Below are 225651 nucleotides of genomic sequence, written 5' to 3'. Positions count from 1 at the left end.
GTCACCGTCGTCACCTCCATCAGCGGCGGCGCGCCGGTCGGCCTGACCTGCCAGTCGTTCTCCTCGGTCTCGCTCAACCCGCCGCTGGTGCTGTTCATCCCGGCCAAGACCTCGCGCGCCTGGCCGGCGATCCAGCGGTCGGGCAAGTTCTGCGTCAATTTCCTCGCCGCCGACCAGGCCGAGCTCTCCAACCAGATGGCCAGCCGCGGTCACGACAAGTTCTCCGGCGTCAACTGGCAGCCCGCGCCGGCCACCGGCGCGCCCCTGATCGACGGCACCCTCGGCTACGTCGACTGCCAGATCCACCACGTCCACGAGGCCGGCGACCACTACATCGTGGTGGGGCGGGTGCTCGACCTCGGCGTCCACGACACCGACGAGCCGCTCCTGTTCTTCCGCGGGAAGTACACCTCGACCGAGGGCTGACCGCCCGGTCCTACAGTGGGCCGGGTGCCCGTCCACCCGCTCTGGCGACCCTACGAGCTCGCCGACCTCGACGAGGTGGCGAAGGTGCGAGTGGGGGCGCCGCCGCCTCGGACGATCGAGGTGGTGCCGTACGACGAGGGCTGGCCGGCGATGTTCGAGGCGATCGCCGGGCGGGTCCGCGAGGCACTGGGAGACGCAGTGCTGTCGCTGGAGCACGTGGGCTCGACCTCGGTGCCGGGCATGGCGGCCAAACCGGTGATCGACATCGACCTGATCGTCGCCGACAGCGCTGACGAGGCGGCGTACGTGCCGAAGCTCGAGGCGGCGGGCTTCACCCTGCGGATCCGCGAGCCCGACTGGGAGGAGCACCGGCTCCTGACCGTGCTCCCGCACACCAACCTGCACGTCTTCCCACCCGGGACGCCCGAGCCGCAGCGGCACGTCATGTTCCGCGACTGGCTGCGCACCCACCCCGACGACCACGCGGCCTACGCGGCGCTGAAGAGGGAGCTGGGAGCGCGCGGCTTCACCGACGGAATGGACTACAACAACCACAAGGCCGCGCTGGTCTACGACCTCTACGAGCGGATCTTCGCCGCCGACCCCGCACACGAACACGACCCGCAGCCGCGGCCGGGCTCCGATCCCTAGGGCTCGAGGCAGAGCGGGATCGAGTCGGAGGGGCCGGTCGGGTCCTCGGTGCGGCCGCCCGGACCGTAGATCTTGACCCAGTCGACGGTCGGGAACTGCCGCAGCGTCGGCATGATCTCGCTGGCGATCGTGGTCGTCGAGCCGCCGCTCCGGCAGCCGCGGGTCAGCCGGAGCCGGGCGACGCCGTCGACCACGCTGAGCCGGTCGAAGCCCCAGGCTCCGGACCTCACGAGCCGCAGCCCGTCCGCGCGCTCCGACCGCAGCGGACCGGCGAAGAGCGACCGCAGGGCGCCTGCCGCGGGCGCGGCGGCGGGCACCGGCCGGTTCACCGCCACGACGTCCGCGTTGCGGTCGCCGAACCACACCTTCCGTGTGGTCGTGCGGAACCCCGCCGCGACGTCGACGACCACCCGGTCGGGGCCGTGCAGCGTGGTGACGGTGTACGACGTGCGCTTCTGCACCCCGAGCCCGAAGGAGACCGACCCCTCGAAGTCGCCCGCGCCGACCGCCGTGATCACGTTGGGCAGCGCGAACGCCGTGCGGTTGCGCACCGTGGCGCCGCCCGAGTCGTGAGCAAGCGCGTTGTTGAACACCACCATCAGCACCTTCGCCCCGGCGACGCGCACCGGCAGCCCGGAGCCGTCGTGGCGCAGGGTGTCGACCCACTCGAGGTGGATGTTGGTGGGCGCGCCGTTGACGAACCCGAAGGTCACCCGGTCGACCTTGCCCACGTGCTGGGCCTGGACCGAGGTGAGCGTGGGGAGCGCGGCCCGGGGCCGGGACGGGTCGGACGGGGCGGCCGTCGCGACGGGGGTGGACAGCAGCGCGACACCGAGCGCGACGAGCGCCGTGGCGGGGCGCAACGACCTGACGTTCATGGGGACCTCCTGTGGTCTGTGGCTAGGTCATGGCCTAGATGACGCGCGAGGGCGGGTCGACGTTGACCGTCGGGATGCCCCCGCCGGCGCGGGCGATGACAGCGACGCTCGGCTCGTCGGTCGGGTTGGACTCGCGGTGCACGGTGAACGCCGGCACGTGCACGAAGTCGCCGGCGTGCGCGTCGAGGTGGCCGTCGAAGCCCTCGAACTCCAGCCGGAGCACCCCGCGGACGACGTAGAGGCTCGACTCGTTGAGGTCGTGGTGGTGCCAGCCGCTGACGGCACCGGGCGCGGTCGTCACGCGGCCGGACCAGAGGCGGGGCAGCTCGAAGGCGCGCTCGCGGAACATGCCGGGGGTGGGGTCCGCGGCCTCGAGCTCGTCGAACCGGAACACGCGGACGGGCACGGCTTCACTCACCCGGTCAGCGTGCGTCACCCGCCGAGCGGCGTCCAGTCCCTGCCGAACCAGCGGGCGACGCGGTCCGCCCCGAAGGCGGACTTGTCGGCCGCCAGCTCGAGGCTCGGCCCCTCCAGCGCGCCCCGGGGCATCTCGCCGCTGAGGAACGTGACCTCGACCTTGCCGACCCGGCCCCCGCCGAGCTCGAGGTAGCACGTGCCGCGGCCGTCGTACGTCGCGGGCTCGCTCTCGCCTCGCGCCCGGGCGACGAGCTGCGCGGCCACGACGGCGGCCTGGCCCTCGGCGAAGACGCCGGCCTTGGGGGTCCCGACGCTGGTGACGTCTCCGACGGCGTACACGTCGTCGTACCTGGTGCGCAGCGTCAGCGGGTCGACCGGGATCCAGCCGTCCTCGGCCAGACCGGACTCGAGCACGACGCGCGGCGCGCGGTGCACCGGCACGCCGAGGAAGACGTCGTAGGGCAGCTCGGTCCCGTCGGACAGCGCGCAGGTGCGGGCGGCCGGGTCGAGACTGAGCACCAGGACGCCCGGATGCCACCCGATCCCGCGCTCGGCGAACTCGGCGAGCAGGGTCTCGGACGCTGCCGGCGACGGCGGGATCGGCGCTCCCAACGGCATCACGAGCGAGACGGTCGACCGGTCGAGCAGGCCGCGTGCGCCGAGCAGGTCGTGGGTCAGCAGCGCGGTCTCGCTCGGGGCGGGCGGGCACTTGAACGGCGTGGAGGTGACCCCCACGACGACGTGGCCGCCGTCGAAGGCCTCCAGCACCTCGCGCGCGGCGAAGGCGCCCCCGACCGTGTAGAACTCGTGACCGCCCTCGACCAGGCCGGGCGTGTCCTCGGGATGCAGGTCGGCGCCGAGGGCCACGACGAGCACGTCCGCCTCGAGCGGCCCGGCGTCGGTCTCGACCCGGCGGGTGGCGGGGTCGATGGCTCGCACGGTCGTGTGCACGAACCGCACCCCGGCCGGTGCGAGCTCGGCGTAGTGGTGCAGGACGTGCTCGGCACCCACCCGGCCGAACATCACGTCCAGCTTGGAGAAGCCGAAGACGAACCCCTCGGCCCGGTCCACCAGCGTCACCTCGACGTCGGTCCCGAGGCTCGTGCCGAGCGAGCTGGCGAGCTCGAGGCCACCGAAGCCGGCGCCCAGGATCAGCACGCGCACGTGCCGAACCTAGCCGGTCTCAGCCCGACGTGCGCCGAGGCCACCAGAAGGCGTCGCCCAGGCGGAGCGCCAGCGCGGGCACCAGGACCGTGCGCACCACGAGGGTGTCGAGCAGCACCCCGATGCAGATGATGGTGCCGAGCTGGGCCAGCACCACCAGGGGGAGGACGCCGAGGACCGCGAACACCGCCGCGAGGAGGATGCCGGCGCTGGTGATGACGCCGCCCGTCGCGGTCAGGGCGCGCAGCATGCCCTCCCGGCTGCCGTGCTTGAGCGACTCCTCCCGGGCGCGGGTGACCAGGAAGATGTTGTAGTCGACCCCGAGCGCGACGAGGAACAGGAACGCCAGCAGCGGGACCCCGACGTCGAGCGCGTCGAACCCGAGCAGGCCGGTGAACAGCCACCACGAGACACCGAGGCTGGCGGCGAAGGTCCCCACCACCGTGGCGACGAGCAGCAGCGGAGCCACGACCGACCGGAGGAGGAGCACCAGCGCGACCAGCACCAGGCCGAGGATCAGCGGCAGGATCACGAGCCGGTCGCGCTCGGCGCCCTTGCGCTCGTCGATCGTCGTCGCCTCGGTGCCGCCCACGTGCGTGTCGTCGTACGACGACAGCTCGTCGCGCAGCGCCTGCACGGCGTCGCGAGCATCCTGCGAGCCGGGGTCGGCGTCGAGCACCACGTCGACCTGGGTGACGCCGTCGGCCTGGCCGCTGACCTGGGCGCTCGCCACGCCCTTGGTGCCCTGCACCGCGGCGAGCACCGCGTCGGCGTCGTCGCGGGTGAGCACCTGGGTGGGGTCGGCGGTGCCGGACGGGAAGGACTCGGCCAGCCGCTCGGAGGCCGAGATCGCCTCCGGGGTGTCGAGGAACTGGTCGGCCTGGTCGAGCCCGGTCCGGATCCCGAAGAGGCCCGAGGAGAGCGCGAGGACGAGCAGGAGGGTCCCGGCGATGAAGGCCGACGGCCGGGCCGCCACCCGGTCGCCCACCCGTCGCCACAGCGAGTGCGTCTCGACGATCGGCTGCTCGGACTCGCGGGGGACCCGCGGCCAGAAGATCCACCGCCCGAAGACCACCAGGGCGGCCGGCAGCACCACCAGCACGAAGCCCGCCGCGATCACGACGCCCACCGCGCAGGCCAGCCCGAGCCCGCGGGTCGTGGGCACCAGCGAGAGCAGCAGCGTCAGCAGGCCGAGCACGACCGTGGTGGCGCTCGACAGCACTGCCTCGGCGGTGCGCCGCACGGCGAGCGCCATCGCCTCGTGGCGCGAGGCGTGGCCGCGCAGCTCGTCGCGGTAGCGCGAGATCAGCAGCAGCGCGTAGTCGGTGCCCGCGCCGAAGACCAGCACCGAGAGGATGCCGACGGTCGACTCGTCCCAGGCGACGCCGGACAGGGCCATCACGTGGGTCGCGACCACGGCGGAGAGCCGGTCGGCCACGCCGACGACGGTCAGCGGCACCAGCCACAGCAGTGGGCTGCGGTAGGTCAGCACCAGCAGCAGCGCCACCACCGACGCAGTGACGAGCAGCAGCCGCGTGTTCGCCCCGTCGAAGACCGCTGCGAGGTCGGCCTGGACCGCGGCAGGCCCGGTGACCCGGGCGGTGACGCCGTCGGGGCGGTCGGCGTCGAGCTGCGCGCGGAGCTCGGTGACCTTGTCGGCGTTCTCCGTGGCGCTCGTCGACTCGACGGGCACGATCGCGAGCGCGGCGGTCCCGTCCTCGGCCGGCACCAGCGGCGCCTCGGTGCCGAGGGTCGTGGCCTGCTGCGTCAGCACGCCGAGCTGCTCGGGGGTGAGCTTCCTCTCGTCGGCCGTCCAGAGGACGATCGCGACGGCGGAGTCCTCGTCGCCCAGCCGGTCGCGCAGCTCCGCCGCCTGGGTGCTGTCCGCGCCCCGCGGGAGGTCGTCGGTCGGGCCGGCGTCGTGGTCGGCCTCGCCGAGGAGCCCCATCAGCGCACCCGCGAAGAGGAGGGGCACCAGCGCGACGAGCCAGGCGGTGCGTCGGCCGAGCAGGGCTGAGGTCATGCCTGCCATTACCCCCACGGGCGGCAGACGGTCGGCTCCGCGGGCGGCGTGGCTGGACGCCGTCGGCCCGCGAGTCGCGCTAAGGGCGGGCCCGGGAGGACACACGGGACACGACTCTGACTCCAGCGTGACCGGCTCACATCCCAGCGCCGGCTCTTCGGACAAGTCACTTCCCGGACCCGCCACGAACAACCTTAGACCCCCACTCCCGACTGCGTGTTGAACAGAGGGAGCCGAGGTCGGGCTCCGCCCCGACAGCGGCATGGTCGGGCTCCGCCCGCACAGCGGCATGAGCGGACGGCCGCGCAGCGGGATGGTCGGGCACTTCAGTCCGGCGGGTTGAAGGTGACTTCGCTGCTGCGGAAGGCCTCGCTCCCCTCGCTCGGCGCAATCCCTATCAGGAAGTCGGCCAGTGCGTTCGGACCTCGCGCTCGGTCGCACCGTCGGGCGCTACGGCGACGCGTACACCGAAGGCACCGTCGACCTGGATGCCGATCGGGACCAACTCGCCCGACCGGATCGCGTCAGCGAGCCGCTCGTTGACACGCTCCTCCCACGCGTCGTGCCCATCGATGTCAGCGAAAGCACTTCCTCGCCACAGCGCCAGCGTTCCAGCGTCGGTGGCGACGGTTACAACGTCAGCGTTCGGCACGGAAGGAACGTACTTCCTCCTGGATGGGGTCGCCCGACCATCAGGCATGATCGGGCGCATCGACAGTCGGCGACGCCTGGTGCGGGCGGTTCCGCCGGGGCAGCGCGACGGGTCAGCCGTGGTGCGGTGTGCACAGGGCGCTCGCCGGCCGGAGCCGGGATGTCGGTGGTCGCGTCTAGCGTGATCTTCATGTCCGGTGACCTGTCTGATCTCGACGCAGCTGGCCTGGTGGCTGCTGCGTCGGGTGCGGTGCGGGCTCGTCGTCTGGCGGAGGTGCAGGACCTGGAGGTGGTGGCCCAATGGGCCGCGCTCCACTCCGGAGATCCCACCATCGAGCGGGACGAGCTGATCCAGCTGGGCGGTGACGGCACGCCGCGGGTGCAGAGCTTCTGCCTCGGCGAGATCGCGCTGGCCCGCGGCACCGGAGTCACCGCCACCAGCAACGCGATGGCTGACGTGCTGGACCTGGTCCACCGGCTCCCTCGGCTGTGGGGCGCCTGCCTCGCGGGCACGGCGGAGATCGGGGTGGCGCGTCGGGTGGCGAAGCTGTCGCGGCACCTGCCGGCCGACAAGGTCGGGCTCGTGGACCGCGCGGTCGCCAGGGTCATCGGCCGGGAGTCCGGGGGCCGGGTGTTGGCGGTCGCAGAGGCCAAGATCATCGAGGCCGACCCCGCCCTGCACGACGAGCGGGTGGCGGCCGAGCGTCGCCGCCGTTACGTCTCCTCGGGCCGCACCGACGAGTTCGGGCTGCGGACCGTGATCGCTCGCTGCGAGGCCGGCGACGCGGTCTGGGTCGAGGCGACCGTGGCCCGGGTCGCGGAGATCATCGCGCCGCGGTATCCCGACGCGTCGGCGGACGAGGTCAGGTCGATCGCGTTCGGCTGGCTCGCGAGGCCCGCCGAGCTCCTCGAGCTGCTGCTCGAGAATCGCGACCCCCAAGACACCCTGGTGCCTGACGAGTCCCGGGCGACCGCGTTCCCCGCCGACCTGCTGGACGCACTGCGCGAGGTCGACCTGACCCCGTTAGCGCCCAAGGCGGTCCTCTACGTCCACGTCCACGAAGCCGCGGTCAACGGCGCAGCCGGGGTCGCCCGCGTGGAGGGGCTGGGCCCGATCACGCTGACGGCGGTACAAGAGCTGCTCGGCCGCACCGACCTAACCGTGCGGCCGGTGCTGGACCTGTCCGACCGGGTCCGCACCACCGCCTATGAGCACCCCGAGTCCGTCAAGGAGCGGGTGCACCTGGTCACCGACGGGGACTACTGGCCCTATGCCACTTCCACGGCCCGGAGCGTCGACTACGACCACCCGACCCCGTACGACGAGAACGGGCCACCCGGGCAGACCGGCACCCACAACTCCGGGCCACTGGGCCGGCGACATCACAACTACAAGACCCACGGCGGCTACCGCTCCCGACAGTGCGGCGCCGGGCGATACGTCTGGCTGACCCCGCACGGGCTCGGCTTCCTCGTCGACCACCGCGGCACCCGGCGCGTCAGCAGCACGCACGCCCGGATGATCCTCGACGCCCCACCCGGCGTCGACATCTACCCGGTCTGACGTCAGAGCTCGATCAGGGTGCGGTGGGCGCGCGCGGTGCCGAACAGCTGCCCCAGCGCGTGCGCGCGCTTGAAGACCAGCTGGGCGTCGTGCTCCCACGTGATCGCGATGCCGCCGTGCAGCTGCACGGTCTCCGCGGCGATGGTGGTCAAGGCGTCGGAGCAGTAGGACTTCGCGACGTGGGCGAGCTGCTCGGCGTTCGAGGCACCGGTCGAGAGGGCGTACGCCGCGGCCAAGGACGCCGAGCGCGACATCTCGACCAGCACCAGCAGGTCGGCCATCCGGTGCTTGAGCGCCTGGAACGAGCCGATGGGCCGCCCGAACTGCACCCGCTCCTTCGCGTAGGCGACGGTCATCTCCAGCGCCCGGGCTGCCAGCCCGGCCGACAGCGCCGCCACCCCCACCGCGCCGACGAGCTCGGCGCGCGCCGCGGCGGCGGTCGCGTCGCCGATCGGCTCACCGGCCGCGTAGGAGACCGACCCCAACCGGATCGTCTGGTCCATCGACGGCACCCACTCGCCGGCCGCGCTGGCGAGGACCAGCCCGTCGCCCGCGACCACGAGCACCGGCGCCTGGTCGGCGAAGAGTGCGGGCTCACCGGGGACGGCGAACGCCGCCACCTCGCCCGCGGCGATCCTGGGCAGCACCCGGCGCTTCGCCTCGTCGGTGCCGCCGGCGAGCACCGCCTCGGCAGTCACGACCGACGCCAGCAGGGGAGAGGGGGCCAGCGAGCGGCCGACCTCTTCCAGCACGACCATCGACTCCAGCAGCGAGAACCCCGCGCCGCCGTAGGCCTCGGGGACGGCCAGCGCGGCCGCGCCGATCTGCTCGCAGAGCAGCTGCCAGAGCTCCTCGTCGTAGCCCGTCTCCGAGGCCATCGCGGCCCGGACCGCGGCCGGGTCGGCGCGCTTGGCCAGCAGCGAGCGCACGGTGCCGGCCAGCTCCTGCTGCTCCTCGGAGAGCGCGAACTCCATCAGCCCAGCTCCCGCAGCAGCCGCTCGCGATGCACGGCCGGCGTGCCCCACGCGGACACCAGGGCGCGGATCTTGGTGATCCAGATGCTGAGGTCGAGCTCGGCGGTGTAGCCGATCGCGCCGTGCACCTGGAGCCCGGTCCGGGAGGAGAGGTACGCCGCGTCGCCCGCCGCGACCTTGGCCGCGCTCGGGGAGATCGCGCCGAGGGCGGCGCCGTAGACCAGCGGCCGGGCGAAGTCGAGCGCGATCCGCACGTCGGCGAGCGCGTGCTTGATCGCCTGGTAGCTCCCGATCTCGCGCCCGAACTGCCGGCGCTGCTTCACGTAGGCGACGCTGTCGGCCAGCACTCGCTCGCCCAGCCCGAGCAGCTGCGCGGAGACGGCGAGCACGGCCCGGTCGAAGGCGGTGTCCCAGGCGACCTCGGGCGCCCCCACGTCGAAGAGCCGACGGGCCCGGTCGACGGAGCTGTACAGCTCGCCGATCTCGGACACCCGGCGCTCCCCGGCGTACACCTGGTCCGCGATGTCGGCATCCAGGGCGTACGGGACGTGGGGGAGGGCAGCGACGGTCCAGATGCCCCCGGCGTTGCCGAGGTAGGCGACCGACTCCACCCAGGGGCCGGGCACCGCGTGGTGGCCGAGCCGCTCGAAGGCGATGGTCATGAACACGGGGTCGGCGCCGTCGTCCTCGGCGGCCAGCGAGGTGACGCCCATGTCGAACAGCCGGCCCCAGAGCTTCAGCCCGGGCTCGTGGTCGCCGGCGGCCCAGGCGCGCGCCACCGTCGCGGTGTCGGCGCCGGCCAGCAGCCGGTCGAGAGCGTCCGCGAAGTCCTTCTGGTCGCTGTCGAGCTCGAACCTCATCCGCGCACCTCCCGCGGCAGCCCGAGGATGCGCTCGGCGACAATGTTGCGCTGCACCTCGTTGGTGCCGGCGTAGATCGGGCCCGAGAGCGCGAACGTGTAGCCGTCGAGCCAGCGCGACTCCAGCTCGGCCTCCGGGCCGCGCAGGTCGAGGGCGGTCTCGTGCAGGGCGATGTCGAGCTCGGACCAGAAGACCTTGTTGACCGACCCGGCCGCGCCCAGGTCGCCACCGGCCGCGAGCCGGGTGACGGTCCCCCACGTGTAGAGCCGGTAGGCCTGCGCCTTGATCCAGGCGTCGACGACGTCGCCGGCGTACGCCGGGTCGGGTGCCGACCGGTAGAGCTCGACGAGCCGGTCGGCCGCCGCGCAGAAGCGCCCGGGGGAGCGCAGCGAGAGCCCGCGCTCGTTGCCGGCCGTCGACATCGCCACCCGCCAGCCGTCGCCCGGGTCGCCCAGGACGTCGGAGTCGGGCACGAAGACGTCCTCGAAGAAGATCTCCGCGAAGCCGACCTCGCCGTCGAGCTGCGCGATCGGGCGCACCGTCACGCCGTCGGCGTCGAGGGGGAACAGGAAGTAGGTCAGCCCGCGGTGCCGCTCGGCCTCCGGGTCGGAGCGGAACAGCCCGAACCCCCAGTGCGCGAAGCTCGCCCGCGACGACCAGGTCTTCTGCCCGTTGAGGACCCAGCCGCCGCGCTCGTCGTCGCGCCGCGCGGTCGACGTGAGCGAGGCCAGGTCGGACCCCGCCTCGGGCTCGGACCAGCACTGCGCCCAGATCTGCTCCCCGGTCGCCATCGACGGCAGGAACCGGTCCTGCTGCTCCTGCGTGCCGTGGTCGAAGAGGATCGGGGCCAGCAGGAAGATGCCGTTCTGCGAGACCCGGCCCGGCGCGCCGGCGCGGTAGTACTCCTCCTCGAAGACCACCCACTCGACCAGCGAGGCCTCCCGGCCGTGGTAGTCCCGCGGCCACGAGACGACCGACCACCGCGCCTCCGCGAGCCGCGCCTCCCACTCCTGGTGCAGCCGCCACCCCTCGGCGGTGTCCATCGACGGCAGCGGCTCGGCCGGCACGTTCGCCGCCAGCCACTCGCGCGCCTCGGCCTGGAAGGCCAGCTCGGACTCGGACAGGGTCAGGTCCATCAGCTGCCCCTCAGCTCGGTCTTCAGCACCTTGCCGCCCAGGTTGCGCGGCAGGCTGTCCCTCAGCTCGACCTGGCGCGGCACCTTGAAGTTGGCGAGCCTCTCCCTGGCGTAGGCGACGACGTCGTCCGGCGTGACGGACCCGACGACGTACGCCTTGCCGACCTCGCCCATCCGCTCGTCCGGTACGCCGACGACCGCGACGTCGGCGACGCCGTCCATCCGCATCAGCACCTGCTCGACCTCGGCGGGGTAGACGTTGAAGCCGCCGGAGATGTACATGTCCTTGAGCCGGTCGGTGATCCGCAGGTTGCCGTGCTCGTCGAGCGAGCCGACGTCGCCGGTGTGCAGCCAGCCGTCCTCGTCGACCGCCGCGCGGGTCGCCTCCGGGTCGTCGAGGTAGCCGAGCATCACGTAGTCGCCGCGGACCAGGAGCTCGCCGTTCTCGGCAATGGAAGTCTCCATGCCGGGGACGGCACGCCCGTTGGTGGTCGCGACGGTCTCCGCCGAGTCGCCCTCCCGGCACATCGTGACCACGACGGCCTCGGTCATCCCGAACGCCGTGACCACCTGGTCTATCTGCAGCTCCTCGCGCATCCGCTCGATGAGGACGACGGGCACCACGGCCGCGCCGGTCACGGCGAGCCGCAGCGAGGACAGGTCGTGCTCGGACCTGGTTGGCGCGGCGAGGATCGACTGGTAGAGCGTCGGTGCGCCCGGGAAGACCGTGATCCGCTCCGACTCGATGATCCGCATCGTCTCGTCGACGTCGAAGGTCGCGACCGGGTAGAGGGTGCAGCCGGTCAGCAGGCCGACGACGATGCCGATCTTGTAGCCGAAGGAGTGGAAGAACGGGTTGACCACCAGGTAGCGGTCGTCCTGCCGGACGCCGCCCAGCTCGGCCCAGGCGCGGGCCACGCCGATGGTCTGCCGGTGCGCCGACATCGCGCCCTTCGACCGGCCCGTCGTGCCCGAGGTGAAGAGGATGTCGGCGACGTCGTCGGGCGAGACCTCGGAAATTGCTCGACTGTCGGGGGACGTCCGACCCGCGGTGACCTCGGCGAGCGTCACCACGCGGTCCGACACCCCCGCATCGGCGAGCTCCCGGACCTGGTCGCGGGCCAGGAACCCGTCGTGCACGACCACGAGGGCGGCATGCGTCCGACCGACGATGTCGGCGACCTCGGCGCCGACGTAGCGGGAGTTCACCGGGACCAGCACGGCGCCGCAGTAGGAGACAGCGAGAGCGGCGACCGCCCAGTCGACGCTGTTGGGGCCCCAGACCACGATCCGGTCCCCGCGGCACACTCCCTGGTCCGCGTAGCGGGCGCTGGTGGTCTCGACGAGCCGCTGCAGCTCGGCGTACGACACCGCCCGGTCGCCCTCGACATAGGCCGGGTGGTCGCCGAACCGCTCCGCGGCCTCGCGGAGCAGGGCGGGGATGGTCTGCGACAAACCAAGCATTTGCTTGGTAGCATAGCGCACGTGGACCTCTCCGAGTCGGCGGACGACGAGGCCTTCCGGGCCGAGATCCGCGGCTGGCTCGAGGAGCACCTCACCGGGGAGTGGGCCGCGCTCAGGGGCCTCGGCGGGCCCGGCAAGGACCACGAGGCGATCGAGGAGCGGCTGGCCTGGAACCGGCACCTCGCCGCGCACGGCTGGACCGGCATCGGGTGGCCGGAGGAGCACGGCGGCCGCGGCCTGTCGCTGTGGCAGCAGGTGATCTTCCACGAGGAGTACGCCCGGGCCGACGCCCCGGCGCGGGTCAACCACCTCGGCGAGGAGCTGCTGGGGCCGACCCTGATGGCCTTCGGCACCCCCGAGCAGCAGCAGCGATTCCTGCCGCGGATCCTGGCCGTCGAGGAGCTCTGGGCCCAGGGCTACTCCGAGCCCGGCGCCGGCTCCGACCTCGCCAACGTGCAGACCAAGGCGCGTCTGGACGGTGACCAGTGGGTGCTGGACGGCCAGAAGGTGTGGACGTCCAACGCGCACTTCAGCCAGTGGCTCTTCGTCCTCGCACGGTCGGAGCCCGGGTCGGAGCGGCACCACGGACTGTCCTTCCTCCTGGTCCCGATCGACCAGGAGGGCGTCGAGGTCCGGCCGATCGAGCAGCTGACCGGCGGGTCGGAGTTCAACGAGGTCTTCCTCACCGGCGCGCGCACGCCGGCCGACCACGTGGTGGGGGAGCCGGGCGACGGCTGGCGGGTGGCGATGGCGCTGCTCGGCTTCGAGCGAGGGGTGTCGGTGCTGGGCCAGGTCGTCGGCTTCGCGCGCGAGCTGCGCACGGTCGTCGACCTCGCGACGTCGAACGGCGCGATCCAGGACGCCGTCCTGCGCGACCGCCTGGCCGGGCTGCGCGCCGAGCTGGAGGTGATGCGGTGGCAGGCGCTGCGCGGGCTCTCCGGCGATGGAGCCGATGGCGCCGCCGGTCCCTCGGTCTTCAAGCTCGTCTGGGCGAGCTGGCACCAGCGGCTCGGGGAGGTCGCGATGGACGTGCGCGGGCTCGACGGGCTGGTCGCCGCCGGGGCGCCGTACGTGCTCGACGACCTGCAGCGGCTCTTCCTGTTCTCCCGCGCCGACACCATCTACGGCGGCAGCGACGAGGTGCAGCGCACCATCCTTGCCGAGCGGGTGCTCGGCCTGCCCAGAGAACCCAAGGGGACCGCCCAGCGATGACCACCCACCGCCCGGAGCCGCCGGCGCCCGACTACGTGCCCGGCCACGACCTGCTGGCCGGCAAGGTCGTGGTCGTCACGGCCGCCGCCGGCGCCGGCATCGGTGCCGCCGTCGTGCGCCGCGCGCTCGAGGAGGGCGCCGGCGCGGTCGTCTTCAGCGACACCCACGAGCGCCGGCTCGCCGAGGCGGAGGAGGCGCTGGCCGCTGAGTTCGGCGCCGAGCGGGTGCGCCAGCTGGTGTGCGACGTGACCGACGAGGCCCAGGTGCAGGCGCTGCTGGACGCCGCCGACGAGCTCGGCGGGGTCGACGTCATGGTCAACAACGCCGGGCTCGGCGGCACCGCGTCGGTGCTGGAGATGGACGACGAGCAGTGGTCGCGGGTCCTCGACATCACGCTCACCGGGACCTTCCGCTGCGTGCGGGCGGCCGGGCAGCGCTTCGTGGCCGCCGGCAAGAAGGGCGTGATCGTCAACAACGCCTCCGTGGTCGGCTGGCGCGCCCAGGAGGGGCAGGCCCACTACGCCGCCGCCAAGGCCGGGGTGATGGCCCTGACCCGCTGCGCGGCCATGGACCTCGCCCCCCACGGCATCCGCGTCAACGCGGTCAGCCCGAGCCTTGCGATGCACCCGTTCCTGGCCAAGGTCACCTCCGAGGAGCTGCTGGCGGAGCTGAAGCAGCGAGAGGCGTTCGGCCGGGCCGCGGAGCCCTGGGAGGTGGCGAACGTGATGGTCTTCCTCGCCAGCGACTACGCGTCGTACCTCACCGGTGAGGTGGTTGCCGTGAGCAGCCAGCACGCATGAGCACCGAGCCCGCGGCGACCCGGCGCGAGCAGCTGCTCGGCATCGCGGCCGAGCTCTTCGCCAGCAAGGGCTTCCGCAACACCACGGTCCGCGACATCGCCGACGCCGCCGGCATCCTCTCCGGCAGCCTCTACCACCACTTCGACTCCAAGGAGTCGATGGTCGACGAGATCCTGAGGACGTTCCAGGACGAGCTTTTCGGCCGCTACGACGAGATCCTCGCGAGCGACGCGGACCCGCGCACCAAGCTGGAGCAGGCCGTGCGGGTCTCCTTCGACGCCATCGACCAGCACCACAGCGAGGTTGCGATCTTCCAGAACGACGCCGCGTACCTGAGCACGCTCGAGGGGTTCGGCTACCTCGACGAGCGGCACGCCCAGTCGCGCGAGGTCTGGATGCGCCTGCTCCGCGAAGGTGAGGCCGCCGGCGTCCTGCGCGAGGAGCTCGACCTCGACCTCGTCTACCGGTTCATCCGCGACACCGTCTGGGTCGCGGTCAACTGGTACCGCCCCGGGGGCTCCCTGTCGGCCGCCACGGTGGCGGACCAGTACGTCACGATCGTCCTGGAGGGGATCGCACATGGCTGACCGGGTCAACGAGGCCTACATCGTCGACGCCGTCCGCACGCCCGTGGGCAAGCGCGGCGGCGCGCTGGCCGGCGTGCACTCCGCCGACCTGGCCGCGCACTCGATCTCCGCGCTGATGTCACGGACCGGCGTCGACCCGGGCGCCGTCGACGACGTCATCCTCGGCTGCTGCGACACGATCGGCTCCCAGGCCGGCGACGTGGCCCGCACCGCCTGGCTGGTGGCCGGGCTTCCCGACCACGTGCCCGGGGTGACGATCGACCGGCAGTGCGGCTCCTCCCAGCAGGCCGTGCACTTCGCCGCCCAGGGGGTCATGTCCGGCACCCAGGACCTCGTCGTCGCCGGCGGTGTGCAGAACATGAGCGCGATCCCGATCTCGGCCGCAATGCTGGTCGGTCAGCAGTACGGCTTCTCCACCCCGTTCGCCGAGTCGCCCGGCTGGCAGGCGCGGTACGGCGACCAGGAGGTCAGCCAGTTCCGCTCGGCGGAGATGATCGCCGAGAAGTGGGACATCTCCCGCGAGGACATGGAGGCGTTCGCGCTCGCCTCCCACGAGCGGGCGCGGACCGCGATCGCCGAGGGCCGCTTCGACCGCGAGGTCGTGCCGCTCGGCGACGTCACGACCGACCAGTGCCCCCGCGAGACCTCGCTGGAGAAGATGGCCGGCCTCGAGCCGCTGGCCCCCGGCGGCCGGATCACCGCAGCGGTCGCCTCGCAGATCTGCGACGCCTCCTCCGCGCTGCTCATCGCCTCCGAGCAGGCCCTCTCCGACCACGGACTCACGCCGCGCGCCAGGATCCACCACCTGTCGGTCACGGGCGACGACCCGGTGTGGATGCTCACCGGCCCCATCCGTGCGACCGAGCGGGCGCTCGCGAGGAGCGGCCTCGCCATCGACGACATCGACCTGTTCGAGTGCAACGAGGCGTTCGCCTCCGTGGTGCTCGCGTGGATGAAGGAGACCGGCGTCCCGCACGACAGGGTCAACGTCAACGGCGGCGGCATCGCCCTCGGCCACCCGATCGGCGCGACCGGCACCCGCATCATGGCCACCCTGCTCAACGAGCTCGAGCGCACGGGCGGCCGCTACGGCCTCCAGACGATGTGCGAGGGTGGCGGCCAGGCCAACGTGACGATCGTCGAGCGGCTCTAGCCAGGGAAGGTGTTGCGCCCTGGTGTGACGTAGGGCGTGGCCGGGTTGAGGGGGACCACCTCGTCGCACCGGCCGGCGGACAGGGTGCACACCAGGAGGTCGACGTACGACGCCGTGTAGGAGTCGCCCTGCCCGATGCCCGACGGACCGCCCTCGTCCTCCTCGTGCCCGGCCAGCACCACGCGGTCGTCGTCCAGCCACTGGACGGCCCAGAAGCCGACGATGTCGGCGCGCGGCGAGGTAAGCCGCAGCGCCACCGGGTCGCCGCTGGTCAGGGTGAGACGGTGCTCGCCGGAGACCACGAGCCGGTCGCCGTGCCGGTGGAGTCGCGCCCCGAGGGGGAACACCGGGATGCGGGTCGCCTCGTTGACCTCGGCGCGGATGACGAAGCTGCGGGGGTTGTCCAGGAGCTCGGCCTCGTAGGCATCCCGGGTGATCTCCTCCATCACGCCCGAAGCGACGTCGTGCCGGAACAGGTGTGGGTCGGGGCACGGCCGCTCGTCGACGACCCAGCAACCGGGCGTCGCCGACCAGTCGGGGTTCGTGTAGACGAACCTGTCATCGAGATGGAGGACGAAGTAGTCGGGGTCGCGGACCTGCGCGACCACCCGGTGCAGTGAGGTGTCGTACACGTCGAGCTCGGCCCGGGGCCAGTCGGGGTTGCGGGCGAACCAGGCCACGAGAGATCCCGGGTTGCTGGTCCACACGTCGTAGGACCCGACGTGTGGTGTGTGCACCGTGCCGATCACCTCGCTCACGGAGCCGTCATCGAACCACAACCGGTCGTCGCGGTCGGTCATGAACACCACGCCGTCGTCCGTGGCGTCGACGAACATCACCCGGTCGTTGGCGGGGATCGTCCGGTCGCCGGCGTGGATCGTCGACCCCTCGGCGTACACCAGCGGCCGGGTGCTGGAGGAGACCGGCCCCCGACCGTTCGGGTCCACGGCAGTCGGCGACGGGGCCAGCGGCGGGGTCGGACGCGGGTCGGCGCCCGGGTCGGCCCGGAGGGCCGCCGCGCCGGTGACGACCGCACCGACGAGGAGGGCTGAGGTCGCCGCGGCGACGATCCGGCGCCGACGCTGCTGCCGGCCCGCCCGGTGGACCAGCGCGTCGACGTCGACCTGGGGGCTCTCGACCGCGTCGGCGGTGTGCCGCAGGAGGTCGCTCAGGGTCTGGCTCACTGGGTCGCCTCCTCGAAGCTGTGCCCGAGCAGCCCACGCAGCCTGGTGAGGCCCGCGAACACCTGGCTCTTCACCGTGCCGACCGAGCACCCCATGACCTCGGCGGTCTGCGCCTCGGTGAGGTCCTCGTAGTACCGCAGGACGATGGCGGCGCGCTGCCGTGGCGGCACCGTGAGCAGGGCCGCGACCACGGCGTCGTGGGTGACCGTCGCCTCGGTCGGGTCGGGGGTGGCCCGCTCGGGGAGCGCCTCGCTCGGCCGCTCGTGGAAGGACCGGCGCCGCCGCCACGAGATCGACGTCGTGACGATGATCCGGCGGGTGTAGGCCTCCACGTTGTCCCGGTCGCGCAGCCGCGGCCACGCGATCAGCGTCTTGACCAGCGCCTCCTGCAGCAGATCCTGGGCGAGCTGGTGCTCACCGACCATGAGGTACGCCGTGCGGAACAGCGAGCCCGAGCGCGCCTCGACGAAGTCGCTGAAGGCGGTGACATCGCTCGCGTGCCGCATGTCGCCTCCCTCGGGACCGGGACCGCCCACCCAGGATGGTCCTCCAACCCTCACCACGCATCGAGTGGGCGAGAAGGTTCGGAGGCCGCTGCCTGCACGCCACCTGTCAGGTGAACTTTTGCAGAACCTTGCAGTGCACCTTTTCGCAGAACAGGCCCATTGACCGGCGCCGTCGCAGGGGTGGAGATTCCGTCCCGGATCTACTCGGGTGGTACGTCACCCGAGCAGCGCCTGCCCACACACGGGCAGCATCCACTCACCGTGGCTCGATCGAGCCCGTCAGAAGGAGATCTCGGGTGAGAAGGTTCCTCATCGGGAGCGCATCAATTGCTCTCGCAGCGGCGATGGCCGCCCTGACACCAGTCGGTGCCAGCGCCGCGCCCCTGCACGACTCCAGCCGCCAGGCGCAGCCGGCGCAGTCAACCCCCAGCGGACGCGCGGCGGCAGCCGGCTCGGCCGCGAAGCTGATCGCGAGCAAGCCGGCGGTGCTCAAGGCCAGCAAGCACGACGCGTTCAAGGCCGGCCGCGTCCTGAGCTCGATGGGGCTCAACTACGTGCCCTACGAGCGCACCTACCGCGGCATCCCCGTCGTCGGCGGTGACTTCGTGGTGGCGACCGACGACACGGGCAAGATCCTGGCGACCAGCGTGGCCCAGACCCGGCAGGTCCGGCTCGCGTCGATGCGTGCCACGGTGTCCCGGACCGCGGCTCGGGCCACCAGCGGCCGCGTGCTGCGCGGGTCGACCGTCGGCAAGACCCGCCTCGTGGTCCTGCAGACCAAGCAGTCCCGGCTGGCCTGGGAGACGTGGGTGACCGGTCGCAAGCACGGCGAGGCGTCCCGCCTGACGGTCTACGTCGACGCCCGCTCGGGCCGCGTGCTGACCACCAAGGAGCACGTGCTCGAGGGCACCGGCAACGGCAACTGGGAGGGCACCGTCTCGATCCCGACCAGCGGCTCGGGCTCGTCGTACTCCATGACCAACAGCAACGCTTCCACCCTGAAGTGCCAGAACGCCTCCGGCAACACGACGTTCACCGGCACCGACGACGTGTGGGGCAACGGCAGCGCGACGGACCGCGAGACCGGCTGTGTCGATGCCTTCTACTCCGCCGAGAAGATGCGGCAGATGATGTCGTCGTGGCTCGGCCGCAACGGCATGAACGGCTCGGGCGGCTGGGTGCCGATCCGCGTCGGGCTCAACGACGTCAACGCCTACTACGACGGCACGCAGGTGCAGATCGGCCACACCCAGAGCGGTGGCAAGTGGATCGGCTCGATCGACGTCGTGGCGCACGAGTTCGGCCACGGGGTCGACGACCGCACGCCCGGCGGCATCTCCGGCGGCGGGACCCAGGAGTTCGTGGGCGACACGTTCGGCGCGGCGACGGAGTACTTCGCCAACAACCCGGCCGACGTCCCCGACTTCACCGTCGGCGAGGAGATCAACCTCGTGGGCCAGGGCCCGATCCGGGTGATGTACAACCCGTCGGCCGTCGGCGACTCCAACTGTTACTCGTCGTCGATCCCCAACCAGGAGGTGCACGCGGCGGCCGGCCCCGGAAACCACTGGTTCTACCTCATGGCGATGGGCTCCAACCCCGGTGGCGGCAACCCGACCAGCCCGACCTGCAACGGCTCGACGGTGACCGGCATCGGCATCCAGAAGGCGCAGCAGGTCATGTACAACGCGATGCTGCTCAAGACGTCGTCGTCGTCCTACCTCAAGTACCGCACCTGGACGCTGACCGCGGCCAAGAACCTGTTCCCGGGCAGCTGCACCGAGTTCAACACCGTCAAGGCGGCGTGGGACGCGGTCTCGGTCCCGGCGCAGTCGGCCGACCCGACCTGCTCGTCGTCCGGTGGCGTGACCGTCACCAACCCGGGCAGCAAGACCGGCACGGTCGGCACGGCGATCTCGTCGTTCACGCTGTCGGCCTCGCCGTCGGCGTCGTACACGTGGTCGGCGACCGGCCTCCCGCCGGGCGTCGGCATCTCCTCGGGCGGCACCGTCTCGGGCACGCCGACCACGGCCGGCACCTACACCGTGACCGCGACCGCGACGTCGACCAGCGGGTCCGGCTCGGCGACCTTCACCTTCACGGTCTCCGGAGGCGGTGGGGGCGGCTGCTCCGGCCAGAAGCTCGGCAACCCCGGCTTCGAGTCCGGTACGTCGCCGTGGACCGGCTCGACCGGCTCCATCGGTGACTGGTCCTCCTACGGGGAGCCGGCCCACGCCGGCACCCGCGCGGCCTACCTCGACGGGTACGGCAGCACGCACACCGAGGCGATCAGCCAGTCGGTCACCATCCCGGCCGGCTGCTCGGCCACGCTCACCTTCTGGCTGCACGTCGACTCCGCCGAGACCACGTCCTCGACGCAGTACGACAAGCTGACCGTGAAGGCGGGCTCGACCACGCTGGGGACCTTCTCCAACCTCAACAAGGGCAGCGGCTACAGCCAGAAGTCGTTCAACGTCTCGTCCTTCGCGGGGCAGACGGTGACGATCAGCTTCACCGGCACCGAGGACAGCTCGCTGCAGACGTCGTTCCTCATCGACGACACGGCCCTCACGCTCGGCTGAGCCGAGACCGATCGAGCGGGGGCCGCCACCACCAGGTGGCGGCCCCCGTTAATCGGTGGCACCGGCCCGCAGCGACGCCGACAGTGGACCCGTGGAGATCCTTCGGTTCGGACCGGACGACAGCGACCGGCTGGCCCAGCACCTCGAGATCGTGAACGCCGCCCGCGCGGTCGACGCGCCCTGGGAGCACCCGGCGACCCTGCGCGGCCAGGAGGGCAGGTTCCGGCACGGCTGGGACGGCGAGGTCGAGACGCCGTACGTCGGGCTCGACGAGGGCACGCCCGTCGCCGCCGGCCAGATCGCCACCACGGACTACGACAACCTCCACCTCGCCTGGGTCGGCGTCCAGGTGCACCCCGACCACCGGCGCCGCGGCCTCGGCACCGCGATGCTGGAGGAGCTCCTCACCGAGGCCCGCGCCCGCGGCCGCACCTCGGTCGGCATCGACGGCTGGGACGACGAGGCGCCGCGCGGCTTCGCGACCCGGCACGGCTTCGAGCAGAAGAGCTCGGCCATCGAGCGCCGGCAGCGGCTCGACGAGGTCGACTGGGCGACGATCGAGCGTCTGCGCGCCGAGGCGTCCGGCGTCGCGAAGGACTACGAGATCCTCCGCCGCGAGGGGCGCACCCCGGACCACGAGCTCGAGGAGCTCGCGCTGCTGGCGAGCGCGATCAACGACGCCCCCACCGACGACCTCGACATCGAGGACGAGGTCTTCTCCGCCGAGCGGATGCGCGGCTACGAGACCGCCCAGCTCGCGCGCGGCCACCGGATGTTCCGCGTCTGGGCCCGTCACCGCGAGACCGGCGAGCAGGCCGGCCACACAGTCGTCCTGGTCGAGGAGGAGCGCCCGCACCTGGCGCACCAGCACGACACCGCCGTCGTGCGTGCCCACCGCGGCCACCGGCTCGGCCTGCTGCTCAAGACCGAGATGAACCTCTGGCTGCGCGAGGTGCAGCCCCAGCTCGCGGAGATCTCGACCTGGAACGCCGAGTCCAACGACCACATGATCGGCGTCAACGACGCGATCGGCTACCGGGTCGTGGGCCGGGAGCTGGAGTTCCAGAAGTCGCTCTGACGGCCCGCCGGTAGCGGTCGCCGACGATCGCGACCTGCTCGACCAGCTCCGGCGGCTCGGTGACGTGGAAGTCGAGCCCGAGCATGCCGATGTAGACGGCGATGATCTCGACGCTGTCACCGCCGGTCACCAGCACGCAGTGGTCGGCGTCGACGCTCTCGACCACCCCGACCGTCGGGTTGATCCGGGCGAGCACGTCCTCGGCCGGCGCGTCCACGGCGATCCGCGCGTGCACGGCCCACCCCGAGAACGCGACCTCCCGCAGCACGAACGACGTGTAGTCCTCACCGGGCAGCGGCCGCGGGCTGAACCTCCGACCACCGGGGGTGCGCAGCTCCATCCAGTCCAGCCGGTAGGGCGCCCAGGTCCCGGTCCGGGCGTCACGGGCGACGACGAACCAGCGGCGCTGCCAGCTCACCAGGCGGTAGGGCTCGAGCTGGAGCCTGTCGCCGCGGTAGTCGAAGCGCAGCTCGACGTGGTCGCGGATGGCGGCAGCCACCTCGGTCAGCTGCGCCGCATCGACGAGCGGGTCCTCGACGTTGGAGCCGGTGTTCTCGGGCCCCGCGCTCACCGCGTCGCGCAGCGCGTTGACGCGGCGCTGGAGCCGGTGGGGGAGGACGTGCTCGAGCTTGGCGAGCGCCCGGGCGCTCGTCTCCTCGATGCCCTGGACCGCCGTGCCGGCGCTCAGGCCGACCGCGACCGCGACCGCCTCGTCCTCCTCGAGCAGCAGCGGCGGCAGCTTGGTGCCGATGGCGAGCCGGTAGCGCCCGCCCGGTCCGCGCACCGCGTCGACCGGGTAGCCGAGCCCCCGGAGCCGGTCGACGTCGTTGCGGACCGTGCGGTCGGTGACGCCCAGCCGCTGCGCCAGCTCGGCACCCGACCAGTCCGAGCGGGCCTGGAGAAGGCCCAGCAGGGCCAGCATGCGCGCCGCGGTGTCCGCCATCGAGAGCTCCTCGCACGTCCCTGAGATCGACCGGAAGTGTAGGAAGGAAACGTTCCTGAATGCTCCGTAGCGTACGCGCCATGGACACCAACGACACCCAGATCCGGCCCTTCACCATCACGATCCCCGAGGAGGCCCTTGAGGACCTGCGCACCCGCCTGGCGAGCACCCGCTACGCCGCGGCGGCCCCCGGCGACGGCTGGGAGTACGGCACCCCGGTCTCCTACCTCCAGGACATGGTCGCCCGCTGGCAGGCCTTCGACTGGCAGGCCCAGGAGGCGCGGATGAACGCCGTGCCGAACTTCCTGACCGGGATCGACGGGCAGACGATCCACTTCGTCCACATCCGCTCGGCCAACAGAGACGCCACGCCGCTGCTGCTCCTGCACACCTACCCGGGCTCGTTCGCCGAGTTCCTCGACCTGGTCCCGCTGCTGACCGACGACTTCCACCTCGTGATCCCCTCGATGCCCGGGTTCGGCTTCAGCACCCCGGTGGTCGACGGCGGCTGGACGATGGACCGCGTCGCCCGGACCTACGACACCCTCATGCGCCGGCTCGGCTACTCGTCGTACGGCGCCCACGGGAGCGACGGCGGCGCGATGGTGGGCCGTGAGCTGGCGGTGCTCGACCCCGAGGGCTTCCTCGGCGCGCACGTGCTGCAGCTGTTCTCCTTCCCCTCGGGCGACCCGGCCGAGTTCGAGGCCTTCGGCCCGAAGGAGTACGCCGCGCTGGAGTTCATGGGCTGGTTCCAGTCCGTCGGCGGCTACAACTCGATGAACGGCACCCGCCCGCAGACGATCGCCGCCGCGCTCTCGGACTCGCCGGTGGGCCAGCTCGCCTACAACGAGCTGTTCGAGAGCTTCGGCAACGGCACCAGCCTGGTCTCGCCCGAGCAGGTCCTGACCCAGGTCTCGCTCTACTGGCTGACCAACACCTCGGCGGGCGCGGTCCGCTACCACTACAGCGAGCAGCACCCGGCCCGCGAGACCGTGATCAGCACGGGCCGGATCGGCGTCGCCGTCTTCAAGGACGACTTCCAGACGATCCGGCCGCTGGCCGAGCGCGACAACCACAACATCGCGCACTGGTCGGAGTTCGACCGCGGCGGCCACTTCGCGGCGCTCGAGGCGCCCGAGCTGGTGGCCGAGGACCTGCGGGCGTTCTTCGCGTCCTAGACCACGTACGCGGACGCGCGCCGGAGCTCGTCGACCGCACCGAGCACGATGCGGTCGACGAGCTCTTCGCACGTCGGGAGGTCGTCGATCAGCCCGACGACCTGTCCGGAGGCCAGGATCCCGGCGCGGGTGTCGCCCTCGACGAGCCCGGCCTTGAGCAGGGTCGGCGTGTTGGCGGCGAGCGTCATCTGGGCCAGCGACCGGCCCTGGGCCTTGCGCATCGCCCGGCCGTCGCGAGCGAGCCGGAGCCAGCCCGTCCCGCTGTCGCGCTTGAACTGCCGGGTCCGGCGCAGGGTCGGGCCGAGCCGGCGCAGCGCGCTCGTCTCCTCGACCTCCTCGACGAACGGCGTGCGCAGCATCCGGTGGGGCATGCCATCGACCTTCGCGGTCACCACCGTCCCTGTCAGGTCGGTGCCCAGGTAGAGCCGCTTGACCGAGTCAGGCACCGCGGAGTCCTGGGTGAGCAGGAAGCGGGTGCCCATGCCGACCGCGGCTGCGCCGTACGACAGCGCGGCGGCGAGCCCGCGACCGTCGAAGAAGCCGCCCGCGGCCACGACCGGGATGTCGGAGCCCGCGTCGCGCAGCGCGTCGAGGACGGTAGGCAGCAGCAGCGTGGTCGGCACGGGGCCGGTGTGGCCGCCGCCCTCGCCGCCCTGGATCATCACGGCGTCGGCGCCCCAGCCGGCCACCTTCACCGCGTGCTTGGCGGCGCCGATGGAGGGCATCACGACCAGGCCGTGGTCCTTCAGCTTCCGGACCAGCTCCGCCTTGGGTGCGAGCGCGAACGACGCCACCTTCACCCCGTGCTTGATCAGCAGGTCGCACCGCTCGCCCGCGTCGCCGGCGTCGGCTCGCAGGTTGACGCCGAACGGCTGGTCGGTGCGGCTCTGGACGTCGAGGATCGCCCTCTCGAGCTCCTCGTAGGTCATCGTCGCGCTCGCCAGGATGCCCAGCCCGCCGGCGTTCGCCGTACCGCTCACCAGCCGCGGGCCGGACACCCAGCCCATCCCGGTCTGCACCACCGGGTGGGGGACGCCGACGAGGTCGGTGAACGGCGTGCGCAGGACCTGGTCAAGCATCCCGGGGCACCTCCTTGAACCGCAGCCCCTTCGGGTCGAGCACCTCGTTGACCAGCACCAGCTCCTCGGGCGTGGGGAGGCGGCTCTCGGGGACGGCGCCGTCGCCGTCCACGTGCACGTCGCAGCCGGATGCCTCGCGCACCTCGTCGAGGGTGACGCCGGGGTGGACGCTCAGCAGCCGCAGCGTGTCGCCCGGCCCGTGCAGGTCGAAGACCGCGAGGTTGGACACGATCCGGTGGATGTCGTGGTAGCGCGACGCGCCGGTGCCCGCGGCCTTCGCCCGGGTGGGCCCGACGCCAGAGACGACGTCGACCTGCTCGACGAAGACGCGCGGGGAGTGCTTCGGGACCCAGTAGGACGTCCGGTTGTTGACGGTGTTGCCGGGCGCGCCGCGGGAGCCGAGGAGCTGGCGGGTGGGGCGCGCGAAGTCGCCGATCGCGGAGATGTTCTGGTTGCCGTGCCGGTCGACCTGGGTGGCGCCCATCATCACGTGGCGCTTGCCGTACGCCACGACGTCGAAGACCCGCCGGAACGGGATCCAGCCCTCCACGACGTCTCCCTTGGCAAAGAGGGGAGGTGGACTCGCGAGGAACAGCGACTCACCGTCGGAGATCACGAGGTCGGGGTTCTGGGTCAGCCGGCACAGCCGCACGCCGAGCATCGGGAGCAGCCCCATCGGGCTGGCGAAGATCTCGCCGTCGTCGGCGAACGCATCGGCGATGGCGGCGGCGCAGACGTCGGCGCGGGTGGGAGTCACTGCTGCTCCTCGGCGAAAGTCCGGACAGCGGCTTGGTACGCCGCCTCGTCGCCTCGCAGGAACCGCTCCTCGAACGCCGCCCACTCCTCGTCGGTCCCGCCCGCCGCCGCGGCGTAGGCACGCTGGAACCGCTCGTCGCGCTCGTAGTCGGGCGTGCACGTGGTGAAGTGCGCGCCGTTCGGCGTCTCCACCACGCCGTCGACCATCATCCGGCTGACCAGGAGTCGCTGCACCGGGGTGTCGACGGTGAGCCCGGCGGTGTCGATGATCTGCTCGCACGAGACGTAGGCGCGCTCGGCGGCCATGCAGAAGAGGTCGTCGAAGTAGGGGTCCGGGCCGAGGTAGGTCGCGTTGCCGTGCCGGTCGGCTCGGTTGAGGTGCACCAGCGCGACGTCGAGCTCGAGGGCCGGGACGGCGACGAGCTCCTGGCCGTCGGCGTACGGGCTGGTGACGGTCTTGATCCACGGGTTGTGGACCAGCACGTCGGAGCCGAGGCCGGCCCGCATCGGGAGGAATGGCAGGCGCTGGGCCGCCGCCCGCAGCCCGGTCTGGAACATCCCCTCGTCGAGCTCGACGACCTCGGGGATGGTGCCCTCCTGGCGGGCCTTCTGGAAGTTCGGCTCGAGAGGGACGGAGTCGAGGGAGACGAACGCGTAGACGAGCTTCCGGACCTTGCCGGCGCGGACGAGCAGCCCGACGTCGGCGCCGCCCCAGCTGACCAGCGTGAGGTCCTTCAGGTCCGAGCGCAGGATCGCCCGGACCAGGGCCATCGGCTTGCGGCGCGGCCCCCACCCCCCGATGCCGAGGGTGATGCCGTCCTCCAGCGAGGCGACGACCTCGTCGATCGTCATCGTCTTGTCGCGCGGTCCCTTGGTCACTGCTCCTCCCTCGCCGAGCGCGCCTTGTCCGTGCCCGCGAAGTCGTCGCGCAGCTCGTCGCTCACCCCGGAGAGGTTGAGCTCGAAGGTGAACCCCTGCTCGAAGCGGTAGCTCCTGTTGACGTCGACGGGGTCGATCCCGTTGAGCGCCTCCTTGGCGGCGCGGATCACCCGGCCGTCCTTCGCGGCGATCTCGCCGGCCACCCCGAGCGCGGTCTCGTCGAGCCGGTCGCGGGGGACCACCTCGAGCACGCTCCCGTGGGGGAGCAGGTCGTGGGCGCTGATCGTGCGGCCGGTGAAGTAGAGCGTGCGCATCAGGTGCGGGGGCACCAGCCGGGCCAGGTGCGTGGCCGCCCCGAGCGCGCCACGGTCGACCTCCGGCACGCCGAAGTAGGCGTCGTCGCTGGCGACGACGCAGTCGGCGTTGCCGACCAGGCCGACCCCGCCGCCGAGGCAGAAGCCCTGGACAGCGGCGACCACGGGCACCGCGCACTCGTAGACCGCCTTGAACGCCGCGTAGCAGCCGCGGTTGGCGCCGATCAGGGCGTCGAACCCCGTGGTGTGCTGCATCTCCTTGATGTCCACGCCGGCGTTGAACCCGCGACCCTCGGCCCGGAGCACCACCACCTTGGTGGCGGCGTCGGACGACGCCTCGTCGAGAGCGCCCGCCACGTCGAACCAGCCCTGCACGGTCAACGCGTTGACCGGGGGAGCGTCCATCGTGACGACGCGGATGCCGTCGGCGCGCAGCTCGCTGGTGACGCTCACGCAGGCTCCTCCTCCACACAACCAAGCATTTGCTTGGTAGAGTAGCAGCATGGCGCTGACCGTGGACCTGACCGAGCGGGTCGCGCTCGTCACCGGCGGCACCCGCGGCATCGGGCTCGGCGTCGCGCAGGTCCTGCGGGAGGCCGGCGCCCTCGTGGTCACCTGCTCCCGCACCGAGGTGACCGGTGCGCCGGACCACCGGGTCTGCGACGTCCGCGACCCCGAGGCGGTCGCCGCCCTGGTCGAGGGCCTCGTCAGCGACCACGGCCGGCTCGACCTGCTGGTCAACAACGCCGGAGGAGCGCCGAGCGCCGACGCGGCGACGGCGTCGCCGCGGTTCCACGACAAGGTCGTCGGCCTCAACCTGCTCAGCCCGCTGCTGGTCGCGCAGGCCGCCAACGCGGTGATGCAGCGGCAGGAGGGGGGCGGCTCGATCGTCAACATCTCCTCCATCTCCGCGCACCGCCCGGCGCCCACGATCGCGGCCTACGCCGCGGCGAAGGCCGGGCTGGACTCCCTCACCCGGTCGCTGGCCGTGGAGTGGGGACCGAGGGTGCGCGTCAACGCCGTCGACGTCGGCCTGTGCCGCACCGAGCAGACCGACGACCACTACGGCGACGACGCCCGCGTCGCGGCGATCGAGCGCACGATCCCGCTGGGCCGGATGGCCCGCCCCGACGAGGTGGGCCACGTGGTGGCGTTCCTGGCCAGCGACCTCGCGTCGTACGTCTCGGGGGCGCGCGTCGCCTGCGACGGCGGCGGCGAGCCACCCGTCTTCCTGCACGTCGACTGACCACCTACGAGGAGCAGCATGTCCGGACTGTTGGAGGGTCGCGTCGCGATCGTCACCGGCGCGGGCCGCGGCATCGGCCGTGCGCACGCGCTCGAGCTCGCCGCGCACGGTGCGGCCGTGGTCGTCAACGACTTCGGGGTGTCTCTCGCGGGCGAGGGCACCGGCGAGTCGCCGGCCGACGAGGTCGTGGGCGAGATCGAGGCCGCGGGCGGCCGGGCGGTCGCGAACGGCGCGGACGTGGCCGACTTCGAGCAGGCCGCCGCGATGGTGCGGCAGGCGATCGACACCTTCGGCGGCCTCGACGTCCTGGTCAACAACGCCGGCTTCGTGCGCGACCGGATGCTCGTCAACACCTCCGAGGAGGAGTGGGACGCGGTGATCCGCGTGCACCTCAAGGGGCACTTCGCGCCGCTGCGGCACGCCGGCGCCTACTGGCGGGCCGAGGCCAAGGAGGGCCGGCAGCGCGCGGCGCGGGTGATCAACACCAGCTCGGGCGCCGGGCTGCAGGGCTCGGTGGGCCAGGCGACGTACTCCGCCGCCAAGGCCGGCATCGCCGGGCTCACCCTGGTCGCGGCGCAGGAGCTGGGGCGCTACGGCGTCACGGTCAACGCCATCGCGCCGGTGGCGCGGACCCGGATGACCGAGGGCGCCTTCGACACCTCGCAGATGGCCCTGCCCGAGGACAACTCACCCGTCGTCGCGTGGCTCGCGTCGGAGGAGGCCGGCGACGTGACGGGCCGGGTGATCGAGGTCGACGGGAGCCGGATCACGGTCGAGACCGGCTGGGTGCACGGCCCGGCTCGCGACGCCGGCCGGCGCTGGGTGGCCGCCGACGTAGGTCCGGCCCTGCGTGAGCTGCTGGCCGAGGCTCCCGCTCCCGAGCCGGTCTACGGCGCCTGACGAGTCGGCGGTCAGATGCGCTCGAGGACGGTGCCGGTGGCCATCGCGCCGCCGGCGCACATGGAGATCAGGGCGGTCGACCGGTCGCGACGCTCGAGCTCGTGCAGGGCGGTCGTGATGAGCCGGGTGCCGGTCGAGCCGACCGGGTGGCCGAGCGCGATGGCGCCGCCGTTGACGTTGACCTTGTCGAGGTCGACGCGGTGCTCACCGGCCCACGACAGCACCACGGACGCGAAGGCTTCGTTGACCTCGAACAGGTCGAAGTCGGAGATCGTCCGGCCGGTGCGCTCCAGCAGCCGCTGGGTCGCGTCGACCGGCCCGTCGAGGTGGTAGTAGGGGTCGGAGCCGACCAGGCAGTGGCTGGTGATCCGCGCCCGCGGGGTGAGCCCCAGCGCCCGCGCCTTGTCCTCGTCCATGATCAGCACCGCGGAGGCGCCGTCGGAGATCTGCGACGACGTACCGGCGGTGTGCAGCCCGTCCGGCAGCACGGGCTTGAGCCCCTCGAGGCCCTCGAGGGTGGTGTCGCGCAGCCCCTGGTCGGCGTCGACGACCCGGGTCTGGCCGGTCGGGGTGCCGTCCTCGTCGAGGACGGGCGCGGTGTAGGCCGCGATCTCGCGCTTGAAGCGGCCCTCGTCGACGGCCACCCTCGCCTTCTGCTGCGAGGCCAGGCCGAAGGCGTCGAGGTCGGCGCGGGTCAGGCCGCGGCGCTTCGCGATCCGGTCGGCGGCCTCGAACTGGTTGGGCATGTCGATCGCCCAGTCGTCGGGACGGGGGTCGCCCGTGCCGGCGGGCACGTTGGCGCCGAGCGGGATGCGCGACATCGACTCGACGCCGCAGGCGATGCCGACGTCGATGGTGCCAGCGGCGACCATGTCGTGCACCAGGTGGGCCGACTGTTGGCCCGACCCGCACTGGGCGTCGACCGCGGTGGCGCCGGTGCGCTGGGGGAGCCCGGCGTACAGCCAGGCCCGGCGGACCATGTCGTTCGACTGCTCTCCCGCCTGCGTGACGCAGCCTCCGACCACCTGGTCGACGAGCTCGGGGTCGACCCCTGCGCGGCGCAGCACCTCCGTCTGGGCGAAGCCCAGCAGCGCGGCCGGGTGCACCCCCGCGAGCCAGCCCTTGCGCTTGCCGAGCGGCGTGCGCACGGCATCGATGATCACGGGGTTGCCCATGACCAAGAAAGTAGAACACGTTCTCGTTTTGGGCAAGGAAGACCTTCCTTTACCTACCGCGAGTATGTACCGTGACGGGCACTAGAACGTGTTCCAGTCAGTGAGGGGCAGCACCTGTGACATCGGCACCAGACGTCTCGCTGGACTTCGATCCGACCGACCCCGACGTCATGCAGGCCGCGGTGCCCCACGACGAGCTGCTGAGGCTGCGCCGCACGGCCCCGGTCTCGTTCATCCGGCAGGCCGAGCACGCGCGGGCGGGGTTCCCCGAGCACACGGGCTACTGGGCGCTGAGCAAGCACGCCGACGTCGCGGCCGTGTCAAAGGACTCGACGAACTTCTCGGCGTACCAGGACGGCGTGATCATCCGGTTCGGCCCGGACATGGACCGCGAAGGCGTCGAGCAGACGCGGTTCCTCCTCATCAACCACGACGCGCCCGACCACACCAAGCTGCGGCAGATCGTCTCCCGCGCCTTCACGCCGCGCGCCATCGCACAGCTGCACGACGACCTCGAGCGGCGCGCCCACGACATCGTGGCGGCGGCGGTCGCGCGCGGGCAGGGCAACTTCGTCGAGGACGTCGCCGCGGAGCTGCCACTCCAGGCGATCGCCAACCTGCTCGGCGTGCCGCAGGAGGACCGCGGCAAGCTCTTCGAGTGGTCCAACCAGATGATGAGCTACGACGACCCCGAGGTCGAGGGTGACCAGGCGGTCGCCTTCATGGAGATCCTCGCCTACTCGATGCAGCTGGCCGAGGAACGCCGCCGCAACCCGCAGGACGACATCGTCACCAAGCTCGTCTCTGCGGAGGTGGGCCTCGGGGGCGAGGACGGGGAGCGCGGCCTGACCGACGACGAGTTCGGGTTCTTCATGGTGCTGCTGGCCGTGGCCGGCAACGAGACGACGCGCAACGCGATCTCGCACGGCATGCACGCGTTCTTCCAGAACCCCGACCAGTGGGAGCTCTACAAGGCGACGCGGCCGGCGACCGCCGCCGACGAGGTCATCCGCTGGGCCACGCCCGTGACGGTCTTCCAGCGCACCGCGCTCAACGACATCGAGATCGGCGGCGTGCCGATCCCGGCCGGCGAGCGGGTCGGCCTCTACTACGCGAGCGCGAACTTCGACGAGGACGTGTTCACCGACCCGTTCCGCTTCGACATCACGCGTGACCCCAACCCGCACCAGGCCTTCGGCGGTCACGGTGCGCACTACTGCATCGGCGCCAACCTCGCCCGGCTCGAGGTCAACCTGATCTTCCAGGCCCTCGCCGACCACGCGCCGGACATCCGCCAGCTCGGGGAGCCGCGGCGGCTGCGCCATGGCTGGATCAACGGCGTCAAGGACCTCCAGGTCGCCTACCGCTAAGGAGCACGCGTGACCACCGACATCCTTCCCGAGGGCTTCGACTTCACCGACCCCGACCTCAACTGGAAGGCCATCCCGCACGACGAGTACGCCGCGCTCCGCAGGACCGCCCCCGTCTACTGGGTCGAGCAGCCGCCGGAGTCGCGGTCGGGCATCGCCCCCGAGGCCGGCACCGGCTACTGGGCCGTGACCCGGCACGCGGACGTGTCCGCCGTCTCCAAGGACAGCAAGAACTGGTCGTCGGCGGAGAACGGCGCCATCATCCGGCCCAACCCCGGCGCCGCGCGTGAGGACATCGAGCTCCAGCGCGTGATCCTGCTCAACCAGGACCCGCCCGAGCACACGGCGACCCGCCACATCATCTCGCGCGGGTTCACGCCGCGGGCGATCGGCGCCCTCGAGGACGTGATGACCGAGCGGGCCAACCGCATCGTCAAGGAGGCGGCGGCCAAGGGCGAGGGGGAGTTCGTCGAGGAGCTGGCGTCGGAGCTCCCGCTCCAGGCCATCGCCGACCTGATCGGCGTACCGCAGGAGGACCGCAAGAAGCTGTTCCAGTGGTCCAACTCGATGCTCGCGAGCGAGGACCCCGACTTCCAGGGCAACCCGCAGGAGGCGGCCACCGAGCTGCTCGTCTACGCGATGGGGATGGCCGACGAACGGCGCCGCAACCCGCAGGACGACATCATCACCAAGCTCATCAACGCCGACAAGGACGGCCGCGGCCTCAACGACGACGAGTTCGGCTACTTCGTGATGATGCTGGCCGTCGCGGGCAACGAGACCACCCGCAACGCGATCACCCATGGCATGCACGCGTTCCTCACCCACCCCGACCAGTGGCGCCTGTGGGTCGAGGAGCGGCCCGCCACCATGGTCGACGAGGTGATCCGCTGGGCGAGCCCGATCATCGTGTTCCAGCGCACCGCCATCAACGACACCACGGTGGGCGACGTCCTGGTCAAGGCCGGCCAGCGGGTCGGGCTGTTCTACAGCAGCGCCAACTACGACGAGGACGTCTTCGAGGACCCCTACACGTTCAACATCCTGCGCGACCCCAACCCGCACCTGGCCTTCGGCGGCCACGGCGCGCACTACTGCATCGGCGCCAACCTGGCCCGCCAGGAGATCCGCCTGATCTTCAACGCCCTCGCCGACCACGTGCCGGGCATCCACCTCACCGCCGAGCCGCGCCGGCTGCGCCACGGCTGGGTGAACGGCATCAAGGAGATGCGGGTGCAGTACTAGATACCCCCGCGAGCTTCGACCCCCACGCGCTTCGCGCGGAAAGACCGGGTCGCTTCGCTCCCACGCTCCAATCGCGGGGGCGCGGATCAGCCTTCTAGTGGAGTCCTGTCTGTGAGGACGAGAGGTCCCTCCGCCGTGATGGCGACGGTGTGCTCCATGTGGGCGCCGCGGGAGCCGTCGGCGCTGCGGAGGGTCCAGCCGTCGGCGTCGGTGAAGATCCGGTCGGTGGTCTGGAGGAACCACGGCTCGATGGCGATCACCAGGCCCGGCTTGAGCTTGAGGCCGCGGCCGGGGCGGCCGTCGTTGGGCACGTGCGGGTCGCCGTGCATCGTGCGGCCGACGCCGTGGCCGCCGAACTGGAGGTTGACGCCGAGGCCGGCCGCGCGGGCGACGTCGCCGATGGCCGCGGAGATGTCGAAGAGCCGGTTGCCGGGGCGCGCCTGCGCGATGCCGGCCTCGAGGGCACGCGTGGCGACGTCAATGAGCGCGAGGTCCTCCTCGCGGGGCGTGCCGACCACCACGCTGAGCGCGGAGTCGGACACCCAGCCGTCGACGCTGCACGCGAAGTCGAGGGAGAGCAGGTCGCCGTCCTGCAGGTCGTAGTCGTGCGGGAGCCCGTGCAGCACGGCGTCGTTGACGCTGGTGCAGAGCACCTTGCCGAACGGTGAGGCGCCGAACGACGGGTGGTAGTCGATGTAGCAGGACTCCGCGCCGCGCTCCTTGATCATCTCGTGGGCGAGGCGGTCGAGGTCGAGCAGGTTGACGCCCACGTCGGCGGCGTCGCGCAGCGCGACGAGCACCTCGGCGACGAACCGGCCGGCCGGCTTCATCGCCTCGATCTGCGCGGGCGTGCGGAGCTCGATCATGCCGACGACCCTATCCGCCGACAGCAGAGCCGCTGAGAGCGGATTCGCTGGATCGGCGTACGTCGGCGGCGCAGGCTCGAGGCATGACCCAAGCACCCACCATGTCGACGCCGGGGGCCGGCCTGTCCGCGGCCGACCGGCTCCTGCACCAGCGGATCATCGTCCTCGGCCAGGAGGTCGACGACGCGATCGCCAACAAGCTCTGCGCGGAGCTGCTCCTGCTCTCCGCGGAGGACCCCCGGCGCGACATCGCGCTCTACATCAACTCACCCGGCGGCTCGGTCTCGGCCGGCCTCGCCATCTACGACACCATGCGGCTGATCCCGAACGACGTGGCGACCCTCGCGATGGGGCTCGCAGCGAGCATGGGCCAGTTCCTGCTGTCTGCCGGCACGCCGGGCAAGCGCTACGCCCTCCCGCACAGCCGGATCCTCATGCACCAGGGGTCGGCCGGCATCGGCGGCACCGCGATCGACATCGAGATCCAGGCCGAGAACCTCGAGCACACCAAGGGCGTGATGCTCGGCCTGATCGCCGAGCACACCGGCCAGACGGTCGAGCGCATCGAGCAGGACTCCCGGCGCGACCGGTGGTTCACCGCGGAGGAGGCGCGCGACTACGGGTTCGTCGACCAGGTGCTGACCGACGTGTCGTCCGTGACGCCCTACCGCGCGCCGAGCGCGTCGTTCGGCCCCGTCGGCGAGCGGAGCGCGTGATGTCGACCTACACGATCCCGAGCGTCATCGAGAAGACCGTCCGCGGCGAGCGTGCCGTCGACATCTACAGCAGGCTGCTCACCGACCGGATCATCTACATCGGCACCGAGATCGACGACGGCGTGGCGAACGTCGTCATCGCCCAGCTGCTGCACCTCGAGTCCGACCGGCCCGAGTCGCCCATCGAGCTCTACCTCAACTCGCCCGGTGGCTCGGTCACGGCGATGCTCGCGGTCTACGACACCATGCAGTTCATCAGCTCGCCGGTGGGGACGACCGCCATCGGGCAGGCCGGCTCGTCGGCCGCGGTGCTGCTGGCGGCGGGGGAGCCGGGTCGTCGCCTGGTGCTGCCGCACTCGCGCGTCGTGCTCCACCAGCCCTCCGGCGGCGGGCAGGGCACGCTGCCCGACCTGGAGCTGCACGCCAAGGAGATCGTCAGGCTGCGCGGCCAGATGGAGGAGATCCTGGCCCGCCACACGGGCCGCTCGGCCGAGCAGCTGCGCGAGGACACCGACCGCGACCTGGTGCTGTCCGCCCAGGAGACCGTCGACTACGGGCTCGCCGACGCGATCCTCGACAGCCGCAAGCTGATGGCGAGTCGCCCTTGAACTCAACCTAACTTGAAGTTTCAGGATGGGTGCATGACATCTCCCGTTGCCGTCATCACCGGTGCCTCCCAGGGGCTCGGCCGCGCGCTCGCCCACGAGCTGGCGGGCCGCGGCTGGTCCCTGGTCCTGGACGCGCGTCGCGAGTCCGCGCTGACCTCCGCGGTCCGTTCGCTGCCCGGCGGCCCCCACCCGGCGATCGCCGGCGACGTCGCCGACCCCGCGCACCGCCGCGACCTCGTCGACGTCGCGGCGGAGCTCGGGGGCGCGACTGCCCTCGTCAACAACGCGAGCACCCTGGGCGCGAGCCCGCTCCCGCGCCTGGCCGACCTCGACACCACGACCTACCTCCGCATCCTGCAGGTCAACCTCGTCGCGCCGGTGGCGCTGACCGCCGCGCTCCTCCCGCAGCTCCGCACCAGCCGGGGCGTGGTCGTGAACGTCTCGTCGGACGCGTCAGTGGAGCCCTACGAGACCTGGGGCGGCTACGGCTCGTCGAAGGCCGGCCTCGACCACGCGACGCGGGTGCTCGCGGCCGAGGAGCCCGCGCTGCGCGTCTACGCCGTCGACCCGGGCGACATGCGGACCGCCATGCACCAGGACGCGTTCCCCGGCGAGGACATCTCCGACCGGCCGGACCCGGCGGTCGTCGTACCGGCACTCGTGCGGCTGCTGGAGGGGTCGCTGCCGAGCGGCCGCTACCGCGCCTCGGAGCTCGCGCCCGTGGCGGTGTCGGCATGAGCCAGGCGGCGACCGAGGCACGGTTCGTGCTGCCACCCGGCAGCGAGGCGGCCTCGCCGCCCGAGGCACGTGGGCTGGCCCGCGACGGCGTCCGGATGGCGGTCGTCGCGCCGGACCGGACCCACCACCGGCGCGCGCGGGAGCTCCCGCTCTGGCTGGCGCCCGGCGACGTGCTGGTCGTGAACACCAGCGCCACGCTCCCGTCCGCGCTGGAGGTGCGCCGGCACGGCTGCACCTGGGGGCTGCACGTGTCCACCGAGCTCGACGACGGAGCCTGGGTGGTCGAGCTGCGCCTTCCCGGCGGCACGGGTCCGGGCGTGCCCGACCCCGGGGAGGTGCTGCGGCTGCCCGGCGGCGTCCGCCTGCGGATCGCGGAGCCGCACCCGGCCGGGCAGACCCGGCTGTGGCGGGCGACGCCGCTGCCGGCCGTGGACCGGGTCGCCTACCTCCCCCGGCACGGCACCCCGATCCGCTACCCCTACCTCGACCGCGCCTGGCCGATCGACGACCTGCAGAACGTCTACGCCGCCGTCCCCGGCAGTGCGGAGATGGCGAGCGCCGGGCGGCCCCTGTCGCGCGAGGTGCTCGTCGACCTCATGTCCGCGGGGGTCGTCGTCGCGCCCCTGGTGCTGCACACCGGCGTGTCGAGCCAGGAGTCGCACGAGCCGCCGCAGCCCGAGCGGGTCTCCGTGCCGGAGTCGACGGCGCGGCTGGTCAACCTGACCCGCGCGGCCGGTGGCCGGGTCGTCGCGGTCGGCACCACCGTCGCGCGTGCCCTGGAGTCAGCGGCGTCCGCCGACGGCCACGTCGCGGCGTACGACGGCTGGACGTCGCTCGTGCTCTCCTCCGCCCGTCCGGCGCGGGTGGTCGGGGGTCTCCTCACCGGCCTGCACGAGCCACAGGCCAGCCACCTCGACCTCCTCGAGTCGGTGGCCGGGAGGACCTTGGTCGACCGGGCGTACGCCGACGTCACCGCCGCTGCTGCCCCGCACTACCTGTGGCACGAGTTCGGCGACTCGATGCTCCTGCTGCCCTGAGCGGTCCTTGGGAAGCGGGCCGCGGTCCGGTTTGATGGACCGGTGACCGCAACCCCCTCGTCCCTGGCCGACGCGTCCATCGCGGAGCTCCGCGCCATCCACGACCGGCTCGCCGACGAGGTGGCCGCCCTCGACCCCGAGAGCCTGACCGCGCAGAGCGGCGCCGACGACTGGACGGTCGCCGACGTCCTCTCGCACCTGGGGAGTGGCGCCGAGATCGGTCGCTACCCGCTGGTCGCCGGGGCCGGCGCGCCGGAGGAGGCGCCCGACAACCAGCAGGTCTGGGACCGGTGGAACGCGCTCCCGCCCCCCGAGCAGGCGGCCGCCTTCGTCGAGAGCGACGAGCGGCTGGTCGCGACGTACGAGGGGCTGAGCCCCGAGCAGCGCCGCTCGATCGAGGTGGACCTCGGCTTCATGCCGCAGCCCCTGCCGCTCGTCACGACGCTGGGCATGCGGCTCAACGAGGCTGTGCTGCACGGCTGGGACGTCGAGGTCGGGCTCGACCCGGCGGCGACGCTGAGCGAGACGTCGGCCGCGCTGCTGGCCGAGCACCTCAGCTCCACGATGACGTTCTTCCTCGGCTTCGCCGGCAAGCCCGAGGGCGTCGGTCCGGCCAGGGTCGGGGTCGGCGGCTACACGATCGTGATCGACGAGGCCGTCCGCCTCGAGGCCGGCGACGAGGACACGACGGCGACCTTCCACGGCCCGCTCGAGGCCGCGGTGCGGCTGCTGGCGGGACGACTGAAGCCGGCGTACACCCCCGAGGGCGTCGCCGTGACCGGAGACGTGTCGCTCGACGACCTCCGGAAGGTGTTCGCGGGCTACTAGACCTAGGCCGCGAGGCAGACCGGCCCGCGGACCTCGGTCAGCCGGCGAGCCACGCGGGTCGTCAGGTCGACGAGTCGCAGCCCGAGGGCGCCGGAGACCGCCTGCAGCACCTCCGAGCTCGGCTCCTTGCGACCCCGCTCGATCTCGGAGAGGTACTGCGTGGAGACGCCGGCGTCCTTCGCGACGTCGGCGAGCGTGCGTCCGGCGTCCTGGCGCTCGTCCCGGAGCTCCTGACCGACCGCCTCGCGCCACAGCGGCTCGGGTTCGGTCGTCTCCGGCTCGAGATCCGGTGTCGGGAACGCGATCAGCTCACCCATGCTCGGAGGCTACGCCCGCCGGCCGCCCGACGCGCCGGGCGTTTCCCGTCGTTCGCGCAGGGCGAACGCGTCACTTCTTCGCCTTGAGCCAGTGCCCGAGCTCGGCCTCGGCGAGGAGCTCCCGCGCCTCGGCCTCGCGGTCCTCAGGCACCATCACCCGCATCTGCAGCCAGTTCAGCGAGCCGTCGATGACGCTGGTGTGCCGGTCGGCGACGAACGTCGGGATGTCCTCCTGCTGGAGCAGCCCCTCGACGACCGAGATCAGGGCGACGTCGTTGGTCCGGATGAGCTCGATCATGACCCTCCCAACGGCCCGTCGACGCCTAAGGTGCCCATTGTGCGCGGACGGCGACGAGGAAGGCCTGACCAGGACCGCTGGGATCGCTCGGACTGGTGGGGCGTCGTCGTGGACAGCCCGGACCCGAAGGCGCTGGCGCGGTTCTACTCCGAGCTGCTCGGCTGGCCGCTGTGGAAGCCCGACGAGATGGACCCCGGCGAGGCGGCGATCGACACCGGTGAGGGCGTCGCCGGCATCACGTTCCACCTCAAGGACGACTACGTCCGGCCGGTCTGGCCGAACACGCCGGGGGAGCAGCAGATGATGATGCACCTCGACTTCGAGGTCTCCGACCTGGCCGAGGCGACGGCGTACGCCCTGGAGCACGGTGCGGTGCTGGCCGACGTCCAGCCGCAGGACGACGTGCGGGTCTTCTACGACCCGGACGGCCACCCGTTCTGCCTCTACGCGCACGGGACCTGACGGACGGTCGCCGCGCCTGGGCTGGGCAGGGAATTTCCTCCACTGTCGAGCAATTTCCGGACCTGCTCGCACACGGAGGGGCGCGACCGGGGTTCGCCGAGGATCCTCGGCACCTGGTGCCGAACTTCCTCGGCAGATCCGCTGCCTCGGAAAATGGTCGACTGTCCAGGAAAGTTCGGAGCCGTCACCGGCGCGCCCGAGCGATCTGCACCGGATCCGCGCCCAGCTAGCTGCTCGGCTTCTCCGAGCCGACGACCCACATCGCGAAGAACTGCGAGCCGCCGCCGTAGGCGTGGCCGAGCGCCTTGCGGGCGCCGTCGACCTGGTGCTCACCGGCGGCGCCGCGGACCTGGAGGGCGGCCTCGCCGAAGCGGAGCATGCCGGAGGCGCCGATCGGGTTGGAGGACAGCACGCCGCCCGAGCAGTTGACCGGCAGCCGGCCGCCCATCGCGGTGGCGCCCGACTCCGTGAGCCGCCACCCACCGCCGTTCGCGTCGGCGAAGCCGAGCGACTCCAGCCACATCGGCTCGAACCACGAGAACGGCACGTAGATCTCCGCCATGTCGATCTCGTCGATCGGGCTGGTGATGCCGGCCTGCTTCCACAGCGCGGCCGCGGCGTCCCGGGAGGCCTGCGGGTTGACCTGGTCGCGCTCGGCGGCCGAGGTGGCCTCCGAGCGCATCACCGTCCCGTGGATCCAGGCGGGGTTGGCCGAGCGGGCGGCCTCGTCCTCCGACACGATGACCAGCGCGCAGGCGCCGTCGGACGACGGGCAGGTCTCGTCGTAGCGGATGGGGTCCCACAGCATCTGCGAGGCGAGCACCGACTCGACCGTGGTGTCCGGGTTCTTCAGGTGGGCGTAGGGGTTCTTGAGCGCGTTCTGCCGGTCCTTGGCGGCCACGATCGCGCCGACGTGCGTGGGCGCCTCCGAACGACGGATGTAGGAGCGCACGTGCGGCGCGAAGTAACCGCCCGCGCCCGCGTGCACCGGCATGTTGAACGGGATGGGCACCGACAGCGCCCACATCGCGTTGGACTCCGACTGCTTCTCGTAGGCGACCGTGAGCACCTTCTTGTGCACGCCCGCCTGGACGAGCGAGGCGGCGACGATCGCGGTCGACCCGCCCACCGACCCGGCCGTGTGCACCCGCAGCAGCGGCTTGCCCGCGGCGCCGATCGAGTCGGCGAGGAACAGCTCGGGCATCATCACGCCCTCGAACAGGTCAGGCGCCTTGCCGACCACGATCGCGTCGATCTCCTCCAGCGTCAGCTGGGCGTCCTCCAGCGCGCGGTCGATCGCCTCGCGCAGCAGGCCCGGCATCGAGACGTCCTCGCGCTTGGCCCGGTGGTGGGTCTGGCCCACGCCGATCACGGCGGCCGGCTGCTTGGCCATCAGTCGTCGGTCCCTTCGCTGGCGAGCACGCACACGAGGTTCTGCTGGAGGGCCGGCCCGGAGGTCGCGTGGCCGAGCGCCTTCGACGCCTCACCCGACCAGATCCGCTTCGCGGCCTCGCCGACCCGGATCCCACCGGCGGAGAACATCGGGTTGCTCGCCAGCGCGCCGCCCGACGGGTTGATCCGTACGTCGTCGCCGAGGCCGAGCTCGGTGCGGAGGATCAGCTCCTGGTGGCTGAACGGCGCGTGCAGCTCGGCCACCTCGACGCCGTCGAGGTCGGCGCCGGCACCGGCCCGCTGGGCCGAGGGGGCGCGGGTCAGGTCGCGGGTGCCCATGCTCATCGGGTCCACGAAGTGGGTCAGCGACCGGATCCACGCCGGCCGCTCGCACACCTCGCGGGCCTTGTCGCCCGCGGCCAGCACCAGCGCGGCGGCGCCGTCGGTCACGGGAGCGCAGTCGTGCTTGCGCAGCGGGTCGGCGTACACCGGCCGGGCGAGCAGCTCCTCGACCGACGAGCCGCCCTTGCGGATCGCGTACTCGTTCTTCTCCGCGTCGGTCAGCGACCGGTTGGCGACCTCGGCCATCGCCCGCTCGTCCCACAGCCCGGCGTCGATGCCCGCCCGGGCCTGCAGCCCGGCCAGCGACACGGTGTCAGGCCACAGCGGCGTCATCGTGTAGGGGTCGAGCTGGAGCGACAGCGTCCGCCGGAGCACCCCGGCCGAGCTCTTGCCGAACGCGTAGACCAGCGCGGTGTCCACCTCCCCGGTCTGGATCTTGAGCCAGGCCTCGTACATCGCCCACGCGAGGTCCATCTCGACGTGCGACTCGTTGACCGGCGGGATCACGCCGATCGCGTCGACGGCCGAGACGAACGAGAACGACCGCCCCGCCAGGTAGTCCGACGACCCGGAGCACCAGAAGCCCACGTCGCGCCGGGTCCAGCCGGTCTGCTCGTAGCACTCGGCGAACAGCGGCACGAGCAGCTCGACACAGGTCGGCGACCCGTCGAACTCGGCCATCTGCCGCTGGGCGAAGCCGACAACTGCCACGTCCCTCATCGCAGGCCCCTCACAGGTGCACCCGGTAGCTCTCGTAGTCCGCGTCCGGCTCCCCGGTCGGCGCGAAGTGGCTGATGTTCTCGATCGTGGTGCCCCACTCCTCGCGGGGCTTCCAGACGGCCTTGACCCGCATGCCCATCCGGACCTCCTCGGCCGGGATGTCGAGGATGAGGTGCAGGAACGCGATGTCCGCGCCGTCGAGCAGGATGTACGCCGACACGTACGGCGGGGTGATGCGCTGGCCGAGGAACGGCACGTTCACGACGCAGAACGTCGTCACCGTGCCGGTGTCCGGCAGCTCGACCTCCTCGGCGGTCGGCGTGCCGTCGGCCGGGCACGCGCTCCGGGGCGGGATGTAGACCTTGCCGCACGACGGGCAGCGCTGGCCGACCAGCTTGCCCTCGGAGAGCGAGGTGTAGAACAACGACTCCTCCGGCGAGGCGGCGTAGAGGTAGTCGAGCTCGATCGGCACCACGATGCCGGTGACCGGGTCGACCGTCTCCCTCGCCTGCACGGTCGAACCGGACTCACCCTCCGGCAGTGGCTCGAAGCACTCGATGTCGGTGATGTCGCCGGTGCGTTCGGCGCGCCAGCGGACCCGCACCCGCAGGCCCGTCTCGACGTCGGCGGGGGAGTCGACGTCGAGCGCGTGCAGCAGGGGAGCGTCTGCACCGTCGAGTGTCACCAGCGCGAACGCGAACGGACGGTCGAGCGGCTGGCCATTGACGGGCTCCGGCACCCACGTCCACGACGTCACCGTGCCGGTGTCGGCGACCTCCACGAAGTCCTCCAGGGCGGCGTGGGTGACCGGGTCGAACTCGGGTGGCGGCACGACGACCTTGCCCTCCGACGTGCGGCCGCCCATCACGACGCCGTCCCTCAGCCCGGCGAGGAAGCGGCCGAGCACGGGGCCGGTCGAGCGGGTGTAGTCGAACGCTACGGTGACGGGCGCCGAGAGGGTTCGAGGCATGGCGCAAAAGTAGAACACGTTCTAATCTGAGGCAAGGGCGCGACCGTCGTGTCCGCGAGAGGTGGCGGCATGAAGCTGGGGTTGCAGCTCGGCTACTGGGGCGCGCAGCCGCCGGCCAACCACGCCGAGCTCGTGCAGGCGGCGGAGGAGTCGGGCTTCGACGCGATCTTCACCGCCGAGGCGTGGGGGTCCGACGCGTTCACCCCGCTGGCCTGGTGGGGCCGGGAGACCGAGCGGGTCCGCCTCGGCACCTCGATCGTGCAGATGTCCGGCCGCTCCCCGACGTCGATCGCGATGCACGCCCTCACCCTCGATCACCTCTCCCACGGACGCGTCGTGCTCGGCATGGGCGTGAGCGGGCCGCAGGTCGTCGAGGGGTGGTACGGCCAGCCGTTCGGCAAGCCGCTCGCCCGCACCCGTGAGGTCGTCGACATCATCCGGAAGGTGCTGCGGCGCGAGGGCCCGGTCACCAACGACGGCACGCACTACCCGCTGCCGTTCACCGGTGAGGGCTCGGTCGGGCTCGGCAAGCCGCTGAAGCCGATCACCCACCCGCTGCGTGCCGACATCCCGATCTGGCTCGGGGCCGAGGGGCCGAAGAACGTCGCCCAGACCGCCGAGATCGCCGACGGCTGGATCCCGATCTTCTACACGCCGAAGTCGGCGGGCATGTACGCCCCGTGGCTCGACGAGGGGTTCGCCCGGCCCAGCGCCCGGCGTACCCGTGCGGACTTCGAGATCGCGGCGACCTGCCACGTGCAGATCGTCGCCGACGCCGACGAGAAGCAGGCCGTGATCGACGGCATGAAGCCCGTCGTCGCCCTCTACATGGGCGGCATGGGCGCCAAGGACCAGAACTTCCACAAGCAGGTCTTCGACCGGATGGGCTACGAGGCGATCACGGGCCGGGTGCAGGAGCTGTTCCTGGCCGGTGACCGCGACGCCGCCACGGCGCTGATCCCCGACGAGCTCGTCGACGACATGCACATCATCGGCACGGCCGCCGAGGTCAAGGACACCGTCCAGGCGTGGGAGGGCACCGGTGTCACCACGCTGATGCTCAGCTGCGGCTCGGGCGACGAGGTGCGCCGCCTCGCGGAGCTGCTCGCGTAAGTACCTTTCCTCCACCTGGCATCCACAGCCAGGCGAGTCCACAAGACGAACGGTCAGGCGTCGCCCTGGGCGTCGATCGCGTCGAGGTCGCGCACGGCGTAGCGCAGGTGCTCCCACTCCTCCTCCAGGATCACGTGCAGGCACGAGAGCGTCGTCTCCGGCTCCTGGGGCGCGTGCGGGTTGCGGCGCGGCGTCGCCAGCTCCTCGGGCGTGACGTCGGCCAGGAAGTCGCGCACCATCGCTACCCGGCTCGCCCGGGCCTCGAGCACGTCGGCGTACGCCGGGGTGCCGGTCGCGAAGACCGAGACCTCGATCCGGCCGTCGCCCGCCGTGCCGTCGTCGAGCAGCCCGAGCGGGTGGAACGGCTGCTCGAGCCCGAGGACCGCCTGGCCGAACCACAGGTCCGTCGCCAGCACGAGGTGCCGGAGCGTCTGCGCGAACGACCACTCCCCGCCGGCGCTCACGTCGACCGTCCCGTCCGGCATCGTCGCGACGCGGCCGACCGCGGCCTCCCAGGCGCGCTGGAGGTCGTCCCAGGCCGCCCGCAGGGCCTCGGGCTCGGCGGCGCGGCGGCCGGCCCGCCCGGGGAACCTCCGGTCGAGCTCGGCCTCGACGAGCGGGATCACGTCGACGCCGTTGACGCGCAGGAAGGGCGCGTCGGACAGCCACGGTGCGTCGATCTCGGTGCCCCGCACCTCGACGCCGCGCAGCACGGCGCCGGACAGGTCGGCACCGACGAACCGGGCGCCGCGCAGGTTCGTCTCGACGAACTCGGCTCCCTGCAGGTCGTCCGCGCGCGTGAACCTCACCATGTCAGCGCCTCCGCGACCAGGTCGATCGACTCTGCGGTGATCGGGTCCAGCACCAGCTGCAGGTGGGTCGCCCCGGCATCGGCCAGGCCGCGCACGTGGTCGGCCAGGTCGTCGGGCCTGACCGTGGTGACCTTCGCGTCGTAGTCCTCGCCCATCACCCGGCCGCGCCCACCCGGCACCGTGACGAGCACCGCAGCGGTCGCCTCGACCGACCGCCCCGCGGGCATGACCGCGTCGACCTCGGCCTTCGCCCCGGCGAACCCCTCGACCGAGTTGCCGTAGATGCTCCACCAGACGTTCCACGAGTCGACGACGGGCAGCCCGATGCCGAGCATCCTCGGGCTGTTCGAGCCGAGCATGATCGGCGGCCCGCCCTCGCGTACCGGCCGCGGGTCGAGCACGCAGTCGTCGACGTCGTAGAACGCGCCGTGGTACGTCGACCGCCCCTCCCGCAGGAGCGGCGCGATGATCGCCAGTGCCTCCTCGAAGCGCGAGACCCGGCGGTCGTAGGGGAACCCGAACGCGTCGAACTCGCGGCGGTTCCAGCCGGCCCCGAGCGCGACGATGAGCCGGCCCTGCGAGATCGCGTCGACCGTCGCGGCCTGCTTCGCGAGCATCGCGGGCGCGTGGAAGGCCGTCGACGCGACCAGCGGCCCGATCTCGACGCGCTGGGTGACCGCGGCGATCGCGGCGAGCGTCGTCCACGCCTCGTAGGGCCCGCGCGTGACCCCGCCGGGCAGGTCGTACACCAGGTGGTCGCCCACCCAGACCGAGTCGTAGCCCGCCGCCTCGGCCCGGCGGGCGAGGTCGAGGTACTCCGGCCACGGCACGAACCGCTCCACCTCGGGCAGCTGGACGCCGATCTTGCAGGGCCTCGTCATGGCCCGACCCTAGGGCAGCGCGGGCCTAGGGCGGCGGGCCGTACAGGCCGCCCGGGTCGGTGGCGCCGGAGCCGTCGCGCGTCATCGACCCGACGGTGAGCCCGTGCTGCGCGACCAGGTCGCGCACCTCCAGCTCGACGAGCTCCAGCAGCTCCGCGTCGGAGACGAGATCGGTGTTCGTGATCACGACGTCGACCGAGGTGGCGCCTTGGGCCGCGAGGGCCTTCAGCTGGTCGACGGTCTGCGGGAGCGGCCCGTCGGCAGCGCTGACGAGGACGGGATCGGACGACATGCCTGACCGTATCGCCGGTGGCGGCTCTGCGACACGATTGCCCGAAACTGGAACACGTTCTAGTCTCGGCGCATGAGCGCCGACGCCTCGACCAGCGGTCCCGCCGACCTCAGCGACCCGATGCGGGTCGGCACCCACAACGGGCACCTGATGGTCGCCGCGCTCAAGCGGCACCGCGACAAGCCGGTGATCCACCTCGGCGAGACCACGCTCACCGGGGGAGAGGTCTCGCAGCGGATCAGCCAGTACGTCCAGGCCTTCGAGGCGCTCGACGCGGGCCGGGGCACGGCCGGGGCGCTGCTGGCGCTCAACCGGCCCGAGGTGCTGTTCATCCTCGGCGCCAGCCAGACCCAGGGCTACCGGCGTACGTCGCTGCACCCGCTGGGCAGCCTCGACGACCACGCCTACGTCATCAACGACGCCGAGATCACCACGCTCGTCGTCGACCCGGTCTTCGTCGAGCGGGCGGTCGGCCTGCTCGACAAGTGCCCGGGCCTCAAGCAGGTGCTCACCATCGGCCCGGTGCCCGAGCAGCTGGCGCACGTCGGCAAGGACCTCGTGGCGGAGGCAGCGAAGTACGACCCGCAGCCGCTCGAGGCCGTGGTCCTGGCGCCGGACCACATGACCTCGATCACCTACACCGGCGGGACGACGGGCAGCCCCAAGGGCGTCATCGGCCTGACCCAGTCGTTCAGCACGATGACCCAGATCCAGCTCGCCGAGTGGGAGTGGCCGGAGAGCCCGCGGTTCCTCATGTGCACGCCGCTCTCGCACGCCGGCGCGGCGTTCTTCGCACCGACGGTCATCAAGGGCGGCTCGCTCTACGTCCTCTCGAGGTTCGACCCCGCCGAGGTGCTCGAGGTCATCGAGCGGGAGAAGATCACCGCCACGATGCTCGTGCCGAGCATGCTCTACGCGCTCATGGACCACCCCGACTCGCACACCCGCGACCTGAGCAGCCTCGAGACCGTCTACTACGGCGCCAGCGCGATCAACCCGGTCCGGCTCAAGGAGGCGATCGACCGGTTCGGGCCGATCTTCGCGCAGTACTACGGCCAGTCCGAGGCGCCGATGGTGATCACCTACTTCGCCAGGGCCGACCACGTCGGCGGCGGCGACGAGCGGCTCTCCAGCTGCGGCAAGCCGTCGGCGTTCCTGCGCACCGCGCTGCTCGGCGAGGACGGCAACCCGGTCCAGCCGGGCGAGCCGGGGGAGATCTGCGTCGCCGGCCCGCTGCTCTGCGGCGGCTACTGGAAGCTGCCCGAGGCGACCGCCGAGACGTTCCGCGACGGCTGGATGCACACCGGCGACGTGGCCCGCGAGGACGAGGACGGGTTCTGGTACATCGTCGACCGCACCAAGGACATGATCGTCACCGGCGGCTTCAACGTCTTCCCGCGCGAGGTCGAGGACGTCGTGGCCCAGCACCCGGCGATCGCCCAGGTCGGCGTCATCGGCACCCCCGACGAGAAGTGGGGCGAGGCCGTCACCGCGATCGTCGTGCTCCGCCAGGGCCACGAGCTCACCGACGAGGTCGTCCACGAGATCCAGGACATGGTCAAGGAGCGCAAGGGCTCGGTGCAGGCGCCCAAGCAGGTGATCGCCACCGACGCGCTGCCGCTGACCGGGCTCGGCAAGCCCGACAAGAAGGCGCTGCGCGCGCAGTACTGGACGGGCGAGCGGAGCGTTGGCTAACAGGTACGCCGACCTCACCCGGGACCAGCTCGCGACCCTGGTCCCCGAGCTGCTGCTCATCGGGCAGCTCATCGACCGCTCGGGCATGGCGTGGTGCATCTCGGCGTTCGGGCGCGAGGAGATGGCGCGGATCGCCGTCGAGGAGTGGGCGTCGTCGTCGCCGGTCTACACCCGGCGGATGCAGCGCGCGCTCGGCTACGCGCCGGCCGGGGAGGGCACCGGCGACGTCGTCACGATCTTCAAGGGGCTGCAGCTCGACATCGGCGCGCCGCCGCAGTTCATGGACTTCCGCTACACCGTGCACGACCCGTGGCACGGCGAGTTCCACCTCGATCACTGCGGCGCGCTGATGGACGTCGAGCCGATGGGGCCCGACTACGTGCGGTCGATGTGCCACGACATCGAGGACCCGACGTTCGACGCCACCGCCGTCGCGTCCAACCCGCGAGCCCAGGTCCGGCCGGTCCACCGGCCCCCGCGCAGCTCGCCCGACCAGCACCCCCACTGCGCGTGGACGGTCACGATCGACGAGTCGAACCCCGTGGTCGAGCCGATCGACGCGCTGGCCACGATCGCCGCCTCGCGGGCCGCCACCCTGCCGCTCGACCCGATCGACCCGGCCGACGAGGGGCTCGCCGACTACGCCGGCCCGCTCGTCTCCGACCTGGACTTCTCCGCCTTCTCGCACTCGGCGCTGGTCCGCATCGCCGACGAGGTCTGCCTCCAGATGCACCTGCTGAACCTGGGGTTCCTCCTCGCCGTGCGCGCCCGCGCCGCGAGCCCCGAGCAGGCACGCGAGATCGCCACCAAGCAGCTGGTCGGCATCGCGGGCGTCGCGGCGGAGCGGATCTCGCGGGCCCTCGGCACCGAGGCCGTCGCGACGCTGCGCCTGCACCCGCTGCTCAACCCGGCGGCGTACGTCGCCGCGTCGTTCGACGGCTCGGCGCTGACGGTGTCCACCGGCCCGGCCCAGGAGGACGGCGGCTGGATCACGCTGTGCGGTCCGGGATCGGTGCGGCCGCTCCAGGCCGCGGTCCGCGCGGTCGACCCGCACCTGGACGTCGAGGTGACGGGGTCCGACACGGAGTGGACCGTGGCCGTCGTACGCCGGGATCAGCCGGCGCCCGACTTCGACGAGGTCGCCGTGACCAGGATCAGCACTGGCGCGAGCTTCGCGTTCGAGCCGCGCAGATCGCTGCCGATCACGCCCGTCTGAGCGGGTACCGCCGCCCCATGCGACTGCGCAACGGGGAGCACGGGTACGGCGCCGTCACCAAGGTGCTGCACTGGCTGACGTTGGGGCTGATCGTCGGGCAGTTCGTCGTCGGCTACACGATGCCCACGGAGGGCTCGGCCGCCGACGCCGCCGCGGACCGCGTGCACGACTCCAAGGACCAATGCAAGGACCGGCCCGACGAGGAGCGCTGCGAGGAGGAGGTCGACCGTCGCGAGGACGCGCTCGACGCCCAGGCCGACGCCGACGAGGGCCCCTCGGACCTGCACGTCGGGCTGGGGCTGGCCATCCTCGCGCTGGCCGCGGCGCGCGTGGTGTGGCGTCGGGTCGGCGGGCTGCCGCCCTGGGCGCCGGCGCTGAGCCACGCCGAGCGCATGGTCGAGGGCTGGCTGGAGAAGGGGCTGATGCTGCTGCTGTTCGCCATCCCGGTCAGTGGCCTGCTGCTCGTCCTGGGCAGCGACGACTGGCTCGGCCTGCACATCGGCGCGCACGTCGCGTTCTTCGTGGTGGTGGGGCTGCACCTCGGCCTGGTGCTCAAGCACACCGTCATCCAGCGGGACCGACACCTGGCGCGGATGCTGTAGCGGGGTCGCGCAGCTCGAAGAAGTCCCTGGCGCGGAACCGGAAGGCCTTCGCGACCAGGTTGGACGGGAACGTCTGGACCCGCATGTTGTAGGACCGCACGTTGCCGTTGTAGAAGCGCCGCGCCGCGGCGATCCGGTCCTCGGTGAGGGTCAGCTGCCGCTGGAGGTGCAGGAAGCTCGTGCTCGCCTTGAGGTCGGGGTAGGCCTCGACCCGCGCCAGCACCGACTGCAGCGCCGCGCTCACCGTCTCCTCGAACCCCTCCCGCGTCCGGGGCCGGTCGCCCCGGTGGGTCGTGGCGTCCTCGCGGGCGCGCACCAGGGTCTCCAGGACCGCGCGCTCGTGGGCGGCGTAGCCCTCGACCGTCGCCACCAGGTTGGGGATGAGGTCGTGCCGGCGCGAGAGCTCGACGTCGATGTCGCCCCAGGACTCGTCCACCAGCGTGCGCTGGCGCACGAACCGGTTGTGGCTCACGACCACGCTGACCACCAGGAGGACGGCGAGCCCGATCGCCCACCACGCCGCGGGGGTCATCCCTGCCCCTTCAGCCTGAGCCACACGAACTCGGGCACCAGGTCGGTGATGCCGTCCATGACCGCGATCGTCGCCTCGATCTGGGCCGGCGTCCGCTGGCCCCGGGCCACCATCAGCATCGAGTCCTGCTCGAAGCGCCAACCGACCTGCCGGTGCTGGAGGAGGAACTCCATCAGCTGCGGGTGCAGCACGTCGAAGGCGAACTTCCGGTCGGGGCAGCTCACCGTGAACGCGCGGTTGAACTCCTCCGACTCGAGGTCGATGTCGTTGCCGGTGATCCGGCCCACGAACCGGTCGAGGAAGCTCTCGGGGTCCACCGTCAGCGGCGGCATGTAGACGCCCATCGAGAGGCCGAGGACCGAGAAGCGGTGCACCTGGGTCGTGGTCTGCTTCCCGTTGCTGGTCTGGGTCTTGTACTCGTAGTCGAAGGAGACCAGGTCGCGGCCGTCGTGGGTGCCGTAGAGCACGTTGTAGGCGCGGCGGCCGAAGCCCAGCCCGAACGGCGGGCCGGTGAACCGGTCGACCAGCAGCGGCTGCTCCACCTCGTAGCGCCAGCCGCGCGCCGCGGCGTACGCCGCCATCGCCTCGCGCCGCTTCTTGGCCGCGAGGTAGCTGAACACCACCGCGACGACGGCGAGCGCCAGGAACGCCGCGAAGATCAGCACGAATCCCGACGCCACGGCGACACCCTAGGGGCAGGCGGGCTGCGCGAAGGGCTAGCGCCCCTTGAACTCGGCCGGGCGCCTCTCGAGGAAGGCCCGCGGGCCCTCCTTGGCGTCCTCGGAGGAGAACACCGCGGCACCGACGCGGGCGTCGTCGGCCCAGCAGTCCTCCTCGTGCTTGCCCTCGGAGTCGCGCATCGTCCTGAGGATCGCCTGCACGGCGAGCGGGCCGTTGGCCGCGACCAGGTCGGCGAGCTCGTGCGCCTTGGCCAGCGCGTGTCCGTCGGGGACGACGTGGCCGATGAGGCCCAGCTCCTTGGCCTCGGGCGCCAGGATGGTGCGGCCGGTCAGCAGCAGCTCCGCCGCGACCGTGTAGGGGATCTGCCTCGGGAGCCGGACCGCGGACCCGCCCATCGGGTAGAGCGACCAACGGGCCTCCGCGACGCCGAACTTCGCCGACTCGCCCGCCACCCGGATGTCGGTGCCCTGGAGGATCTCGGTGCCGCCGGCGATCGCGGGGCCCTCCACCGCGGCGATGAGCGGCTTGGTCAGGCGGAAGCCCTTGAGCAGCGGCTTGATGATGGTCGGGTCGAAGTCGCCGGACTCGAAGCTGTCGCTCGGTGGCTTGTCGTTCGCCGCCTTGAGGTCCATGCCGGCGCAGAAGTAGCCGCCGGCCCCGGTGAGGATGCAGACCCGGATCTCCGGGTCGTCGTTCACCCGGTCCCAGGCGTCGGACATGATCGCGAGCATCTCCCCGGAGAGCGCGTTGCGGGCCTCGGGCCGGTTCATCGTCACGACCAGCTTGTGGCCGTCCTGCTCGACGAGGCAGTGCGGCGCGCTGGTGCTCGTCTCGGCATCCGTGCTGGTCACAGGGGGAGCGTAGTCAAAAACGAGAACGTGTTCTAGTCTTGCCGCCGTGGCGCTGAACATCGCAGACCTCTTCGAGCACGCCGTCGACGCAGCCCCCGACAACCCGGCCGTGAAGGTGGGCGACCGAGTCGCGACGTACGCCGACCTGGAGCGCGACAGCAACCGGCTGGCGCACTTCCTGGCCGCGCGCGGGGTCGGTCCCGGCGACCACGTCGGCATCTACTCCAAGAACTCCATCGAGCACGTGGTGGCCGTCCTGGCCACGGTGAAGCTGCGCGCGACGACGATCAACGTCAACTACCGCTACGTCGAGGGCGAGCTCGACTACCTCTTCGAGAACGCCGACGTCGTGGCGCTGCTGTTCGAGCGCACCTACACCGACCTGGTCGCGCGCTGTGCGCCCAAGCACCCCCAGCTGCACACCTTCGTCGCGCTCCCCGACGTGACCGACCCGGACAACGCCAGCGACCTCTCGTCGTTCGGCGGCGTGACGCTGGAGGAGGCGTACGCCGGCCAGAGCGCCGAGCGCGACTTCGGCGAGCGCAGCCCCGACGACATCCACATCATCTACACCGGCGGCACCACCGGCTTCCCGAAGGGCGTCATGTGGCGCCACGAGGACTTCTGGCGGGTGCTCGGCGGCGGCATCGACTTCTACACCGGCGAGCCGCTGGAGGAGATGAGCCAGTCGTCCGCGGCCACCGACCCGCGGATGATCACCTTCCCGCTGAGCCCGCTGATGCACGGCGGCGCACAGGCCGGGCTCCTGATGCACCTGTTCGGCGGCCACCTCACGGTGCTGGAGCCCAAGTTCGACCCCCAGCGCACCTGGGAGATCATCGAGAAGGAGCAGGTGCAGCTCATCTTCATGACCGGTGACGCGATGGCGCGTCCGCTCATCGAGGAGTACGAGCGCAAGGCGGCCACCGGCACGCCGTACGACGGGTCCAGCCTGTTCGCCATCTCCAGCAGCGCCGCGATCTTCAGCCCGGACGTGAAGAAGCGCTGGATGGACGTGTTCACGAACGCCGTGTTCACCGACTCCGTGGGCGCCACCGAGACCGGCTTCCAGGGCATGGGGATGCAGGACAAGGAGCAGATCTCCACCGACGGGCCGGTCGTCGGCCTCGGACCCAACAGCGTCGTGATCGACGACGACAACCGGCTGCTCGACCCGGCCACCGACGTCGGCAAGATCGGCCGGCTCGGTCGCGGCGGCAACGTGCCGGTCGGCTACTACAAGGACCCCGCGAAGTCGGCGGCGACGTTCCTCGAGATCGACGGGCAGCGCTACTCCGTCCCGGGCGACTTCGCGCGCATCGAGGACGGCAACCGGGTCACGCTGCTGGGCCGCGGCTCCAACTGCGTCAACACCGGCGGCGAGAAGGTCTACCCCGAGGAGGTGGAGATGGCGGTCAAGGCGCACCCGGCCGTCTACGACTGCCTCGTGGTCGGCGTTCCCGACGAGAAGTACGGCCAGGCCGTCGCCGCGGTCGTCGAGCTCCGCGAGGGGATGTCGCTGGAGCTGGAGGAGCTGCGCGACTTCCTCCGCGCGCACCTGTCCGGCTACAAGCTGCCGCGCTCGCTGACGGTGGTGCCGCAGGTCCCGCGCAACGCGACCGGCAAGGCGCAGTACCCCGCCGCCAAGGAGATGGCGCTGGCCGGCACGGAGGTGCCCGCGTGAGGACCGCGCTCTGCGACGAGTTCGGCATCGACTACCCGATCTTCGCGTTCACGCCGTCCGAGCACGTCGCGGCCGCGGTCTCCCGGGCGGGCGGCCTCGGCGTGCTGGGCTGCGTGCGGTTCAACGACACCGAGGAGCTCGAGCGGGTCCTGACCTGGCTCGACGACAACACCGACGGCAAGCCGTACGGCGTCGACATCGTCATGCCGATGAAGATCCCGACCGAGGGCACCTCGCTCGACCTCGGCGCGATGATCCCGGAGGAGCACAAGAAGTTCGTCGACGAGACGCTGCTCAAGCTCGGCGTCCCGCCGCTGCCGGAGGGCGAGGGCCGGGAGGGAGTCCTCGGCTGGCTGCACTCGGTGGCGCGATCGCACCTCGACGTCGCGCTGCGGCACCGGCCGGTGCTGATCGCCAACGCGCTCGGCTCGCCGCCGGTCGACGTGATCGAGAAGTGCCACGAGCACGGGATCAAGGTGGCCGCGCTGGCCGGCGCCGCCAAGCACGCGCTCTCGCACGTCGCCAACGGCGTCGACATCATCGTGGCCCAGGGCTACGAGGCCGGCGGCCACACCGGCGAGGTCGCCTCGATGGTGCTGACGCCGGACATCGTCGACGCGGTCGGCCCCGACGTGCCCGTCCTCGGCGCCGGCGGCATCGGCTCGGGCCGGCAGGTCGCCGCGTCGCTCGCGCTGGGCGCGCAGGGCGTGTGGACGGGGTCGATCTGGCTCGGCACCGAGGAGTACCGCAACCTCGCGTCCAACCAGGGCTGGGAGACGGCGTTCACCCGCGCCACGTCGTCCGACACCGTCCGCACCCGCATCTACACCGGCAAGCCGGCGCGGCTGCTCAAGACCAAGTGGACCGAGGCCTGGGCCGAGGCCGACGCGCCCGAGCCGCTGCCCATGCCGCTGCAGAACCTGCTCGTCGCCGAGGCGCACAACCGGATCAACGCCTCGCACGACCCCGACGTGATCTCGATGCCCATCGGCCAGATCGTGGGGCGGATGAACTCCGTGCGTCCGGTGGCCGAGGTCGTCGCCTCGCTCGTCGCCGAGTACGACGAGGCCGTGGGCCGGCTGGAGACCTACCGGAAGTAGTCGCACGGGGCCGAGGTGGCGGCCCGCCGTCCGGACGGACCATGGACGGACCACCCGGCTGAGCCATGGTCGGCCGCACGGGCCCGCGCCTAGCGTCCTGTGCGTGATGACTGCGCGTGTCGTGTGGGGGCTCTGCCTCGCCGTGGGGGCCATGGTGGCCGGCGTCGGGATCGAGCTGCACGCGTCGGGAGCGGGGCCGTTCGTGAGCTTCCCGGTGGTGGCGGCCGGCATCCTCCTCCTGCCCCTGGCCTCGGCCGGCATCGACCGCGTCACCCGCGCCACCGCGCCGTCCGACCACTAGCGACGTTTGCGGCCGGCCCCCACGGTCACTGTCTCCATATCGGCGCCACCGCGCCGTCGACACCTCTGCAAGGAGACATCGACATGGAGATCGTGGGCATCATCATCGCCGGGATCATCATCGGACTGCTCGGCAAGCTCGTCGCGCCGGGCGACAAGGACAACATCCCGATCTGGCTGACGCTGGTGTGCGGCGTGGGCGGCGTGCTGCTGGGCCTGGTCGTCTACCGCGCCTTCGGCGGCGACGGCTCGAGCGGCGTCGACTGGACGCGCTGGATCGTCTCGGTGGCCATCTCCGCCGTGCTGGTGGTCCTCGCGTCGACGTTCACCGGTCGCAACCGGAGCCACGTCGGGCGCTGACCCCCTCGATCCACCGGTCAGGAGCCGCGGCCTCGTGGGGCCGCGGCTCCTGCCAAGATCCCTCCATGTCTCGCGTCGAGTCCCCGACCCTCCGCGACCGGATCACCTCGGCCGAGGACGCGGCCGCGCTGGTCCGGCCCGGTGACAACGTCGGCATCAGCGGCTTCACCGGCGCGGGCTACCCGAAGGCGGTGCCGGCAGCGCTGGCCGCCCGCATGGCGGCGGCGCACGCGCGCGGCGAGGAGTTCCGGATCGGGCTGTGGACCGGTGCGTCGACCGCACCCGACGCCGACGGGGTGCTCGCCGAGGTCGACGGTGTCGCCACCCGGCTGCCCTACAACTCCGACCCGGTGCTGCGCCGCTCGATCAACGCCGGCGAGGTCGACTACGTCGACGCCCACCTGAGCCACAGCGCGCAGCAGATGTGGTTCGGGTTCTACGGCACGCTCGACGTCGCGATCGTCGAGGTGACCGCCGTCCTGCCCAACGGCCTCCTCGTCCCGAGCAGCTCGGTCGGCAACAACAAGACGTGGCTCGACCGGGCCGAGAAGGTGGTGCTCGAGGTCAACCACTGGCAGCCGCGCGCCTTCGAGGGGTTCCACGACATCTACTACGGCACCGCGCTGCCGCCCCACCGCCGGCCGCTGCCGCTGCACGAGCCGATGCAGCGCATCGGCGAGCCCTACCTCCAGGTCGACCTCGACAAGGTCGTCGCCGTCGTCGAGACCGACGCGCCCGACCGCAACACGCCGTTCGAGCCGCCCAGCGAGACCTCCCGCGCGATCGCGGAGCACCTGCTCGACTTCCTGCGCCACGAGGTCGCGGCCGGGCGGATGCCGCCGGGCCTGCTGCCGATCCAGTCGGGCGTGGGCAACACGGCGAACGCCGTGCTGGCCGGCCTCGGCGCGAGCGAGTTCACCGGGCTGACCGCCTTCACCGAGGTGCTGCAGGACGCGATGCTCGACCTCCTCGACGACGGTACCCTGCGAGCGGCGTCGGCCACGTCGTTCGGGCTCTCCGACGTGGGCGTCGAGCACTTCATGGCCAACATCAACGACTACAAGGGCCGGATCCTGCTGCGCAGCGAGGAGATCTCCAACCACCCCGAGCTCGTCCGGCGCCTCGGGATCATCTCGATGAACGGCATGATCGAGGCCGACATCTACGGAAACGTCAACTCGACCCACGTCCTCGGCAGCGCGATCATGAACGGCATCGGGGGCAGCGGCGACTTCGCCCGCAACGCGTTCCTGGCGTTCTTCCTCACCCCCTCGACGGCCAAGAACGGCGCTATCTCCTCGATCGTGCCGATGGTGAGCCACGTCGACCACACCGAGCACGACGTGCACGTGATCGTCACCGAGCAGGGCCTCGCCGACCTGCGGGGTCTCTCGCCCAAGCGACGGGCCGAGCGGGTCATCGACCGCTGCGCGCACCCCGACTACCGCGACGCGCTGTGGGACTACTTCCACCGCGCGCTGGCGGCACGGCCCACCGCCCGGCACACGCCGCACCTGCTCGAGGAGGCGCTGTCCTGGCACCAGCGACTGCTCGAGACGGGACACATGTAGGGCTCACCCGGCCGACTCAGGTCAGGTGCCGGACGAGGAACCTCCCCGTGTCCTCTGCCGCGTGTGCCGGGACGCCGGTGTGGCCGCCCAGGTTGGCCTGCAGCGTCTTCTCCCGCGAGCCGAACGCGTCGAACAGGTCGAGGGCCGCCTGCCGGTCGTTGCCCTCGTCGTCCCACTGGAGCAGGACGTGCACCGGGATGGTGATGGTGCGCGCCTCGTCGAACGTCGTCCGCGGCACGAAGCTCCCCGCGAACAGACCGGCAGCCACGATCCGGGGCTCGACCGCGGCCAGCCGGACGCCGATCGCGATCACCCCTCCCGAGAACGCCACCGGCCCACCGATCTCCGGAAGCTCGAGGAGGGCGTCGAGGGCGGCCTGCCACTCGGGGACGCCCTGGTCGACGAGCGGCAGGACGAGCCGGTCGATGATCCCGTCGCCGACCGGGTCCCCGGCCGCGAGGGCCCGGCGCAGGTCGGCACGGGCCTCCTCGAGGCCGGGATCCCGGGGCCGGTCACCGCTGCCGGGCAGCTCGATCGTCGCCGCGGCGAAGCCGAGCGACGCGCACTGGCGCGCCCGGGCCGCCAGCCGGGGATACATGGCGGGCAGGCCGCCCGGGTGGCCGAGCAGCACCAGCGGCGCCGGCCCGGTGCCGGGCGTCCACACGATGCCGGGCACCTCGCCCAGGGTGACGGTGCGCTCGAGCAGACCGTCGGGGAGGGTCTGGCTGGAGCTGACGTGCATGCGTGCCTCTCGGGAGGGCGGTCCGGCTCAGGCCGACGCCGTCGGGCGGGCGACGGCGTACGCCGTGCCGCGCTCCTCCCGCACCCAGAGCACGCCGTCGCCGGCGGTCGCGCCCTGGGCGATCAGGTCGCGCTTGAGCACCTTGTTGGTCGCGGTCGAGGGTAGCGACGGGGCGATCCGGACGTAGCGCGGCCAGCCCTTCGTCGGCAGGTCGGCCTGGTCGGCCAGGAAGGCGGAGAGCTCCGCCGGGCTCAGCGTGGCGTCGTCCTGGAGCACGATCGCGGCCATCACCTGGTCACCCGCGTGCGGGTCGGGCACGGCGTACACCGCGACCAGCGCGACTGCCGGCAGCCGCTGGATGATCCGCTCGACGGGGGCCGCGGCGAGGTTCTCGCCGTCGACACGCATCCAGTCGGCCGTGCGCCCGGCGAGGTAGATCCAGCCGTCGGCGTCGCGGTAGGCGAGGTCGCCCGACCAGTACATGCCGTGGCGCATCCGGTCGTCGGTGGCGGCCTGGTCGTTGTAGTAGCCCTGGAACATCCCCGCGCCCTGGGTGTTCACGAGCTCCCCGACCGCCCGGTCCCCGTTGGTCAGGCGCCCGGCCGCGTCGAACTCGGCGACCTCGCACTCGGTGACCGTCTCCGAGTCGTAGATCGCCACGCCGTCCATGCCCTGCCCGATGGAGCCGCGGGCCGTCCCGGGCGGCCGGGTGACGATGACCGCCGACTCGGTCGAGCCGAACCCGTCGGTGACCTGACAGCCGAACCGGCGCGCGAACTCCTCGATGTCGCGGTCGCCGGCCTCGTTGCCGAACGCGACCCGCAGCGGGTTGTCGGCGTCGTCGGGCAGCTCCGGGGTGGCCAGGACGTAGGCCAGCGGCTTGCCGACGTAGTTCATGTACGTCGCGCCGTACGCGCGCACGTCGGCCAGGAACCGGGAGGCCGAGAACTGCGCGGGCACGATCGTCGCCCCGCTGGATGCGGCCACGGCCCAGCCGGCCACGACCGCGTTGGAGTGGAACAGCGGCATCGAGACGTAGCAGACGTCCTCGGCGGTGACCGTGAACCGGTCGACCAGGTTGGCCCCTGCGAAGATCGGGAAGACGTGTGGCACCTGGACTGCCTTCGGATCGCCGCTCGTGCCGGAGGTGAAGATCATCATGAACGTGTCCATCGCGCCCACCTCGGCGTGGGGGACCAGCGGGCCGGCGGGCTCGAGCTCCTCGACGTCGACGACCCGGACGCCCTCGAGGTCGAGCCCCTCGACGAGTCCGGCGTGCTCGGCGTTGACCAGCAGCAGCTGGCAGTCGGATCGCCGGACGTCCGCCAGCAGGGCCGGCCCACGGCGGGTCGTGTTGAGCCCGACCAGCACGTAGCCGCCGAGCGCCGCGGCCGCCATCGACCGGAGCATGTCGGGGGTGTTGCCCAGGAGGACACCGACGTGGAGGGGACGCGCGAGGTCGGCGACGTCGATGACCGCAGCCGCCTCTCCGGCGGCCTCGGCCAGGTGCTCGCGCCAGGTCCAGGCGCGCTCGCCGTACCTCACCCCCACCCGGTCGTCGTCCGCGCGCTCGCGCAGGAGCTGCTGGACGGTCTCCGCCATCAGGCCGGCTCGGCGGCCAGCGTGCGCCCGATGTGCAGTGCCTGCTCGGTCGCCCCGCCGTGGAGGAACTCGTAGCGCTTGGCCACGGTGAAGTAGCGGTGCGCCTCGCCGTCGAGGTCGATGCCGACGCCGCCGTGCACGTGGACGGTGGTGTGCGCGATCCGGTGCCCGGAGTCGGCTGCCCACAGCTTGGCGATGGCGACCTCGGTGTCGGCGGGCAGTCCCTCGTCCATCCGCCACGCGGCCTGCCAGAGCGCCAGCCGCTGGCCCAGGGTGTCGATGTAGCCGTCGGCCAGCCGCTGCGAGACCGCCTGGAAGGTGCCGATCGGCCGGCCGAACTGCTCCCGGGTCTTGGCGTACGACGCGGTCAGGGCCAGCGCGCCCTCGCAGATCCCGAGCTGCTCGGCCGAGGAGGCGAGGAGCAGCAGGTGGCGCAGGCGGCGGTCGACCGACCCGTCGGCGGGGCCGACCAGGCGGTCCGCGCCCACGGCCACGTCGGCGAGGTCGACGCGCGCGACCGCGTCGCGGTCGGAGAAGGCCTGCTCGGTGACGGTCACGCCGGCGTCGCCGGGCAGGACGAGGAAGACGCCGACGCCGGACGGGGTGTCGGCCGGCACCAGGAACACGTCGGCGTGCGGCCCCGCCTGCACGATCGCCTTGCTGCCGCTCAGGCTCCAGCCGTCACCGGCAGGCGTCGCGGTGGTCGTCGGCCGCTCGGGGGCGAAGGCCCGCTCCTCGGCGACGGCCGCGGTCAGGAGCTGGGCTCCCGAGGCCGCCCCGGGCAGCCACTGCTGCTTCTGGGCGTCGCTGCCGTGCTCGGCCAGGAGCCGGGCGGCCGGGCCGTGCGCGGCCAGCGGCACCGGAGCCACGGTCCGCCCCACCTCGACCAGGACGCGGCAGAGCTCCACGAGGCCGAGGCCGGCGCCGTCGTGGTCCTCCGGCAGCGCGAGCCCGAGCAGGCCGGCCGACCCGAGCTCGGCCCACAGCTCGCGGTCGAAGCGCGAGCCCTCGGCCTCGACGGTCTTCATCCGCTCGTTGGTGGCCCGGTCCGCCAGGATCTTCGCGGCCAGCTCGGCCGCCTCGTCCTGCTCGGGGGTGAAGGTGAAGTCCATCAGGTGCCTTCCATGCGGTGATCTCGACAAGCTCGATCGGCGGTGGTCACTTCACAGAATTTCAACGCTTGGCTGCCGGGAGGCCGAGGCCCACGTAGCCGATGATGTCGCGCTGGATCTCGTTGGTGCCGCCGCCGAACGTCATCACCAGCGCGCTGCGGTAGAACCGCTCGATGCGCCCGGCGAGCACGGCGCCGTCGGACGCGCCGGTGATGCCGGCGTTGGGCCCGATCACCTCCATCAACGAGCGGTAGACCTCGGTGGCGAGCTCGGAGCCGTAGATCTTGGTGGCCGATGCCTCGGCAGGGGAGAGCGGCACGCCGGCGTCGGCGTCGGACGCGAGCTTCCAGTTGATGAGCGTCAGCACGGTGATCTTCGCGTGCGCGCGGCCCAGCGCCAGCTGCACCCACTCGGTGTCGATCACCCGCGAGCCGTCGGGGTTCTTGGTCTGCTGGGCCCACTCGCGCACGAGCTTGAGCGACATCGTCAGCGGCGCCGAGGAGGTGAGCGAGACCCGCTCGTGGTTGAGCTGGTTGGTGATGAGCGGCCAGCCGCCGTTGAGCTCGCCGACGAGGTTGCTCGCCGGCACCCGGACGTCCTCGTAGTAGGTCGCGCTCGTCGAGACCCCGGCGACCGTGTGCACCGGCGTGTAGGAGAAGCCCTCGGCGTCGGTCGGCACGAGGATCATCGAGAGCCCCTTGTGCCGCGGGAGGTCGGGGTCGGTGCGGCAGGCCAGCCAGATCCAGTCGGCGTACTGGATGAGGGAGGTCCACATCTTCTGCCCGTTGATCACCCACTCGTCGCCCTCGCGGACCGCCCGGGTCTTCAGCGAGGCGAGGTCGGTGCCGGAGCCCGGCTCGGAGTAGCCGATCGAGAAGTGCAGGTCGCCGGCGAGGATCCGCGGCAGGAAGTACTGCTTCTGCTCCTCGGTGCCGTAGCGCATGATCGTCGGCCCGACCGTGTTGAGGGTCAGGTAGGGGATCGGCACGCCGAAGTCCGCCGCGACGTCGGTGAAGATCAGCTGGTCGACCATCGACCGGTCCTGGCCGCCCCACTCCCTCGGCCAGCCGATGCCGAGCCAGCCGTCGGTGCCGAGCTGCTTGATGACGCCCTTGTAGACCCCGGCCTCCCCGAACTCGCCCGTCGCCGAGGCGAGCCCGGCCTTGACCTCGGGCGTGACGAGCTCGCCGAAGTAGCCTTGGAGCTCCTCCTTGAGGGCCACCTGCTCGGGATCCAGGGCGATGCGCATGGGGCAAAACTATCCCGAAACTGAAACGTGTTCTAGTCTGGAGTCCATGATGGAGAGCAGCACACGGATGCTGGACCACGGCACTCCGCCGGAGCGCTTCGCGCGCGGCTGGCACTGCCTCGGTCTCGCTGACTCCTTCCGCGACGGCACGCCGCACCGGGTCGAGGCGTTCGGCGGCCAGCTGGTCGTGTGGGAGGACACCCAGGGCAACCTCAACGTCCTCGACGGCTACTGCCGGCACATGGGCGGCGACCTGACCCAGGGCACCGTCAAGGGCGACGAGATCGCCTGCCCGTTCCACGACTGGCGCTGGGGCGGCGACGGCAAGTGCAAGCAGATCCCCTACGCCCGCCGGGTGCCGCTGCGGGCGCGGACCCAGCGCTACCCCGTGGTCATCCGCAACGACCAGCTCCTGGTCTGGCACGACGTCGAGGGCTCCGAGCCCGACCTGGAGATCCTGCCGCCGGTGCTGCCCGGCCTCGACGAGGGCCTCTACACGCCCTGGACCTGGGAGGTCGTGCCGATCACCGACTCCCACTGCCGCGAGCTGATCGACAACGTCGTCGACATGGCGCACTTCTACTACGTGCACTTCTCGTTCCCGACCAGCTTCCGCAACGTCTTCGAGGGCACCGTCGCGACGCAGTACATGGAGTCGAAGGGCCGGCCCGACAAGGCCGGCGGCTACGGCAGCCCCGACCTGTTCCTCAAGTCCGAGGCCACCTACTTCGGGCCGGCGTACATGATCAACTGGCTCGAGGTCGACTACAAGGGCTTCGAGACCGAGGTCGTGCTCATCAACTGCCACATCCCGACCGGTCCCGACTCGTTCACGCTGCAGTACGGCATCACGGTCAAGAAGCCCGAGGGCATCGACGACGACACGGCCGCCTACATCTCGAAGAAGTACGCCAAGATGTTCGGCGAGGGCTTCCTGCAGGACGTGCACATCTGGAAGAACAAGGTGCCCGTCCAGAACCCGCTCCTCTGCGAGGAGGACGGCCCGGTCTACCAGCTGCGGCGCTGGTACGAGCAGTTCTACGTCGACAGGGCCGACGTGCAGCCCGAGATGGTGGACCGCTTCGAGTTCGAGGTCGACACGACCAAGGCCAACGAGTACTGGCAGGAGGAGGTCGCCGAGAACCTCCGCCTGCGCGCCGAGCAGGAGGCGAGCGGCGAGGCTCCCGAGGGCGCCGACGACGCCGAGAACCCCCAGATCATGAGCGGGACCTGACCGGAGACCCTGGCCATGCCTAGTTTCGTGCCCACCAGCGCCGACACGCTGGAGGACCAGCGCCTCTACACCTCGGCGCGGCTGGTCGAGGTCGCCTGCCTCGACTGCCTCGCCCGGGTCGGCGTGAAGAAGAACAGCGAGCACCACACGTCGATCCAGTGGACCGCCGAGGCGCGCGGGCACTGCCCCGAGCTCAACCGGCGCACCGGCGGCCGCGACTTCCAGCCCGCCTGCCGGCGGCTGGTCGCGAGCATCGAGGCGGCGGCCCGCGACGGCCAGGTGCCGATCGGCGCCGAGGACGGCTACTAGGCCATGGGGGAGCCGTCGTACGACCTCCGCGTGGTGGAGGTCGTGGAGGAGACCGCCGACGCGCACTCGGTGTCGTTCGCGGTGCCCGAGGGCGCCGAGGCGGAGTTCGACTACAAGCCGGGCCAGTTCCTGACCCTCGCCGTCCCGAGTGACCGGACCGGCGTCGCCGCGCGGTGCTACTCGCTGTCCTCGTCACCCCACGACGGCGGACCGCTGACCGTGACCGTCAAGCGCACCGCCGACGGCTACGCCTCCAACTGGATCTGCGACCACCTGCGCGAGGGCTCCACGATCCGCTCGCTGCCGCCGTCGGGGATCTTCACCCCGGCCGACCTCGACGCCGACCTGCTGCTCCTCGCGGGCGGCAGCGGCATCACGCCGATCATGTCGATCACCCGCACCGCCCTCGCCCATGGCAGCGGCCGGATCGTGCTCTTCTACGCCAACCGCGACGAGCGCTCGGTGATCTTCGCGTCAGAGCTGGCGCGCCTCGCGGCCGAGCACCCGCACCGGCTGGTCGTCGTGCACTGGCTCGAGTCGGTGCAGGGGCTGCCGACCCAGGAGCAGCTGAAGGCGTTCACCGAGCCGTTCGCGACGTACGACGCGTTCGTGTGCGGGCCCGCGCCGTTCATGAAGCTGACGATCGCCGCCCTGCGCGAGCTGGAGTTCCCGCGCCAGCGGCGGCACCAGGAGAAGTTCATCTCGCTGGGCGGCAACCCCTTCGGCGACCCGGAGGAGCAGGCCGCGGCCGAGCACGAGCTCGAGGAGGCCGACTCCGACGCGGCCTTCACCGAGGGCGCCGAACCCGCGCCGGCCCCCGAGCCCGAGCACCACGGGCCCGCCGAGGGCGCGCCGCAGGCCAACGTCCGGCTCGAGGTCGAGCTCGACGGCCAGACCTACACCTACGACGACTGGGCGCCCACCACCAAGCTGCTCGAGCACCTGGAGTCGAAGGGCGTGAAGGCGCCGTACTCCTGCCGCGAGGGGGAGTGCTCGGCCTGTGCGGTCCGGCTGCTCGAGGGCGACGTGAAGATGCTCAACAACGACGTCCTCGACGAGGAGGACCTCGCCGAGGGCATCCGGCTCGCCTGCCAGTCGCTGCCCGTCACCGACGTGGTCCGGGCGACGTACCACTGATCACAGGACTCGCCGAGGACCGGAATCCCCTCGCCCCGGGGCGCGCGAGCCTGCATCATGCTCCGCGTGAAGCGACTGATCCCCGTCCTCGCGGCCGCGCTCCTGGCGCCCGCCGCCGTCCTGACCGCCCCTGCACACGCCGACGTCTCGTCGCCGGCGACCTTCGCCGACGCCTCGGGTGACGTCGCCAACAACAAGCTCGACATCCGCACGGTGAAGGTCACCAACACGGCGAGGAAGCTCGTCGTCCGGGTGACGTTCCCCGGCAACCCGCGGGTCTTCGACTTCCCGACCGGCAACGTGTCGGTCTTCATCGACACCGACCCGACCCGCAAGGGCGCCGAGTACGGCCACTTCATGGAGTTCTGGAGCGACTACCGGTTCGCCCGCGTCGCGAAGTGGCGCGAGCAGCCGGCGCCCGAGTGGGGCCACTCCCCGGAGGGCCGGTGCGTCGCCGACGCCGGCGTCGTCCACGACCAGGGCCACCACCTGAAGTGGTTCCAGTACGTCGTGAAGAAGCGCCCCGGCTGCTTCGAGGCCGGCGCGGTCCGGGTGTCGGTGTCCACGATGAACACCGGCGACCTGCAGCCCTTCGTCGAGTACCCGAAGCCCCACCTCGACTTCCTCGGCAAGAAGCACGGGTGGACCGACTGGGTCAGCCAGCGCTGACGAGGCGCTCGGGCGGGCGCCAGCGGTCCCACGCGGCGCCGATCGCCAGCGCCAGCGCGGCGGCGACGCCGCCCATGATCGCGTCGACCAGGTAGTGCTCGGCCGAGTAGATCAGCGTCCACGCCATGGCGACGGGGTAGAGCAGCAGTAGCCACCGCCACCAGCCGTGGAGCCGGGTCACGGCGTACAACGCGATGAGGAACGCGAAGCCGCAGTGCAGCGACGGCATCGCCGCGGTCCGGTTGGCCAGCCCGCCGAAGACCATCGTGGTCCGCTCGATGCCGAGGTCGTGGAAGCCACGGCTCGAGTTGCGCACCAGCGGCGGCAGGAGGCCGTCCTGCGCGGCCATCCACGGCGGCGCCATCGGGAAGACGATGTAGCCGGCCAGGGCCAGGTAGCTGATGGTGACGTAGCGGCGGATCCAGCGCAGCCACTCGCCGCGGTCGCGGATCCAGAGCACGCCGGCGATGGTCAGCCCGGCGACGAAGTGGGAGGCGTAGGTCGCGCTGGCGAGGAAGTCGTACCAGCGCAGCTGCTCGTAGCCGGCGCAGTGGTCGGCGCAGAGGTGGTGCTGCAGGCTGACCGTCGGCACCGTCTCGCCGCCCCACAGGCGCGCCAGCCACTCGTCGGCGTGGATCGGCCACACCTCGTGGGGCGTGAACCCCCAGTCGTCGGTCACGCCGCGCGCCAGGCCGTAGACCGCGAGCGCCAGGAGCCACGGCCACCAGTCCCTCGGGAACTGCCACGACCAGTCGAGGCGCCAGCAGATCGCGAGCAGCCAGAGCCAGAGCGCGACGCCGATCGGGTCGTTGGGGATGCCGACGAGCCAGCACCAGAGGAGCAGGGCCACGGCGTACGCCGCGACCGCGAGCGTGCGCCTCACGAGCGGCGCCGGTAGATCGTGAACTTGCCGGCGGTGTCGACCTCGTCGTAGTCGGCGTCGAGCACCGCCTGCGCCGTGGTGAAGTCGAGCTCCCAGTCGTCGACGGAGCGGCGCGCGACCACCACCCAGGTCGGCTGCTGCCCGCCCTGGAGCAGCCCGTCGAGCGTGGCCAGGTCGGCGTCGCGGACCCGCGCCGGCAGGCTCCAGAGGTAGGGGTAGTCGGCCCGGAGGTGCGCGTCGTGGACCACGTTGGCGGCGCCGAGCACGACCACGGCGCTGTCGCCGCGCTGGGCGTGGTCGTCGAGGTAGGCGATCGCCTCCTCCTCCGGCCGGTCGATCGGGTGCGCCGCGACCCAGACGACGGCGGCGGCCGAGCTGACGCCCGCGAGCGCCAGCGAGATGCCGATGCTCCTCGTCACGGGCGCGGGGCGCTGGGCGAACGCCGCCGCGAACAGCACCGCACCGGGGACCAGCGCCATCAGGTAGTGCAGCCAGTAGCTACCGCTCAGGAACGCGACGAGCAGCTCGGCGGTGAGCAGGGCGTACGCCGCGACCCGCAGGTCCGGCGCCGTCCACGGTCCTTGGCGCGAGGGGTCGCCGCGCCCCTTCCACGCGAACGCCGCGACCACCAGCGGCACGCCGCTCGCCGCCAGCGCGCCTACGAGGCCCGCCAGCCTGGCCGGGGCGTTGCCGCTGTCGCCCGCCAGCTCGCGGGCCGCGTCGACGCGGAAGGTCACGACCGCGTCCCACAGGTCGGCCGGCACCGTGCCCCGCGCCCAGGCGCCCGCGACGACGACGGCGATCGTGACCAGGGCGCCGGCGAGGAGCCCGGGGAACTTCTTGCGTGCCGCGCCGCTGGTGAGCAGCAGCACGACCGCCACCACGAACACGTCGACCAGGCTCTGCTTCACGAGCAGCCCGAGCGCACCCGCGGCGCCCGCCGCGAGGCTGAGCAGGAGCCCGCGGACCTGGTGGCGGCTCGCGGCCGCGGCGACGTACGCCAGGATCCCGACGACCAGGAACGGCAGGCCGAGCAGCTCGCCGTTGACCACCGTGCCGCCGAGCAGCGGCGTCGCGACGCACACCGCGGCGGTGCCGGCCGTGAGCAGGGGAGCGGAGCGGCGCTCGGGCGCGGCAATCCGGCCGAGGACGCCGGAGAGCACGACGGTGAGGACGGCCGCGAGCGCCCCGATCAGCCGCAGCGGCACGGCGCCACCGAGCGCGTCGGCGACCTCGAAGACCGCGACCAGGACCGGTGGCCGGTCGACCCAGTAGTCGCCGTACAGGCTGCTGCCGTCGGCCCACTGGCCGCCGACGATGAGGTAGCCCGCCTCGTCGGGGCTCAGCGACCGCCCGACGAACGGCAGCCACGCCAGCGCGACCCCGGCCGCCATCGCGAGCACCCAGCTCTTGGGTGCGGTCCCGATCCGGCGCCGCCAGGGGGTCGCAGGGGCATCCGGCACGGGCGGCAGCGTACCGACGCACTACCAGCCGCGCTCGCGCCACTCCTGCAGGTGCGGCCGCTCGGCTCGCAGCGTCGAGTCGTTGCCGTGGCCGGGGTAGAACCACGTGTCGTCGGGCAGCCGGTCGAAGATCTTGGTGGAGACCTCGTCGATGAGCTGCTCGAACGCCGCCTGGTCGCCGAAAGTGTTGCCGACGCCGCCGGGGAAGAGCGAGTCGCCGGTGAACAGGTGCGGGTGGCCGCCCTCGGAGGCGGAGTCGTCGTAGAGGAGCGCGATCGAGCCGGGGGTGTGGCCGGCGAGGGCGATCACCTCGAGGGTGCAGTCGCCGACGGGCACAGTGTCGCCGTGCCGGACCTGGAGCGCGATCGGAACGCCGGTCTGCTCGGTGATCGCCTCGGCGTCGGGGTCGCCGGCGACCGTGGCCGCGCCGGTGGCACCGACGACGTCGGGGAGGGCGCGGTGGTGGTCCCAGTGCTGGTGGGTGGTGATGACGTGGGTGAGCCCGGCGTCGCCGATCAGGGGGAGCAGCGTCGCGGAGGCGTCGGCGGCGTCGATGAGCACCTGGTCGCCGGTGCGCTTGCAGGTCAGCAGGTAGCAGTTGTTGGACATCTGCTCGTCGACCGCGACCTTGGTGATCCGCAGCGCGTCGAGCTCGCGGACGTCCGGCGCACCGCCGGCCTTCACCTCACCGGTGTACGTGCCTGCGTCGCTCACCACGGCTCCATCCTCGGCACGCGGCCGTCGTCGCTGGTCAGGCCGTCGCCCCCGGGCACCTGGTGAAGGGGGCGGCCCGTCACCCACCATGCCAGAGCGCTCCCGGCGCCCGAGACCGTGGGACCGCCGGTGCCGAACTCCCACGTGCGGTCGAGGTCGGCGGCGTGCACGCGGAACGGCGGGCCGGCGTGGTCGCGGCCGGCGCGGGAGTCGAGGAGCAGCTCGACGAACTCGGTCGGCCAGTCGGCAGCCGTGTAGTCGAGCCCGAGGTCGGCGTGGTGGATCTCGACCTCGCGGGTGCGCATCGTCCCGACGTCGCCGGCCGGGAACCGCCGCCCGCCGGGCGTCCGCTCGATCACGGTCGCGGCGAGGTTGTCGGCCAGCTCCTCGACCCACTCGCCGATGACGGTCGTCGAGGCCAGGAACCGGTCGCGGAGCGCCGCCGGGGGAGCAGTGGACAGCGCCGCGATGTCGCGGTCGCGCGCCTCGGCGGAGGCGTACATCGGTACCGGGCGCCCCTCGTGCACGCCTTCCAGGGCCGCGGAGAGCCCCTCGGCGTTGAGCGTCAGGTGGGCGACGACGTGGGCGCGGGTCCAGCCCGGCAGCAGGCTGGGCTGCGACCACTGGTCGTCGGGCATCGCATCGACGGAGCGGACGAGCCTGCGGGTACCTGAGTCGAGCAGGTCCACGAGCCGGGGGTCGGACATGGGCACATCCTGCACGATTGGGGGGACTGTCGGCGGCCCGTGAGAGGCTGCGAACGAGCAGGATCCGCGGCGCGGCGGCTTGCTCGTGGGCGGTAGTGTTGCGAACGTTTGTTCGAACGGCGACGACAAGAGATCGAGGACCCGCAGGTGCAGGAGAAGCTCATCATCCGGGGCGCCCGGGAGCACAACCTCAAGGACATCTCGCTCGACCTGCCGCGCGACTCCCTCATCGTCTTCACGGGGCTCTCCGGCTCGGGCAAGTCCAGCCTCGCGTTCGACACGATCTTCGCCGAGGGCCAGCGCCGCTACGTCGAGTCGCTGTCGGCGTACGCCCGCCAGTTCCTCGGCCAGATGGACAAGCCCGACGTCGACTTCATCGAGGGGCTGAGCCCCGCGGTGTCGATCGACCAGAAGTCGACGTCCAAGAACCCTCGCTCGACGGTCGGCACCATCACCGAGGTCTACGACTACCTGCGCCTCCTCTACGCGCGCGCCGGCCGACCCCACTGCCCGGTCTGCCACAGCCCGATCGAGCGCCAGACCCCCCAGCAGATCGTCGACCGCGTGATGGCGCTCGACGAAGGCACCCGCTTCCAGGTGCTCGCGCCGGTGATCCGCGGGCGCAAGGGCGAGTACGTCGAGCTCTTCCGCCAGCTCCAGACCCAGGGCTTCTCCCGCGCCCGCGTTGACGGCGACACCCACTCGCTCGAGACGCTGTCATCCGAGGGGCCCAAGCTCGACAAGCAGAAGAAGCACACCATCGAGGTCGTCGTCGACCGCCTCGCGGTCAAGGCGTCCAGCAAGCGGCGGCTCACCGACTCGGTCGAGACCGCCCTCAACCTCGCCGGCGGGCTCGTGGTGTTCGACCTCGTGGACCTGCCGGACAAGGACCCCGGCCGCGAGCTGAAGTTCAGCGAGCGGATGGCCTGTCCCAACGACCACCCGATCGACACCGACGAGCTCGAGCCCCGCTCGTTCTCGTTCAACAGCCCCTTCGGTGCCTGCCCCGAGTGCAGCGGCCTCGGCACCCGCATGGAGGTCGACCCCGAGCTGGTCGTCCCCGACGCCCAGGCGACCCTGGGCGAGGGCGCGATCCAGCCGTGGAGCCAGGCGCACGTCGCCGACTACTTCCTCCGCCTCATGGGCGCGCTCGGTGCCGAGCTCGGCTTCGACCTCAACACGCCGTGGGAGGACCTCCCCGCCAAGGCGCAGCGCTCGATCCTCGACGGCCACCCGACCAAGGTCCACGTCGTCACCCGCAACCGCTACGGCCGCGAGCGCGCCTACTGGGCGGAGTTCGAGGGCGTCCGCACCTACATCGAGCGCCGCCACCGCGAGGCCGAGTCCGACACCAGTCGCGAGCGGTTCGAGGGCTTCATGCGCGAGGTGCCGTGCCCGGCCTGCAAGGGCAGCCGGCTCAAGCCGGTCTCGATGGCGGTGACCCTCGGCGATCTGGCACTGCACGACTCGGGCGCCGGCGGCCTCAACATCGCCGAGGTCTGCGCGATGCCGATCAACGAGACCGCACGGTTCCTGCGCGAGGTCGAGCTGTCCGCCCGCGAGCGCCAGATCGGCGAGCGGGTGCTCAAGGAGATCCAGGAGCGGCTCAACTTCCTGCTCGACGTCGGTCTCGACTACCTCTCGCTCGACCGGCCGTCCGGGTCGCTCTCGGGCGGCGAGGCGCAGCGCATCCGGCTCGCCACCCAGATCGGCGCCGGCCTGGTCGGCGTGCTCTACGTCCTCGACGAGCCCTCGATCGGCCTCCACCAGCGCGACAACCAGCGGCTCATCGAGACGCTGCTGCGCCTGAAGGACCTCGGCAACACGCTGATCGTGGTCGAGCACGACGAGGACACCATCGAGAACGCCGACTGGGTCGTCGACATCGGCCCCGGTGCGGGCGAGCACGGCGGCCAGGTGGTGCACAGCGGCACCGTCAAGGAGCTGCTGGCCAACCCCCACTCGATCACCGGCCAGTACCTCTCCGGCAAGAAGGAGATCCCGGTGCCGCCGATCCGGCGGCCCCGCACCACCGGTCGCGAGCTGACCGTGGTCGACGCCCGCGAGCACAACCTGCGCAACATCGACGTGACGTTCCCGCTCGGGCTCTTCGTCGCGGTCACCGGCGTGTCCGGCTCGGGCAAGTCGACGCTGGTCAACGACATCCTCTACACCTCGCTGGCCAAGCAGATCTACCACGCGCGGGCCATCCCGGGCCGCCACCAGCGGATCACCGGCCTCGACCACGTCGACAAGGTGATCCACGTCGACCAGTCGCCGATCGGCCGGACCCCGCGGTCCAACCCCGCGACCTACACCGGCGTCTTCGACCACATCCGCAAGCTGTTCGCCTCGACGCCCGAGGCCAAGATGCGCGGCTACCAGCAGGGCCGGTTCTCCTTCAACGTCAAGGGCGGGCGCTGCGAGGCGTGCGCGGGCGACGGCACGATCAAGATCGAGATGAACTTCCTGCCCGACGTCTACGTGCCGTGCGAGGTCTGCCACGGCGCCCGCTACAACCGCGAGACGCTCGAGGTCCACTACAAGGGCAAGACCATCGCCGAGGTCCTCGACATGCCGATCGAGGAGGCCGTCGACTTCTTCGCCGCCGTCCCGGCCATCAACCGGCACATGAAGACGCTGGTCGAGGTGGGCCTCGGCTACGTCCGGCTCGGCCAGCCCGCGACCACGCTGTCGGGCGGCGAGGCGCAGCGCGTCAAGCTCTCCTCCGAGCTGCAGAAGCGGTCGACGGGCCGCACGGTCTACGTCCTCGACGAGCCGACCACGGGCCTGCACTTCGAGGACATCCGCAAGCTGCTGCTCGTGCTCGGCCGACTTGTCGACCAGGGCAACACGGTGCTGGTCATCGAGCACAACCTCGACGTCATCAAGACCGCCGACTGGCTGATCGACATGGGGCCCGAGGGCGGTTCGCGCGGCGGCATGGTGGTCGCGGAGGGTACGCCCGAGCAGGTCGCTGACAACCCCGACAGCTTCACCGGCGCCTTCCTCAAGCCGCTGCTGACCGGCCGCGAGGCCAAGCAGCCGGCCCGCAAGAAGCCCGCCGCCGCGGCGCCCGCCGCGCGCGGCCCGGCGCGCAGGACGACCACCAAGCCGACCAAGACGACCGCCGGCAAGACCGCCGGCAAGACCGTCGGCAAGACCGGCAAGAAGGCCGCGTCGCGCACCTCGCGCAAGTCCGCCTGAACCCTTCGGCGCCCTCGCACGTTGATGAGGGACGCGCCCGACCCGTTCGACTCGACCCTTGTGAGGAACCCGCCGTCATGACCACCGACAAGATCTCCCGCCGCACCCTGGGCGGCCTCGCGGCCGCCGGCGTCGGCGTGCCGCTGCTCGCCGCGTGCGCCGACGAGCCCGAGACCGGTTCGGAGCCCACCCGCTCGCCGTCGTCCGCGTCCGCTCCGTCGTCGGGCGACGCCCCGACCGAGACCGGCGGCGCCGCGCCGGGGGGAGAGGCGCTCACGACGACGGCGGCCGTGGAGGTCGGCGGCGGCGCGATCTTCCCCGACCAGGAGGTCGTGGTCACCCAGCCGACGGCGGGGGAGTTCAAGTGCTTCACCGCGGTCTGCACCCACCAGGGCTGCCTGGTGAGCAGCGTCTCCGACGGCACGATCAACTGCGACTGCCACGGCAGCCAGTACTCCATCGAGAACGGCGAGGTCGAGCAGGGGCCGGCGACGTTCCCCCTCGACGAGGTGCCGATCACCGTCTCGGGCGACTCGATCAGCCTGGCGTAGCCCCCACGGGGGTGTCGGCACGGGCTCGTAGGGTTGAGGGGTGGCTGCCGCGTCGTTCCGCCCCGCGACGGGGTCGATCCCGACCCAGCCGGGGGTCTACCGGTTCCGCGACGCCCGCGGCCGGGTGATCTACGTCGGCAAGGCCAAGAACCTCCGGGCCCGGCTGTCGTCGTACTTCCAGGACATCGGCAACCTGCACGCCCGCACCGCCACCATGGTGACCACCGCGGCCGGCGTCGACTGGACGGTCGTCAACACCGAGGTCGAGGCGCTCCAGCTGGAGTACTCCTGGATCAAGGAGTTCGACCCGCGGTTCAACGTGAAGTACCGCGACGACAAGTCCTACCCCTGGCTCGCGGTCACCGTCGGTGAGGAGTTCCCGCGGGTGATGGTGGGCCGCGGCGCGAAGCGCAAGGGCACCCGCTACTTCGGCCCCTACAGCCACGCCTGGGCGATCCGCGAGACCGTCGACATCCTGCTGCGGGTCTTCCCGATGCGCAGCTGCTCCAACGGCGTCTTCAAGCGCTCGGGCCAGATCGGGCGGCCCTGCCTGCTCGGCTACATCGACAAGTGCTCCGCGCCGTGCGTCGGCAACATCTCCGCCGACGACCACCGCGAGATCGTCGACGACTTCTGCGACTTCATGGCCGGGCAGACCCGGCCGTTCATCAAGCGCATCCAGCGCGAGATGTACGCCGCGTCCGACCGCGAGGACTTCGAGAAGGCCGCCCGGCTCCGTGACGACCTCGGAGCGATGGAGCGGGCGCTGGAGAAGCAGGCGGTCGTCCTGGGCGACGGGTCCGACGCCGACGTGATCGCGCTGGCCGAGGACCCCCTCGAGGTCGCGGTGCAGGTCTTCTACGTGCGCGGCGGCCGGATCCGCGGACAGCGCGGCTGGGTCGCCGACCGCGTCGAGGATGGCGGCACCCCCGACCTGGTGGAGGACTTCCTCCTCCAGCTCTACGCCGGCACCGGGCCCGACGAGGCGCGCGACTCGATCCCGCGGGAGATCCTGGTCCCCGAGCTGCCGCCCGACGTGGCGACGTTCGAGCAGCTCTTCGGCGACCTGCGCGGCAGCCGGGTCCAGATCCGGGTGCCGCAGCGCGGCGACAAGAAGGCGCTGCAGGCGACGGTGGCCCGCAACGCCCTCGAGGCGCTGGCGCTCCACAAGACCAAGCGGGCGAGCGACCTCACCACCCGCAACCGCGCGCTGGAGGAGATCCAGCGGGCGCTCGAGCTCGACGACGTGCCGCTGCGCATCGAGTGCTACGACGTCTCCAACCTCCAGGGCACCGAGGTGGTGGCCTCGATGGTCGTCTTCGAGGACGGCCTGGCCCGCAAGGGCGAGTATCGCCGCTTCGTGATCAAGGGCGTCGACGGCCAGAACGATGTCGCGTCGATGCACGAGGTGATCACGCGGCGGTTCCGGAGGCTCCTCGACGAGCAGGCCAGGTCGGAGCTGCGGCCCAGCGACCCCGACAATCCTGACGCCGGCCCCATGCTGGTCGACCCCGAGACCGGCCGGCCCCGCAAGTTCGCCTACGCGCCGGGGCTGGTCGTCGTCGACGGCGGCCCGCCCCAGGTGGCGGCCGCCCAGCGGGCGCTCGACGAGCTCGGCATCGTCGACATCCCGGTCGTGGGCCTGGCGAAGCGCCTCGAGGAGGTCTGGGTCCCGGGCCAGGAGGACCCCGTCATCCTCCGGCGTTCGTCCGAGGGCCTCTACCTCCTCCAGCGCATCCGCGACGAGGCGCACCGGTTCGCCATCAACCACCACCGCTCGCGGCGCTCGAAGTCGATGGTCGAGAGCCTGCTCGACGACGTTCCGGGCCTCGGCGAGGTGCGGCGCAAGACGCTGCTCAAGCACTTCGGCTCGCTCAAGAAGCTGCGCGAGGCCGAGGTCGCTGAGATCGCGCAGGTGCCCGGCATCGGGCCCACGACCGCGGCCGCGATCAAGGACGCGGTGGCCGCCGCCAAGGGCGATCGTCAGACTGTGCCGGTGACTCCCTCCTTCAACGCTGCCACGGGCGAGATCGTCGACGAGTCGTGACGACCGAGGACGCCACCGCCAAGCCCGGAGAGCTGGTCGTCGTGACCGGCATGACCGGCGCCGGCCGCAGCACCGCAGCCAAGGAGCTCGAGGACCTCGGCTACTACGTCATCGACAACCTGCCGCCCGGCCTGCTCAAGGACGTCGTCCGCCTCGTCGACGCCAGCAAGGGGCCGGCTCAGCCCGTGGCGCTCGTGATCGACGTGCGCTCGGGCGCCTTCTTCGACTCGCTGACGGAGAACCTCGCGCACGGCGCGACCGGCCGCCACGCAACGCTGGTCTTCCTCGAGGCGAGCGACGAGGTGCTCGTCCGCCGCCAGGAGGCCGCCCGGCGCCCGCATCCGCTCCAGGGCGACGGCCGGCTGCTCGACGGCCTCCAGCGCGAGCGCGAGGTGCTCGCCGGGCTGCGGGGCGACGCCGACCTCGTGATCGACACCTCCGACTTCAACGTCCACCAGCTCACCGCCCGCATCGCGGCCGAGTTCGGCACTCCGCTCACGGTGCGGCTCAAGGTGAGCGTGGTCAGCTTCGGCTTCAAGTACGGCATCCCCGTCGACACCGACTTCATGGCCGACATGCGGTTCCTGCCCAACCCGCACTGGATCCCCGAGCTGCGGCCGCGCACCGGCCTCGACCCCGAGGTGGCCGACTACGTGCTCGAGCAGGAGGGGGCGGCGGAGTTCGTCGACCGCTGGGTGGAGCTCATCGCCGGCGTGGCCGACGGCTACCTCCGGCAGGGCAAGAGGTTCGCCCAGGTGGCCATCGGCTGCACCGGCGGCAAGCACCGCAGCGTCACCGTGACCGAGGAGGTCGTCCGGCGGCTCCAGGAGCGCGGGATCGAGGCCCGCGGCTACCACCGCGACCTCGGCCGGGAGTGAGCGCGGTGAGTGAGGCCCGCGCGAGGGACCGCGCGGTCTCGGTGGTCGCCTTCGGCGGCGGCCACGGCCTCCACGCGTCGCTCTCGGCGTTGCGACTGCTCGTCGACGAGCTCGTGGTCGACGAGCTGACGGCGGTCGTCACGGTCGCCGACAACGGCGGGTCGTCGGGGCGGCTGCGGGGGGAGTTCGGCGTGCTGCCCCCGGGTGACCTGCGGATGGCGCTGGCCGCCCTCTGCGGGCGCAACGAGTGGGGCGTGACGTGGTCGCGGGTGCTCCAGCACCGGTTCGCCGGTCACGGCGAGATGCGCGACCACGTGGTGGGCAACCTGCTGATCGTCAGCCTGTGGGAGCTGCTCGGCGACCACGTCGACGCGCTCGACTACGTCGGCCGGCTGCTCGGCGCCAGCGGGCGGGTGCTGCCGATGGCGCTGGTGCCGATGGACATCACCGCCGAGGTCCGCGGCCTGTCCGCTGACGACCCCGACGCCCTCACCAGCGTGCGCGGGCAGGTCGAGGTGGCCACGACCGACGGCACCATCGACTCGATCGCGCTGGTGCCGCCCGACCCCCCGGCGGCGCCCGAGGCGCTCGGGGCGATCGACGCGGCCGACTGGGTCGTGCTCGGGCCGGGGTCCTGGTTCACCTCCGTCATCCCGCACCTGCTCGTGCCCGCGCTGCGGCAGGCGCTGGCGAGCACCGACGCGCGCGTCGTGGTGGTGCTCAACCTCGCCGCCGAGGCCGGTGAGACCCCCGGGTTCGGCCCCGCCGACCACCTCCGGGTGCTCGCGGAGCACGCGCCGGCGCTGCGCGTGCACACCGTCCTGGCCGACCACCACCTCGGCCGCGACGAGCTCGTCGAGCTCGAGGAGACCGTCGCCGCCCAGGGTGCGCGACTGGTCGTCGACGACGTCGCAGAGGCCCCCGGGACCCCTCGCCACGACCCCGCCAAGCTGGCCGCGGCGTACTCCCGGATCATGGGCGAAGGGTGATTGACGTGCGTGCAAGGATCGCCTCATGGCGATGACGGCACAGGTGAAGTCCGAGCTGGCCAGCACCCAGATCACCAAGACCTGCTGCCGCAAGGCCGAGGTGGCCTCGATGCTCCGCTTCGCCGGCGGGCTCCACATCGTCAACGGCAAGATCGTCGTCGAGGCCGAGCTCGACACCGGCGCCGCGGCTCGCCGGCTGCGCACCGACGTGTCCGAGGTCTACGGCCACGAGTCCGACGTCGTCATGGTGCAGGGCAACGGCATCCGCAAGGGCAGCCGCTACATCGTGCGCATCAGCAAGCAGGGCGAGGCGCTGGCCCGCCAGACCGGTCTGCTCGACCAGCGCGGGCGCCCGGTCCGCGGCCTGCCGCCGGCGGTCGTCTCGGGCGGTGGCTGCGACGCCGTCGCCGCGTGGCGGGGCGCGTTCCTGGCGCACGGCTCGCTGACCGAGCCCGGTCGCTCGTCGTCCCTCGAGGTGACCTGCCCCGGCCCCGAGGCCGCCCTGGCGCTGGTCGGCGTGGCCCGGCGGCTCGGCATCCAGGCCAAGGCCCGCGAGGTCAGGGGCATCGACCGCGTCGTGATGCGCGACGGCGACGCGATCGGCCAGCTGCTCACCCGGCTGGGCGCCCACGAGTCGCTCATGGCCTGGGAGGAGCGGCGGATGCGCCGCGAGGTGCGGGCCACCGCCAACCGCCTCGCCAACTTCGACGACGCCAACCTGCGCCGGTCCGCCCGCGCCGCCGTCGCGGCCGGCGCCCGGGTCGAGCGCGCGCTGGAGATCCTCGGCGACGAGATCCCCGACCACCTCAAGATGGCCGGCGCGCTGCGGCTGGAGCACAAGCAGGCCTCGCTCGAGGAGCTCGGCCAGCTGCACGACCCGGTGCTCACCAAGGACGCCATCGCCGGCCGGATCCGCCGGCTGCTCGCCATGGCCGACAAGCGCGCCGAGGACCTCGGCATCCCCGACACCGAGGCCTCGCTCACCCCGGAGATGCTCGAAGCCGAGTAGACCGCAGCGCAGCCACCGATCGCATCCACCCCGGTTACCGGCACGTACGCCGGACGCGCTTCTGGCGTCGTACCGGCGGCTCGGTAGGGTCGACTTGATCGTTCCAGACGACCCACAGGAGCACCGCAGTGACCGTTCGCGTCGGCATCAACGGCTTTGGCCGCATCGGCCGCAACTTCTTCCGGGCCGTCGTGGCCTCGGGCGCAGACATCGAGATCGTCGCCGTCAACGACCTCACCGACAACAAGACGCTCGCGACGTTGGTGAAGTACGACTCGATCCTGGGTCGGCTCGACGGCGACGTCACGCACACCGACACCGAGATCAGCGCCGCGGGCCACACGTTCAAGGTGTTCGAGGAGCGCGACCCCGCGAAGCTCGACTGGGCCGCGGTCGGCGCCGACGTCGTCATCGAGTCCACCGGCTTCTTCACCGACGCCGAGCAGGCCAAGGCGCACGTCAACGGCGGCGCGAAGAAGGTCATCATCTCGGCGCCCGCGAAGAACGAGGATGTCACGATCGTGATGGGCGTCAACGAGGGCGACTACGACCCCGCCGCGCACACAATCATCTCCAACGCCTCCTGCACCACCAACTGCCTCGCGCCGATGGCCAAGGTCCTCCACGACGAGTTCACGATCGTGCGCGGCCTGATGACCACGGTGCACGCCTACACCGGCGACCAGAACCTGCTCGACGGCCCGCACCGCGACCTGCGTCGCGCGCGAGCGGCGGCGACCAACATCGTCCCGACCTCGACCGGCGCGGCGAAAGCGATCGGCCTGGTCATGCCCGAGCTCAAGGGCAAGCTCGACGGCTACGCGCTGCGCGTGCCGGTGCCCACCGGCTCGGCCACCGACCTCACCTTCGAGGCCGGCCGCGAGACGACGGTCGAGGAGGTCAACGCCGCGGTGAAGGCCGCCGCCGACGGCCGCATCCTGCGCTACAACGAGGACCCGATCGTCTCCAGCGACATCACCACCGACCCGGCCTCGTGCATCTTCGACGCGCCGCTGACCAAGGTCATCGGCAACCAGGTCAAGGTCGTCGGCTGGTACGACAACGAGTGGGGCTACTCCAACCGCCTCGCCGACCTGGTCAGCTACGTGGGCGGCACGCTCTAGACATGGGTCAGTACGCCGGGCTGGGCGAGGTCGCCGGGAAGCGGGTCCTCGTCCGGTCAGACCTCAACGTGCCGCTCGACGGCACACAGATCACCGACGACGGCCGGATCCGTGCCAGCGTCCCCACCCTCAAGGAGCTGTCCGAGGCTGGTGCGCGCGTCGTCGTGACCGCGCACCTGGGCCGGCCCAAGGGCGCGCCCGAGGACCGCTACTCGCTGCGGCCGGTCGCCGTACGCCTGGGCGAGCTGCTGGGCCAGGACGTCGCGTTCGCGACCGACACCGTCGGCGAGTCGGCCCGCGAGGTCGTCGCCGCGCTCGAGGACGGCCAGGTGGCGCTGCTCGAGAACGTGCGGTTCAACCCCGGTGAGACCAGCAAGGACGAGTCGGAGCGCGGCGACTTCGCCGACCGGCTCGCCGCGCTGGCCGACGCGTTCGTGTCCGACGGGTTCGGCGTCGTGCACCGCAAGCAGGCGTCCGTCTACGACGTCGCGCAGCGGCTTCCCCACGCGATGGGCGGCCTGGTGGCCCGCGAGCTCGAGGTGATGAAGCAGCTCACCGAGGACCCCGCGCGTCCGTACGTCGTCGTCCTCGGCGGCTCCAAGGTCTCCGACAAGCTCGGCGTCATCGACCACCTGCTCGACAAGGCGGACACGCTGCTCATCGGCGGCGGCATGGTCTTCACCTTCCTCGAGGCCCGAGGTCACGACGTCGGCAAGAGCCTGCTGGAGGAGGACCAGGTCGAGGTCTGCGCCGAGTACCTCCAGCGCGCGGAGGACACCGGCGTCCGCATCGTGCTCCCGACCGACATCGTCGTCGACACCGAGTTCCCCGCGGGCGACCGCGACCCCCAGCCGCAGGTGGTCGCCGCCGACGAGATCCCCTCCGACGCGCTGGGCCTCGACATCGGCCCCGACTCCGCGAGGGCGTTCGCCGACGCGATCGCCGAGGCGCACACGGTCTTCTGGAACGGGCCGATGGGCGTCTTCGAGACCCCGGCGTTCGCCGAGGGCACCCGCGTGGTCGCCGAGGCCCTGACCCGCGTCGACGGGCTCTCGGTCGTCGGCGGTGGCGACTCCGCGGCCGCCGTACGCACGCTCGGCTTCGACGAGGGCGCGTTCGGACATATCTCCACGGGCGGCGGCGCCAGCCTCGAGTACCTCGAGGGCAAGACGCTGCCCGGTCTCTCCGTGCTGGAAGGCTGACCACGATGGCAACGACCCGCACCCCGCTGATGGCGGGGAACTGGAAGTCGAACCTCAACCACCAGGAGGCGGTGGTCCTCGTCCAGAAGCTGGCGTGGACCCTCGACGACAAGAAGCACGACTTCGGTCGGGTCGAGGTGGTCGTGGCGCCGCCGTTCACCGACATCCGCTCGGTGCAGACCCTGGTCGACGGTGACCGGCTCTCGATCCGCTACGCCGCGCAGGACGTCTCCGAGCACGACGGCGGCGCCTACACCGGCGAGATCTCCGCGGCGATGCTGGCCAAGCTCGGCTGCTCCTACGTCATCGTGGGTCACAGCGAGCGGCGGGAGCACCACGGCGAGACCGACGAGGTCGTCAACACCAAGGCGCACAAGTCGCTGGCGGCCGGCATGACGCCGATCGTGTGCGTCGGCGAGGGGCTCGAGGTCCGGCAGGCGGGGGAGCACGTCCCCCACTGCATGTCGCAGGCCGAGGGCTCGCTGGCCGGGTTCACCGCCGAGCAGGTCGCCGGGCTGGTGATCGCCTACGAGCCCGTGTGGGCGATCGGCACGGGCGAGGTGGCGACGCCGGCGGACGCGCAGGAGGTCTGCCAGGCGGTGCGCGGGCAGGTCCGCGAGGCGTTCGGCGACGCGGCCGCCGACGGCGTACGCATCCTCTACGGAGGCTCGGTGAAGGCGGCGAACGTCGCCGGGATCATGGCCGAGGCGGACGTCGACGGGTGCCTCGTGGGGGGTGCCAGCCTGCAGGCGGACGAGTTCGGCGGCATCTGTCGGTACTACGACATGCCTGTTCTGTGACCACCCTTTCGGGCGATCCACTTTCGTGACGTAGGATCGCCGCCGTGCTCAACACTCTCTTCACGGTCATCCTCATCTTGACCAGCGTCTTGATGATCATGCTCGTCCTGCTGCACAAGGGTCGCGGTGGCGGTCTCTCCGACATGTTCGGTGGAGGCGTCTCCAGCTCCCTGGGTGGCTCCTCCGTGGCCGAACGCAACCTCGACCGGCTCACCGTCGGCATCGGCGTCATCTGGTTCGCCACCGTCATCGGGATGGGCCTGCTGCTGGCCTACCAGGGCTGAAGGAAGGACCCGAGATGGCTGGTGGAGGAAACGCCATTCGCGGGAGCAGGGTCGGCGCCGGCCCGATGGGCGAGGCGGAACGCGGCGAGGCAGCACCCCGCCAGGCGATCACCTACTTCTGCTCCCACGGCCACCGCTCGGTGGTCACCTTCGCCGTCGAGGCCGCCGTCCCGGAGAACTGGGACTGCCCCAAGTGCGGCCTCCCGGCCAGCGTCGACTCCGACAACCCCCCGCCGGCCCCCAAGATCGAGCCCTACAAGACGCACCTCGCCTACGTGAAGGAGCGCCGCTCCGACGCCGAGGCCGCCACCATCCTCGACGAGGCCCTCGAGCTCCTCCGCTCCCGCCGCAAGTCCGGCGACATCATCTTCTGACCCCGCCCGCCCCTAGAGGCGGGAGGCGGCGTCGCGGTCGAGGAACCAGATGGTCTCCTCGGAGCCGTGGACGGCGGAGGCGGGGCAGTCGTGGAGGTCGGTGCCCTCGGCCAGGGCGCGGGCGACGGCCTCGGACTTGCCCTCACCGCTGACCAGGAACCACACCGCCTTGGATCGGTTGAGGGCGTCGAGGGTGAGGCTGATCCGCTCGGGCGGGGGCTTGGGCGAGCCGGTGACCGGGACGGCGATCTGGTCGGTCACGTCGAGCTGGGGGAAGCCGGGGAACAGCGACGCGATGTGGCCGTCGGGCCCGACCCCGAGCATGAGGACGTCGAAGGCGCCGCTGCCGAAGCTGCGCAGCTCTGCGGCGTACGCCGCGGCACCGGCCTCGACGTCGGAGGCCGACTCTGTCGACGGCATCGGGTGGACCTTCGCCGGGTCGACGTCGACCAGGTCGAGGAAGGCCTCGCGGGCCAGGCGCTCGTTGCGGTCGTCGGACGCGGGCTCGACGAACCGCTCGTCGCCCCACCAGACGACCACCCGCGACCAGTCGACCTCGGCGCCGTCGGAGAGCCGGGCGACCTCGCGGTGCACCGCCTCGGCGATCGAGCCGCCGGTGAGCGCGATCTGCGGCTCGTGGCCGCTGCTCTGGGCGTCGGCCAGCCGGGCCAGCAGCTCGCCGGCGATCGCGGTCGCCAGCGCGTCGGCCGACTCGTGCACCTCGATGCGGGGCGGGACGGCGGGGGCGTCGTTCACAGGGACCTGCTCTTCGTCAGGGTCTTCGCCACGGCGGCGTAGACCTCGTCCTCGTCGAGCCGGCGCAGCTCCTCGGCCAGCAGCTCGTGCACGTCACGGCGGCGCAGCGCGATCGGCCGGTCGGGATGGCCCGGCGAGGAGTACGTCGCCAGCCGGCCGTCGGGCCGGGAGATGCTGATCGGGCCCTCGGCGGTCTCGAGCTGCACCGAGGTGATGCCCGGGCCCTTCGACGTCTTGCGCTCGACGTCGACCTTGAGCCGCAGGCGCAGCCAGGCCGTCAGCAGGTCGGCGCTCGGGTTGGACCGCTCAGCCGACACGGTGGCCTTCGACACCTTGAGCGGGTGCTGGTCGAGCGCGGCGGCCAGCAGCGCCCGCCACGGGGTCAGCCGGGTCCACGCGAGGTCGGTGTTGCCGGGTGTGTACGCCTTGCACTGGTGGCGCAGCGCGGCCGCGCCTCCGCGGGCGACGTTGGCGGAGTCGGTGACGCGGCGCTGGGCCAGCCTGCCGAGCGGGTCGGTCGCGGGGTCGGCGGGCGGGTTGGTCGGCCACCACACCGCGACGGGGGAGTCGGGGAGCAGCAGCGGCAGCACGACCGAGTCGGGGTGCTTGACCACCTCGCCGGTGAGCCGGATCAGCGCCGTCTCGCCCGTCCAGCCCGAGCCGGTGCCGACCTGGGCGTCGACCTGCGAGGCGCCGCGGCCGTTGCCGAGGATCACCCCGAGCACCCGTGCGGGGTGCTCGTGAGAGGCCTCGCGGGCCATGTCCATCGCGGTGTCGGCCTGGTCCTCGTCGGCGACGATGACCATCGTCAGCACCATGCCCATGGCCGGGCTGCCGGCGCGCGTCCGGGCCCGGACGAACTCAGCCGCGATGCCCGCGGAGTCGGTGTCGTTGAGAGCGATGAGCATCAGGGACGCCTCCAGGTCCGGCCGTCGCGGGCGAGCATCTTGTCCGCCGACTCCGGTCCCCAGGTGCCGGAGGGGTAGGGGTCAGGCCTGCCCTTGCGCTCCCAGAACTCGAGCACCGGGTCGAGGATCTTCCACGACAGCTCGACCTCCTCGTGCCGGGGGAAGAGCGGCGGGTCGCCGAGGAGCACGTCGAGGATCAGCCGCTCGTAGGCCTCGGGCGAGGACTCGGTGAACGACCCGCCGTAGACGAAGTCCATGTTGACGTCTCGGATCTCCATGCCCGCGCCCGGCACCTTGCTGCCGAACCGGATCGTCACGCCCTCGTCGGGCTGCACGCGGATCACGATCGCGTTGTGGGTGAGCTCCTCGACCGAGGTGGCGCTGAAGGGCTGGTGCGGCGCGCGCTTGAAGACCACGGCCACCTCCGTGACCCGGCGGCCGAGGCGCTTGCCGGTGCGCAGGTAGAACGGGACGCCGGCCCAGCGCCGGTTGTCGACGTGGAGCGTCACCGCGGCGAACGTCTCGGTCCGTGACGTCGCGCGGACGCCGTCCTCGTCGTGGAAGCCGCGCACCTTGCGCCCGCCGGACCAGCCCTCGGCGTACTGGCCGCGGGCCGTGGTGAGGTCGAGGCGCCGGGGCAGGCTGACGCTGGCCAGCAGCTTCTGCTTCTCGGTGCGCAGGTCGAGGGCGTCGAACGACTTCGGCTCCTCCATGGCGACCAGGGCCATGAGCTGGAGCAGGTGGTTCTGGATCACGTCGCGGGCGGCGCCGATGCCGTCGTAGTAGCCCGCCCGGCCTTCGATCCCGCCGTCCTCGGCCATCGTGATCTGCACGTGGTCGACGAAGTTGCTGTTCCAGAGCGGCTCGAACATCTCGTTGGCGAAACGCATCGCGAGGATGTTCTGGACGGTCTCCTTGCCGAGGTAGTGGTCGATCCGGAAGATCGTGTCGCTCGGGAACGCCGTCGCCAGGTCGGCGCTCAGCTCGCGCGCCGACTCGAGGTCATGACCGAACGGCTTCTCGATCACCACCCGGCGCCAGGCGTCGCCCTGGGGCTCGGCGAGGCCGTGCTCCTTGAGCTGTCTCGCCACCACGCCGAAGAACGCCGGGGGGATCGCCAGGTAGAAGGCGTGGTTGCCGTCCGTGCCGCGGTCGCGGTCGAGCTCCTCGATGGTGCGGCGCAGGTTGTCGAAGGCGACGTCGTCGTCGAAGTCACCCTGGACGAACCGGAACCCCTCGGCGAGCTGCTTCCACGTCTCCTCGCGGAACTCGGTGCGGGCGTGCTGCTTCACCGAGTCGTGGACGATGTCCGCGAAGTCCTGGTCGGCCCAGTCGCGCCGCGCGAACCCGGTCAGGCTGAAGCCCGGCGGCAGCAGCCCGCGGTTGGCGAGGTCGTAGATCGCCGGCATCACCTTCTTGCGCGACAGGTCGCCTGTGACGCCGAAGAGCACCATCCCGCACGGACCCGCGATCCGCGGCAGGCGGCGGTCCTCGGGGGCGCGCAGCGGGTTCGGCCTCACCATCGGACAACCAGCGGGGCGGTCAGCATCAGCGGCGCTGCTTCCTGTAGTAGGCGATCAGGGACTGCGTGGAGGGGTCCTGCTCGGCCGCCACGGACTCGTCGCCGGCCACGGCCGGGGCGAGCTGCTGGGCGAGCTGCTTGCCGAGCTCGACGCCCCACTGGTCGAAGCTGTCGATGCCCCACACCGCACCCTCGGTGAACGTGATGTGCTCGTAGAGCGCGATCAGCTGGCCCAGCACCGAGGGCGTGAGCTCGGGGGCCATGATCGACGCGGTCGGCCGGTTGCCCGGGAACACGCGGGCCGGCACCACCGCCTCGTCGGTGCCCTCGGCCCGCACCTCCTCGGGCGTCTTGCCGAACGCCAGCGCGCGGGTCTGGGCGAAGAAGTTGGCGAGGAACAGCTCGTGCACGTCGGTGCTCTCGCCGTCGTGGGTGTCCTTCAGCGGGTAGGCCGGGTTGGCGAAGGCGATGAAGTCCGCCGGCACCAGCCGGGTGCCCTGGTGGATCAGCTGGTAGAACGCGTGCTGGCCGTTGGTGCCCGGCTCGCCCCAGAAGACCTCGCCGGTGTCCGTCGTCACGGCGGTGCCGTCCCACCGCACGCCCTTGCCGTTGGACTCCATCGTCAGCTGCTGGAGGTACGCCGGGAAGCGGTGCAGCAGCTGGGAGTAGGGGAGCACCGCGTGGGTCTGGGCGCCGAGGAAGTTGGTGTACCAGACGTTGAGCAGCCCCATCAGCACCGGCACGTTGCGCGCCGGCTCGGTGGTGCGGAAGTGCTCGTCCATCGCGTGCATGCCGGCCAGCAGCTCCGCGAACCGCTCGGGTCCGACGGCGACGACCAGCGACGTGCCGATCGCGGAGTCCACCGAGTAGCGCCCGCCGACCCAGTCCCAGAACCCGAACGCGTTGTCGGGGTCGATGCCGAAGTCGGCGACCTTGTCGAGGGCGGTGGACACCGCGACGAAGTGCTTGCGGACGGCCTCGGACTCGTCGGCGTCCGCCAGGCCGTCGAGGAGCCAGGCGCGGCAGAGCCGGGCGTTCGTCAGCGTCTCGAGGGTCCCGAAGGTCTTGCTCGAGACGATGAAGAGCGTGGTCGCCGGGTCGAGCCCGGCCAGCGTCATGGCCGCGTCGGTCGGGTCGATGTTGCTGATGAACCGGCACTCGAGGCCGTCCTGCCGGTACGGCGCCAGGGCCTCGTAGGCCATCACCGGGCCGAGGTCGGAGCCCCCGATGCCGATGTTGACCACCGTGCGGATCCGCTCGCCCGTGACGCCGGTCCACTCACCGGAGCGGACCCGGTCGGCGAACTCGTAGACCCGACGCAGGACCTCGTGGACGTCAGCGACGACGTCCTGGCCGTCGACGCTCGGTCGCTCACCGGGACTCGCGTCGGCCGGCAGCCGCAGCGCGGTGTGCAGCACGGCGCGGTCCTCGGTGACGTTGACGTGGTCGCCGCGGAACATCGCGTCGCGCCGCTCGGTGAGCCCGACCTGCTCGGCCAGGGCCAGCAGCTCGGTCAGCACCGGCTTGGTGACCAGGCCCTTGGACAGGTCGACGTGGAGGTCGGCGGCGGTGAAGGTCAGCGCCGCCGCGCGCTCCGCGTCCTCCGCGAACCACGCCCTGAGGCTGGGGGTGAAGCCGTCGGCCAGCGCCCGCAGCGCGTCCCAGGCCTCCGTCGTGGTCGGGTCGACCGGACCCGGCACCTAGACCTGCTCCATCTGCTTCTCGACGGTCTCGACGAGCTCGGTCCACGACTTCTTGAACTTGTCGACGCCCTCCTCCTCGAGCACGCGGAACACGTCGGGCAGGTCGATGCCGACGCCGTCGAGCTGGTCGAAGAGGGCCTGCGCCTCCTCGGCCCTGCCCGAGACCACGTCGCCCTTGACCTCGCCGTGGTCGGCGAACGCCTCGAGCGTCTTCTCCGGCATCGTGTTGACGGTGTCGGCGACCACCAGGTCGGTGACGTAGAGGGTGTCGGGGTAGTCGGGGTTCTTGACACCCGTCGAGGCCCACAAGGGCCGCTGCGGGTTGGCTCCGGCGTCGGCGAGCTGCTTCCAGCGGTCGCTCGCGACCACCTCGTCGTACGCCGCGTAGGCGAGCACGGCGTTGGCGACGGCGGCCTTGCCGCGCAGCGCCTTCGCCTCGTCGGACCCGAGGTCGTCGAGCCGCTTGTCGACCTCGGTGTCGACCCTCGAGACGAAGAAGGAGGCGACCGAGAAGATCCTGCTGAGGTCGAGGCCGGCGTCGCGGGCCTGCTCGAGGCCGGCGAGGTAGGCGTCCATGACACCGCGGTAGCGCTCCACGCTGAAGATCAGCGTGACGTTGACGTTGATGCCCTCCGCGATCGCCGCGGTGATCGCCGGCAGGCCCTCCTCGGTGGCCGGGATCTTGATGTAGGCATTCGGGCGGTCGACGGCCCGCCAGAGCTTCTTCGCCGAGTCGATCGTCGCGTCGGTGTCGTTGGCGAGGTCGGGCTCGACCTCGATGGACACGCGGCCGTCGGCCTTGGTGGACTCGTAGACCGGCGTCATGATGTCGCAGCCGTTGCGGACGTCCTCGGTGGTCAGCTCGAAGATCACCTTGGTGACGTCGGCGCCGTCGGCCACGAGCTTGCGCACCTGGTCGTCGTAGCGCTCGCCCTCGGCGATGGCCGAGGCGAAGATCGTCGGGTTGGTCGTCACGCCGACGACGTGCCGGTCCTTGATCAGCTCGGCGAGGTTGCCGGTCTCGATCCGCTCGCGCGAGAGGTCGTCGAGCCAGATCGATACGCCGGCGTCGGCGAGGTCCTGAAGGCGGTCACTCATGAGGTGCTCCCATCTCGGATGCTGTCGCGGGCCGCGTCGGCCACGGCCGCCGCGGTGATGCCGAACTCCTGGTAGATGCGCGCGTAGTCGGCGGACGCGCCGAAGCGCTCGATGGACACGATCTGGCCGGCGTCGCCGACGTACTCGCGCCAGCCCTGCTTCACCCCGGCCTCGACGGCCACGCGGGCCTTGACGATCGGCGGCAGCACGGTGTCGCGGTACGCCGCGTCCTGCTGCTCGAACCACTCGAGGCAGGGGAGCGAGATCACCCGCGCCCTGATGCCGTCGGCCGCCAGGAGCTCGCGGGCCTCGACGGCCAGCTGCACCTCCGACCCGGTGCCCATCAGCAGCACGTCGGGCGTGCCGCCCTCCGCCTCGACCAGCACGTAGCCGCCCCGGTGCACGTCGGTCGTGTCGGCGAACCCGTCGACCCCGCGCGGGAAGACCGGCACGTTCTGCCGGGTCAGCGCCAGCGCCGCCGGGCGGTCGCTGTGCGAGAGCACCGTCTGCCAGCAGGCGGCGGTCTCGTTGGCGTCGGCGGGGCGGACGACGTCGAGCCCCGGCATCGCCCGCAGCGCGGCGAGGTGCTCGATCGGCTGGTGGGTCGGACCGTCCTCGCCGAGCCCGATGGAGTCGTGGGTCCAGACGTAGGTCACCGGCAGCTGGCTGAGCGCCGCCACCCGCACGGCGCCGCGCATGTAGTCGGAGAACGTGAGGAAGGTGCCGCCGAAGACGCGGGTCAGCCCGTCGGCCGCGATGCCGTTCATGATCGCGCCCATGCCGTGCTCGCGGATGCCGAAGTGCAGCACCCGGCCCTGGTAGGGGTCGCCCTTCCACTCCGCGGTCGACCGGCTCTCGGGGATGAACGACGGTGCGGACTCGATGGTCGTGTTGTTGGAGCCCGCGAGGTCGGCGGAGCCGCCCCACAGCTCGGGCATCACCTCGGCGATGGCGTTGATGACCTTGCCCGAGGCCGCGCGGGTGGCGACGCCCTTCTCGCTGGGCTCGAACGTCGGCAGCGCCTCGGCGAACCCGTCGGGCAGCTCGCGCGCCTTGAGCCGGTGCAGCAGGGCGGCGGACTCGGGGTTCGCCTCCGACCACGCGGCGTACTGCTCGTCCCACGCGGCGCCCCACTCCTTGCCGCGGTCGCGCAGCGTGCGGGTGTGGGCCAGCACCTCCGGCGGGACCTCGAAGGTCTTGTCGGGGTCCCAGCCGAGGATCTTCTTGGTGGCCGCGACCTCCTCCTCGCCGAGCGCGCTGCCGTGGGCCTTCTCGGTGCCCTGGGCGTTGGGCGCCGGCCAGGCGATGATCGTGTCGAGCACGATCAGGGACGGCTGGTCGGTCACCTCGCGCGCGGCCGTGATCGCGTCGTGGAGGGCGGGCACGTCCTCGACGTACTTCGTGCCGCCGTTGGTCCAGTCGACGACCTGCACGTGCCAGCCGTACGCCGCGTAGCGGGCCGCGACGTCCTCGGTGAATGCGACGTCGGTGTCGCCCTCGATCGAGATCCGGTTGCGGTCGTAGATCATCGTGATGTTGCCGAGCTGCTGGGTGCCGGCGATCGAGCTGGCCTCGCCGCTGACGCCCTCCTCGAGGTCGCCGTCGGAGCAGATGACGTAGACGTGGTGGTCGAACAGGCTCTCGCCGGGCGCGGCGTCGGGGTCGAGCAGGCCGTGCAGCCGCCGGCCCGACATCGCCATGCCGACGGCGTTCGCGACGCCCTGGCCGAGCGGGCCCGTGGTCACCTCGACGCCGGGCGTGTGGTGGAGCTCGGGGTGCCCCGGCGTCTTCGACCCCCAGGTGCGGAGGGCCTGGAGGTCGGTGAGCTCGAGCCCGAAGCCGCCCAGGAACAGCTGGGTGTAGAGGGTGATGCTCGAGTGCCCGCACGAGAGCACGAAGCGGTCGCGCGCGATCCACTCCGGGGCGGCGGGGTCGTGCCGCATCACCTTCTGGAAGAGCAGGTAGGCCGCCGGGGCCAGGCTCATGGCCGTGCCGGGGTGGCCGTTGCCGACCTTCTGCACGGCGTCCATGGCCAGGACCCGGGCGGTGTCGACCGCCTTCTCGTCGAGCTCGGTCCAGTCGAGGGTGGCAGCGTCGCTCACAGGTGTCCTTCCAGTGCCGTCAGGTGCTTTCGAGCCTACTCACGTGCCGCCGTAGACTCTCCACGTCCCAGTGACCAATCCCGCTAGGAACACCGTGACGTACGTCGGCCAATCCGTGCCGGGTGTCGTGCACCCGCAGCGCGACGAGCGCGAGGCCGGCGCGGCCACGTGGCGCGACGTCGTGGCGGCCTACGTCGGCCTGACCAAGCCGCGGGTCATCGAGCTGCTGCTGCTCACCACCGTGCCGGTGATGTTCTTCGCCGCCCGGGGGGTGCCGGCGCTCGGGCTCGTGGCCGCCACCGTCGTCGGCGGGGCCTTCTCGGCCGGGTCGGCCTCGGTGTTCAACTGCGTCTACGACCGCGACATCGACGAGCAGATGCGCCGGACCCGGCGCCGGGCGCTGCCGCGCCACCTCGTCTCGCCGCGGGCCGCACTGGTCTTCGGCTTCGTGCTCGCCGCCCTCTCCACCGCGGTGCTCCTGGCCTGGGTCAACCCGTTGTCGGCGGTGCTGTCGCTGACCGCCAACGCGTTCTACGTCTTCGGCTACACGATGCTGCTCAAGCGCCGCACGACCCAGAACATCGTCTGGGGCGGCCTGGCCGGCTGCTTCCCGGCCCTCATCGGCTGGACCGCCGTCACCGGCGCCCTCTCGTGGGTGCCCGTCGTGCTGTTCGCCGTCGTCTTCTTCTGGACCCCGCCGCACACCTGGGCGCTGGCGCTGCGCTACCGCGAGGACTACGCGAACGTCGACGTGCCGATGCTGCCGGTCGTGGCCCCGGCCCGCGAGGTGGGCCGCCAGGTCGTGCTCTACAGCTGGGTGATGGTGGCGGTCTCGCTCGTCCTGTGGCCCGTCGCCGGCACCGGCCTCGTCTACCCGGTGGCCGCAGCCGTGCTCGGCGCCGTCTTCCTCGTCGAGGCTCACCGCCTCTGGGGCCGGGCCCGCGACACCGAGGACCTCGCCCGGATCCAGCCGATGCGACTGTTCCACGCGTCGAACCTCTACCTCTCGCTGCTCTTCGTCGCGGTCGCGCTCGACCCGCTCCTCACCCGCTGACGTGCGGGAATGGCCGCTGGCCCTCCGGGGTAATGTCCGACTAGCCTGACGTGAGCGCCATGGGGGGCGTGCGCGGGGTCGGTGACTGGGGGGTCGCGACGTGGCGGTCATACGCCGTGAGCTGGACGAGCCGACCGCTGCGGCGGTCTGCACCCGACCGCGCGAGCCACGCGTCAGCGTCGTGGTGCCCGCGCTCAACGAGGCGGCCAACCTGCCGCACGTGCTGCCGGCGCTCCCGCCGGTCCACGAGGTGATCCTGGTCGACGGCGGGTCGGTCGACGGCACCGTCGACACCGCCCGGGTGGTGCTCCCCGAGGTCCGGATCGTCCGCCAGGCCCGGCGCGGCAAGGGCAACGCGCTGGCGGCCGGCTTCGCGAAGGTCACCGGCGACGTGGTCGTGATGTTCGACGCGGACGGCTCGGCCGACCCCGCCGAGATCCCGCGGTTCGTCGAGGCGCTGGTCGCCGGCGCCGACTTCGCCAAGGGGTCGCGCTTCCGGGCCGGTGGGGGGAGTGCCGACATCACGCCGGTGCGCCGCCTCGGCAACCGGTTCCTGCACACCTGGATGAACCTCTCCTTCGGCACCCGCTTCACCGACCTCTGCTACGGCTACAACGCCTTCTGGGCCGACCTGATCGGGCTCCTCGACCTGCCCGACCACGAGCTCGTCGTCCCGACCGGCAGCCCGATGCTCTGGGGCGACGGGTTCGAGATCGAGACGCTGATCAACTGCCGCTTCGCCAGCGCGGGCCTGACGATCGCCGAGGTGCCGAGCGTCGAGCGCGAGCGGCTGCACGGCGAGTCCAACCTGCGCGCGGTCTCCGACGGGTTGCGGGTCCTCCGCACCCTCCGCACCGAGCGCACGCGCGTGCGGCGCAACGCCGCCCTCGACCGGGCCGTGCTCGACCGGGCCGTGCTCGACCAAACCCCGACCACCACCTAGGCCTCTCTGGGACCATCGTCACCGTGACCAAGGTGGGGATGATCACGACCCGGGCCCAGCCCGAGATCGGCGGGATCGAGTCGCACGTGGCCGAGGTGGCCGGGCGGATCGCCGCGCGCGGCTACGACCTCGAGGTGCTGACCACCGACCGCAGCGGCCGCCTGCCCAGGCGCGAGCGGGTCGACGGCTACACCGTGCGCCGGTTCCGGGCGTTCCCGGCCGGCCGCGACTGGTACCTCAGCCCGGGGCTGTTCTGGGCGGCGCTGCGCACGAGGTACGACGTGGTGCACGTCCAGGGCATCCACACCCTGGTCCCGCCGCTGGCGATGATCGCGGCGATCCTGCGCCGCACGCCGTTCCTGCTCACCTTCCACACCGGCGGCAACAGCAGCGCGTTCCGCGAGAGGGCCCGGCGCACCCAGTTCCGGATCCTGTCGCCCCTGCTGCGCCGCGCCCACACCCTGGTCGGGGTCTCGATCTACGAGGCGCGCCGCTTCGAGGAGATCATGGGCCTGCCCGAGGGCGCGATCACCGTGATCCGCAACGGCGGGTCGCTGCCCGTGGTCCGCGAGCCGGTCGAGCCCGAGCCCGCCCTCGTGACGAGCGTGGGCCGGCTGGAGCGCTACAAGGGCCACCACAAGGCGATCGAGGCGCTGCCCTACCTGCTCAAGACGCACCCGGAGGCCAGGGTCGAGATCCTCGGCTCCGGGCCCTACGAGGACGAGCTGTGGGCGCTGGCCGAGCAGCTCGGCGTGCGCGAGAAGGTGACGATCAGGCTGATCCCGCCGGTGGACCGCGCGCTGATGGGGGAGACCATCGCGCGGGTCGGGGTGATGACGCTGCTCAGTGACTACGAGGCGCACCCCGTGGCCGTCATGGAGGCGCTGACCCTGGGCCGCCCCGCCGTGATCAGCCGTACGTCGGGGCTCACCGAGCTCGCGGACCTCGGCTGGGCCGTGGGCGTCGACCAGCACGCCGGCGCCGAGGAGACGGCCCGGGCCATCGCGCGACAGCTCGACGACCCCCTGCTGCCCGCACCGGCGGACCTGCCGACCTGGGAGACGTGTGTGGCTGGTGTGGTCGATACTTACGACACGATCACCGGCCGCTGAGTAGGTGGAGACAGGCATGGCCACCGCAGTCGACGCACGCGTCGCCGTGCCCGAGGACGCCGCCCCGAGCGGCCGTCGCCTCGAGGCCGTGGCGACCCTGCTGTCGCTGCTCGGCCTGCTGATCCAGGTCATCGGCTACGCCTGGGGCTGGCACGGCGACGAGTCCACGGCGATCGGTCTCTGGTACATCGGCTTCGTCGGCATCGTGGTGCCCTTCACCTGGCTGCTGCTCGCCCCGAGCCGGACCGGACACCAGCGGCTCGGCGCCGCGCTGGCCTTCGGCCTGATCATGTACGCGTCGTGGTTCCTCACCGACCCGATCCTGGCCACCCGGTTCGACGAGACCCTCCACGTCACGACGCTCGTCGACATGGTCGACGAGCACTCGTTCTTCTACCCCAACTCGACGCTGCCGGTCTCGCCGCACTACCCGGGCCTGGAGTTCGCCACGGCGGGCGTGCACTGGCTGACCGGGCTCCCGCTCATCGTCTGCCAGGTGCTGGTCGTCGTGACCGCGCGCTCGACGTTCATCCTGGCGCTGTTCCTGCTGGCGAGCCGGATCGGCCGCTCCACGCAGGTGGGTGCGGCGACCGTGCTGCTCTACGCCGGGAGCGCGCAGTTCTACTTCTTCAACTCCCAGTTCAGCTACCAGACGGTCGCGATCGCGATGCTCATGGCGGCGCTCTACCTGCTGGTGCGCGCCTTCGACTCGGAGCAGGACCGGCCGTGGCGGCTGCTGATCGCGGTCCAGGTCTGCCTCGGCGGGCTGGCGATCACCCACCACCTGACCAGCTGGCTGATGCTGGTGCTGCTCTGGCTGCTCGCGCTCTTCTTCTGGCGCGGCGGCGAGGAGCGCCGGGCCAGGCTGACGCTGATCACGGCCGAGCTCGCCACGATCGTGGTGCTGGCGTGGACCGCGATCATCGCGCCGCTGCTGATCAGCTACCTCGGGCCGATCTTCGACGTGGCCAGCAGCCAGCTGCTCACCGCCCTCGACGGCAGCGGCTCGCGGGAAGTAGGCACCGACACCGCCGGCACGCCCACCCCGACGTGGGAGCTCATGGTGATGGCGGGCTCGATCCTGCTGTGGATGGCCATGCTGGTCCCCGCGGCGTGGCGGGCCTGGCGGCGCGGCAGCCTCGGGCCTACCAAGGCCCGCTACGTCCCGCTGGCGATCGCGGTCGTCTACCCCGGGCTCCAGGTGGCGCGGTTCGCGCCGTCGGCGGCCGAGGTCGCCGACCGCGCATCGACGTTCGTCACGTTGGCGATGGCGCTCGTCGTCGCGGCCTGGCTCGCCCCGCGGATCCAGACCTTCGCCGCGCTGGTGGCCCCCGGCCTGGTGCTGCTGATCCTGGGCGGCACCCTCATCGGCAGCGGTCCCGACTGGCAGCGCGTCCCCGGCCCCTACCTGGCCGGCGCGGAGCAGCGCTCGATCGACGCGGAGTCGGTCGCGGTCGCCCAGTGGGCGGGCACCTACCTCCCGAAGGACGCGCGGGTCGCCGCCGACTCGACGTTCACCCGTCTGCTCCCCAACTTCGCGCCGGTCGTCACGATCACCCAGCCGGCCGGCTTCGACAGCATGACCCCGCTGTTCATCGCCCACTCGGTCGACGAGGAGGTGCTGCGGCTGATCCTGCACAACGACGTCGACTTCATCATCGTCGACACCCGGCTGGTGGGCCAGACGGTGCGGTCCGGCGGGTTCTTCGAGGGCAGCACGGGCTACGGGCCGGACGCCCAGACCATCCAGCGTGACCAGGTCCAGAAGTTCGAGGGTCAGCGCGACTTCGACCTCGTGCTCGACGGTCCGGTGAAGGTCTACGACGTGCGCCCCCTGCGGCACGCCGAGCAGACGTTCGTGAAGCGGCCGGCGCCAGGGCTGCCCGGCAGCTGGACGCCGTGGCAGGCCCTCGCGTCGGCGATGCTGCTGCTGGTCGGCCTGCTCGCGCGCGGCCGGCTGCTCGACCCGCGCAGGTTCCGGGCCCGTGACGTGTGGCGGCCCGCGGTGACCCTCCCGGCCGCGATGATCCTCGGAGCGGTGGGCGTGCTGGCGGGCTTCAACCCGCTGGGCGGCCTGATCGCGGCCTCGGTGCTGCTCTACGTGCTCGTCCAGATCAGCGCGCGGCCCGCGCCGATCGGCGTCCCGCGCCTGAGCGGCTGGCTGTGGGGCGTCCCGATCGTGCTCGTGGCGGGGGCGTGCATCGCGCTGGCCGTCTGGGGCGCCTGGCACGGCCTGCTCGACCACCCCGTGCTCCCACCCCCGGCGGTCGGCGGCGGGGCGTGACGACCGGGACCGACGCGGTGGCGGTGGGCATCTGGTCGCCGTTCCGGTCGCTGCTGACTGCGCAGGTGCTCTCGGCCGTGCTGGGCCTCGTCTTCTGGGTGCTCGTCGCGCGCCTCGTCGACGCGCACGACGTCGGCGTCGCGGCGGCGGCGATCAGCGCCCAGACGCTGCTCGGCATCGTGACCGTGCTCGGCTTCAGCACCATGCTCGTCTCCGAGCTTCCCAAGGAGCAGCCCGCCCGCCAGCGGACCGTGCTGCTGCGCTCGCTCCTGGTCGTCTTCGTGTCCTCGGCGGTCGGTGCCGGGGTGGTCGTGGCCGTCTCGCCGCTGCTGTCCGGCAACCTCGAGGAGGCGCTCGGCAACCCGATCGGCGCCGCGACGTTCGTGCTCGGCACCGCGGCGTTCGCGTGGGCGCTGGTGGTCGACGACGCCTGCCTCGGCGTCAAGAGGTCGGGGCTGCAGGTCTGGCGCAACCTGGTCGCGTCCAGCCTGCGCTTCCCGGTGACCGCCGCGCTGCTCCTGCTGGGCTTCACCGACGCGCACGTGCTCCAGGTCTGCTGGGTGCTGCCGCTGCTCGCGTCGATCCCGTTCACGCTCTGGCGGCTCCGGCTGCCGCGCGGCGACGGCACCGCGCCACCGCTGCTGGCCGACGTGCGCGGCTTCATCGGCCTGGCCCTGCGCAACCACGCGCTGAGCCTGGCCCTCGCCGCCGCCTCCCAGATGGTGCCCGTCGTCGCGGCGCTGACGCTGGGGTCGGTCGAGAACGCCGAGTTCGCGATCGCCTGGCTGATGGCGACGTTCGTCTTCCTGCCGCCGTACCTCCTGGCCACCGCGCTCTTCGCGCACGGCGCCAACGTCACGGAGGCGGAGTTCCGCACCAGCATGGAGCGGACGATCCCGGCCGCGCTCTCGCTCAGCGCGCTGCTCTGCGTCGGTGCCTGGGTCCTGGGGGAGCCGGTCCTCCTGATCTTCGGCGGCGACTACTCCCGTCACTCCTGGGCGATCCTGGCGTTGTTGGTGCCAGCAGGACTCTGGATGGTCCTCAAGGACCACCTGGTCACCCTGTGGCGCTCGCAGCGGAAGTTCGCGCTCGCGACGCGCCTGGCGGGCGCCGCGCTGGTCCTGGAGATCGCCGGTGCCGTGACAGGTGGGATCATCGGCGGAGCTCGTGGTCTCTGCGTGGGGTGGTTGATCGCGATGGGAGTGGAGATGACGCTGGGCCTTCCGTGGCTGCGCCGGGCCTTCGGCGGCCTGCACTGGCGCTGGCCGCTGGTCCGTCGTCGCGCCGAGGCGGGCCGCGCCTCGGTGCAGGTCGCCGTGGGCGCCGTGCTCGTGCTGCTCATGGGCGGAGTCGGCCTCTGGACCACCACCCGCGGCGAGCCCGACCCCACCTCGGCGCGGACGGGCCTGCCCGAGCCCGGTGCGCCCGTGGCGACCTGTGAACCGAGTGCGGGCTACCGCGGCCCCAAGATCGACCTCAACGTGCAGTCGGCCACCGGCGACCCCGACCACCCGATCCGGGGCGTGGCCGACGTGCGCGCGCTGGTCACCCTCGCGAAGGCCGCCGGCGCCCAGGTGATCTCCACGTCCACGTCGTTCAAGACCATGAAGCCGTTCCCGCGCCGGCCGATGCGGTTCGGCTACCTCGATCGCACCATCGAGGCGGCCCGCGCCGCCGGGCTGCAGGTCAAGCTCCAGGTCGCCGGGATGCCGCGCTGGGCGCTGGAGGAGCCGACGTACGCCGCGCAGCCGCCCCGCACGGAGGCGGAGCTCGCGACGTGGGCCGACCTGGTCACCACCTTGATGGAGCACGTCGACGGACGGGTCGACTACGTCGAGGTCTGGAACGAGCCCAACATCGAGAAGGGGTGGCCGACCGGCCCCGACCCGGTGGAGTTCGCGCGGCTGCTCGACGTGACGTACCGCGCGATCCACCAGGTCTCGCCCACCACCCAGGTGATCAGCGGCGGTCTCGCCAGCAACGACATCGGCTACCTCGAGCAGGTCTACCAGGCGTTCTCGACGCTCGGGCTGAAGACCACGCCGTTCGACATGCTGGGCGCCCACCCGTTCGCCGGCGACCACGCTCCCGACTCGGTCGACCCCGCGAAGCGCTACGACCGCGACCCGTTCGGGCTCTACGACGAGAACTTCACCGGCTTCATGGGCCTCCGCCAGGTCCTGGTCGACCACGGCGACGAGGCCACGCCGGTCTACATCACCCAGTTCGGCTACAGCACGCGGGCCGCTGGCAAGCGCCAGGCGGTGCCCGACGCGCTGCGCGCGCAGTACCTCACCCAGGCGCTCAAGCAGGTCACCTGCGTCCACTACGTCCCGGTGATCTCGTGGTACGCCCTGCACCCGACCCCGTGGGACCCCCAGGAGTACACCCTGCTCGACAAGAAGTACCGGCCCAACCAGACCTACGAGGCGCTCGCGGCCTGGGGACGCAAGGTCGTCGAGGCGGGTGCCGGCGGGTGAGCCCGCAGTCGGTCGCACGAATTGCCCGAAACGTTTCCCACGGCGCCCGTTGCGCTGCCAGACTCGGATCGACCGATCTCGGGACCGTCGGTCTGGACCAAGGATCGGAGGAGTCGGGTGCACCTCGCACGGCTGCTCCACCTGCCCTCCCGTGGCTCCGGCCCCAAGGGCTGCACCTGCGGCCACGGCGCCGACGCGCACGAGCACTACCGCCGCGGCACCGACTGCGCCCTGTGCAGCTGCCCGAAGTTCCGTGCCGGGTCGCCCGGGAAGTCGGCGCCCAGGGGCGACGGCGGCCGCCGCGGTGAGCGGGCCCACGCCGCCTAGGGTCTCCGTCGTCGTCGCGGCCCACACGATGGACCGGTGGGACGACATCGTGGCCGGCCTGCACGCGCTCGCGCACCAGACGGTGCCGCCGCTGGAGACCATCCTCGTCGTCGACCACAACGAGGAGCTCCTGGCCCGCGCCCGCGCGGCCTTCCCCGACGTGACCGTCTCCGACAACCCGCGCACCGGCGGCGCGTCCGGTGCCCGCAACACGGGGATCGCCCTGGCCCGCGGCGAGATCATCGCCTTCGTCGATGACGACGCCCGCCCCGAGCCCGACTGGGTCGAGCGGCTGCTCCACGCGTACGACGCACCGGACGTCATGGCCGTCGGGGGCGTGGCGAGGCCGGTCTGGCCCGAGCGTCGCCCCGACCACCTGCCACCGGAGCTGGACTGGCTCGTCGGGTGCACCTACCGCGGGCAGCCCACGGTGCGTGCCGACGTCCGCAACCTCTGGGGCTGCAACATGTCGGTGCGCCGCGAGGCCTTCGACCGGGTCGGCGCCTTCGACGAGGAGGTCGGCCGGATCGGGCTGATCCCGCTCGGCAACGAGGAGACCGAGCTCTGCATCCGGATCCGCCAGCGGATCGCCGGCGCCCGGATCGTCTTCGAGCCGACCGCCGTCGTCCACCACCGCGTGACCGAGGCGCGCTGCTCGTGGTCCTACCTCGTCGCCCGCTCCCACGCGGAGGGGGTCTCCAAGGCCGTGATGTCGAGGGCCGTCGGCACGGCCGACGGGACCTCCGAGGAGCGGTCGTACGCCACGCGCGTCCTGCCCCGCGGGGTGGCCCGCGAGCTCGCTCGGCTCAACCTGCGCGGGGCCGCCGGCATCGTGACCTGCCTGTTCGTGACCACCTGGTGGTACGTCCGGAGCCGGCTCGGCCACGCGTCGGCGATCGGGTCGCAGGGGTCCGAGGCTCGAGCCCGCGCGTGAGGATCCTGATGCTCGCGCAGTTCTACCCCCCGGTGATCGGTGGGGAGGAGCGGCACGTGCGCAACCTGTCCGTCGAGCTCGCCGCGCGCGGGCACGACGTGCACGTGGCCTGCCTCGACGTCGGCCGGCCGCCCGTGGCCGACCCGGGGGTGACCGTCCACGCGCTGCCCAGCATCGGCGCCAAGGTCCCGGCGCTCTACCCGACAGCCGACCGGCCGCTCTCGCTGCCGGTGCCCGACCCCGCGGTGACCCGGGCGCTGTCGCGGCTGGTGGCCGAGGTCCGGCCCGACGTGGTCCACGCCCACAACTGGATCATCAACTCCTACCTGCCGCTGTCCGCGGCGCGGCGGCTCCCACTCGTCTACTCGCTGCACGACTACAGCCACATCTGCCCGACCAAGCGACTGATGTACCTCGACGAGGGGCTGTGCTCCGGCCCGGCGCCGCGCAAGTGCTTCACCTGCTCCACGGACTGGTACGGCGCCGGCCGCGGGCCCGTGATCCAGGCGATGGTCCGCACGGGCCGGCCGGTCCGCAACCGGGTCGTCGACGTGTTCACACCGGTGTCGACGTTCGTGGGGGAGGCCAACCAGCTCACCGAGCAGGGGGTCCGTTGGCAGGTGGTCCCGAACTTCGTGCCCGACTCGCTGCTCTCGCAGTCGTCGGTGCCGCGCGACCCGGCGCTGCCGCCGGGCGACTACCTGTTCTTCGCCGGCGACCTGTCGGAGCAGAAGGGGGTCGGCACGCTGCTGGCCGCCTACGCGCGGCTCGATGACCAGACCCGCCCCGAGCTGCTCATGGTCGGCCGCCCTGCGACGGACCTCTCGGCGCTTCCGGCGGGCGCGAGGTTCGAGGAGAAGTGGGACCACGAGCGGGTCGTGTCGGGCTTCGCCCACGCCCGGGCGGCGGTGCTGCCGTCGCAGTGGCCGGACCCGTGCCCCACGACCGTGCTCGAGGCGATGGCGCTGGGCGCGCCACTGGTGACCACGCACATGGGCGGCATCGCCGACATGGTCACCGACGGCGACTCGGCCCTCGTCGTACCCCCTGGTGACGTGGCCGCGACGACCGCCGCGCTCGCCCGCCTGGTCGCCGAGGGCGGGCTCGGGCAGCGCCTGGCGGCACGGGCGCGCGTCGAGGTGGAGCGCTACCTGCAGAGCCGGGTCGCGGCCGACTTCGAGGAGATCTACGCCTCGGTGGCGTGAGGGGCAGATACTCGCCCCATGACGCGCTCAGCTCCGCGGCCCGACGGCGCCCTCTGGTACCTCCGCGGCTGGCTGCTCCTCGGCTTCGCCGCCATGCTCGTCGGGCTGGTCGCCCTGACCGTGGTCACCGACCACGGGTGGCACGGACGGCTGCTGGTCTGGACGGTCGCCGTCTGCGCCGTGGGAGCGCTGAGCACGGTCGTCGGGACCCGTGCGGTGACGGCGCTGCCCGGGGTGGACGCCGAGGTGCGCCGCGGTCAGCGCCGAGACGCGGTGGTGCGGGCCGGCCTGTGGCTGGCCGCGGGCCTGAGCGCCGGCTGGATCGCCGCGCTGCTCGGCTGGGGATGGCTGGTGCTGGTGCTGGCGGTGTACGTCGTGCTCAACGCCCTGGGCTTCGCGGGCATGTACTACGTCCGGCGCCTCCGGGCGGAGCGTGCCACGGCGGGCCAGGGTTGACCTGGCCCGCCGTGGTCAGCTGGGGTCAGATCCGGCGACGGCCACGCACCTGGCCGAGGATGAAGAGCGCAAGCGCGATGATCGCCAGGATGATGAGAATGGTCCACAGCATGATGTCGTTCCCTCCGGTGGTGAGACGGCAACGGCGACGCCGTGCCACTTCAGGTGCGGGACCGGTACCCCGTTTCACCGCGCATAGCCCCGCCACCGTCCTCGGTCTGGTCCTCCTCGCCGGGCTGGTGCCGGGCGCGGTGCCCGCAACGGCAGCGCCGGCACCGGCGGAGAGCGCGCTGGCCGAGGTCTGCGTCGCGCAAGGAGGGACCACTGGCGTGCAGGCGCCCCGGCTGGTCCGGCAGATCCCGACGGGGGAGACCGGCTGGTTCTCCTCACCGGGGCTGGTCGACCTCGACGGGGACGGCCGTCTGGAGATCGTCGCGCCGTTCTACTCGACGTTCGTCTTCGACGCGGACGGGAAGGAGCTCGGTCGCGGCCGGGCCGGCAAGGGCCGCGTCTACGCGCCGTCGGTCGTCGCCGACCTCGAGGGCGACGGCGTCCAGGACGTCGTGGTGGGCGGCAACGAGGGCACGGTCGCGGCCTACGAGCTCCGCGGCGGACGGCTGCAGCGCAAGGACGGGTGGCCGGCGTCGACCAACAGCGGGGGGCAGTCGCCCGAGGTCCGCGGCCTCGCCGCGGCCGACCTGGACGGTGACGGCCGGGTCGAGGTCGTCGCGACCACGACCAACACCTCCGCCCGAGGCGCGCAGGTCTTCGTGCTCGACGCCGGCGGCCGGCGCTACCGACCCGCCGGGCATCCCCGGGCCTGGCCGCGCGACCGCGGCTACGGCGCCTTCGGCGAGAACGTCGCGATCGGCGACATCGACGACGACCCGGAGCTGGAGATCCTGGCCACCTTCGACAACCACCAGATCCACGCGTTCAACCACGACGGGACCTCGGTCCTGGCCTCGTCCTGGTTCAGGAATCGCGAGTCCGGGGCCGCCGGGCGGCGGATGGCCTGGGGCGACTTCATCCGGTGGGCGAGTCCCAAGGTCGAGCGGCGCCACTACCACCTGCACAAGGGGGCCTGGCCGAGCCCGGCCCGGCAGCCGTGGCTGCAGTGGACCGCCTCGCCGCCCGCGGTCGCCGACCTCGACGGCGACGGCCGCAACGAGGTCATCGGGCTGCCCAACGTCGAGAAGCACATCCCGTACCGCACCCAGGGCTACGCGTTCATGGTGCTCGACGGCGCGTACGGCGACGGCAGCCGCTCAGCGATGCGCCACCCGGGCTTCACGAGACTGGTGACGTCGAACCGGCCGGTCCACCGGCCCCAGGGCGACTGGTACCCACCCACCGGGATCCCCGCACCGACCGTGGTCGACCTGACCGGTGACCAACGCCCCGAGATCGTGGCCGCGCTGCCCGGCGGCCGTGTCTACGCCGTCGGGCCCGACGGCCGGCGGCTCTGGACCGCGAAGTACGCCCCGGCGCGTGCCAGGACGTTCGCCTCGGAGGTGGTCGCGGCCGACCTCGACAAGGACGGCACCACCGAGCTGGTGTTCGGCACGTACTCGCTGCGCCGCAACGGCGGGACGCTGGTCGTGCTCTCGGCCACCGGGAAGAAGCTCTCGGTCACCCGGCTGAGGCACCAGCGCCGCGACGGCAACGGCATCGGCGTCGCCGCGGCTCCGTCGATCGGCGACCTCACCGGCGACGGCACGCTGGAGATCGTGCTGACCACGATGGACCACGGCGTCGACGTCTACACCGTGCCCGGCTCCGGCACCGGCTGCCTCCCGTGGCCGACGGGGCGCGGCAACCTGCTCCGCAACGGGTCAGTCTGAGAGCCGGATCTCCACCATCAGCTCGTCGGCGAGCGCCTCGAGCGCCGTCCTGAGCGCGTCGGTGTCACTGCCGGCCGGGGCGCTGAGCACGGCCCGCGCCTCGAACAGGGTCCCGCCGGCCATCGGTGCGTCGCGGACGTCGGTGCTGAGCTCCTCGATGCTGACGCGGGCCTCGGCGAGGGCGGCCGAGATCTCGGCGACGATGCCGGGCCGGTCGGCGCCGAGGAGGTCGAGATGGAGGCTCTGGGACGACAGCGGCTCGGGCTCGTCGGTGCGCTCCGCGGTGACGTGCAGTCCCTGGGCCTCGAGCGCGGCGAGATCAGCGAGGAGCGCGTCGACGCGGTCGCCCGCCACGGTGACGACCACGATCCCCGCGAACTTGCCGGCCAGCCGCGCCAGCTCGCTGCGCTCCCAGCTCGCGCCGTGGGCGCTGACCGGCGCCGAGACCGTGGACACCAGGCCGGGCCGGTCGTCGCCGAGGATCGTGAGGACGAGAGTGGCCATCCCCGCAGGCTAGTGGTGGCCACTAGTGGCCGGGCGCCGCCGGGTGGCGCACGCGCAGCAGGACCCAGGTCACGCACGCCGAGATCGCGGCAGCGCCGAGCATGTGGAGGCCGACGAGCACCTCGGGGAGGTCGGTGAAGTACTGCACGAACCCGATCGCACCCTGCGCCACCTCGACGCCCAGCAGCACGACCACCGCGTGCCGGGCCGCGGGCGTGCCGCCGACGGCCATCAGCGTGAACAGCAGCCCCAGGGTGAGCCCCACGAACAGGAACACCAGGTCGGCGTGGAGCTGGCTCATCTGGAGCGGCGACAGCCCGTTGCGCTCGGTGTCGGCGTCACCGGCGTGCGGACCGGAGCCGGTGACGACGGTGCCGACGTACAGCACCGCCCAGGCCGCGGCGAACGTCGCCCAGGCGAGCCCGACCTGCGGGCCGCGGTGCGCCGCGGGGAGCGGCGCGTCGACGGAGAGCAGCAGCCGGACGGCGACGCCGATGATCGCGAGCGAGCAGAGCAGGTGGAAGGAGACGACCCACGGGTTGAGGTCGGTCAGCACGGTGATCCCGCCGATCACCGCCTGCGCCGGGATGCCCAGCCCCGCGACCAGCGCCATCGTGCGCAGGTCGCGCCGCCCGGTGCGCCACATGACGACGAACGTCGCGATCGCGATGGCCGCCAGGACGAATGTGAGGGTCCGGTTGCCGAACTCGATCGCCTGGTGCAGGTCGAGCGCCCCGTGCGGCCGGAACGACTGCTCCGTGCAGCGCGGCCAGGTCGGGCAGCCCAGGCCCGACCCGGTCAGGCGCACCGCCCCGCCGGTGACCACGAGCCCCGCGTTGGCGACGAGCGTGGCCCAGGCGAGCGGGCGGACCCAGCGGCTCACTCCCACGAGAACGTCCTCGTGGTCGCGGCGGTGCCGAGCACGGCCCAGCCGAGCAGGACGACGAGGTCGCGCCAGGCGACCGTGCCGTCGACGAGCGCGTCGCGCATCGCCTCGCCGAGCGCCCCCGACGGCAGCCACTGCGCCACGTGGCCGAAGCCGCCGTAGGCGGAGGCGGGCAGGACCACGGCGCCGGCCGCGAGGAGCAGCAGGTAGACGAGGTTGGCTCCGGCGAGGGTCGCCTCGGCGCGGAGTGCGCCCGCCATGAGCAGGCCGAGGGCCGCGAACGCCGCGGTGCCGAGCAGGACGGCGAGGGCAGCGCCGGCCAACGACGACGCCGAGACGAGCGGGTCCCAGCCGAGCAGCTGCCCGGCCACCGAGAGGACGACCAGCTGGAGCAGCTCGACCAGCAGCAGCGCGCCGACCTTCCCGAGCAGCAGCCCCGACCGGGGGAGCGGCGAGGCGCCGAGGCGCTTGAGGACGCCGTACCGCCTCTCGAACGCCGTCGCGATCGCCAGCGAGGTGAACGCCGTCGACATCACGGCCAGCGCCAGCACGCCGGGGGTCACGACGTCGACGACCGGGTGGTCGTAGTCGAGGCCGAGCCGGCCGGCGCCGCGCACCATGCCGACCAGCACGATCACGGGGATCACGACGGCGAGCAGCAGCTGCTCGCCGTTGCGGAGCATCAGCCTCGACTCCATGCGCGCCTGGGTCAGCACCATGCGGGGGAGCGGCGCGGCTCCCGGAGCGGGGGTGAAGGTGCCCGTCACGGCAGCAGCTCCCGCCCGGTCAGCTCGAGGAACACGTCCTCCAGGTTGCGGGTGCCGAGGGTCAGCGACTCCGGCAGCACCGCGTTGTCCTCGCACCAGCGGGAGACCTTCGCGAGCGTCGAGGCGTCGGCGGGCCCGGTCACGATGAGGGTCAGCTCGTCGAGCTGGACGACCTCGATCTCCGGCCCGAGCGCGGTCTTCAGCGAGACCGGCGCCTCCGGCGGGAACGGCTTGGTGACCACCAGCCGGATCGTCGACAGCGCGCCGCCGCGGGTCAGCTCCAGGGGCGTGCCCGAGGCGATCAGCCGGCCGCGGTCGATGATGTGGATCCGGTCGGAGAGCCGCTCGGCCTCCTCCATGTAGTGGGTGGTCAGCACGACCGTGACCCCGTCGGCGCGCAGCTCGGCGAAGAGCTCCCAGACCGTGTGGCGGGCGGCGGGGTCGAGCCCGGCGGTCGGCTCGTCGACGAAGACCACCTCGGGGCGGCCGACCAGCGCCATGGCCAGCCCCAGGCGCTGCTTCTGGCCGCCGGAGAGCCGGCGGTACGGCGTCCGGCCGCAGTCCGCCAGCCCGAGGCGCTCCTCGAGCAGGCCCGGGTCGAGCGGGTGGGCGTGCAGCGCCGCCACGTGGCGCAGCATCTCGGGCGCCCGCGCGCCGCTCCAGGCGCCGCCCTCCTGCAGCATCACCCCGATGCGGGGGAGCAGCTCGCGGGCCTGGCGTCGAGGGTCGAGGCCCAGCACGCGGACCGTGCCCTGCTGCGGTGCGCGGTAGCCCTCGCAGGTCTCGAGCGTGGTCGTCTTCCCGGCGCCGTTGGGGCCGAGCACGGCCGTGATCGTGCCGCGGTCGACGGTCAGCGACAGGTGGTCGACGGCGGTCGTGGCGGCGTACTGCATGACGAGCCCGTCGACGACGACCGCGGGCTCCGACACGCGGGAAGTCTAGGTTTCGGCCCAGGCGAGCGCCGCAGCGAGGTCGTCGATCGTGCTCTGGGCCGGCCGGTCGGACCAGTCGAAGACGACGAACTCGTCGCACACCGCCCGGTAGGGCTCCAGGGCCTGGGCGTAGTCGGTGCCGACGGGGTAGGGGAACCCGGTGGCCCGCCGGATCTCGCCCGGGTCTCGGCCGACGGCCGCGCAGGCCTCGTCGAGCTTGGCACTCTTGGCGGCGTAGGACTCCGGCGCGCCCCAGACGTGCCACACGTCGGCGTACCTCGCGGCCATCGGGATGGTCCGCTTCTCGCCACCGCCACCGACCAGGACGGGCAGCCGCTCCTGCACCGGCCTGGGGTTGTTGGGCGCGTCGGTGAGCCGGAAGTGGCGGCCCCGGAAGTCCGTCCGGTCCTCGCGCAGCATCGACGAGACGACGGCCACGCTCTCCTCGAAGCGGTCGGAGAGGTCGCCCGGGTCCAGCAGCTCGATGCCGTACGCCGCGTGCTCGTTGACCTGCCACCCGGCACCGAGGCCGGCGATGGCCCGGCCGCCGCTGACGTGGTCGAGCGTCGTGAGCTGGTGGGCCACGACGGCGGGGTGGCGGTAGGTGCCGCCGAGGACCAGCGGGCCGAGCCGGCTGCGGCTCGTGAGCGGCGCCAGCGCCGCGAGCAGCCCCATCGCCTCGAGCATGCCCTCGTCGCTCACCGCGCCGTCGTCGGTGTCGCCCATGAAGTGGTCGCACAGGTAGATGGCGTGGGCGCCGAGCTCGTCGGCCTCCTGCGCGAGCCGGCGGATCTCGTCCCAGGGCCGCCCGTTGTCGAGGATCACGCTGATGTCCATCAGACCTCGACCCCGCCGTCGGCCTCGCCGCGCGCCACCTCGAGGGTGTCGAAGACCGCCGGCGGCTCGCGCCACGGGTCGGGCAGGGTGCCCGCCCCCGCCTGCTGCACGGCTCGCCAGACCCGCTCGGGCGTGCACGGGATGTCGACGTGCCGCACGCCGAGGTGGCGCAGGGCGTCGACCACCGCGCTCTGCACGGCCGGGGTCGAGCCGATGGTGCCGGACTCGCCGATCCCCTTGGCGCCGAGCTCGTTGAGGTGCGTCGGGGTCTCGGTGTTGGCGGTCTCGAAGCTGATCGTGTCGGCGGTGGTCGGCATCTGGTAGTCGGCGAACGTCGAGGTGAGCGGCTGACCGTCCTCGGAGTAGAGGAACTGCTCCCACAGCGCCTGCGAGATGCCCTGCGCGATGCCGCCGTGCTGCTGCCCCTCGACGATCACGGGGTTGAGGACCCTGCCGCAGTCGTCCACGGCGACGTGCCGCAGCGGCACCACCCGCCCGGTCTCGGTGTCGACCTCGACGACCGACACGTGCGCGCCGAAGGGGAACGTCGCGCCGTCCTGCGGCACGTCGAGCTGGGCGTGCAGCGCCGTGCCGCGCTCCTCGGCGGCCGCGGCGAGGCGCGGCCAGTCGACGACGGCGCCCGGCACGCCGGAGACGGTGAACCCGGCGTCGGTGAGCTCCAGGTCCTCGGGCGCGGCCTCCAGCAGCTCGGCTGCGAGCTCCCGGGCCTGGTCGCGCACGGCGGCGGCAGCCGCGGCCACCGCGCTCCCGCCGAGCTGGAGCGACCTGGACCCGCCGGTGCCGCCGCCGGTCGGCACCACCCGGGTGTCGGACTGCACGTAGCGGACCTGCTCGACCGGGATGCCGAGCCGGTCGGCGACGATCATGGCGAACGACGTGGCGTGCCCCTGGCCGTGCGCGGACGTGCCGGACATCACCGTGGCCGAGCCGTCCGGCTCGATCCGCACGCTGCCGAGCTCGGTGCCGCCGAACCCGGTGATCTCGACGTACGTCGAGACCCCGATGCCGAGCAGCCTGTCGGACCCGGCCTCGATCCGGCGGGCCTGCTCGGCGCGCAGCGCGTCCACGTCGGCGAGGCGCAGGGCTTCCTGCAGCGCGGCCTCGTAGTCGCCGACGTCGTAGGTCAGCCCGGTCCGCGTGGTGTAGGGGAAGGCGTCCTTCGGGATCAGGTTGCGGCGCCGGACCTCCTCGGGGGTCAGGCCGAGCTCGACGGCGGCGAGGTCCATCAGCCGTTCGAGCATCGCGGCCGCCTCCGGCCGCCCGGCGCCGCGGAACGCGCCGTTGGGCGCGGTGTTGGTCATCACCGCCACCGCGGCGTAGTCGATCGCGGGGATCTCGTAGGGGCCCTGGGCCATGATGTGCCCCGGCCCGACGACCAGCGAGCCGCCGAACCCCGCGTAGGCGCCGCAGTCGCCGACGTTGCGGGCCCGCAGGCCGGTGATCCGGCCGTCGCGCGTGAGCCCCAGCTCGGCGTACTGCAGGGCCGCCCGGCCATGCATCGAGAGGAAGGCCTCGCTGCGGGTCTCGGTCCACGCGACTGGGCGGCCGAGGGCCCGCGCCGCAGCCACGACGGCGCCGTGGAAGTACGAGATGCCGGCCTTGCCGCCGAACGCGCCTCCGACGTGCGGTGCCACCACGCGCAGCTGCTCCTTCTCGAGGCCGGTGTAGCGGGCGAGGAGGTCGCGGGTCATGTGCGGGTGCTGGGTGGCGACGTACGCCGTCAGCAGGGTGTCGCCGTCGGGGCGCGGGTCGACCAGGATCGCGTTGCCCTCGAGCGGCGCGGTGGCGATGCGCTGGTTCTCGATCCGGGCCCGGACCACGACGTCGGCGCCCGCCAGCACGTCGCCGGCGTCCGGCGGGTGCACCGCGCGCACCGACTGGGCCACGTTGCTGCCGATCTCGGGGAACTGCTGCGCAGCGCCGGGGGCCAGCGCCTCCTCCATGTCGACGACCACGTCGAGCAGGTCGTAGTCGACGTCGACCAGCTCGGCGGCGTCGACCGCCTGCGCGCGGGTCTCGGCGACCACGAGCGCCACGGGGTCTCCGACGTAGCGCACCACTCCCGCGGCCAGGGGCCCGTGGCCCACCCGGCGGTGGATCCGCGCGAACGACGGCACGTGCTCGCGGCCCAGGGTCTCCGCCGTGTGCACCGCGAGCACGCCGGGAGCGCGCTCGGCGTTCCAGGTGCCGATCGCGGTGATCGTGGCGTGGGCGAGGGGGCTGCGCACGAAGACCGCGTGGGCGGTGCCGGGGATCCGCAGGTCGTCGACGTAGGTGCTGCGCCCGTCGATGAGCTCGGGGTCCTCGACCCGGCGCACGCGGTTGCCGAGGATCGATCCCACCATGAACCGGAGGGTATCCCCGGTTACGCTGTCAGCAAGTAAGGGTCACCTTCCTTGAAGCGTGCTTTCCAATAAGGGCACACTGGTGTTGTGATATTCGAGGAAGACCGGTCGACGCGGCATCGCGTGGCCCGGTCGATCCTCGTCGAGGGCCCGTCGACCGCCGCGGCGCTGGGCGAGAGGCTCGACCTGACGCCGGCCGCCGTGCGCCGTCACCTCGACCAGCTGGTCGCCGAGGGCGCCGTCGAGGCCCGCGAGCCGCGTCCGCTGGCGCACCGCGGCCGCGGTCGCCCGGCGAAGGTGTTCGCGCTGACCGAACGCGGCCGTGAGGGCTTCGACCAGCGCTACGACGACCTGGCGGCACTGGCGCTGCGGTTCCTCCGCGAGACCGGCGGCGAGGAGGCCGTGAAGGCCTTCGCGCAGCAGCGCGTGGCGTTCATCGAGGAGCGCTTCGACGAGGCCGCGGCGGCGCGGCCCGAGCTCAGCCCGGCCGAGGTGCTCGCGGGGATCTTCACCGAGGAGGGCTACGCCGCGGCCGTGCGGTCGCTGCCCGTCGTGGCCGAGCAGCGCGCGGGCGAGCAGCTGTGCCAGCAGCACTGCCCGGTCTCCCACGTCGCCCACGAGTTCCCCCAGCTGTGCGAGGCCGAGACCGAGGCGATCGGCCGGGTGCTCGGTCGCCACGTGCAGCGGCTGGCCACCATCGCGCACGGCGACGGCGTCTGCACGACGTGCATCCCCACCGTGCCCCGTGACATCACCACCACCTCCCACGAGACGACGAAGGAGAAGGTCACCTCATGACCTCCATCGAGGAGCGGAACCCCGAGCTGCAGGGCCTGGGTCGCTACCAGTTCGGCTGGGCCGACAGCGACGAGGCCGGTGCGTTGGCGACGCGCGGCCTCAACGAGACCGTCGTCCGCGACATCTCGTCGAAGAAGAGCGAGCCGCAGTGGATGCTCGACCTGCGGCTCAAGGGCCTCAAGCTGTTCCACCGCAAGCCCATGCCCACGTGGGGGTCGGACCTCTCGGCGATCGACTTCGACAACATCAAGTACTTCGTCCGCTCCAGCGAGAAGCAGGCGACCTCGTGGGAGGAGCTCCCGGAGGACATCAAGAACACCTACGACAAGCTGGGCATCCCCGAGGCGGAGAAGCAGCGCCTCGTCGCCGGCGTCGCGGCCCAGTACGAGTCCGAGGTCGTCTACCACTCGATCCGCGAGGACCTCGAGGAGCAGGGCGTCATCTTCGTCGACACCGACACGGGGCTGCGCGAGCACGAGGAGCTCTTCAAGGAGTACTTCGGCACCGTCATCCCGGTCGGCGACAACAAGTTCGCCGCGCTCAACACCTCGGTGTGGTCCGGCGGCTCGTTCATCTACGTGCCGAAGGGCGTGCACGTCGACATCCCGCTGCAGGCCTACTTCCGCATCAACACGGAGAACATGGGCCAGTTCGAGCGGACGCTGATCATCGTCGACGAGGACGCCTACGTGCACTACGTCGAGGGCTGCACCGCGCCGATCTACTCCTCCGACTCGCTGCACTCCGCGGTCGTGGAGATCATCGTCAAGAAGGGCGGCCGCTGCCGCTACACGACCATCCAGAACTGGTCCAACAACGTCTACAACCTGGTCACCAAGCGCGCGACGTGCGACGCCGGCGCGACCATGGAGTGGGTCGACGGCAACATCGGCTCCAAGGTGACGATGAAGTACCCCGCCATCTACCTCATGGGTGAGCACGCCAAGGGCGAGACGCTCTCGATCGCGTTCGCGGGCGAGGGCCAGCACCAGGACGCCGGCGCCAAGATGGTGCACGCCGCACCGCACACGTCGAGCTCGATCCTGTCCAAGTCCGTCGCCCGCGGCGGTGGTCGCACGTCGTACCGCGGCCTGATCCAGGTCAACGAGGGCGCGCACGGCTCGAAGTCCAACGTGCTCTGCGACGCGCTCCTGGTCGACCAGATCAGCCGCTCCGACACCTACCCCTACGTCGACATCCGCGAGGACGACGTGTCGATGGGCCACGAGGCGTCGGTCTCCAAGGTCTCCGACGACCAGCTCTTCTACCTCATGTCGCGCGGCATGGAGCAGGACGAGGCGATGGCCATGATCGTGCGCGGCTTCGTCGAGCCGATCGCCAAGGAGCTCCCGATGGAGTACGCCCTCGAGCTGAACCGCCTCATCGAGCTCCAGATGGAAGGTGCCGTCGGCTGATGGGACTCGAGCTCTCCTCCCACCTCCACCCGGTGGGCTCGTTCGACCTGTCCGACCACCCCGTGCCCACCGGGCGCGAGGAGGTCTGGCGGTTCACCCCGCTCAAGCGGCTGCGCGGGCTCCACGACGGGGCTGCCCTCGGCGGCACCGGCGTGGGCGCGGAGTACGACGGCCCCGACGGGGTCGCGGTCGAGCCGCTGGCCGCAGGCAGCGCCGAGCTCGGGTCGAGCGGGTTCGTGCCGACCGACCGGGTCTCGGCCCGGGTGTGGCACGAAGCCGGGCAGCGCTACGCCGTGACGGTCCCAGCCGACACCGAGCTCGACGCGCCGGCCGTGCTGACCCTGACCGGCAAGAGCGTCGACGACGCCACCGCGACCCACGCCGTGATCACGATCGGTGCGCACAGCAGGGCCACGGTCGTCGTCCGCTTCGAGGGATCGGCGACGCTCGCCGACGTCGTCGAGATCGTGGTCGGCGACGGCGCCCAGCTGACCTACGTCACGGTCCAGGACTGGGCCGACGACGCGGTCCACCACTCGACCCAGCACGCCAAGGTGGGCCGCGACGCCTCCCTCAAGCACGTCGCGGTGACCTTCGGCGGCGACCTCGTGCGCCACGACACCACGGCGACCTACGACGGCCCCGGCGGGTCCATCGAGATGCTCGGCCTCTACTTCGCCGACGAGGGCCAGCACATCGAGCACCGCCTCTTCGTCGACCACACCGCGCCCAAGACCAAGAGCCACGTGGTCTACAAGGGCGCGCTGCAGGGCCAGGGCGCCCACACGGTCTGGATCGGCAACGTGCTGATCCGCAAGGAGGCCGAGGGCATCGAGACCTACGAGGAGAACCGCAACCTCGTGCTCACCGACGGCTGCCAGGCCGACTCGGTCCCCAACCTCGAGATCGAGACCGGCGAGATCGAGGGCGCGGGCCACGCCTCGGCCACGGCCCGGTTCGACGACGAGCAGCTGTTCTACCTGCGGTCCCGCGGCGTCTCGGAGAAGGAGGCGCGCCGCCTGGTCGTGCACGGCTTCTTCAACGACCTGATCCGCAAGATCGCCGTGCCCGAGCTCGAGGAGTCGCTCACCGCGACCGTCGAGACCGAGCTGGCCAAGAACGTCCTCAAGGAGCTCTCGTGAGCTTCGAGCGCGCGTGCGCGCTGTCCGACGTCCCCGCCGACGAGGCGCTGGCGGTGATTGTGGGCTCCCAGGAGGTCGCGGTCGCCCGCAACGGCGACGAGGTGTTCGCGGTCGAGGACATCTGCTCCCACGCGGCCGTCGCGCTGTCCGAGGGCGAGGTCACCGTCGACGACGGCGAGTGCACGCTGGAGTGCTGGCTGCACGGCTCGCGCTTCGACCTCCGCTCCGGCAAGCCCACCGGGCTGCCCGCGACCGAGCCGGTCGCGACCTTCCCGGTCGACCTACGAGACGAACCAGACGGTCCGGCGGTCTACGTCGACGTCACCACCACCCTGAACGGAGTCACCCCTCAATGAGCACCCTGGAGATCAAGGACCTGGCCGTGTCGGTCAAGACCGACGACGGGGACAAGCAGATCCTCAAGGGCGTCACGCTGACCATCAAGGCGGGCGAGACCCACGCGATCATGGGCCCCAACGGCTCCGGCAAGTCCACGCTGGCCTACTCGGTCGCCGGCCACCCGAAGTACGACATCACCGGCGGCTCGGTGACCCTCGACGGCGAGGACGTCCTCGCGATGTCGGTCGACGAGCGCGCGCGGGCCGGGCTGTTCCTCGCGATGCAGTACCCCGTCGAGGTGCCCGGCGTCTCGGTCAGCAACTTCCTCCGGACGGCCAAGACCGCCCTCGACGGCGAGGCGCCCAAGCTCCGCACGTGGGTCAAGGACGTCAACAAGGCCCTCGAGGACCTCAACCTCGACCCGTCGTTCGGCACCCGCTCGGTCAACGAGGGGTTCTCCGGCGGTGAGAAGAAGCGCCACGAGATCGCCCAGCTCGAGCTGCTCGACCCCAAGGTCGCGGTGCTCGACGAGACCGACTCCGGTCTCGACATCGACGCCCTCAAGGTCGTCTCCGACGGGGTCAACAGGTTCCGCGCCAAGGACGGCAAGGGCGTCCTGCTGATCACCCACTACACGCGGATCCTGCGCTACATCGAGCCCGACTTCGTGCACGTGTTCGTCGACGGCAGGGTCGCCGAGTCCGGCGGCCCCGAGCTGGCCGAGGAGCTCGAGGCCAACGGCTACGACAAGTACCTCCGGGCAGCGGTCTGACCGTGTCCGTCACCCTGCCGGGGCTCCTGCCGGAGCTGGAGGTCATCCGCAAGGACTTCCCGATCCTCGAGCGCACGCTCGCGGACGGGAGGCCGCTGGTCTACCTCGACAGCGCGAACACCTCGCAGAAGCCCCAGGTCGTGATCGACACGATGGTCGACCACCTCGAGCGGCACAACGCCAACATCGCGCGCGCGATGCACCAGCTGGGCGCGGAGGCGACCGAGGCCTACGAGGGCGCCCGCGACAAGGTGGCGGCGTTCGTCAACGCACCGTCGCGCAACGAGGTGATCTTCACCAAGAACGCCACCGAGGCGCTCAACCTGCTGGCCCGCACCATCGAGCTCGGCCCCGGCGACAACGTCGTGATCACCGAGATGGAGCACCACTCCAACATCGTGCCGTGGCAGCTCGCCTGCGAGCGCAGCGGCGCCGAGCTGCGGTGGTTCGGGGTCACCGACGACGGTCACCTCGACCTCTCGAACGCCGACGCGCTCGTCGACGAGCACACCAAGGTCGTCGCCTTCACCTGGGTCTCCAACATGCTCGGCACGGTCAACCCCGTCGGTGACCTGTCGGCGCGGGCCCGGGCGGTCGGAGCCGTGTCGGTGATCGACGCGTCCCAGGCGGCGCCCCAGCTCCCCGTCGACGTCGCCGCCACCGGCTGCGACTTCCTGGTCTTCACCGGGCACAAGACCGTCGGTCCCACGGGCATCGGCGTCCTGTGGGGCCGCGAGGACCTGCTCAACGCGCTGCCGCCGTTCCACGGGGGCGGCGAGATGATCGAGACCGTCACCATGCAGCGCTCGACCTACGCCCGGGCGCCGCACCGCTTCGAGGCCGGCACGCCGCCGATCGTCGAGGCGGTCGGGCTCGGCGCCGCCCTCGACTACCTCGCCCACATCGGCATGGACGCCGTGCACGCGCACGAGCAGGCGATCACGGCCTACGCGCTGGAGGGTCTGGCCACCGTCCCGGGCCTCAGCGTGCTCGGGCCGCTCGACGCGGCCCAGCGCGGGGGAGCCATCTCCTTCGAGCTCGAGGGCGTGCACCCGCACGACGTCGCCCAGGTGCTCGACTCGCGCGGCGTCGCGATCCGCGCCGGCCACCACTGCGCCAAGCCCGCCCACGCGCGGTTCGGCGTGCAGAGCTCGAGCCGGATGTCGTCGTACCTCTACACGACGCCCGCGGAGATCGACGCGCTGGTCGAGGCCCTGGAATACACCCGCTCGTACTTCAAGTTGGGCTGAGCACATGGACCTCGACAGCCTCTACCAGGAGATCATCCTGGACCACTACAAGAACCCCCACCACAAGGGCCTGCGCGAGCCCTTCGAGGCGGAGGTGCACCACGTCAACCCCACCTGCGGCGACGAGGTGACGCTGCGCGTCCACCTGTCCGAGGGCGTCGTCCAGGACGTCTCGTACGACGCGCTCGGCTGCTCGATCTCCCAGGCGGCCGCATCGGTGATGACCGACCTCGTGATCGGCAAGCCGGTCGACGAGGCGATGCGGATCCACGGCGAGTTCCTGGCCCTCATGCAGGGCAAGGGCACCGTGGAGCCCGACGAGGAGGTCCTCGAGGACGGCATCGCGTTCGCGGGGGTCGCGAAGTTCCCGGCACGGGTGAAGTGCGCACTACTGTCGTGGATGGCCTGGAAGGACGCCACGACCCGATCGTTGGAGGCAAGTCATGGCTGACCACGGAGATCTCCCCGAGGTGCCCGAAGCCCTCGCGCCCGCGGGCGGTGGTGCGACCGCCACGGTGACCGTCGACGACGTCACCGAGGCGATGAAGGACGTCGTCGACCCCGAGCTCGGCATCAACGTGGTCGACCTCGGCCTGGTCTACGGCGTGCACCTCGACGAGAGCCACAACTGCGTCCTCGACATGACGCTCACCTCGGCCGCCTGCCCGCTGACCGACGTCATCCAGGACCAGACGAACTCCGCGCTGGAGGGCCTGGTCAACGACGTCGCCATCAACTGGGTCTGGATGCCCCCGTGGGGCCCCGACAAGATCACCGACGACGGCCGCGAGATGCTGCGCGCCCTCGGGTTTAACGTCTGAGGCGCGACCCTGCGAGGAACGAGCAGGGTCGCGACCCGAAGAGGTCGAGCGAGCCCCGCGGGTGAGCTTGCGAACCCGCGACGGGCGGGTCGAGACCTTCCGCAGCCCGCACGCCCAAGCCACCTTGGAGCGCGGGTAGCCACCGGCCCTCGGTAGCGTCGCGCACGTGCGCACGGTCCTCGTCCCTCGTGAGCGCTTCGAGCGGTGGGTGGCCAACTTCGCCGAGCGGCACGGCGGCGGTCCCGGCCTGGTGACCGAGGCCGGCGGGATCTTCGGGATGGCCCAGGACGGCTCGACGTTCCACGCCCGGCTGCCGTTCGACGCGGCCTATGACGGGCCGCCGGACGCGACGGCGTTCGCCGAGGCGATCGTGCTGCCCTCCGACTGGGGCGTCCTGCTGGTGCGCAAGGGCGGCTTCGCCGTGGCGCGGCTGGCGGGGACGCGCCTGGTCGACTCGAAGGTCGGGCAGCGGCACGTCCAGGGTCGCACCAAGGCCGGCGGGCAGAGCCAGCAGCGCTTCGCCCGGCGGCGCGACAACCAGGCGCGGCAGGCCTTCGAGGCCGCTGCCGACCACGCGGCACGGCTGCTCGGCGACGGCGCGCCGCGCGTGGTGACCGGTGGCGACCACGCCGCGGTCGACGAGGTCCTCACCGACCCGCGGCTGCGGCGGCTCACCGTCGACGAGCGCTGGCTCCCGGTGCCGGACCCCAGGCGGGGCGTGCTGGAGCAGGCGATCCTCGACGCGGCGGCGGCCGAGGTGCAGGTGGCCAACGCATGAGGCTGCTGGCCGCGACCGCGGCCGAAGGTGCGCTGACCGACGTGGTGCTGCACCGAGTGGTCAGAGACCGAGCTCTGTCACCCGCTGGTCCCAGCGCTCGCTCAGCGCCTTCATCTCCTCGGTGACGAAGGCGATGAACTCGTAGGAGAACCGGAGTCGGCGGTGGGCCGGGTCGTCCTCGGGCAGCGAGTCCAGCGCGCGGCGCAGGGCCGCCTGCATCGGCCCGTAGTACTGGTCTGCGTGCATCATCATCTCGTGCCAGGCGTCGTCGTCGACGACGAAGATGTCGCGACGCGACCCCCGCTCGCGCTCGCGGCGCACCATGCCCACGCCGTCGAGGTAGCGCACGGCGCCAGAGACGGCGGCGGGGGAGACACCCAGCGCGGCCCCGATCTCCGCAGCGGTCATCCGGCCGTCGGCGTCGATCAGCAGCGCGGAGAAGATCCGCGAGGGGAGGCGGGCCAGGCCGGCCGAGGTGAGTGCCCCGCCCATCCGCTCCACGAAGGTCGCCCGCTCCGCTTCGGTCGCCATGGGGCATACATTACTGGATTTAGTAATTGCTGAAACAGGTGTAGCCTCGAGGTCGTGGTCGACGTGATCGAGATCCAGCGGCTGGTCAAGGGGTTCGGCGCCGTGCGTGCACTCGACGGGCTCGACCTGACGGTGCAGCAGGGGGAGGTGCACGGCTTTCTCGGCCCGAACGGCGCCGGCAAGTCGACGACGATCCGGGTGCTCCTCGGCCTGCTGCGCAAGGACGCCGGCGACGTCCGGCTCTTCGGGAAGGACCCCTGGCGCGACGCGGCCGAGCTGCACGCGCGGCTCGCCTACGTGCCGGGTGACGTGAACCTCTGGCCGAACCTCACCGGCGGCGAGGTGATCGACCTGCTCGGCCGGCTTCGCGGCGGGCTCGACGAGCGGCGCCGTGCAGACCTGCTGGAGCGGTTCGAGCTGGACCCGACCAAGAAGGGCCGCGGCTACTCCAAGGGCAACCGGCAGAAGGTGGCGCTGGTCGCGGCGCTCTCGTCGGACGTCGAGCTGCTCGTGCTCGACGAGCCGACGTCGGGCCTCGACCCGCTCATGGAGTCGGTCTTCCGTGACTGCGTCGACGAGTTCCGGTCCGAGGGCCGCACGGTCCTGCTGTCGAGCCACATCCTCGCGGAGGTCGAGAGGCTGTGCGACCGGGTCAGCATCATCCGTGCGGGGACGCGGGTCGAGTCGGGGACGCTGGCCGAGCTGAGGCACCTGACTCGGACCTCGATCTCCGCGGACCTGGCCTCGGCGCCTGACGGCCTCGAGTCGCTCCCGGGGGTCCACGACGTCGAGGTGGACGGGCACCGCGTCCACCTCGAGGTCGACTCGACGCAGCTCGACCCGGTGCTGAGCGCCCTGCAGAGGGCCGGCGTCCTCTCCCTCACCAGCCAGCCTCCCACCCTGGAGGACCTGTTCCTGCGCCACTACGCCGCGTCATGACCGGCACCGGCACGTTCCTGGGGATCTTCCTGCGCCGCGACCGCTGGATCTACCTGTGGTGGGGCATCGGCGTCGCGGTCCTCTACGTCAGCCAGGCATGGAGCGTCGACGGCCTCTACGCGACGCAGGCCGAGTTCGACAAGGCGGCGGCGAGCATGGAGGGCAACGCCGCCCTGGTCGCGATGGCCGGCCCGGCGCGGGCCCTGAACTCCACCGGTGGCCAGGTCACCTGGCAGGCCGCCGCCTTCGGCGCGATCTGTGCCGGGCTGATGAGCATGTTCATCGTCGGTCGGCACACCCGGGCCGAGGAGGAGAGCGGCCGAGACGAGCTGCTGCGCGCCGCTCCGGTGGGCCGGCACGCGCCGATGACCGCGGCGCTCCTCGACGCCCTGATCGCCAACGTGCTGCTCGGGGTGCTGGTCGCGGGCAGCCTCGCGGCGTACGGACTCGCCGTCGCCGACTCCCTCGGGCTGGGTGTCGGCCTGACCCTCACCGGCTGGTTCTTCACCGGTACGGCGCTGGTCGCCGTCCAGCTGACCACCAGCACCCGCGCGGCGTACGGCCTCGCGGGCGGGGTGATCGGCGTCGCCTACGGCCTGCGCGCCATCGGTGACGTCAGTGCTCCGGTCCTGAGCTGGCTCTCGCCGATCGGGTGGTACCAGGCAATCCATGCCTTCTCCGGGTTGCGCTGGTGGCCCCTGCTGGTGACCGCGGTCGCGACCGTGGCGGTCGTCGCGTCGGCCGTGGCGGTCTTCGACCGCCGCGACTTCGGCTCCGGGGTCCTCCCGCCCCGCCCCGGCCCGGCCCGCGCCGAGCCGCGGCTGGCCAGCGGGCTCGGCCTCGCCTGGCGACTGCAGCGGCCGGTGGTCACGGGCTGGGCGATCGGGCTGCTGCTCGGCGGGCTGGGCTTCGGCGCGCTGGGTGACGGCGTGGGGGACCTGGTCGGGGACTCGTCCTACTCGCGTGACGTGCTGCTCCACGGCACCGCCGACGTCGTGGACGGCTTCTACGCGACGATGATCGTGATGCTGGCGCTGCTGGCCGCGGGCTTCTCGATCTCCTCGGCCCTCCGGCCCAGGAGCGAGGAGGACGACGGCCGGGTCGAGCCGCTCCTCGCCACGGGGCTGACCCGGTCGGCCTGGCTGGGCGGCCACGTCGCGGTCACCGTCGCCGGCACGGTCCTCGTGCTCGCGCTGGCCGGCCTGGGCCTCGGGACGAGCTACGCCCTGGTCACCGGCGACGCGGGGGCCGTGCTCCGGCTCTCGGTCCCGGTGCTGTCCTACGCGCCGGCGGTGCTGGTCCTCAGCGGGCTCGCCCGGCTGCTGCACGGCGTCGCACCCCGGGTCGCGGTCCTCGCCTGGCTGGGTCTGCTGCTCGCCTGGGTGGTCCTGCTCTTCGGGGGGTCGCTCGGCCTGCCGCGGTGGCTGCGCGACCTCTCGCCGTTCGAGCACCTGGCGCTGGTGCCGCTGGAGGACTTCCGGTGGGCGCCGTTCCTGGTGCTGACGCTGGTGGCCGCGGCCCTGAGTGTCGCGGGCCGGTTCGCGTTCCGGCGACGCGACCTGCACTAGCGTCCGGGTCATGTGGCAGCCCGAGCCCGGCTGGCTCGCCCTGCGGAGCGGCACCGGGACCTCCACCGTGGGCGTGTGGCGCACCGTCCTCGGAGGCCGCCCCGTGGTCGTCAAGCGGCTGGCGGCACCGGCGGGCGACGACCCCGCCGAGCTGAGCGACCCGCGGCACTTCGCCTACTGGCGCCGCGCCGCCGACGTCGTCACCGCGCGGGTGGGGCTCGAGACGACGCCGGGCCTCCGCGCGCCCCGGCTGACCTCGGTCGAGGAGGACGCCGAGGGCATCACCCTGGTCGCGGACTGGGTCGAGGACGCGGCGAACAGCGGCCTCTTCTGCGCGGTCTCGCTCGGTCGGTTCGCCGCCGTCGACCTCGGCGAGCACCTGTGGCTGGCGCGCGACCAGCTGCGCGACCGGCTCGCCCGGGCGGAGCGCCGGGGCGGCTGGCCGACGCTGGCCCGGACGACCGTCGCCGACGTCGCAGACCACCTCTGGCGCCGCCGGAGCACCCTGCTCGACGAGCTCGACGCGCTGCCGCAGGTGGCCCAGCACGGAGACCCGGCGCCGGCGAACCTCCCGGGCCGTGAGGACGACGACGTGGTCGCGATCGACTGGGGCAGCCTCGGGCACGGGCCGGTCGGGGCCGACCTCGGGCTGCTCATGCTCGGTGCGCGCGAGGAGTTCGAGCCGTTGCTCGACGCCTATCTGCTCGGCCTGCCCGACGGTACGGCGACGCGCGAGCAGGTCGCACAGGGTGCGAGGGTGACCGCCGTGCTCACCGCCCTCAGCCGGGCCGAGTGGGCGCTGGCCAGGGTCGCGGGCGGGGAGGGCGCGCTCGCGGGGAAGTACCGGCACCCCGCCGTGGCGCCGTACCTCCGGTCGCTGCAGCGGCAGTTCCCGCAGATCGAGGACCTCGTCGGGTCGTAGGGCGGCCGCTACAGGTTGTTGGTGGCGAACGTGTCGCACTGCTTGATGCTGGTGGCCTGGTAGCCGGTGGTGAACCAGCGGGTGCGCTGCTGCGAGGAGCCGTGCGTCCACTGCTCCTTGTTGACGTCGCCGCCGCCCTGCTTCTGGATCCGGTCGTCGCCGACGGCCTTCGCCGAGTCGAGCGCCTCGGTGATGTCGCCCTCGTCGATCGACTCGAAGATCCGGACGCCGCTCTTGTCGGTCGTGCTGGTCGCTCCCTTGGTCCACATGCCGGCGTAGCAGTCGGCCTGGAGCTCGAGACGCACCGAGTCGCTGGTGGGGCCGGACTGGGTGCGGACCTGGCCCATCGTGCCGAGCAGGTTCTGGATGTGGTGGCCGAACTCGTGCCCGATCACGTAGGGCTCGACGAAGTCGCCGCCACGCCCCCCGAGCTGACCCTCGAGGACGTCCTTGAAGAAGGTCGTGTCGAGGTAGATGGTCTGGTCGGTGGGGCAGTAGAACGGCCCGACGTCGGCGCTGGCGCTGCCGCAGCCGGTCGACGTCCCGCCGGTGAAGGTGACCACCTGGGTCGGGCGCAGCTGCTTGCCGGTCTGCTGGGGCAGCACCTTGGCCCAGTAGTTCTCCAGGGAGAGCTCCACCGCACGGCGGGCGCAGTCCTCGCTGCGGTTGGCGTCCGCGCCCGTCTTGCACTGTTCGTAGCGGTCGGTGGTCTCGGCGGGGCCGCCGGACCCGGCGCCGGACCCGCCACCGCCCCCGGCGAACTGCACGATCAGGAAGATGATGATCACGACGATCGTGGTGCCGATCCCGCCACCGGTGATGCCACCGATCGGGAGGTTGCCCATCCCGCCACCACCGCCGCCACGGACGTCGGTGACGCGGCCGCCGCTGATGTCGGCCTTGGGGTTGAAGCGCACGGGCTCACCCTAGTGGTTGAGGGGCCGCCGATACCGGGCCCGGACACCCTGACCCGTACCCTTGATCAGCCATGATCACCGCCCACCAGCTGGAAGTCCGCGCTGGGGCGAGGCTCCTCATGGCGGACGTCAGCTTCCGCGTCGCGGCGGGGGACAAGGTCGGGCTGGTCGGTCGCAACGGCGCCGGCAAGACCACCCTGACCCGGATCCTGGCGGGCGAGGGCCAACCCGCCGCAGGCCGGGTCGAGACGTCCGGGACCGTGGGCTACCTGCCGCAGGACCCGCGCACCGGCGACCTCGACCAGCCGGTCCGCGAGCGGATCCTCTCCGCGCGCGGTCTCGACGAGGTCGTCCGGCGGCTGCGCTCGGCCGAGCTCGAGATGGGCTCGGACGACCCCGCCGTGCGCGACCGGGGCATGAAGCGCTACTCGGCCGCCGACGCGGAGCTGCACGCCGGTGGTGGCTACGCGGCCGAGGCGGAGGCCGCCCAGATCGCGTCGTCGCTGGGCATCGTCGAGCGGCTGATGACCCAGCCGCTGCGCACCCTCTCGGGCGGTCAGCGGCGCCGGGTCGAGCTCGCGCGGATCCTGTTCTCCGGCGCCGAGACGCTGCTGCTCGACGAGCCGACCAACCACCTCGACGCCGACTCGGTCGTGTGGCTGCGCGACTTCCTGCGCTCCTTCCGCGGTGGTCTGGTGGTGATCTCCCACGACACCGCGCTGCTCGACGCCACCGTCAACCGGGTGCTCCACCTCGACGCCAACCGCGCCGAGGTCGACGTCTACAACCTCGGTTGGTCGGCGTACCTCCTCCAGCGCGAGACCGACGAGCGTCGCCGCAAGCGCGAGCGCCTCAACGCCGAGAACAAGGCCAAGACGCTCACCGACCAGGCCAACCGGATGCGCGCCAAGGCGACCAAGGCGCAGGCCGCGCAGTCGATGCTCAAGCGCGCCGAGAAGATGATGGCCGGCGTCGAGGCCGAGCGACAGAACGACAAGGTGGCGCGGATCAAGTTCCCGGCACCAGCCCCCTGCGGCCGCACCCCGCTCACCGCGAGCGAGCTGTCGAAGTCCTACGGCTCGCTGGAGGTCTTCACCGACGTCGACCTGGCGATCGACAAGGGGAGCCGCGTCGTCATCCTCGGGCTCAACGGCGCGGGCAAGACGACGATGCTGCGGATCCTGGCCGGCGTCGACAGCCCCGACACCGGCGAGGTGGTGGCCGGCCACGGCCTCAAGATCGGCTACTACGCCCAGGAGCACGAGACCCTCGACACCACCCGCACGGTGCTCGAGAACATGCAGAGCGCCGCGCCCCAGCTCACCGACAGCGAGGCGCGCAGCGTGCTCGGCTCGTTCCTGTTCTCCGGTGACGACGCACACAAGCCCGCCCGGGTGCTCTCCGGCGGTGAGAAGACTCGCCTCGCCCTCGCGTCGCTGGTCGTGTCCAGCGCCAACGTCCTGCTGCTCGACGAGCCGACCAACAACCTCGACCCGGCCTCCCGCGAGGAGGTGCTCGCGGCGATCCGCAGCTACGAGGGCGCGATCGTGCTGGTCACCCACGACGAGGGCGCCGTCCGGGCCCTCGAGCCCGACCGGGTCCTCCTGCTCCCCGACGGCGACGAGGACCTCTGGAACGACGACTACGCCGACCTCGTGGCACTGGCCTGAGCGGCGTCGGAGGCACCACCTACGCTCGGCGCATGAGCCTGAGTGCCGACGAGATCACCGCTGCGGGGCTGCACTTCGACGTCAGCGACGCGGTGGCGACCGTGACGCTGAGCCGGCCGGAGGTGCGCAACGCGCAGACGCCCGCGATGTGGGCGGCGCTGGCGGCGATCGGCGAGCAGCTGCCGGCGACGACGCGGGTCGTCGTCGTCAGGGGAGCCGGGCAGAGCTTCAGCGCAGGCCTCGACCGGGCCATGCTCGACCCGGCCGGGGGCGACGTCGCGCGGTTGCTGCAGCTCGACGACGCCGAGGCCAGTGCCGCCATCGAGGGCTACCAGCGGGGCTTCACCTGGCTGCGCGACCCGAGGTTCGTGAGCATCGCGGCGGTGCAGGGCCACGCCATCGGGGCGGGCTTCCAGCTGGCGTTGAGCTGCGACCTGCGGGTGGTCGCCGACGACGCCCAGTTCTCGATGAAGGAGCCTGCGCTCGGGCTGGTGCCCGATCTCACGGGAACAAAGCCGCTGGTCGAGGCGGTTGGCTACCAACGAGCGCTGGAGATCTGCGCGACGACCCGCGTGGTGGCGGCCGACGAGGCCGTGAGCATCGGGCTGGCGCTGACCGCCGTCCCGGTCGACCGGCTGGACCCGACGGTCGCAGACCTCGCCCAGGCACTCACCGCCCACGTCGCCGGCGCGGTCGTCGAGACCAAGGCGCTGCTCCAGTCGGCGGCGGAGCAGGACCTCGAGACCCAGCGGCGGCTCGAGCGGGAGGCGCAGGTGCGCCGGTTCCGCGAGCTCGCCGCGTTGATGCAGAGCCAGAGTCAGGAGTAGTCCAGATGTCAGGGATGCACGGCCCGGGCGCGGGCGTGGCCTGGCGCCATCTGCGTTCCGACCGCTCCGTCGTCAACAACCGCATCGACCGGCGCACGGTCGGCCGGGTGCTGCGGTTCGCCGGCCCGCACCGGGCCCTCATCACCGGCTTCCTGGCGATCACGGTCGTCGACGCGGCGATGGTCGTGGTGATCCCGCTGCTGGTGCAGCGGATCGTCGACGACGGCATCCTCAAGGACGACCGCGCGCTGGTCACCTGGCTCGCGCTCGCCATGGCAGGGGTCGCGGTGTTCAGCGCCGTGCTCAGCGTCCTCGGCGGGTGGCTGTCGAGCCGGATCGGCGAGGGCCTCATCTACGACCTGCGCACGCAGGTCTTCGGCCACGTGCAGCGGCAGTCGCTGGCGTTCTTCACCCGCACCCAGACCGGCGCGCTCGTGAGCCGCCTCAACAACGACGTGATCGGCGCCCAGCGGGCCTTCACCTCGACGCTGTCGAGCACCGTCGCCAACACGATCGCCGTGGTGGTCGTGGGCGTCACCATGCTGGCGCTGAGCTGGCAGGTCACGCTGCTGTGCCTCGCGCTGTTCCCGCTGCTCTTCCTGGTGAGCCGGTTCGTCAGCGGGCGGCTGGCCGGGCTGACCCGCCGCCAGATGGACGGCAACGCCGACCTCGGCAACGTGATGACCGAGCGGTTCAACGTCGGCGGGGCGATGCTGCTCAAGCTGTTCGGTCGCCGTGGCGAGGAGGACGCGCTGTTCGCCGACAAGGCGGCGGTGGTGCGCGACCTCGGTGTCCGCATCTCACTCGTCACCCGGGTGTTCGGCGCGGCGATGATGCTCGTGCCGGCGCTGGCGACGGCCCTGGTCTACGGCGTCGGCGGCCAGCTCGCGATCAGCAACAGCCTGACCGTCGGCACCATGCTCGCGCTGGCCACGCTGCTGCTCCGGCTGCTCGGCCCGCTCCAGGGGCTCTCCAACGTCCGCATCGACGTGATGACCGCCCTGGTCAGCTTCGAGCGGGTCTTCGAGGTGCTTGACCTGCCGAGCCTGATCGAGGAGAAGCCGGACGCCGTCGTGCTGCCGCCGACCGCGGGCCGGCTGGAGTTCGAGCACGTCGCCTTCACCTACCCCAGGGCGGACGAGGTGTCGCTCGCCTCGCTCGAGGCGGTGGCCCGCGTCGAGTCGCGCGACCACGTGCGGGTGCTGCACGACGTCACGTTCGTGGCCGAGCCGGGCGAGATGATCGCCCTGGTCGGACCGTCCGGGGCCGGCAAGACGACGATCACCCACCTCGTCGCCCGGCTCTACGACGTCGACGAGGGTGCGGTCCGCGTCGGCGGCCACGACGTGCGCGACGTGACGCTCCAGTCGCTCGAGGACGTCGTCGGCTACGTCACCCAGGACGCCCACATGTTCCACGACACGATCCGCACCAACCTCCTCTACGCCAACCCCGGATCCGGCGACCGCGAGGTGTGGGCGGCGCTCGAGGCCGCCCAGATCGCGACGCTGGTCCGCGCCCTGCCCGACGGCCTCGACACCGTGGTCGGCGACCGGGGCTACCGGCTCTCCGGCGGCGAGCGGCAGCGGCTCGCGATCGCGCGCCTGCTGCTCAAGGCGCCCGCGATCGTCGTGCTCGACGAGGCCACCGCCCACCTCGACTCAGAGTCCGAGGCGGCCGTCCAGCGGGCGCTCGACGCCGCCCTCGAGGGCCGCACCTCGCTGGTCATCGCGCACCGGCTGTCGACGGTCCGCAACGCCGACCTGATCCTCGTCGTCGACGACGGCCGGATCGTCCAGTCCGGCACCCACGCGCAGCTGATGCGCGAGGGCGGGCTCTACGCCGACCTCTACCGCACCCAGTTCATCGACGACGTCCCGGCGTAGGCGCCCGGGTCACTCCGCCGCCTCGTGCCCGAGCACCCGGTCGGCCAGCACGACGTCACCGCTCCAGCCGCAGCTGCCGCAGTAGCAGACGAACACCCGGTCGCCGCCTACCCAGTACTCCACCGCGAGCCCGCGACCGCCGTCCGCCAGGCCGAGGGGAGCGGCGCAGGCCGGGCAGAAGCGCGGTACGTCGCGGCGGTGCGAGTCGGCGTCGACCGGGAAGTAGCCGCGCCCGACGTCCAGCCCGAAGGACTGGTCGACGCCGCGCGGCCGACTGCTCACGCAGGCCTCACTTCTGCCGGCGCTCCCACGCCTGGATGTGCAGCTTCTTCAGGGCGTCGGCCTGCGGGCTGAACCGGCTCGACGCCATGTCGATGAAGTCGAGCGCGAACTGCGGGCCGGCGTCGAACTTGTTCTTCTCGCACGGCAGGTCGATGCGCTCGTGCGCCTCGCGGATGGTGCCGAGCGGGTCCTCGCCGCGCTCCACTCTGGCCATCTCCGCCTTGAACATGCGCCGCAGCATCGTGACGCCGACGTCGGAGCGGCCGAGGTGCTCGACCGTACGGTCGGTGATCGCGCCCTGGGTCACCCAGGCCATGATGTCCTGGCCCTCGACGTAGTCGGTGCGGTGCCGGCCGTCGTCGGTGAAGACCGGGATCTGGTAGTCCGGGACGACGGGCTGCTCCGGGAAGTCGATGCCCTCCGGCGCGTGCACGGAGTAGAGCATGAACCGCGTGGTGGTGCGGTCGATCGGCACCCGGATCTGCATCTGCTCGATGTTCGCTCCGCCGACGCGCATGTTGTAGGGGAAGACCAGCGGGTGGCCGACCGCCCAGTCGTCGTCCTCCTCGGTGGCACCCTCCACGACGCGGCGCTTGATGATGCCCCACTCGAAGGCGTCGAAGCCGACCTTGACGTGCTTCTTTGCGAACGACGCGGGGGCCTCGAAGCCCTGCTGCTGGCCCATGAACTGGAAGTAGCGCCCGTGGAGGAACTCCACGTGGTGCGGGTCGACGGCGTTCTCCATGATCTGGACGAAGTTGCACGGCAGGTCGGCCCAGCCGATGTCGCGCACGCCGTCCATCACGAACACGTCGAATCGCGGCAGCTCCGGTGCCGGCTGCTCCTCGGTGTCGGGCCCGACGTAGGCCCACACCAGCCCGCCCATCTCCTCGACCTTGCCGGCCTTGACCCGCACCCGGTCGCGGAAGTTGGTCTCGTCGCGCTCCGCGGGCTGCTCGAGGCACTCCCCGTCGAGGCCGAAGAGCCAGCCGTGGTACGGGCAGCGGATGCCGTTGGACTCCACGACGCCGTAGGCCATCGACGCCCGGCGGTGGGGGCAGGCCTCCGGCACGATGCCGTAGCGCCCCGAGACCGTCTTGTAGACAGCCCAGTCCTCGCCCAGCAGCCGCGTGTGCTTGACGGGGAACTCCTCGAGCTCGCGGGTGAAGGCGACGGGGTACCAGTAGCGGCGCAGCAGCTCGCCCATGGGCGTGCCGGGCGCGATGTCGGTCAGCTCGTCGTTCTGCTCGGCGGTGAGCAACTCGTTCTCCTTCTCGGGCGGGCAGGCAGGTCCAGCAGCACGGGCGGGTCAGTCGAGGACCGTCACTTGACCGGTGTTGCCGTCGACGCTCAGCCGCTGGCCGGTCTTGATGTTCTTGGTGGCGAAGGCGGTGCCGGTGACGGCAGGCAGGCCGTACTCGCGGCACACGATGGCGGCGTGGCTCATGATCCCGCCGACGTCGGTGACGGTCGCCGCGATCTTGCCGAACACCGGCGCCCACGACGGCGCGGTCAGGGGCGCGACCAGGATCTCGCCCTCCTGGAGCTCGCTGATGCCCTCGGCGCCGAGGATCACCCGGGCCGGGCCCTCGGCGACGCCGGGCGAGGCCGCGAACCCGGACAGCGTGCCGTCGGGGTTGTCGGACCCGCCCAACCACGCCTTGACCGAGTCGGAGGTGACGCCCCAGAGCATCACGCTGAAGGGCTCGGTGATCACCTCCGGCGGGACGCCGAGCGCCGGCGGGGCGGACCAGGAGCGCAGGGCCTGCATGATCGCCTGGCGACGCGGGATCTCGCGGCCCCAGTACGCCGGGCCGCGCGACGGGATGCCGACCGCCCAGCCGTGGAAGTAGTCGAAGATCGCGTCGGGCACCTCGTTGCGGCGCAGCAGGAAGATGTCGTCGGCCGTGCCGAAGAAGCCCGCGTCGGTGAGCAGCTGCCCGAGCTGGCGCATCTTGCCCCAGACCTGCGACATGCCCCAGTGCTCGACGTAGAAGTTGTGGTTCTCGACGTACGGGAACACGACCCTCGCCAGCCCGAGCTTGCCGTCGAACGTCGCGCGGTTCTCGTCGTCGTCGATGAGCTCGGAGTACTCCGCCACGATCCGGTCCCGCTCGGCCTCGATCGCCTCGATCGGGCGGGCCAGCGACTCGCCCCGGCCGAGCGCGGCGACGTAGGACGCGATGAACCCCATCGGGATGTCGGGGTACTCCGCCCACACCTTGTCGGAGTGGTAGAAGCCGGAGCCCGAGGAGAAGTTGAACCACGGGTGGTGCGCCTCGTCCCACGCGGCCGCCCACTGCTTGCCGGCCTCGTCGCCGTCCATCGCGGCCAGGGTGTCGGCGGCGACGCCGCTGATCCGTTCGCCGACGCCGAGCTCGACCGCGAGCTGGGCCAGCTTCTTCAGCTCCTCGTCGGGCCGGAACAGGTCGACCTCGATGCCGGCCACCATCTTCGCGATGGCCTGGTCGGGGATGGAGGGCCACAGCTGCTTGCAGAAGCCGAAGAAGTCGAGGTAGGCGGCGTAGCCGAGGTTGAGGAACTCGAAGTGGTGCGCCCACAGCTTCGCGGTGAGCTGCACGAGCTTGTCGTACTCGAACATCATCAGCTGGCCCGAGCCGATGCCCCGGCCCTCGGTGATGACCGACATGTCCTCGCGGTGCGGCAACGGCTGGAAGTCGATCGCCTCCAGCTCGGCGATCACGCCCTTGATCTTGTCCATCCACGCGTCGTAGAGCGTGGACCAGTTCGCGAAGTAGTGGCCGGCCCGCTCCGCGAACTCCGGGACCCGCGCCTCGATCTCCGCGGGGTCGGTGACCGGCACGGGGGAGAGGTACATGTGCCCGTTGAGGTAGCGGATGTCGACGCCCAGCGCCGGGGGGATGACGTAGTGCCGGGTCGTGTACTGGCCCAGGAAGGTGAGCGCGAAGTCGAGGACCGTCGCGTCCCAGGGCTCGATCGCCTCGGGCGTGTGCACCCCGTCCATGAACCAGAACATCGACTCCTCGAGCTCGCGCCGGTCCTCGCTGAACACGGTGGAGTAGCCGTAGAGCTCCTCCCAGCCCTCCGCACCGGTGGGCGTGACGACCTCGAACGGGCTCGGGAAACGATCGGGCATGGTGACTCTCCTCTGGGCGACGCTGACGGATCAGTGCAGGTGGACGGTCTGGGTTCCCGAGGGGTGGAGCAGGTTGTGCACGATGGAGCTGAACGTGTCGGCGGCCGCCTCGGGCACCTCGCGCTTGCGGCGGCTCCAGACGGTCTCCGGGCGCGACTGGAGCAGGACGACGTTCTCGCCGGGGGGCAGCGCCGGGTCGATGGCCCACTCGACGTCCTGCGGCCGGCCGTAGTGCTTCTCGGCCCGGCGGGCCAGCGCGGCGACGGCCCGGATCTCGTCGTCGGAGATGCTCGGGGCGGTACGCCGCTCCGCCTCGACCTCCCGCTCGACGACGCGGTCGGCGCCGTCGAGGACGTGCTCGACGGTCTTGTCGGAGACCACCCGCGAGGTGATCGTGCCCATCACCTTGTCGACGAGGAAGTTGTCGGGCGTGACCGCGCCGCTCACCACCGCCTCCCCGAGGCCCCACGATGCGTCGATCGCGATCTGGGAGCGGTCGCCGTTCAGCGGGTTGAGGGTGAACGCGACCCCCGACGTGCGGGGCATCACCATCTGCTGCACGCCGACGCTCATCGCCACGTCGTCCTCGGCGTAGTGCATCTGGCGGCGGTACCAGATCGCCCGCTCGGTGTAGAGGCTCGCCCAGCAGCGCACCAGGTGCTCGCGCACCCGGTCGCTGCTCCGCACCCACAGGTAGGTGTCGTGCTCGCCGGCGAAGCTCGCGTCCGGCTGGTCCTCGCAGGTGGCCGAGGAGCGCACGGCGACGGGCAGGTCGCTCTGGCCGCGCCGCTGCGAGAGCGTCGCGTAGGCGTCGTCGACCTGGTCGACCAGCCACTGCGGCAGGGGCGTGCCGGTGACCAGGTCGCGCGCCTCGCTCGCCGCGCTCGCGAGGGCGTCACCGTCCTCCACGTCCACCCCGGAGACCAACGTGGCGAGCGCGCTCGCCAGCCCGGTCTCGCCCAGCGTCCGCCGGTAGGCCTCGGCGCTGACCGCGAACCCCGCGGGCACCGGCAGGCCGGCCATCGTCAGGATGCCGAGGCTGGTGTTCTTGCCCCCGAGGTGCGGCTCCAGGGCGGGGTCGTGACGGTCGAACCAGGCAATGTGCTGTTGAGCCATCGGGTGGTGCCTCCGGGAGCGTGGGGGCCTGCGGCTGGGGACATCTTGTGGCGGTGGTCACCCCGTGGGGTGAGAATGTCCCGCGGAGCGGGACATGACAAGGGCAGGATGGGCGCGTGGGCGATGCGGGTGAGGCGGGGCGGTCGCACCTGCTGTCCTCGGTGCGCAACGCCGCGCGCGTACTCCGCGCGTTCTCGCACGCCGACCAGGAGCTCGGCGTCACCGAGCTCAGCCGGCGCCTCGGGCTCGGCAAGAGCACCACCCACCGGCTCGTCGCGACGCTCGAGGCCGAGCGGCTGCTCGAGCAGGACCCGGCCACGGGGAGGTACCGGCTCGGCCTGGCGCTCTACGAGCTCGGCACCACCGTCACCGAGCACGTCGACCTGCACCAGGCCTCGCTGCCCGTGCTCACCACGCTGCGGCACCGCACCGGTGAGATGGTCCACGTGGCGGTGCTCGACGGGCTCGAGGCGGTCTACGTCGAGCGGCTCGAGAGCCCCTACATGCTGCCCGTCTTCCGACGGGTGGGCCACCGGCTCCCGGCCCACTGGACCAGCTCGGGGAAGGTCATGCTCGCCGCGCTGCCGCGGGCCGAGCTCGAGCGCCGGCTCAAGGGCGCCGAGCTCGACGCGCGCACCAGCCACACCATCACCGACCACCACGCGCTGGTGCGCGAGCTGGAGGCGGTCGCCAAGCAGGGGTGGGCGTCCAACCTCGAGGAGGGTGAGCTGGGCGTGAGCTCGGTCGGCGCACCGCTGCGCGGCGGCGACGGCAACGTGATCGCCGCGGTGACCGTGGTCGGCAGCAGCGACCGGATCAACACCGGCTCGCTGCGGCGCTACCGCTCCGCCGTCCTCGAGGCGGCGGCCGTGATCAGCCGGCGTCTCGGCTACCGCGGGAGCCTGCGTTGAGGAACCCGCCAGAAACTTCGCAGGAGGATGTCGAAGCGGCCGGACGTCGTTCGACGTACGTGCGTCAACCAACCCCGAGCAACAACCACCAGGAGTGATGAGATGCCGCGTTTCATGGGATTCGTGCGGATGGAAGAGGGCGTCGGGACGCCGCCGCAGTCGCTGTTCGAGGCGATGGACGGCTACATCGGTGAGCGCGCCGAGCGGAAGATCTTCCTCGACGGTGGCGGGCTGTACGGCACTGAGGACGCGGTGAACTTCGTGGTCCGCGACGGCGCGGTGAGCCGGGTCGACGGCCCGTACGCCGAGGCCAAGGAGGTCGTGGGTGGCTGGGCGCTGCTGCAGTACGACACGGTCGAGGAGGCCATCGCCGACCAGCACGAGTTCGCCGAGCTGCACGCCAAGCACTGGCCCGAGGCCACCGTGGTCGCGACCCTGCGCCAGATCTCCGAGGGTCCGGAGGCGCCCGGCGAGTGACCGGCGCCTGACCGGCGCTCACTACGCTGGCCCGGTGCCGGCGGACCCCAGTGCCGATGACCCCAGTGCCGACCCGAACCGGGCCATCATCGCCGCGTGGCGGGCCGAGTCGGCCCGCCTCGTCGGCGCCCTGACCCGGATGACCCGCGACGTCGGGCTCGCCGAGGACCTCGCGCAGGACGCCCTCGTGGCGGCGCTGGAGCAGTGGCCGGGCACCGGCGTGCCCGACAGCCCCGGCGCCTGGCTGATGACGACGGCGAAGCGGCGCGCCATCGACCACTTCCGGCGGGCCGAGAACCTGCGCCGCAAGGTCGCCGAGCTCGAGCACGCGGCAGGTGGGGAGGAGGCCTCGGTGCCCGACCTCGACGCCCACGTCGACCACATCGAGGACGACGTGCTGCGGCTCGTCTTCCTGACCTGCCACCCCGCCCTGACCCCTGAGTCTCGCGCGGCGCTGACGCTGCGCCTGGTCGGCGGGCTCACGACGGGCGAGATCGCCCGCGGCTTCCTGGTCAGCGAGTCGACGATGGGCCAGCGGATCTCGCGCGCCAAGAGGACCCTGGCCGAGGCGCACGCCGAGTTCGAGCTGCCGACGGGCGCCGAGCGGGCCCGGCGGCTCGACGACGTCATGGCCGTGGTCTACCTGATGTTCAACGAGGGCTACACCGCCACGGCCGGGGACGACTGGATGCGCCCCGACCTGGCCCACGAGGCTATCCGGCTCGCGCGGATGCTCGCCTCGCTCGCGCCCGACGAGCCCGAGGTGCTCGGGCTGCAGGCCCTGCTCGAGCTCCAGGCGTCGCGGATCCCCGCGCGGCTCGACGAGCACGGCGCGCCGGTGCTGCTCGAGGCGCAGGACCGGACCCGCTGGGACCAGCTGCTCGTGCGCCGTGGGCAGGCGGCACTGCGCCGGGCGGAGCAGCTCGCGGCACGCGGGCGCCCGGTCGGCGAGTACTTCCTGCAGGCCTCGATCGCCGAGCAGCACGCCCGTGCCCAGCGGCCCGAGGACGTCGACTGGCAGCGGATCGCCGAGCTGTACGACGTCCTGGCCCGGGCCGCTCCGGGTCCGGTCGTCGAGGTCAACCGGGCGGTGGCCCACGGCCGCGCCCACGGGCCGGAGGCCGGCCTCGCCGTGCTGGAGCAGCTCGGCCCGGACGCGCTCGGCGACTCGCCACTCGTGCCCGCCGTGCGCGGCGACCTGCTCGAGCGGGCGGGCCTGCACCGCCAAGCCGCGGAGGCGTTCACCGAGGCCGCCGGGCGCACCAGGAACGAGGGCGAGCGTGCGGTCCTGAGCCGCCGGGCGGAGCACAACCAGGGCCGCGCGTCCGCACGCCCCTAGAACGCCGAGCGGAGGCCGCCCGCGTCGAGGTGGAGCACGCCGCCGTGCAGGACGTCCGCCTCGGGGTCGAGCAGCAGCGCCACGGCCCAGGCGATCTCGTCGGGGGTGGGCAGGCGGCCGAGCGAGGTGCCCGCGGCGTACGACGCCCACTGCTCCTCCACGCTGACGCCTCGCTCGGCGGCGCCGCGCTCCACGAGCGCGCGCAAGCGCGGGGTGTCGGCCGGCCCTGGGCACAGCGTGTGCGTCGTGACGCCGCGCGGGCCGTAGACGTCGCCGAGCTGGCGCATCAGGTTGATCACGCCCGCGTTGATCGCGCCGGGACCGGCCGACGTCGGCTTGGGCTCGAGGCCGAGCGTCCCGGCGAACATCACGATCCGCGAGCCCGGCCCGAGCCGGGGGTCCACCGCCCGCACCAGCCGGAGCAGCCCGCCGAGCTTGATGTCGGCACCGCGCGCCAGGTCACCGGGGGCGATGGTCTCCACCGAGCCGGCGACCGGCAGACCCGCCGTGAAGACCGCCATCCGCACCGGCCCGTCGAGGGCGGCGCGGATCGTCTCGATGGCGCTGTCGTCGGCGAGGTCCGCCACGCAGGGGGTCACGCCCGGGACCGCGGCCGCCAGCCCGGCCAGGTCGGCCTCGTTCCGCCCGACGCCGAGCACCCGCTGGCCGCGCGCGGCCAGCCGCGTCGTGACCGCGCGACCGAAGGAGCCGGTGGCGCCGACGACCACGCACAGGTCGGCCTCAGCCATCGCGCTCCGCCCGGGCGGCCGCGCGGGCCTCGACCTCCTCGCGCCGGGCCACGCTCGCCGGCACGCCGCCGATGCCCCACGCCTCGGGCGGGAACTGGGTGATGTAGGTCCGCACCCGCTCGACCGGGGTGTCGAGGACCTCGGCGACGAGGTGGGCGACCCGCTCGTGCAGCTGCTCGATCAGCTCCGGCGGGCGGCCTTCCATGATGTCGATCCGGACCAGCGGCATGACGTCTCCCTTCAGCTGTCGGCAGGCGCCAGCCCGAGGCGCAGGCGCGCCTCGGCCACGGCGGCCGCCTTGTCGTGGTGGTGGACCTCGATCGCCTGCAGGCCGGCGGCCAGCCCGCCGGCGACGTTGACCGGCATGTCGTCGAGGTAGACGGTCTCCGGTGCCGGCACTCCGGTCGCCTCGATCGCCGCCCGGTAGGCCGCGGGGTCGGGCTTGAGGACGCCGGTCAGGGACCCGTCGACGATCGTGTCGAACGGCTCGAGCCACTCCTGCGCGTCCGCCCACTCGGGGCCGTGGAAGTCCACCAGGTCGTTGGTGAGCGCGACCAGCGGCAGACCCGCGGCCTTGGTGTCGTGCATCAGCGCCACGACCTCCTCGGTGAGCCACTCCGACGAGGGTCGCTCGTAGAGCCAGTTGATGAGCCGCCGCGTGGTCCAGCCGTCCTCGCCGAGAACCGAGCCGATCTCGGCGGCACGCTGGGCCCAGTAGGCCCGCTCGGTGACCTCGTGGCGCAGCATCCGGTGCCACAGCTCGTCGCCCGGGCCGGCGAGGTCGATCTCGTCGGCGTACGCCGTCACGGCCGGCTCCGCGAGCGCGGTGCGGTGGCGCACCAGCTCGCGGGCGTTGCGCAGCACCACGCCGCCGATGTCGAGGACCAGCGCGCGGGCCGTGGGGGGAGGCGGCATGTCGCACAGGGTGTGCCCTGGCGCGGCCCACGACAAGGGACGACGGCGACCCGCGTTCCGTGGGCGGGAACACGGCGTTCTGGTCCGCGGGACGACGTTCCGCATCAGGGACCGCCGACGGCCACCGTTCGGGCATGCCTCTCGTGGTGCGCTCCCTGACGCTCGAGGCGGCCGGCGTGCTCGCCGTCGAGCTCGTCGATCCCGACGGCGAGCCGCTCCCGGGCTGGGAACCGGGCGCCCACCTCGACCTCCGGCTGCCCGGAGCGCCCACCCGGCAGTACTCCCTCTGCGGTGACCCCTCCGACAGGTCGCGCTACCGGCTGGGGGTGCTGCGCGAGCCGGAGAGCCGCGGCGGCTCGGCGTACGTGCACGACGTGCTGCGCCCGGGCGACCTCGTCGAGGTCACCGGGCCGCGCAACCACTTCCGGCTGGAGCCGGCCCCGGCCTACGTGTTCGTCGCAGGCGGCATCGGCATCACCCCGATCCTCCCGATGCTCGCCGACGCCACCGCCGCCGGCGCGGACTGGACGCTGCTCTACGGCGGCCGCTCGGCGGCGTCGATGGCGTTCACCGCCGAGCTCGCGGCGTACGGCGAGCGCGTGCGGCTGTGGCCCCAGGACACCCACGGGCTGCTCGACCTCGACGCCCTGCTCGGGTCGCCGCGGGCCGGCACGCTGGTCTACGCCTGCGGCCCGGAGCCGCTGCTGACCGCGGTGGAGCAGCGGATGGCCCGGTGGCCCGCCGGTGCACTGCACCTCGAGCGGTTCGCCGCACCGGCGACCGAGCGCGGCCCCGCCGACGACCAGTCGCTCGAGCTGGTGCTGGCCGACTCCGGGCGCATGCTGCAGGTCCCGCCGGAGCAGTCGGTGCTCGACGCGCTGCTCGAGGCGGGTGTCGAGGTGGTGCACGACTGCCGGGAGGGTATCTGCGGCAGCTGCGAGGTCAAGGTCGTCGAGGGCGAGGTGGACCACCGCGACCACGTGCTCAGCGAGGCCGAGCGGGCCGCCCACGGCTGCATGATGGTCTGCGTGTCGCGCGCCTGCGGTCGCCGGCTGGTGCTCGGCCTCTGAGGCACGATGGCGTCATGACGAAGTTCCTGATGGCCGTCTACGGCCCGGCGGAGTACGACGGCGAGTTCTACGGCTACGGCTCCGAGGAGGAGATGCGCGAGTCGATGGCCGAGACGTCCGCCTTCAACGAGTCGTTGAAGGAGAAGGGCTACTGGGCCTTCGCCGACGGCCTCGAGGAGGCGGCGACCGCGAAGGTCGTCGACGGCCAGGGCGGAGCGCCGGTCGTCACCGACGGCCCCTACCCCGAGGCGAAGGAGTTCATGGGCGGCTTCTGGATCATCGACGTGCCCGACCTCGAGGTGGCTCTCGAGCTCGCCGCGGAGGCTTCGAAGGCCTGCCGCGGCAAGGTCGAGGTGCGGCCGTTCCAGACCGCTCCGCCGTCCTGACGCCGGTCCGGCGCGCGCCTGCCGTTCCGCGGGGCGGCACGCGGCCGTCCCGCGGACAGGGACACGACCGGTGGGCCGCGCGCCCGGCGCGATCATCGGCGCCGTGACACGCATGCAACCGATCCCGGCTGAGGACTGCGCCGACCCCGAGCTCGCCGACGCGCTCGGGCACTTCACCCGGACCCTCGGGTTCGTCCCCAACAGTCTCCTGACCATGCAGAGGGTCCCCGCGATCGCGAAGGCAGTGATCCACCTCAACCGAGCGGTCTTCGCGCCGGACGGCGAGGTCGACCTCGGCCTGAAGAGGCTGGTGGGGCACGTGGCCAGCGCCGCGTCGGGGTGCCAGTACTGCAAGGCGCACACGACGGTCAGCGCGACGCGTCACGGCGTCAGCGACGAGAAGATGGCCGCCGTCTACGACTACGCGACCAGCCCGCTGTTCACCCCGGCCGAACGGGCCGCGCTCGACTTCGCCATGGAGGCGGCGTCGGTGCCAAATGCGGTCACCGACGCGTCGTACGCCGCGCTGGCCGAGCACTGGACCGAGTCGCAGATCGTGGAGCTGCTCGGCGTGGTCTGCATGTTCGGCGTCTTCAACCGCTGGAACGACTCGATGGCCACCCCGCTGGAGGAGCTGCCCATGGCCCGAGCCGGAGAGCTGCTGGCGGATCGGGGCTGGACGGCCGGGAAGCACCGGCGGCCGTGAGGCCTACGTCCCGTCGGCACGCGCGTGCGCCCGCAGCCGCTCCGACCAGGAGAGCGCGCGCTCGAGGTTGACCTCTGCGTAGAGCCTGCCGTCCACCTCCACGACCGGGTGGAGGGGGAGGTCGGTGCCGGCCGCGGTGCGGCACGCACCGGTCGCGAGGTCGAAGGCGTACCAGTGCCCGGGACACACGAGGGTGTCGTCGCGCACGAGCCCGTCGACGAGCGGGTTCTTCTTGTGGGGGCACAGCGCGTCGGTGACAACCAGCCGGCCGCCCAGGTCGAGCACGAGGTAGGACCGGTCCTCGTGCGTGACCACCCAGCGCTCTCGGCCGGCCGGGTCGCCGAGCGGCACCCTCGTCAGCGGCACGCCAGCTCCACGGAGCCGAGCCGGTCGATCGTGGCGACCACGACGTCGCCGGCCGAGACCGGGACGGCGGCGGTCAGGCCGCCGGAGAGGACCACCTCGCCGGCGCGCAGGCCCTCGCCGGACGCCGCCAGCTCGCGCACGAGCCAGGCGACGGCCGCGGCCGGGTGCCCGAGCGACGCGGCTCCCGACGCGGTGGCGACGACCTCGCCGCCGAGCTCGAGCACCACCCCCACGAGCCGGAGGTCGAGGCCGTGCGGCGGCACCGGCGTGCCGACGACGTACCGCCCGGCCGACGCGTTGTCCGCCACGACGTCGGGCATCGTGAACCGGTAGTCGGTGTAGCGCGAGTCGAGGACCTCGATGCCGACCGCGACACCGGCGGTGGCGCCCAGCACCTCGGTGGCGGTGACGTGCGCGCCGGAGAGGTCGCGGCCAATCACGAACACGATCTCCGGCTCGCAGCGCGGGCTGATGTGCTCGGCGACCACGAGCGGCTCGCCGAGGTCGAGGACGTGGTCGCCGGCGAGGAACCCGTAGATCGGGGCGTCGACACCGACCTGCTGCTGCTTCGCGCGGCTGGTCACGCCGAGCTTCCAGCCGACCAGGGGCCCGAACCCGGCCCGCTGCTCCGCCTGGATCTCGTACGCCGTGAGAAGGTCGAGCGAGGGGAAGGTGTCGCTCAGCTGCGGGATCGCCACCCGCTCGGTCCGCGCCGCCCGGAGCATCGAGACCTCGACGTCGTGGGCCATCACGCCACCACCCTCAGGGTCACCGGACCGAGCCGGTCGAACTCGGCGCGGAACACGTCGCCGGCGGCCATCGGCACCGCGGCGTGCAGCGCGCCGGTCATGACCAGGTGGCCGGGCTCCAGCGCGATGCCGCGCTCGCCGAGCACGTTGGCCAGCCAGGCGACCACCAGGAGCGGGTCGCCGAGCGCCGCGGCGCCGGCGCCGGTGTCGGCCAGCTCGCCGTTGCGCGTCAGCGTCATGCCGACCAGGCGGGTGTCGACCTGCGAGAGCGGCACCACGCGCGAGGAGACCGCGAACGCGCCGTTGGAGGCGAGGTCGGCGACCGTGTCGGCGAGCTTGATCCGCCAGTCCTCGAACCGGGAGTCGACGATCTCGACGCCCGCGCTGACCCCGGCGACCGCCCGGGCCGCCTCGGTGACGCCGACGCCGGGCCCCTGGAGCCGCTCGCCCATGACCGCGATGACCTCCGCCTCGATCTTCGGCTGGATCAGCGTCGAGAGCGACACGGAGCCGCCGCTGACGAGAGCGGTCGAGGCGAGGATCGGGGCGAAGTCGGGGGAGTCGACGCCGATCATCCGCTGCATGGGCTTCGACGTGAGCCCGACCTTGTAGCCGACGATCGCGTCGCCGTCGGCCAGGAGGAGGTCGACGAGCTGCTCCTGCACGGCGTAGCCGTCGCCCATCCCGAGCGTCGGGTCGGCGTCGGTGAACGGCGCGATCGGCACCCGGTCGCGGCGCGCGTCGTAGAGGGCCCGGGCCTTGCCCGGGGCGTCGGTGATCGGCATCGGTGTCTCAGCCCTCCCGCAGGTCCTGGGTCTCGTGCGTCCAGCCGAGCCGGCGCGACGCCGCCTCGCCGGCCTCGACGACCACCACCGCCAGCCGGCGTCGCTGCTGGGCGCCCATCCGGGCCGCCGGGGCGCCGATGCTGATCGCGGCCACCACCCGTCCCGAGGCCTCCCGGATCGGCGCCGCGATCGACGCCACGCCGACCTCGCGCTCCTCGACGGCCTCCGACCAGCCGCGGGCGCGGATCCTGGCCAGCTCGGCGCGCAGCACGGCCGGGTCGGTGATCGACCTGGGCGTCATCTGGGCGAGCGGGGCGGCCGCCGCCAGGACGCGCTCGAGGTCGGGCTCGGGGAGGTGGGCGAGCAGCGTCTTGCCGGACGACGTCGTGTGCACCGGCACGCGGCGCCCGGTCTCGTTGAAGAGCCGGAGCGTCTGCGAGCTCTCCAGCCGGTCGATGTAGACCACCTCGTGACCGTCGAGCACCCCGACCTGGCAGCCCTCGTGCGTCTCCTCGCGCAGCGACGCCAGCACCGGGCCGACCGCGCCGTGCAGGTCCATGTGGGAGTGCACGACCTGGCCGAGCTCGAACATCGTGAGCCCGAGGCGGTAGGCGCCGCTGTCGGTCTTCTCGACCAGCCCCTCCTGCACCAGCGTGGTGAGCAGCCGGTGCACCGTGCTCTTCCCGAGGTCGAGCCGGCGCGCCAGCTCCGAGACGCCGATCTCCTTCTCGCGGGAGAGGAACGCCTTGAGGAGCCGGGCGGCGTTGCCGACCGAGGACAGCCCGTCGCTCATGCGGGGGTCCACTGGGTCCGGCCGCCGACCGCGGAGAGCAGCGCCTTGCGGATCGCGTCGGGGTCGGGTGCGCCGCCCGGCGAGGCGTCCTCGCAGGCGGCGCGCACGCCCTCGTCGTACGGCGAGATCGCGCGCGCGAGCAGGGCCTGCGCGCGAGGTAGACCGGCGTGCACGGCGCCGACCAGCTCGTCGACGAGCACCTCGCGGCCGCGGACCCGCGAGCGGATGGTCTCGAAGTCGCGCGCCGCCGCGGAGTGACCGTTGGCGAGGCCGGTGCCGACGTGGGTGGCCTGGTGTCCCGACAGGCCCGCGCCGGGCTGCGCGACGACGTGGTAGAGCACCGTGCCGACCCCGAGCGCGCGCCGGACCTCGTCGAAGGCGGGGGCCTCCCGCTCGTCGAGCAGCCCGAGGTCGGGGAGCACGACCGGGTCGTAGAAGCGCAGCTCCCACGTGAGGCCGCCGTAGCCCGCCTCGGTCGCGACCTCCGGAGCACGAAGCGGGCCGAGGCTCTCGGCGGTCGCGAGCACGTGGAGGTTGCGGGCCGCGACGGCGGCCACGGTGATCCGGCCGGCGGTCATCAGCGACATCCGCCCGCGAACGCCGGGGGAGAACGTCGCGGCCTGGTCGACGTAGGCGCGGTGGATCTCCTGGACGTAGCCGGCGACCGCGGTGCGCATCGCCTCCGGTCCCGGGCGGTCCTGCGGGGGTGCATCGTGTTCCGACATATGGAACGGCCTTCCTTTACACGGAACGCTAGCCATCCCTACGTTCGGGAGTCAAGAAGTCCGCCGATCCCCAGGAGGCCCCGGTGGGAGTCCTTCGACTCGCCCACGTCGACGTCCGGACGCCGGACCTGGAGCTGTCCACGGCGTACTACACCGAGGTGCTCGGCCTGCACGTCACCGAGCGCACCGAGGACGCCGTCTACCTCAAGTGCTGGGACGAGGAGGACCACCACTCGCTCCGCCTGCGCGCCGACACCCGGATCGGGATGGACCAGTTCTCGTTCCGCGTCGAGAAGGAGGACGACCTCCCCGAGCTCGAGAGCCGGCTGGAGAAGGCGGGCTGCCACGTGGAGCGGGTCTCCCGCGGGGAGTCCGTCGGCCAGGGGGAGTCGATCCGGTTCGAGATCCCGTCCGGGCAGACGATGGAGCTGGTCTGGGAGCTGGAGAAGCTCGGCAACATCCTCGGCAAGCTCAACCCCTCGCCGGTGCCCCCGCCCGACCTCCCGGGCATCGCGCCGCCGCGGATGGACCACCTCCTCATCAACGCCGAGGAGGTCGGCGAGGCGCACACCTTCTTCAAGGAGGTGCTCGGCTTCCGGATGACCGAGCAGGTGCTCGACGCCAACGGCCACCAGATGGGCGTCTGGATGGAGCGGTCGCACTCGCCGCACGACGTCGCGATCGTCAACGGCCCCAACGGCGCCCTGCACCACTTCGCGTTCTGGCTCGACGACTGGGACCACGTGCGCAAGTCGGCCGACATCCTGGCCTACAACGGCGTCCAGATCGACCAGGGACCGACCCGGCACGGGGTCACCCGCGGCAACACCATCTACTTCTTCGACCCGCTGGGCACCCGAAACGAGGTGTTCACCGGCGGCTACAGCCCCGATCCCGACTTCCCCGAGATCACCTGGACCGAGGACCAGTTCGGCCGCGGGCTCTTCTACTACGAGAACGTCGTCGCGCAGCGCTTCCTGCGCTTCCACACCTGATCGACGAAGGGAGCCGACCGGTGTCCGACCGCATCCTCCGCCTCCAGCACGTGCAGGTCCGGGTCCCCGACCTCGAGCTGTGCACGGCGTACTACACCGAGGTGCTCGGCCTCATCGAGACCGCGCACGAGGAGAACCGGGTCTTCCTCAAGTGCTGGGACGAGCACGAGCACCACTCGGTCGTGCTGCGCCAGGCGCCGACCTACGGGCTGGACCACATGAGCTTCAAGGTGGCCGAGCTCGAGGACCTCGACCACTACACCGAGCGGGTCGAGGCGTGGGGCATCCCGGTCAAGAGGTACGCCGCGGGCGAGCTCGGCCCGGGCTGGGGTGACGCGATCCGGTTCGAGGCCCCGTCGGGGCACACCATCGAGCTGGGCTTCGGCATGGAGAAGGTCGGCAACATGCTGCCGCTCTTCAACCCGCCGCCACGACCGGGCAACCTGGTCGGCATCGCGCCGCCGCGGCTCGACCACGTCTTCATCATGGCCGAGGACGTCGACGAGGCGACCCGCTTCTACCGCGAGGTGCTCGACTTCCGGCTCACTGAGCAGATCCTCGCCAACGACGGGCACCAGATCGCCACCTGGCTGGAGCGCTCGCACTCGCCGCACGACCTGGCGATGGTGACCGGGCCCAACGGGGCGCTGCACCACTTCGCGTTCTGGGTCGACGACTGGAACGCCGTGCGCGAGGCCGCCGACCTGCTGGCCTACAACGGCGTGAACATCGACGTGGCACCCACCCGGCACGGAGTCACCCGGGGCCACACGACCTACTTCTTCGACCCGGTCGGCAACCGCAACGAGGTCTTCACCGGCGGCTACTGGGTCGACCCCGACTTCGAGCCGATCACCTGGACCGAGGAGGAGATGGGCCGGGCGATGTTCTACTACGACCGCGAGGTCAACGAGCGCTTCTTCACGGTGCACAGCTGATGACCGGTACCAGCACCAGCACCGGGCCGGCGTTCCGGCGCACCGACCGCACGGACGCGCCGCTCTACCTCGCCCGCTACGCCGACCGCCGGTCGCGACCGGCGCCCGAGGGCGCGCCGGACGAGGACGACTCGACCCCGCTCTACCTGCGCCGGTTCCGCGAGCGCCGCGAGGCGGTGCCGCCGCGGACCCGCTCGGTGCCGCTCGAGCACGAGGGCGAGCGGTTCGCGCCGGAGTACGCCGCCGTGACCCGCAGCCACGAGATCATCCCCGAGCAGCGCAGCGCGCGGGACGGCTACACGACCGAGATCCGGATCATCCGGCACGGCATCACCCAGGGCTACTCCACCGACGCCGGGCTGACCCCGATGGGCGCGTGGCAGGCCCACCAGCGCGGCCAGGCGCTGGCGCGGACGCTGCGCGAGTGGCCGCAGATGCGGATCGTCTGCGCACCGACCAACCGGGCCCGCCAGACGGCGGAGCAGATCCACCGGGGACTGCTCGACGGGCTCGCGCAGTACGGCCGCGACGCCGCGGTGACCGGCCCGGAGCCGGTGGAGGAGCTCAAGAACTTCCAGGTCTGGAGCCCCGACGGCGTCCGCGACATCACCGCGTCGTTCCGCAAGTACCAGGCCGAGATGGAGAAGCTCGAGCGGATGGCGGCCGGCGACCGGCCGCGCTGGCTGGTCGAGATCGACCGGTTCTACCGCACCCAGCTCGGCGGCGCCGACCCGATCCAGCTGTGGCTGACGATCCCGCTCATGTATTTCGAGTCGCCCCAGGCCTGCGTGCGGAGGTTCTGGACCGGCTTCAACCGCCTGATCGCCGAGTCGCCGGGCCAGCGGATCATCGCGGCCACGCACTCCGGCCCGATCCGGGCGTTCGCGACCTGGGCGCACGGCTACGACCCGGGCGAGCCCGTCAACACCGAGGAGGTCGTGGTGCGTGTCAAGCACGGCGGCCGGACCGCGACGGTGAGCTACCGCAACCGGGTCACCGAGGTGAACATCCCGCAGGAGGACGAGATCCCCAGGTGGGACGCATGAGCACGTCGTCGCGGGGCAAGGCCCGGGCCGCGATCATCGGCCCCGGCAACATCGGCACCGACCTGCTCGCCAAGCTCCGGCGCAGCGAGTCGATCGAGGTGACCCACGTCGTCGGCGTGGTGGAGTCCGAGGGGCTCCAGCGCGCGAGGTCGATGGGCATCGAGGCCTCGGCCGAGGGGCTGGACTGGCTGCTCTCGCGCGACGACCTGCCCCAGATCGTGTTCGACGCGACCTCGGCCAAGGCCCACCGCGCGGCCGCACCCAGGCTGGAGGAGGCGGGCATCGTTGCCGTCGACCTCACGCCTGCCGCGGTCGGACCGCTGGTCTCACCGCCGGTGAACTTCCGCGACCACGTCGACGCGACCAACATCAACATGATCAGCTGCGGCGCTCAGGCAACCGTCCCGATCGTGCACGCGGTGTCGTCGGTCGTGCCCGTGGCCTATGCCGAGATCGTCGCCTCGGTCGCCTCGAAGTCCGCGGGGCCCGGCACCCGCGCCAACATCGACGAGTTCACGCACACGACGAGCCGTGCGGTCCGCGAGCTCGGCGGCACGCCCCGGGGCAAGGCGATCATCGTCCTCAACCCGGTCGAGCCGCCGATGATCATGCGCGACACGATCTTCTGCGCGATCCCTGCCGACGCCGACCACGACGCGATCACCGAGTCGGTGCACCGGCGGGTCGCCGAGGTGCAGGAGTACGTCCCCGGGTACACCCTGCGCGCCGAGCCGCAGTACGACGACCCGCGCGAGAAGTGGGACGGCAACGGCCGGGTCACGGTCTTCATCGAGGTGCTCGGCGCGGGCGACTACCTGCCGACCTACGCCGGCAACCTCGACATCATGACCGCCGCGGCCGCGCGGGTCGGCGAGCTCGTGGCCACCACCCGCTTCGTGGGGGCCGACGCATGACCGGCACCGAGCGCCCCGTGCGGATCACCGACACGACGCTGCGCGACGGCAGCCACGCGATGTCCCACGAGTTCACCGAGGCCCAGGTGCGCGCGACCGTGCACGCGCTCGACGCCGCGGGCGTCGAGGTGATCGAGGTCAGCCACGGCGACGGCATCGGCGGCTCGTCGTTCAACTACGGTTTCTCGAAGGTCGAGGACATCACGCTGGTCCGGGCGGCGGCCGAGGAGGCCGAGCGCGCGCGGATCGCCGTGCTCCTGGTGCCCGGCATCGGCACCATGGACGACCTGCGCAACGCGCGCGAGGCCGGCGCGTCGGTCGCGCGGATCGCGACCCACTGCACCGAGGCGGACGTCTCCATCCAGCACTTCGGCCTGGCCCGCTCGCTGGGCATGGAGACCGTCGGCTTCCTGATGATGAGCCACCGGACCTCGCCCGAGGAGCTCGCGAAGCAGAGCCGGATCATGGTCGACGCGGGCTGCGAGTGCGTCTACGCGGTCGACTCCGCCGGGGCGCTGGTGCTCACCGAGGCCAAGGCCCGCATCGCGGCGCTCGTCGCAGAGGTCGGCCGGGAGGCGCAGGTCGGCTTCCACGGCCACCAGAACCTGTCGCTGGGGGTGGCCAACTCGGTGCTGGCCTTCGAGTCCGGCGCGCGGCAGATCGACGGGTCCCTCTGCGCCCTCGGCGCGGGCGCCGGCAACTCGCCCACCGAGGTGCTCGCGGCGACGTTCGACCACCTCGGGGTCGAGACCGGGGTCGACGTCGCCGGCGTCCTCGACGCGGCCGAGGAGGTCGTGCGCCCGTTCCTGCCGCGCTGGCCCAAGGCCGACCGCACCGCCATCGTGCAGGGCTGGGCCGGCGTCTACTCGTCGTTCCTCCTGCACGCCGAGCACGCCGCCGAGCGCTACGGCGTCGCGGCCCACGAGATCCTGCAGCGCGCCGGTGAGGCGGGCTACGTGGGCGGCCAGGAGGACATGCTGATCGACATCGCGCTCCAGCTCGCGCAGGAGCGCGACCTCGGGGCCGTCGGAGCCCGCTGAGGAGGCGCCATGGAGCTGATCACCCACCACATCGACGGCGAGGACGTCGAGTCGGGGTCGGGGGCCCGGTTCGAGTCCGTCGACCCCTACACGCAGGCGTCGTACGCCGAGGTCGCCCTGGGCGGCGCGGCGGAGGTAGACCGCGCGGTCGCAGCCGCCCGGCGGGCCTTCGACGAGGGTCCGTGGCCGCGCATGGGCCTCGCCGAGCGGGGGGCGCTACTGCACCGGCTCGCCGACCTGGTGCTGGAGCACCTCGACGAGCTCGCCCTCGCGGACACGACGGACATGGGCAAGCCGATCACCGACGCGCGCACGAAGGACGTCCCTCGCACCGCGCAGAACTTCCGGTTCTTCGCCGACCACGCCCGGCTCAGCACGGGAGAGACGCTCCCGATGGACAGCGGGCACCACGCCTACTCGCTGTTCCAGCCCGCCGGGGTGGTCGCGGCGATCTCGCCGTGGAACTTCCCCCTGATGCTCGAGTCGTGGAAGGTCGCGCCGGCCCTGGCCTGGGGCAACACGGTGGTGCTGAAGCCCGCCGAGGACACCCCGAGGTCGGCGACCCTCCTGGCGCGGCTGGCCACCGAGGCCGGCCTCCCGCCGGGCGTCCTCAACGTGGTCCACGGCTTCGGTCCGGACTCCGCCGGGTCGGCGCTGACCCAGCACCGCGGCGTCGACCGCATCACGTTCACCGGCGAGTCCGGCACCGGTCGGGCGATCGGGCAGGCGGCCGCGGCGAACCTCACCCCGGTCAGCTTCGAGCTCGGCGGCAAGGGCGCCAACCTCGTGTTCGACGACGCCGACCTCGACAACGCGGTGTCGTGGTCGATCAAGGCGATCTTCAGCAACGCCGGGCAGGTCTGCCTCGCGGGCTCCCGGCTGTTCGTGCAGCGCGGGGCGTACGACGAGTTCCTGTCCCGGTTCGTGGCCGCGGCCGAGGCGCTGCGCCTGGGGGACCCGAAGGACCCGGCGACCGAGCTGGGCCCGCTGGCATCCGAGGAGCACTGGAAGAAGGTCAGCGGCTACCTCGACGAGGTCGGGGCCGGCACCGGCCGGATGCTGACCGGTGGCGCCGGCGAGGGCTGGTTCGTGCACCCCACGGTCGTCGTCGACGCGCCGCTCGACTCCCGGATCGTGTGCGAGGAGGTGTTCGGCCCGGTGGTGACCCTGCACCCGTTCGACACCGAGGAGGAGGCGGTCCGGCTGGCCAACGACTCGCCGTACGGCCTCAACGCGATGGTGTTCACCGAGAACCTCTCCCGCGCGCACCGCGTCGCCGCCGCGCTGCGGGCCGGCACGGTGTGGGTGAACTGCTTCTTCATCCGCGACCTCAGGGCGCCGTTCGGCGGCGTCGGCGACTCGGGCGTCGGCCGCGAGGGCGGGACCTTCAGCCGCGAGTTCTTCACCGAGCCCAAGGCTGTGGTGATGCAGGTCTAGGAGGCTCCTAGGCGCCCGGCTCTGCGGGCTCCTTGCGAGCGGCCTTCTCCCGCTCGATCTGCGCCTTCGCCGCCTCGGCCTGGAGCCGGGCGCGCGACTTCTGCTTCGGCTTCTTCAGCGGCCTGGTGGGCCGCTCCCCGCGCGGGCCGTGGCGCCACTCGTCGTAGAGGAGATAGCAGAAGCCGAAGATCGCGAGCAGCCCGAAGAACCACCACTGAAGCCCGTAGAAGAAGTGCGGCCCGTTGTTCAGCTCCGGCAGCTCGACGGGCTCGAGGGACGTCTCGGGCTCGGGGTCCTCCGAGCGCAGCTCCACGAACCCGCCGTAGACGCGATGGCCGATCGCCGGGCCGATCTCGTCGCTGCTGATCGCCCGCGCGGACAGGTCGGCGACACGGGTGCTGTCACCCGTGCCGTTGGCGCGCACGTAGCCCGTGACGTCGACCTCGCCCGCCGGCGGGGCGGGGACGTCACCCCGGTCGGCGCCGCTGGGGTTGGTCTCGAGCCAGCCCCGGTCGACGAGGAGGGCGGTGCCGGAGGCGGTGACCAGGGGTACGACGACGTCGACCCCCTGCGCGCCGTCGCGGGTGCGGTAGCGGATCACCACCGTGCGCGCGGCGTCGTAGGTGCCGGTCGCGCTGACCACCCGCCACTCGTCCTGCTCCGACGGGTCGCGGTCCGGGCTGAGCACCTCGTCGACCGGCGTGACCGCGCGGTGCTCGTTCGTGCGGACCACCGTGTTGTCCGCCTTGCGGTCCTCGAGCCGGCGGAACTGCCACCCGCCCAGCCACCACGCGGCGTACGCCAGCACGGCGACGACCAGCGCGAACAGGATCCAGCGCCGGCTCAGCAGGAACCCGAACGAGCGCACCCGGCGAGGCTACCCAGCGGCGGGCCAACCTCCCGAAACGTAGGATCGGGGCGTGCAGCCGCTCTCCGACGCCTACGGCCGGGTCGCCACCGACCTGCGGGTCAGCCTGACCGACCGCTGCAACCTGCGCTGCACCTACTGCATGCCCGAGGAGGGCCTCGACTGGCTGCCCCTGGAGTCGCAGCTCACCGACGACGAGGTGGTCCGCCTGATCACCGTCGCGGTGGAGCGGCTCGGCGTCCGCGAGGTGCGGTTCACCGGCGGCGAGCCGCTGGTCCGGCGCGGGCTGGTCGACATCGTGCGCCGCACCGCGGCGCTCGAGCCGCGGCCCGAGACCTCCCTGACCACCAACGCGCTCGGGCTGGCCCGGACGGCCGCCGCGCTGGCCGAGGCCGGGCTCGACCGGGTCAACGTCAGCCTCGACACGATCCGGTCCGAGACCTTCCACGAGATCACCCGGCGCGACCGGTTCGCCGACGTGGTCGCCGGGCTCGAGGCGGCCCAGGCGGCCGGGCTTGGGCCGGTGAAGGTCAACGCCGTGCTCCTGCGCGGGGTCAACGACGACCAGGCGCCCGACCTGCTCGGCTGGTGTCTCGAGCGGGGCTACGAGCTGCGGTTCATCGAGCAGATGCCGCTGGACGCGCAGCACGGCTGGACCCGCGAGGGCATGGTCACCGCCGACGAGATCCTCGCGGCGCTCGAGCAGCACCACGTGCTGGTGCCCGCCGTGGAGCCGCGCGGCAGCGCGCCGGCCGAGCTGTTCCTCGTCGACGGCGGCCCGGCCACGGTCGGCATCATCGCCTCGGTGACCCGCCCGTTCTGCGGCGCCTGCGACCGGGTGCGGCTCACCGCCGACGGGCAGGTGCGCAACTGCCTGTTCGCCCGCGAGGAGTCCGACCTGCGCTCGGCGATGCGGGCCGGGGCCACCGATGACGAGCTGGCCCAGCGCTGGCTGACCGCGATGGCGGGCAAGCTGCCGGGCCACGGCATCGACGACCCGACGTTCCTCCAGCCCGACCGGCCGATGTCGGCGATCGGCGGCTAGCGACCAGCTGGCTCAGACGCTCTCGTCGGCGCCGTCGACGTGCTCGACGACCTCCTTGAGGAAGCCGCGGGCGCCGAGGAAGTCCGACAGCGAGGCCTTGTGGTCCTCGCAGGCGAGCCACACCTTGCGGCGCTCCGGCGTGTGCAGCTTGGGGTTGTTCCAGCGGAGCGCCCAGACGGCCGGAGCGGTGCAGCCCCGGGCGGAGCAGATGTCGGTCACGGTAGGTCCTGGAAATGTGAAAGTGGTGCCGGCCAACCACGGGGAGAGCTGTCCGGCACCACACCGCCCGAGCAAGCCCACGCGGCTCTAGAAGTGTTCCACGTCCGCGCCGGGAATCAAACCGCAGATGCGGACGAATTCTCCGCGACCCCTGCTACGGCCCTGTCTACGGTCGGTCGCCGGCCCCGAGCTGGCGCCGCTCGGGCCCGTGGTCGACCAGCGCGAAGCCGTCGCCCTTGGTCGTGGCGGCGTTCGCCATCACGACGGCGACGTAGGGCAGGACCAGGGCGCCGGCGATGAGGACGGCCCACACCCAGGTGGGGCTCCCGAGGAGGGAGGCCACGATCGCGCCGACGAAGCAGATCGTGCGGATGGTCATCGAGAACAGGTAGCGCTTCTGGCGCGACGCGATGTCGTCGTTGCGGCTGGCCGCTGCCGAGGTGATGCGGACCGCCTCGGGCTCGCGGCTGCGCTCCCGGGCCATGGCTCAACTCTACGCCGGGGGTGAGGAGCGCGAGCGTCGGTACAGTCGGCGCATGACCAACCGCACCTATCGCGTCACCGAGATCGTCGGCACGTCCAACGAGGGCCTCGAGCAGGCGGTCCACAACGGCGTGGAGCGCGCCGCCAGGACCCTGCGCCACTGCGACTGGTTCGAGGTGACCGAGGTGCGCGGCCAGATCAAGGACGGCAAGGTCGAGCACTTCCAGGTCGGCCTCAAGGTCGGCTTCCGGCTCGAGGACGACGAGTAGTCGCCGACCCGGCACCCGGGACCGGTTTCCGCGTACTCCCGGGTAGTCGATAGCGTCGATCGGGTGACGGAGGAGAGCGAGCCCCAGGCCGAGCCGGTGCCCAGGTCGGTGCTGGTGACCGGCGGCAACCGCGGCATCGGGCGGGCGATCGCCGAGGCGTTCGTCGCCCGGGGCGACCAGGTCGCGGTGACCACCCGCAACGGCGGCGCCCCCGACGGCACGCTCGACGTGCGCTGCGACATCACCGACGCCGAGCAGGTCGAGGCGGCGTTCGCGCAGGTCGAGGAGGCGCACGGCCCGGTCGAGGTGCTGGTGGCCAACGCCGGCATCACCCACGACACCCTCCTGCTGCGGATGTCCGAGGACGACTGGTCCTCGGTCATCGAGACGAACCTGACCGGCTCCTACCGGCTCGCCAAGCGCGCCGCCAAGGGGATGCTCCGGCTGCGCCGCGGCCGCATCGTCTTCGTGTCCTCGGTCGTCGGCCTGCTGGGCTCGGCCGGGCAGGTCAACTACGCCGCCTCCAAGGCCGGGCTGGTCGGCATGGCGCGCTCGATCGCGCGTGAGCTCGGCTCCCGGTCGATCACGGCGAACGTCGTGGCGCCGGGCTTCGTCGAGACCGACATGACCGGCGTGCTCACCGACGAGCAGAAGGCGGCGATCAAGGCGCAGGTGCCGCTCCAGCGGTACGCGACGACGGACGAGGTGGCCGCCGCGGTGACGTGGCTGGCCGGCGACGGAGCCGCCTACGTCACGGGGGCCGTGATCCCCGTCGACGGCGGACTCGGAATGGGGCACTGATGAGCGGCATCCTCGACGGCAAGCGCATCCTCGTCGCGGGCGTGACGATGGACAGCTCGATCGGCTTCGCCGCGGCGAAGTACGCCCAGGAGCAGGGCGCGACCGTGCTGATCTCCAACTTCGGCCGCGCCCTCGGCATCACCCGGCGCATCGCCAAGCGGCTGCCGAGCGAGCCGCCCGTGCTCGAGCTCGACGTGACCGACGACGAGCACCTCGCCGGGCTGGCCGACCAGGTCCGCGAGCACCTGGGCGAGGGGGCCGGGCTCGACGGCGTCGTGCACTCGATCGCCTACGGCAACCCCGAGACGCTGCTCGGCGGCAAGTTCCTCACCGGCCCGTGGCCCGACGTCGCCCAGGCGCTCCAGGTCTCGGCGTACTCGCTGATGTCGCTGACCCAGGCGTGCCGCCCGCTGATGGGCCCGGGCGCGTCGGTGGTCGGGCTGACCTTCGACGCGACCGTCGCGTGGCCGGCGTACGACTGGATGGGCGTGGCCAAGGCCGGCCTGGAGTCGACCTCGCGCTACCTCGCCCGCAACCTCGGCGAGGAGGGCATCCGCGTCAACCTGGTCTCCGCCGGACCGCTGCGCACCCTGGCGGCCAAGGCGATCCCCGGCTTCAGCGACCTCGAGGACATGTGGACCACGCGCGCGCCGCTCGGCTGGGACAACGCCGACCACGAGCCGACCGCCAAGGCGATCTGCGCGCTGCTGTCCGACCTGTTCCCGGCGACGACGGGCGAGATCGTGCACGTCGACGGCGGGTTCCACGCGACGGGCGCCTGACCGGCCCGTTTGGGTAACGTCCGGCACGTGCCCGACGAACCCGCGTCCCTGGTCGAGCTGCGGGTGCTGGAAGGCCCGAACCTCTACTTCCCGCGCGCCGCGATCAAGCTGACCCTCGACATCGGCGGCCTGGCCGCCGTGCCGGAGGACACGGCGCGGCGGTTCGCGCAGCGGATCGGCCTGCGCAACGCGCGTCCCGGCACGCCGGACACCGGGTTCCGGCAGCGGTTCGCGCTGCGCGCGGTGGGCCGGCTCGTGCGGGCGATCGCGACCGAGTCGGGCTCGACGCGGCTCGCCGTCCGCGTGCGGCCCACCAGCGACCCGCACCAGATCGTCGTGGCATTCCCGTGGCGGCACCGCACCCGCGCCCAGGTGATGGGGTCGGCGGTCGCCGAGGTGCTCGACGCCGTGCCCGGCGGCGAGATCGACAGCGTGGTCGGCGCGGCGGCGGCGCGGGTGGCCGCGTCCGCCGACGGGCCCGGGCCGCACACGATCACGCCGAGGATCCCCGTCGTCGCGGTGACGGGCACCAACGGCAAGACCACGACGTCCCGGATGATCGCGCACATCGCGCGCGCCGACGGCCGGCTGGTCGGCTGGTCCAACACCGACGGCATCTACATCGACGGCGAGCTCGTCGAGGCCGGCGACTACTCCGGGCCCTCGGGCGCCGGCCGCGTCCTCGCGCACCCCCAGGTGCAGCTCGCGGTCACCGAGACAGCGCGCGGCGGCATCCTGCTCAAGGGGATCGGCCTGACCCGCAACGACGTCTCGGTGGTCACGAACGTCTCCGCCGACCACCTCGGCCTCCAGGGCATCGACACGCTCGACCAGCTCGCCGAGGTGAAGGGCGTCGTCCCTCACATCACCCGCAAGGACGGCTGGGCGGTGCTGAACGGCGACGACCCGCGGGTCTTCGCGATGCGCACGACGGTCAAGGCGCAGCCGTGGGTGTTCTCCCGCGACCCGGACTCACCGGCGATCCGCGAGGTGCTCTCCGACGGTGGTCGGGCCACCACGGTGATCGACGGGTGGATCTCGGTGCTGCTGCCGCACCGCGACCCCGACCCGCTGGTCGAGCTGGTCGACGTGCCGATGACGCTCGCCGGCCTGTCCCGCTTCAACGTCGAGAACAGCCTGGCCGCGGCGTCGGCCGCGCTGGCCATCGGCATCCCGCGCGACGTGGTGGTCGAGGGGCTGCGGACCTTCCTGCCGGACGCCGAGCACAACCCGGGGCGGATGAACTTCTTCTCGATGCCGTCCGGGGTCTCGGTCGTGATGGACCTCGCCCACAACGAGGCCGGTCTCGAGGCGATGCTCGAGATCATGAACGGCGTGCGGGCGCCCGGGTGCCGCCTGCTGCTCGGGCTGGGGGCGGTCGGCGACCGCACCGACGGCCTGATCGAGATGCTCGGCGAGATCGGCGCCCGCGACAGCGACCTGGTCGCCATCGGGCACAAGCAGCGCTACCTCCGCGGCCGCACCACCGACGAGCTCGAGGCCCTGCTGCGCGCCGGGGCCGAGCGGGTCGGCGTCACCGACGTGCCGGCGTACGACACCGAGGTGGCGTGCCTCGCGGCGCTGGTCGACCAGGCGAAGCCGGGCGACGTGGTCGGCCTCATGTGCCACGCCGAGCGCGAGGAGGCCTACGCCTGGATCGCCGAGCACGGAGGCACGCCGGACAGCCCGGAGACCCTGCGCGACAAGGTGCGAGCGGCCCAGGCGGACTGATCGAGCCTGCGTACTCACGCGGGAACGCCGATGCCCCTGTCACGGTCGCGGGATGGACTCTCTGCTCGCCCTCGTCTTCTACGCCGCCTTCTACGGCGGACCGACGCTCGTGACGATCGGGCTCGTCCTCCTGTTCGTGATCAAGGTGTGGCCGAAGGTGAGCTGGTCGCCGAAGGCCGCGATCTGGATGACCGGAGTGGGCTTCGGGCTGTGCGTCGTGGCCGTCATGTTCATCTGGTGGCTGGTCTCGACGATCGGGTCCTAGACAGCGCGGCGGGATAGTCCCAGACGTTCTGGACACCGACCTCGCGCGTCGCTGTACCGAATGTCTGGGACTATCCCGCTACCCGTGAGATTGGACCAGATGAGTGGCTCGTGATCGGCCCTTCGATCGGGCCGCGACCGCCCTAGCGTTGAGGTCATGAGCACCTCGACAGACCACCTGCACACCATCGCGACCCGTCTCGACATCGACGCCGCGGCGCCGGCGTTCAGCAAGGCCGTCGCCCACCTCGACAACGCCGCGACCCGCGAGCTCGACCGGGTCGGCATCCAGGCCGGGCTCCGCGACCTGCTCAAGCTCCGGGCCAGCCAGCTCAACGGGTGCGCCTACTGCGTCGACATGCACGCGAAGGACGCCGTCACCCACGGCGAGCCCCACCAGCGCATCCACGCGGTCAGCATCTGGCGGGAGATGCCGTTCTTCACCGACAAGGAGCGCGCGGCGCTCGCGTTCACCGAGTCGGTCACCCGGGCGAGCGAGACGCACGTGCCGCAGGAGGACTACGACGCGGTCGCCGAGCACTGGTCGGACGACGAGGTCGCCGCGCTGGTGGCCCTGATCGTCACCATCAACGCCTGGAACCTCATCGGCGTAGCCACGCGGGCGTGGGAGCCGGCGCTGGACGCCTGACTGACGCGGCGCAGCGGACGGATGCGGCCGCCGGTGCGGCGGTCAGCAGGCAACCCGAACGGCCCGCAACCGAGCTCCCGGAGGTTGCTGGCTGACCGCTCCACCGGGCCGCACCAGAGCGGCGGTCAGCACCCAACCCGAAAGACCCCCGACCGGGCTCCTGGAGGTTGCTGGCTGACCGCCACCCCGGCCGTCAGCCCTCCACCGGCGCCGCGGCGACGTAGTCGGGGTCGGCGGCGGGAGCGTCGGGGCTGAGACCGGCGCCGGCCTGGGCCTGGGGAGACCAGTTCTCGAGCTCGGTCATCACCTCGGCGTGCTTGTCGACGCAGATCACCACCAGGTCACCCTTGTTGGCGCGCGCCATGGCGTGCCGGACGGCGGCGATCTCGTCGAGGTTCACCTCGACCTGCTTGCAGCGCGCGCCCTCGGCCATCGCGGCCCGCACGCCCTCGGCGACGAGGTCGGCGACCGCGCCCCGCTCGCGGCCGCGCAGGGCGACGTCCTCGCGCACGATCACGACGTCGAAGTGCTGGGCCGCGATGTGCCCGAGCTCGCGCATGTCCTCGTCGCGACGGTCGCCGGCGGTGGCGATGACGCCGATCCGCGACGGGCGGGCGAGCTCGTGGGACGACTCCAGGCTCGCACCGACCCGGTCGACGAAGTCGCCGAGCATCTTCATGCCGGGGGCGTTGTGGCAGTAGTCGACGATGACGTTGACGCCGTTGACCTCGACCTCGTTGAGGCGGCCGGGGGAGAGGTAGTAGTTCGTCGAGAACGACCGCAGGCCCTGCCGGATGTCGTGCAGCGGGGCACCGGCCGCGAACGCCGCTGCGGCGGCGGCCAGCGAGTTCTGGACGTTCATCCGCGCCCGGCCGCCGAACGTCGCCGGCAGCAGGTGGGTCCAGGCGAGCTGCATCTCGCGGGGGCCGTGCTTGACGACGATCATCTCGCCGCGCTCCGACGGGTTGAGGACCAGCGCCTTGCCGCCCCGGCGGCAGTGCGCGTCGATCATGTCGCGGGTCTCCGAGCCGGGCTCGTCCATCGAGAACCACACGACCTGGCCCGAGCAGCGCCGCCGCATCTCGCGCACCAGCGGGTCGTCGGCGTTGAGCACGGCGTGGCCGTCGCGCGGCACCGCCTCGACCAGCACCGCCTTCACGTCGGCGAGCTGCTCGACGGTGTCGATGCCGCGCAGGCCGAGGTGGTCGGGCTGGACGTTGAGCACGACGGCGACGTCGTTGCGCTCGTAGCCGAGGCCCTCGCGCAGGATGCCGCCGCGGGCGACCTCGAAGACCGCGAAGTCGACGCGCGGGTTCTGGAGCACCATCCGCGCCGACCGCGGGCCGGAGGCGTCGGCCCGGATCACCAGGCGCTCGTCGATGACCACGCCGTCGGTGGAGGTCATGCCGACCTTGCGGCCCATGCCCTTGAAGATGTGGCTGATCATCCGCGACGTGGTCGTCTTGCCGTTGGTGCCGGTGACGGCCACGATCGGGATCCGCGAGGTCGCCCCGGGCGGGAACAGCATGTCGACGACCGGCTTGGCGATGAACTGCGGCTCGCCGATCGTCGGGTGCGTGTGCATCCGGAAGCCCGGGGCGGCGTTGATCTCGCAGATCGCCCCGCCCGTCTCGCGCACCGGCTCGGTGATGTCGGGGCAGATGAAGTCGATGCCGGCGATGTCGAGGCCGACCATCCGCGCGGCCTCCTCGGCGATCTCGACGTTCTCGGGGTGGGCCTCGAAGGTCCGGTCGATGGAGATGCCGCCGGTCGACATGTTGCCGGTGAGCGCGAGCTTGACCATCTGGCCCTCGGGCGGCACGTCGGTCATGGCGTAGCCCTGCTCGCGGACCAGCTCGACCGCCGCGTCGTCGACCTTGATCCGGGTCAGCACCTTCTCGTGGCCGACGCCGCGCCGCGGGTCGGCGTTCGCGGTGTCGACGAGCTGCTCGACCGTCGAGACGCCGTCTCCGGTGACCGACGCCGGCACCCGCTCCGCGATCGCCGCGATCCGGCCGTCGATCACCAGGCAGCGGTAGTCCTTGCCGACGATCAGCGACTCGACGACGATCACCCCGCGTCGCGACTCCTCCGCGGCGATCGGGAACGCCGCCCGCACCTCCGCCTCGTCCTGCAGGTCGAGGCAGACGCCGCGGCCGTGGTTGCCGTCGAGCGGCTTCACGACGACGGGGTAGCCGATGCGCTCGGCGGCCCGCACCGCCTGGTCGGCCGTGCGCACGGTGTCCTGCTTGGGCACGGGGAGGCCCGCCGCGCCGAGCAGGCGCGTGGTGAGGTCCTTGTCGGAGGCGATGTCGACCGCGATGGCCGAGGTCGCCGAGGTCATCGTCGCGCGGATCCGCTTGGCGCGGACGCCCTGGCCGAGCTGGACGAGCGAGTACTGGTTGAGCCGGATCCAGGGGATGTCGCGCGAGACGGCCTCGTCGAGGATGGCTTGCGTCGAGGGGCCGAACGCCGTGCGCTCGGCGCGCAGGATGAAGCTCTCGAGCTCCTGCTCCCAGTCGAGCTCCGGGTCGGCCTGGACGAGGTGGTTGACCAGGCGGACGGCGAGGCGGGCGGCCGCGAGCCCGACCTGCTCGTCGACGTACCCGAAGACGACGTTGTAGTGCCCCGGCTGGCCCTTGACCTGGCGGGTCTTGCCGCGCCGGATGTCGTGCCCGACGACCTGCTGGAGCGCCAGCGCGGTGTGCTCGGCGACGTGGCCCAGCCAAGTGCCCTCGTGGAGCCGCTCCACGAAGCCGCCGCGCTTGCCGCGGGAGCAGGAGTGCTCGCGCAGGCCGGGCAGCATCTCGAGCAGGTTGTCGGTGAAGCCGGGGATGGTGTTGGTCGGGAACCGCTCGAGCGACCCGAGGTCGACCACGAGGTGGATCGCGCGCTCGTAGGACCAGACGTTGGCGCCGCGGTAGACCCGCGTCTCGAGGATGGTGAGGTCGGGCGTGGGGCGCTCGGTCATCAGTCGTCTCCGTCCAGGTACGGGTCGTCGTCCGGCCGGGCCGGGTGGGGGTCGGCCTTGCGGGTGCGCCGGAGCCGGCGCCGCAGCACGCTGGGTGACGCATCGCTCGCGGCGATGTCGCGCGCCATCTGGCGCAGGTCGCGGCCGGCCTCCTCGATCTCGGCGGCCTCGAGCGGGTCGACGTGGGTCTCGAACGGCAGCAGCTCGCGCGTGCGGAGGTCGAACCTCGCGCCCTGCGGCAGCACGTGCAGGACGACGCCGCTGGCGAGCAGGGGAGCGGAGCGCTTCGCGTCGAAGGCGTTGGTGGTGATCCGGCTGGGGTCGAGGATCGTGACCGCGCCCCGGCCGACCACGCTCAGGACGTCGTCGCGCACGACCGCAGCGGTGTCCTCGTCGATGCCCATGCCGATGAGCTGGGGCGACTGGGCCACGATCATCAGCAGTCGGCCGTAGCGGTTGCGCTGGGCGAAGTGCTGGTCGATCACGGTGCTGGGGAGCAGGCCGAGGCCAGCCGCCATCTGGGTCATCCGCTGCTTGGGGGTGCTGCCGCCGACCCCGAACGCCGGCATGTGGCTGGACTGGATCGACGCCCCCGCCGACGTCCCGCCGACCACCGCGCCGCGCTGGTGCGCCGCGACGATCGCCTCGCCGATCGGGGTGCCGGAGACGATCGCGCTCAGCTTGAGCTGGTTGCCGCCGGTCATGAAGATGCCGGTGGCCTTCTCCAGGACGCCCACCAGGTCGGGGTCGTTGGCCTCCTCGCGGCTCTCGGGGCGCACCGTCGTGACCTCGGCGGCGCCCTCGACGCGGAACAGCGCGTCGTAGACGTCCACGATCTCGTTGCCGAGGCTGGAGGCGGTCGGGATGACCGCGATCCGGGCCTCGGTGCCCCCGGCGGCGGCCACGAACTCCCGCAGGATCCGGCGCTTGCGCAGCTTGTCCTCGGCGCCGCCGATGATCATGAGTGGTCCCCGGGGCATGGGTGCCACCTTATGGCGTCGTGCCCTCGGAGCCACCGGGGTAGGGACGTGCCACACTCTCGCTCGTGAAGACGCTGGTGGTGATGCGGCACGCCAAGGCCGAGCAGTCCGGGGCGAGCGACATCGAGCGTCAGCTGACCGACCGCGGCCTCGTCGACGCGACCGAGGCCGGGCAGTGGCTGGCCAACCGCGGCATCGAGCCCGACCAGGCGCTGGTCTCCGAGGCCGTCCGTGCCCAGCAGACCTGGGAGGCCGTCAACGACGGTGGCGGCTGGGACCTCGAGGCCACCTCCAACGACGCCCTCTACGAGGCCGGCACCGAGACCGCCCTCGACCTGGTCCGCGAGACCGACGAGCTGATCCGCACGCTGGTCGTGGTCGGCCACAACCCGACGATCGCCTCGCTGGCCGCCCTCCTCGACGACGGCGAGGGCGACGACGAGGCGAGCACCGAGGTCACCCTCGGCTTCCCGACCAGCGCGCTGGCGGTGTTCTCCTACGACGGCGACTGGGAGGACCTCGACGAGGCCTCCGCGAGCGTGGTCGCCTACCACGTGGGCCGGGGCTAGACCGGCGGAGCGGGCGTCACGATCCCCTCGGCGGCGTCGGCCGCCTCGATCTCCTCGCGCGAGATGCCGAGCAGGTAGAGGATCGTGTCGAGGTAGGGCACGTTGACGGCCGTGTCGGCGGCGTCGCGCACGACCGGCTTGGCGTTGTAGGCGATGCCCAGCCCCGCGGCGTTCAGCATGTCGAGGTCGTTGGCGCCGTCGCCGATCGCGATGACCGACGCCTCGGTCAGGCCGAGCTCGGCGGCGAACTCGCGCAGCGCCCTCGCCTTCCCGGCGCGGTCGACGACGTCGCCGACGATGCGCCCGGTGAGCTTGCCGTCGACGACCTCGAGCTCGTTGGCACGGGAGAAGTGGATGCCGAGGTCCTCGGCGAGGCGGTCGGTGATCTGGCTGAAGCCTCCGGAGACCAGCGCGAAGCGGTAGCCGAGCCGGCGCAGGATCCGCACGAGCGTGCGCGCTCCCGGCGTCAGCTCGATGGCGTCGTAGACCGCGTCGAACGCCGACTCGTCGACGCCCTCGAGCAGCTTGACCCGCTCGCGGAGGGACTCCTCGAAGTCGAGCTCGCCGCGCATCGCGGCCTCGGTCACCTCGCCGACCTCGCTGCCGTAGCCCGCGTGCTCGGCGAGCATCTCGATGACCTCGCCCTGGATGAGCGTGGAGTCGACGTCCATGACGATCAGCCGCATTCCGCGGCGCTGGAGGTTGGCGGGCTGCACGGCGACGTCGATGCTCTGGCGCGCCGCCTCGGCAGCGAGCGTGGCCCGCAGGCTGTCGGTGTCGATGCCGGAGACGTGCAGGTCGATCGCGGTCACCGGGTAGCGCGCCATCCGCTCGATCCGGTCGATGTTGGCGCCACTGTCGGCGATCCGGCCCGCGACCGCGGCCATCGCCGAGGCCTTGAGCGGCGTGCCGATGACGGTCACGTGCGACCGGCCGAGGCCACGGGTGCGGTTGTCGCCGGTGCCGCGGTCGACCTCGACCTGCATCCCGAGCTCCTTCGCGGTCGCCTCGACGGCGTCGCGGAGCTTCTTCCAGTCGCGGGGGATGGTGACCAGGACGCCCAGGATGAGCCTGCGCCGCAGCACGATCTGCTCGAGGTCGACCACCTCGACCCCGGCTCGCGAGAGGGTGGCGAAGACCGCGGACGTGACCCCCGGCCGGTCCTTGCCGGTGAGCGTGATGAGCAGCGTCTCCGGTCGCGGGCCCCGATCGTGGTTCATCGTCGCTCACGCTATCGCTGCGCGGGGCCTGTCGGCGGCACGGTCCATGGTGGTCCGACTCGTGCTGCTCCTGACCGGCCTCCGGCCTGAGTCACTCCGGGGGCCACACCTCGGGTGACGCGGCGGCGACCAGCGCCCGCCGGGCGGCCCGTCCCAGCGACGACAGCGCGACGCGGCGGCCATCGACCTCGGCGGCGCTCAGCGCTCCGCCGTCGTCCTCGAGCGCCAGGTCCACGATCTCCAGCGCCTGCCGCGCGCGCTCGGCCAGCTCCACGCACCGGCGCGGCACACCCGGCGGAGCGGCGGCCCGGGGGCGGTGCCGCAGGTTGAGCAGCCGGTCGGCGACCTCGGGTCGCCAGCGCGCCACGTCGAGGGCGGCCAGCGCGTCGGCCGCCTCGGGCAGCGCCGCCCGCAGCCCCCGGTCGGCCTCGCCCACGTCGGGGACCTGGCGGCGTTCGGCGGCCGTGACCGACCAGGTGACCGCCGCGCCCACCCGGGTCGGCACCAGCCCGTGCAGCGCGAACCCGGCCGCGTCGAGCGCCACGACAGCCTCACCCGCCTCCAGGGCGGCGGCGTTGAACGCCGCGGGCCCGCCGAGCCCCACCGGGTCGCCCTCGGCGGGCAGCGCCGCGCCGAACGCGTCGGCGCCCGACGTGCGGAGCCGGCCCAGGCCGGTGAGCAGCGGCTCGGTGCCGGAGCCCTCGAACGCCAGGAGGTGCGCGGCGTCCTCGTCGAGCACCGCGTCCATGAGGTGGTCGGCGACGACGTGCCCGCGCAGCCAGGCCGTGCCCCACCATGCGAGTCGCACCGAGGCCGGCAGCGGGTTCGCAGCCACGCTCACGACCGGCGAGGCTACGCCGCGGTCGGTCGGGGGTGGTCAGTAGGGTGGCGGCCATGGCCGCCGTCCTCGAGTTCGCCGGGGTGACGGTGCGCAAGGGGCGGGCCACCCTGCTCGACGAGATCGACTGGACGGTCGAGGAGGACGAGCGCTGGGTGGTCCTCGGGCCCAACGGCGCCGGCAAGACCACGCTGCTGCAGGTCGCCTCGGCCCAGCTGCACCCCACCACCGGGGTGGCCGGGATCCTCGAGGAGGTGCTCGGCACCGTCGACGTCTTCGAGCTGCGGCCGCGGATCGGGCTGACCAGCGCCGCGCTCGCGGAGCGCATCCCGCGCGGCGAGGCCGTCCGCGACGTCGTGGTCTCCGCGTCGTACGGCGTCGTCGGCCGCTGGCGGGAGGACTACGACGACCTCGACCACGGCCGCGCGCTCGAGCTCCTGGAGGAGCTCGGGGTCAAGCACCTCGCCGACCGCACCTTCGGCACCCTCAGCGAGGGCGAGCGCAAGCGGGTGCAGATCGCGCGGGCCCTCATGACCGACCCCGAGCTGCTCCTCCTCGACGAGCCGGCGGCGGGGCTCGACCTCGGCGGGCGCGAGGACCTCGTCTCCACCCTCTCGGTGCTCGCGATGGACGCCGACTCGCCGGCCACCGTGCTGGTCAGCCACCACGTCGAGGAGATCCCGCCCGGGTTCACCCACGTGCTGCTGCTCCGCGACGCCCAGGTGGTCGCCGCCGGGCTCCTCGACCAGGTGCTGACCGAGCAGAACCTCTCCGAGACCTTCGGCATGCCCCTCGTGCTGCAGCACGCCGGTGGCCGCTGGTCCGCTCGGCGCAGGCAGCGCCGAACAACCATCCACTAGGGTCCCCGGCATGGACTGGCTCGGTGACCACCTCCCCGCCGTGTGGCTCGGCATCGCCATCCTGCTCGGCGTGGCCGAGCTGGCCAGCATGGACCTCATCCTGCTGATGCTGGCCGTCGGCGCGCTCGTCGGGATGCTCGTGTCGTTCGGGGCGGGCTTCGCCGTCTCCGCCATCGCCGCGGCGGTCGCCTCGGTCGCCTGCCTCGCGCTGGTCCGGCCGACGCTCGTCAAGCGGCTGCACGCCGGCCCCGAGCTCTCCCTGGGCCACGGCAAGCTCGTGGGCCAGCAGGGTCTGGTCACCCAGCGGATCACCGGGCTCGAGGCGGGGCGGGTCAAGGTGGGGGGCGAGATCTGGTCGGCCAAGCCCTACGACGAGAGCCTGGCCATCGACCCGGGCAGCACCGTCGAGGTGCTGGAGATCCGCGGAGCCACCGTCTACGTCCATCCTGTACCGAGCATCGAGTCCTAGCTCCCGAAGGAGTACCTCAATGGGCGCACTCATCGTGCTGATCCTGCTGGTCCTGCTGTTCCTGTTCGTCGTCACCCTGCTCGCCAAGACGGTGCGGATCGTGCCGCAGGCGCGCGCCGGCATCGTGGAGCGCTTCGGGAAGTACAAGCAGACCCTCCCGGCCGGCCTCAACATCGTCGTGCCGTTCATCGACAAGGTCCGCTACCTGATCGACCTGCGCGAGCAGGTCGTGAGCTTCCCGCCCCAGCCGGTGATCACCGAGGACAACCTGGTGGTCTCGATCGACACCGTCATCTACTTCCAGGTGACCGACCCGATCGCGGCGACCTACGAGATCGCCAACTACATCCAGGCGGTCGAGCAGCTCACCATGACCACCCTGCGCAACATCGTCGGCGGCATGGACCTCGAGCAGACGCTGACCAGCCGCGAGGAGATCAACCACGGCCTGCGCGGCGTCCTCGACGAGGCGACCGGCAAGTGGGGCATCCGCGTCAACCGCGTCGAGATCAAGGGCATCGACCCGCCGCCGTCGATCAAGGACGCGATGGAGAAGCAGATGCGTGCCGACCGCGACAAGCGGGCGCTGATCCTGTCCGCCGAGGGTCAGCGGCAGTCCTCGATCCTCACCGCGGAGGGCAACAAGCAGTCCGCGATCCTGAACGCCGAGGGTGACCGCGAGTCGCAGATCCTGCGTGCCCAGGCCGACCGCGAGTCCGCGATCCTCCGGGCGCAGGGTGAGGGACAGGCCATCCAGATGGTCTTCCAGGCGATCCACGACGGTCAGCCCGACCAGGCGCTGCTGGCCTACCAGTACCTCCAGATGATGCCCAAGCTCGCCGAGGGCGACGCCAACAAGGTGTGGGTCATCCCGTCGGAGATCACCAAGGCGCTCGAGGGGCTCGGCTCCTCGGTCCACGAGATCGCGGGCATCCCGAAGGAGTCGGGCGGCCCGCGCAAGCGCGTCGACATGGGCAGCTACGAGCCCGCCAAGCTGGCCGGCAGCGGTGCCCTCGCGGACGCCGAGGTCAGCAAGGCCAACCAGGCCGTCCAGGACGCGATCGCCGAGGCGGCCGAGGCTGCCAACCCGGGCGCCTCCGGCTCGAGCGCACCGGCGGAGGGCGCAGCACCGCCGGCGCCGCCCGCGCCGCCGGCCGGTTCCGACGACCCGCCGCCGCCCACGGGGCCACCCGCCTCGTAACCTCGCAGGGTGTCCCTGCTCGAAGCCATCGCCATCGGCCTGGCCGGGCTGGCCGCCGGGACCATCAACACCGTGGTGGGGTCGGGAACGCTGATCACGTTCCCGACCCTCCTCGCGTTCGGCGTGCCGCCCGTCACCGCCAACGTCTCCAACACGATCGGCCTCGTGCCCGGCTCGGTGTCGGGCGTGGTGGGCTACCGGCGCGAGCTCACGGGGCAGCGGTCCCGGGTGCTGCGCATCGGGGTCGCCTCGCTCCTCGGGGGCGTGCTCGGCGCGGTCCTGCTGCTGGTGCTTCCCGAGGGCGCGTTCTCGGCGATCGTCCCGGTGCTGGTCGGCCTCGGCATCCTGCTGGTCGTCTTCCAGCCGCGCATCACCGCGTGGGTCGAGGCCCGCCACGACCGCCCGGGGATGCCGGCGCGCGACCCCGTCGTGGGCGCGCGCTGGGTGTGGCCGGCCGTGCTCGGCGCCGGCGTGTACGGCGGCTACTTCGGCGCCGCCCAGGGTGTCCTGCTGATGGGCGTGATGGGCGTGGGCATCCCCGAGACGCTGCAGCGGCTCAACGCCCTCAAGAACGTGCTGGCCGCCATCGTCAACGCCGTCGCGGGGCTGTTGTTCGCGGTGGTCGCGGACGTCGACTGGAGGATCGTGGCGCTGATCGGGGTCGGCTCGGTGATCGGCGGCCAGGTCGGCGCCACCGTCGGCCGGCGCCTGCCCAGCCCGGTGCTGCGCGGGACCATCGTCGTCGTCGGGATCGTCGCCCTCGCCGTGTTCCTGCTCGGCTGAGGGCGCGTGCCCGGCGGCTCAGCCCTTGCTGCGCAGGCCCGCGAACCCGGCCAGCACGGCGCCGACCGCCGGCGCGACCAGCATCGCGCCCGTCCGCGTCGGCACGGACTTGTCCTGAACGCCCAGCACGCCGGTGGCGGCGTCGGCCAGGTCGACGCCGATGCCCGCGAGGATCAGGTTGCGCCGGGTGGTGCCGCGGGCCAGCAGCGTGGCGGTGCCGATCGCGACCTCGCGCGACCCGAACAGGCGGGCCAGGTAGGGGGTCTGCGGGTTCTTCGCGACGTCGAGGCCGAAGAGCCTCGCGGCGAGCGCGGGCTGCACGAGCGCGAGGAGGCCGATGGCGATGCGGCCGAGGGAGAGTCCGATCACGGGGTTCACGTGGAGGACACTAGAGCCATGGAGCTCTACGAGGTCATGCGGACCACCGCGGCGATCCGGGAGTTCACCGACGACCCGCTGCCCGACGACGTGCTGGCCCGGATCCTCGACCACGCGCGGTTCGCGCCGAGCGGCGGCAACCGGCAGGGCGCCCACCTCGTGCTCGTCACCGAGCGGGCCACACGAGAGGCGCTCGCGGAGCTCAACAAGCCGGCCGTGCGCCGCTACACCGCCCAGGTGGCCGCTGGCGAGGTGCCCTGGAACCCGCTCCACCCGCCCGGCCCCTCGCCGGAGGCGATCGCGGCGACCGAGCCGCCGGCGTACTTCCTCACCCCGCTGCTGACCGCCGCCGTCGTCGTGGTCGTCTGCGTCGACCTCGGGGCGGTGGCCGCGACCGACCAGCACCTCGACCGGGTCGGGCTGGTGAGCGGTGCGTCCGTCTACCCGCTGGCCTGGAACCTGCTGCTGGCGGCACGCCAGGAGGGCTTCGGCGGCACGTTCACCACCATGGCGATCGCGCAGGAGCCTCAGGTCAAGGAGCTCCTGGGCCTCCCGGAGGAGTACGCCGTCGCCGCGGTCGTGCCGCTCGGGAAGCCGGTGCGCCAGCCGACGCGGCTGCGCCGCCAGCCGGTCGCGGAGTTCGTGACCCGCGAGCGCTACGACGGCCCGCCCTTCGACGTGCAGCCCGCCACCGCGTGAGGACCGAGGAGGTCCTCCGGCTGCTGCAGGACGTCGCCGAGGAGGTCATCAACCCGCGGTTCCGGTCGCTGTCCGACGAGCAGGTGAGCGAGAAGAACCCCGGCGACCTGGTCACCGTCGCCGACCACGAGGCCGAGGTGCGTCTCGCCGAGGCGCTCTCTGCCGCCTACCCCGGCGCGCTGGTCCTCGGCGAGGAGGCCAACGAGACCGACGACACCCTGCTGGAGCGGTTCCGCGCGGCCGACCACGCGTTCACCGTCGACCCGGTCGACGGCACCAAGAACTTCGTCCACGGCTCCCGCGACCACGCCGTGATGGTCGCCGAGCTCCGCGGCGGCGAGCTGACCCGCAGCTGGATCTGGCAGCCGCAGCACGAGACGGCGTACGTCGCGGAGCGGGGCCGCGGCGCCTGGCGCAACGGCGAGCGGCTGGTGCGGCCACCCGTGGGCGACGTGCTGCGCGGGGTCACCTCGCGCCGCCGCTGGATCGGCCGCACGCTCGGCGACCTGCCGCCGCTCGAGCTCACCTGGGTCTGCTGCGGCGTCGACTACCCGAAGGTCACCGAGGGCGCCGCCGACTACCTGATCTACTCCGGCACCCAGCCCTGGGACCACGCGCCGGGTGCGCTGGTCCTGACCGAGGCGGGAGGCTTCGTCGGCACCTTCGAGGGCGGCCGCTACCGCCCGCAGGACGACCCGCCTGCCGGCGTGGTCGGTGCTGCCGACCGCGCGACGTACGACCGCGTGCAGGCGTGGCTGGGCGAGCTCGGCTAGCCCGTCTCCCTCGCCCGGAGGAAGGCCAGCACGTGATCCATGGCCAGGCGGCGCACCTCGGCCCGTGACAGCGTCACGTCGTGCACCGCCCCGGGCAGCACGACCCTCTCGGCCTGCGGCCGCCACCCGGTGAGCTCGGAGTGGATGGCGTCGACGTCGAGGACCAGGTCGGTCTCCAGCGCGAGCGGCCCGAAGGACTCGAGTCGGGAGGAGCGGTCAGAGGTCAGCACCAGGGCTGGGACGCCTGGCCCCAGCCGCGACCGGAGTCGCTGCTGTCCGCGGATCACGGCGGCCAGCCACCCGGCGCGCACGGGGAAGCTCGCGTTGGGCTTCCAGGGCTCGTGATAGTCCCACTCGCCGTGCGCCTCTCGATGGAGACTCGGTCCGTAGATGCGCGCGCCCCCGCGCGGCAGCCTCGCGTACGGCGAGACGCGGGCGACTGCCTCGACGGCGGCAGTCATCGCCCGTCGACGTGCGGGGGACTCCGCGGCGAACGGCGAAGCGAGGAACGGACTGTTGAGCACGAGCGAGTCGACCGCGCCGACGGTCTCGTCGTCCGCTTCGGTGCGCCAGCAGCCTGCGATCAGCCCTCCGAGCGAGTGGGCGAAGATGGTGACTGTCTCGTGACCCTCGGCCCGGATGGCCCGGACGGACTCGCCGATCTCGGGGTAGTACTCCGACAGGTCCTTGCAGAAGTTGGGGGTCTGGTGCGCCAGCAGGCTGCGACCGTAGCGCCGGAGGTCGAGGGCGAAGAACGCGTAGCCGTTGCCGGCGACCTGCTCGGCGACGTGCTCGTGGAAGAAGTAGTCGGCGTAGCCGTGCAGCCACAGCACGGCACGGCTCCCGGGACCGGCGCGGGCCGGACGGTAGCGGAGCAGGCGCGCACGCACCGGCCCCTCGTAGTCGTCGCGGAAGCCGAACAAGCGCCCGTCGAAGGCACGGTCACGAGCATCCGGCAGACTCTCCCAGACTTGGCGCGCGGTGGTCACGTGTCTCGTGTCTCCCGGATCCGGGCCGCCCGGTCGGGGTAGTTCGTGGTGACCAGCCACGCGGCGCCGGGCGCGAGCCAGTGCCGAAGCTCGTCGTCCTCGTCCACCGTCCACACGAGGAGCGGCAGCCCCCGAAGGCGGGCGTAGAGAGCAAGGGTCTTCCTGGCCAGCCGGAAGTTCGCCACGACGAGGTTCGCACGGCAGCGGCGATATCGCACGACCGGGAGCAGCTCGGACGCGCGCACCGCCGCGCGGCGCGGAAGCGCCATCCCGTCGAGGTCGCGACCGAGGGAGAGGCCGACCAGCAGGTCGATCCGCTGGGAGTCCGCCCAGTCGCGCACGACGCGGACCGACTGGTCCTCGAGGGTGGTCACGATGATGTCGTCGGCCCCGAGCACCTCGAGCGCACGTCGGGTTGCGACGACCTCGTAGGTCTTCTCGGGGTCCCGGTAGGCCTCGGGTGGTGAGACGAACTTGAAGTCGATGTGGGCGCGCTTGCGGCCCTTGAGGGTGTCCAGAATCTCGTCGTAGCGCAGGAAGTGGTCCGCCTGGCCGCTGAACTCCTCGAACGTCAGCTCGCTCAGCGGGACCCGCCTGCCGTCGATGGTGATCCAGTCGTTGTGGTAGGCGACGAAGGTCCCGTCGCCGCAGCGCTGCACGTCGAACTCGACGAACTCCACGTCCATGTCGAGCGCGCGCGTGAGCGCGGTGCGGGTGTTCTCCAGGTGCGTGTCCTTGCCGGCACCGCACCGGTGCGCGCTAAGCATGGCCATTGCTGCGACAGTCTCGCTCTCGTGTGCTGGTCTCACCTGGGGCGACTGGCTCGATGCTGTCGCAGCGACAAGAGAACCACCAACACGGTCACGCTCGCGGTGACCGTCCACGGGCCTACGTAGAAGCCGAGATCGAAGATCGAGCGGTCACCCGGCGCCGTGATGGCGCTAGAGACCCCGAAGTAGGAAAGCAGCAGCGCGATCGGGATCGCGATCCCCGACGCCACACCGACCACCAGCTGCCAGCGTCGCTGTCGAGCGGCCTCGAGGCCGGAGGCCAGCAGCTTGGCCTCCTCGAGGTAGGACTGGACGACGTCGGCGAGCGTGTCGACCAGGTAGACGCTGGAGTCCGTGACCTCATCGAGCCGCAGGCTGGCCGCGAAGCTGGCGCGGAAGTCGTCGATGATGAGCTCGGGCATGAACATGCCGTCGGCGAACGCGCGCACGTCGAGGCTGAGGACGACGCGCTGGCGACGTACGTCGTCTGCCAGCTCGGTCAGGAAGGCCGTGTCCTTCCAGGGCCCGCTCAGCGACGGGTGGTCCTGCGCCGACCGGAGCTGCGCCTCGATCGACGCGCGCGCCCGCCGCGCGCGAGCCAGAGCGAACAGCTGCTCGGACCCGGTCATGCGCAACGTGTTCTGCCGCTCGCGGGAGTGCCCGCACATCAGCACGACGCCGCGTCCGTGCGCCAGGAACGTCTTGCCCGCTCGGTTGAGCGCGGACGGGACGCGGATGGTGCCGAGGGTGTCGTAGGTGCCGCCTGGGTCGCGGTAGAGGACGCCGAGCGCCTCGTGCGAGGGCCCCTCGAACCTCGCGAGTGCCGCGCGGTCGACCGACACGAGCTGGAGGACGTCCTGGCGCAGCGAGAGGGTCGGCGGGATGCCGGCGAGCTCGGCGACCCAATCGGAGAGGCTTCTACCTGACATGGTCAGCTGGTCACGTTGGTGGCACAGGATGCTCAGGGTGCGGCACACCTCCTCCGCGGCGTCCGACGTCTCGTGGGTCAGGTGGAGTTGCACCAGACCCGTGCCCTCGGTCCACACCTGGACTGTCGGACTCGTGAGCACGAGGTCCACGTCCGTGCTCGCAACCACCACATCGTCGATCTGGCCGAGCGGCAGGACCTGGACATCCTGGTCGGGCCGGTTGCGGACGTGCTTCTCAAACCTGCCGAGATCGACCGCGTCGGCCACCGGTGTGGTGGGCAGGTCTGCCTGGAGACCGCTGAAGCTGAAGATGTGGGTGATGGTTGCCGTGCCGCTCACGTCGTGCGCTCCCGCTGTCGTGCGTCGATGACCTCGGCCTGCCGGCCCCTGTAGACATCATCCCTGCGCGGTCCCGACCGCTCGCGCATTGCCCACCCCAAAGGAACGGGAAGGCCGACCGGCACGTCTCTTGACCGGGAGGGCCTGACCCGACAGGGTCCTCGCGGACCCGGATGGCAGCCAAAAGACAGGCTGCCCCAACAAGAGAGTGAAGAGATGAAGAAGATCGTCGCACTGTTCACCCTGCTCGCCGTGCTCACCGCCTGTGGCGGCGGCGACGGACGGCCCTCGACCGACGACATCGCCAAGGCGCTCAAGGACAAGGACAACCCTGCCGGGGCGGCGTTCGGCACCAGTGGCGCCTCCGACGAGATCCTCGACTGCGTGGCCAAGGCACTGCACGACTCCGACCTCTCCGACGACGCCCTCAACGCGATCGTGGACGGCGACGAGAAGTTCGACGGCGACGAGGACGACACCAAGGCGATGTCGGACCCCGACTTCGCCGCCGACATCGCGAAGTGCATCACGGGCTGACGCCGCTCAGCGTCCCTGATCCGCAGCGCCGGGCCGGGCCTGATTGGTCCTCACCAACCACGCCCGGCCCGGTCGCATGCGCCGCGGAGCGGCGTGTCACTGGCCCCATCGGGCCATTCTCGCCCGGTCGCGGACCGGGCAGACTCTCGATCCAGCCACGAGACCTGGGGGAGAGCCGTGAGACTGCTACGCCGCGCCGTCGTCACCTGTCTGCTGATCACCGGTCTGCTGACCGCAGGCCCGGGCGGGCCCGGCACTGCCGTCGGGAGTGCCGCGGGCACCGGCGACCCGCCATCGGCCCAGGTCGCGCCGCGCTCGCTGTCCGCGCCGACGACCCTCAACCTCTCGGGCGCCGACACCTACGCACTCGCCCCCGACGGGACGTTCTGGACGGCCAGCGGCGGCACCTCCAACATCTGGGTCCGGCACTTCGACGACGCCGGCCACGAGCTCGGCGACGGCTTCTCCCTGCCCGGGAACTGGGGCCTGGTCAAGAGCATGGGTTACCACGGCGGCCGGGTCTTCGTCATGACCGGTGACACCCTGCGCAGCTGGGTGGCGGCCGACGGCACCGAGGAGCGGCACGCCGACCTCGACACCAGGTTCCGCCTCGGCGGCAACCAGATGATCCTGCGCGTGGACGCCGGCGGCGGGGGACGGGTCGCCCTCGGTCAGACGAACAAGATCGGCCTCCTCGACCTGACCAACAACACCACGGAGCACCCGTTCTACGGCCAGGCGTGGTACGGCGGCGGCATCAACACCGGCTTCCCGGCGAACGCGCTGGAGGCGTGCATCCTCCCGGCCACCGGTCCGCCGGGCACCGGCGAGCCGCCCGAGAACTGCGGCAAGCAGTTCGGGGCGCACGAGGTCTTCAGCTACGCCATCGACACCGCCATGGCCGCCAGCCTCGACGGATCGGTCGCCGTGCTGTCCAGCGGCGCCGGCTTCAACGACCCGCGGGTCACGATCCTCGACCGGGCGCACACGCTCGTGGCCGGCAGCTTCGGCGGCTTCGGGTCCGGCAACGGGCAGTTCAGCAACCCGTTCTCGATCGTGCTCAACCCCGCCGACCTGCACTACTTCGTCTCCGACCAGAACAACCGGCGCATCCTGGAGTTCGACCGCAACGGCGCGTTCCTGGCCGGCTACGGCGTCGGGGTCGGCGGCGGCACGGCGTTCGAGTCGTGCGGGCCAGGCGGGCCGACCTGCCGGGCCGCGACCGCCGGCCCGTTCTACGGCCAGCTCGACATCCGCAACGGCACTCTCTACGCCGAGCGCGGCAGCACAGGCGTCCTCGACGTGTTCCACGTGAGCTCGGGCGGCGGAGGCACCCCTCCGCCCCAGGCCGCCGACCAGGTCCGGCTGAAGGCGGACAAGGTCAAGGTCCTGAAGGGCAAGAAGACCAAGCTGACCGCGACCGTCGCGCCCAGCACGGTATGCGCCAGCCGCTCGGTGCTGTTCCAGGTCAAGGACGGCAGGGGCTGGGACAACCTCGGCAAGGCCAAGCCCCTCAGGCCCGACTGCACCGCAAGCCGCAAGTCGCAGAAGGTGACGTCGAAGTCGCAGTACCGCGTGGTCTCGATCAACACCGCCAACAGCGCGACGATGGCCACCTCGCCAACGGTCACGCTGAAGCCGAAGCCGAAGAAGAAGTAGCTCAGGCGCCCGAGTACGCCGCCGCGGCGCGCACCAGCCCGGCCAGGAGGCCGACGTCCGCGGCGGTCTCCGGGTGCCACTGCACGCCCACGCAGAAGCGGTCGCCCCCGGGTGACTCGAAGGCCTCCAGCGTGCCGTCGGCCGCGCGCGCCGAGGCCACGAAGCCGGGGTGGTCGGCGACCGACTGGTGGTGGTGGCAGTTCACGGTCAGTGACGACCCGACGAGCGCGGCCAGGCGACTGCCGGCCTCGGTCGTCACGGCCACCGACCCGAACACGTCGCCACCGGGACTGTGCTCGTCGTGCCCGACGAGGTCGGGCGTGTGCTGGTCGAGGCGTCCGCCGGCGTGCACCGCCATCACCTGCATGCCGCGGCAGACGCCGAGCACCGGCAAGGCCGCCGCCTCGGCGGCGTCGAGGAGCGCGAGCTCCCAGGCGTCGCGGTCGGGCCGCCACGCCGCGGTGCGGGGATGCGGGGCGGCGTCGTAGCGGCCCGGGTCGACGTCGGCGCCGCCGCTGATCACCAACCCGTCGAGGCGGGCGACCACCGCGTCCGCGGCCCCGGCACCCTCGACCGGAGGCAGCAGCACCGGCACGCCGCCGCAGGCGACGACGGCCTCGGCGTACTGCGCGGGCAGCACGTCGGCGCGCTGGTCCCACACGCCCCACCGGGCCTGCTCCCGGTAGGTGGTCAGACCGATCAGCGGTGTGGTCATCCGGCCGGCCTCACAGCGGCGTGACGTAGGCCCCGGTGATGCCGCCGTCGACCAGGAACGTGTTGGCGGTCATGAACGACGAGTCGTCGGAGGCGAGGAAGAGCACCGCCGAGGCCATCTCCTCGGGCTCACCGAAGCGGCCCATCGGGATGTGCACCAGCCGCCGTGCGGCGCGCTCGGGGTCCTTGGCGAACAGCTCCTGCAGCAGCGGGGTGTTGACCGGTCCCGGGCACAGGGCGTTGACGCGCACCCCCTGCCGGGCGAACTGCACCCCGAGCTCGCGGGTCATCGACAGCACGCCGCCCTTGGACGCGGAGTAGGAGATCTGCGAGGTCGCCGCGCCCATCACGGCGACGAACGACGCGGTGTTGATGATCGAGCCGCGACCCTGCTCGAGCATGTGGGGGAGCGCGGCCTTGCAGCACAGGTAGACCGAGGTCAGGTTGACCTCCTGCACGCGCCGCCACGCCTCGAGGTCGGTGTCGAGGATCGAGTCGTCCTCGGGCGGGCTGATGCCGGCGTTGTTGAACGCGATGTCGACCGAGCCGTAGGCGTCCTTCGCGGTCTGGAACAGCGCGTCGACCTGGGTCTTGTCGGTGACGTCGACGTGGACGTACGTCGCGACGTCGCCGCCGGCCTCCCCGTTGAGCTCCGCGACGATCTCCGCGCCGCGCTCGTCGGACAGGTCGCCGATGACGACCTTGGCGCCCTCGGCGACGAACCGGCGCACGGTCGCGAGGCCGATGCCCGAGCAGCCGCCGGTGACGACCGCGACGCGGTCCTGGATGCGTCCTGCCACTGGTTGCGTACCAGCCTTCCCTTACGAGGTTTCGAGGCGGTCGCTGCGCGACCTCCTCAACCACCGACTAGTGAGCGATGAAGACGTTCTTCTCCTCGGTGAACGCCAGGGGGGCGTCCGGACCGAGCTCCCGGCCGAGACCGGACTCCTTGTAGCCACCGAACGGCGTCCAGTAGCGCACCGACGAGTGCGAGTTGACCGACAAGTTGCCGGCCTCGACCGCCCGGGCCACGCGGAGCCCCCGGCCGAGGTCGCTGGTGTAGATCGAGCCGGACAGGCCGTAGTCGGAGTCGTTGGCCCGCGCCACGGCGTCGGCCTCGTCGTCGAACGGCATCACGGCGACGACCGGGCCGAACACCTCCTCGCGCCAGATCCGCTCCGCCGGGTCGTCGACGGTGACCACGCTGGGCGCGATCCAGTAGCCGGCGCCGTCGGGGCGCGAGCCCGCGAACGTCACGTCGACCTCGTCGAGGTAGCCCTGCACCGAGGCGCGCTGCCCCGCCGAGACCAGCGGCCCCATCTCGGACGACTCGTCGGAGGGGTCGAGCACGCGGAGCGCCGAGACGGCCTTCTCGAAGCCGGCCATGAACTCGTCGTACGCCGAGCGCTCGACCAGGATCCGCGATCGCGCGCAGCAGTCCTGGCCGGCGTTGTCGAACACGGCGTACGGCGCGGACGCGGCCGCAGCGGCGAGGTCCGCGTCGGCGAACACGATGTTGGCGCTCTTGCCGCCCAGCTCGAGGGTCACGGCCTTCACCTGCTCGGCGCAGCCGGCCATCACCCGCTTGCCGACCTCGGTCGACCCGGTGAACACCACCTTGCGGACCAGCTCGTGGGTCACGAACCGCTCGCCGACCACCGAGCCCTTGCCGGGGAGCACGGTGAGCACGTGCTCGGGGAGCCCCGCCTCGAGCGCCAGCTCGCCGATCCGCAGCGCCGTGAGCGGCGTGATCTCCGCGGGCTTCAGGACGACCGTGTTGCCGGCGGCGAGCGCGGGCGCGAAGCCCCACCCTGCGATGGGCATCGGGAAGTTCCACGGCACGATGACGCCCACGACGCCGAGCGGCTCGTAGAACGTGAGGTCGGTGCCGCCGGGCACGGGGATCTGCTTGCCGAACATCCGCTCGGGCGCCCCGGAGTAGTAGTTGAGGCAGTCGCGGACGTTGCCGGCCTCCCACCGGGCGTTGCCCCACGTGTGCCCGGCGTTGCGGACCTCGAGCTCCGCGAGCTCGTCGACGTGGGCGTCGACCACCGCCGCGAACCGGCGCAGCAGCGCGGCCCGCTCGCCCGGAGCCACCGCACGCCAGCGCTGGAACGCCTCGTGCGCGGCGGCGATCGCGGCGTCGGTGCCGGCCAGGTCGGTCAGCGGCACGTCGACCACCGGTTGCTCGGTGGCCGGGTTGACCACCGTGAAGAGATCAGTCACAGACGCTCGAATCCTCTCCGGAGCTCCCAGTCGGTCACGGCGGCGCCGTACGCCGCCAGCTCGACGTCGGCCATGTTGGTGTAGTGGTCCACGACCTCGTCGCCGAACGCCGCGCGGGCGAGCTCGGACGTCGCGAAGCGCTCGCGCGCCTCGGTCATGGTGTGCGGGACGTGCGGCTTGTCGGAGTCGTAGGCGTTGCCCACGAGCTCGGGCTCGAGCTCGAGCCCCTGCTCGATCCCGTGCAGGCCGCCGGCCAGCATCGCCGCGGTGGCGAGGTAGGGGTTGACGTCGGCACCCGGGATGCGGTTCTCCATCCGCGCGGCGGCCCCCTTGCCGACGAGCCGCACCGCGCACGTGCGGTTGTCGTGGCCCCACGCGATCGCCGTCGGGGCGAACGAGCCGGCTGCGAACCTCTTGTAGGAGTTGATGTTGGGCGCGTAGAGCAGCGTGAAGTCGGCCGCGGTGGCCAGCACCCCGGCCACGAACGAGTCGTAGAGCGGCGTCGGCCTGCCCGCGTCGGCGTCCCAGAAGACCAGGGCGCCGTCCTGGCCGCGCAGCGAGAGGTGGATGTGGCAGGAGCTCCCCTCGCGCTCGTTGAACTTCGCCATGAAGGTGATCGACCGGCCCTGCTGGGCCGCGATCTCCTTCGCCACGGTCTTGTAGACGCTGTGGTTGTCGGCCGTGGTGAGCGCGTCGGCGTAGAGGAAGCCGACCTCGTGCTGGCCGAAGTTGCACTCGCCCTTGGCGCCCTCGACGTCCAGCCCGGCGTCGTACATCGTGTTGCGGATCGCGCGCAGCAGCGGCTCGGCCCGGCTGGTGCCGAGGATCGAGTAGTCGACGTTGTACTGGTTGACCGGCGTGAGGTCGCGGTAGCCCGCGTCGAACGCGGCTTCGTAGGTCGTGTCGAACGCGATGAACTCCAGCTCGGTGCCGGACAGCGCGGTCCAGCCGCGCTCGGCACAGCGGTCGAGCTGGCGCTGCAGGACCGTGCGCGGCGACTGGAGGACGGGGGAGTGGTCGAGCCACACGAGGTCGCACTGCACCATCGCGGTGGCCGGCAGGTGGGTCAGCACCCTGATCGTGCGCTCGTCGAGGACGAACTCCATGTCGCCGTAGCCGCGCTCCCACGAGGAGATGACGTAGCCGCCGACGGTGTTCATGTCCACGTCGACGGCGAGGAGGTAGTTGCAGCCCTCGGTGCCGTGGTCGACCACGACGTCGGCGAAGTAGCGCCCGTGCAGGCGCTTGCCCTGGAGGCGTCCCTGCATGTCGGTGAAGGCCACCACCACGGTGTCGATGGTGCCGTCGTCGATGCGCGCCACCAGGTCGTTCATGCTCAGGTGACGCTCGTTGCGCAGCCCGGTCTCGGTCATGCTTCCCCTCAGCCCACGAGCCCGCGCAGGAGCGCAGCCGTGTCGTCGCAGTGCTCTTCCATGACCCGGCGGGCCAGGTCCGGCTTGCCGGCCACGATGGCCCGCACCAGTCGCGCGTGCTGGCGGTCGGAGTGGGCGATGTTCGTGCCCAGCACCGGGATCGCGAGCAGCATCTCGTGCAGCGTCGCCTGCACCGAGGTCACCGCCTCGACCGTGCGCGGCGAGTCGGTCAGCGCGGCCACCGTCAGGTGGAACCGCGAGTCGGCCTGGCGGTGCTCGGCCGGCTTGCTCGCGGAGGCGACCTCCGCGTGCGCCTCCTCGAGCTGCGCCAGCCGGTCGGGCGCCAGGTCGCGCGACGCCGCCAGCGCGGCCGCCCCGGGCTCGACGATCCGGCGGAAGTCGAGCGAGTCCAGCCAGCTCTGGCGGCGGGCCGTGCTGGTCCGCGCCGCGGCCCGGGCGGCCGGCAGACCGGGCTTGAGCGTGACCACCGTGCCGCCGCCCCGGCCGCGCGTGGTCTCGACGAGACCGGCCTGGCGCAGGGCCGCCATCGCCTCGCGCAGCGTGGCCCGGGAGACCTGCAGCCGCTCGGCGAGCTCGCGCTCCGCGGGCAGGGTCGTGCCGCGCGGGTAGACCCCCAGCCGGATGGCCGTCGCGAGCTGCTCGACGCACGACTCGAACGCGTGGTGACCGCGCACCGGCCGGAGCACCGCCTCGGGGAGGTGCGGGGCCGGGGTCGTGCTCATGGCGGTCACTCTCGGTTCCTGCTCACTTCGCTGTCAATCGTGCCGGGCGTTTTTGGTCTGAGTTCATACCTTTTCCTCGGAGACTGTTTACACCCCCGGCGGCACGGGTCTAGTTTCTGGCCATCTTCGGGTCGCCCCGACGGCGGCTCGCACACCGAGGGGGCGGAATGGCTGTCGACGAGCCGCAGGTCCACAACGAGGACGAGGCGCACCTCGCCCGGCTGGGGTACAAGCAGGACCTCAACCGGTCGTGGTCGGGATTCTCCAACTTCGCGATCTCGTTCTCGATCATCTCGATCCTGGCCGGGTGCCTGACCAACTTCGGCGCCGGCTTCAACAACGGCGGACCCATCTCGATCTCGTGGTCCTGGCCGATCCTCAGCGTCTTCATCCTGATCATCGGGTTCACGATGTCCGAGCTCGTCTCGGCGTACCCGACCTCGGGTGGCATCTACTACTGGGCGTCCAAGCTCGGCGGGCCGATGGCGGGGTTCTTCACCGGCTGGCTCAACCTGATCGGCCTGATCGCCGTGACGGCTGGTGTCTCCTACGGCTGCGCGACGTTCATCGACCTCACGATCAGCACCTACTCCGACTCGTTCGCGGGCGACTACTCGCTCACCCGGGTCTTCATCATCTTCGTGATCGTGCTGGCGATGGCCGGCGTGCTGAACATCTTCAGCGGCCACCTGATGGCGATCATGAACAACGTCTCGGTGTGGTGGCACGTCGTCGGCGCCTCGGCGATCGTGCTGATCCTGATCCTCGTGCCCGACCAGCACCAGTCGTTCAGCTACGTCTTCACCGAGCGCTACAACAACTCCGGGTACGCCGACGGCAGCACCAGCACCCTCGGGTTCTGGTTCGCGATCGTGCCCTTCGGCTTCCTGCTCACGCAGTACACGATCACCGGCTTCGACGCCTGCGCGCACCTCTCGGAGGAGACGGCCTCGGCCAGCAAGGCGGCCGCCAAGGGCATCTGGCGCTCGATCTTCTACTCGGCCCTGGGTGGCTACGTGCTGCTGCTCTGCGTGGTCTTCGCCATCCCGGACAACGCCCAGGGGCAGCCGGACAACGCGCTCGCGGGGTCGGGGGTGCAGCCGATCTTCCTCGCCGCCCTGGACAAGAACTGGGCGACGCTCGTGCTGTTCATCTCCGCCTCCGCGCAGTTCTTCTGCGCGACCTCGTGCCTGACGTCGTCCTCTCGGATGACCTTCGCGTTCAGCCGCGACCGAGCCGTGCCGGGGTGGCAGCGCTGGTCGTCGCTCTCCCGCAACCGGGTCCCGGCCAACGCGGTGATCGGCGTCGCCGTCTCGGCGGCCGTGCTCACGCTGCCGGCGCTGATCAAGGTGGACGTCGGCGGGACGCCCGTGCCGCTGGCGTTCTACGCGGTCACCTCGATCGCGGTGATCGGCCTCTACCTGTCCTTCGCGATCCCGATCTTCCTGCGCTGGCGCCATGGAGACCGGTTCGAGGTGGGCTCGTGGAACAACGGCCAGAAGTACAAGTGGATGAACATCATCGCCGTGGTGGAGATCGTCGTGGTCTCGCTGTTCCTGATGATGCCGACGACACCGGCCGCGAACCCGTTCAGCGACGAGTTCGAGTGGAAGTTCCTCAACTACGCACCCGTCGTCACCCTGGGCGCGCTGCTCCTGCTCACGCTGTGGTGGAACGTCTCGGCGAAGCACTGGTTCAAGGGTCCGATCGCCAACATCGACCCAGCCGTCGCCGAGGTGTACGACGACTGACGCACCGCCGTCCTGAGTGAGCTCGTCGACCTGGACCGCCTCGCCGTGCTGGCGGGGCGGTCCTGGCACGCCTCCGACCTGCCCGGCGGGCTGACCAACCACAACGTGCGGGTCGTCACCGACGACGACGGTCCGCCCCTCGATCTGGTGGTGCGCTGCTCGTCCAGTGACGCCGCGATGCTCGGCATCGACCGCGACGCCGAGCACGCCAACAGCCTGCGGGCCGCCGGGGCCGCCGTCGGAGCGCCCGTGGTCGAGTACCGCCCCGACCTCGGGATGCTGGTGATCGGCTACCTGCCCGGGAAGGCGCTGGTCGACGCCGACTTCGACGACCCCGGCGTGCTGTCCCGTGCGGCCGACGCCTGCCGCCGGCTGCACGCGGGGGCGGAGCGGTTCGTGAACGACTTCGACATGTTCGCGCGGCAGGCGGGCTACCTCGCGACCGTGCGGGAGAAGGGGTTCGCGCTGCCCCCCACCTACGACGACCACGCCGCCGCGTGGGCCGACGTACGCCGTGCGCTCGGGACGAGCCCACGCCCGACGGTGCCGTGCAACAACGACCTGCTCGCCGCCAACTTCATCGACGACGGCCGGCAGGTGTGGCTGATCGACTACGAGTACAGCGGCAACAACGACGCGTGCTTCGAGCTCGGCAACACCTCGACGGAGTGCGGCTTCACGCCCGAGCAGACCGAGGCGTGGACCGAGGCCTACTTCGGCGACCCGTCTCCCGCCGACCTCGCGCGGGTGCGGCTCCAGGCGCTGTGCAGCCAGTACGGCTGGTCGCTGTGGGGCTTCATCCAGGCCGCGACCTCGACGATGGACTTCGACTTCCACGGCTGGGGCATGGAGCGGTTCGAGAAGGCCGAGGCGACGTTCCGCGGCCCGGACCTCGCGGGCCTGCTGGAGGATGTCGCTCGTGGCTGAGCTGCCGTCGCGTGCCGAGATCGTCGTCGTCGGCGGGGGCGTGATCGGCGCGTCCGTGGCCTACCACCTGACCAAGCTCGGGAAGACCGACGTGCTGTTGCTCGAGCAGGGTCGCCTCTCCGGTGGCACCACGTGGCACGCGGCCGGGCTGGTCGGACCGCTGCGGGCGTCGGAGAGCGGCACCCGGCTGGTGCAGTACTCCGCCGAGCTGTACGCCTCGCTCGAGGCCGAGACCGGTCTGGCGACGGGCTACCGCAACGTCGGCGGCGTGATCGTGGCGCGCACCGAGGAGCGGATGGTGCAGCTGCGCCGCACGGCCGCCAACGCGGCGGCGTACGACATGGAGTGCGAGCTGGTCACGCCGGCGCGCGCCCAGGAGCTGTGGCCGGTGATGCAGGTCGACGACCTGCTCGGCGCCCTGTGGCTGCCCGGCGACGGCAAGGTCAACCCCACCGACCTCACCCAGTCGCTCGCGAAGGGCGCGCGCACGGGCGGGGCGACGGTCGCCGAGAAGACGCGGGTGACCGGGTTCGTCCTCGACGGCCGCCGGGTCACGGCGGTCGAGACCGACCGGGGGAGCGTCGAGTGCGACGTGGTCGTCAGCTGCGCGGGGCAGTGGGCCAAGGCGCTCGGCGACCTGGTCGGCGTCACGGTGCCGCTGCACTCCTGCGAGCACTTCTACGTGGTGACCGAGGCGGTCGAGGGCACCCACCCCGACCTGCCGATCATGCGCGACCCCGACGGCTGGACGTACTTCAAGGAGGAGGTGGGCGGCCTCGTCGTCGGCGGCTTCGAGCCCGACGCGAAGCCGTGGCGCTCGCCCGACGACCTGCCCTACCCGTTCGAGTTCCAGCTCCTCGACGAGGACTGGGAGCACTTCTCGGTGCTGATGGACGAGGCCGTGCACCGCATCCCGGCGCTGGCCGAGACCGGCATCCGCAAGTTCTACAACGGGCCCGAGTCGTTCACCCCGGACAACCAGTTCCTGCTCGGCCGCGCGCCGGAGCTCGACAACTGCTTCGTCGGCGCGGGCTTCAACTCGGTCGGCATCGCCTCGGCCGGCGGGGCCGGGCGGGCGCTCGCCGAGTGGGTCGTCTCGGGCGAGCCCACGAGCGACCAGACCGGCGTCGACGTGCGCCGGTTCGCTCCGTTCAACGGCAACCAGGGGTGGCTCCGCGCGCGGGTCGCGGAGACGCTCGGGCTGCACTACGCCGTCCCGTGGCCGAATCGCGAGCCGGTCACCGCCCGCGACGTACGCCGGTCGCCGCTGCACTCGCGGGTCGCGTCGGCGGGCGCGGTGTTCGGGTCGAAGATGGGCTGGGAGCGACCCAACGTGTTCGCCCCGGCCCCGGGTGCCTCGCTCGACTACGCCTGGGGGAAGCCGTCGTGGCTGCCGTGGTCCGCGGCCGAGCAGCGTGCGACCCGCGAGGCCGTCGCGGTCTTCGACCAGACGTCGTTCTCCAAGTACGTCGTCGCCGGCCCTGCCGCGCTCGAGGCGCTGCAGTGGGTCTGCGCCGCCGACGTCGACGTCCCGGTCGGCCACTGCGTCTACACGCCCTGGCTCAACGAGCGCGGCACCTACGAGGCCGACCTCACGGTGACCCGCGACGGGCCGGACAGCTTCTGGATCGTCTCGTCGTCGGCCACGACGGTCCGCGACCTCGACTGGCTGCGCCGGAAGGGCGGCGTCGAGGCCGGCGACGTGACCGACGCCTTCGCGGTGCTAGGGGTCATGGGGCCGGCCTCCCGCGAGCTCCTCGCCCGGGTCTCTTCCGACGACTGGTCGGACTCCGGCTTCCCGTTCGCCACGAGCCGCACGGCGACGGTCGCCGGCGTACCCCTCCGGGCCACCCGCATGACGTACGTCGGCGAGGTCGGCTGGGAGCTCACGGTCCCCGTCGGCTCCGCCGGAGCCGTCTACGACGCGCTGTTCGGCGAGGGCGCGTCGCTGGGGGTCGCGAACGCCGGCTACTACGCGATCGACTCGCTGCGGCTGGAGAAGGGCTTCCGTGCCTTCCCGCGCGAGCTCTCACCCGACTACACGCCGGTCGAGGCTGGCTTGGTCTTCGCCACGGCGCTGCGCGAGTCCAAGCCGTTCCTCGGCCGGGAAGCTCTGGAGGCGCAGCGCGACCGGCTCGCGGCCGGTGGCCCTCGGCGCCGGCTGGTGTCGTTCGTGCTCTCCGACCCTGCGCCGATGCTGTGGGGCGGCGAGCTGCTGCTCCGCGACGGGCTCCCTGCCGGCCAGGTGACGAGCGCCGCCTGGGGCGAGACGGTCGGCGCCTCGGTCGGGCTGGCCTACCTGCGCTCCGACGGGCCGGTCACCACCGACTCGCTGGCCTCCGCCCGGTTCGAGGTGGACGTGGCCGGTGAGCGGTTCGGCGTACGCCTGTCGCTCAGGGCGCCGCTGGGGTGACCTCCGTCTAGCGTTCAGGGATGGAGCGGACGGAAGACCCGGGTCCTTTCCGGCCACGAACGGCGCCGCTGGTCGAGGACGACCCGGTGGTGCGGTGGCTGCTGCAGGGCGATCCCGCCATCCGCTGGCAGGTGTTGCGCGACCTCGTCGACGGCTCGGAGACGGAGGTCGCGACCGAGCGGTCACGGGTGGAGCGCGAGGGCTGGGGTGCGCGGCTGCTGGCGCGGCGCGCTCCTGACGGCCTGTGGGCGAACGGCGCCTGCTTCCCGGACACGGCGGCGTTCGCCCTGGCAACCGCGCGGGCTCTGGCTGCCGGCGAGCCGCCTCCGCCGTGGCCGTCGCCCGATCCCGATCCCGAACCCGCCGGCCAGCCATGGACCGCGACGTATCCGGTCTTGCGCGACCTGTGCGCTCTGGGCGTGCCCCGGGAGAGCCCCGTGATGCAGGAGACCGCCCGGCTGGTGGCCCGGAACTGCCGCTGGGAGTACGACGGGCTGCCCTTCTTCGCCGGCGAGGTGGACTGCTGCATCAACGCCGGCACGATCGTGATCGGGACCTACCTGGGCGTCGACGTCGGACCGGTGGTCGAACGGCTCGTGGCCGACCAGATGCCGGACGGCGGGTGGAACTGCTGGGCCGAGACACGCCCGGCGCCGTCGTCGTTCGCGAGCACCCTGGACGTGGTCGACGCCCTCCTGAGGTGGGAGCGCCACACCGGCGGCACCGAGGAGGTGCGCCAGGCGCGCCGAGACGGGGAGGAGTACCTGCTCCGGCGCAGCCTTCTCCGGTCGTTGCGCACGGGTGAGGTGGTGGATCCGAGGTGGACGTCGTTCGCCTATCCTCCGCGCTGGCACTACGACCTGCTCAAGGCCACGGAGTACTTCGCCCTGCGTGGTGGCACTCCCGATCCGCGGCTGGCCGAGGCGATCGAGTGCGTGCGCGCCAAGCGCCGACCCGACGGGCGTTGGCTGCTCGAGAACACCCACGCCGGCGCGGTCCACTTCCGGTTCGAGGAGCCCGACGGCACGCCCAGCCGGTGGAACACCTTGCGGGCCCTGCGCGTGCTGCGCTGGTACGACGCATCGGCCGACCGGGCGCGCGCCGTACCTCAGTAGCCTTCAGGGGTGACCTGGCTCGCTGAGCACTGGCTCGACCTGTTCGGCTGGCTCGGTAGTGCGCTGCTCATCGTCTCGCTGCTGCAGACCCGCGTGCTGCGGTTCCGCCTGCTCAACCTGGGCGCGTCGGTGATCCTGGTGACCTTCAACGCACTCCTGGCGGTCTGGCCGATGGTCGGGATGAACGTGGCCACCAGCGCGATCAACGTCGTCTTCATCGCCAGGATGCTCCGCGACCGTCACTCCGAGGCGGCCTACGAGGTGCTCGAGGTGGGCCCGAGCGACGCCTACCTGTGCCACTTCCTCGGTGTGCACGAGGCCGACATCGGGCGCTCCCTGCCCGGGTTCTCGGCCGGCGACCTGACCGAGGACGACCTCGCCTTCCAGGTGCAGAGCGGCGACGAGACCGTCGGTGTGGTGCTCATCCGGGGCGAGGGCGAGGTCGCCCACGTGCTGCTGGACTACGTGACTCCGCGCTACCGGGACTTCTCCCCGGGCGAGTTCGTCTGGCGGCGGGCGAGCAGGTTGCGAGACCGTGGCTTCCGCAAGGTGGTCACACCGCCCGCGATGCTGGCGCCCTACTACGACCGCCTGCCGCAGGACTGGCGCCCGGTGGGGACGTCGTACGAGCTCACGCTCTGACTGCGTGTGTCCCTGTCGGCTGGGCGCCGTAGGCACCGTGCGGGGCCCTGCCTACGCGAGTGACCTCACCGATGAGCAGTGGGACCTGCTGGAGCCCGCACTCAACGCGCCGGGCGAGCGCGGCCGCAAGCACGCCGACACGCCGACTCTCGAGTTGAAGTCGCGGCCTGACCCCCTCGTCCGGAGCGCACTCATCGCGGCACGTCCGCGTGCGAACAGTGGCGACGCGCCGAAGTGTGGTGCTGCGGATGAGCTGAGCTGATCTTCAGCACCACACTCTCAAGCGGACTGCTGACCGGCGACCCATGGAGGCCTGATTCATCCGGCCACTCGCACGTATTCGGACGTAGCGAGCGACGATGCTGCGTGCCGGCCTCAGCGTGGGAGGCCAAGTCGGGCTGGCGATCGCTACGTTCGGCTACGCCACCCTGCCGCCAGACGCACTCAACTCGGCTGATCCGGGAACTGCGTCGCCAATGGAGACACCCCGAGTGAGAGAAGACCAGAGGATCGCCTGGTCCGCCTCGACGACGGGGCGATGTCGGTGGTCGCGTCTAGCGTGATCTCCATGAACGACGACCTGTCCGACCTCGACGAGGCCGGCCTGCTGGCCGCCTCGTCGGAGGCGGTGCGGGCTCGTCGGCTGGCGGAGGTGCGCGACCTCCAGGTGCTGGCGCAGTGGGCCGCCGTGCACTCCGGTGACCCGGTGCACGAGCGGGACTCGCTGGTGTGCCTGGGCGGCGAGGGGACGCCGGGGGTGCAGGAGTTCTGCCTCGGTGAGATCGCGCTGGCTCGCGGCACGGGCGTCACCGCGACGGTCAACGCGATGGCCGACGTCCTCGACCTGATGCACCGGCTGCCGCGGACGTGGGCCGTGTGCCGGGCGGGCACGGCGGAGCTCAGCATCGCCAGGCGGGTCGCGAAGCTGTCGCGGCACCTGCCCGCCGACCGGGTCGGTGTCGTCGACCAGACGATCAGCGGGATCATCGCCCACGAGTCCGGCGGCCGGGTGCTGGCCGTGGCCGAGGCCGCGATCATCAAGGCCGATCCCGCCCTTCACGAGGAGCGCGCCCAGGCCGAGCGGCGCCGGCGCTACGTGTCCTCGGGGCGCACCGACGAGTTCGGTCTCCGCACGGTGATCGCCCGGGTCGAGGCCGGCGACGCGATGTGGGTCGAGGCGATCGTGGGCAGGGTGGCCGAGATCCTCGCCCCGCGGTTCCCGGAGGCGGCCGCCGACGAGCTGCGCTCGATCGCGTTCGGCTGGCTGGCGCGTCCTGCCGAGCTGCTGCAGCTGCTCCTCGAGCACCGCGACCCTCAGGAGGAGATCGCGCCCGAGCCCAGCCGAGCGACCGCGTTCCCCGCCGACCTGCTCGACGCCCTGCGTGAGGTCGACCTCGCGCCTATGGCTCCCAGGTCGGTGCTCTACGTCCACCTCCACGAGGCCGCGATCCAGGGCGCGCCCGGCGTCGCGCGCGTCGAGGGGCTCGCGCCGGTCACGCTGGCCGGCCTGCAGCGGCTGCTCGCCCGCACCGACCTGACCGTCAAGCCGGTGATCGACCTCTCCGACCGCGTCCGCAGCACCGCCTACGAGCACTCCGACGCGCTCAAGGAGCGGGTGCACCTGATCACCGGCGGCGACTACTGGCCCTACGCCACCTCGGTCAGCCGCAACGTCGACTACGACCACCCGATCCCCTACGACGCCGAGCAAGACATCCGCGGCGGCCCACCGACGCAGACCGGCACTCACAACTCCGGCCCGCTCGGCCGGAGACATCATCGGTGGAAGACCCACGCCGGCTACCGCGCTCGCCAGTGCGGGCAGGGCCGCTACGTCTGGCTGACCCCGCACGGGCTCGGCTTCCTGGTCGATCACCGCGGCACCCGACGCATCAGCGCGCAGCACGCCCGGATGATCCTCGACGCCCCACCGGGCGTCGACATCTACCCCACCTCGAGCTCCGGCACCTAGAGCTCCGGCAGCGCCTGCGTGTCGTCGTCGGGGCCGGTCGGCGCCGGCCAGTCGCTCGCCGGCCGGCGACGGATCGTGGGCTTCGGGGGCAGCCGGCGCGGGGGGAGCAGCCGGAGCTGGCGGCGTACGCGCTCGTCCAGCGCCAGCTCGTGCTGCAGCCGCCGGACCGTGGCGCGCGTGGTCGCGTAGAGCTCCACGACGTCGGCGCTGTACTCCTGCGCCAGCGCCTCGTCGAGGTGGGCTCGGGCACGGACCATGCCGTCCTGGGCCTCCTGGAGCCGGGTGATGTCGTCGCGGCTGAGGCTGACCTGGACGTCGCCCTCGTGGCGCACCAGCTCGCCGAAGGCGTCTGTGCCGGCGGCCAGCGTGCGGAACGTCTGGGCCAGGTCGCGCAGCACCGTGGCCGCGGAGTCCTCGCCGAGCCAGTCGCCCTCGGCGGCCTCCGACACCGACCGCATCAGCCCACGGATCGCCACGGCCGTGTGCTCGAGGGCCTCCAGGCCCTGCCGGAGCCCAGGCTCGACGTGGGGCGTGCGGACGGCGCGGACGTTGAGGCGCCGACCTTCCTCGGCGCGGAGCAGCGCGGCGCCCACGACCGGGATGTCGTGCGTGATCCGCCGGGAGTCGTCGAGCCACTCCCGAGCGGCACCCGACAGCCGCTGCGGCTCCTCGTCGGCCATGGTGTCCAGCGCCTCGGCGGCCCGGGTCAGCAGCTCGCTGACCGCGTCGGCCAGCCCGTCGATCGCGCGACCGGCGTCGGAGCTGGCGACCTTGGGCGGGAACACCAGCGTCGCGGCGATGCCCACCACCGCGCCCACGAGCGTCTCGGTGATGCGCTGCCACGCCGCCGCCCCGGCGCCGATCGCCCCGACACCCAGGACGAGCATCGCGCTGATGGCCACCTCGACCAGGTTGTCGCGCAGGCGGAGGAACTGCCCGAGCGTGATGGAGATCAGGATGAGGACGCCGAGGCTCCACCACTCCAGGGGTACGACGGCCGCGAACCCCACGGCCAGCGCCACCCCGGCGACGACCGCGACGACGCGGTCCAGCCCGCTGGCGAGCAGGGACAGCGGCGTCACCTGCACCACCAGCATCGCGGTCAGCGGGGCGAGCAGCGGCTCGGTGCCGGGGAACAGCCAGGACGCCACGAGGTAGCTCGTGGTCGCGGCGACGGTGATGCGCAGCGACCACATCACGGCCGCGCGGCCGTCGCGGCGCACGCGCGCGAGCTCCCTCTCCAGGAAGCCGCGCCACCACCGCACCACGCCTCATTCTGCAACGGCCGGGCGGGACCGCTCGGGCAACCGCCCGTCGTCGGGCTCAGCCGATGCCGGTGCGGAAGCCTTCGCGCCAGCTGGAGTAGCGCGGCGCCCACCCGAGCTCGCGCTTGGCCTTCGCGTTGGACGAGCCGCGCACGGACGTCATCAGCTCCACCCCGAACTCGCCGATGAGCGGCCGGGCCAGCCAGGCGGGGATCCGCATCGGCTTCTTGCCGCCGAGCTGCTCGGCCAGGTAGGGCAGCCAGTCCGAGACCGGCGCCGGGTCGTCGTCGACGACGTTGTAGATGCCCGGCTCGCCTCGCTCGATCGCCGCCACGGTGGCGGCGACGGCGTCGTCGATGTGGATCCACGACCACACGCCGCGCCCGCCGCCCACGACCGGGATCTTCCCGCGCCGGACGAGCTGGCCCATCTCGCCGTCGCGCGAGAGGGTGTTGCCCGGGCCGTAGAAGTTGCCGTAGCGCAGCACCAGCCCCTCGAGGCCGGCGGCCGTGGTGACGACCCGCTCCAGGTGCTTGAGCGCGCGCAGCGACTGCGTCGCCTCCTTGCCGGCGCGGTCCACGAGCGGGTCGTCCTCGCTCTTGACCGGCCCGCCCGTGCGCTGGTTGGTCCAGTGGCCGCCATAGCTCTGGGCGACGAACCGGCGTACGCCCGAGGCCCGCGCGGCCGCGAGGAGGTGGTCGGTGCCCTCCGTGCGCAGCCGGTTGGTCACGGCGAAGTCCTGGTCCCACTTCTTCAGGTTCCCCGTCATCCCGCTCAGCGCGGTGAGCTGGTGGACGACGACGTCGGGCTTCGCCTCGGCGATCGCCTCGCGCACGCTGCCCGCGTCGAGGGGGTCCATCACGATGCCGGTCGCGCCCGCCGCGTCGACAGCGGCCCGGCCGGCGTCGTTGCGGCTCGACCCGAACACGTCGTGGCCCTCGTCCGAGAGCAGTGGCGCAAGGCGGCTTCCGACCGCTCCGGTCGCGCCGGCGATGAAGACTCGCATGATCAGTTCCTTTCGATTCTCGTGTGCCCCTCCGACGGCACCGGCGAGCCGCCTGTGACAGATTCCGGGAGGAATCCCGGAGATCACGGGGCTACGCTGACGGCGAGATGATCGATCTCTCCCAGGCGCACGACGAGCTGCGCCCGCTGATGTTCTCGATCGCCTACCGGATGCTCGGCAGCGTCGTGGAGGCCGAGGACGTCGTGCAGGAGGCCTTCCTGCGGATCCACCGCAGCTCTCCGGAGGGCGTGGACAACCTCGACGCCTACGCCAGCACGGTCACCACCCGGCTCGCCATCGACACGTTGCGCTCGGCGCGGGTCCGCCGCGAGCGGTACGTCGGTCCCTGGCTGCCCGAGCCGATCCTCGGCCCCGACGACGCGGACCCCGCGCACCGGGTCGAGACCGACGAGACGGTGTCGACGGCGTTCCTCGTGCTGCTGGAGGCGCTCTCGCCGGTGGAGCGGGCGGTCTTCGTGCTGCGCGAGGTCCTCGGCTACGAGTACGCCGACATCACTGCGGTGGTCGAGAAGTCCGAGGCGAACTGCCGGCAGATCTTCGTCCGGGCGAAGAAGCGGGTCAGCGAGGGCAGGCCCCGGTTCGAGGCGTCTCGCGAGGAGCGCGACCGGCTGGCCTCGGAGTTCCTCGCCGCGGTCAGCGACGGCGACCTGGCCGGCCTGGAGCGCCTGCTCGCCGAGGACGTGGTGTTCGTCGGCGACGGTGGCGGCCGGGCGCCGGCGATCCAGAAGCCGATGACAGGAGCCGTGGCCGTCGCCAGGTTCCTGGTCGGCCTGATGCGCCGCGGCGAGCAGCTCGGGGTGTCGCTCGACCTCGTGGAGGCCAACGGCCGGCCGGCCCTGCTCACCCGGGACGCCGACGGCGCGCTGATCAGCGTGATGACGATGGACGCCAACGCCGGGCGGATCGTGGCGCTCCACAACGTCCTGAACCCCGACAAACTGGGCCATCTCGGCCCGGTGGGCGACCTCAACGCGCTGCTCGGCCGGGGCTGAGGCGGTCCTCCCGGATCTCGGGGGAGCCCCACGTGGCCGACGAGGTCGCGGCCCGGTTCAGGAGCTGAGCAGGGCTCTCAGCGTGACCGTGTGCGGCCCGAAGCCGTGCTTCTCGTAGAGCCGGATCGCGGTCGGGTTGGCGGCGAACGCGCTCACCACGGCGTACGCCGCCCCGCGCTCGCGCGCCCAGTCGAGGAACGCCTCCACCAGCCGGCTGCCCACCCCGAGGCCGCGGTGCTCCGGCAGCACCCACAGGCTGTTGAGCCGCGCCTCGCGCTGCAGGACCATCGGCGTGAGCTCCGGGTAGGAGCCCATCAGCCCGCCGGCCAGCTCGCCGCCGACCTCGGCGAAGAGGCCGACCCGGCTCGTCGGATACGGAGCTCGGGGTCGGGCACGCCGGGAGTCTAGGCACGCCGACCCGGTCGCGGCCCAGGCACTAGCCTTCGGGGATGGCTGGCCGGGCGGCTGAGGTGCTGCGAGCGCGCGTCGACGCGTGGCGGAGCGGCTCGGTCCGCGCGCAGTGGGCGGTCGCGGCCGGGCTCGTCGTACTGGTGGCGGCGTCGTTCGGCGTCTCGATGGTCGATCGCGGGCTGATGCCGCTGACGGCGTACTTCCTGTGGCTGCTCGTCGCCAGGATCCTCCTCAGCTTCCGGCCGCTGCTGGTCGTGGCGGCGGTCGACGCCCTCGCGGGCGCCCTGTCGCTGGTGCTCCAGGAGGACCTCTCGCCGATCCAGTGGCTGGCCGTGGTGGAGTTCCTGGTCGCGGTGCTGCTCGTCCTCTACGTCGCGAGCCGCGCGCGGAGCAGCCTGCCCGGCATGCTCAGCGAGGCGCTCCTGGGGGAGCTCAAGGACCGGCTCCAGGCCCAGGGCCGCATCCCGAGCCTGCCCGGCGGCTGGGAGTCGCAGTCGGCGATGCTCACGTCGAACGGCGTCAAGTACGCCGGCGACTTCCTCGTCGCCGAGCTCAGCGACGACAAGCAGCGGCTGGAGGTCGTGCTGGTCGACGTGTGCGGAAAGGGGACGGCCGCCGGACCGGCCGCGCTGCAGTTCGCCGGCGCGCTGGGTGGGCTCATCGGGGCGCTCGGGCCGGAGGACCTGTTCCGGGCCGCCAACAGGTTCCTGCTCCGCCAGGGCGACGACGAGGCGTTCGCCACCGCGGTCCACCTGCTCGTCGACCTCGAGGACGGCGGCTACCAGATCACCAGCGCCGGCCACCCGCCCGCGCTGCGGCTCGACCTGCCGAGCGGCGAGTGGCTGATCGACAACGCCCGCGGCACCGCCCTCGGCGTGCTCCCCGACCCGGAGCTGCACGTGAGCCACGGCCGGCTCCTCCCGGGCGAGGCGCTGCTCTTCTACACCGACGGGGTCGTCGAGGACCGCGCCTCGCACATCGACGCCGGGATCGCCTGGCTCCAGCGGACCGCGCAGGAGGCGGTCGGCGTCGGCTTCCGCGGCGCCGCGACCCGCATCATCGACCAAATCGAGAGCGGCGACGACGACCGCGCGGTGCTCATCCTGAGCCGTCAGCGCGAGTAGCGCTCACCCGCGCGACCACGAGCGCGGCGAGGAAGGCGCCACAGGAGCCGAGCGTCATGTCGGCGAGGGTGTCCTCGTATGCCGTGTCGAGCTCGGTGCCGTGCCGGATGAACGTGTACCACTCACCGATCTCCCACCCGAGAGCCAGCAGGCAGCCCAGACCGGCGACCAGCAGCAGCTGCGCCCAGCGCGGCTCGAGGTCCTGCGCGATGAGGAGCCCGATGCCGGACAGCAGGAAGAACCAGTTCACGAAGTGGTTCATGTCGTCCCACCACGTGATGGTGTCGTAGAAGTCGAGGCTGTTGCCGGTCGTGTCGACGAGGAAGCCGAGCATCACGAGCGCGAACGCGACGTACGGCGGCTCGGCGTCCGGGCGGCGCCGCTTCACCACCACCCACCAGATCGCAGGGATCAGCAGCATCATCACCGGGTACGCCGCGAGGCGGGCGCCGAACGCCTTGTCGGCGAACCGCTCGATGCCCGGCACCCAGGTGGCGACCGCGAGCTGCGCGATGGTGGCGACCAGGACGAGCGCGGGCAGCCAGATCAGGCCGTGTCGGGAGCGTGGCACGCCCGCATCATGCCGGGTGCGGGCGCGCCGCGTGGGGAACTCAGTGCTGGTAGGTGCCGTGGAGGATCGCGCGGCCGGCGGTCTTGAACGCGAGGTTGAAGGACACCACCGCGGGCGAGGCGTCGGCGTCGACGCCGAGCGACTCCTCCTTCACCGCGTGCACAACGAAGTAGTAGCGGTGTACCTGGTCGCCCTCCGGCGGCGCCGCGCCCATGAACGCGCGCGTCCCGCCGTCGTTGCGGCACATGAACGCGCTGCCCGGCAGCGACGCGCCCTCGGCACCGGCTCCGGCGTCGAGCGAGGTGCAGTCGGCGGGCAGGTCGACGAGCACCCAGTGCCAGAAGCCGCTCGGCGTCGGGGCGTCGGGGTCGAAGCAGGTGACCGTGAAGCTCTTGGCGTCCTCCGGGAAGCCGGACCACGACAGCTGGGGCGAGGTGTCGCCGAACTCGTTGACCTGGTCGTCCTTGAGCGGCTGGCCGTCGGAGACGTCGTCGCTGGTGACGGTGAACGACGGGACGGTCGGCAGCAGGTCGTAGGGGTCCGGGCTCACCGGGCGGTCGAGTGACATGGAGGCTCCTGTCTCACGAGGTCGGGTGGTCCGACCCTAGTCCGCAGGTACCCCGATGATGGAGGGGTGGAGCAGCACCCGCCGTACCCCTCCGGCCTGATCCTGACCGGCCGCCGGGTGCTGGTCGTGGGCGGTGGCCACGTCGCGCAGCGCCGGGTGCCGCAGCTGATCGCCGCGGGGGCGGACGTCGTCCTGGTCTCGCCCGAGGTGACGCCGGCGGTCGAGGGGCTCGCCACGGCGGGGGAGATCGCCTGGCACCGGCGTGGCTTCGAGGACGCCGACCTCGACGGCGCGTGGTACGTCATCGCCGCGACGGACGACGCCGCGGTCAACGAGGCGGTGACCGACGGCGCCGAACACCGTCGGGTGTTCTGCGTGCGCGCCGACGACGCCACCCGGGCGAGCGCCTGGACGCCGGCCGTGGGCCGGCACGCGGGCGTGACGGTCGCGGTGCTCGGCAACCGGGAGCCGCGGCGCAGCGCGGCCGTGCGCGACGAGATCCTCGAGGGCCTGCGCGAGGGCACGATCGTGGCCCGCCACCAGCGCGACCGGTCGCCGGGTGTGGTCCTCGTCGGGGGTGGTCCGGGGGACCCCGAGCTGATCTCGGTCGCCGGGCGCAAGGCCCTGATGGAGGCCGACGTCGTCGTGGCGGACCGGCTCGCGCCGCGCGAGCTGCTGGGGGAGCTGCCGGCCGACGTCGAGCTCATCGACGTCGCCAAGCTGCCCCGGGGCCGGGCGGCCCAGCAGGAGGAGATCAACCGCGTCCTCGTCGAGCGCGCCCGGGCCGGCCAGCGGGTGGTCCGGTTCAAGGGCGGCGACAGCTTCGTGTTCGGGCGGGGGTTCGAGGAGGTCGAGGCGTGCCGGGCCGCCGGCGTACCCGTCACCGTCGTCCCGGGGCTGACCAGCCCCATCACGGTGCCGGCGCTGGCCGGCATCCCCGTTACCCACCGCGGTGTCGCGCACGACTTCACCGTCATCTCGGGGCACGTGCCCCCCGGTCACCCCGACTCGCTCACCGACTGGGACGCCGTCGCGCGGCTGCACGGCACGCTGCTGCTGATGATGGCCGTCGACAACGCCCCGGCGATCGCCGACGCCCTCCTCGCCGGCGGTCGCGAGCCGGGCACACCGGTCGCGGTCGTCTGCGACGGCAGCATGCCGGGGGAGCGGACCGTGCTCTCGACGCTCGGCGCCCTCGCGGCGGACCTCACCCGCGAGGCCGTGCGGCCGCCCGCGATCATCGTGGTCGGCGACGTCGTCGCGGTGGCCCGTCCGGAGCACTACCCCGACCGCCGTGGCTGAGCTCGTCGAGATCGGGTCGGCGGACGACCCGCGGCTCGCCGACTACCGCGACCTGCGCGACGTCGAGCTCCGCAAGCACCTCGAGGCCGAGCACGGTCTGTTCCTGGCCGAGGGCGAGAAGGTGGTGCGGCGCGCGGTCGAGGCCGGCCACCGCCCGCGCTCGTTCCTCATGGCGCCGCGCTGGCTCGACGGCCTGTCCGACGTCCTCGCGACGACGGACGCGCCCTGCTACGTCGTGTCCGAGGACCTCGCCGAGCAGGTCACCGGCTTCCACGTCCACCGCGGCGCGCTGGCCTCGCTCGAGCGCCGCCCGCTTCCGGCGTTGGAAGAGGTGCTCGAGGGCGCGCGGTCGGTGCTGGTGCTCGAGGAGATCGTGGACCACACGAACGTCGGCGCGATCTTCCGCTCCGGCGCGGCGCTGGGCTTCGACGCGGTCCTGCTGGCGCCCCGGTGCGCGGACCCGCTCTACCGGCGCTCGGTCAAGGTCGCCATGGGCGCGGTCTTCGCGCTGCCGTGGACCCGCCTGCCCGACTGGCACGGCGCGCTCCTGGCCCTGACAAGGCGCGGCTTCACCACCGTGGCGCTCACGCTGGCCGACGACGCGGTCCCGGTCGAGGAGGCTGTCGCCGGGGTCGACCGGCTCGCGCTGGTGCTGGGCTCGGAGGGGCACGGGCTCTCGCCGCGGTGGGAGGAGACCGCCGACCGGCGCGCGATCATCCCCATGGCCGGCGGCATCGACTCGCTCAACGTCGCCGCCGCCACCGCGGTCGCCTGCTACGTCGCGGCGCGCCGCTGAGCCGTCCGGCGAGGGCCGCTGCCTAGTGCGCGGGCCAGTCGAGCGGGTAGTCGTCGGCGGCCTTCTCCATGGCCTTCTGGAGCCGCTTGCGGAGCTTGGTCGGCAGCCGGTCACCGAACACCGTGCCCAGCGTGTGGTCGGTCTCGTGCTGGAGGCAGCGGGCCAGCATGCCCGTGCCGGTGAACTCCACCGGTGAGCCGTCGACCCCGGTGCCGGTGACGGTGGCGAGGTCCGGGCGCGCGCACTCGACGAACGCACCGGGGTAGGAGAGGCAGCCCTCGTCGCCGTCGTCGAGCTTGCGGTCCTTGCCTTCGGGCAGGGTGAGCACCGGGTTGCACACCACGCCCACCGTGCGGAGGCCCTCGTCGTCGGGGCAGTCGAACACGAAGACCGCCCTGTCGACGCCGATCTGGCACGCCGCGAGACCGACGCCGTCGGCGGCGTACATCGTCTCGACCATGTCGCTGACCAGCCGCAGCAGGGCGTCGTCGTAGTCGGTCACCGGCTGCTGCGGCCGGTGCATGACGTCCGCGCCCCAGCGCGTGATCGGGTGGACGACACCGCCGCGCGGGAGCTGCCCGTACGGCGCGTGGACGGTCTGCTCGGTCACGCGGGAACGATAACGAGGCACCCCCGAGATGGCGGACTCCGGTGCGGACCGGAGTGTGGACAGCGGTGTGACCGGAGGCACCCCGTCACGTGTAGCCCGCTGTGTAACTCGGAGTTACATTGAGGAGCATGTCCTTGCTCGGCAATCTCCGCCCAGGCGGGCGGCACGGGGTGGCGTCGTCCGAGACCCGCGACCCGATCGGCTACCTCGTCGCCGGCCTGAGCCGGCTCGCCCAGACCGACCTGCTCGACCGGCTCGGGCTGCGCAAGCAGGCCGAGCAGGCGGTGTTCACGGTCACCCGCAGTGGTTTCAGCACCGTGACGAAGGCCGGCCGGACCTTCTCCCGCAAGGGCGCGCGCGGCAAGGACGGCGTGCGTGCGCCGGCGACGAAGGCGACCGGGCAGTTCGACCTGACGCCGACCGAGGACGAGCAGCTGCTCGTCGACGTGGTGACCGAGTTCGCCACCGAGGTCGTGCGGCCGGCGGCAGCCGACGCCGATGCGGCGTGCGCCACGCCCGCCGAGGTGCTCGAGGCGAGCCTGGAGATCGGCCTGCCGATCCTCGGGCTCCCGGAGTCGCTCGGCGGCGTCGCCGAGGAGCGCTCGGCCATGGCCGGCACGCTCGTCGCGGAGGCGCTCGCCACGGGCGACCTCGGCATCGCCGTGGCGGCCCTCGCTCCCGGCTCGGTGGCCACCGCCATCGGCCTGTGGGGGAGCGACGAGCAGCAGCAGACCTACCTGCCGGCCTTCGCCGGAGACGACGTGCCCGCGGCAGCGCTCGCGCTCACCGAGCCGCAGGTGCTCTTCGACGTCCTGAGCCCGCGGACCACCGCCGTGCGGCGGGGTGACGGCTACGTCCTCAACGGCGTGAAGTCGCTGGTCCCGCGCGGGGCCGACGCCGAGCTGTTCGTCGCGGGGGCACAGCTCGACGGCCGCCCGGTGCTGTTCCTCGTCGAGTCGTCCGCCGAGGGCCTCGCGCTGGAGGGCGACCCGTCGATGGGCGTGCGCGCCGCCGGCCTGACCCGGCTCACGCTCACCGACGTCGAGGTCGACGAGGGCGCGGTGCTGGGCGCGACCGACGGCTCGACGTACGCCGAGTGCGTGCGACTCTCGCGGCTCGCCTGGTGCGCGCTGGCGGTCGGCACCGGCCAGGCCGTCCTCGACTACGTGACGCCGTACGTCAAGGAGCGTGAGGCGTTCGGCGAGCCGGTGGCGCACCGCCAGTCGGTCGCGTTCATGGTGGCGAACATCGCGATCGAGCTGCAGGCGATGCGGCTGCTGACCTACAAGGCGGCGGGCCGGGCCGCGGCGGGCAAGGACTTCGCCAAGGAGGTCGCGCTCGCCCGCAAGGCGTGCGCCGACCACGGCATGCGGATCGGCCTCGACGGCGTGCAGCTGCTCGGTGGCCACGGGTTCGTCAAGGAGCACCCGGTGGAGCGGTGGTACCGCGACCTCCGGGCCGTCGGCGTCATGGAAGGCGCGGTGATCGTGTAATGCCCATCTCCCTGGACGACCCCAAGAAGTTCCGGTCGCTGGTGGGCCAGGCCCACCAGGTCGCGATGAACATGCTGCGCCCGATCTCGCGCAAGTACGACCTCGCCGAGCACGAGTACCCCAAGGAGCTCGACATGCTCGCGGCGATGATCGACGGGCTCGCCGAGTCCGGCGCGTCGGAGGGCGCGGGGGCCGCCGGCGTGCGTCGCGACGACAAGCAGGACGACGGCTCCGGCACCCAGAGCAAGAACGGCGCCAACCTGGCGAGCGTCATGTCCATCCAGGAGATGTGCTGGGGCGACGTCGGCCTGCTGCTCTCGATGCCGCGCCAGGGTCTCGGCAACTCCGCGATCGCCTCGGTCGCAGACGACGAGCAGCTCGCGCGCTTCGACGGCGTGTGGGCCGGCATGGCGATCACCGAGCCCGGCACGGGCTCCGACTCGGCCAACATCAAGACGACCGCCGTCCTCGACGGCGACGAGTACGTCCTGAACGGCGAGAAGATCTTCGTGACCTCCGGCGACCGCGCCGACCACATCGTGGTCTGGGCGACGCTCGACAAGGAGCTCGGCCGGGCGGCGATCAAGTCGTTCGTGGTGCCGAAGGGGACGCCGGGCATGCGGGTCGAGCGGCTCGAGCACAAGCTCGGCATCCGCGCGTCCGACACCGCCACGATCATCTTCGAGAACTGCCGCGTCCCTGCGGAGAACCTCCTCGGCTCGGCCGAGGTCGACCCCAAGCAGGGCTTCGCGGGCGCCATGGCGACCTTCGACAACACCCGCCCGCTGGTCGCGTCGATGGCCATCGGCTGCGCCGCGGCCGCCCTCGACCTCACCCGCGAGCTGCTCGCGGACGCGGGCGTCGAGGTCGACTACGACCGGCCGGCGTACACCCAGCCCGCGGCGGCGGCGAAGTTCCTCCAGCTCGAGTCCGACCTCGAGGGTGCCCGGCTGCTGATGCTGCAGGCCGCCTGGATGGCCGACAACCGCAAGCCCAACTCGCTCGAGGCCTCGATGGCCAAGGCCAAGGCGGGCCGGGTCGGCTCCGACGTCACGCTGTCCTGCGTCGAGCTGTGCGGCGCGGTCGGCTACAGCGAGACCGAGCTGCTCGAGAAGTGGGCCCGTGACTCGAAGATCCTCGACATCTTCGAGGGCACCCAGCAGATCCAGCAGCTGATCGTCGCTCGCCGGGTGCTGGGCCTCACGAGCAACGAGCTCAAGTAGGTCAGGCCAGCAGCCCGGCGAGCCGCTCGACGTCGTCGGCGCCGTCCAGGTCGGCGACGCCGAGGAACACCGTGTCGACCCCGAGGTCGGCCAGCCCGCCCCAGCGGTCGCGCTGGTCGGCGACGGTGCCGGCGTGGGTCCTCTCGGCGTACGCCGCCGCGGCGGTCCGGCCGCGCAGCCGCTCGACGCGCGCCCACGCGTCCTCGCGGTCGGTGCCGATCGTGGGCAGGTCGAGAACCGTGACCCGCACGCTCTCGGAGCGCCGGCGCAGCGTCTCGACGTACCCGTCCAGCGCCGGCCGCGCGGACGGTACGTTGGCCGCGTCGCCGAGGGTCGCCGCGACCCGCAGCGTGCGCGGGCCGGTGCCGCCGACGATGACGGGCAGGGTGCCGACCGGCCGCGGGTAGCACGTCGTCTCCGGGAGGCTGACCCGCGCGCCGTCGTGGGGCTTGGTGCCGGCGGCCCACAGCGCCTTCATGGTCTCGATGCCGCGCTCGAGCGCGTCGAGGCGCTCCCGTGGAGGCGGGAAGTCGAGGCCGTACGCCGCGTGCTCGCGCTCCCACCAGCCGGCACCGACGCCGACGAACGCCCGGCCGCCGGTCAGGACGTCGAGCGTGGCGGCCGCCTTGGCGGTGATGCCGGGCGCGCGGAAGGTGACCGGCGTGACCAGGGTGCCGAGCTCGAGCTCGGTGCCGAGCCCGGCCACGGCGCCCAGGGTGACCCACGGCTCCGGGATCGACGCCCAGGCCCGGTCGACCTGGGGGATCTGGATGAGGTGGTCCATCAGCGAGAGCCCCGCGAAGCCGGCCTGGTCGGCGGCTCGCGCCACGCCGGTGAGCCATGCCAGCGGGTCCTCGCCCCACGGGAACCTGCTGACCTGGAGCACCACCTTCAGGCCCTGGGAGGTGCGCCGCTCGACGGCGGGCTCCCGCGACGCCTTCGGCGGCTCTGCCGAGGTCTCCTCGGCCGTCACGGTGTGCACGACGTCCCACCCCTCGAGCCCGAGCTCGGGGACCAGCGCCCGGTGCCGGGTCAGCTGGCCGGCGAGGACGGGCGCCGGCACCGGTCGGTCGCGCGCGGCGTTGCGCCGGCGACACTCGGCGTCCGGCGTGTCCATCACCACGAGCACCGCGGGCAGCCCTACCTCGCGGGCGCGGGCGAGCCAGGCGCGGCGGCGGACCTGGTCGGTCCCGAGCGTGTCGACGACGGTCGTGAGCCCGCGGCCGGTCCGGGCCGCGACCACCCGCTCGAGCAGGTCGAACGCGTCGCCGGTGGCGTCGAGGTCGTGCGGGCCGCTGCCGACCACGCCGCGGAGGGCGTCCGACGACACGATCTCGTCGCGGCGGTAGCGGGCTCCGGCCCACGTGGACTTGCCGGAGCCGGACGGACCGACCAGGACCACGAGGGCCGGGTCGGGCAGGTTCACACGACGACTATGACGTGCTGGGGCGGGGCGGGGGGAGCTTGGCGCCCGGGACGTTCTTCGGCCTGGGAGCGCGGGCCGGCTTGGCGACGGGCCGCTGCGGGCCGATGTTGCGGGCGACGACGGCCGGGGACGGGACGCTCTGCTCGCCGTGCTTCGAGGGCGTGAACGTCGTGGTCGTGGGGGGAGGCGACTCGTGCCGGCGTACGCGCGAGATCACCTGGTCGGCGATCCGGCCCATCGGAGGCCCGGCGAGGGTCACCAGCCGGTCGGCGGTGCCCCGCCCCAGGCGGAGGCCGGTGCTGACGCCGCGGGTGAGGATCGTGCGCGGGTCCATGTCAGCCCTCGCTCCCGGTCGTCGTCGGCGGTGCCTTCCTGGGGGACTTCTTCGCGGCGGCCTTCGTCGCGGCCGGACCGGTCGTGGACTTCTTCGCCGGCTTCTTGGCCGACTTCTTGGCCGCAGCCTTGGCCGGCGCGGTCACGGCCGCCTTGGCCGACGGGGCCTTCTTCACGGGCGCCTTCTTGGCCGGCGCCTTCTTGGCGGGCGCCTTCTTAGCTGCCTTCTTGGCCGGTGCCGCCGTGGCGGTGGTCTTCACCGGCTTGAGGGGATCGCCCTGCGTCTTGCGCGACTCGTCCTGCGGCTCGGGCACGGCGACGGGCCGGGCGGGGGCCGAGGGCGCCGCCGCACGACGGCGACGGCTCGGGACCTTGGCACCGACCGCGCCGGCGACGGCGACGGCCTGGCCGACCACCTTCTGGCCGGTGCCGACCGGGTCCTTCACGGTCTCGCTCACGGTGCCGACGACGGTCGCGGCGGCGTCGGTGGCAGCGTCCTTGATCTTCCCGAGGGGGTTCTTGCGGGCCACGGTCAGGTCCTTCCGAGGGCGGATGCTCTAGGTCGAGTAGACCACGTACCCAGAAGTGCCTCAGGACACCGTCCGGAACGGGTCGTGGTCGGCGAGGATCTTGTCCACCGGGCCTGGTCGAGGCGGGTGCCCACCGACTGCGACTCCTGGGCGTCCCGCAGCCGACTCAACCTCGCTCGCGGATCAGCCTTCGACGCTCGCGCCGCCGGACGGCACCGCCCTCAGGTGCTGCGGCGCGCGGAACCCCTCCAGCACGAACGCCGCGTCGACGGCGCGGACGACCGCGTCCACTCGCTCGTCGGGCACCACCGCGACGCTGGACCCGCCGAAGCCCCCGCCGGTCATCCGGGCGGCCACCGCGCCGGCCTGGACCGCGATCGCCACCGCGCAGTCGAGCTCGGGGCAGGAGATCTCGAAGTCGTCGCGCATCGAGCGGTGCGACGCGTCGAAGATGCTGCCGACCTCGTCCCACCGCGAGTCCCGCAGGGCTGCCACGGTCTGCGGCACCCGGGCGATCTCGGTGACGACGTGCCTCGCGCGCCGCCGGACCCGCTCGTCGCCGAGCGCCTCGACGCCCTCGAGGTCCGCCCGCCGCAGGCTGGGCACCCCGAGCTCGCGCGCCGCGGCCTCGCAGTCGGCGCGACGGGCGCCGTAGCCGCCGTCGGTGAGCGCGTGGCTGACCCTGGTGTCGGTCACCAGCAGCGTGTGGCCGGCGAGGTCGAGCGGGACGACGGTCCGCTCGTCGGACTCGAAGTCGATGAGCAGCGCGGCGCCCTCCGAGGCGTGCACCGCGACGGTCTGGTCCATGCCGCCCGTGGGCGCGCCGACCACCTCCGTCTCGGCGCGGATGGCCGCGTCCATGAGCGTGTGTGCGTGCTCGACGGGGTCCGCGCCCACGAGCGACAGCAGCGCGATGCCGACCGAGCACTCCAGGGCCGCCGAGGACGACAGCCCCGACCCCACGGGCACCCGGCTGTCCACGAGCAGGTCCACGCCCGGCACGTCGTGGCCGGCCTCGCGCAGCGTCCAGACGACCCCGGCGGCGTAGCCGGCCCACCCGGCGACGGCGTCGGGCCCGAGCTCGCCGAGGCTGCCCTCCCAGGCCTCGTCCTGCTGACGGCTGGCGACCCTGACGAGGTCGTCGCCGCGGGCCCGCGCGGCGGCGTACGTCGCGTGCGGGAGGGCGACCGGCAGCACCAGCCCGGCGTTGTAGTCCGTGTGCTCACCGATCAGGTTCACGCGGCCGGGCGCGCGTCCGACGACGGTCGGCGGCTCTCCGTAGTGGTCCGCGAACCCGGCTCGCAGCGAGTCGGTCAGGGCTCCGGCGTCACCGGGGTCGACGAGGGACACGCGACTAGCATCCACCCCACGAGCGATTCCTCGACGTGAAGGTCGGCGTGGGTGACCAGCCTCGGGTGATCAGCCCCGCGTGCTGCCCTCGCGGCGGCCGCGGACGATGCCGACGAAGGCCTGCGGGAGCTCGCCGTCGTTCTCGACCAGCCAGGCCAGGCCGACAGGGGAGTCGGGCAGGTCGCTGACGACGCGGTACGTCGCGTCGCGGCGGTGGTGGAGCCGGGCCACCGACATCGGCATCACCGCCACGCCGGTGCCGGCGGCGACCGTCTCGACGGCGTCCTTCTCGCTCATGGGCGGCCACGCCAGCTGCTCCGCGCGGGGCCGCCAGCCCGTCCGCTCGGGGATCACCAGCTGCTCGTCGGCCAGGTCGTCGGTGGTGACCTCGTCGGCCAGCGTGAGCAGGTGCTCGGTGCCCATCACGGCCACGGGCCTCTCGTCGTAGAGGTGCACCAGGTGCAGGCCGTCGCGGTCGACCGGCAACCGGACGATGGCCATGTCGACGCTGCCGTCGCGGAGCGCGCGCTCCTGCTCGGCCTCGCTGAGCGGCACCAGCTCGATCGGCTCCCTGCGCCGCTTTCGCCAGGTGTCGGCCCAGCGGTCCGGCATCGCGCCGGTGACGAAGCCGATGCGGAAGGTCACGTGTCCATCCTCCCCTGGACGGCCGCGGGGGCGGCCCGCACAGCGGACCACCCCCGACGGTCGGTGCCAGGTCGACTCAGGGGTGCAGGTCGAACCGGTCGAGCTCCATGACCTTGGTCCACGCCCGCACGAAGTCGTCGACGAACTTCGAGCCCGCGTCGGCGCTGGCGTAGACCTCGGACAGCGCCCGCAGCTGGCTGTTGGACCCGAAGACCAGGTCGACGCCGGTGGCCGTCCACCGCACGTCGCCGGTGGCGAGGTCGCGGATCTCGTAGACGTCGGGCGTGGACTCGGAGTCCTTCCACTCGGTGCCGGGCGCCAGCAGGTTGACGAAGAAGTCGTTCGTCAGCACGCCGGGACGCTCGGTGAGCACGCCGTGGGGCGAGTCGCCGAGGTTGGCTCCCAGGGCCCGCATGCCGCCCACGAGCACGGTCATCTCCGGCGCGGAGAGCTCGAGCAGGTAGGCCCGGTCGACGAGGAGGGTCTCGGGCTGGAGCTTCTCGCCGCCGCGCAGGTAGTTGCGGAAGCCGTCGGCCCGCGGCTCGAGCACCGCGAACGAGTCGACGTCGGTGTCCTCCTGCGAGGCGTCGGTGCGGCCCGGGGTGAACGGCACCGTGACGTCGTGGCCGGCGTCGCGCGCGGCCTTCTCGACCGCCGCGCCGCCCGCGAGGACGATGAGGTCGGCCAGCGAGACCTGCGCGCCGCCGGCGGCGTTGAACTCCTGCCGGACCTTCTCGAGCGCGTCGAGCACGGCGCTCAGCTCGGCCGGGTCGTTGGACGCCCAGCTGCGCTGCGGCTCGAGGCGGATGCGGGCGCCGTTCGCGCCGCCGCGCTTGTCGGTGGTGCGGAACGACGCTGCCGAGGCCCACGCGGTGCGGACCAGCTGCGCCACGCTCAGGCCGGTGTCGAGCACCTTCGCCTTGAGGTCGGCGACGTCGGACTCCGAGACCGGCTGGCCCTCGGCGGCCGGCACGGGGTCCTGCCACAGCTGCGGCTCGGCCACGTAGGGGCCGAGGTAGCGCTCGACGGGGCCCATGTCGCGGTGCAGCAGCTTGTACCAGGCCTTGGCGAAGGCCAGGCGGAACGCGTCGGGGTCGTCGAGGAACCGGCGCCCGATGGCCTCGTAGGCCGGGTCCTGGCGCAGCGCCAGGTCGCTGGTGAGCATCGTGGGCTTGCGCTTGTTGGGCGTGCCGTCGGGGTCGGGCACGATCGCCTCGGCGTCCTTGGCCTCCCACTGCCAGGCACCGGCGGGGCTCTTGGTCAGCTCCCACTCGTGGCCGAAGAGCAGCTCGAGGAAGCGGTTGTCCCACCTCGTCGGGGTGTCGGTCCAGGTCACCTCGAGGCCGCTGGTGATCGTGTCCGCGCCCTTGCCGGTGCCGTAGGTGCTGCGCCAGCCGAGGCCCTGGCCGGTGACCGGGCAGCCCTCGGGCTCGCGGCCGACGTAGTCGTCGGCCGGCGCCGCGCCGTGGGTCTTGCCGAAGGTGTGACCGCCCGCGATCAGCGCGAAGGTCTCCTCGTCGTTCATCGCCATCCGGGCGAACGTCTCGCGGATGTCGCGCGCGGACTTCACGGGGTCGGGCTCGCCGTTGGGACCCTCCGGGTTGACGTAGATGAGGCCCATCTGGACCGCGCCGAGGGTGTCGGCGAGCTCGCGCTCACCGCTGTAGCGCTCGTCGCCGAGCCAGGTGTCCTCGGGACCCCAGAAGACCTCCTCGGGCTCCCAGACGTCGCGCCGGCCGAAGCCGAAGCCGAAGGTCTCGAAGCCCATGTCCTCGAGCGCGACGTTGCCGGCGAAGACCAGGAGGTCGGCCCACGAGATCTTCTGCCCGTGCTTCTGCTTGACCGGCCAGAGCAGCCGGCGCGCCTTGTCGAGGTTGGCGTTGTCGGGCCAGCTGTTGAGCGGGGCGAACCGCTGCGCGCCGTCGCCGGCGCCGCCGCGCCCGTCGGCGATGCGGTAGGTGCCGGCGGCGTGCCAGCTCATCCGGATCATCAGGCCGCCGTAGTGGCCGAAGTCGGCCGGCCACCAGTCCTGGGAGGTGTTGAGGACCTGCTTGACGTCGTTCGTCAGCTCGTCGATGTCGAGCTTCGCGAACTCCGCTGCGTAGTCGAAGTCGTCGCCGAGCGGGTTGCCGGCCGGCGAGTGGGCGTGAAGGACCTTGAGGTCGAGCTGGTCGGGCCACCAGTCCTGGATGGTGTGGGGACGGTGCGCCTTGGGCTCGGGGGAGGGCATCCCCGGGTTCTCGCTCTCGCTGCCCTGGGCGGTGGCCCCGCCGTGCTCGCCGGGAGCTCCGTCCTTGCGGTCGGTGCCTTGGGGGTCCTGCGTGTCGCTCATGGTGCAACCTTTCCGGAAGGGCGCTGCTGTGGACGTTTCAGTGGGCGTTCAGGGGGCGGTCAGGACGGGCCGTGCGGAGGTGCAGGCGGGGCAGCGGCCCCAGTAGATGACCTCGGCCTCGTCGATCACGAAGCCGCCGGCGTCGGACGCGGTCAGGCACGGGGTGTCGCCCACGGCGCAGTCGACGTCGGCGATGGCGCCGCAGCCGCGGCACACCACGTGGTGGTGGTTGTCACCCACCCGCGACTCGTAGCGGGCGACGGTGCCGAGCGGCTGGATCTTGCGGACCAGCCCGGCCTCGGTGAGCACCCTGAGGACGTCGTAAACGGCCTGGTGGCTGATCTCGCCGGTCTCGGTGCGCACGGCGGTGATGAGCGACTCGGTGTCGGCGTGGGGCAGCCGGCGCACGGCGTCGAGCACCGCGACCCGCTGCTGGGTCACCCGGAGACCGGCCTCGCGCAGCTCGTGCTCGAGGTGCGGCGCGGGCGGGATCACGCGAGCACTCAACCGGATTTTCTTGAACGATTCAAGTGATGATCCCGGCTTGACGCGTTCGAACACGTGTTCGAAACTGGGTGGATGACCCCCACCGCGGCCCTGGACCCGGAGCGTCCGGTCCTCGACCAGCTGCGCGACCGGGTCACCGCGATGGAGGGCGGGCCGGCGAGGCTACCCGTGCCGGTGCTGCCCGCGCTGTCCGGGCTGGTGTCCCTGCGCACCGGCGGCACCTACGGCGTCGACTCGGCCTCGCTCGGACTCGCCCTCGCCGCCGGCGCCTCCGAGGCGGGGGAGTGGGTCGGGTTCGCCGGGTGGCCCGACTTCGGGGCCGAGGCGGCGGCCGGCCTCGGCATCGAGCTGAGCCGGACGGTCCTGGTGCCCGACGTCGGCGAGCACTGGCTCGAGGTGACCGCGGCGCTGGTCGACGTGCTGCGGGTCGTCGTGCTGCGCCCGCCGGCGCGGGTCGACGCGCGCTCGGCCGGCGTGCTCGACGCGCGGCTGCGCAAGCGGTCGTCGGTGCTGGTGGTGTGGGGCGACTGGCCGCGGTGCGAGGCCCGCCTCGGCCTCGAGGACGTGCGCTGGAGCGGCCCCGACCGCGGCCAGGGCCGGCTGCGCGCCCGGCACGCGCGGATCGCCGTACGCCGCGGAGCAGCGCCGCCGGTGCGGGCCGACCTCGCCTTCCCGGGCGAGTCCGGCTCGCTGAGCCTGCTCGCGCCGCCCGCCGAGCGCGTCCTCGACACCTCCTGGCAGGCGTCCGGATGAGGATCCTGGTCGTCTGGTGCCCCGACTGGTCGGTCGTCGCGGCGCTGAGCGAGGCAGAGCGGTCGCCGGCCGAGCCGGCCGCGGTGCTGGCGGCAGGTGTGGTCGAGGTGTGCAACGCCCCCGCCCGGGCCGACGGCGTCCGGCGCGGCCAGCGCCGGCGCGACGCTCAGGCGCGCTGCCCCGAGCTGGTCCTGCTCGAGGCCAACCCCGACCGCGACGTGCGCCACTTCGAGCCCGTCCTCGAGACGGTCGAGGCGCTGCGGCCCGGCGTCGCGTCGCTGCGTCCCGGGCTGCTGGCCGTGCGGGCGCCGGGCCGGTGGTTCGGCGGCGAGGCCAACGCCGCCGCCGTGCTGGCCGAGACCCTCGTCGAGGCGGGGGTGCGTGACTGCCGGCTCGGCATCGCCGACGACCTGTTCACCGCCGAGCAGGCCGCGCGGCGCGCGCGGGCGCAGGAGTGCGAGGTCGTGGCGGCCGGGGGGTCGGCGGCCTACCTCCGCGAGCTGCCTGTCGAGGTGCTGGAGGCCGACGGCGCCGAGGGGCGCGAGGCGGTCAGCCTGCTGCGGCGGCTGGGCCTGCGCACGCTGGGCGACCTCGCCGGGTTGCCGCTCGACGCGGTCCAGGACCGCTTCGGCCGCTACGGCGCCCGGGTCTGGCGGCAGGCGCGGGGGGAGTCGCCCACCCATCTGGCCGCGCGCACGCCCCCACCCGATCTCACCGCCGAGATCGCCTTCGAGCCGCCGCTCGACTCGGTCGAGGCGATCTGCTTCAGCGTCCGCACCACCGCGGAGCGGCTGGTCACCGAGCTCGGCTCGCGGCAGCTGGTGGCGACGGGGGTCCGCATCGAGGCCGAGCACGACGGCGCGGTCGCGTCGTCGCGCACCTGGCTGCACCCCCGCTACTTCTCCGTCCGCGACCTGGTCGACCGGGTCCACTGGCAGCTCCAGGGCAGCTCCTCGCTCCGTTCGCGGCGCGACCCGGGTGCGGTGCGCGCCCCCGTCGAGCGCGTGCGCTTCGTGCCCGAGGTCCTCGAGCCGGCCGCTGCGCACAGCGACGGGCTGTGGGGCGGCGCCGGCGAGGAGCTGGTCGAGCGCGGCGTGGCGCGGGTCCAGGCGATGGTGGGGTTCGACGCGGTCACCAGGCCGGTGCTCCAGGGCGGTCGCGGCCCGGCCGACCGGCAGACAGCGGTGCCCTGGGGTGAGCGCGCGACCGGCTTGCGTCCGCGCGACCGGCCGTGGCCAGGTCGCATCCCCGGCCCCGCACCCTGCCGGGTCTTCGCCGACCCGCTTGCCACCGAGGTGCGCGATGACGTCGGCCGGGCGGTGGCGGTGACCGAGCGCGGCGCGGTCACCGGCGAGCCGACCCGGTTCCGCGTCGACGAGGCCTGGCAGCCGGTGGCCGCCTGGGCGGGGCCGTGGCCGGTCGACGAGTCGTGGTGGTCGGGTGGGAGCGGCCGCGCGTCCCGGTTCCAGGTGGTCGGCACCGACGGTCGCGCCTGGCTGCTGCGCTGCGGCCCCGAGGGCTGGCGGGTCGAGGCGGGCTACGACTGATGGGCGGCGACTGATGGGCTGGAACAACCCCGCGATGTCGTGGAAGGAGCTCGAGCGCCGCCTCACCGGCCTGCCGGGCGCCGACGACGCGCCCGTCTCCCGGCGCAAGCGACGGCGCGCCGAGCCGCGGGGCGCGGTGCCGGCGACGCTCGCCGACCGCACGCCGTACGCCGAGCTGCACTGCCACAGCCACTACAGCTTCCTCGACGGCGCGTCGTCGCCCGCCCAGCTGGTCGACGAGGCGGTCCGGCTGGGGCTGCACGCCCTCGCGATCACCGACCACGACGGCTTCCACGGTGCGCCGATGCTCGCCGAGGCGGCGGCCGCCTACCCGGCCGCGCCGCTGCGCACCGTCTACGGCGCCGAGCTCTCGCTGGGGCTCAGCGGTCCGCAGAACGGCGTGCCCGACCCCGAGGGCGGTCATCTGCTCCTGCTCGCCCGTGGCGTCGAGGGCTACCACCGGCTGGCCGCCGCGATGACGTCGGCGCACCTGCGCGGCGACGAGAAGGGCCGGCCGGTCTACGACCTCGACGAGCTCGCAGACCGCGGCCGGGGTCACTGGGTGGCGCTCACCGGCTGCCGCAAGGGCACGGTCCGCACGGCGCTCGCCGCTGGAGGTCCGCGGGCTGCGGCCGAGGAGCTCGACCGGCTGACCAGGCTGTTCGGCATCGACCACGTCGTCGTCGAGCTGTCGCCGAGCCCGCACCCGGCCGCCGACGAGACCAACCGCCTGCTGGCCGGCCTGGCGCGAGACCACGGCCTGCCGGTCCTCGCCGCCGGCAACGTGCACCACGCGACCCCGGAGTCGGCGCGGCTGGCCTCGGCGATGTCCGCCGTCCGCGCCCGACGCAGCCTCGCCGACATGGACGGCTGGCTCGACCTGTCGGGCACGGCCCACCTGCGCAGCGGTGCCGAGGTCGCCCGGGCGCTGCGTCGTTGGTCCGACGCCGTCCCGCGCAGCGTCGAGCTCGCCGACGAGCTGGCGTTCGACCTGCTCAAGGCCTCGCCGCGGCTGCCGAAGCACCGCATCCCCGAGGGCCACACCGCCGACTCGTGGCTGCGCGAGCTCGTGTGGCGGGGCTTCGAGGAGCGCTACGCCGGGCTGCCCCACGCCGAGACGGCGCGGGAGCGGATCGAGCACGAGCTCCGGGTGGTGGCCGAGAAGGACTTCTCCGGCTACTTCGTCATCGTCCACGACATCGTCGACTTCGCCCGCGGCCAGGGGATCCTGTGCCAGGGCCGCGGGTCGGCGGCGAGCTCCGCGATCTGCTACGCCCTCGGCATCACCGCGGTCGACGCCGTCTTCTACCGGCTGCCCTTCGAGCGGTTCATCTCCGCGCACCGCGACGAGGAGCCCGACATCGACGTCGACTTCGACTCCGACCGCCGCGAGGAGGTCATCCAGTGGGTCTACGACACCTACGGCCGCCACAACGCGGCCCAGGTCGCCAACGTGATCACCTACCGGCCGCGGATGGCGGTGCGCGACGCGGCCAAGGCGCTCGGGCACTCCCAGGGCCAGCAGGACGCCTGGTCCAAGCAGATCGACGGCTGGCACGCCGTGGTGACCGGCGACCAGGGCGACACGACCGCCCACGACGTCCCTGCCCCCGTCGTGGCGCTCGCCGAGCAGCTGATGGGAGCGCCCAGGCACCTCGGCATCCACTCCGGCGGCATGGTGCTCACCGAGCGGCCGATCGGCGAGGTGTGCCCGATCGAGAGAGCGCGGATGGACAAGCGGACCGTCCTGCAGTGGGACAAGGACGCCTGCGAGGCGATGGGTCTGGTGAAGTTCGACCTGCTCGGCCTCGGGATGCTCGGCGCACTCGACCACATGATGAAGCTCACCGCCGAGCACACGGGGGAGTCGTGGGACCTCGCGACCATGCCCAAGGAGGAGCCGGCCGTCTACGACATGCTCTGCCGGGCCGACTCGGTCGGGGTCTTCCAGGTCGAGAGCAGGGCCCAGATCGGCACTCTTCCGCGTCTGCGGCCGCGCGAGTTCTACGACCTGGCGATCGAGATCGCGCTGATCCGGCCCGGGCCGATCCAGGGCGGCGCCGTGCACCCCTACGTGCGGCGGGCCACCGGGGTCGAGCCGGTGACCTACGAGCATCCCGACCTGATCCCCGTGCTCGAGCGGACCCGCGGCGTGCCGCTGTTCCAGGAGCAGCTGATGGCGATGGCCGTCGCGCTCGGTGACTGCACGAGGGACGACGCCGACCTGCTGCGCCGGGCGATGGGTTCCAAGCGCGGCGTCGAGCGGATCGAGTCGATCAAGGAGAAGCTGTACGCCGGTATGGCCCGCCGCGGCCTGGTGGGCGACGCCGCCGACGCGATCTACGTCAAGATCCTCTCGTTCGCCAACTTCGGCTTCGCCGAGTCGCACGCGCTGTCCTTCGCCCTGCTCGTCTACGCCAGCTCGTGGTTCAAGCTGCACTACCCGGCGGCATTCCTCGCAGGCCTGCTGCGCAACCAGCCGATGGGCTTCTACTCCCCGCAGTCACTGGTCGCCGACGCGCGCCGGCACGGGGTCGTCGTGCGCCGCCCCGACCTGGTCCGCTCCGCAGCCAAGGCCGACCTCGAGGTCGTGGACGACGCGACCGCCCCGGCCGCGACCGGCCTCGACGCGTGCCTGCAGCCCCATTTCGAGCGCACCGAGTGGCAGGCCGACAGCCCCGACCCCACGCTCACGCACCGGCGCGACGGGCGGCACGCCGTCCGCCTCGGCCTCGACTCCGTGCGCGGCATCGGCCTCGAGGTGGCCGAGCGGATCGTCGACGCGCGGCAGGAGGCGCCGTTCGCCGACGTCACCGACCTCTCCCGGCGCGCGAGCCTGACCTCGGCACAGCTGGAGGCGCTGGCCACGGCCGGGGCCTTCGACTCCTTCGGCCTCGACCGTCGCCAGGCGCTGTGGGCGGCCGGCGCGGCCGAGCGCCCCGACCACCTCGCGGGGTCCACGCCCGCCCCCGCGCCCCCGCCCCTGCCCGCGATGACCGACGTCGAGCTGACCCTCGCCGACCTGTGGGCGACCCGGATCTCACCCGAGCGGCATCCGGTCGAGCACCTGCGCGACGAGCTCACGCGCGCCGGCATCAAGTCGGTCAGCGACCTCCAGCAGGCCGAGCCCAACCGCCGCGTCCACGTCGCCGGCCTCGTGACGCACCGCCAGCGCCCCGGCACCGCCCAAGGCACGACGTTCCTCAACCTCGAGGACGAGACCGGCATGCTCAACGTCGTCTGCTCGGTCGGCGTCATGCGGGCGCACCGGCAGGCCGCCCGCAACCGGGTCGCGGTCGTCGTGCGCGGCATCCTCGAGCGCGAGGAGGGCGCGACCAACCTGATCGCCGACCGGGTCGAGGGCATCGACACCGTGGTGCCGGGTGCCGGCGCGGTGCTGCAGGCGCGGGCGCAGTCGCGCGACTTCCGCTGAGACTTCCCGCTGAGACTTCCGCTGAGAACGGGCCGTTCTGGTGTCCGAGGGGGGACTTGAACCCCCACGCCCGATAAAGGGCACTAGCACCTCAAGCTAGCGCGTCTGCCAATTCCGCCACCCGGACGAGTGCGACCGGAACGATAGCAAAGCAACACCCCCGGTCCCGCATCGCCGGTGCGTGCGGGAGGTGCCCGCCCACGGGGCGCGTGACATGCTCGGCACATGGCCCAGGACGGACAGGACAGCCCGGCGGAGTCCGAGGTCGTGGACCTGTGTCGCGAGCTGATCCGGATCGACACCTCCAACTTCGGCGACGACTCCGGGCCGGGGGAGCGGAAGGCGGCGGAGTACGTCGCCGGGCTGCTCGACGAGGTCGGCATCGAGGCCCGGCTCTACGAGTCCGACCCCGGTCGCACGTCGGTGATGGCGCGGTGGGGCGGCGACCAGGGCGATGGCCTGCTGCTGCACGGCCACCTCGACGTGGTGCCGGCGGAGGCGAGCGACTGGCGGCTCGACCCGTTCTCCGGCGAGGTCGAGGACGGCTACCTCTGGGGCCGGGGCGCGGTCGACATGAAGGACTTCGACGCGATGCTCCTGGCCGTCGTACGCCGGCGCCAGCGCGAGGGCCGGGTGCCGACCAGGCCGATCACCCTGTGCTTCACCGCCGACGAGGAGGCCGGCGGGCACCGCGGCGCCGAGGTGCTGATCAACGAGCACCGCGACGAGTTCGAGGGGGTCACCGACGCGGTCGGGGAGGTGGGCGGCTTCAGCACGACCGTCCGGGGCAGGCGGATCTACCTCATCGAGGCCGCCGAGAAGGGCATGGCCTGGATGCGGCTCACCGCGCGCGGCCGGGCCGGCCATGGCTCGATGATCAACGACGACAACGCCGTCGCACGCCTCAGTGCGGCGGTGGCCCGCCTCGGCGCCCACCAGTGGCCGATCCGGCTGACCCCGACGATGGAGGTGCTGCTCGGCACCGTCGCCGAGCTCGCCGGCACCGAGGTCACCCCGGAGAACGCCCGCGCGCTGGTCGAGGAGTTCGGCGGCGCCACCCGGATGCTCGGCGCGGTGATCAGCAACACCGTCAACCCGACGATGCTCTCGGCCGGCTACAAGGTCAACGTCATCCCGACCGAGGCCGTGGCCCACGTCGACGCCCGCTCGCTGCCCGGCTACGAGGAGGAGTTCTTCGACACCCTGAAGGAGCTCATCGGCGACGGCATCGACGTCAGCTACCTCTCCAACCAGGAGCCGTGGGAGACGCCGTACGACGGCGACGTGGTCGACGCCATGCACCGCAGTCTCCTGGCCGAGGACCCCGACGCGATCGTCGCGCCGTACCTCATGAGCGGCGGCACCGACGCCAAGCACTTCCGCAAGCTCGGGATGCGGTCCTACGGCTTCGCGCCGCTGCGGCTGCCGGCCGACCTCGACTTCACCGCGCTCTTCCACGGCGTCGACGAGCGGGTGCCGACGGACGCGCTGGAGTTCGGCGTGCGGGTGATGGACCGGTTCTTGGACGAGATCTGACGCCCCGGGGAGCGCCTCAGGCGGTGCGCACTGCCCGGATGATCTTGCGGCGCAGCACGACGCGCCGCGTGCCGTCGGCGGTGATGCGCACCCGGTCGAGCTCCCACCCGCCGTGCTCGGCTCGCTCGACGAGCAGCTTGGTGACCACGGTGCGCGGGAACTCGCGGGAGAAGGTCACCTTGTCGAACTCCCACTCGACGCCCCGGCTCAGCCTGTTGACCTGGCTGCGCACCGCGCTCACCTGCGCTCCGCCGAGACGTCGTCGAGGGCGTCCATCAGCTCGGGCGGCAGGGTCTTGTCCTCGACCGCGAGGGCCTGCCGGAGCTGGGCCGAGGTGCGGGCGCCGACGATCGGCGCGGTGACACCCGGCTGGTCGCGGACCCAGGCCAGCGCGACCTCGAGCGGCTTCCAGCCCAGCCCGTCGGCCGCCTTCACGACCGCCTCGACGATCGCCGAGGACGACTCGTCGCGGTAGCTGTCGACCCACTGGGACATGTCGGACGCGCCACGGGAGTCGGCGGGGGTGCCGGTGCGGTACTTGCCGGTGAGCACGCCGCGGCCCAGCGGCGACCACGGCAGGATGCCGAGGCCGAGCTCGATGGACGCGGGCGCCACCTCGTGCTCGATGCCGCGGTTGAGCAGGGAGTACTCGACCTGCGTCGAGACCAGCGGCGCCCGGCCCGGCACCGCCCGCTGCCAGGTGGCGGCCTGCGCGGTGCGCCAGCCGGACCAGTTCGAGACGCCGACGTACGCCGCCCGGCCGGTGGAGACCGCGGTGTCGAGCGCCGAGAGCGTCTCCTCGACCGGCGTCCCGTCCGACCAGACGTGGACCTGCCAGAGGTCCACCGAGTCGACCCCGAGCCGCTTCAGCGACAGGTCGAGGCAGCTCAGGAGGTAGCCGCGCGAGGTGTCCATGACCCGGGCACCCCGGCGGGTGCCGACGCCGGCCTTGGTCGCGAGCACGACGTCGCTGCGCGGGACGCCCCCGGCGAGCAGCTTGCCGAGCAGCTCCTCCGACGCGCCGCCGGCGTAGGTGTGCGCGGTGTCGAGCAGGGTGCCGCCGGCGTCGAGGAACGCGGTCAGCTGCTCGCGTGCCTCGTGCTCGTCGGTCTGGTTGCCCCAGGTCATCAGCCCCAGGCCGAGCCGCGAGACCAGGAGGCCGGAGCGACCCAGGGACCTCTGCTGCACGAGGCACACCGTAGCCGCCCTGTGGCAATCGGGGCGGCAGCGACCCGGGCTCGATCCGCTTCCGTACGCTGCGTCGCGTGGACTACTTCGACGCCGTGGTTCTCGGCGTGGTCGAGGGGCTGACCGAGTTCCTGCCCGTCTCGAGCACCGGCCACCTGACCATCGCCGAGAAGCTGCTCGGGCTCGAGGTCGACGACCCCGCGGTCACGGGCTACACCGCGGTCATCCAGATGGGCGCGATCGCCGCGGTGATCGTCTACTTCGCCCGCGACATCTGGAACATCATCAGGGCCTGGACCCTGGGGCTGGTGAAGTCGGAGTACCGCGGCCACCTCGACCATCGCATGGGGTGGTACGTCATCATCGCGACCATCCCGGTCGGCGTGGTCGGCCTGCTCGCCAAGGACCTCATCACCGGAGACCTGCGGTCCCTGTGGGTGGTCGCGATCGCGCTGATCGCCTGGAGCCTGGTGATGTACGCCGCGGAGCGGTTCGCGCGCCAGGACCGGCCCGAGCGCGACCTCGGCGTGAAGGACGCCGTCACGATCGGCCTCGCGCAGGCGGTCGCGCTGGTGCCAGGCATCTCGCGCTCCGGCGCGACGATCTCCGTCGGCCTGTTCCGGGGCCTCGACCGGGTCACCGCCACGAAGCTCAGCTTCTTCATGTCGATCCCGGCCCTGCTGGCCGCGGGCATCTACGAGCTCGGCGACGCGTTCTCCGGCGACATCGGCGTCGGTGAGGCGGTCGTCGGGGTGGTGGTCGCGTTCGTCGTCGCCTACGCGTCGATCGCCTGGCTGCTGCGCTTCGTCGCGCACCACTCGATCGCGTGGTTCGTGCCCTACCGCGTCGGCCTCGGCGTCCTGCTGCTGGTGCTGCTGAGCTCGGGCGTGATGTCACCGACGTGAGCCCGGCCTACAGCCAGCCGGACCTCTTGAACAGCACCCACAGCCCGCCGGAGATCGCGACCATCAGCAGCACCGCGAGCGGGTAGCCCACCCGCCAGCCCAGCTCGGGCATGTGGTCGAAGTTCATGCCGTAGACGCCGGCGATCAACGTCGGCGCGGCCGCGAGCGCGACGCCCGCGGAGATCTTCCGCATGTCGTCGTTCTGCTGCACGGTGATCCGCGCCAGGTGCGCGTCGAACGCCGTCGACAGCAGCGAGTCGAGGCTGTCGACGACCTCGACGGCCAGGTTGAGGTGGTCGAGCACGTCGCGGAAGAACGGCCCGGCCTCCCGCTCGACGCCGGGCACCAGCCCGTCGGCGAGCTTGCGCATCGGCTCGCGCAGCGGCAGCACCGCCCGGCGCACCTCGGCGATCTCGCGCTTGAGCACGTAGATCCGCGACGAGTCGTCGGTGCGGGCGGGGGAGAAGACCGAGCTCTCGATCTCGTCGACGTCGACCTGCAGCTCGTCGACGACGTCGGAGTAGCCGTCGACGGCGGTGTCGCAGACGGCGTAGATCACCGCGGACGGACCGTGGGTCAGCACCGCCTCCTGCCCCTCGAGCCGCGAGCGGGCGGAGTGCAGCTCCGAGCCGCGGCCGTGCCGGACCGTGACCACGAAGTCGCGTCCGGCGAACAGGTTGATCTCGCCGGTCTCGACGGCGTCCTCCTCGTCGACGTACCAGAGCGTCTTGAGGGTGAGGAACAGGCTGTCGCCGTAGCGCTCGAGCTTGGGTCGCTGGTGCGCCTTGAGCGCGTCCTCGACCGCCAGCCGGTGCAGCCCGAACGCCTCCGCGACGTCGGCGAGCTCGCCTTCGCTGGGCTTGTAGAGGCCGACCCAGACGAAGTCGCCGTCGTCGGCCGCCTCGGCCCGCAGCTTGTCGAACTCGTGGGGGAAGCAGTCGACCTCCACGCGCTGGCCCTTGCGGTAGAGCGCGCTGTCGACGATCACAAGAGGGACGGTAGCCCCCGTAGGTCGTCGGGTGGGGCGGCCTACGCTCCTCTGCGTGGCAACCGTGATCCTCGTCCGGCACGGCCGCACGACCGCCAACACCGCCGGTGTCCTCGCCGGCCGGACGGCGGGCGTGCGGCTCGACGACACCGGTGCGGCCCAGGCGGCCCGGACCGCCGAGCGGCTCGCCGCCGTCCCGCTCGCCGCCGTCGTGACCAGCCCGCTCGAGCGCTGCCGGCAGACCGCGAGGGCGATCCTCCGGGCCCAGGACGGGACGCCGGCCACCGCCACCGAGCGGGGCATCACCGAGTGCGACTACGGCGCCTGGCAGGGCCGGTCGCTGCGCGAGCTGGCCAAGGAGCCGCTCTGGAAGACGGTGCAGACCCAGCCGTCCGCGGCGGCGTTCCCGGACGGCGAGTCGATGGCGGCGATGCAGGCCCGCTCGGTCGCCGCCGTACGCCGCCTCGACGCGCTGTACGAGGCCGAGCACGGTGCCGGCGCGGTCTGGGTCGCGGTCAGCCACGGCGACATCATCAAGTCGGTCCTGGCGGACGCCCTGGGGATGCACCTCGACCTGTTCCAGCGGCTCCAGGTCGATCCCGCATCGGTCTCGATCGTGCGCTACACCGCCACCCGTCCCTACGTGCTCGCGACCAACACGCACGCCGGCGACCTGTCGTGGCTCAAGCCCCCGGCGAAGCCGGCGCGCCGCCGCAAGAAGGCCGACGACGCGGCGGTGGGCGGGGGTGCGGGGCCGGGCGCGCCCGCCTAGGAAGCGTGCCTAAGGTGATGTCATGCCGCTGATCCACGGATTCGACCCGCCGGAGCGCTTCGTCACCGGCACCGTGGGCGAGCCCGGGCAGCGCACGTTCTTCCTCCAGGCGCGCAGCGGCGCCCGCATCACCAGCGTCTCCCTCGAGAAGCAGCAGGTCGCGGCGCTCAGCGAGCGGATCGACCAGCTGCTCGACGAGGTGATGTCCAGCGACAGCACCCAGTCGGTGATCCCTGCCGTCGCGCCGCTCGGGCTGGAGGACTCCGACCCGCTGGAGCAGCCGATCGAGGAGGAGTTCCGCGCCGGCACGATGACGCTGTCGTGGGACCCCGACGACGAGCGGGTCGTCATCGAGGTCTTCCCCTACACCGAGGCGGCGGTGGTCAGCCCCGACCAGCTCGACGAGGAGCTCACCGAGCCCGAGCCCGACGAGGTGTTCCTGGTCCGGATCGACGCCGGCAGCGCCCGCGCCTTTGTCAAGCGCGCGGCCCAGGTGCTCGAGGCCGGCCGGCCGACCTGCCCGTTCTGCGGCAACCCGATCGACCCCGAGGGGCACCTGTGCGTCCGCGCCAACGGCTTCCGGCGGCGAGACCCCGGGGTGTCGTGAGCCGCCGGAGATGAGCGCTCCGACCGCCGAGCTCGAGCAGGGCGAGCTGGTGCTCCACGGCCGGATCATGCCGGCGTCCAACGCGACGTTCCTGGGCCAGATCGGAGACGTCAAGGTCGTCTACAAGCCGGTCGCGGGGGAGCGGCCGCTGTGGGACTTCCCGAACGGCACGCTCGCGGACCGCGAGGTGGCCGCCCGGCACGTCTCCGAGGCGCTCGGCTGGGAGGTCGTCCCGCCGACCTGGCTGCGCGACGGCCCGCACGGCCCCGGCATGGTGCAGGTCTGGCAGGAGCCGGACCCCGACCAGGAGGCCGTGACGCTGGTCGAGGAGGGCGCTACGCCGCCCGGGTGGAAGCACGTCTTCGACGGCGTGGACGGTCGCGACCTGCCAGTGTCGCTCGTCCACGAGGACTCCGAGCCGCTGCGACGGATGGCGGTCTTCGACGTGGTGGTCAACAACGCCGACCGCAAGGGCGGGCACGTGCTGGAGATGGCCGACGGGCACCGCTTCGGTGTCGACCACGGAGTCACCTTCCACGAGGAGCACAAGCTGCGCACCGTCCTGTGGGGCTGGCTCGGAGAGCCCGTGCCCGAGGACGACCTGGCCGCGGTGCTGCGCGTCGGCAAGGAGCTGTCGGGTGCCCTGGGCGACCTGCTGTCGGCCCACCTCACCGACGCCGAGCTCGACGCCCTGGCGGCGCGCTGCCGGCGGCTGGTCGACCGGGCCGTGATGCCGGCCCCGCGAGGGTCCTACCCGGCGATCCCCTGGCCGCCGTTCTGACCGCGCAGCCGGGTCGAAACCTTCCGCAGCCAATGCTGGAAGCTGCACACGTCACCTTTAGGCTTCCCGCATGCGTGCATGGCCGGCCCCCGAGGTGCCCCAGCTCCCGGTCACGGGACCTCCGGTGGCGCTCTTCGACACCGCGACGGGCGCCAAGGTCACGACTGCTCCGGACGGCCCGGCGCGGCTCTACGTCTGCGGCATCACGCCCTACGACGCCACGCACATGGGCCACGCGGCGACCTACGTCGCCTTCGACCTGCTCAACCGCGCCTGGCGCAACGCCGGCCACGAGGTGGTCTTCGTCGAGAACGTCACCGACGTCGACGACCCGCTGCTGGAGCGGGCCACCAAGGTCAACGTCGACTGGACCGAGCTGGCCGAGCGCGAGACCGAGCTGTTCCGCCAGGACATGCAAGCCCTACGGGTGCTGCCGCCGGACCACTTCATCGGCGCGGTCGAGTCGATCCCGCTCGCGGTGGGCCTCATCGAGCGGCTGCAGGAGTCCGGCTCGGTCTACCGCGTCGACGACGACCTCTACTTCTCGGTGACCGCGGACCCGGCGTTCGGCCAGGAGTCTGGCTTCGACCGCGACGCGATGCTGGAGATCTACCCCGAGCGCGGCGGCGACCCCGAGCGGCCCGGGAAGAAGGACCCGCTCGACTGCGTGGTGTGGCGCGGGCCGCGCGACGGCGAGCCGCACTGGGACAGCCCGCTCGGCCCGGGCCGGCCCGGCTGGCACATCGAGTGCGCGGCCATCGCCCGCGAGCACCTCGGCGTCGCGTTCGACGTGCAGGGCGGCGGCAGCGACCTCGTCTTCCCGCACCACGAGATGTGCGCCGGCCACGCGCAGGTCGCCGACCCGTCGGGGCCGTTCGCGAAGGTCTACAGCCACGCCGGGATGGTGGCCTACGACGGCGAGAAGATGTCGAAGTCGAAGGGCAACCTGGTCTTCGTCTCCGCGCTCCGCAACAGCGACGTCGACCCGATGGCGATCCGGCTGGTGCTCCTGCGCCACCACTTCCGCTCCGACTGGGAGTGGCTCGACAGCGACCTCTGGGACGCCGTCGACACGCTCGCGGACTGGCGGCGGGCCCTCTCCCTCGGCGCCGGCGCCCCCGCCGGGCCGGTCGTCACCGAGGTGCTGGCCGCCCTGGCCGACGACCTCGACGCCCCGCGAGCCGTCGCGGCCGTGCAGGCCTGGGTCGACGCGACCCTCGGCACCACCGGCCTCGCCGACACCTCCGACGAGGACGCCGCGCTGACCATCCACGCGCTGCTGGACGCCGCGCTGGGCTTGGCGCTGTAGGTCTCATGAGCCCCACGGGTCACAGGATTCACCGGGTACCCGAAGAAACTCCCGCTGACCTGATGGAGTTCCGTGCGGGCAGCGCCAGTTTCACCGGGTACCCGGTGAAACTGCCCCGCGGCTACTCCCCGCCCTGACGCCGCTTGAGGTAGCGCTCGAACTCCCGGGCGATGGCCTCGCCGGAGGCCTCGGGCAGCTCGGTGGTGTCGCGGGTCTCCTCGAGCGAGCGGACGTAGTCGGCGACGTCCTCGTCCTCCTCGGCGAGCTCGTCGACGCCGCGCTCCCAGGCGCGGGCGTCCTCGGGCAGGTCACCGAGCGGGATGCTGGCCTCCAGCAGGTCCTCGAGCTGCCCGAGCAGGGCCAGCGTGGCCTTGGGGCAGGGCGGCTGCGCGACGTAGTGCGGCACCGCCGCCCAGTAGGACACCGCCGGGATGTCGAGCTTGGAGCACGCGTCCTGGAGCACGCCGACGATGCCGGTCGGTCCTTCGTACGTCGACTGTTCGAGCTTGAGCCGGTCGACCAGCTCGGGCTCGGTGGCCGTGCCCGAGACCGGGATCGGCCGGGTGTGGGGAGTGTCGGCGAGCAGCGCCCCCAGCGTGACGACGAGCTGGCCGCCGAGGTCGTCGCAGGCCGCGAGCAGCTCGGCGCAGAACTGCCGCCACTTCATGTTCGGCTCGATCCCGCGCAGCAGGATGATGTCGCGGTCGAGGTCGGGCGGCGACGCGATCGCCAGCGTCGTCCCCGGCCAGGTGATCTGCCGGTGCCCGGCCGGGTCGGTGCCGACCAGGGGCCGGTTGACCTGGAAGTCGTAGAACTCGTCGGGGTCGATCGCGCCCACGACCCGCGCGTTCCACACCCGCATCAGGTGGTCGACGGCCGACGAGGCGGCGTCCGCGGCGTCGTTCCAGCCCTCGAACGCGGCGACGACGACCGGGTCGACGAGACCCTCGACCTCCTCGAGCTGAATCACACAGCGAGTCTAGGAGGCTGCCTGGTGTGGCTCGCCAATTCGGGCCGCGACTCGGCGCGGTGCCACCATGCGGGAATGGCGTCCAGCCCGTGGACGCTGTTCCTAGGCTTGTCACCCAACGCCCGCGAGGCCGTTGTACCTGCCGACCGGAGCGAGAGGAGGCACCGTGACCGACCAGCACGCATGGCGCCCCGACGCCACGGAGGCGCTGACCGCGGCGCTCCGTGAGCGGATCCTGGTCATCGACGGCGCCATGGGCACCGCGATCCAGCGTGACCGGCCCTCGGAGGAGGGCTACCGCGGCGAGCGGTTCGCCGACTGGCCCACCGACCTCCAGGGCAACAACGACCTGCTGACGCTGACCCAGCCCGAGATCATCGCCGGGATCCACCGCGAGTACCTCGACGCCGGCGCGGACATCATCGAGACCAACACGTTCAACGCGACCGCGGTCTCGCTCGCCGACTACGGCATGGAGGAGCTCGCCTACGAGCTCAACCACGAGTCGGCCCGCCTGGCGCGGCGGGCCGCCGACGAGGCGACCACCCCCGACCGGCCGCGCTACGTCGCCGGTGCGCTGGGCCCGACGACGCGCACCGCGTCCATCTCGCCCGACGTCAACGACCCCGCCGCCCGCAACATCAGCTTCGACCAGCTCGTCGCGGCGTACTCCGACGCCACCCGCGGGCTGCTCGACGGCGGCGCCGACCTGCTCTTCATCGAGACGATCTTCGACACCCTCAACGCCAAGGCGGCGATCTTCGCCGTCGAGACGGTCTTCGAGGACTGCGGGCGCCGCTGGCCGGTCATCGTCTCGGGCACCATCACCGACGCCTCCGGGCGCACGCTGTCCGGCCAGGTGACCGAGGCGTTCTGGGACTCGATCCGGCACGTCGACCCGATCGCGGTGGGGCTCAACTGCGCGCTGGGCGCCAAGGAGATGCGGCCCTACATCGCGGAGATGTCGCGGATCGCGGACTCCTTCGTCTCCTGCTACCCCAACGCCGGGCTGCCCAACGCGTTCGGCGAGTACGACGAGGCACCCGAGGAGACCGCAGCGATCATCCGCGAGTTCGCCGAGGCGGGCTACGTCAACCTGGTCGGCGGCTGCTGCGGCACCACGCCGGCGCACATCGCGGCCATCGCGGCCGCGGTCGAGGGCAAGGCGGCCCGCGAGACCCACGACCTGGCCCCGGCCATGCGGCTCTCGGGCCTCGAGCCGTTCACGCTCACCGAGGACAGCCTGTTCGTCAACGTCGGCGAGCGCACCAACATCACCGGCTCGGCCAAGTTCCGCAACCTGATCAAGGCCGGCGACTACGACACCGCGCTGTCGGTGGCCGCCCAGCAGGTCGAGAACGGCGCGCAGGTCATCGACGTCAACATGGACGAGGGGATGATCGACGGGGTCGCGGCCATGGACCGCTTCCTCAAGCTCGTCGCGTCCGAGCCCGACATCAGCCGGGTGCCGGTGATGGTCGACTCCTCCAAGTGGGAGGTCATCGAGGCCGGCCTCAAGAACGTCCAGGGCAAGCCGATCGTCAACTCGATCTCCATGAAGGAGGGCGAGGAGAAGTTCCGCGAGCAGGCCCGGCTGTGCCGCAAGTACGGCGCTGCGGCGGTCGTCATGGCCTTCGACGAGGACGGCCAGGCCGACAACCTCGAGCGCCGCAAGGCGATCTGCGAGCGCGCCTACCGGATCCTGGTCGACGAGGTCGGGTTCCCGCCCGAGGACATCATCTTCGACCCGAACGTGTTCGCGGTCGCGACCGGCATCGAGGAGCACGCGTCGTACGGCCTCGACTTCATCGAGGCGACGCGCTGGATCAAGCAGAACCTGCCCGGCGCCAAGGTGTCCGGCGGCATCTCCAACGTGAGCTTCTCCTTCCGGGGCAACAACCCCGTCCGCGAGGCGATCCACGCGGTGTTCCTCTACCACGCGATCGAGGCCGGGCTCGACATGGGCATCGTCAACGCCGGTGCGCTGGTCGTCTACGACCAGGTCGAGGCCGAGCTGCGCGAGCGCATCGAGGACGTCATCCTCAACCGCCGCCCGGACGCCGCGGAGCGGTTGCTCGAGATAGCCGAGGCGCACAACAAGCAGGGAGACGTCGTCGAGGCCGAGGCCGCCGAGTGGCGCAGCCTGCCGGTCGGCGAGCGGATCACCCACGCGCTGGTCAAGGGCATCGACACCTACGCCGAGAGCGACACCGAGGAGCTGCGCCAGGAGATCGCCGCGCGGGGCGGCCGCCCGATCGAGGTGATCGAGGGCCCGCTGATGGACGGCATGAACGTCGTCGGCGACCTGTTCGGCGCCGGCAAGATGTTCCTCCCGCAGGTGGTGAAGTCGGCGCGGGTGATGAAGAAGGCCGTCGCCTACCTCATCCCGTTCATCGAGCAGGAGAAGCTCGACAACCCGGAGTACGCCACCGCCAAGGACACCAACGGCACGATCGTGATGGCCACGGTCAAGGGCGACGTCCACGACATCGGCAAGAACATCGTCGGCGTCGTGCTGCAGTGCAACAACTACGAGGTCGTCGACCTCGGCGTGATGGTCCCGGCCCAGAAGATCCTCGACACCGCGGTCGAGATCGGCGCCGACGCCGTGGGCCTGTCCGGCCTGATCACGCCCTCGCTCGACGAGATGGTCCACGTGGCCGGTGAGATGCAGCGGCGCGGCTTCGAGATCCCGCTGATGATCGGCGGCGCGACCACCTCCCGCGCGCACACCGCGGTGAAGGTCGACGGCAAGTACGACGGTCCGGTCATCTGGGTCAAGGACGCCTCGCGCTCGGTGCCGACGCTGGCCGCGCTGCTCAGCGACGCCCAGCGGCCCCGGCTGATGGCCGAGGTGAAGGCCGACTACGACTCCCTGCGCGAGCGGCACGCCGCCAAGCACGACCGCCCGATGGTCACGCTGCAGCAGGCGCGCGACAACCGCACGCCGATCGACTGGGAGGGCTACGAGCCGCCGGCGCCCAAGGAGCCGGGCATCCACGTCCTCGAGGGCTACGACCTCGCCGAGCTGCGCGACTACATCGACTGGCAGCCGTTCTTCAACGCATGGGAGATGAAGGGCAAGTTCCCCGACATCCTCCACAACCCGGCGACCGGTGAGACCGCCCGGGCGCTGTACGACGACGCGCAGGCGATGCTCGACAAGGTCATCGCCGAGAAGTGGCTGACCGCGAACGCCGTGTTCGGCTTCTTCCCCGCGAGCGCGGTGGGCGACGACATCGAGCTCTACACCGACGAGTCCCGCTCCGAGGTGCTCACCACGCTGCACAACCTGCGCCAGCAGGGCGAGCACCGCGACGGCGTCCCGAACCGCTCGCTCGGCGACTTCGTCGCGCCGCGCGAGACCGGGCTGCCCGACCACGTGGGCGCGTTCGCCGTGACCGCGGGGCTGGGCGCCCAAGATCGGATCATGGACTTCAAGAAGGCCAACGACGACTACTCGGCGATCCTGCTCGAGTCGCTCGCGGACCGGCTCGCGGAGGCCTTCGCCGAGCGGCTGCACCAGCGGGTCCGCACCGAGTTCTGGGGGCACGTGCCCGACGAGGACCTCGACAACGAGGCGCTGATCGCCGAGAAGTACCAAGGCATCCGTCCGGCGCCCGGCTACCCGGCCTGTCCGGAGCACACCGAGAAGCAGACCCTGTGGGAGCTGCTCGACGTGCAGACCCGGACGGGCATCGAGCTGACCGAGAGCATGGCGATGTGGCCCGGGGCCGCGGTGTCGGGCTGGTACTTCAGCCACCCGCAGTCGCAGTACTTCGTGGTCGGCCGGCTCGCCCGCGACCAGGTCAAGGACTACGCCGGGCGCAAGGGCTGGACCGTCGCCGAGGCCGAGCGCTGGCTGTCGTCCAACCTCGGCTACGACCCGGACGACTAGGACGTGGCCTAGTGCGCGCGGTCCTCTGGGACATGGACGGCACGCTGGTCGACACCGAGCCGTACTGGATCGCGACCGAGTTCGCGATGGCCGAGAAGTACGACGCCACGTGGACCCGCGCCGACGCGATGGAGCTGGTCGGCAGCGACCTGGTCGACTCCGGCCGCTACATCCAGCGCGTCATGGGCCTCGACCTCTCGCCGGAGGCGATCGTCGAGGAGCTCCTCGACGGCGTCGTGGCCAAGGTCGAGCAGCAGGTGCCGTGGCGCCCGGGCGCGGTCGAGCTGCTCGACTCGCTGCGCGCCTCGGGCGTGCGGTGCGGCCTGGCCACGATGTCCTACCAGCGGTTCGTGGCGCCGATCCTGGCCCAGCTGCCGCCCGAGACGTTCGCGGTCGTCATGACCGGCGACCAGGTGGAGCAGGGCAAGCCGCACCCCGAGCCGTACCTCACCGCGGCGGCGGCGCTCGGCGCGCCTCCCGAGGAGTGCCTGGCCATCGAGGACTCCAACACGGGCGCGAAGTCGGCGGAGGCCGCCGGCTGCACCGTGCTGGTGGTGGAGAACCACGTGCGGGTGCTCGACGGGCCGGGCCGGGTGTTCAGGGACACCCTCGCCGGTCTGACCGTCGAGGAGCTGGCTCTGATCAGCCGTCCATCAGGCGGTTGATCACGGCCTGGACGTCACGGTCGAGGTGGTCGAGCCTGGCCTCGAGAGTGCTGCGTAGACCACCGATCTCGGCGCGCACCGCACGCAGGGTGAGGCTGATCATGGTCACCATCAGCGCGAAGAACCCGGCGATGAGCGTCCACGTCTGCGCGTCGTTCACGGCCAGCCTCCTTCCGCGTGTTCGTGCGGTCGTCGACCATCACCCTACGCCGGAGGAGGCCTGTGCCGGGCGGGTCATCCACAGCTCAGCGCCGTCCTCGCAGCCGGCGCCTGATGCGTCTCCAGCGCTGCCGCACCTGGCGCTTGAGACGGGCCCACGGCGACGGGGGCGCGGGCATCGGCAGCAGCTCGCCGCCCCAGGCGGGGCAGTGGGCCTTGAACGCGCACCAGTCGCACTGCTTGCCCCGGCTGGGCAGGAACTCGCCGGTCTCGCGGGCCAGCTCGATCGCCTCCCAGAGGGCGTCGACCTTGCGCTCGGTGGCCAGCAGGTCGGCCTCGTCGGGCTCGTAGCGCACGATCTCGCTCGTCGCGCCGAGGTAGACCAGCTGGAGCATGCGGGGGACCACCCCGCGGCTGCGCCACAGGATCAGGGCGTAGATGCGCAGCTGGAACAGCGCCTTGAACTCGAACCCCTCGGAGACTGCGCTTCCCGTCTTGTAGTCGACCACGCGCAGGGCGCCGTCGGGCCGCTCGTCGAGCCGGTCGACGATGCCGCGCAGCGACAGGCCGGAGTCGAGGGTCGCCTCGACGAACACCTCGCGCTCGGCCGGCTCGAGCCGGGTGGGGTCCTCCAGCACGAACCACTTGTCGAGCGCGGTGCGCGCCGAGTCGAGCCAGACCGGCTCGTCGAGGCCGGCCGCGACCTCGCGGGCCTGCCGCGACACCAGCTGGAGCTGGCGCCAGGCGGGCTCGAGCAGGCGGTGGGCCGCCGCGGGGGTCCGCTCGGCGGCCGGGAGGTCGAAGATCTCCTCCAGCACCTGGTGGACCAGCGTGCCGCGGACGGCGTCGGGGGAGGAGCCCTCGGGCAGCCGGTCGATGGTGCGGTAGCGGAACAGGAGCGGGCAGGCCAGGAAGTCGCCGGCACGGCTCGGGGACAGCACGCCACGGACCTTGCGGTCGATCGGTGCCGCGCTCATCGAGCCCATGACCCGCACCGTAGCCGTGGTCACCGACAGCGCCCGGGTCCAGGCTCGGGCCCACCTTGGGACCCATGCCCTAGCGTTGCCACGTGTCCGGACCGCAGGCGAGCCCCCAGGCGCCGCGCCCGCCCGGCACGTTCAAGATCGGCACGATCGCCGGCAGCGACGTGCTCGTCACGTCGTCGTGGTTCGTGGTGGCGGCGCTGATCGCCGTCGTGATCGCGCCGCGCGCCGAGGCGGTGCACCCCGGCCTCGGGGCGTGGAAGTACGTCGCGGGGCTCGCGTTCGCGGTGGTGCTCTACCTGTCCGTGCTGCTGCACGAGGCCTCGCACGCCTACGCCGCCCGCCACTACGGCTTCCCGGTCTCCTCGATCACCCTGCACTTCCTCGGCGGCGTCACGGCCATCGAGGCCGAGGCGAAGAAGCCCCGCCAGGAGTTCTGGATCGCGGTCGTCGGCCCGCTGACGTCGATCGCGGTCGGGCTGGCCGCGCTCGGGCTCTGGTTCGTCGTGCCGGAGGGGCTCCTGCAGATGGCCGTCGAGGGCCTGGCGTTCGGCAACCTGCTGGTGGGCGCGCTCAACCTGGTGCCCGGGCTGCCCCTGGACGGCGGCCGCGTACTGAAGTCCGCGGTCTGGAAGCTGACCGGCAGCGCGCACCGCGGCACGGTCGCCGCGGCCTGGGGCGGCCGGGTCACGGCGTTCGCGGTGATGCTCTGGCCGCTCGCGCAGGAGTCGCTGCTCGGGGTGGAGTCCGACGTCTTCGACTTCATCCTGGCGTTCGTCATCGGCTTCTTCCTCTGGAACGGCGCGACCGCGGCCCTGCAGTCCGCCAAGGTGCGTCGACGTCTCCCGCAGCTGGTCGCGCGCGACCTCGCGCGTCGCACGCTCGCGGTGCCCGAGGACCTGCCGCTCTCCGAGGCCGTGCGTCGCGCCCGCGAGGCGCAGGCCGGGGCGATCGTCACGGTGACCGGCAGCGGCCGCCCGGTCGGGGTCGTCAACGAGAGCGCGCTGCTGGCCACGCCGGAGGACCGCCGGCCCTGGCTGGCCGTCTCGACCGTCGCCCGTGGCGTCGACGACGGGCTCTCGCTGCCCGTGGGCATCACCGGGGAGGAGCTCGTGCGGGCGATGCAGCGCTCGCCGGCGACGGAGTACCTCCTGCTCGAGGACGACGGCTCCATCTACGGCGTCCTCACCATGGCCGACGTCGACCGGGCGTTCCGGTCCGTGCCGGACTGAGCCTCGACGAGGGCGGGCCTGTAGGTTCCCGGGGTGGCCGAGCCAGACCCGAGCACCGCTGCCGACCCAGCCTGGTCCGGGGTGCACCGCGGCCCGCTGCGCGCGGGGGAGTGGGTGCGGCTCGTCGACGGCAAGGGACGCCGCCACAACTTCTGCCTCGAGCCCGGCAAGCGGTTCTTCTCCAACAAGGGGCACCTCGACCACGACGAGCTGATCGGGCGCGAGGAGGGGTTCACGGTCACCTCCTCCGGCGGTGGTGAGTACCTCGTCTTCCGGCCGCTGCTCTCGGAGTTCGTGATCTCGATGCCGCGCGGCGCGGCGGTCATCTACCCCAAGGACGCCGCGCAGATCGTCGCCCTGGTCGACGTGTTCCCGGGCGCGCACGTCGTCGAGGCGGGCGCCGGCTCCGGAGCGCTGACGTGCTCGCTGCTGCGGGCGGTCGGCCCGGAGGGCCGGGTCACGTCGTACGAGCGCCGCGAGGAGTTCGCCGAGGTGGCACGGCGCAACGTCACGCAGTTCTTCGGCACCGACGAGGAGGGGCGCAGCCACCCCGCCTGGACCCTCCACGTCGGCGACCTCGCCGAGCTGCTCCCGCAGTCGGGAGAGCGGTGCGACCGGATCGTGCTGGACATGCTCGCCCCCTGGGAGTGCCTCGACGTGGCGGCCGACGCGCTGCGTCCCGGAGGCATCGTGTGCGCGTACGTCGCCACGACCACCCAGCTCTCGCGGTTCGTCGAGACCGTGCGGGTGCACGGTGGCTTCACCGAGCCGGCGGCGTGGGAGTCGCTCGTCCGTGACTGGCACGTGGAGGGGCTCGCGGTCCGTCCCGGGCACTCGATGATCGGCCACACGGCGTTCCTCGTCACCGCCCGCAGGATGGCGCCGGGCCAGAAGCCGCCGCTCAAGCGCCGCCGCCCGGCTCCCGGTGCCTACGGTCCCGACTACCTCGGCCCGCGGCCGCCCGGCGTCCCGGCCGAGCCGGCCGACGACTGACCTCGGGCACGACGCCGCTTCCGGATCGCGCCCAATTCGTGATCGACCCGGCGCGGATATCCCCTTGGGCGGCCGTCGTTCGCGAGTAGGGTCGTTTTCACAGGAGGTGACGCCATGACTTCGGACAGCCCGGAGAGGTCCAGCGGTGCCGGTGGGGGCCGGACCCCCGACGAGCTCATGAGCCAGGTGCGCTTCCTCGAGGCCGAGGTCACCGACCTCCGGCGTCGGCTCAGCGACGCGCCGACCGGCTCGCGCGGTCTCGAGCTGCGCCTCGCCGACGCGCAGCGCTCGCTCGCCGCGGTGACCTCCCAGAACGAGCGGCTCGCCCAGACCCTGCGCGAGGCCCGCGACCAGATCATGAAGCTCAAGGAGGAGGTCGACCGCCTGGCGCAGCCGCCGGCCGGGTTCGGCACCTTCCTGGGCCGCAACGACGACGACTCGATCGACGTCTTCACCGGCGGGCGCAAGCTGCGGGTCAACGTCAGCCCGAGCGTCGACCTCGACCACCTCTACCGCGGTCAGGAGGTCATGCTCAACGAGGCGCTCAACGTCGTCGCTGCGCTCGACTACGAGCAGGTCGGCGAGGTCGTGATGTTCAAGGAGCTGCTGGCCGACGGCGACCGCGCGCTGGTCATCGCCAGCGCCGACGAGGAGCGTGTGGTGCGCCTCGCCGAGCCGCTGCGGGCCGACACGATCCGGGCCGGCGACTCGCTGCTGCTCGACTCGCGGGCGGGCTACGTCTACGAGAAGGTGCCGAAGTCCGAGGTCGAGGAGCTCGTCCTCGAGGAGGTCCCCGACATCGCCTACGAGTCCATCGGCGGCCTGCGCGGCCAGATCGAGGCGATCCAGGACGCCGTCGAGCTGCCCTACCTGCACCCCGAGCTGTTCAAGGAGCATCAGCTGCGCCCGCCGAAGGGCGTGCTGCTCTACGGCCCGCCCGGCTGCGGCAAGACGCTGATCGCCAAGGCGGTCGCCAACTCGCTGGCCAAGAAGGTCGCCACCAAGACCGGCCAGGAGGGGAAGTCCTACTTCCTCAACATCAAGGGCCCCGAGCTGCTCAACAAGTACGTCGGCGAGACCGAGCGGCACATCCGGCTCGTCTTCCAGCGCGCCCGTGAGAAGGCCAGCGCCGGCACGCCGGTCATCGTGTTCTTCGACGAGATGGACTCGCTCTTCCGCACCCGCGGCTCCGGCGTCTCCTCCGACGTGGAGAACACCATCGTCCCCCAGCTGCTCAGCGAGATCGACGGCGTCGAGCTGCTGGAGAACGTGCTGGTCATCGGCGCCTCCAACCGCGAGGACATGATCGACCCCGCGATCCTGCGGCCGGGCCGCCTCGACGTGAAGATCAAGATCGAGCGGCCCGACGCCGAGTCGGCGCGCGACATCTTCTCGAAGTACCTCACCTCCGAGCTGCCGCTGCACGCCGACGACCTCGCGGAGTTCGGCGGCGACCGCGAGGCGACCGTCGCCGGGATGATCCAGGCGACCGTCGAGCGGATGTACACCGAGACCGAGGAGAACCGCTTCCTCGAGGTGACCTACGCCAACGGCGACAAGGAGGTCCTCTACTTCAAGGACTTCAACTCCGGCGCGATGATCCAGAACATCGTCGACCGCGCCAAGAAGATGGCGATCAAGGACTTCCTCGACCAGCAGCAGCACGGGCTGCGCGTCTCGCACCTGCTCCAGGCGTGCGTCGACGAGTTCAAGGAGAACGAGGACCTCCCCAACACCACCAACCCCGACGACTGGGCGCGGATCTCCGGCAAGAAGGGCGAGCGGATCGTGTTCATCCGCACGCTCATCACCGGCAAGCAGGGCACCGAGCCCGGCCGCTCGATCGACACCGTCCCCAACACCGGTCAGTACCTCTAGTCATGGGGTTCTGGATCGGCGTGGCCGTGGTGGTGGCGCTCTTGGTGGCGCTCGCCGCTCGGGGCAACCGGTCCCGGCGCGGAAACAAGGAGCCGTGGCGGCTCAGCCGCGCTCCGGGCGGTGGGCAGGCGGAACGCAACGCCACCGGATCGACGGTGACAGGCAACGTCCAGGGCAACCCGCCCAGCGGGTTCTGACATGAGCACCACGGTGGTCGTGCTCGTCCTGGCGGCAGCGGCGACGGCGCTGTTCGCGCTCGCGTGGTTCGGCAGCCGCTCCGCGCTTCGCTCCGTCCCAGGGGTTCAGTCAGCGCCCGTGAGGCCGCGAAGGGGATGGGCACGCTGGAGGGCCAGCGGCACAACCCGCCCGGGGCGCACGGCGGCGGGATCTTCTAGGTGACGTCGGCGACCGTCGCGCCCAGCGCGGCGGCCAGGTCGGCTGCGTCCACCGCCAGGGCGACGCCGTGGGCGCCGCCGCCGAGG

222 protein-coding genes, 1 tRNA gene and 1 pseudogene (2 of these 224 cut by a window edge) are annotated in these 225651 nt (G+C 72.2%); 124 read left to right on the top strand and 100 right to left on the bottom strand.

The features are described from left to right. Both G514_RS0114345 and G514_RS26810 read left to right on the top strand, forming a co-directional pair. A protein-coding gene (locus G514_RS0114345) for a flavin reductase family protein (protein ID WP_245582211.1) crosses the window boundary here: on the top strand, positions 1-426 show its 3' portion. It extends 231 nt beyond the left edge of the window; 426 of the gene's 657 nt are visible here — the last part of the coding sequence; its start codon lies beyond the left edge, outside the window; the stop codon is at positions 424-426. A 24-nt stretch (positions 427-450) separates the two neighbouring features. Further along, complete coding sequence (locus G514_RS26810) at positions 451-1077, top strand: GrpB family protein (RefSeq protein ID WP_051247498.1); 627 nt, start codon at positions 451-453, stop codon at positions 1075-1077. Here G514_RS26810 and G514_RS29305 read toward each other — a convergent pair. The 5 genes from G514_RS29305 to G514_RS0114315 form a co-directional block, all read right to left on the bottom strand. After that, entirely contained in the window at positions 1074-1955 is an 882-nt protein-coding gene (locus tag G514_RS29305) for an AMIN-like domain-containing (lipo)protein (RefSeq protein WP_051247453.1), read from the bottom strand. The two genes, G514_RS26810 and G514_RS29305, sit on opposite strands and share 4 nt — an antisense overlap. A 34-nt stretch (positions 1956-1989) precedes the next feature. Beyond that, complete coding sequence (locus tag G514_RS26800; RefSeq protein ID WP_051247497.1) at positions 1990-2373, bottom strand: cupin domain-containing protein; 384 nt, start codon at positions 2371-2373, stop codon at positions 1990-1992. 14 nt (positions 2374-2387) lie between these two features. Next, the gene (locus tag G514_RS0114325; protein WP_036564698.1) at positions 2388-3536 is read right to left on the bottom strand and encodes an NAD(P)/FAD-dependent oxidoreductase; all 1149 of its coding nucleotides are present in this window, start codon (positions 3534-3536) and stop codon (positions 2388-2390) included. A 19-nt stretch (positions 3537-3555) separates the two neighbouring features. Beyond that, the gene (locus G514_RS0114320; RefSeq protein ID WP_245582210.1) at positions 3556-5559 is read right to left on the bottom strand and encodes an MMPL family transporter; all 2004 of its coding nucleotides are present in this window, start codon (positions 5557-5559) and stop codon (positions 3556-3558) included. Between the two features lie 397 nt (positions 5560-5956). Next, entirely contained in the window at positions 5957-6211 is a 255-nt protein-coding gene (locus tag G514_RS0114315) for a hypothetical protein (protein WP_028652319.1), read from the bottom strand. Positions 6212-6400: 189 nt separating this feature from the next. Here G514_RS0114315 and G514_RS0114310 point away from each other — a divergent pair, with 189 nt between their 5' ends. Then, the gene (locus tag G514_RS0114310) at positions 6401-7774 is read left to right on the top strand and encodes a hypothetical protein (protein ID WP_157544798.1); all 1374 of its coding nucleotides are present in this window, start codon (positions 6401-6403) and stop codon (positions 7772-7774) included. Between the two features lie 2 nt (positions 7775-7776). Here the strand turns inward: G514_RS0114310 and G514_RS0114305 are convergent, their stop codons facing one another. The 4 genes from G514_RS0114305 to G514_RS0114290 are packed head-to-tail and all read right to left on the bottom strand — an operon-like array spanning position 7777 to position 12207. Next, positions 7777-8748, bottom strand: a complete 972-nt coding sequence (locus tag G514_RS0114305; protein ID WP_028652317.1) for an acyl-CoA dehydrogenase family protein — start codon at positions 8746-8748, stop codon at positions 7777-7779. Continuing rightward, entirely contained in the window at positions 8748-9608 is an 861-nt protein-coding gene (locus G514_RS0114300; protein ID WP_028652316.1) for an acyl-CoA dehydrogenase family protein, read from the bottom strand. Before G514_RS0114300 ends, G514_RS0114305 begins: the two co-directional genes overlap by 1 nt. Beyond that, positions 9605-10744, bottom strand: coding sequence for an acyl-CoA dehydrogenase family protein (locus G514_RS0114295; protein WP_028652315.1), 1140 nt, complete (start codon positions 10742-10744; stop codon positions 9605-9607). Before G514_RS0114295 ends, G514_RS0114300 begins: the two co-directional genes overlap by 4 nt. Then, positions 10744-12207 carry a FadD3 family acyl-CoA ligase gene (locus tag G514_RS0114290; protein ID WP_028652314.1) on the bottom strand — a complete coding sequence of 488 codons (1464 nt, stop codon included), beginning with the start codon at positions 12205-12207 and terminating at the stop codon, positions 10744-10746. The genes G514_RS0114295 and G514_RS0114290 overlap by 1 nt, the downstream gene beginning before the upstream one ends. A 21-nt stretch (positions 12208-12228) precedes the next feature. Here G514_RS0114290 and G514_RS0114285 point away from each other — a divergent pair, with 21 nt between their 5' ends. Genes G514_RS0114285 through G514_RS0114270 form a run of 4 tightly spaced genes read left to right on the top strand, consistent with a single transcriptional unit; the run spans position 12229 to position 15959 of the window. Then, positions 12229-13419 (top strand): acyl-CoA dehydrogenase family protein, encoded by a 1191-nt coding sequence (locus tag G514_RS0114285; RefSeq protein ID WP_028652313.1) that lies wholly within the window; start codon positions 12229-12231, stop codon positions 13417-13419. Further along, the gene (locus tag G514_RS0114280) at positions 13416-14219 is read left to right on the top strand and encodes an SDR family oxidoreductase (protein WP_028652312.1); all 804 of its coding nucleotides are present in this window, start codon (positions 13416-13418) and stop codon (positions 14217-14219) included. Before G514_RS0114285 ends, G514_RS0114280 begins: the two co-directional genes overlap by 4 nt. Then, complete coding sequence (locus tag G514_RS0114275; RefSeq protein ID WP_028652311.1) at positions 14216-14806, top strand: TetR/AcrR family transcriptional regulator; 591 nt, start codon at positions 14216-14218, stop codon at positions 14804-14806. Before G514_RS0114280 ends, G514_RS0114275 begins: the two co-directional genes overlap by 4 nt. Next, positions 14799-15959, top strand: coding sequence for an acetyl-CoA C-acetyltransferase (locus tag G514_RS0114270; protein ID WP_036564697.1), 1161 nt, complete (start codon positions 14799-14801; stop codon positions 15957-15959). Before G514_RS0114275 ends, G514_RS0114270 begins: the two co-directional genes overlap by 8 nt. Here the strand turns inward: G514_RS0114270 and G514_RS0114265 are convergent. Further along, positions 15956-17143 (bottom strand): hypothetical protein, encoded by a 1188-nt coding sequence (locus G514_RS0114265; protein ID WP_028652309.1) that lies wholly within the window; start codon positions 17141-17143, stop codon positions 15956-15958. The two genes, G514_RS0114270 and G514_RS0114265, sit on opposite strands and share 4 nt — an antisense overlap. Further along, positions 17140-17649, bottom strand: coding sequence for a SigE family RNA polymerase sigma factor (locus tag G514_RS0114260; protein ID WP_028652308.1), 510 nt, complete (start codon positions 17647-17649; stop codon positions 17140-17142). Before G514_RS0114260 ends, G514_RS0114265 begins: the two co-directional genes overlap by 4 nt. Positions 17650-17945: 296 nt before the next feature. Here G514_RS0114260 and G514_RS0114255 point away from each other — a divergent pair, with 296 nt between their 5' ends. Together G514_RS0114255 and G514_RS0114250 are read left to right on the top strand one after the other, a co-directional pair. After that, positions 17946-20231, top strand: coding sequence for a M4 family metallopeptidase (locus G514_RS0114255; protein WP_245582209.1), 2286 nt, complete (start codon positions 17946-17948; stop codon positions 20229-20231). Positions 20232-20322: 91 nt separating this feature from the next. Then, positions 20323-21309 carry a GNAT family N-acetyltransferase gene (locus tag G514_RS0114250; protein WP_051247451.1) on the top strand — a complete coding sequence of 329 codons (987 nt, stop codon included), beginning with the start codon at positions 20323-20325 and terminating at the stop codon, positions 21307-21309. Here G514_RS0114250 and G514_RS26795 read toward each other — a convergent pair. Then, positions 21248-22252 carry a helix-turn-helix transcriptional regulator gene (locus G514_RS26795; RefSeq protein WP_051247450.1) on the bottom strand — a complete coding sequence of 335 codons (1005 nt, stop codon included), beginning with the start codon at positions 22250-22252 and terminating at the stop codon, positions 21248-21250. The genes G514_RS0114250 and G514_RS26795 overlap by 62 nt on opposite strands. A gap of 80 nt (positions 22253-22332) precedes the next feature. Here G514_RS26795 and G514_RS0114240 point away from each other — a divergent pair, with 80 nt between their 5' ends. Continuing rightward, positions 22333-23430: an epoxide hydrolase family protein gene (locus tag G514_RS0114240; RefSeq protein WP_028652305.1), complete on the top strand. Its 1098-nt coding sequence runs from the start codon at positions 22333-22335 to the stop codon at positions 23428-23430. Here the strand turns inward: G514_RS0114240 and G514_RS0114235 are convergent. Genes G514_RS0114235 through G514_RS0114220 form a run of 4 tightly spaced genes read right to left on the bottom strand, consistent with a single transcriptional unit; the run spans position 23427 to position 26911 of the window. After that, positions 23427-24509 carry an NAD(P)H-dependent flavin oxidoreductase gene (locus tag G514_RS0114235; protein WP_028652304.1) on the bottom strand — a complete coding sequence of 361 codons (1083 nt, stop codon included), beginning with the start codon at positions 24507-24509 and terminating at the stop codon, positions 23427-23429. The genes G514_RS0114240 and G514_RS0114235 overlap by 4 nt on opposite strands. Further along, on the bottom strand, positions 24502-25266 hold the full coding sequence (locus G514_RS0114230; RefSeq protein ID WP_028652303.1) for a CoA-transferase subunit beta: 765 nt from the start codon (positions 25264-25266) through the stop codon (positions 24502-24504). The genes G514_RS0114235 and G514_RS0114230 overlap by 8 nt, the downstream gene beginning before the upstream one ends. Further along, complete coding sequence (locus G514_RS0114225; RefSeq protein WP_028652302.1) at positions 25263-26144, bottom strand: CoA transferase subunit A; 882 nt, start codon at positions 26142-26144, stop codon at positions 25263-25265. Before G514_RS0114225 ends, G514_RS0114230 begins: the two co-directional genes overlap by 4 nt. Beyond that, a complete protein-coding gene (locus G514_RS0114220; protein ID WP_028652301.1) occupies positions 26141-26911 on the bottom strand; it encodes an enoyl-CoA hydratase family protein in 771 nt (256 codons plus the stop codon). The genes G514_RS0114225 and G514_RS0114220 overlap by 4 nt, the downstream gene beginning before the upstream one ends. Positions 26912-26960: 49 nt before the next feature. Between G514_RS0114220 and G514_RS0114215 the strand changes: the two genes are divergently transcribed. Beyond that, positions 26961-27704 (top strand): SDR family oxidoreductase, encoded by a 744-nt coding sequence (locus G514_RS0114215; protein WP_028652300.1) that lies wholly within the window; start codon positions 26961-26963, stop codon positions 27702-27704. Between the two features lie 18 nt (positions 27705-27722). Beyond that, positions 27723-28604, top strand: coding sequence for an SDR family oxidoreductase (locus G514_RS0114210; protein WP_028652299.1), 882 nt, complete (start codon positions 27723-27725; stop codon positions 28602-28604). 11 nt (positions 28605-28615) lie between these two features. Here the strand turns inward: G514_RS0114210 and G514_RS0114205 are convergent, their stop codons facing one another. Continuing rightward, positions 28616-29779: a steroid 3-ketoacyl-CoA thiolase gene (locus G514_RS0114205; RefSeq protein ID WP_028652298.1), complete on the bottom strand. Its 1164-nt coding sequence runs from the start codon at positions 29777-29779 to the stop codon at positions 28616-28618. Positions 29780-29895: 116 nt separating this feature from the next. On the opposite strand from G514_RS0114205, the gene G514_RS0114200 reads away from it, so the two are divergent. Together G514_RS0114200 and G514_RS0114195 are read left to right on the top strand one after the other, a co-directional pair. Further along, on the top strand, positions 29896-31149 hold the full coding sequence (locus tag G514_RS0114200; protein ID WP_028652297.1) for a cytochrome P450: 1254 nt from the start codon (positions 29896-29898) through the stop codon (positions 31147-31149). A gap of 9 nt (positions 31150-31158) precedes the next feature. Further along, positions 31159-32394: a cytochrome P450 gene (locus G514_RS0114195; RefSeq protein WP_028652296.1), complete on the top strand. Its 1236-nt coding sequence runs from the start codon at positions 31159-31161 to the stop codon at positions 32392-32394. Between the two features lie 86 nt (positions 32395-32480). On the opposite strand, the gene map is transcribed toward G514_RS0114195, so the two are convergent. Then, the gene (gene map, locus G514_RS0114190) at positions 32481-33260 is read right to left on the bottom strand and encodes a type I methionyl aminopeptidase (RefSeq protein ID WP_028652295.1); all 780 of its coding nucleotides are present in this window, start codon (positions 33258-33260) and stop codon (positions 32481-32483) included. Between the two features lie 83 nt (positions 33261-33343). Between map and G514_RS0114185 the strand changes: the two genes are divergently transcribed. The 5 genes from G514_RS0114185 to G514_RS0114165 are packed head-to-tail and all read left to right on the top strand — an operon-like array spanning position 33344 to position 37187. After that, positions 33344-33976 carry a ClpP family protease gene (locus G514_RS0114185; protein ID WP_028652294.1) on the top strand — a complete coding sequence of 211 codons (633 nt, stop codon included), beginning with the start codon at positions 33344-33346 and terminating at the stop codon, positions 33974-33976. Next, on the top strand, positions 33976-34584 hold the full coding sequence (locus tag G514_RS0114180; RefSeq protein WP_028652293.1) for a ClpP family protease: 609 nt from the start codon (positions 33976-33978) through the stop codon (positions 34582-34584). Before G514_RS0114185 ends, G514_RS0114180 begins: the two co-directional genes overlap by 1 nt. A 33-nt stretch (positions 34585-34617) precedes the next feature. After that, positions 34618-35322 (top strand): SDR family NAD(P)-dependent oxidoreductase, encoded by a 705-nt coding sequence (locus G514_RS0114175; protein WP_036564696.1) that lies wholly within the window; start codon positions 34618-34620, stop codon positions 35320-35322. Beyond that, positions 35319-36359, top strand: a complete 1041-nt coding sequence (locus tag G514_RS0114170) for an S-adenosylmethionine:tRNA ribosyltransferase-isomerase (RefSeq protein WP_028652291.1) — start codon at positions 35319-35321, stop codon at positions 36357-36359. Before G514_RS0114175 ends, G514_RS0114170 begins: the two co-directional genes overlap by 4 nt. Positions 36360-36401: 42 nt before the next feature. After that, positions 36402-37187, top strand: a complete 786-nt coding sequence (locus G514_RS0114165; RefSeq protein ID WP_028652290.1) for a maleylpyruvate isomerase family mycothiol-dependent enzyme — start codon at positions 36402-36404, stop codon at positions 37185-37187. Positions 37188-37189: 2 nt separating this feature from the next. Here the strand turns inward: G514_RS0114165 and G514_RS0114160 are convergent, their stop codons facing one another. Both G514_RS0114160 and G514_RS0114155 read right to left on the bottom strand, forming a co-directional pair. Beyond that, the gene (locus G514_RS0114160) at positions 37190-37504 is read right to left on the bottom strand and encodes a helix-turn-helix domain-containing protein (RefSeq protein WP_028652289.1); all 315 of its coding nucleotides are present in this window, start codon (positions 37502-37504) and stop codon (positions 37190-37192) included. 70 nt (positions 37505-37574) lie between these two features. Beyond that, positions 37575-37802 carry a putative signal transducing protein gene (locus tag G514_RS0114155; protein WP_028652288.1) on the bottom strand — a complete coding sequence of 76 codons (228 nt, stop codon included), beginning with the start codon at positions 37800-37802 and terminating at the stop codon, positions 37575-37577. Positions 37803-37910: 108 nt separating this feature from the next. Between G514_RS0114155 and G514_RS0114150 the strand changes: the two genes are divergently transcribed. Then, positions 37911-38264: a VOC family protein gene (locus tag G514_RS0114150; protein WP_028652287.1), complete on the top strand. Its 354-nt coding sequence runs from the start codon at positions 37911-37913 to the stop codon at positions 38262-38264. A 226-nt stretch (positions 38265-38490) separates the two neighbouring features. Here the strand turns inward: G514_RS0114150 and G514_RS0114145 are convergent, their stop codons facing one another. Genes G514_RS0114145 through G514_RS0114135 form a run of 3 tightly spaced genes read right to left on the bottom strand, consistent with a single transcriptional unit; the run spans position 38491 to position 41688 of the window. Continuing rightward, positions 38491-39657 (bottom strand): thiolase domain-containing protein, encoded by a 1167-nt coding sequence (locus G514_RS0114145; protein WP_028652286.1) that lies wholly within the window; start codon positions 39655-39657, stop codon positions 38491-38493. After that, entirely contained in the window at positions 39657-40718 is a 1062-nt protein-coding gene (locus G514_RS0114140) for a thiolase domain-containing protein (protein WP_028652285.1), read from the bottom strand. Before G514_RS0114140 ends, G514_RS0114145 begins: the two co-directional genes overlap by 1 nt. A gap of 10 nt (positions 40719-40728) precedes the next feature. Beyond that, positions 40729-41688 carry a Zn-ribbon domain-containing OB-fold protein gene (locus tag G514_RS0114135; RefSeq protein WP_028652284.1) on the bottom strand — a complete coding sequence of 320 codons (960 nt, stop codon included), beginning with the start codon at positions 41686-41688 and terminating at the stop codon, positions 40729-40731. A gap of 69 nt (positions 41689-41757) precedes the next feature. Between G514_RS0114135 and G514_RS0114130 the strand changes: the two genes are divergently transcribed. After that, positions 41758-42801, top strand: a complete 1044-nt coding sequence (locus G514_RS0114130; protein ID WP_028652283.1) for an LLM class F420-dependent oxidoreductase — start codon at positions 41758-41760, stop codon at positions 42799-42801. A gap of 53 nt (positions 42802-42854) precedes the next feature. Here the strand turns inward: G514_RS0114130 and G514_RS0114125 are convergent, their stop codons facing one another. The 3 genes from G514_RS0114125 to G514_RS0114115 are packed head-to-tail and all read right to left on the bottom strand — an operon-like array spanning position 42855 to position 44786. Beyond that, positions 42855-43613, bottom strand: coding sequence for a DinB family protein (locus G514_RS0114125; RefSeq protein ID WP_028652282.1), 759 nt, complete (start codon positions 43611-43613; stop codon positions 42855-42857). Further along, the gene (locus tag G514_RS29300) at positions 43607-44494 is read right to left on the bottom strand and encodes an LLM class flavin-dependent oxidoreductase (protein WP_051247448.1); all 888 of its coding nucleotides are present in this window, start codon (positions 44492-44494) and stop codon (positions 43607-43609) included. Before G514_RS29300 ends, G514_RS0114125 begins: the two co-directional genes overlap by 7 nt. A 25-nt stretch (positions 44495-44519) precedes the next feature. After that, positions 44520-44786, bottom strand: a complete 267-nt coding sequence (locus G514_RS0114115) for a hypothetical protein (protein WP_028652281.1) — start codon at positions 44784-44786, stop codon at positions 44520-44522. A 72-nt stretch (positions 44787-44858) separates the two neighbouring features. Here G514_RS0114115 and fadD8 point away from each other — a divergent pair, with 72 nt between their 5' ends. Genes fadD8 through G514_RS0114100 form a run of 3 tightly spaced genes read left to right on the top strand, consistent with a single transcriptional unit; the run spans position 44859 to position 48299 of the window. Continuing rightward, positions 44859-46481, top strand: a complete 1623-nt coding sequence (fadD8, locus tag G514_RS0114110) for a fatty-acid--CoA ligase FadD8 (RefSeq protein WP_036564695.1) — start codon at positions 44859-44861, stop codon at positions 46479-46481. Next, positions 46474-47697, top strand: a complete 1224-nt coding sequence (locus G514_RS0114105) for a hypothetical protein (RefSeq protein WP_028652279.1) — start codon at positions 46474-46476, stop codon at positions 47695-47697. The genes fadD8 and G514_RS0114105 overlap by 8 nt, the downstream gene beginning before the upstream one ends. 17 nt (positions 47698-47714) lie before the next feature. Further along, the gene (locus G514_RS0114100) at positions 47715-48299 is read left to right on the top strand and encodes a cytochrome b (protein WP_028652278.1); all 585 of its coding nucleotides are present in this window, start codon (positions 47715-47717) and stop codon (positions 48297-48299) included. On the opposite strand, the gene G514_RS26785 is transcribed toward G514_RS0114100, so the two are convergent. From G514_RS26785 to G514_RS0114085, 3 genes are read right to left on the bottom strand one after another with little or no spacing between them, the layout of a single operon-like run. Further along, the gene (locus G514_RS26785; RefSeq protein ID WP_036564692.1) at positions 48262-48831 is read right to left on the bottom strand and encodes a LemA family protein; all 570 of its coding nucleotides are present in this window, start codon (positions 48829-48831) and stop codon (positions 48262-48264) included. The genes G514_RS0114100 and G514_RS26785 overlap by 38 nt on opposite strands. Beyond that, positions 48828-49511 carry a DUF3137 domain-containing protein gene (locus G514_RS0114090; protein WP_028652277.1) on the bottom strand — a complete coding sequence of 228 codons (684 nt, stop codon included), beginning with the start codon at positions 49509-49511 and terminating at the stop codon, positions 48828-48830. Before G514_RS0114090 ends, G514_RS26785 begins: the two co-directional genes overlap by 4 nt. A 36-nt stretch (positions 49512-49547) precedes the next feature. Next, entirely contained in the window at positions 49548-50363 is an 816-nt protein-coding gene (locus G514_RS0114085) for a crotonase/enoyl-CoA hydratase family protein (protein WP_028652276.1), read from the bottom strand. A gap of 46 nt (positions 50364-50409) precedes the next feature. Between G514_RS0114085 and G514_RS0114080 the strand changes: the two genes are divergently transcribed. From G514_RS0114080 to scpC, 5 genes are all read left to right on the top strand, one after another. Further along, positions 50410-52047, top strand: coding sequence for an acyl-CoA synthetase (locus tag G514_RS0114080; RefSeq protein ID WP_028652275.1), 1638 nt, complete (start codon positions 50410-50412; stop codon positions 52045-52047). After that, complete coding sequence (locus G514_RS0114075; protein WP_028652274.1) at positions 52044-53147, top strand: NAD(P)H-dependent flavin oxidoreductase; 1104 nt, start codon at positions 52044-52046, stop codon at positions 53145-53147. The genes G514_RS0114080 and G514_RS0114075 overlap by 4 nt, the downstream gene beginning before the upstream one ends. Before the next feature lie 103 nt (positions 53148-53250). Next, positions 53251-53448 carry a hypothetical protein gene (locus tag G514_RS30335; RefSeq protein WP_157544796.1) on the top strand — a complete coding sequence of 66 codons (198 nt, stop codon included), beginning with the start codon at positions 53251-53253 and terminating at the stop codon, positions 53446-53448. A gap of 83 nt (positions 53449-53531) precedes the next feature. Continuing rightward, a complete protein-coding gene (locus tag G514_RS0114065) occupies positions 53532-53807 on the top strand; it encodes a hypothetical protein (RefSeq protein ID WP_028652273.1) in 276 nt (91 codons plus the stop codon). A gap of 65 nt (positions 53808-53872) precedes the next feature. Further along, positions 53873-55378, top strand: coding sequence for a succinyl-CoA:acetate CoA-transferase ScpC (scpC, locus tag G514_RS0114060; protein WP_028652272.1), 1506 nt, complete (start codon positions 53873-53875; stop codon positions 55376-55378). Between the two features lie 16 nt (positions 55379-55394). Here the strand turns inward: scpC and G514_RS0114055 are convergent, their stop codons facing one another. From G514_RS0114055 to G514_RS0114040, 4 genes are all read right to left on the bottom strand, one after another. Next, complete coding sequence (locus G514_RS0114055; RefSeq protein ID WP_028652271.1) at positions 55395-56120, bottom strand: dienelactone hydrolase family protein; 726 nt, start codon at positions 56118-56120, stop codon at positions 55395-55397. A gap of 27 nt (positions 56121-56147) precedes the next feature. Next, positions 56148-57722: a fatty-acid--CoA ligase FadD1 gene (gene fadD1, locus G514_RS0114050; protein WP_028652270.1), complete on the bottom strand. Its 1575-nt coding sequence runs from the start codon at positions 57720-57722 to the stop codon at positions 56148-56150. Continuing rightward, on the bottom strand, positions 57722-58834 hold the full coding sequence (locus tag G514_RS0114045) for an acyl-CoA dehydrogenase family protein (RefSeq protein WP_028652269.1): 1113 nt from the start codon (positions 58832-58834) through the stop codon (positions 57722-57724). The genes fadD1 and G514_RS0114045 overlap by 1 nt, the downstream gene beginning before the upstream one ends. A 61-nt stretch (positions 58835-58895) precedes the next feature. After that, entirely contained in the window at positions 58896-60083 is a 1188-nt protein-coding gene (locus G514_RS0114040; RefSeq protein ID WP_028652268.1) for an acyl-CoA dehydrogenase family protein, read from the bottom strand. A 46-nt stretch (positions 60084-60129) separates the two neighbouring features. Between G514_RS0114040 and G514_RS0114035 the strand changes: the two genes are divergently transcribed. From G514_RS0114035 to G514_RS0114020, 4 genes are all read left to right on the top strand, one after another. Then, positions 60130-61317 (top strand): 3-ketosteroid-9-alpha-monooxygenase, oxygenase component, encoded by a 1188-nt coding sequence (locus G514_RS0114035; protein WP_028652267.1) that lies wholly within the window; start codon positions 60130-60132, stop codon positions 61315-61317. A gap of 15 nt (positions 61318-61332) precedes the next feature. After that, complete coding sequence (locus tag G514_RS0114030; RefSeq protein WP_028652266.1) at positions 61333-61626, top strand: hypothetical protein; 294 nt, start codon at positions 61333-61335, stop codon at positions 61624-61626. 3 nt (positions 61627-61629) lie between these two features. Further along, a complete protein-coding gene (locus tag G514_RS0114025) occupies positions 61630-62763 on the top strand; it encodes a ferredoxin--NADP reductase (RefSeq protein WP_028652265.1) in 1134 nt (377 codons plus the stop codon). 66 nt (positions 62764-62829) lie between these two features. Beyond that, positions 62830-63432, top strand: a complete 603-nt coding sequence (locus G514_RS0114020; RefSeq protein ID WP_157544794.1) for a hypothetical protein — start codon at positions 62830-62832, stop codon at positions 63430-63432. Here the strand turns inward: G514_RS0114020 and G514_RS26780 are convergent. The 4 genes from G514_RS26780 to G514_RS26775 are packed head-to-tail and all read right to left on the bottom strand — an operon-like array spanning position 63419 to position 67199. After that, entirely contained in the window at positions 63419-64315 is an 897-nt protein-coding gene (locus G514_RS26780; RefSeq protein WP_051247447.1) for a phosphatase PAP2 family protein, read from the bottom strand. The genes G514_RS0114020 and G514_RS26780 overlap by 14 nt on opposite strands. Further along, positions 64312-65778 (bottom strand): hypothetical protein, encoded by a 1467-nt coding sequence (locus G514_RS30330; RefSeq protein ID WP_157544792.1) that lies wholly within the window; start codon positions 65776-65778, stop codon positions 64312-64314. Before G514_RS30330 ends, G514_RS26780 begins: the two co-directional genes overlap by 4 nt. A 21-nt stretch (positions 65779-65799) precedes the next feature. Continuing rightward, complete coding sequence (locus G514_RS0114005; RefSeq protein WP_028652262.1) at positions 65800-66492, bottom strand: MBL fold metallo-hydrolase; 693 nt, start codon at positions 66490-66492, stop codon at positions 65800-65802. Beyond that, a complete protein-coding gene (locus G514_RS26775) occupies positions 66489-67199 on the bottom strand; it encodes a maleylpyruvate isomerase family mycothiol-dependent enzyme (protein ID WP_051247446.1) in 711 nt (236 codons plus the stop codon). The genes G514_RS0114005 and G514_RS26775 overlap by 4 nt, the downstream gene beginning before the upstream one ends. A 147-nt stretch (positions 67200-67346) precedes the next feature. On the opposite strand from G514_RS26775, the gene uvrA reads away from it, so the two are divergent. From uvrA to G514_RS0113945, 11 genes are all read left to right on the top strand, one after another. Continuing rightward, positions 67347-70406 carry an excinuclease ABC subunit UvrA gene (uvrA, locus tag G514_RS0113995; protein WP_028652261.1) on the top strand — a complete coding sequence of 1020 codons (3060 nt, stop codon included), beginning with the start codon at positions 67347-67349 and terminating at the stop codon, positions 70404-70406. Between the two features lie 77 nt (positions 70407-70483). After that, positions 70484-70957, top strand: a complete 474-nt coding sequence (locus tag G514_RS0113990; protein ID WP_028652260.1) for a Rieske (2Fe-2S) protein — start codon at positions 70484-70486, stop codon at positions 70955-70957. A gap of 40 nt (positions 70958-70997) precedes the next feature. Next, positions 70998-73004, top strand: a complete 2007-nt coding sequence (gene uvrC, locus G514_RS0113985) for an excinuclease ABC subunit UvrC (protein WP_028652259.1) — start codon at positions 70998-71000, stop codon at positions 73002-73004. Further along, positions 73001-73882 (top strand): RNase adapter RapZ, encoded by an 882-nt coding sequence (rapZ, locus tag G514_RS30325; protein ID WP_028652258.1) that lies wholly within the window; start codon positions 73001-73003, stop codon positions 73880-73882. The genes uvrC and rapZ overlap by 4 nt, the downstream gene beginning before the upstream one ends. Before the next feature lie 5 nt (positions 73883-73887). Next, positions 73888-74871, top strand: coding sequence for a gluconeogenesis factor YvcK family protein (locus G514_RS0113975; protein ID WP_028652257.1), 984 nt, complete (start codon positions 73888-73890; stop codon positions 74869-74871). Positions 74872-74896: 25 nt separating this feature from the next. Continuing rightward, a complete protein-coding gene (gene whiA / locus G514_RS0113970; protein WP_028652256.1) occupies positions 74897-75880 on the top strand; it encodes a DNA-binding protein WhiA in 984 nt (327 codons plus the stop codon). Between the two features lie 128 nt (positions 75881-76008). Continuing rightward, complete coding sequence (gap, locus tag G514_RS0113965) at positions 76009-77004, top strand: type I glyceraldehyde-3-phosphate dehydrogenase (RefSeq protein ID WP_028652255.1); 996 nt, start codon at positions 76009-76011, stop codon at positions 77002-77004. A gap of 2 nt (positions 77005-77006) precedes the next feature. Beyond that, positions 77007-78206 carry a phosphoglycerate kinase gene (locus G514_RS0113960; protein WP_028652254.1) on the top strand — a complete coding sequence of 400 codons (1200 nt, stop codon included), beginning with the start codon at positions 77007-77009 and terminating at the stop codon, positions 78204-78206. Positions 78207-78211: 5 nt separating this feature from the next. Further along, the gene (gene tpiA, locus G514_RS0113955) at positions 78212-79006 is read left to right on the top strand and encodes a triose-phosphate isomerase (protein WP_028652253.1); all 795 of its coding nucleotides are present in this window, start codon (positions 78212-78214) and stop codon (positions 79004-79006) included. Between the two features lie 44 nt (positions 79007-79050). Beyond that, on the top strand, positions 79051-79290 hold the full coding sequence (gene secG, locus G514_RS0113950; protein WP_028652252.1) for a preprotein translocase subunit SecG: 240 nt from the start codon (positions 79051-79053) through the stop codon (positions 79288-79290). 14 nt (positions 79291-79304) lie between these two features. Then, positions 79305-79664 (top strand): RNA polymerase-binding protein RbpA, encoded by a 360-nt coding sequence (locus G514_RS0113945; RefSeq protein ID WP_028652251.1) that lies wholly within the window; start codon positions 79305-79307, stop codon positions 79662-79664. A 12-nt stretch (positions 79665-79676) separates the two neighbouring features. On the opposite strand, the gene pgl is transcribed toward G514_RS0113945, so the two are convergent. From pgl to tkt, 6 genes are read right to left on the bottom strand one after another with little or no spacing between them, the layout of a single operon-like run. Beyond that, the gene (pgl, locus tag G514_RS0113940; protein ID WP_028652250.1) at positions 79677-80420 is read right to left on the bottom strand and encodes a 6-phosphogluconolactonase; all 744 of its coding nucleotides are present in this window, start codon (positions 80418-80420) and stop codon (positions 79677-79679) included. Next, positions 80417-81328, bottom strand: coding sequence for a glucose-6-phosphate dehydrogenase assembly protein OpcA (locus tag G514_RS26770; protein WP_036564687.1), 912 nt, complete (start codon positions 81326-81328; stop codon positions 80417-80419). The genes pgl and G514_RS26770 overlap by 4 nt, the downstream gene beginning before the upstream one ends. Further along, a complete protein-coding gene (zwf, locus tag G514_RS0113930; protein ID WP_028652249.1) occupies positions 81328-82851 on the bottom strand; it encodes a glucose-6-phosphate dehydrogenase in 1524 nt (507 codons plus the stop codon). The genes G514_RS26770 and zwf overlap by 1 nt, the downstream gene beginning before the upstream one ends. Positions 82852-82876: 25 nt before the next feature. Continuing rightward, positions 82877-84550 (bottom strand): glucose-6-phosphate isomerase, encoded by a 1674-nt coding sequence (pgi, locus tag G514_RS0113925; RefSeq protein ID WP_028652248.1) that lies wholly within the window; start codon positions 84548-84550, stop codon positions 82877-82879. Beyond that, on the bottom strand, positions 84551-85651 hold the full coding sequence (gene tal, locus G514_RS0113920) for a transaldolase (RefSeq protein WP_028652247.1): 1101 nt from the start codon (positions 85649-85651) through the stop codon (positions 84551-84553). Next, positions 85648-87753, bottom strand: coding sequence for a transketolase (tkt, locus tag G514_RS0113915; RefSeq protein WP_028652246.1), 2106 nt, complete (start codon positions 87751-87753; stop codon positions 85648-85650). The genes tal and tkt overlap by 4 nt, the downstream gene beginning before the upstream one ends. A gap of 70 nt (positions 87754-87823) precedes the next feature. Between tkt and G514_RS0113910 the strand changes: the two genes are divergently transcribed. The 10 genes from G514_RS0113910 (at position 87824) to G514_RS0113860 (ending at position 100392) form a co-directional block, all read left to right on the top strand. Then, on the top strand, positions 87824-88807 hold the full coding sequence (locus G514_RS0113910; protein WP_425411443.1) for a heme o synthase: 984 nt from the start codon (positions 87824-87826) through the stop codon (positions 88805-88807). Between the two features lie 100 nt (positions 88808-88907). After that, entirely contained in the window at positions 88908-89750 is an 843-nt protein-coding gene (locus G514_RS26765) for a glycosyltransferase family 2 protein (RefSeq protein WP_051247445.1), read from the top strand. 23 nt (positions 89751-89773) lie between these two features. Beyond that, positions 89774-90862, top strand: coding sequence for a glycosyltransferase family 4 protein (locus tag G514_RS26760; protein WP_084152092.1), 1089 nt, complete (start codon positions 89774-89776; stop codon positions 90860-90862). A 16-nt stretch (positions 90863-90878) separates the two neighbouring features. Beyond that, a complete protein-coding gene (locus tag G514_RS30710; RefSeq protein WP_028652244.1) occupies positions 90879-93146 on the top strand; it encodes a hypothetical protein in 2268 nt (755 codons plus the stop codon). Beyond that, a complete protein-coding gene (locus G514_RS0113890; protein WP_028652243.1) occupies positions 93143-95626 on the top strand; it encodes an oligosaccharide flippase family protein in 2484 nt (827 codons plus the stop codon). Before G514_RS30710 ends, G514_RS0113890 begins: the two co-directional genes overlap by 4 nt. Positions 95627-95743: 117 nt before the next feature. Then, positions 95744-95953 carry a hypothetical protein gene (locus G514_RS0113885; protein WP_028652242.1) on the top strand — a complete coding sequence of 70 codons (210 nt, stop codon included), beginning with the start codon at positions 95744-95746 and terminating at the stop codon, positions 95951-95953. Beyond that, positions 95880-96887, top strand: coding sequence for a glycosyltransferase family 2 protein (locus tag G514_RS0113880; RefSeq protein WP_342662584.1), 1008 nt, complete (start codon positions 95880-95882; stop codon positions 96885-96887). The genes G514_RS0113885 and G514_RS0113880 overlap by 74 nt, the downstream gene beginning before the upstream one ends. After that, positions 96884-98092, top strand: a complete 1209-nt coding sequence (locus G514_RS0113875; protein WP_028652240.1) for a glycosyltransferase family 4 protein — start codon at positions 96884-96886, stop codon at positions 98090-98092. The genes G514_RS0113880 and G514_RS0113875 overlap by 4 nt, the downstream gene beginning before the upstream one ends. A gap of 18 nt (positions 98093-98110) precedes the next feature. Then, positions 98111-98548: a hypothetical protein gene (locus G514_RS0113870; RefSeq protein ID WP_028652239.1), complete on the top strand. Its 438-nt coding sequence runs from the start codon at positions 98111-98113 to the stop codon at positions 98546-98548. Between the two features lie 329 nt (positions 98549-98877). Beyond that, positions 98878-100392 (top strand): FG-GAP repeat domain-containing protein, encoded by a 1515-nt coding sequence (locus G514_RS0113860; RefSeq protein ID WP_028652238.1) that lies wholly within the window; start codon positions 98878-98880, stop codon positions 100390-100392. Here the strand turns inward: G514_RS0113860 and G514_RS0113855 are convergent. Genes G514_RS0113855 through G514_RS0113830 form a run of 6 tightly spaced genes read right to left on the bottom strand, consistent with a single transcriptional unit; the run spans position 100384 to position 106684 of the window. Further along, complete coding sequence (locus tag G514_RS0113855; protein ID WP_028652237.1) at positions 100384-100896, bottom strand: glycine cleavage system transcriptional repressor; 513 nt, start codon at positions 100894-100896, stop codon at positions 100384-100386. The genes G514_RS0113860 and G514_RS0113855 overlap by 9 nt on opposite strands. Positions 100897-100918: 22 nt before the next feature. Next, entirely contained in the window at positions 100919-101785 is an 867-nt protein-coding gene (locus G514_RS26755; protein ID WP_036564684.1) for a COX15/CtaA family protein, read from the bottom strand. Continuing rightward, on the bottom strand, positions 101776-102549 hold the full coding sequence (locus tag G514_RS0113845; protein WP_028652236.1) for an ABC transporter permease: 774 nt from the start codon (positions 102547-102549) through the stop codon (positions 101776-101778). The genes G514_RS26755 and G514_RS0113845 overlap by 10 nt, the downstream gene beginning before the upstream one ends. Beyond that, positions 102546-103478, bottom strand: coding sequence for an ABC transporter ATP-binding protein (locus G514_RS0113840; RefSeq protein WP_028652235.1), 933 nt, complete (start codon positions 103476-103478; stop codon positions 102546-102548). The genes G514_RS0113845 and G514_RS0113840 overlap by 4 nt, the downstream gene beginning before the upstream one ends. A 9-nt stretch (positions 103479-103487) precedes the next feature. Next, positions 103488-104318 carry an LLM class flavin-dependent oxidoreductase gene (locus G514_RS26750; protein WP_051247443.1) on the bottom strand — a complete coding sequence of 277 codons (831 nt, stop codon included), beginning with the start codon at positions 104316-104318 and terminating at the stop codon, positions 103488-103490. Further along, positions 104318-106684, bottom strand: a complete 2367-nt coding sequence (locus tag G514_RS0113830; protein ID WP_028652234.1) for a xanthine dehydrogenase family protein molybdopterin-binding subunit — start codon at positions 106682-106684, stop codon at positions 104318-104320. The genes G514_RS26750 and G514_RS0113830 overlap by 1 nt, the downstream gene beginning before the upstream one ends. A 123-nt stretch (positions 106685-106807) precedes the next feature. Between G514_RS0113830 and G514_RS26745 the strand changes: the two genes are divergently transcribed. The 9 genes from G514_RS26745 to G514_RS0113785 all read left to right on the top strand — a co-directional run bounded on the left by G514_RS26745 (position 106808) and on the right by G514_RS0113785 (position 113999). Continuing rightward, positions 106808-107482, top strand: a complete 675-nt coding sequence (locus G514_RS26745; protein WP_245582208.1) for a helix-turn-helix transcriptional regulator — start codon at positions 106808-106810, stop codon at positions 107480-107482. Then, positions 107479-108897 carry a Fe-S cluster assembly protein SufB gene (sufB, locus tag G514_RS0113820; protein WP_028652233.1) on the top strand — a complete coding sequence of 473 codons (1419 nt, stop codon included), beginning with the start codon at positions 107479-107481 and terminating at the stop codon, positions 108895-108897. Before G514_RS26745 ends, sufB begins: the two co-directional genes overlap by 4 nt. After that, on the top strand, positions 108897-110039 hold the full coding sequence (gene sufD / locus G514_RS26740) for a Fe-S cluster assembly protein SufD (RefSeq protein WP_036564682.1): 1143 nt from the start codon (positions 108897-108899) through the stop codon (positions 110037-110039). The genes sufB and sufD overlap by 1 nt, the downstream gene beginning before the upstream one ends. After that, positions 110036-110395 (top strand): non-heme iron oxygenase ferredoxin subunit, encoded by a 360-nt coding sequence (locus G514_RS0113810; protein ID WP_028652232.1) that lies wholly within the window; start codon positions 110036-110038, stop codon positions 110393-110395. Before sufD ends, G514_RS0113810 begins: the two co-directional genes overlap by 4 nt. Next, complete coding sequence (gene sufC / locus G514_RS0113805; RefSeq protein WP_028652231.1) at positions 110392-111150, top strand: Fe-S cluster assembly ATPase SufC; 759 nt, start codon at positions 110392-110394, stop codon at positions 111148-111150. Before G514_RS0113810 ends, sufC begins: the two co-directional genes overlap by 4 nt. A 2-nt stretch (positions 111151-111152) precedes the next feature. Beyond that, positions 111153-112400, top strand: a complete 1248-nt coding sequence (locus G514_RS0113800; protein WP_245582207.1) for an aminotransferase class V-fold PLP-dependent enzyme — start codon at positions 111153-111155, stop codon at positions 112398-112400. A 4-nt stretch (positions 112401-112404) separates the two neighbouring features. Beyond that, positions 112405-112851, top strand: coding sequence for a Fe-S cluster assembly sulfur transfer protein SufU (gene sufU / locus G514_RS0113795; RefSeq protein ID WP_028652229.1), 447 nt, complete (start codon positions 112405-112407; stop codon positions 112849-112851). Further along, positions 112844-113221, top strand: coding sequence for a metal-sulfur cluster assembly factor (locus G514_RS0113790; RefSeq protein ID WP_028652228.1), 378 nt, complete (start codon positions 112844-112846; stop codon positions 113219-113221). Before sufU ends, G514_RS0113790 begins: the two co-directional genes overlap by 8 nt. A gap of 166 nt (positions 113222-113387) precedes the next feature. Beyond that, entirely contained in the window at positions 113388-113999 is a 612-nt protein-coding gene (locus tag G514_RS0113785) for an acVLRF1 family peptidyl-tRNA hydrolase (RefSeq protein WP_028652227.1), read from the top strand. Positions 114000-114059: 60 nt separating this feature from the next. On the opposite strand, the gene G514_RS0113780 is transcribed toward G514_RS0113785, so the two are convergent. Further along, complete coding sequence (locus tag G514_RS0113780) at positions 114060-114530, bottom strand: GbsR/MarR family transcriptional regulator (protein WP_028652226.1); 471 nt, start codon at positions 114528-114530, stop codon at positions 114060-114062. 54 nt (positions 114531-114584) lie between these two features. On the opposite strand from G514_RS0113780, the gene G514_RS0113775 reads away from it, so the two are divergent. The 3 genes from G514_RS0113775 to G514_RS0113765 are packed head-to-tail and all read left to right on the top strand — an operon-like array spanning position 114585 to position 117959. Further along, positions 114585-115469 (top strand): ABC transporter ATP-binding protein, encoded by an 885-nt coding sequence (locus G514_RS0113775; protein WP_028652225.1) that lies wholly within the window; start codon positions 114585-114587, stop codon positions 115467-115469. Continuing rightward, the gene (locus tag G514_RS0113770) at positions 115466-117037 is read left to right on the top strand and encodes an ABC transporter permease (RefSeq protein ID WP_028652224.1); all 1572 of its coding nucleotides are present in this window, start codon (positions 115466-115468) and stop codon (positions 117035-117037) included. Before G514_RS0113775 ends, G514_RS0113770 begins: the two co-directional genes overlap by 4 nt. A gap of 10 nt (positions 117038-117047) precedes the next feature. After that, positions 117048-117959, top strand: coding sequence for a phosphotransferase (locus G514_RS0113765; protein ID WP_028652223.1), 912 nt, complete (start codon positions 117048-117050; stop codon positions 117957-117959). A gap of 8 nt (positions 117960-117967) precedes the next feature. On the opposite strand, the gene ypfJ is transcribed toward G514_RS0113765, so the two are convergent. Continuing rightward, entirely contained in the window at positions 117968-118876 is a 909-nt protein-coding gene (gene ypfJ, locus G514_RS0113760; protein ID WP_028652222.1) for a KPN_02809 family neutral zinc metallopeptidase, read from the bottom strand. 71 nt (positions 118877-118947) lie between these two features. Here ypfJ and G514_RS0113755 point away from each other — a divergent pair, with 71 nt between their 5' ends. Genes G514_RS0113755 through G514_RS0113745 form a run of 3 tightly spaced genes read left to right on the top strand, consistent with a single transcriptional unit; the run spans position 118948 to position 123259 of the window. After that, the gene (locus G514_RS0113755) at positions 118948-120546 is read left to right on the top strand and encodes an ABC-F family ATP-binding cassette domain-containing protein (protein WP_028652221.1); all 1599 of its coding nucleotides are present in this window, start codon (positions 118948-118950) and stop codon (positions 120544-120546) included. A 32-nt stretch (positions 120547-120578) separates the two neighbouring features. Beyond that, on the top strand, positions 120579-121373 hold the full coding sequence (locus tag G514_RS0113750) for an enoyl-CoA hydratase/isomerase family protein (RefSeq protein WP_028652220.1): 795 nt from the start codon (positions 120579-120581) through the stop codon (positions 121371-121373). A gap of 5 nt (positions 121374-121378) precedes the next feature. Further along, positions 121379-123259, top strand: a complete 1881-nt coding sequence (locus G514_RS0113745; RefSeq protein WP_028652219.1) for an ABC transporter ATP-binding protein — start codon at positions 121379-121381, stop codon at positions 123257-123259. Positions 123260-123268: 9 nt separating this feature from the next. On the opposite strand, the gene G514_RS26735 is transcribed toward G514_RS0113745, so the two are convergent. Genes G514_RS26735 through G514_RS26725 form a run of 4 tightly spaced genes read right to left on the bottom strand, consistent with a single transcriptional unit; the run spans position 123269 to position 127775 of the window. Next, on the bottom strand, positions 123269-123541 hold the full coding sequence (locus G514_RS26735) for a hypothetical protein (protein ID WP_211222133.1): 273 nt from the start codon (positions 123539-123541) through the stop codon (positions 123269-123271). A gap of 7 nt (positions 123542-123548) precedes the next feature. Further along, the gene (locus G514_RS26730) at positions 123549-124802 is read right to left on the bottom strand and encodes a Rieske 2Fe-2S domain-containing protein (RefSeq protein ID WP_036564678.1); all 1254 of its coding nucleotides are present in this window, start codon (positions 124800-124802) and stop codon (positions 123549-123551) included. A gap of 48 nt (positions 124803-124850) precedes the next feature. After that, complete coding sequence (locus G514_RS0113730; protein ID WP_028652218.1) at positions 124851-126659, bottom strand: PEP-utilizing enzyme; 1809 nt, start codon at positions 126657-126659, stop codon at positions 124851-124853. A gap of 30 nt (positions 126660-126689) precedes the next feature. Continuing rightward, a complete protein-coding gene (locus tag G514_RS26725) occupies positions 126690-127775 on the bottom strand; it encodes a PEP/pyruvate-binding domain-containing protein (protein ID WP_051247441.1) in 1086 nt (361 codons plus the stop codon). Positions 127776-127891: 116 nt separating this feature from the next. On the opposite strand from G514_RS26725, the gene G514_RS0113720 reads away from it, so the two are divergent. The 3 genes from G514_RS0113720 (at position 127892) to G514_RS0113710 (ending at position 130502) form a co-directional block, all read left to right on the top strand. Next, positions 127892-128686 (top strand): IclR family transcriptional regulator, encoded by a 795-nt coding sequence (locus tag G514_RS0113720; RefSeq protein ID WP_211222132.1) that lies wholly within the window; start codon positions 127892-127894, stop codon positions 128684-128686. Positions 128687-128788: 102 nt separating this feature from the next. Next, positions 128789-129163: a YciI family protein gene (locus tag G514_RS0113715; protein ID WP_028652216.1), complete on the top strand. Its 375-nt coding sequence runs from the start codon at positions 128789-128791 to the stop codon at positions 129161-129163. Positions 129164-129197: 34 nt separating this feature from the next. Then, entirely contained in the window at positions 129198-130502 is a 1305-nt protein-coding gene (locus tag G514_RS0113710; protein WP_084152090.1) for an RNA polymerase sigma factor, read from the top strand. Here the strand turns inward: G514_RS0113710 and G514_RS0113705 are convergent. Genes G514_RS0113705 through G514_RS0113695 form a run of 3 tightly spaced genes read right to left on the bottom strand, consistent with a single transcriptional unit; the run spans position 130499 to position 132166 of the window. Further along, positions 130499-131251: an SDR family NAD(P)-dependent oxidoreductase gene (locus G514_RS0113705; RefSeq protein ID WP_028652214.1), complete on the bottom strand. Its 753-nt coding sequence runs from the start codon at positions 131249-131251 to the stop codon at positions 130499-130501. The genes G514_RS0113710 and G514_RS0113705 overlap by 4 nt on opposite strands. Continuing rightward, entirely contained in the window at positions 131244-131480 is a 237-nt protein-coding gene (locus G514_RS26720) for a tautomerase family protein (protein WP_036564675.1), read from the bottom strand. The genes G514_RS0113705 and G514_RS26720 overlap by 8 nt, the downstream gene beginning before the upstream one ends. A gap of 11 nt (positions 131481-131491) precedes the next feature. Further along, entirely contained in the window at positions 131492-132166 is a 675-nt protein-coding gene (locus G514_RS0113695; protein WP_028652213.1) for an HAD-IA family hydrolase, read from the bottom strand. A gap of 134 nt (positions 132167-132300) precedes the next feature. On the opposite strand from G514_RS0113695, the gene G514_RS0113690 reads away from it, so the two are divergent. The 3 genes from G514_RS0113690 (at position 132301) to G514_RS0113680 (ending at position 134328) form a co-directional block, all read left to right on the top strand. Continuing rightward, complete coding sequence (locus tag G514_RS0113690) at positions 132301-133236, top strand: PDR/VanB family oxidoreductase (protein WP_028652212.1); 936 nt, start codon at positions 132301-132303, stop codon at positions 133234-133236. Positions 133237-133250: 14 nt separating this feature from the next. After that, positions 133251-133622: a YciI family protein gene (locus tag G514_RS0113685; RefSeq protein ID WP_028652211.1), complete on the top strand. Its 372-nt coding sequence runs from the start codon at positions 133251-133253 to the stop codon at positions 133620-133622. Between the two features lie 112 nt (positions 133623-133734). After that, positions 133735-134328, top strand: a complete 594-nt coding sequence (locus G514_RS0113680; RefSeq protein WP_036564874.1) for a carboxymuconolactone decarboxylase family protein — start codon at positions 133735-133737, stop codon at positions 134326-134328. A 3-nt stretch (positions 134329-134331) separates the two neighbouring features. Here G514_RS0113680 and G514_RS26715 read toward each other — a convergent pair whose 3' ends face one another. From G514_RS26715 to G514_RS0113655, 5 genes are read right to left on the bottom strand one after another with little or no spacing between them, the layout of a single operon-like run. Then, positions 134332-134694: a Rieske (2Fe-2S) protein gene (locus G514_RS26715; RefSeq protein ID WP_211222131.1), complete on the bottom strand. Its 363-nt coding sequence runs from the start codon at positions 134692-134694 to the stop codon at positions 134332-134334. After that, positions 134685-135443: a 2-keto-4-pentenoate hydratase gene (locus G514_RS0113670; RefSeq protein WP_036564673.1), complete on the bottom strand. Its 759-nt coding sequence runs from the start codon at positions 135441-135443 to the stop codon at positions 134685-134687. The genes G514_RS26715 and G514_RS0113670 overlap by 10 nt, the downstream gene beginning before the upstream one ends. Beyond that, the gene (locus tag G514_RS0113665; RefSeq protein WP_028652208.1) at positions 135443-136228 is read right to left on the bottom strand and encodes a 2-keto-4-pentenoate hydratase; all 786 of its coding nucleotides are present in this window, start codon (positions 136226-136228) and stop codon (positions 135443-135445) included. The genes G514_RS0113670 and G514_RS0113665 overlap by 1 nt, the downstream gene beginning before the upstream one ends. Before the next feature lie 7 nt (positions 136229-136235). Continuing rightward, on the bottom strand, positions 136236-137021 hold the full coding sequence (locus tag G514_RS0113660; RefSeq protein ID WP_028652207.1) for an IclR family transcriptional regulator: 786 nt from the start codon (positions 137019-137021) through the stop codon (positions 136236-136238). Continuing rightward, positions 137018-137746, bottom strand: a complete 729-nt coding sequence (locus G514_RS0113655; protein WP_051247440.1) for a hypothetical protein — start codon at positions 137744-137746, stop codon at positions 137018-137020. The genes G514_RS0113660 and G514_RS0113655 overlap by 4 nt, the downstream gene beginning before the upstream one ends. 83 nt (positions 137747-137829) lie before the next feature. On the opposite strand from G514_RS0113655, the gene G514_RS0113650 reads away from it, so the two are divergent. From G514_RS0113650 to G514_RS0113625, 6 genes are read left to right on the top strand one after another with little or no spacing between them, the layout of a single operon-like run. After that, complete coding sequence (locus tag G514_RS0113650) at positions 137830-138741, top strand: catechol 2,3-dioxygenase (protein WP_028652205.1); 912 nt, start codon at positions 137830-137832, stop codon at positions 138739-138741. A 20-nt stretch (positions 138742-138761) separates the two neighbouring features. Beyond that, positions 138762-139679 carry a catechol 2,3-dioxygenase gene (locus G514_RS0113645; protein ID WP_028652204.1) on the top strand — a complete coding sequence of 306 codons (918 nt, stop codon included), beginning with the start codon at positions 138762-138764 and terminating at the stop codon, positions 139677-139679. Further along, the gene (locus G514_RS0113640; RefSeq protein WP_036564671.1) at positions 139679-140725 is read left to right on the top strand and encodes a histidine phosphatase family protein; all 1047 of its coding nucleotides are present in this window, start codon (positions 139679-139681) and stop codon (positions 140723-140725) included. The genes G514_RS0113645 and G514_RS0113640 overlap by 1 nt, the downstream gene beginning before the upstream one ends. After that, positions 140722-141639 carry an acetaldehyde dehydrogenase (acetylating) gene (locus G514_RS0113635; protein ID WP_028652202.1) on the top strand — a complete coding sequence of 306 codons (918 nt, stop codon included), beginning with the start codon at positions 140722-140724 and terminating at the stop codon, positions 141637-141639. Before G514_RS0113640 ends, G514_RS0113635 begins: the two co-directional genes overlap by 4 nt. Continuing rightward, entirely contained in the window at positions 141636-142679 is a 1044-nt protein-coding gene (gene dmpG / locus G514_RS0113630) for a 4-hydroxy-2-oxovalerate aldolase (protein ID WP_028652201.1), read from the top strand. Before G514_RS0113635 ends, dmpG begins: the two co-directional genes overlap by 4 nt. 9 nt (positions 142680-142688) lie before the next feature. Beyond that, complete coding sequence (locus tag G514_RS0113625) at positions 142689-144116, top strand: aldehyde dehydrogenase (RefSeq protein WP_028652200.1); 1428 nt, start codon at positions 142689-142691, stop codon at positions 144114-144116. A 7-nt stretch (positions 144117-144123) separates the two neighbouring features. Here the strand turns inward: G514_RS0113625 and G514_RS26710 are convergent, their stop codons facing one another. Beyond that, a complete protein-coding gene (locus G514_RS26710; RefSeq protein ID WP_051247439.1) occupies positions 144124-144984 on the bottom strand; it encodes an SURF1 family cytochrome oxidase biogenesis protein in 861 nt (286 codons plus the stop codon). A gap of 52 nt (positions 144985-145036) precedes the next feature. Here G514_RS26710 and moaA point away from each other — a divergent pair, with 52 nt between their 5' ends. Next, positions 145037-146029, top strand: a complete 993-nt coding sequence (gene moaA / locus G514_RS0113615) for a GTP 3',8-cyclase MoaA (protein WP_028652199.1) — start codon at positions 145037-145039, stop codon at positions 146027-146029. 12 nt (positions 146030-146041) lie between these two features. Here moaA and G514_RS0113610 read toward each other — a convergent pair whose 3' ends face one another. Together G514_RS0113610 and G514_RS26705 are read right to left on the bottom strand one after the other, a co-directional pair. Beyond that, positions 146042-146248 carry a hypothetical protein gene (locus G514_RS0113610; RefSeq protein ID WP_028652198.1) on the bottom strand — a complete coding sequence of 69 codons (207 nt, stop codon included), beginning with the start codon at positions 146246-146248 and terminating at the stop codon, positions 146042-146044. 166 nt (positions 146249-146414) lie between these two features. Continuing rightward, positions 146415-146732, bottom strand: coding sequence for a DUF3099 domain-containing protein (locus G514_RS26705; RefSeq protein ID WP_036564670.1), 318 nt, complete (start codon positions 146730-146732; stop codon positions 146415-146417). A gap of 52 nt (positions 146733-146784) precedes the next feature. On the opposite strand from G514_RS26705, the gene G514_RS0113600 reads away from it, so the two are divergent. The 6 genes from G514_RS0113600 to G514_RS0113575 all read left to right on the top strand — a co-directional run bounded on the left by G514_RS0113600 (position 146785) and on the right by G514_RS0113575 (position 151227). Further along, positions 146785-147000: a dodecin gene (locus tag G514_RS0113600; RefSeq protein WP_028652197.1), complete on the top strand. Its 216-nt coding sequence runs from the start codon at positions 146785-146787 to the stop codon at positions 146998-147000. Positions 147001-147096: 96 nt separating this feature from the next. Then, positions 147097-147801, top strand: coding sequence for a 3-oxoacyl-ACP reductase FabG (gene fabG, locus G514_RS0113595; protein WP_028652196.1), 705 nt, complete (start codon positions 147097-147099; stop codon positions 147799-147801). Continuing rightward, positions 147801-148583, top strand: coding sequence for an enoyl-ACP reductase FabI (fabI, locus tag G514_RS0113590; RefSeq protein WP_028652195.1), 783 nt, complete (start codon positions 147801-147803; stop codon positions 148581-148583). The genes fabG and fabI overlap by 1 nt, the downstream gene beginning before the upstream one ends. A gap of 27 nt (positions 148584-148610) precedes the next feature. Next, positions 148611-150314 (top strand): Mur ligase family protein, encoded by a 1704-nt coding sequence (locus G514_RS26700; RefSeq protein ID WP_245582205.1) that lies wholly within the window; start codon positions 148611-148613, stop codon positions 150312-150314. 52 nt (positions 150315-150366) lie between these two features. After that, positions 150367-150579: a hypothetical protein gene (locus G514_RS0113580; RefSeq protein WP_028652194.1), complete on the top strand. Its 213-nt coding sequence runs from the start codon at positions 150367-150369 to the stop codon at positions 150577-150579. A 156-nt stretch (positions 150580-150735) separates the two neighbouring features. Beyond that, on the top strand, positions 150736-151227 hold the full coding sequence (locus tag G514_RS0113575) for a carboxymuconolactone decarboxylase family protein (protein ID WP_028652193.1): 492 nt from the start codon (positions 150736-150738) through the stop codon (positions 151225-151227). Positions 151228-151420: 193 nt separating this feature from the next. Here G514_RS0113575 and cphA read toward each other — a convergent pair whose 3' ends face one another. Both cphA and G514_RS26690 read right to left on the bottom strand, forming a co-directional pair. Beyond that, the gene (gene cphA, locus G514_RS26695) at positions 151421-154198 is read right to left on the bottom strand and encodes a cyanophycin synthetase (protein WP_036564669.1); all 2778 of its coding nucleotides are present in this window, start codon (positions 154196-154198) and stop codon (positions 151421-151423) included. Further along, entirely contained in the window at positions 154198-155178 is a 981-nt protein-coding gene (locus G514_RS26690; protein WP_051247437.1) for a cyanophycinase, read from the bottom strand. The genes cphA and G514_RS26690 overlap by 1 nt, the downstream gene beginning before the upstream one ends. A 65-nt stretch (positions 155179-155243) precedes the next feature. Between G514_RS26690 and G514_RS0113560 the strand changes: the two genes are divergently transcribed. Next, positions 155244-155747: a SixA phosphatase family protein gene (locus G514_RS0113560; RefSeq protein ID WP_028652192.1), complete on the top strand. Its 504-nt coding sequence runs from the start codon at positions 155244-155246 to the stop codon at positions 155745-155747. Here the strand turns inward: G514_RS0113560 and serB are convergent. Next, complete coding sequence (gene serB / locus G514_RS0113555; protein ID WP_028652191.1) at positions 155744-156967, bottom strand: phosphoserine phosphatase SerB; 1224 nt, start codon at positions 156965-156967, stop codon at positions 155744-155746. The genes G514_RS0113560 and serB overlap by 4 nt on opposite strands. Positions 156968-157058: 91 nt before the next feature. After that, entirely contained in the window at positions 157059-157808 is a 750-nt protein-coding gene (locus tag G514_RS0113550) for a hypothetical protein (protein ID WP_028652190.1), read from the bottom strand. A 53-nt stretch (positions 157809-157861) separates the two neighbouring features. On the opposite strand from G514_RS0113550, the gene G514_RS0113545 reads away from it, so the two are divergent. The 4 genes from G514_RS0113545 to G514_RS0113530 are packed head-to-tail and all read left to right on the top strand — an operon-like array spanning position 157862 to position 161118. After that, on the top strand, positions 157862-158665 hold the full coding sequence (locus G514_RS0113545) for an ABC transporter ATP-binding protein (protein WP_028652189.1): 804 nt from the start codon (positions 157862-157864) through the stop codon (positions 158663-158665). A 10-nt stretch (positions 158666-158675) separates the two neighbouring features. Next, entirely contained in the window at positions 158676-159134 is a 459-nt protein-coding gene (locus tag G514_RS0113540; protein ID WP_028652188.1) for an NfeD family protein, read from the top strand. A 19-nt stretch (positions 159135-159153) separates the two neighbouring features. After that, entirely contained in the window at positions 159154-160335 is a 1182-nt protein-coding gene (locus G514_RS0113535; protein ID WP_028652187.1) for an SPFH domain-containing protein, read from the top strand. A gap of 9 nt (positions 160336-160344) precedes the next feature. Next, complete coding sequence (locus G514_RS0113530; RefSeq protein WP_028652186.1) at positions 160345-161118, top strand: sulfite exporter TauE/SafE family protein; 774 nt, start codon at positions 160345-160347, stop codon at positions 161116-161118. Between the two features lie 18 nt (positions 161119-161136). Here the strand turns inward: G514_RS0113530 and G514_RS0113525 are convergent, their stop codons facing one another. Beyond that, positions 161137-161496 carry a DUF4267 domain-containing protein gene (locus G514_RS0113525; RefSeq protein WP_028652185.1) on the bottom strand — a complete coding sequence of 120 codons (360 nt, stop codon included), beginning with the start codon at positions 161494-161496 and terminating at the stop codon, positions 161137-161139. A gap of 18 nt (positions 161497-161514) precedes the next feature. Here G514_RS0113525 and G514_RS0113520 point away from each other — a divergent pair, with 18 nt between their 5' ends. After that, positions 161515-162195: a nitroreductase family protein gene (locus G514_RS0113520; RefSeq protein ID WP_028652184.1), complete on the top strand. Its 681-nt coding sequence runs from the start codon at positions 161515-161517 to the stop codon at positions 162193-162195. Then, entirely contained in the window at positions 162192-162968 is a 777-nt protein-coding gene (locus G514_RS0113515; RefSeq protein WP_036564668.1) for an inositol monophosphatase family protein, read from the top strand. Before G514_RS0113520 ends, G514_RS0113515 begins: the two co-directional genes overlap by 4 nt. Here G514_RS0113515 and G514_RS26685 read toward each other — a convergent pair. The 3 genes from G514_RS26685 to G514_RS0113500 all read right to left on the bottom strand — a co-directional run bounded on the left by G514_RS26685 (position 162965) and on the right by G514_RS0113500 (position 165995). Continuing rightward, entirely contained in the window at positions 162965-163858 is an 894-nt protein-coding gene (locus G514_RS26685) for an alpha/beta hydrolase (protein ID WP_169576434.1), read from the bottom strand. The genes G514_RS0113515 and G514_RS26685 overlap by 4 nt on opposite strands. 95 nt (positions 163859-163953) lie before the next feature. Continuing rightward, positions 163954-164730 (bottom strand): glycerophosphodiester phosphodiesterase, encoded by a 777-nt coding sequence (locus G514_RS0113505; protein WP_028652182.1) that lies wholly within the window; start codon positions 164728-164730, stop codon positions 163954-163956. A 32-nt stretch (positions 164731-164762) separates the two neighbouring features. Continuing rightward, the gene (locus G514_RS0113500; protein WP_028652181.1) at positions 164763-165995 is read right to left on the bottom strand and encodes a hypothetical protein; all 1233 of its coding nucleotides are present in this window, start codon (positions 165993-165995) and stop codon (positions 164763-164765) included. 216 nt (positions 165996-166211) lie between these two features. Here G514_RS0113500 and G514_RS0113495 point away from each other — a divergent pair, with 216 nt between their 5' ends. Continuing rightward, a complete protein-coding gene (locus G514_RS0113495; RefSeq protein WP_028652180.1) occupies positions 166212-166532 on the top strand; it encodes a hypothetical protein in 321 nt (106 codons plus the stop codon). Positions 166533-166709: 177 nt separating this feature from the next. Continuing rightward, the gene (locus tag G514_RS0113490; protein ID WP_028652179.1) at positions 166710-168191 is read left to right on the top strand and encodes an NHL repeat-containing protein; all 1482 of its coding nucleotides are present in this window, start codon (positions 166710-166712) and stop codon (positions 168189-168191) included. A 1-nt stretch (position 168192) separates the two neighbouring features. Here the strand turns inward: G514_RS0113490 and G514_RS0113485 are convergent, their stop codons facing one another. The 5 genes from G514_RS0113485 to G514_RS0113465 form a co-directional block, all read right to left on the bottom strand. Next, a complete protein-coding gene (locus tag G514_RS0113485) occupies positions 168193-168906 on the bottom strand; it encodes a gamma-glutamyl-gamma-aminobutyrate hydrolase family protein (RefSeq protein WP_028652178.1) in 714 nt (237 codons plus the stop codon). A gap of 10 nt (positions 168907-168916) precedes the next feature. Beyond that, a complete protein-coding gene (locus G514_RS0113480; protein ID WP_028652177.1) occupies positions 168917-169705 on the bottom strand; it encodes a 3-oxoacyl-ACP reductase in 789 nt (262 codons plus the stop codon). Positions 169706-169772: 67 nt separating this feature from the next. Further along, positions 169773-171131, bottom strand: coding sequence for an aldehyde dehydrogenase family protein (locus G514_RS0113475; RefSeq protein WP_036564666.1), 1359 nt, complete (start codon positions 171129-171131; stop codon positions 169773-169775). Beyond that, complete coding sequence (locus G514_RS0113470) at positions 171128-172504, bottom strand: glutamine synthetase family protein (RefSeq protein WP_028652175.1); 1377 nt, start codon at positions 172502-172504, stop codon at positions 171128-171130. The genes G514_RS0113475 and G514_RS0113470 overlap by 4 nt, the downstream gene beginning before the upstream one ends. 8 nt (positions 172505-172512) lie before the next feature. Beyond that, positions 172513-173247, bottom strand: a complete 735-nt coding sequence (locus G514_RS0113465) for a FadR/GntR family transcriptional regulator (RefSeq protein ID WP_028652174.1) — start codon at positions 173245-173247, stop codon at positions 172513-172515. A 167-nt stretch (positions 173248-173414) separates the two neighbouring features. Here G514_RS0113465 and G514_RS0113460 point away from each other — a divergent pair, with 167 nt between their 5' ends. The 6 genes from G514_RS0113460 (at position 173415) to G514_RS0113435 (ending at position 182067) form a co-directional block, all read left to right on the top strand. Then, on the top strand, positions 173415-174998 hold the full coding sequence (locus tag G514_RS0113460) for an amino acid permease (RefSeq protein ID WP_028652173.1): 1584 nt from the start codon (positions 173415-173417) through the stop codon (positions 174996-174998). 45 nt (positions 174999-175043) lie between these two features. Further along, the gene (locus tag G514_RS0113455) at positions 175044-175925 is read left to right on the top strand and encodes a phosphotransferase (RefSeq protein WP_245582204.1); all 882 of its coding nucleotides are present in this window, start codon (positions 175044-175046) and stop codon (positions 175923-175925) included. After that, on the top strand, positions 175918-178338 hold the full coding sequence (locus tag G514_RS0113450; protein ID WP_245582203.1) for a GcvT family protein: 2421 nt from the start codon (positions 175918-175920) through the stop codon (positions 178336-178338). Before G514_RS0113455 ends, G514_RS0113450 begins: the two co-directional genes overlap by 8 nt. A 20-nt stretch (positions 178339-178358) precedes the next feature. Continuing rightward, positions 178359-179453, top strand: a complete 1095-nt coding sequence (locus G514_RS0113445; protein WP_245582202.1) for a squalene cyclase — start codon at positions 178359-178361, stop codon at positions 179451-179453. Between the two features lie 9 nt (positions 179454-179462). Further along, on the top strand, positions 179463-180095 hold the full coding sequence (locus G514_RS0113440) for a YgjV family protein (protein WP_028652169.1): 633 nt from the start codon (positions 179463-179465) through the stop codon (positions 180093-180095). Positions 180096-180663: 568 nt separating this feature from the next. Further along, positions 180664-182067: a hypothetical protein gene (locus G514_RS0113435; RefSeq protein ID WP_157544786.1), complete on the top strand. Its 1404-nt coding sequence runs from the start codon at positions 180664-180666 to the stop codon at positions 182065-182067. On the opposite strand, the gene G514_RS29295 is transcribed toward G514_RS0113435, so the two are convergent. Then, positions 182064-183335 carry an FUSC family protein gene (locus G514_RS29295; RefSeq protein ID WP_051247435.1) on the bottom strand — a complete coding sequence of 424 codons (1272 nt, stop codon included), beginning with the start codon at positions 183333-183335 and terminating at the stop codon, positions 182064-182066. The two genes, G514_RS0113435 and G514_RS29295, sit on opposite strands and share 4 nt — an antisense overlap. A gap of 55 nt (positions 183336-183390) precedes the next feature. Next, entirely contained in the window at positions 183391-184338 is a 948-nt protein-coding gene (locus G514_RS0113425; RefSeq protein WP_028652167.1) for an NAD-dependent epimerase/dehydratase family protein, read from the bottom strand. 107 nt (positions 184339-184445) lie between these two features. On the opposite strand from G514_RS0113425, the gene G514_RS0113420 reads away from it, so the two are divergent. Next, entirely contained in the window at positions 184446-185351 is a 906-nt protein-coding gene (locus G514_RS0113420) for an RNA polymerase sigma-70 factor (RefSeq protein ID WP_036564663.1), read from the top strand. A gap of 57 nt (positions 185352-185408) precedes the next feature. Here G514_RS0113420 and G514_RS26675 read toward each other — a convergent pair. Next, positions 185409-185714 (bottom strand): annotated as a pseudogene (locus G514_RS26675) (GNAT family N-acetyltransferase); the annotation flags it as partial. An 86-nt stretch (positions 185715-185800) separates the two neighbouring features. On the opposite strand from G514_RS26675, the gene G514_RS29290 reads away from it, so the two are divergent. Continuing rightward, positions 185801-186886 carry a PP2C family protein-serine/threonine phosphatase gene (locus tag G514_RS29290; RefSeq protein ID WP_051247433.1) on the top strand — a complete coding sequence of 362 codons (1086 nt, stop codon included), beginning with the start codon at positions 185801-185803 and terminating at the stop codon, positions 186884-186886. Here G514_RS29290 and G514_RS0113405 read toward each other — a convergent pair. Continuing rightward, entirely contained in the window at positions 186861-187457 is a 597-nt protein-coding gene (locus G514_RS0113405; RefSeq protein ID WP_245582201.1) for a DUF2238 domain-containing protein, read from the bottom strand. The genes G514_RS29290 and G514_RS0113405 overlap by 26 nt on opposite strands. Positions 187458-187497: 40 nt before the next feature. Beyond that, positions 187498-188025: a YbhB/YbcL family Raf kinase inhibitor-like protein gene (locus G514_RS0113400; RefSeq protein ID WP_028652164.1), complete on the bottom strand. Its 528-nt coding sequence runs from the start codon at positions 188023-188025 to the stop codon at positions 187498-187500. A 66-nt stretch (positions 188026-188091) separates the two neighbouring features. Between G514_RS0113400 and cobA the strand changes: the two genes are divergently transcribed. Both cobA and G514_RS0113390 read left to right on the top strand, forming a co-directional pair. Then, complete coding sequence (gene cobA, locus G514_RS0113395; protein WP_028652163.1) at positions 188092-189327, top strand: uroporphyrinogen-III C-methyltransferase; 1236 nt, start codon at positions 188092-188094, stop codon at positions 189325-189327. Continuing rightward, positions 189320-190123, top strand: coding sequence for a TrmH family RNA methyltransferase (locus G514_RS0113390; protein ID WP_028652162.1), 804 nt, complete (start codon positions 189320-189322; stop codon positions 190121-190123). The genes cobA and G514_RS0113390 overlap by 8 nt, the downstream gene beginning before the upstream one ends. 22 nt (positions 190124-190145) lie before the next feature. Here the strand turns inward: G514_RS0113390 and def are convergent, their stop codons facing one another. After that, on the bottom strand, positions 190146-190733 hold the full coding sequence (gene def / locus G514_RS0113385; RefSeq protein WP_028652161.1) for a peptide deformylase: 588 nt from the start codon (positions 190731-190733) through the stop codon (positions 190146-190148). A 128-nt stretch (positions 190734-190861) separates the two neighbouring features. Here def and G514_RS0113380 point away from each other — a divergent pair, with 128 nt between their 5' ends. Beyond that, positions 190862-192226: an acyl-CoA dehydrogenase family protein gene (locus tag G514_RS0113380; protein ID WP_051247432.1), complete on the top strand. Its 1365-nt coding sequence runs from the start codon at positions 190862-190864 to the stop codon at positions 192224-192226. After that, positions 192226-193449 (top strand): acyl-CoA dehydrogenase family protein, encoded by a 1224-nt coding sequence (locus G514_RS0113375; RefSeq protein WP_028652159.1) that lies wholly within the window; start codon positions 192226-192228, stop codon positions 193447-193449. Before G514_RS0113380 ends, G514_RS0113375 begins: the two co-directional genes overlap by 1 nt. 1 nt (position 193450) lies before the next feature. Here G514_RS0113375 and G514_RS0113370 read toward each other — a convergent pair whose 3' ends face one another. The 7 genes from G514_RS0113370 to G514_RS0113340 form a co-directional block, all read right to left on the bottom strand. Further along, positions 193451-194875 (bottom strand): LLM class flavin-dependent oxidoreductase, encoded by a 1425-nt coding sequence (locus tag G514_RS0113370; RefSeq protein ID WP_028652158.1) that lies wholly within the window; start codon positions 194873-194875, stop codon positions 193451-193453. Between the two features lie 7 nt (positions 194876-194882). Continuing rightward, on the bottom strand, positions 194883-195209 hold the full coding sequence (locus G514_RS0113365; protein ID WP_028652157.1) for a hypothetical protein: 327 nt from the start codon (positions 195207-195209) through the stop codon (positions 194883-194885). A gap of 1 nt (position 195210) precedes the next feature. Continuing rightward, the gene (locus tag G514_RS29285) at positions 195211-195738 is read right to left on the bottom strand and encodes a hypothetical protein (protein ID WP_211222130.1); all 528 of its coding nucleotides are present in this window, start codon (positions 195736-195738) and stop codon (positions 195211-195213) included. 183 nt (positions 195739-195921) lie between these two features. Beyond that, positions 195922-197088, bottom strand: coding sequence for a galactokinase (galK, locus tag G514_RS0113355; protein ID WP_084152087.1), 1167 nt, complete (start codon positions 197086-197088; stop codon positions 195922-195924). A 69-nt stretch (positions 197089-197157) separates the two neighbouring features. Next, positions 197158-197733 carry a LysR family substrate-binding domain-containing protein gene (locus tag G514_RS0113350; protein ID WP_028652155.1) on the bottom strand — a complete coding sequence of 192 codons (576 nt, stop codon included), beginning with the start codon at positions 197731-197733 and terminating at the stop codon, positions 197158-197160. A 76-nt stretch (positions 197734-197809) separates the two neighbouring features. Further along, the gene (katG, locus tag G514_RS0113345; protein WP_028652154.1) at positions 197810-200065 is read right to left on the bottom strand and encodes a catalase/peroxidase HPI; all 2256 of its coding nucleotides are present in this window, start codon (positions 200063-200065) and stop codon (positions 197810-197812) included. 48 nt (positions 200066-200113) lie between these two features. Continuing rightward, the gene (locus tag G514_RS0113340) at positions 200114-200560 is read right to left on the bottom strand and encodes a Fur family transcriptional regulator (protein WP_281167619.1); all 447 of its coding nucleotides are present in this window, start codon (positions 200558-200560) and stop codon (positions 200114-200116) included. Between the two features lie 84 nt (positions 200561-200644). Between G514_RS0113340 and G514_RS26660 the strand changes: the two genes are divergently transcribed. Genes G514_RS26660 through G514_RS0113325 form a run of 3 tightly spaced genes read left to right on the top strand, consistent with a single transcriptional unit; the run spans position 200645 to position 206305 of the window. Further along, positions 200645-201325 (top strand): hypothetical protein, encoded by a 681-nt coding sequence (locus G514_RS26660; protein ID WP_051247431.1) that lies wholly within the window; start codon positions 200645-200647, stop codon positions 201323-201325. After that, positions 201322-202872, top strand: coding sequence for a DNA polymerase Y family protein (locus G514_RS0113330; protein WP_028652152.1), 1551 nt, complete (start codon positions 201322-201324; stop codon positions 202870-202872). The genes G514_RS26660 and G514_RS0113330 overlap by 4 nt, the downstream gene beginning before the upstream one ends. Before the next feature lie 13 nt (positions 202873-202885). Next, entirely contained in the window at positions 202886-206305 is a 3420-nt protein-coding gene (locus G514_RS0113325; RefSeq protein ID WP_028652151.1) for an error-prone DNA polymerase, read from the top strand. A 38-nt stretch (positions 206306-206343) separates the two neighbouring features. Here G514_RS0113325 and G514_RS0113320 read toward each other — a convergent pair. Next, positions 206344-206432: transfer RNA gene (locus G514_RS0113320), tRNA-Leu, on the bottom strand. A gap of 98 nt (positions 206433-206530) precedes the next feature. Here G514_RS0113320 and G514_RS0113315 point away from each other — a divergent pair. Next, a complete protein-coding gene (locus G514_RS0113315; RefSeq protein WP_028652150.1) occupies positions 206531-207841 on the top strand; it encodes a M20/M25/M40 family metallo-hydrolase in 1311 nt (436 codons plus the stop codon). A 16-nt stretch (positions 207842-207857) separates the two neighbouring features. Here G514_RS0113315 and G514_RS0113310 read toward each other — a convergent pair whose 3' ends face one another. Further along, complete coding sequence (locus G514_RS0113310) at positions 207858-208073, bottom strand: DUF5703 family protein (RefSeq protein WP_211222156.1); 216 nt, start codon at positions 208071-208073, stop codon at positions 207858-207860. A 5-nt stretch (positions 208074-208078) separates the two neighbouring features. Next, positions 208079-209029 carry an aldo/keto reductase gene (locus G514_RS0113305; protein ID WP_028652148.1) on the bottom strand — a complete coding sequence of 317 codons (951 nt, stop codon included), beginning with the start codon at positions 209027-209029 and terminating at the stop codon, positions 208079-208081. Between the two features lie 77 nt (positions 209030-209106). On the opposite strand from G514_RS0113305, the gene G514_RS0113300 reads away from it, so the two are divergent. Continuing rightward, a complete protein-coding gene (locus G514_RS0113300) occupies positions 209107-209934 on the top strand; it encodes an undecaprenyl-diphosphate phosphatase (protein WP_028652147.1) in 828 nt (275 codons plus the stop codon). A gap of 7 nt (positions 209935-209941) precedes the next feature. On the opposite strand, the gene corA is transcribed toward G514_RS0113300, so the two are convergent. After that, positions 209942-210922: a magnesium/cobalt transporter CorA gene (gene corA, locus G514_RS0113295; RefSeq protein ID WP_028652146.1), complete on the bottom strand. Its 981-nt coding sequence runs from the start codon at positions 210920-210922 to the stop codon at positions 209942-209944. Between the two features lie 55 nt (positions 210923-210977). Here corA and G514_RS0113290 point away from each other — a divergent pair, with 55 nt between their 5' ends. The 4 genes from G514_RS0113290 (at position 210978) to mshC (ending at position 214391) form a co-directional block, all read left to right on the top strand. After that, a complete protein-coding gene (locus G514_RS0113290) occupies positions 210978-211694 on the top strand; it encodes a histidine phosphatase family protein (RefSeq protein WP_028652145.1) in 717 nt (238 codons plus the stop codon). A 22-nt stretch (positions 211695-211716) separates the two neighbouring features. After that, positions 211717-212301, top strand: coding sequence for a DUF3090 domain-containing protein (locus G514_RS0113285; RefSeq protein WP_028652144.1), 585 nt, complete (start codon positions 211717-211719; stop codon positions 212299-212301). A gap of 10 nt (positions 212302-212311) precedes the next feature. Continuing rightward, positions 212312-213082 (top strand): SCO1664 family protein, encoded by a 771-nt coding sequence (locus G514_RS0113280; protein WP_028652143.1) that lies wholly within the window; start codon positions 212312-212314, stop codon positions 213080-213082. Positions 213083-213152: 70 nt separating this feature from the next. After that, on the top strand, positions 213153-214391 hold the full coding sequence (mshC, locus tag G514_RS0113275) for a cysteine--1-D-myo-inosityl 2-amino-2-deoxy-alpha-D-glucopyranoside ligase (RefSeq protein ID WP_028652142.1): 1239 nt from the start codon (positions 213153-213155) through the stop codon (positions 214389-214391). Between the two features lie 121 nt (positions 214392-214512). On the opposite strand, the gene G514_RS0113270 is transcribed toward mshC, so the two are convergent. Then, positions 214513-215361, bottom strand: coding sequence for a PAC2 family protein (locus tag G514_RS0113270; RefSeq protein WP_028652141.1), 849 nt, complete (start codon positions 215359-215361; stop codon positions 214513-214515). A 253-nt stretch (positions 215362-215614) separates the two neighbouring features. Between G514_RS0113270 and metH the strand changes: the two genes are divergently transcribed. Beyond that, positions 215615-219259 (top strand): methionine synthase, encoded by a 3645-nt coding sequence (gene metH / locus G514_RS0113265; protein WP_245582223.1) that lies wholly within the window; start codon positions 215615-215617, stop codon positions 219257-219259. Positions 219260-219270: 11 nt separating this feature from the next. Continuing rightward, complete coding sequence (locus G514_RS0113260; RefSeq protein ID WP_245582200.1) at positions 219271-219924, top strand: HAD family hydrolase; 654 nt, start codon at positions 219271-219273, stop codon at positions 219922-219924. On the opposite strand, the gene G514_RS0113255 is transcribed toward G514_RS0113260, so the two are convergent. Both G514_RS0113255 and G514_RS26655 read right to left on the bottom strand, forming a co-directional pair. After that, a complete protein-coding gene (locus G514_RS0113255) occupies positions 219902-220084 on the bottom strand; it encodes a hypothetical protein (RefSeq protein WP_028652138.1) in 183 nt (60 codons plus the stop codon). The two genes, G514_RS0113260 and G514_RS0113255, sit on opposite strands and share 23 nt — an antisense overlap. A gap of 85 nt (positions 220085-220169) precedes the next feature. Further along, a complete protein-coding gene (locus G514_RS26655; RefSeq protein ID WP_084152085.1) occupies positions 220170-221069 on the bottom strand; it encodes a RecB family exonuclease in 900 nt (299 codons plus the stop codon). An 83-nt stretch (positions 221070-221152) separates the two neighbouring features. On the opposite strand from G514_RS26655, the gene G514_RS26650 reads away from it, so the two are divergent. The 4 genes from G514_RS26650 to G514_RS0113230 all read left to right on the top strand — a co-directional run bounded on the left by G514_RS26650 (position 221153) and on the right by G514_RS0113230 (position 225366). Beyond that, positions 221153-222298, top strand: a complete 1146-nt coding sequence (locus G514_RS26650) for a site-2 protease family protein (RefSeq protein WP_036564660.1) — start codon at positions 221153-221155, stop codon at positions 222296-222298. 33 nt (positions 222299-222331) lie between these two features. Beyond that, complete coding sequence (locus tag G514_RS0113240) at positions 222332-223291, top strand: tRNA (adenine-N1)-methyltransferase (RefSeq protein ID WP_281167618.1); 960 nt, start codon at positions 222332-222334, stop codon at positions 223289-223291. A 114-nt stretch (positions 223292-223405) separates the two neighbouring features. Then, entirely contained in the window at positions 223406-225169 is a 1764-nt protein-coding gene (arc, locus tag G514_RS0113235) for a proteasome ATPase (protein ID WP_028652136.1), read from the top strand. A gap of 2 nt (positions 225170-225171) precedes the next feature. After that, positions 225172-225366 carry a hypothetical protein gene (locus G514_RS0113230; RefSeq protein WP_028652135.1) on the top strand — a complete coding sequence of 65 codons (195 nt, stop codon included), beginning with the start codon at positions 225172-225174 and terminating at the stop codon, positions 225364-225366. 194 nt (positions 225367-225560) lie between these two features. Here the strand turns inward: G514_RS0113230 and G514_RS0113225 are convergent, their stop codons facing one another. Beyond that, positions 225561-225651: the 3' portion of an aminoacyl-tRNA deacylase gene (locus G514_RS0113225; protein WP_028652134.1), read on the bottom strand. It continues 380 nt past the right edge of the window; 91 of the gene's 471 nt are visible here — the last part of the coding sequence; the start codon falls outside the window, past its right edge; the stop codon is at positions 225561-225563.

Source organism: Nocardioides halotolerans DSM 19273, from assembly GCF_000422805.1.
GTDB classification, from domain to species: Bacteria; Actinomycetota; Actinomycetes; order Propionibacteriales; family Nocardioidaceae; genus Nocardioides; species Nocardioides halotolerans.
The sequence above is the reverse complement of the archived record's forward strand: the minus strand, read 5'-3'. Positions and strand labels throughout refer to the sequence as shown.

What these genes read in the sequence shown, in the direction of transcription:
- G514_RS0114305 (WP_028652317.1), bottom strand. Translation starts at nt 8,748, where the DNA reads ATGGAGTTCGCGCTCTCCGAGGAGCAGCAGGAGCTGGCCGGCACCGTG.
- G514_RS0113830 (WP_028652234.1), bottom strand. Translation starts at nt 106,684, where the DNA reads ATGGTGGGATCGATCCTCGGCAACCGCGTGCGCCGGGTCGAGGACCCC.
- G514_RS0114295 (WP_028652315.1), bottom strand. Translation starts at nt 10,744, where the DNA reads ATGGACCTGACCCTGTCCGAGTCCGAGCTGGCCTTCCAGGCCGAGGCG.
- G514_RS0113855 (WP_028652237.1), bottom strand. Translation starts at nt 100,896, where the DNA reads ATGGCCACTCTCGTCCTCACGATCCTCGGCGACGACCGGCCCGGCCTG.
- G514_RS0114130 (WP_028652283.1), top strand. Translation starts at nt 41,758, where the DNA reads ATGAAGCTGGGGTTGCAGCTCGGCTACTGGGGCGCGCAGCCGCCGGCC.
- fadD1 (WP_028652270.1), bottom strand. Translation starts at nt 57,722, where the DNA reads ATGGCGGAGACCGTCCAGCAGCTCCTGCGCGAGCGCGCGGACGACGAC.
- G514_RS0114040 (WP_028652268.1), bottom strand. Translation starts at nt 60,083, where the DNA reads ATGCGCATCGCCCTGGATCCCGAGCAGGTGGCCCTCAAGGAGGAGCTC.
- whiA (WP_028652256.1), top strand. Translation starts at nt 74,897, where the DNA reads ATGGCGATGACGGCACAGGTGAAGTCCGAGCTGGCCAGCACCCAGATC.
- G514_RS0113770 (WP_028652224.1), top strand. Translation starts at nt 115,466, where the DNA reads ATGACCGGCACCGGCACGTTCCTGGGGATCTTCCTGCGCCGCGACCGC.
- G514_RS0114280 (WP_028652312.1), top strand. Translation starts at nt 13,416, where the DNA reads ATGACCACCCACCGCCCGGAGCCGCCGGCGCCCGACTACGTGCCCGGC.
- G514_RS0113790 (WP_028652228.1), top strand. Translation starts at nt 112,844, where the DNA reads ATGGCTGACCACGGAGATCTCCCCGAGGTGCCCGAAGCCCTCGCGCCC.
- G514_RS0113460 (WP_028652173.1), top strand. Translation starts at nt 173,415, where the DNA reads ATGGCTGTCGACGAGCCGCAGGTCCACAACGAGGACGAGGCGCACCTC.
- G514_RS0114185 (WP_028652294.1), top strand. Translation starts at nt 33,344, where the DNA reads ATGACCCAAGCACCCACCATGTCGACGCCGGGGGCCGGCCTGTCCGCG.
- G514_RS0114290 (WP_028652314.1), bottom strand. Translation starts at nt 12,207, where the DNA reads ATGCTTGGTTTGTCGCAGACCATCCCCGCCCTGCTCCGCGAGGCCGCG.
- G514_RS0114180 (WP_028652293.1), top strand. Translation starts at nt 33,976, where the DNA reads ATGTCGACCTACACGATCCCGAGCGTCATCGAGAAGACCGTCCGCGGC.
- katG (WP_028652154.1), bottom strand. Translation starts at nt 200,065, where the DNA reads ATGAGCGACACGCAGGACCCCCAAGGCACCGACCGCAAGGACGGAGCT.
- G514_RS26795 (WP_051247450.1), bottom strand. Translation starts at nt 22,252, where the DNA reads ATGGCGGACACCGCGGCGCGCATGCTGGCCCTGCTGGGCCTTCTCCAG.
- G514_RS0113705 (WP_028652214.1), bottom strand. Translation starts at nt 131,251, where the DNA reads ATGGCTGAGGCCGACCTGTGCGTGGTCGTCGGCGCCACCGGCTCCTTC.
- G514_RS0113520 (WP_028652184.1), top strand. Translation starts at nt 161,515, where the DNA reads ATGGAGCTCTACGAGGTCATGCGGACCACCGCGGCGATCCGGGAGTTC.
- G514_RS0114030 (WP_028652266.1), top strand. Translation starts at nt 61,333, where the DNA reads ATGCCTAGTTTCGTGCCCACCAGCGCCGACACGCTGGAGGACCAGCGC.
- G514_RS0114270 (WP_036564697.1), top strand. Translation starts at nt 14,799, where the DNA reads ATGGCTGACCGGGTCAACGAGGCCTACATCGTCGACGCCGTCCGCACG.
- G514_RS0114240 (WP_028652305.1), top strand. Translation starts at nt 22,333, where the DNA reads ATGGACACCAACGACACCCAGATCCGGCCCTTCACCATCACGATCCCC.
- G514_RS0113730 (WP_028652218.1), bottom strand. Translation starts at nt 126,659, where the DNA reads ATGCCCGATCGTTTCCCGAGCCCGTTCGAGGTCGTCACGCCCACCGGT.
- G514_RS26750 (WP_051247443.1), bottom strand. Translation starts at nt 104,318, where the DNA reads ATGGACATCAGCGTGATCCTCGACAACGGGCGGCCCTGGGACGAGATC.
- G514_RS26720 (WP_036564675.1), bottom strand. Translation starts at nt 131,480, where the DNA reads ATGCCGCTGGTCCGGATCGACATCATGGAAGGCCGCCCGCCGGAGCTG.
- G514_RS0114055 (WP_028652271.1), bottom strand. Translation starts at nt 56,120, where the DNA reads ATGCACGTCAGCTCCAGCCAGACCCTCCCCGACGGTCTGCTCGAGCGC.
- G514_RS0113580 (WP_028652194.1), top strand. Translation starts at nt 150,367, where the DNA reads ATGGACTCTCTGCTCGCCCTCGTCTTCTACGCCGCCTTCTACGGCGGA.
- G514_RS0114175 (WP_036564696.1), top strand. Translation starts at nt 34,618, where the DNA reads ATGACATCTCCCGTTGCCGTCATCACCGGTGCCTCCCAGGGGCTCGGC.
- G514_RS0113635 (WP_028652202.1), top strand. Translation starts at nt 140,722, where the DNA reads ATGAGCACGTCGTCGCGGGGCAAGGCCCGGGCCGCGATCATCGGCCCC.
- G514_RS0113375 (WP_028652159.1), top strand. Translation starts at nt 192,226, where the DNA reads ATGCCCATCTCCCTGGACGACCCCAAGAAGTTCCGGTCGCTGGTGGGC.
- G514_RS0114310 (WP_157544798.1), top strand. Translation starts at nt 6,401, where the DNA reads ATGTCCGGTGACCTGTCTGATCTCGACGCAGCTGGCCTGGTGGCTGCT.
- G514_RS0113400 (WP_028652164.1), bottom strand. Translation starts at nt 188,025, where the DNA reads ATGTCACTCGACCGCCCGGTGAGCCCGGACCCCTACGACCTGCTGCCG.
- zwf (WP_028652249.1), bottom strand. Translation starts at nt 82,851, where the DNA reads ATGGTGAGGCCGAACCCGCTGCGCGCCCCCGAGGACCGCCGCCTGCCG.
- G514_RS0113485 (WP_028652178.1), bottom strand. Translation starts at nt 168,906, where the DNA reads ATGACCACACCGCTGATCGGTCTGACCACCTACCGGGAGCAGGCCCGG.
- G514_RS0113420 (WP_036564663.1), top strand. Translation starts at nt 184,446, where the DNA reads ATGATCGATCTCTCCCAGGCGCACGACGAGCTGCGCCCGCTGATGTTC.
- G514_RS0113660 (WP_028652207.1), bottom strand. Translation starts at nt 137,021, where the DNA reads ATGAGCGACGGGCTGTCCTCGGTCGGCAACGCCGCCCGGCTCCTCAAG.
- G514_RS0113750 (WP_028652220.1), top strand. Translation starts at nt 120,579, where the DNA reads ATGAGCCTGAGTGCCGACGAGATCACCGCTGCGGGGCTGCACTTCGAC.
- G514_RS29300 (WP_051247448.1), bottom strand. Translation starts at nt 44,494, where the DNA reads ATGACGAGGCCCTGCAAGATCGGCGTCCAGCTGCCCGAGGTGGAGCGG.
- G514_RS26690 (WP_051247437.1), bottom strand. Translation starts at nt 155,178, where the DNA reads ATGCCCCGGGGACCACTCATGATCATCGGCGGCGCCGAGGACAAGCTG.
- G514_RS0113870 (WP_028652239.1), top strand. Translation starts at nt 98,111, where the DNA reads ATGACGCGCTCAGCTCCGCGGCCCGACGGCGCCCTCTGGTACCTCCGC.
- G514_RS0113960 (WP_028652254.1), top strand. Translation starts at nt 77,007, where the DNA reads ATGGGTCAGTACGCCGGGCTGGGCGAGGTCGCCGGGAAGCGGGTCCTC.
- G514_RS0113695 (WP_028652213.1), bottom strand. Translation starts at nt 132,166, where the DNA reads ATGCCGCCTCCCCCCACGGCCCGCGCGCTGGTCCTCGACATCGGCGGC.
- G514_RS0114140 (WP_028652285.1), bottom strand. Translation starts at nt 40,718, where the DNA reads ATGAGGGACGTGGCAGTTGTCGGCTTCGCCCAGCGGCAGATGGCCGAG.
- sufC (WP_028652231.1), top strand. Translation starts at nt 110,392, where the DNA reads ATGAGCACCCTGGAGATCAAGGACCTGGCCGTGTCGGTCAAGACCGAC.
- G514_RS0113640 (WP_036564671.1), top strand. Translation starts at nt 139,679, where the DNA reads ATGACCGGTACCAGCACCAGCACCGGGCCGGCGTTCCGGCGCACCGAC.
- G514_RS0113655 (WP_051247440.1), bottom strand. Translation starts at nt 137,746, where the DNA reads ATGTCGGAACACGATGCACCCCCGCAGGACCGCCCGGGACCGGAGGCG.
- G514_RS0114145 (WP_028652286.1), bottom strand. Translation starts at nt 39,657, where the DNA reads ATGGCCAAGCAGCCGGCCGCCGTGATCGGCGTGGGCCAGACCCACCAC.
- G514_RS29290 (WP_051247433.1), top strand. Translation starts at nt 185,801, where the DNA reads ATGGCTGGCCGGGCGGCTGAGGTGCTGCGAGCGCGCGTCGACGCGTGG.
- G514_RS0113445 (WP_245582202.1), top strand. Translation starts at nt 178,359, where the DNA reads ATGGAGCGGACGGAAGACCCGGGTCCTTTCCGGCCACGAACGGCGCCG.
- G514_RS0113465 (WP_028652174.1), bottom strand. Translation starts at nt 173,247, where the DNA reads ATGAGCACGACCCCGGCCCCGCACCTCCCCGAGGCGGTGCTCCGGCCG.
- G514_RS0114205 (WP_028652298.1), bottom strand. Translation starts at nt 29,779, where the DNA reads ATGGGCAACCCCGTGATCATCGATGCCGTGCGCACGCCGCTCGGCAAG.
- G514_RS26725 (WP_051247441.1), bottom strand. Translation starts at nt 127,775, where the DNA reads ATGGCTCAACAGCACATTGCCTGGTTCGACCGTCACGACCCCGCCCTG.
- G514_RS0113380 (WP_051247432.1), top strand. Translation starts at nt 190,862, where the DNA reads ATGTCCTTGCTCGGCAATCTCCGCCCAGGCGGGCGGCACGGGGTGGCG.
- dmpG (WP_028652201.1), top strand. Translation starts at nt 141,636, where the DNA reads ATGACCGGCACCGAGCGCCCCGTGCGGATCACCGACACGACGCTGCGC.
- G514_RS26660 (WP_051247431.1), top strand. Translation starts at nt 200,645, where the DNA reads ATGACCCCCACCGCGGCCCTGGACCCGGAGCGTCCGGTCCTCGACCAG.
- G514_RS0113745 (WP_028652219.1), top strand. Translation starts at nt 121,379, where the DNA reads ATGTCAGGGATGCACGGCCCGGGCGCGGGCGTGGCCTGGCGCCATCTG.
- G514_RS0113715 (WP_028652216.1), top strand. Translation starts at nt 128,789, where the DNA reads ATGCCGCGTTTCATGGGATTCGTGCGGATGGAAGAGGGCGTCGGGACG.
- cphA (WP_036564669.1), bottom strand. Translation starts at nt 154,198, where the DNA reads ATGACCGAGCGCCCCACGCCCGACCTCACCATCCTCGAGACGCGGGTC.
- sufU (WP_028652229.1), top strand. Translation starts at nt 112,405, where the DNA reads ATGGACCTCGACAGCCTCTACCAGGAGATCATCCTGGACCACTACAAG.
- G514_RS0113230 (WP_028652135.1), top strand. Translation starts at nt 225,172, where the DNA reads ATGGGGTTCTGGATCGGCGTGGCCGTGGTGGTGGCGCTCTTGGTGGCG.
- serB (WP_028652191.1), bottom strand. Translation starts at nt 156,967, where the DNA reads ATGAACCACGATCGGGGCCCGCGACCGGAGACGCTGCTCATCACGCTC.
- G514_RS0113470 (WP_028652175.1), bottom strand. Translation starts at nt 172,504, where the DNA reads ATGACCGAGACCGGGCTGCGCAACGAGCGTCACCTGAGCATGAACGAC.
- G514_RS26785 (WP_036564692.1), bottom strand. Translation starts at nt 48,831, where the DNA reads ATGACCCCCGCGGCGTGGTGGGCGATCGGGCTCGCCGTCCTCCTGGTG.
- G514_RS26655 (WP_084152085.1), bottom strand. Translation starts at nt 221,069, where the DNA reads ATGGGCTCGATGAGCGCGGCACCGATCGACCGCAAGGTCCGTGGCGTG.
- G514_RS0113325 (WP_028652151.1), top strand. Translation starts at nt 202,886, where the DNA reads ATGGGCTGGAACAACCCCGCGATGTCGTGGAAGGAGCTCGAGCGCCGC.
- arc (WP_028652136.1), top strand. Translation starts at nt 223,406, where the DNA reads ATGACTTCGGACAGCCCGGAGAGGTCCAGCGGTGCCGGTGGGGGCCGG.
- G514_RS0113765 (WP_028652223.1), top strand. Translation starts at nt 117,048, where the DNA reads ATGTGGCAGCCCGAGCCCGGCTGGCTCGCCCTGCGGAGCGGCACCGGG.
- G514_RS0113540 (WP_028652188.1), top strand. Translation starts at nt 158,676, where the DNA reads ATGGACTGGCTCGGTGACCACCTCCCCGCCGTGTGGCTCGGCATCGCC.
- G514_RS0114155 (WP_028652288.1), bottom strand. Translation starts at nt 37,802, where the DNA reads ATGATCGAGCTCATCCGGACCAACGACGTCGCCCTGATCTCGGTCGTC.
- G514_RS0113670 (WP_036564673.1), bottom strand. Translation starts at nt 135,443, where the DNA reads ATGGCCCACGACGTCGAGGTCTCGATGCTCCGGGCGGCGCGGACCGAG.
- G514_RS30710 (WP_028652244.1), top strand. Translation starts at nt 90,879, where the DNA reads ATGGCCACCGCAGTCGACGCACGCGTCGCCGTGCCCGAGGACGCCGCC.
- G514_RS26705 (WP_036564670.1), bottom strand. Translation starts at nt 146,732, where the DNA reads ATGGCCCGGGAGCGCAGCCGCGAGCCCGAGGCGGTCCGCATCACCTCG.
- G514_RS0113280 (WP_028652143.1), top strand. Translation starts at nt 212,312, where the DNA reads ATGAGCGCTCCGACCGCCGAGCTCGAGCAGGGCGAGCTGGTGCTCCAC.
- G514_RS0113680 (WP_036564874.1), top strand. Translation starts at nt 133,735, where the DNA reads ATGCAACCGATCCCGGCTGAGGACTGCGCCGACCCCGAGCTCGCCGAC.
- G514_RS0114320 (WP_245582210.1), bottom strand. Translation starts at nt 5,559, where the DNA reads ATGACCTCAGCCCTGCTCGGCCGACGCACCGCCTGGCTCGTCGCGCTG.
- G514_RS0113780 (WP_028652226.1), bottom strand. Translation starts at nt 114,530, where the DNA reads ATGGCGACCGAAGCGGAGCGGGCGACCTTCGTGGAGCGGATGGGCGGG.
- G514_RS0114170 (WP_028652291.1), top strand. Translation starts at nt 35,319, where the DNA reads ATGAGCCAGGCGGCGACCGAGGCACGGTTCGTGCTGCCACCCGGCAGC.
- G514_RS0114125 (WP_028652282.1), bottom strand. Translation starts at nt 43,613, where the DNA reads ATGGTGAGGTTCACGCGCGCGGACGACCTGCAGGGAGCCGAGTTCGTC.
- G514_RS0113575 (WP_028652193.1), top strand. Translation starts at nt 150,736, where the DNA reads ATGAGCACCTCGACAGACCACCTGCACACCATCGCGACCCGTCTCGAC.
- G514_RS0114260 (WP_028652308.1), bottom strand. Translation starts at nt 17,649, where the DNA reads ATGCGGCACGCGAGCGATGTCACCGCCTTCAGCGACTTCGTCGAGGCG.
- G514_RS0113545 (WP_028652189.1), top strand. Translation starts at nt 157,862, where the DNA reads ATGGCCGCCGTCCTCGAGTTCGCCGGGGTGACGGTGCGCAAGGGGCGG.
- G514_RS0113625 (WP_028652200.1), top strand. Translation starts at nt 142,689, where the DNA reads ATGGAGCTGATCACCCACCACATCGACGGCGAGGACGTCGAGTCGGGG.
- tal (WP_028652247.1), bottom strand. Translation starts at nt 85,651, where the DNA reads ATGAGTGACCGCCTTCAGGACCTCGCCGACGCCGGCGTATCGATCTGG.
- G514_RS0114100 (WP_028652278.1), top strand. Translation starts at nt 47,715, where the DNA reads ATGCGACTGCGCAACGGGGAGCACGGGTACGGCGCCGTCACCAAGGTG.
- G514_RS0114215 (WP_028652300.1), top strand. Translation starts at nt 26,961, where the DNA reads ATGGCGCTGACCGTGGACCTGACCGAGCGGGTCGCGCTCGTCACCGGC.
- scpC (WP_028652272.1), top strand. Translation starts at nt 53,873, where the DNA reads ATGTCTCGCGTCGAGTCCCCGACCCTCCGCGACCGGATCACCTCGGCC.
- map (WP_028652295.1), bottom strand. Translation starts at nt 33,260, where the DNA reads ATGATCGAGCTCCGCACGCCCGCGCAGATCGAGGCGATGAAGCCGGCC.
- tpiA (WP_028652253.1), top strand. Translation starts at nt 78,212, where the DNA reads ATGGCAACGACCCGCACCCCGCTGATGGCGGGGAACTGGAAGTCGAAC.
- G514_RS0114035 (WP_028652267.1), top strand. Translation starts at nt 60,130, where the DNA reads ATGATGGAGAGCAGCACACGGATGCTGGACCACGGCACTCCGCCGGAG.
- G514_RS0113535 (WP_028652187.1), top strand. Translation starts at nt 159,154, where the DNA reads ATGGGCGCACTCATCGTGCTGATCCTGCTGGTCCTGCTGTTCCTGTTC.
- G514_RS0114275 (WP_028652311.1), top strand. Translation starts at nt 14,216, where the DNA reads ATGAGCACCGAGCCCGCGGCGACCCGGCGCGAGCAGCTGCTCGGCATC.
- mshC (WP_028652142.1), top strand. Translation starts at nt 213,153, where the DNA reads ATGCGTGCATGGCCGGCCCCCGAGGTGCCCCAGCTCCCGGTCACGGGA.
- G514_RS0113665 (WP_028652208.1), bottom strand. Translation starts at nt 136,228, where the DNA reads ATGCCGATCACCGACGCCCCGGGCAAGGCCCGGGCCCTCTACGACGCG.
- G514_RS0113990 (WP_028652260.1), top strand. Translation starts at nt 70,484, where the DNA reads ATGACCACCGACAAGATCTCCCGCCGCACCCTGGGCGGCCTCGCGGCC.
- metH (WP_245582223.1), top strand. Translation starts at nt 215,615, where the DNA reads ATGGGCACCGCGATCCAGCGTGACCGGCCCTCGGAGGAGGGCTACCGC.
- G514_RS0114160 (WP_028652289.1), bottom strand. Translation starts at nt 37,504, where the DNA reads ATGGGTGAGCTGATCGCGTTCCCGACACCGGATCTCGAGCCGGAGACG.
- G514_RS0113600 (WP_028652197.1), top strand. Translation starts at nt 146,785, where the DNA reads ATGACCAACCGCACCTATCGCGTCACCGAGATCGTCGGCACGTCCAAC.
- G514_RS0114135 (WP_028652284.1), bottom strand. Translation starts at nt 41,688, where the DNA reads ATGCCTCGAACCCTCTCGGCGCCCGTCACCGTAGCGTTCGACTACACC.
- G514_RS0113690 (WP_028652212.1), top strand. Translation starts at nt 132,301, where the DNA reads ATGCCTCTCGTGGTGCGCTCCCTGACGCTCGAGGCGGCCGGCGTGCTC.
- G514_RS0113330 (WP_028652152.1), top strand. Translation starts at nt 201,322, where the DNA reads ATGAGGATCCTGGTCGTCTGGTGCCCCGACTGGTCGGTCGTCGCGGCG.
- G514_RS0113425 (WP_028652167.1), bottom strand. Translation starts at nt 184,338, where the DNA reads ATGCGAGTCTTCATCGCCGGCGCGACCGGAGCGGTCGGAAGCCGCCTT.
- fabI (WP_028652195.1), top strand. Translation starts at nt 147,801, where the DNA reads ATGAGCGGCATCCTCGACGGCAAGCGCATCCTCGTCGCGGGCGTGACG.
- G514_RS0113365 (WP_028652157.1), bottom strand. Translation starts at nt 195,209, where the DNA reads ATGGACCCGCGCACGATCCTCACCCGCGGCGTCAGCACCGGCCTCCGC.
- sufD (WP_036564682.1), top strand. Translation starts at nt 108,897, where the DNA reads ATGGGACTCGAGCTCTCCTCCCACCTCCACCCGGTGGGCTCGTTCGAC.
- G514_RS29305 (WP_051247453.1), bottom strand. Translation starts at nt 1,955, where the DNA reads ATGAACGTCAGGTCGTTGCGCCCCGCCACGGCGCTCGTCGCGCTCGGT.
- G514_RS0114025 (WP_028652265.1), top strand. Translation starts at nt 61,630, where the DNA reads ATGGGGGAGCCGTCGTACGACCTCCGCGTGGTGGAGGTCGTGGAGGAG.
- sufB (WP_028652233.1), top strand. Translation starts at nt 107,479, where the DNA reads ATGACCTCCATCGAGGAGCGGAACCCCGAGCTGCAGGGCCTGGGTCGC.
- G514_RS0113435 (WP_157544786.1), top strand. Translation starts at nt 180,664, where the DNA reads ATGAACGACGACCTGTCCGACCTCGACGAGGCCGGCCTGCTGGCCGCC.
- G514_RS0114115 (WP_028652281.1), bottom strand. Translation starts at nt 44,786, where the DNA reads ATGTCGTCCGATCCCGTCCTCGTCAGCGCTGCCGACGGGCCGCTCCCG.
- G514_RS0114235 (WP_028652304.1), bottom strand. Translation starts at nt 24,509, where the DNA reads ATGCTTGACCAGGTCCTGCGCACGCCGTTCACCGACCTCGTCGGCGTC.
- G514_RS0113285 (WP_028652144.1), top strand. Translation starts at nt 211,717, where the DNA reads ATGCCGCTGATCCACGGATTCGACCCGCCGGAGCGCTTCGTCACCGGC.
- G514_RS0114065 (WP_028652273.1), top strand. Translation starts at nt 53,532, where the DNA reads ATGGAGATCGTGGGCATCATCATCGCCGGGATCATCATCGGACTGCTC.
- G514_RS0113685 (WP_028652211.1), top strand. Translation starts at nt 133,251, where the DNA reads ATGACGAAGTTCCTGATGGCCGTCTACGGCCCGGCGGAGTACGACGGC.
- G514_RS0114210 (WP_028652299.1), top strand. Translation starts at nt 27,723, where the DNA reads ATGTCCGGACTGTTGGAGGGTCGCGTCGCGATCGTCACCGGCGCGGGC.
- G514_RS26770 (WP_036564687.1), bottom strand. Translation starts at nt 81,328, where the DNA reads ATGCTCATCGCTCTCAACGACACCGACTCCGCGGGCATCGCGGCTGAG.
- G514_RS0113945 (WP_028652251.1), top strand. Translation starts at nt 79,305, where the DNA reads ATGGCTGGTGGAGGAAACGCCATTCGCGGGAGCAGGGTCGGCGCCGGC.
- G514_RS26775 (WP_051247446.1), bottom strand. Translation starts at nt 67,199, where the DNA reads ATGTCCGACCCCCGGCTCGTGGACCTGCTCGACTCAGGTACCCGCAGG.
- G514_RS0113495 (WP_028652180.1), top strand. Translation starts at nt 166,212, where the DNA reads ATGAAGAAGATCGTCGCACTGTTCACCCTGCTCGCCGTGCTCACCGCC.
- G514_RS0113755 (WP_028652221.1), top strand. Translation starts at nt 118,948, where the DNA reads ATGATCACCGCCCACCAGCTGGAAGTCCGCGCTGGGGCGAGGCTCCTC.
- G514_RS0113505 (WP_028652182.1), bottom strand. Translation starts at nt 164,730, where the DNA reads ATGGCCATGCTTAGCGCGCACCGGTGCGGTGCCGGCAAGGACACGCAC.
- G514_RS0113315 (WP_028652150.1), top strand. Translation starts at nt 206,531, where the DNA reads ATGGCCCAGGACGGACAGGACAGCCCGGCGGAGTCCGAGGTCGTGGAC.
- G514_RS0114300 (WP_028652316.1), bottom strand. Translation starts at nt 9,608, where the DNA reads ATGAGGTTCGAGCTCGACAGCGACCAGAAGGACTTCGCGGACGCTCTC.
- G514_RS0114045 (WP_028652269.1), bottom strand. Translation starts at nt 58,834, where the DNA reads ATGGACTTCACCTTCACCCCCGAGCAGGACGAGGCGGCCGAGCTGGCC.
- fadD8 (WP_036564695.1), top strand. Translation starts at nt 44,859, where the DNA reads ATGAGCGCCGACGCCTCGACCAGCGGTCCCGCCGACCTCAGCGACCCG.